This window comes from Actinomadura citrea (assembly GCF_013409045.1).
Taxonomy (GTDB): Bacteria; Actinomycetota; Actinomycetes; order Streptosporangiales; family Streptosporangiaceae; genus Spirillospora; species Spirillospora citrea.
In genome coordinates this window covers 6209307-6438358 of sequence record NZ_JACCBT010000001.1, presented here as the reverse complement: position 1 = coordinate 6438358, position 229052 = coordinate 6209307, and the positions used below count along the sequence as shown (strand labels likewise).

Sequence of the window (229052 nt, the reverse complement as noted above, 5' to 3'; positions counted from 1 at the left end):
GGCACCGACCCGGCGCCGCTCGCGCCCGGCACCGACGGGGCGGCGCGCCTGCTGTGCGTGGCGTCGGTGACCCCGCGCAAGGGGCACGACGTCCTCGTCGAGGCGCTCGCCACCGTCGCGCACCTGTCCTGGGACTGCGAGTGCGCCGGGCCGCCGGGCCGCGACGCGGAGCACGTCGCGCGGGTGCGCCGGCTGATCGGCGCCCACCGCCTCGACGGGCGCGTCGAGCTGGCGGGGCCGCTCACCGGCAAGCGTCTGGACGACGCCTACGCCGGAGCCGACCTGCTCGTCCTGGCGTCCCGCGCGGAGACGTTCGGGATGGTCGTGACCGAGGCGCTGGCGCGCGGCATCCCGGTGCTCGCGACCTCGGTGGACGGGATCCCCGACACGCTCGGCTGGGACCCGTCGGGGGGCGTCCCCGGCATGCTCGTCCCGCCGGACGACCCGGCCGCGCTGGGCGCCGCGCTGCGCCGCTGGCTCGTCGAACCGGAGCTGCGCGACCGGCTGCGCGCCTCCGCCCGGTCGCGGCGCGGCATGCTGCCGGGCTGGGACGACACGGCCCGTCGCATGGCGGTCGTCCTGTCGAAACTACGGAGGGAGTCGCTGTGACGGGGGTCGAGGCGCGGGGAGGCGCTGTGCCGGGGTTCGATCCGTCCTGGCTGGAGCTGCGCGAGGGCGCGGACGCGACGGCGCGCGCCGCGGAGCTGCTCGACCCGCTCAGCGCCGCGCTCCCGCCCGACGGGCCGCTCGTCATCTGGGACCTCGGGTGCGGCACCGGCTCCCAGGGGCGCTGGCTGTCCGGGCGGCTGCGCGGCCCGCAGCACTGGATCCTGCACGACGGCGATCCGCGCCTGCTCGACCGCGCCCGCGCGAGCGAGTACGTCACCGCCGACGGGACGCCCGCGACGGTCGAGACGCGCGCGGGCGACATCGGCGCGCTCCGCGCGTCCGACCTGGCGGGCGCCTCGCTGGTCACGGCGTCCGCGCTGCTGGACGTGCTCACCGCCGCCGAGGTCGAGGCGATCGCCGCCGCGGCCGCCTGCCCGGCGCTGCTCACCCTGTCGGTCGTCGGGCGCGTCCGGCTCTCCCCGTCCGAGCCGCTCGACGCCGAGTTCGCCGCCGCCTTCGACGCCCACCAGCGGCGCGACGGGCTCCTCGGACCGGGCGCCGTCGCCGCCGCGACCCGGGCGTTCGGGCGCCGCGGCGCGTCGGTCCAGGCGCGTCCGAGCCCGTGGCGGCTCGGCCCCGGCCAGGCCGCGCTGACCGCCGAGTGGCTGCGCGGCTGGGTCGCCGCCGCCGTCGAGCAGCAGCCGGACCTGGCCCCCTTCGCCGAGGACTACCTCGGCCGCCGCCTCACCGAGTGCGCCGCCGGGCGCCTCACCGCCGAGGTCCACCACGTCGACCTGCTCGTCCTTCCCGGGAGCGCATCGTGACGAAGTTCCTGCCCTGGCTGCGCCTGCTCGGCGGGCTGGGCATCCTCCTGACGCTGCTGTGGTGGCACAGCACGGACGCGTTCGTGGACGCGCTCCGCGCCGTCGACGCCGACGCCGTGGCCGTCGCGCTCGCCCTGGGCCTGCTGACCACCGTGCTCAGTGCGGCCCGCTGGTGGCTGGTCGCGCGGCGGCTCGGCCTCCACCTGCCGCTGGGCGGTGCCGTCACGGACTACTACCGGTCCCAGTTCCTCAACTCCGTGCTGCCCGCGGGCGTGCTCGGAGACGTCCACCGCGCGGTGAGCCACGGGCATCGGTCGGGCGATGTCGCGCGCGGGGTGCGGGCCGTCTTCCTCGAACGCGTCGCGGGGCAGGGCGTCGCGATCGTCGCGGGCGTCGCCGCGCTGCTCGCCCACCCCGCGCTGCTGTCGGCGATGGCGCCCGCCCTGGCCCCGGCCGGGGGCGTCCTGGTGCTGGTGCTGGTCCTCGCCCGGTGGCGGCGCCGCGCGCTGGCGCCCGCGTTCGCGGACGTGCGCGCCGCCCTGCGCGCCTGGCCCGCGATCGTGGGCCTGTCGGCCGCGGCCCTGGCCGGGCACCTGGCCCTGTTCGTCGTCGCCGCCCGCCTCGTCGGTGCGACGGCCCCGCTGCTCACCCTCCTGCCGCTGCTCCTGCTGGCGCTCCTGGTGATGGTGCTGCCGGTGAACGTCGGCGGCTGGGGGCCGCGCGAGGCCGTGCTCGCCCTGGCGTTCGGCGCGGCCGGGCTCGGCTCAGCGCAGGGCCTGACCGTCTCCGTCGTGTACGGAGTGCTCACCTTCATCGCGTCCCTGCCCGGTGCGGCCGCCCTGCTGCTGAAGCACCGCGAGGACGTCCCCGAACGACGCGACGAGACTCCGCAGCGTCTCCCGGCCCTTGTCGGCGCCGGCCAGTGACGGCCGCCCGACGACGCCGGACGTCGTGTAGGCCGCCATCCCCGTCGTCAGGAGGTGCCGCCGGTCGTCGGCCAGATGGTCGGCGGTCCGGTACCCGTCCCGCACCAGCTCCGGATGGGCGTGCAGCAGGATGGAGGTCTCCAGCTCCCCGGCGTGCATGTCGCTGACGGCGGACGTCTCGGCGCCGGACGCCTTCTCCGCCGCCTGCCAGTGCTCCGGCGCGGGGAACAGGGCCATGTCGCCGTGCGCCTCCTGGACGACGTTGCCGAGCACGTAGTTGCCCCCGTGCCCGTTGACCAGAACGAGCTTGGGGACACCGGCCCGGCGCAGCGACTCGGCGACGTCCCTGACCACCGCGTACAGGGTCGCCGCCGAGATGCTCACCGTCCCGGGCCAGTCCGCGTGCTCATGCGAGCACGAGATCGTCACTGGCGGGAGCGTCCGCACCGGGTACGCCTTCGCGATCTCCGCCGCGATCGTGCACGCGATCACCGTGTCCGTCGCGAGGGGCAGGAACGGGCCGTGCTGCTCGTGGCTCCCGATCGGCAGGACCGCCACGGGGGCGTCCGGAACCTCGCGACTCGTGTGCGTCGGCAGCATGCCCCACAGCTTGCCTCATCCGCCCGGCCAGGGAAACCAGGGCCATGGCGCCGGCCAGCAGGAGCGCGGCGACGATCCCGTCCGTCCAGTAGTGGTTGGCCGTCACGACCACCACGAGGACCGTGAGCGGCGCGTGCAGCGCGACGACCCACCGCCACCGGCTCCGCGACACCCGCAGCACCGCCACGGCCACCAGGATCGCCCACCCGATGTGCAGGGACGGCATGGCCGCGTACTGGTTGGCGATCCCGTCGGCCGCCGCCGGATAGGCCGACGGGCCCACGGTCAGCATCGTGTCGACGGCCCCGATCCCCGCCAACCGGGGCGGCGCCAGCGGGAACATCGTGTGCACCACGAGGCCGGCCGCCGTCAGCGCCACCAATTCGTTCCGCACCCGCGCGTAGGCCGTCCTGTGCCGCACATAGAGCCAGATCAGCAGCAATGCCGTTCCGGGGAAATGGACGCTCACGTAATAGACATTGGCGAGGAACGCCGCGTGGTCCCATCCGAGCGCCCAATGCTGGAGTCCGACCTCGCTCGGCAGCCATTCCCGCTCGAACCGCCACAGCACGTGCGCGTTCGCCATCGCCTGCCCGGGACCGCTCTCGATCAGCGTCCGGCCCCATTTGTAGAAGGCGAACAGGACCGCCAGCAGCCCCACCTCGACGAGCAGCGGCCGCATCCTGCCCCGCACCATCCCGCCCACTGCCGTTCCGCTCACCATCGTGCCCTCCCAGCCCGGTCGTCCCCGTCCAATGACAACCTTCGCGTCTGACATTTCCGGAGACACTGGGTTCAGCTACCCGATCATGGGAGGTAAAACCCACCCCTGGTGGTGGGGCTGACTCCACCCCCTGACGTGGATTCCCGGCCTGTGATCATCGGCGAATGGCTCGACCCGCCCCCGTCCGCGACACCGGGGCCCCGCCCTTCTCGTCACCGCGGCCGGGGGCGGCGACTTCTGGCGCACGACGTCCTACGACCGCGGCGTCGTGGCCGCGGCGGGCATCATTTGCAGTCGAACTCCTTGGTGGGCCCGGTGCTCAGAGCGCAGTCCTGCGGCCATGCCTGCCCGGAGACTCCATGGAAGGTGAGATGCCACTGACCGCCCGTGTCGCGCAGGAGCGCGTAGCCGTGAACACCCCGTGAAACCGAGTGCTGGACGATCTCGCCGTCGACGGTCTTGCCCTCCACCTTGGTGTCGTCCGGCGGGGTGTCGAGCGTCGTCCCGGACGAGCCCACGGTCAGCTGCGGAGGCCGCGTGCTCTTCAGGAAGTCGAGCATCTGGTACATGTGCAGGTGCCCGGACAGCACCAGGTCGATGTTGTCGGCCAGCGCCCCCTTCGCCGTCCGCCTGACCGCGCTCGCCAGCGTCGGGTTGATCCACGTCACGCCGGCGGACGAGGCCTGCTTGACCATCCACAGCGGCTTGTGGGTGATGAGGAAGTAGTCGTGCTTCGGATGGTTGGCGGCCAGGTCGTTCACTTCGTTGAACCATTTCGCGAACCGGGCGGCCTGCACCTGGTTCGGCTGGTTGCTCTCGCTCGCCGAGCTGGAGTCGAACAGGACGAAATGCAGCGTGCCCGCATTGATCTGGACGGGCTCCGTCTGAACCTGCGGCAACGAGTAGCATTCGTTGTTCTTTCGGGGAACCGTGGCGAAATAGCGGAACCATTCGGCGCCCCGCCCCACTTTCGAAGGCGTGCAGTCCTCATGGTTGCCCCGCGCGAAGACGAAGGGCGCCTCGGCGAGAAAGGCCTGCGCCGGCCGCAGGAAGTCCTTGATGAGGCACGCCCAGTCGGCCGCCTGCCCCTGGGAGTCGCACCCCGGTGTGGCGTCGTTCGCTCCTTCCGGCGCCTCCCGGTACACGTAGTCGCCGACGTGGACGACGAGGTCCGGGTGGGACTGCACGGCCGCGTGCGCGGAGAGCGGCTCCAGCGGCCAGTCGTTCTGGCAGTCCTGGTTCTGCGTGGAGCCGACCGTGGACGAGGGGACCTCGCACCCCGCGTCACCGATCACCGCGATGCTCCGGGGGCGTCCGTTCACGGGCCATTCGGGCAGCGGAGGCTGGAGATTTCCCGGATACACGGTGGCCGCGACGGTCGTGGTCGGCTCGATCAGCGCGTCCCTCGCTCCGTCGGGCACCGGCGCCACGCAGAAGGTCGTCGGAAACTGCTGGAGCCCGCCACCGGTGACGAAGGGATCGCTGGCCTTCCTCAGCACCGCGGTCTGCATCTTGCCCCCCACGGTGTACTTCAGGGTGGGGCAGTGCCCGGCGGGCTTCTCGGTGGTGGCGAACCGGACCTCGGTCGTGTGGCTCTTGCCGTTCACCAGCTGCGTCCAGGCCCACGCCTCGCCGTTCTTCAGCGCGCCGGGCGGCGAGGGCTTGGCGGACGGGCTCGGGTCGGACGGGCTCGGGGCGGACTGCGCGAGCCCGGACATCACGGCGACCAGCAATCCCACGACGGCCACCACCGCCGCAGCTATTCGCGACATAGAACCAGGTTTCCCATCAGATCAAGAGAAATGGATCAATCGGGCTCCTGAGAGCCGGTGCCCGACGCCGGTCGATCTGCCCTGGTTGTCCGCCGCCATGTCAGCCGCTGCGTGCGGTGTTGTTCAAGTTATCTCCGCCGAAACCAAATCCGCCGCCCGCGCTTCCAGGCATACCGTCGATCGGCTTACGGGCGGGGAATGGCGACCGCGTTGTACGAGATGCCGGGGGTCGGCCCCGTGGCGAAGAACTGGATGTTGGGGAGGTACAGCCGCGAGCCGAAGGCGGCCACGGTCGTCGGCAGGGCGAACCGGGCGTCCTTCACCCGCCGGACGACGCGGCCGTCGGTTCCCGCCGCGTCCAGCCGCAGGACGGCCACGGTGTCGAGCCGGTTCTGCACCGCGTACAACGTCCGGCCCCGCAGCAGCAGGCCGTCGCCTTCCGGCAGCGACTCGCCGTGCAGGTTCACACGGCGGGTCCTGCCCGTCGGGTCGACGCGGAACAGCCCGCCGGTGTTCGACTGCACGACGATCAGGCCCCGGCCGTCCGGTGTCGGCGTGATGCCGTTGGCGTTGAACCCGGCGCTGCCGGGGCTGTCGGGACCGCCCTGGTAGACGAGGTCGCCGGTCAGCGGTATCCGGACCGCGACGGAGGGCAGGCGCCCGCCGTCGAGCGGCAGCTTGTAGAGCACCGGATTGGTGGAGTCGGTGAACCACGCGGCGCCCTGCGTGAGGATGACGTCGTTGACGAACGACGGGCCGGTGGCCAGCCGGTAGGACGCCAGTACCCGGCCGGTACGGGCATCGAGGACGCGAGCGTCGCCACCCGCACCGCCGGCCACGAACACCCGTCCGCGCGCGTCGGTCTTCAGTCCGAGGGCCTGCGTGCCCGGCCCCCGGCTGAGGACCGCCCCGGCTCCGGTGCGCAGGTCGGCGCGGTAGACCGAGCCGTCGGCCATGGATCCGACATAGGCGACCGGCCCGGGGCCGATCGCGATGCCCTCGGGCTGGAACCCGTTCGGCAGCCGGATCGTGGTCGGGTACACCGCCGCACCGGCCCGCCGGCCCACCGCCGCCTGCGCCGGGGCGCTCATCGCGGCGGCCAGCCCGAACACCAGAACAGCAGAGATCGTCCGACGTCGCATGGCACTACCTTTCAGCGTTGAAATGTTTAACGCTGAGGACGCTAGGCCGAGTGCTACCTTGATGTCAAACAGTTCAACGTTGAGAGGTACTCCGTGGAGCGTGACGCCGTCGACCTCATCGTGGAGCAGTGGGCTCGCGCCCGCCCTGACCTCGACGCGTCCCCCATGAGGGTCCTCGGCCGCCTCTCCCGGCTGACCCGGATCGCCGAGCGCGAACTCAAGGCGCTCTTCGCCGAGTTCGGGCTGGAACGAGGCGAGTTCGACGTCCTGGCCACCCTCCGCCGCGCCGGCTCGCCCGACGGCCTGACCGCGGGCATGCTGGCCCGCTCCTCCATGGTGACCTCGGGCGCCGTCACCAACCGCCTGGACCGCCTCGTCGCCAAGGGCTATGTCACGCGCGACCTCGACCCCGCCAACCGCCGCACCGTCATCGTCGCCCTCACCCCCACCGGCCGCGACCTCATCGACCGCGCCGTCTCCGCCCACCTCGAAAACGAACGCCGCCTCCTGGCCGCACTCGACCAGCACCAGCAGGACGCCCTGGCCGCAACCCTGCGCACCCTCCTGCTCAGCCTCGGCGACCAGGCAGGCAGCCCTCACATCTCCCCGCCCATCACGAAGGACGGAACACGGCCCTAGACCCCGCGGAAGTGTTCGACGAGCCGCGAGTAGCTGTCGTCTCCATGGCCCCGTTCGATCGCCGCTGCCACGAGCGCGCGGGAGTACTCGGGGAACCCGTCGTCGATGCCCCGCGCCCGGCTCTCCCGCGCGAGATCCTCGATCGACGGCAGATGGTGACGCAGCGCCCCGAACGGCGTCGCGAACCGGCTCTGGTCCACCTCCTCCGCGATCGACGGCAGGAACATCGAAAGCGCCGCGAGCGGGCCCTCGGCCTCCTTCAGGAACCGGCCGACCTCGACACCCGCGTCCGACAGCGCCGCGGCCGCGTGCAGGAACCCGTTGAGGAGCCCCCACATCGTCCCGTGGACGGCCATGCCGTAGAGGACCGCGACACCGGGGTCGTCGGACACCAGCGGCGCGTGCCCGCTGAGAAGCCGCAGCACCGCCCGATGACGCTCGTGAGCGTCCGCGGAGCCGCCGTAGAAGACCGTCGCGTCCGGATGCCCGACACCCGGCGCGATGGTCATGATCTGCCCGTGCAGGTACTCCCCGCCACGTTCGGCGACCGCCGCGGCCACCTCCCTGACCTCGTCCGACGTCCCGTCCGTCAGGTTGACGACGACACGTCCGCGCAGGTCGTCTCCTGCCGTCTCCAGCAGTTCACGAGCTACGGAGTTGCCCTTCACGTTGACCACCACGACCCGCCCGGCGGCAACGGCCTTACGGACGCCGGCGACCCGGCCCGCCCCCTTCGCGACCAGCGCGTCGCCCTTCCCCGCAGTGCGGTTCCACACGGTGGTCGGATGCCCGCCGTCCAGAATCGCGCCCGCCAGCGCGGCCCCCATCTCACCAAGCCCGAGCACCGCCACGTCGACCCGCGCAGACCCGTCACCAGAACCCATCACAACGTCCCCCTCAGAACACCAGGAGCCCGCCACGCTAAAACCCCAACCACACTTGAGGTCAACCACGCTCACGTCGCTGGGATCGTGCAGGCTCGGAGGACTCAGCGAGACCTGTCCCGCGCCGGCTCAACCAGGGGAGCGGCGGCGGGCGATGGCCCGGCGGACGACACCACCCGCGGCCAGAACGCCCACCGCCGACCCGGCGAAGAGCATCCAGGGCCGTCGTGGACGCGGGCGTCCCGGTGAGGGAACGGGCGCCAGGTGGTACTCCTCGTCCAGAATCTCGTGGAACCGACGCGCTCGCCTGCTCCCGGCGGTGCCCATGCGGACCTGACGCGCCTCCTCCCAGAAAGCCCTGCCAGGACGGCCCGAGAACATCTCACGCGAAATGGCGCGCAGCCTCTTCTCAGGAAGGGCCTTTGTCTCGAAGGACATCTGCCACTCGGAGATGATCATGTTGATGTACATGAGCTGCCGTCTGGCCTTGGGGTCCGCATCCGCCGGAACCGGTCCCCATGCCTCGTCGAGGGCGGGGTCGTCCATGGCCATCTTGAGCAACTCCGCGATCGCGATGCGCCTGGCCTCCTCTCGCGCGATCTTCGTGTCGTGCGCCTGGAAGATCAGGGTGGCCGCGATGCCGATCAGCGCGAGGGCGGCCAGGAGCGCCGACGCGGCGCCGTATGTCTGACCGATGAAACTCAACCGTTCCCAGCGGGCCGTCGGGCCGCCGAAAGCGCGCAAGGCCCACGGTGAAGCTGCGATAAGGGCGATGACGACAAGCGTGAGGAGGCAGAGGGAGAACGTCCTCGCCCTGCTTCGGCCCAAGCGAACGGATGGCATCTGCGAACGATAGTTCAGACGGCCGGTGCGGGAAGCGGGGCTACTTCCCGTTCGAAGAAGCGGAGCAAGGGCTCGCCCCTGCGGTACAGGCGGCCGATCTCGGACGCGGCGGTACGGATCACGTCCGGCGTCCTGATGCGGCGGGCACCGCACGGCGTCCAATCCGGCAGATATCGGACCTCATAGAGGACGCGTTCGCCAACGACGACGACTTCGGGCAACTGGCCCTGTTCTTCCAGGTCGGCGAGGTCGTCGGCGGAGAGGACACTCAGTTCGAAGCCTTCTTCCGCCAGCATCCGGAGCGCGTGAAGCTCCCATTGAACGTAGGGACTCAAGGGGCGCTCGACCACGCGAACCCGCCTGATCTTCAAGCCTTGGCGCCGGTTGCTGTCGGCCTCGGCCTGGACGGCCTTGCGATCCTCTTCCAACAGTTCGAGGGCGCGTCGCCAGTCGCCGGAACTGAACGCCTGCCAGCTGGGATCGTCCAGCTCGCGGAAGACCTGGGAGCGTTCGAGCTTCCAGATGGTCCCGCGCAGGTCTTCGCACTGGCGAGCGAAATCCCGATGGTAGGTCGCGTGGTCCAGCACGTCCCCACGAAAACGGGCGATTCGGTCAAGCATCGCGGATATCCGGTTTGGCGGCCGAAAGCAGTCTTCCGGAGATGATCACGAGACGTTCGTCGGAGCCGATGCTCACCCCTGGCGGCAGGCGGTCACGGTAGGCGCCGGTGGCGTCACGGCCGATGACGGCAATGTCGCCGTTGTCTAACTCCCAGATCTCCGGACAGTCCTGGGTCGTGCGACTGTCGCCCACCTCGGCCGCCGTCTTCCCTAACCTCCGCTGGAACCCTGCGCCATGATCGGCTTCCCATGGCCTGGTCATGATGCCGCTCACTTCCAGTAGTCGGTACCTGAGCGAATTCTCTCACTGTCGTTCATGCGCGCCAAGTGTCGTCCAAAAGGTCCATTTGATGCTGAGCAGCAGTACATATCGAGTCATTGTGCGCCTCGTGGCGTCCAGGCGAGACCGGGTTCATCTGACTCCGCGAGCCTGGGACGTACGGCGTCCCCTCCTGGAGGCCGGCGGTCGGCTTGCCTCCTGACATGCGGAGGCTCGGCGACAGCCCAGCAGGTTGGGAGGTGGGTGAATCCTTTGCACAGGTTCGTTCCTCTCATGGGGGTGCCGACCACAGCGTCGGACACGGGAACTCGACCGGGAGGTTGTCATGATCGTTGGTGCCGTCGTGATCGGCGTGGCCGTGCTCGTGTGCGCGTGCAGTGTCACCGTGCTGCGCAGGCGGGGTCGTTCGCGTGGCTGAGGGGAGCTGGCCCGGTGAGCGGCTGATCGACGCCGCGCAGGGCGGTGATCTCGAGTCGATCGCCGCGCTGGTGTCCGGCTCGCACCCGCACGTGCGCAGATTCGCCCGGACGCTGTGCGCGTCGCCCGAGGACGCCGAGGACGCCGCGCAGGAGGCGTTGATCATCTTGTATCGCAAGATCGGGACGCTGCGGGCCTCCGGTGCGCTGGCATCGTGGATGTTCCGCATCGTGCGCAACGAGTGCCTGCGGCGGGCGCGACTGAGGCCGCGGCACTACGAGGTTCCGGACGTCAGCGTGGTCTCGGCCGAGGACGAGGTCCTGCAACGCCTGGAGGCGGGCCGGGTCGCGGCGGCGATCGCCGCTCTGCCGGCTGACCAGCGACACGTCCTCATCATGCGGGACATCCAGGGGTACAGCGGGCGCATGGTCGCCGACGCGCTCGGCCTCAGCCTCCCCGCGATGAAGTCGCGGCTGCATCGCGCCCGCGCGTCGGTCCAACGAACGCTGCAGGGCGCATCCGAATCGGTTCCAGGAGACGGCAATGACTGACAAGCAGGGCTTTGCGAGCACGTCACTTCCCCGGCACCTGCTACGCGGTGCGACGGGCTTCGGGGCATTGATCGGTTCGTTCGCGCTTCTACCGGTGCTCGGACTCGGCAGCCTCCTGCTCGCACCGATCGGCCTGATCGCGCTGCGCGGCTGTCCGGCCTGCTGGGCGATCGGGCTGGTGCAGACCATCTCCATGGGCCGATTGGAACGCTCTTGCAAGGACGGGATATGCGAACTGACGGTCGCCCGCCCTGCTCGCTCGCATGAGCACCGCGAAAGCCAGCCCAGTGATTCGCTCACTTCTAGCTAGGGCGGACCCCCGTCTACGCCGTCCGCCGGGCCCCGGGGCGGGCGTGCTGCGCCTTGAGCCGGTTTTGGCGCGTTCTTCGATCGGCGGGTGAGCACGTTGTTGTCAGGTGTGCCAGTGGCCTACTAGGTCTGCGTAGGTTCGGCTGCGGGTCTGGAGGGTCTCGTGGGTGCCGAGGAGGGGGACGGGGCCGTCCAGTAGGAGGACCTGGTGGGCTCGTTCGGCCGAGGTGATGCGGTGGGCTATGACGATCAGGGTGCCGCCGCGGGTCGCCAGGGCTTGTTCGGCGCGGGCCTCGGTGGCGGGGTCCAGGTGGCTGGTGGCCTCGTCCAGGACGATGACCGCGGCCGGGGACAGGTAGGCGCGGGCCAGGGTGATGAGCTGGCGTTCGCCCTGGGAGAGGTCGCCGCCGCCGGGGGGGATGTCCGTCTCGTAGCCGCCGAGGCGTTGGACGAGTTCCAGGAGTCCGACGGCGGCCGCGGCTTCGTCCAGGTCGGGTTCGGTGGCCTCGGGGTTCAGGTAGGCGAGGTTGTCGCGGAGGGTGCCGGCGAAGACGTAGCTCTCCTGCGGGATCAGCGTGATCGTTGAGCGCAGGTGCGCCGGGTCCAGGTGGAGGAGGGGGGCCTTGCCCAGCGTGATCTTGCCCTTCTGGGGTTCCAGGAGGCCGGTGAGCAGGTTCGCGAGGGTGGACTTGCCGGTGCCGCTGGGGCCGACGACGGCCAGGTGCGTTCCCTCGGGGACGTGGAGCGACAGGTCCTCGATGACGGGGGCGGCGTGCGGGGAGTAGGCGAAGGTGATGTGGTCGGCCTCGATGCCGGACGATTCGGCCGTCGCCGTGCCGGGCGGGGGTGCCGCGGGGGTGGTGCAGACCTCGGCGAGGCGGCCCAGGACCACCGCGAGGCTGAGCAGGAGGGTGCCGCCCGCGTCGACGAGGACGGTGATGCCCGGCTGGAGTCCGGTCACCAGGTAGCCGGCGCCGCCCGCGACCTGGCCGGCGGTGAGGCCGTGGTGCGCGGTCAGGTAGGGCGCCAGGAGGAGCAGGGCGAGCAGCGGGAGGTGCACGCCGAGGGCCAGGACGGGGAGGCGGACCCAGCGGGTGCGGGCGTAGGCGCGCAGGGCCTCCGCCTGGGTGTCCACGACCTCGCCCACCGTGGCGGCGGCGCGGTCCTCGGCGGCGCAGGCGGCGACGTCCCGGACGCCGTGCACGACGGTGGCGGCGGCCTCCCCGATGCGCTCGGCCTGGCGGATGACGGCCCGGTAGCGGCGGATCTGCAGGCGCACGAAGGCCGCGTACACCCCCAGGGCCAGGGCCACCGACAGGGTGATGACGAGGGCCAGCGGCGGGGACAGCAAGGCCAGGCCCACGAGCGCGGCGGCGCCGGCGGAGACCAGTTGGCGGACGTTGCGCAGCGAGGTGCCTACCAGGGCCCGGACGGCCTCGGCCTGCTCGGTGACCTGGGAGACGCCCGCGCCGGCGGCGTCCGGGGTCCGGCCGGCCATCCGGCGGAGGGCGGCGGCGACGACCTCGGTGACCAGCGAGTCGCGTAGCGGTTCGACGGTCGCGGCGAGCCACGGGTAGACCCGTCCGGTCGCGACCGCGCCGATGGCGTACAGGGCCGCGAGGACGGCCAGCCAGCCGAGGCCGGTCAGGGTGCGGCCGGCGAGGAACCCGTGGTCGACGGCACGGGCCAGGACCAGCCCGGACGCGAACATCGGCAGGGACTCCACGACCGACCAGGCGAAGAGGCGGCGCATCGCGGGCCACTGCCCACGCAGGTGGCGGTGCAGCAGGCGCGCGGCGGGCGGGGCCGTCATGAGGCCGCCCGGGTGGAGAAGACGGCGCGGTAGGCCGGGTCGGCCCACAGCTCCGCGTGGGGGGCGAGCGCCCGCACGCGTCCGGCGTCCAGCCAGGCGACGAGGTCGGCGCGGGCGGCCGTCGCCGGACGGCGCGCCACCACCAGGCTGGTCCGCCCGGCCAGGATCTGCCGGAGCGCCTGGGTCACCTTCATCTCCGTGGCGGTGTCGAGGCTGCTGGTGGCGTCGTCGAGGAGGACGATCCGGGCGTCGGCGAGCGCGGCGCGGGCCAGTCCGAGCCGCTGCAACTCGCCGCCGGACAGCGGGGCGCGGTCGAGAGGGGTGTCGTAACCGCCGGGAAGGGCCCGGATGAAGGCGTCGGCGACGGCGTCGCGGGCGGCGCGGTGCACCTCGGCGCGGGTCGCGCCGGGGCGGGCGTAGGCGATCGTCTCGCGGACGGTCGCGCCGAGCAGCGCGGGACGTTCGAAGGCGTAGGCGACGGCGCGCCGCAGCTCCGCGAGAGGGACGGCGGTGACGGGGACGCCGTCGAGTTCGACCACTCCCTCGTCCGGGTCGAGGAGCCGCCCGATGGTCGACATGAGCACGCTCTTGCCCGTCCCGGAGGTGCCGACGACCGCGACGGTCGTCCCGGGCGGAACGTCGAGGTCGAGGCCGTCGAGGACGGCGCGGCCGCCGAGCCGGACGGTGACGCCGCGCAGCCGCAGCTCGCCGGGCCCGTCCGGCAGCCGCACCGGACGCGCGGGGGGGCTCACCGCCGGGACGGCCGTCAGGATCTCGTTGATCCGCCCGGCGCCGACCTGGCAGTTGAGCAGCGCGACGACGGTGTCGAACACCGACGCCGACGCGACGGCCATGGCGGCGTAGGACAGGGCGCCCACGAGCTGACCGGTGGTGATCTCTCCGGCGGCCAGGCGGGCGCCCGCGACGCCGACGACCAGGACCTGGGTGAGGGGGGCCAGCAGCGCGAGCCGCCGGCTGACCTTGCCCTGCACGGCCCATGTCTCCCGGCCGGCCCGGCCGAGGCCCGGAAGCGGCGCGAGGATGCGCCGCACCTCGGCGGCGGCGGTGCCGCTCGCCCGGATCGTCCGGATCCCCTGCCGCGCGTCGAGCAGCCGCGTCGCGATCGCCGCCTGGCAGGCCTGGTACCGGGCGAACGGCTCGGTGGCCCGGACGACGAACACGCGCAGCGCGACCAGCAGCGGCGGCAGCCCGGCCGCGAACGCGGCGGCGAGCCACCAGTCGATCAGGGCCAGTCCGGCCAGCGCGCCCACGGTGGTGGCCAGCGTGGCGGCGGCCGACAGCAGCAGGACGGGGAACGCCGCCGGGCCCGACGCGGACTCGGTGAGCCGGGACAGCACGTCCCCCGCGGGGAAGCGGCGGCGCCCCTCGGGCCCGAGGGCCAGCACGTGCCCGAGCAGGCGGTGCCGGAGCCAGGCGGTGATGTCGCTGCCGCAGTAGGAGCCGAGCACGTCCTCGCCCGTGGTGGCGACGGCCGCCGCGGCCAGGACGAGCGCGAGCCACGCGGCGGAGGCGCCGGCGTCCTGCTGGGCGCGGGCCGCGTCGACCGCCCGGGCCAGCATGATCGGCGTCGCCAGCGTCGCGGCGACGCGGACGGCCGTGAGCAGGACGAGCACCGCCATGGCCGGCCGGAAGCGGGCCATGGCGCCGCGCAGCAGCCGCCTGCCGCCGGCGCGCAGCGCCGCGGAGTCGCCCGATGTGCCGGTGAGCGCCACGCGCCACGACTCCGTTCACGGTCGGGGGAAGTCTTCTACACTCGCAAGTGGGTCCGGTCACGGACCGGCTCGTGGCCGGTCCGTGACCGGGGTTCTGCGGGCCGGGGTTCTCTTCAGGGGTCCCGGGTTCCGCATGGGTTGCGCGGCATCAGGCGCAGGAGATGCCGATGCACACGGTGTTCAGCAGCGTGAGCAGACCGACGCAGTTGCAGGTACCGCCGAGCTGGATGCCGTCGATCTCCACGGGGTCGGTCTCGGGCAGCTCCTGCAGAGCGGCCACGAGGTCACCGTCAAACGTGTTCATGCAATTCACCTCCTTTCCTTGTCGAGGGCCAAGGTCCGTCCTGCCGTGAGGCAGAAGCGGACCACCGCTTGGCGGAGGACCGGGGACCATGCCTGGACGACCCCGTTGTGGTCGTCGGCGGTCTCCAGGTAGTCGAAGTCGACTCCTTCGGTCCTGCCGAGTTCGAGGAGGCGCCGGCGCAGCGCCCTGGACTGCTCCACCGGGATGACGTCGTCCCGGACGCCGTGCGCCACCAGCAGCGGCGCCGCCAGCGCCTCGCACGCCCGCAGGACGTCGCGCCGGGCGCTCTGCTCGTCGCGGACGTCAGAGAGGCCGAGCCGCGAGATGCGGTCCCTGACGATCCCGGTGGCGGTGCGGTGGAGGCCGGACGCCGAGGTGAAGGGCGCGAGCGCGACGCATCCCGACCACAGGTCGGGGGTGCGGCAGGCCGCGAGCAGCGCCAGGAACCCGCCGTAGCTGGCGCCGAGCACGACGGGGCGCGGCAGCGCGGTGTCGCGGCCGTGGGCGATCGCGTTCCCGAGGTGGACGACGTCGTCCAGGTCGGGGCCGCCCCAGTCGCCGAGGACGGGCCGCAGGTGCTCGTCGCCGTAACCGGTGCTGCCCCGGTAGTTGGGGGCCACGACGGAGACGCCCGCGGCGGCCAGGTACTGGAAGAGCGGCTCGAACTCGTAGTGCCACGCCGCCAGCGGGCCGCCGTGCAGGGCCAGCACCAGCCGGGGCCGGCCGCGCCAGCCGGGGCCGCCGTAGACGATCGCCTCGATGGGTCCCGCCGGGCCGGAGAGTTCGACGAGTTCGGCGTGCCGCCAGTTCGCCGCGCCGTCGCAGGGATGCGCGGCCATGTCCCAGCCGGTGCGCGCGGGGCGCCGTACCGTGGCGAGGGTCGGCGGCTGGTGCGGGGCCGAGAATCGGACGTGGATCCGTCCGTCGCCGGCCCAGTGGGCGGGCGCCCAGAGCATGCCCGCCGGGCCGGGGACCGGCGTGATCCGGTCGTTCTCGGTGGCGTACACGGCCAGGCGGGCGGTGGCGCCGGCGATCTCCCGGACGAGCAGGTGCTCGCCCGCGGCGTCGAAGGTCAGCGGGGTCCGGTACGCGGCCGAGCGGTTGAGGATCTCGGGGAACCGGACGGTACCGCCGCCGGGGAGGCGAAGCCCGATCTGCGGCGCGCCCCTCTGCTGCGCGCCCGGCGTGGTGGTGGTCACCGCGAGGGCGCCCGAGCGCGGGCTGTAGGCCGCGATCCGGTCGCTGGTGGTGTCGGAGACCGACCAGAAGGGCCGCCAAGCGCGTTCGCGCAGGTCGACCAGGATTCCCTCGGTCCGGTGCCCGGCGCCGTCATGGTCGAGGGCGAGGGTGCGGCCCTCGTCGGCCCAGACGCCCCCCGACAGCACGCCGGGGATCCGCAGCACCGGCTCCAGGACGGGGGACGGGGGCGTGACCCGCCAGATCCGCGAGTGCCGTTCGTTCTCGACGACCACGAGGACCGCGGTCTGCGCCTGTCCCGGAGCGGCCAGCAGGAACCCGGCGAGCATCCGCGGCACCGCCCACGACCGGGTGATCCTCAGCCCGGTGGGGGTCGCCTCGGCGGCGACGAGGGTCCCGTGGCCCGCGGGCTCCCCGCGGTCGTCGACCGCGGGCCGCACGACCAGGACGCGGCCGTCGTTCAGCGGCAGCGCCCCGCTGCGGCGGTCGACGATCCGGTCACCCGTCTCGTCCCCGTCCGGGAGGCCTGCGTCGTCGAGCGTCCGCAGGGTCGGGCGCGGCCAGGTCAGGTCCCAGCGCTCCAGGACGACGCTGTCCTGCGCGGACCGCAGGCAGGTGGCCCAGCGGCCGTCGGCGGAGAAGGCGAAGCCGAAGCGGCTCGGCATGGGCGGAAGATCCGGCAGGGGCTCTGTCATGACGCCCGCCCGGCGATCGACGGTTCGGCGGCGGCGGCGCCACTCGCCGCGAACTCGGCGGCCTCGTCGGCCATCCACAGCCGCGACGTCCCGTGCTGGAGGCGCACCAGGAAACCGAGGACGCCACCCAGGCCGTCGCCCCAGGAGGGCGAGACACCGCCCTGCTCGTCGGGGAACACCACCCGCCCGCCGCGGTGCGCCCGGTTGGCCAGGATGATCTGGGCCAGCCGCCACGCGTCGTCACGGTGCCGCTCGGTGCCGGTGAGCGCGGCCATGTCGAGCAGGAAGTCGCCGTTGCCGGCCAGGCCGTGGCACTGGCCCAGGATCGCGCGCCAGCGGTTGTCCATGACGGCGCGGACGGACATCTCGGCGGCGCGCTGGAAGCGCCCGTCGCCGGTGGCCTGGCCGAGGCGGCCGAGGAAGCCGCCGATGCCGGCCGAGCCGTGGCACCAGAACGGCGCGGTGGCGATGTCTCCCGAGCTCGCCGCCCACATCGCCGACCGCCCAGTGTCGATCATGGTGTCGAGCAGCGTCTCCCCGACGCCGGCGGCGAGCGTCCGGTGGGCGTCGCCGCCGACCGACTCGGCGCAGGCGAGCAGGAAGCAGCCGACGCCCGAGACGCCGTGCGCGAACCCGTAGTAGCGCGCGCCGGCGAGCTTGGACTCGATCTCGGCGGGCGTGCTCCAGTCGAGCCCGCCCTCCCGTTCCTCGACGGTCTCGGCGAGGGCGTCGGCGGCGGCGAGGGCGCGCTCGGCGAACCGCGCCTGACCGGTGCGGGACCACAGGTGCAGGGCCGTGAGCCCGAGGCCCGCCGTCCCGTGCGTCACGTCCGGGCTGGGGACCGACTCCGGAAGGCGGTCGGCGACGGCGAGCGCGCCCTCGACCAGGCCGCCGTCGTCCAGGGCCAGGCCGGCGTCCAGCACCGCCCACGCGGCGCCCGCCGTGCCGAAGTACAGCCCGGGAGGACGGTCGCCGTCCTTTTCCAGCCGCCGCAGGATCCAGTGGCCCGCGTCGGCGATCGTCTCGGCGAGGCGCGGGTCGGCGCCGACCTCGAACCATCGGGTCAGGGCGCCCAGGGTCCCCGCGGCGCCGTGCTGGAGGCTGCAGGGGTCGGGAGCGCCGTAGACGCACGAGGCGGGCCAGAGCGTCTCGGCCGACTCCGGGTTCATGGTGGTGATCAGCTGGTCGACGATCCCGGTGATGGACAGCCGGCACTGCCTCTCCAGCGAGGGGGCGGGACCGGACTGCGGAGGGTTCTCGTGGCTCTCCGCTGGAACGTCCCGCGCTCCGCGGCTCTCGGCCGCCCGGTCCGGGCCCATCCGTGCCAGCGCCTCCCGCGCCCGGTGCGGCGTCCAGCGATGGCCGGGCTCGTCGGCCATCAGGCCGAGCAGCAGCGAGGCCAGCGAGCCGGGCAGGTCGAGGTCCAGGGTGCGGGCGGCCAGCCATTCCGCCAGGCGCTCGCTCAGGGGCCTGGCCGCGGGGCTCTCGTCCAGGAAGTAGGGGGGCCCGCCGGTGAGGACGTGGCAGAGGGTCGCGCCGAGGGCGAAATGGTCCGCCGTCCGGTCCGGCGCGGCGCCGGCCATCTGCTCCGGCGCGCTGTAGCCGGGGGTGCCCACCCGCATCCCCTCCGCCTCGGTGTCGTCGGGGGTGAGGGCCAGTTCCAGGTCGATCATCACCGGGGTGCCGTCCGGGCGCACCATGATGTTGCTCGGGTTGAAGTCGCGCACGATGAGCCCGGCGTCGTGCGCCTTCGCCAGCAGGTCGGCCAGGCGCCCGCCCATCTCCAGGACGGGGGTCACGTGCGGGCCCCACCCCGCGTCGCCGACCACGTCCGCGATCCACTGCCGCAGCGAGGTGCCCGGGATCATCTCCTGTGCCAGGAAGAGGTGGCCGGCCTGGGCGAAGAGCGCCACCGGGCGCGGGGCGATGCCCAGGGTCTCGACCGCCTCCAGCACGCGGGCCTCGGTCCGCAGCCGGTCGCGGGTGTCCCGCCCCTTCGCGTCGACGTCCACGTGCGGGCGGCCCTCCTTGATGACGATCGCCTCGCCGGTCTCGGTGTCCGTCGCCCGGTACACGCCGCCCTTGTTGGTGTGGCGGATCGCCTCGTGCACGGCGAACCGCGACCCGATCCGGATCCCTTTTCGGTTCTCGGCACCATTCTGGCCGAAGCTCTTTTGGGCGCCTCCGGACCCGTCGGCCCCCTCCGTGCCGTTCTGGCCTTCCGCAGGCGGGACGTCTTGGGGGAAAGGGCAGACGGCCCATGAGGGCGGGGTGTACTTTGCGCCGCGGCGGTCTTCCACGGGTTTGCCGTCAGGGTCGAGAATTACCCACGCGTAGAATCCGTCGTTGGTGATCCGGCGCACCTCGACGAACGCTCCATAGCGGTAATGAACGAGGCTGCCCGGCCCGTAGGGGCGGTCGGACAGAATGCGCGGCCCGGGGAGGCCGGCGGTCGCCACGTGCAGTTCGGCCGCGAGGCGGACGGCCTCGTCGTCGTCGACCGGGTAGACGGTGATGAACTTCCCGGAATGGCCGCGCGAGGTGTTGCGCGCGTTCATGGCCGCGACGTGGTCGCGGGTGGCGGCGAACTTGAACATGGAACGGCCCGCCAGCAGCACGGGCAGCGAGCGGGCCAGCACGTCCTGGGCCGAGGCCGGCGTCGCGGAGACGTGCAGCTTCCAGCCCTGCTGGGGACACTCGCCGTTCTCCAGGCGGACGTGGGTCCACATCCCGCTGCGCAGCGCCTTCCAGTGAAGCGGGCCGTCCGCCGCGTCGAGCGCCCGGTCGAGGACGTCGAGCAGACGGGTGTCCCCGCTGTCCGCGGCCACCGCCCCGGACAGGACACTGAAATGGAAGTCCGCCATCCCCGCTCGCCCTCTCCTTTTCCGCTCGACCACCCGGGTCGCCCGGCCCTAGGTTATTGATCGTTTTGTCTTTTGGGGTCAAAAGTCAAAGAACGATCGGATGTTGCTTTCGTTGAGCAAGGACACGGTAACCACGAATCCTCCGGAAACGCCAGTCAGTCTCATTCGTCCGACCTCTTCGGGGCGGTATAAAAGTCTTACCTGGCGGGGGATGGGAGTTCCGGAGCGTATGCAGAGAGTGACTTCGATCATCGATGGCCATTGCATAATGGGGGGATATGTCGAGTTTATCGTCACCGGAATCGATGATCGATTTGCCCATTGAGTTGCGGCGCGGTTTCGTGCGCGTCATGACCGATGGCTGCCACGTCGCCCGGTGGCGACCCGCCGCCCGGGTGTGCTAAAGCCGCGTCGCGCACGAAAGCGCGGGCGCGCTTCCCGCGCGGCCTTCGCTTCTCAGGCGCGGGCCGCGGCGTCGACGGCGTCGGGGGACAGGATGCGGTCCAGGACCATGGCGGCGCAGCCGGTCAGGCCCGCGCTCTCGCCCAGGCGGCTCGGTTCGATGCGCAGGTCGCGGGTCGCCAGCGCCGTGGCGCGCTGGTAGACGATCTCGCGCACGCCCGCGATCAGGGGCTGGTTCGCGCCCGCCAGGTCGCCGCCCAGGACGACGACCGCGGGGTTGAGGAGGTTGACGGCGGTGGCGACGACCTCGCCGATGCGGCGGCCGGCGTCGCGGAGCAGGGCGACGGTCGCGGGGTCGCCGGAGCGGGCGAGCGCCGCCAGGGCGGGCAGGTCTTCGGCGGGGGAGCGGGCCAGCAGGGCGGTGCCGCCGGCCACGGCCTCGACGCAGTTCACGTTGCCGCAGCGGCAGGGGGCCTCGCCGGGGACGGGCACGGGGATGTGGCCGATCTCCCCGGCCGCGCCGAGGGCGCCGCGCTGGATGCGGCCGCCCGCGATGATGCCGGCGCCGATCCCGGTCGAGACCTTGACGAACAGGAGGTCTCCGACGCCGGGGTGGGCCTGGTGCTCGCCGAGGGCGGCGGCGTTGACCTCGTTGTCGAGGTAGGCCGGGACGCCGAAGCGCTCGGAGATGGGGGCGCCGATCTCCATGGCGTCCCAGCTCCCGGCCACGTGCTCGACGGCGTCGGGGACGCCGAGGCCGACGCCGCGGACGCTCGACGGGTCGGTGCCGGACGCGGCGAGGAGGGACTCCCACCGCTCGAACAGGCGCGGGAGAGTCGTGTCCGGGCTGACTTCCGCCGGGGGCCCGTCGGCGCGGGCCAGGGTCGTGCCGGCGAGGTCGCAGACGGCGAGCTGGCCGCGGGACTGGCCGAGGTTGGCGAGCAGGACGGCGCCGCCCGCCGCGTTGAACTCCAGCCGGGCCGGGGGACGCCCGCCCGTGGAGGGCCCGTCGGCGCGCTCGACCACCAGGCCGCGCGAGATCAGGGCCGCGATGCGGGAGGCGACGGCGGGCCGGGACAGCCCGGTGATGCGGCCCAGCTCGGCACGGGTGGCCACGCCGCCCTCGCGGATGAGGCGCAGCATGTCGCCGCCGGTGGCCGGACGGGTGACGGGGCGGGGCATCCGGCCAGTCAAGCACTCGGGGCTTTGGTGCGTCCAGTTCGAAGAACATCCTTACTTTTGTCATCCAAAGTTCATAAGTACGGTTGAACAGATGACCGATGTCTCGCTAGTTTGGTGATCCTGCGAACCCCCTGGTCTTGGAGCATCTGATGGCTGTGCATCCCGTGCTGGCGGCAGTGACCCGGCGCGTCGTCGAGCGGAGCGCCGGATCCCGCGGCGCGTACCTGGACCGGATCCGTGAGGCCCGGTCACAGGGCCCGGTCCGCGGCGGGATGGGGTGCGCGAACCTCGCGCACGGCTTCGCGGCCTGCGGCGTCCAGGACAAGCTGTGGCTGCGCGGCGACGTCACGCCGAACATCGCGATCGTGTCGGCGTACAACGACATGCTGTCCGCGCACCAGCCGCTCCAGGACTACCCCGAGATCCTGAAGTCCGCGATCCGCGCGGGAGGCGGCACGGCGCAGTTCGCCGGGGGCGTCCCCGCCATGTGCGACGGCATCACCCAGGGCCGGGCCGGCATGGAGCTGTCCCTGTTCAGCCGGGACGTGGTGGCGATGGCGACGGCCGTGGCGCTGTCGCACGACATGTTCGACGGCGCTCTGCTGCTCGGCGTGTGCGACAAGATCGTGCCGGGGCTGGTGATCGGGGCGCTGTCGTTCGGGCACCTGCCCGCGATCCTGGTCCCCGCCGGGCCGATGGCGTCGGGGCTGCCGAACGGCGAGAAGGCCAAGGTCCGCAAGCGGTTCGCGGCGGGCGAGATCGGGCGCGAGCAGCTGCTCGCCGCCGAGGCCGCGTCCTACCACTCGCCCGGCACCTGCACCTTCTACGGGACGGCCAACTCCAACCAGCTGCTCATGGAGGTCATGGGGCTGCACCTGCCGGGTGCGAGCTTCGTCCCGCCGGGCACCAAACTGCGCGACGGCCTCACCGAGGCGGCGGGCAGGCGCATCCTCAAGATCACGGACCTGGGCGACGGCTACACCCCGATCGGGGAGCTGCTCGACGAGCGCGCGTTCGTCAACGGTGTCGTCGCGCTGCTCGCGACGGGCGGCTCGACCAACCACACGCTGCACCTGGTGGCCATGGCGGCCGCGGCGGGCATCGAGCTGACCTGGGACGACTTCGACGAGCTGTCCAAGGTCACGCCGCTGCTCACCCGTCTCTACCCGAACGGGACCGCCGATGTGAACCACTTCCACGCGGCGGGCGGCACCGCGTTCCTCATCGGCGAGCTGATCGACGCGGGGCTCCTGCACGAGGACGCGCGGACGGTCGGCGGCGACACCCTCGCGGCCTACCGGAAGGTCCCGGAGGTCGTCGGCGGCAAGGTCGAGTGGCGGGTGGCGCCCGGTCAGTCCGGCGACACCGAGGTCCTGCGCCCGGCCGCCGAGCCGTTCGACACGCACGGCGGTCTGCACACCGTGCGCGGCAACCTCGGACGGGCGGTCGTCAAGGTGTCGGCGGTCAGGCCGGAGCACCGGATCATCGAGGCCCCCGCCCGCGTGTTCGACTCGCAGGAGGCGCTCCAGGAGGCGTTCGCCGCCGGGGAGCTGGACCGGGACGTGGTGGCGGTCGTCCGCAACCAGGGGCCGCGCGCGAACGGCATGCCGGAGCTGCACCGGCTCACCCCGCCGCTGTCGGTGCTCCAGGACCGGGGGCACCGCGTCGCGCTGGTGACCGACGGCCGCATGTCGGGCGCCTCCGGTGCGGTGCCGGCCGCGATCCACGTGTCGCCGGAGGCCGCGGCGGGCGGGCCGCTCGCCCGCGTCCGCGACGGCGACGTCGTCCGGCTCGACGCGGACGCCGGGGTGCTGGAGGTCCTCGTCTCCGCCGAGGAGTTCGCAGCCCGCGAGCCCGCCGCGGGGCCGCCCGACCAGACCTACGGCACGGGGCGGGAGCTGTTCCAGGCGTTCCGGCATGCCGTGGGCCCGGCGGAACGGGGCGCGGGGGTCTTTTCGTGAGCGGAGCGCCCCCACAGCAGGCACCGAGCGGAACGTGGCTGGTCGCGGACGTGGGCGGGACCAACGCCCGGTTCGCGCTGGTCGAGGGCCCGGACGGTGTCCTCTCCGAGGTCAGGGCGCTGCCGACCCGCGACCATCCGGGCCTCGCGGAGGCCGCGGCCGCCTATCTCGACACGGTCGGCGTGCGCCCGGTGGCGGCGTGCCTGGCCGTGGCGGGCCCCGTCACGAATGGCACGTTCCATTTGACCAACGCGGGCTGGCCCAAGGGCGACCCGGAGGTCGTGCGCGCCCATCTCGGCCTGGCGCATCTGGACGTCATCAACGACTTCGAGGCGCTCGCCCTGGCCCTGCCCCGCCTCGGTGACGACGACCTCGTCTCCATCGGGCGAGGGCGCCCGGACCCCGGCGCGCCCCTCGCGGTGGTCGGGCCCGGCACGGGCCTCGGCGTCGCCGGGCTCGTCCGGACGCCGTCGGGCTACGTGCCGCTGCCCGGCGAGGGCGGCCAGGTCGACGTCCCGGCCGCCACCGACCGCGAGCTCCTGGTGGCGCGGCTCCTGCGCGCGGAGAAGGGCGCGTCCACCGCGGAGTACCTGCTGTCGGGTGCGGGCCTGGCCCGCATCCGCCGGTACCTCGCCGCGATCGACGGCCGGCCCGCGCTGAACCTGACCCCGCGGCAGATCAGCGAGGACCGCGACGACCCGCTGTGCCGCGAGGCCGTGGAGATGTTCTGCGCGCTGCTCGGGTCGCTCGCGGGCAACGTCGCCCTCACCCTCGGCGCGCGGGGCGGCGTCTATCTCGGCGGCGGGATCCTGCCGCGGATCGCGGACGTGCTGCAGGGCAGCGCGTTCCGTGCCCGTTTCGAAGGGAAGCCTCCCGTCGAGGACTACATGCGCGCCATCCCGACCGCCCTCATCGTCCATCCCGGCCCGGCCCTCGTCGGCGCCGCCGCCCGGCTCGCGCAGAGCCTGCCCGACCTGGAGCCCGCATGATCGCCGAAGACCTGTTCGACCTCGCGCCCGTCATCCCCGTGGTGGTGCTGGACGACGTCGAGGCCGCCGTCCCGCTGGCCCGCGCCCTGGTGGAGGGCGGCCTCCCGGTGATCGAGGTGACGCTGCGCACCCCGTCCGCGCCGGCGGCGATCGCCCGGATCGCCGCCGAGGTCCCGGACGCCGTGGTGGGCGCGGGGACCGTCGTGCGCCCCGAGGACGCCGAGCGCTCGGCCGCCGCCGGGGCGAAGTTCCTGGTCAGCCCCGGTTGCACGGCCCGCCTCCAGGCGGCGATGGTCGCGACCGGGCTGCCGTTCCTGCCGGGCGTCGCGACCGCTTCGGAGGCCATCGCCCTGCTGGAGAGCGGGATCACGGCGATGAAGTTCTTCCCGGCCGAGGCGGCGGGCGGCGCCGCCTACCTCAAGGCGCTGGGCGGGCCGCTGCCGCAGATCCGGTTCTGCCCGACGGGCGGGATCGGCCTGCGCAACGCCGCCGAGTACCTCGCGCTCGGCAATGTCGGCTGCGTCGGCGGCTCCTGGCTCACCCCCGCGGACGCCCTCCGTGACGGCGACTGGGACCGCGTCGCAAAGCTCGCCTCCGAGGCGGCGGCACTGCGCACCACCTGACGCCGGGGCGCGGTCATGTCACATCCGGGCGCGGGCGTCACGTCTCCCGGGCATGGACACCACATCGACGCTTGAGAAGCTGAGGAAGCAGCGCACCGTCCTGCTGACGAGCTACCGCAAGGACGGGACGCCGGTCGGGACGCCGGTGAACATCGTCGTCCGCGGCGACCGCGCCTACTTCCGCACCTACGACAAGGCGTTCAAGGCCAGGCGGCTGGAGCGCAACCCGGAGGTGGAGATCGCGCCGAGCACCTTCCGGGGCGAGGTACGGGGGCCCGGGGCACACGGCCGCGCCCGCCTCCTCACCGAGGAGGAGGCGCGGCCGATCCGCAGGCTGCTCGCCCGCAAGCACCCGTTCCTGCAGGGGTTCGCGGTGCCGCTGGCCCACAAGCTGAAGGGCTACCGGACGCTGCACTACGAGCTCACGCTCCCCGGGGACTGACCGCGCGGTGCGGGCACGGGCCGGCGGCGAGGCCCCGTCCTCCGCCGGCGGGGACGAGGTCCATCCGCAGCCGCCCGCAGGCGCAGCGCGTCCAGGTGACGACGCCGTCGCTGGTGAGGTGCCGGGACACGAGAGTGGTCGGTTCGCTCATGACAGCAGTCTGCGACCGGCGGAACGTTCTCGTCCATTTCAGATTTCCGCAGGGGATCGTGCAAAATGTATGCATGATCGACCTGCGCCGGCTCCACATGCTGAGGCTCGTCCACCAGTACGGGACCGTCACGTCCGCGGCGGAGGCGATGCACCTGACGCCGTCGGCGGTCTCCCACCACCTGCGCGAGCTGGCGCGGGAGTTGAAGGTGCCGCTGCTGGAGCCGCAGGGCCGCAAGGTGCGGCTGACCCCGGCGGCGCACCTGCTGATCGGGCACGCCGACGGCCTCCTCGCCCGATGGGAGGAGGCCCTGGCCGATCTGGAGTCGCACCGCGTCGGGGCGGCGGGGCCGCTGCGCATGTGCGGGTTCACCACGGCGGTCTCGGGGCTCGTCGCGCCCGCCGCCGGCGCCCTGCTGCGGCAGGATCCGGACCTCGCGATCGAGGTCCGGGAGTGCGACACCGACGAGGCCGTCGGGCTGCTCGCGGCGGGCGAGACCGACATCGCGGTGATCGAGCCGACGCCCGCCGCTCCGCCGCCGGGCGACCCGCGCTTCGACCGCGAGCCGCTGCTGGAGGAGGCGCTCGATCTCATCGTCCCGGCCGGGCATCCGCTGGCGCTGCGCGACCGCGTCCGGCTGGACGACGCCGCGGGGGAGCCGTGGATCAGCGTTCAGCCCGAGGTCTGCGCCCACCACCAGCAGGTCATGGCCTACTGCGCCGCCGCCGGGTTCACGCCGCGGATCGCGCACAACGCCACCACCTGGTCGGTGATCTGGGCCCTCGTCGCCAACGGCCTCGGGGTGTCCCTCGTGCCGCGGCTGGCCGGCGGGCCGGCCGACCAGACGGTCGTGCGGGTGCCGCTCGGCGGGGACGGCGTCCCGAAGCGGCGCGTGCTGACCTGCGTACGGCGCGGCGGCCGAGGCCACCCCGTGATCGCGCGCGGCCTGCAGGCCCTCCGCGACGCCGTCCCCGACCGCTGCGTCCTGGCGGCCGCCTGAGGCGTCCCCGGTCAGGAGCCGGGGGCGTGGCGCCGGGCCCGGCGGATCCCGAACGCCAGCAGGACCGCGCGCACGACCCAGACGGCCAGCGCGATCTGCAGGACGACGAGGAGCCCCGTGCCGGGCCCTGCCGTGAAGGCGAGCACCAGGAACGCCGCGAACAGCAGGGGGAAGACCGGGAAGACCGGCCCGTGCCGGTGGCGGTGGGCCATGTGCCGGTGGCGACGGGCCATGTGCCGGTGGCGGCGGTCCCAGGCGGGGTGCCCGGGCCCGCCGAACATGACCGCCATCCCCGGCTCCCACGCCGACCCGGGCGGGGACCGCCACGGGGCTTCCTCCGCGGGTTCGGGCAGTCCGGTCGGGGACGGCAGGTCCCGGACGAGGGGGCGCAGGTCACCGCGCGTCTTGGCGGCGAGCACGGCCTCCAGCCGCTCGTCGAGCTCGGGGCGGTCCAGCCGGCCCTCGGCGAAGTGGTCGTGCAGGGCGACCATGACGGCGTCGCGTTCGGCGTCGCCGATGCGGATCTCGTCCCGCGGTGCCATGGTCACTCCTCGGTGTCGTCGGCCGTCGGCCCGGCGTCGTCCAGGTCGTCGGCCAGGATGCGGTACAGGCTGCGGCGGGCCTCCGACAGGACGTCCTTCGCCTGGCCGACCTGCTCGGGCGAGCCGGAATGGACGATCTGCATCACCGCGGCGCCCGTCTGCGCGGCCTGCTTGAACAGCTCCGGGACGCCCTCGCCGAACTCGGGCGTCATCTCCGCCCAAGGCTCGGCCAGCCGCTCGGCGTTCTCCTCCACGTGGGCGCGGCCCTCGTCGGTGAGATGGAAGGTGCGGCGGCCTCCGGACTCGTCGCCCGCGATCAGCCCCTCGTCCGCGAGCTGCTGCAGTGCCGGGTAGACCGCGCCGGGGCTCGGCTTCCAGGCCCCGTCGCTGCGCTCGTTGATCTCCTGGATGATCTGGTAGCCGTTGCGCGGCTCCTCGGCCAGCAGGACGAGGATCGCCGCCCGGACATTGCCCTTGCGGGCCTTGGCGCCCCGGCCCCACGGACCGCCGCGCCCCCTCGCCCACGGCGGGCGCGGGCCGGGCCCGTGGCCGAACCCGCCGGGCGGGCCGAAGGGGCCCGGTCCGCCGCCGAACAGGGCGCCGAAGTTCGGGAAGTCGCCGCGGCCCCACGGGCCGCGGCCGTGCATGTGCCCCATGTTCTACACCACCTTCTGAGAGCTCTCTCTGACCTCTCGCGATACGACAACGATATATCGAAGACGTACGGATCGGCCAGATGGTTCCCCTGATTCCGGATCCATGGGGCGGCCGGTTGTGGCGACAAACCGGGCATCGCCTCCGAATGCGGCCAACGCCGTCTGATTACGTGCGTCTGTGGGTACCACCGTGGGCGAGGGGGACGATGGGCACACAGGAAGCGGTCGCCGCGCAGGACGCGGTCTTCACCCCGGGCGTCACGGGCACGAGGCTCCGCGCCAGGAACGAGCTCGTGCTCGGCCTGGCGCTGTTCGCGCTCTACTCGCTGGTGGCGATGCTGCCCGAGCAGGCGAGGGCGGCGGCGGCCCGCGGGCACGGGGAGTCGCTGTACGCGCTGGAGCGGGCCCTGCACATCGACGTGGAACCCGCCCTCAACGGCTGGCTGGCTGACCAGCCGGTCCTGCGGGTCCTGGCCAACTACGAGTACGCCGTCACCTACGTCGCCAGCGCCCTCGCCCTCCTGGTCTGGCTGTTCCTGCGCCACCCCGAGCGGTACCGCACGGCCCGCAACGCGTTCGTCATGCTCAACCTCGCCGGCCTGGCGTGCTTCGCGCTGTACCCCGTCATGCCGCCCAGACTGATGCCGCCCGGCCACGGCTTCGTCGACACCGTCACCAACGGCCGCACCTGGGGGTCGTGGGGGTCGCCGCTGGTGAAGCACGCCGACGAGTTCGCCGCCGTCCCGTCCCTGCACATGGCCTGGACGCTGTGGGTCGGCGTGGAGCTCGCGCGCGTGAAGGCCAAGCGCTGGGTGCAGGGGCTGAACACCGTGCACATCCTGGTCACGCTCTACGTCATCCTGGCGACCGCGAACCACTACCTGCTGGACGCCCTGGCCGCCGTCCCGTTCGTCGTCGTGCCGGTCTACCTCGCCGAGCGCCTCGCGCGGCCGCCCGCGCGGCGCGTCCAGGGGCCGGACGCGTTCTTCCTCGCGGTGGAGACGCCCGAGGCGCCGCAGCAGGCCGGCGGCGTCATCATGCTCGACACCTCGCAGACGGACGTCGGACGCGCCGACCTCGTCCGGGTGATCGAGGAGCGCCTCGACGGGCTGCCCCGCTTCCGGCAGCGGCTCGTCCGCAGGGGCCGCTGGCGCCGCCCCGTCTGGCGCGACCAGGACCGGGTCGACTGGGAGTGGCACGTCGCCGAGAAGCGGGTCGGCGGCATGGCCGGGCTGCGCGCCGAGGTGGCCCGGCTCCAGTCCGAGACCCTGCCGCTGGACCGCCCGCCCTGGCGGATGGTCGTGCTGAAGGGCGCCGAGCCCGGCCGTACGGCGGTCGTCTACCTGATGCACCACGTGGTCGCCGACGGCGTCGGCATCGTGGCGCAGGCCGTCTACCTGATGGAGCCGCCGCCCGAGCCGGTCGCCGGGCCTCCCCGGGCGCCGCTGCGCAAGGCGCTCGCGACCGTGGTCGGGCTCGGCCAGCTCGCCGCCGCCGTCGGCAGGCCGGAGCCGCTGCCCGCCGCCGGGACGCGCGAGCGCCGGTTCGGCACCATGATCCTTCCGCTCGGCACCGTGCGGGACGTGGCCCGCCGCCACGGCACCCGCGTCACCGACGTCGTGCTGTGCGCGGTCGCGGGCGCCCTGAACCGGAGCGTCAGCGAGGAGGACGGCCGGCCCGGCACGTGCCGCGTCGCGGTCCCGCTGATGATGCGGCCGCCGGGCAGCGCGATGGTGGGCAACCACACCACCGCCGTGATGGTGGACCTGCCGATCGGGAAGATGGCCGAGACCGACCGGCTCGCGCTGATCGCCAGGCGCAGCCGGGTGCTGCGGTCCGGGACGCGGGCGCAGGCGGCGTGGTTCGTGATGTGGCAGGCGGGACGGCTGATGCCGCCCCCGCTGCACGCCCGTTTCGCGCGCATGTCCTACAGCGGACGGTTCCTGCAGGGCACTGTGTCCAGCCTTCCGGGGCCGGACAGGCTTCTGCGGCTGTGCGGCGCCCCGCTCACCGCCGTCTACCCGATCGTCCCGCTCGCCCCCGGCACGCCCCTGGCGATCGCCGGGCTCGGCGTCCACCGCGACCTGTGCTTCGGCCTCTCCGCCGATCCCGGTCTGGCGGACGACGCCGACGCGCTGATGGACGCCGTCCACGACGTCTTCGAGGAACTGCGGAAAGAGCCGGAGTGATCAGACGCTCCGTGGTCGGACGCTCCGTGGTCGGATGCTCCGTGGTCAGATGCTCCGCATGGCGCGCAGCGACTCCTTGAGCGAGCCCATGGTCGCGAACACGGCGGTGGGCTCGTAGCCGCAGTGCGCCATGCAGTTCGCGCAGCGCTCGTCGCGTCCCCGCCCGTAGGCGCCCCAGTCGGTGGTGTCGAGGAGCTCCTGGTAGGTCGCGGTGTAGCCGTCGTCCATCAGGTAGCAGGGCCGCTGCCAGCCCTTCAGCGAGTACGACGGGATGGCCCACGCCGTGCACGGGAAGTCGACCTTCCCCTCCAGGAAGTCCAGGAACAGCGGCGAGTGGTTGAACCGCCACCGCTCGCGGCGCCCGTCCGCGAACGTCTTGCGGAACAGGCCGCGGGTCTCCTGCACGCCGAGGAAGTGGTCCTGGTCGGGCGCCTTCTCGTAGGCGTACGCGGGCGAGATCATCATCTGGTCGACGCGGAGCTCGTCGTTGAGGTAGTCGAGGACGTCGATGACGGTCTGCGGGGTGTCGGTGTTGAACACGGTCGTGTTCGTCGTGACCCGGAACCCACGCTCCTGGCACATCCTGATCGCGGCCACCGCCTCGTCGAACACGCCCTCCTTGCAGACGGACGCGTCGTGCCGCTCGCGCAGCCCGTCGACGTGCACCGCCCAGGCGAAGTAGCGGGACGGCCGGAACAGGTCGATCTTCTTCGGGATCAGTGCGGCGTTCGTGCACAGGAACACGTACCGCTTCATGCGCACCAGCTCGGCGACCAGCTCGCCGATCCGCGGGTGCATCAGCGGCTCGCCGCCCGCGATCGACACCATGGGGGCGCCGCACTCGCGGACCGCCGCGACCGCCTGCTCGACCGGCATCCGCTGCTTGAGCACGTCCGCCGGATGCTGGATCTTCCCGCAGCCCGCGCACGCCAGGTTGCACGCGAACAGCGGCTCCAGCTCCATGATCAGGGGGTATTTCGTCCGCCCCGCCAGTTTGTTGCGCAGGACGTAGCCCCCGACGCGCAGGCTCTGGCGCAGTGGCATCGCCATTTAAGAGATCTCCTTCAGGTACCGGCCGAGCGCCGAGAGCGGGAACACGAGCCGGTAGAGGTGGTAGTTGATGTAGAAGTCGCCAGGGAAGCCGGTCCCCGTGAAGTGGTCCTCGTCCCATGTGCCGTCCGGGCGCTGGTGCTCGACGAGCCAGCGGATTCCGCGCTCGACGGCCGGTCCGCGCTCGCCGGCGGCCAGCAGGGCGAGCAGCGCCCACGCGGTCTGCGACGGCGTGGAGGCGCCGTGCCCGATCCACGTCCGGTCCCGGTAGGAGCGCAGGTCCTCGCCCCAGCCTCCGTCGTCGCGCTGGTGGCGCTCCAGCCAGCCGACCGCGTCGCGGATCGCGGGCTTGCCCGGCCGGACGCCCGCCGCGATGAGGGCGGGCACGACGCTGCCCGTCCCGTACACGTGGTTGGCGCCCCAGCGGCCGAACCAGGACCCGTCCGGCTCCTGCGCCTTCAGCAGCCACACGACGGCCCGCTTGACCACCAGCGAGTCGGCCATGCCGCGGTGGGACATCGCCTCCACCACGTGCGCGGTGACGTCGGCGGACGGCGGGTCGATGACCTCGCCGAAGTCGCAGAACGGCAGCCTGCGGCACAGGGCGCGGGTGTTGTCGGCGTCGAACGCGCCGAACCCGCCGTCCCGGGAGGCCATCCCCGCCATCCAGCGCACCCCCCGCTCGATCGCCGGCTCGGCCTGCGGGAGCCGGGCGCGGCCGAGCGCGAGGACCACCTCGGCGGTGTCGTCGGTGTCGGGGTAGCAGTCGTTGTCGAACTCGAACGCCCAGCCGCCGGGGGGCAGGTCGGGGCGCCGCACCGACCAGTCGCCGGGGCCCCGCACCTCCTCGCCGATCAGCCACTCGGCGGCCCGCTCCAGGGCGGGGTGCCCGGCGGGCAGGCCCGCGTCGGCCAGGGCGTTCACCGCGAGCGCGGTGTCCCAGACGGGGGACTGGCACGCCTCCAGGCGCCGCCCCCGGTCGTCGCGGATCGTGAACCGCTCCAGCCCGTCCAGGCCCCGCCGGACGATCGGGTGGTCGAGGCCGTGGCCGAGCAGGTGCAGCGCGAGGAGCGAGTACACCCAGGGCGGCTGGATCCCGCCCCAGGACCCGTCCCGCTCCTGCCGCGCGATGATCCACTCGGCGGCGCGGCGCAGCGCGGCCCTGCGCACCCCCTTCGCCGGGTGCCGCTCGTACACGTGCAGGGCCTTGTCGAGCGCCCCGAACGCCGCGTCCCACCCGGACAGGCCCCGGCGGCGGGCCGGGGGGACGTCGTAACCGGGGTACAGCTCGTCCAGCGCGAACGGGAGCGGCCGGACGGGCCGCAGCGCGGCCACCACCGTCAGCGGGACGATCGTCTGCCGCGCCCAGCACGCCCAGTCGTAGACGTTCAGCGGGAACCAGCGCGGCAGGAACATCATCTCCGGTGGCAGCACCGGCAGGTCGTCCCACGACCAGCGGCCGAACATCGCCAGCCAGAACCGCGTGAAGACGCGCGTCGCCGGGATGCCGCCGCCGCCGCGGACGAAGGCGGCGGCGCGGATCATGTGGCCCGCGTCGGGCGGGTCGCCCGCGAGCCGCAGCGCGACGTAGGCCTCGACGGTCGTGGACAGGTCCGGCGGGCCGTCGTGGAAGTTCGCCCAGGTGCCGTCCGCGGCCTGCTGGGACCTGATCCAGCGCGCGGTCTCGGTGGTGTCCGCGTCGTCGCGGATGCCGAGGAACTCGCGCAGCAGCAGGTCCTCCGCGTCCATCGTCACGTTGGTCTGCAGCTCGCCCTTCCACCAGCCCTCCGGCGACTGGAGCAGGAGCAGGTGGTCGCGGGCGGCCTTCAGCGCCTGGGCGGCCGTCCTGATCCGGCCCGCCCCGCCGGGGCCCGGCGGTTCCGCGACGACCGGCGATCCCGGGGCGGGCGTCGGTCCCGGGGCGGGCGGCGGTGCTGTGGCGGGCGTCGTCCCGGTGGTGGGCTCTGTCGTCGTCATCAGTGGTCCCGGCGGGTGACGAAGTCGGCGATGTGCAGGAACTCGGCGCGGACGGGGTCCGGCAGCCGCGCGGTGAGCAGGTGCTCGGCGGCGCGCTGGATGCGGCCCTCGGCCTCCATCTCGGCCCAGGCGCGCCCGCCCGCGGCCTCCACCAGCTCGGCGGCCTCGGCCAGTTCCTCCCCGGCCGCCTCCTCCTCGGCCGGCAGGGGCCGCGCGTACAGCTCGGCCAACCGCGCGGCCTCCGGTGTCCCGGAGTTCAGCGCCGCGACGACCGGCAGCGACATCTTGCGGGACCGCAGGTCCGACAGCGCGGGCTTGCCGGTGGTCGCCGGGTCGCCCCAGATGCCGAGCAGGTCGTCCACGAGCTGGAAGGCGATGCCGAGGTCCTCGCCGAACGCCTCCAGCGCCTCGCACAGCCGCTCCGGCGCACCGTCCAGGACGGCCCCGATCGCGCACGAGCACGCGAGCAGCGCGGCGGTCTTGCCGGACGCCATCGTGAGGCACTCGTCCACGCCGATCTGCCTGCGCGTCTCGAAGTCCATGTCGAGGGACTGCCCGGCGACGAGGCGGCGGACGGCGGCCGCCAGCGCGCGGGCCGCCCGCGCCGAGCCCTGGCCCGGCGCCTCCAGCAGGACCTCTCCCGAAAGGGCGAGGAGGGCGTCGCCCGCCAGGATCGCGGACGCGTCGCCGAACACCGTCCACGCCGCCGGGCGGTGCCTGCGCGTCCGGTCGCGGTCCATGATGTCGTCGTGCAGGAGCGAGAACGCGTGGGCCAGCTCGACGGCGACGGCGCCCGGCAGCCCGCTCTCCGCGGGAGCCAGGGCGGCCCGTGCGGACAGCAGCGCCAGCGCCGGGCGCAGCGCCTTGCCCGCGGGGGCCCTGCGCGGGCGGCCCTCCTCGTCGGTCCAGCCGAGGTGGTAGGCCGCGACGCGGTAGGTGCGCGGGTCGAGCCGCCCGACCGCGGCGCGCAGCGCGCCGTCGACCAGCTCACGGACATCGGTCAGCGAAACGGGCACGGCCGTCATCGGTCCTTCACCTTCTCCAGGTGGCGGCGGACCAGGCGGGCGGCGGTGAGACCACTGCGCACTGCTCCCTCCATGGTGTCGGGCCAGCCCGTGTCGGTCCACGCGCCGGCCAGGAACAGGCCCGGCGCGCGCGTCGCCGCGCCGGGGCGGGCGGCCGCGCTGCCGGGGCGCTGCCGGAACGTCGCGCGCCGCTCCCGCGTCACGAACACCTCCCGGACCTGCGCACCCCACGCGGCGGGCAGCAGCCGCCGCAGCTCGGGGACGAACCGCGAGCGCAGCTCGGCGGTCGGCATGTCGATCCACGGGTCGGCGGCCGACAAGGACACCGCGAGGTACTGGCCGCCGCCCAGCCCGCTGACCGCCGTCCGGTCGAACACCCACTGGACGGGCGAGCCGACCGCGGCGGCGAACGGCGCGTCCATGACCCTGCGGTCGTAGACGACGTGCACGTTCACGATCGGGCTGGCGTCCAGCTCGGTCCAGCGCAGCGGCTCCGGCAGCGCCTCGGCGGGCAGCAGCCGCGCCGCCGCCTCGTGCGGCACCGCGATGACGACCGCGTCGGCGGCGATCGGCATCCCGTCCACGACCACCTTCGGGTCGGCGGTGACGGCCTCCACCCTGGCCTTCAGCCTGACGGTCCCGCCCATCTCCGCGATGCGCCGCAGCGCCGGGCCGCCGTGCAGCTCCTCCAGCGGGACGAGCGGCAGCCCGATGTCGGCCGCGTCGGGACGTCCGAACAGCGCCCGCCGGCACACCATCGCCGACAGGCCGAGCGCGGCGTCGTCCACCTCGGCGTTCAGCGCGGACGTGAGGAACAGGCCCCACAGCGCCTCCCGCGCCCACGGCCGCTGCCCGCGCTGCGCCAGCCACGCCCCGGCGGAGACCTGGTCGAGCACGGGGTCGGCGGGGTCGAGGCGCGCCAGCCCCAGCGCGGCGCGCACGGCCCTCAGCCGGTCGGCGGCCGACAGCGGCGCGTACCCGGCCAGCGCGGGCAGCAGGTGCAGCGGGCTCGGCAGGCCCGACCTGCGCAGCCGCGCCGGCGGCGCGCCCGCCCGCAGGACGGGGACGTCGAACCGGTCCTGCACCTCGACGAGGTGGTCGGCGCGCAGCCGGTGCAGCAGCCCCTGGTAGGCCGTGCAGCACCGCAGGAAGACGTGCTGGCCGTTGTCGACGCTCAGCTCGCCCCGCCCGAACGAGTGCGTGGCGCCGCCCAGCCACGGCCGGGACTCCAGCAGAGTGACCGGAACGCCCGACTCCTGGAGCGCGATCGCCGCGCTGATGCCCGCGAGCCCCCCGCCGACGACGACGACGCTCACCGCTCCACCCCCGACAGCGCGCGCGCCGCCACCACGGCCTTCTGCCAGGTCGGCAGCGACACCCGCGCGTCCAGCGCGATCTGCGGGCGCGCGGCGATGTTCTCCAGCAGCCGCCGGTAGATGCCGGCCATCGCCGCCGTGCACGCCGCGCTGCGCCGGTCCAGCAGCGGCAGCAGCCGCAGCCCCTCGGCGTACCAGGCCCGCGCCCGCTCGGCCTGGAAGCCGATCAGCTCGTTCAGCCGCCACGGCGGGTCGATGAACGCGCCCGACTCGTCCAGCTTCAGCGTGCACCCGAACCGCGCCAGGTCCTCGGCCGGGATGTAGGTGCGCCCGGCCAGCCTGTCCTCGCGCAGGTCGCGCAGGATGTTGGTGAGCTGCAGCGCGACGCCGAGCGAGTCGGCGAGGCCCTCGGCCCGCTGCCGGCCGTCCGACCCGAACACCCCGAGCGACAGCCGCCCGACCGAGCCCGCGACCCGCTGGCAGTAGCGCAGCAGGTCGTCGAAGGTCTCGTAGTCGGCGCCGCGCACGTCGTCCTCGCAGCCGTCGATGAGCTCCTCGAACGCCTCCAGGGGGATCGGGAACCGCCCCGCCGCGTCCGCCAGCGCGGTCAGCACCGGATGCCCCTCCAGCGCCCGGACGTCCACCCGCCGCCGCAGCACCTCCTGCACGGTCATCAGCCGCTGCCGCGACCGGTCGAGCAGGTCGAGCCGGACGCACGCCGGCTCCGGGCCGTCGCCGATGTCGTCGATGCCCCGCGCGAACGCGTAGACCGAGCTCATCGCCCGCCGCTTCGGGGCCGGCATCAGCCGGATCCCGTAGGAGAAGTTGCGGGCCTCCTCGCGCACCACCCGCTCGCAGTGCCGGTACGCCTCGACCACCCGCTCGGAACCCTCGCACGTCTCCGAAACCGTCATCGCCCCCTCCTTCCAAGGGCGCGCGCCCACCCGGCCGGCAGCGTGGCCCGCCGTGGACGCAGCGCATGAGCGAGCACGTCGTACCGCCCGCGCTCCAGAGCCGACAGCGCGGCGCGCCCGCCGGCCACGTAGCCCGCCACGGCGATGCGCGCCCATCCCGTCAGGTCGGCCAGCAGCGGCGCGGCGCCCCCGTCCAGCAGTTCGCGCGCACGGCCGGCCTGGAGCGCCAGGACGCCGCGCAACCGGGTCGGCGTGACCGGGCGCGCGAGGTCGTCCTCGGCGCAGCCGAACCGCCGCAGGTCCTCGCCCGGCAGGTAGATCCGGCCGACCCGGTAGTCCTGCCCGGCGTCCTGGCAGTGCTCGACGATCTGCAGGGCCGTGCAGACGTCGTCGGACGCGGCCGCGAGGCGCGGCGTGTGCGCGCGGAACAGGCACAGGACGATCCGTCCCACCGGCGCGGCGGACAGCGCGCAGTACTCCTTCAGGTCGGCGAACGTCTCGTATCGGTGGACGGTCTGGTCCTGCCGGTTCGCCTGCACGAGGTCGCGGAACGGCTCCTCGGGGATGCGGTGCGCGTGCACCGTCTCCGCCAGCCTTCGCAACTGCGGCAGGGCGGGCGTCCGCCCGGCGAACACGCGGTCCAGGTCGTCGTCCACGAGTCCGAGCAGCTTGGGCCGCTGCTCCGGCGGAGCCTCGTCGCCGATGTCGTCGACGAGCCGCGCGAAGCCGTAGACGGCCCGCAGGGCGGCGCGGTGCCGGGCGGGCAGGACCCGCGCCGCCACCGGAAAGTTCTCCCGGGAGGCGAGCCGGTCCAGCGCGCGATCGTGCTCCTCGGCGCTCCAGGGCGGTTCAATGATCACCTAGAGGAGATCGACCGGTCCGGCACGAGAGAAACTCTGGCCAAGGTATGGACTTATTTAAACGGGTCGTGTCCGGGGCTGAACCGTTCCAGGGGGCACGGCGTCGCGCGGCCCGCTCGGTAGCCTCGGGGCATGCCGACCCATGAGCGCGAGATCACCGAGCCCGTCGACCTGTGCACGCCGGACGGGCGCCTCGATCCGCGGGCGGTCGGCTGGACGCGGCGCCCGCTGCACCGGGCGAACCTGCGCGGCTGGGGACGGGCCAAGCGCTGGGAGTACTGGGGCATCGTCACGCCCCGGCACGTCATCGGGCTGGTCGCCTCGTCGCTCGACTACGCTGCGGTGCACGGCGTGTACGTGCTGGACCGCGACACCGGCGAGGAGACCTCCCGGGACGGCGTGGTCCCCTTCGCGCGCGGTGCGGTGTTCCCCGACCGCAGCGGATCCGGAGAGGCGTCGGTGCGCGGGGCGGGGGTCGCGGTCGGCGTCCGGCAGGGGCCGTCCGGCTCGCGGGTGCGCGCGCTGGTCCCCGGGCTGGTGGACCTGGACGTCCGGGTCCCGCTGCCGGACGGCCACGAGTCGCTCGGCGTGGTGGTCCCCTGGAGCGCCCGGCGCTTCCAGTACACGGTCAAGGACGTCGGGCGTCCCGTGCACGGGCGGCTGCGGCTCCCGTCAGGCGACCACGAGATCGGGGACGGCGCGTTCGCCGTCCTCGACCACGGGCGCGGCAAGTGGCCGTACCGGATGACGTGGAACTGGGCGGCGGCGAGCGGCCCCGGCCTGGCCCTGCAACTCGGCGGCAAGTGGACCGACGGCACCGGCATGACCGAGAACGCGCTGTTCGCCGGCGGCCGGCTGCACAAGATCGGCGAGGAGCTCGACTGGTCCTACGACCGCGGCGACTGGCTGCGCCCCTGGACGATCCGCGGGCCGCGCGTCGAGGCCGAGTTCCGGCCGTTCCACGAGAAGGTCGCGCGGACGGAGCTCGGCGTCGTCGGCACGGAGACCCACCAGTGCTTCGGTCATTTCAGCGGTCGCGCCCAGGCCGACGACGGCACGTGGCTCGACTTCGACGGCCTCACCGGCTGGGCGGAGGAGTCCCGCCAACGCTGGTGAGCCGTCGCCGCGGGCGTCGTGCTCGAATCTGCCGATCGTGTCGTAGACGAACACGTTGGCCGCTCGCGTCTTTTTTGAGATCAGGGACTGGTGTGATGCGAAGAGATCGACCGCTCGGGGAGTGCCAGGAGATGTCACGCTGATAGGGGACCCTGTGAGGCTCACCGCAATCTCACTGCTCGCATCCGCCCTCCTCTTAGGAGGGGCGGCTCCGGCCGCGGCCCAGCACCAGGCACCGGATTCGTCCGCCGTCGTCCGCACCGATCTGGGGGTGGTGCGAGGCCAGGTGCAAGAAGGCCGCCGTCTGTTCCAGGGCATTCCGTTCGCCGCACCGCCGACCGGAGACCTGCGCTTCAGGCCACCACAACCGGCGCGGCCGTGGCAGGGCGTTCGTGACGCCACCGCCCCGCGCGGCCAGTGCGCGCAACTCCCCGCGCCCTACGGCGGGGAGACGAGCTACGAGGAAGACTGCCTCTATCTGAACGTCACCACACCGGACCGCCCGCAACGCCGGCATGGATCGCCCGTCATGGTGTGGGTGCACGGCGGCGGTAACACGACCGGCACCGCGAGCATCTACAACGCGGCGAAGCTGGCCGAGGACGGCGGCGTCGTGGTCGTCACGATCAACTACCGTCTCGGCGCGTTCGGCTGGCTCGCGCACCCGGCCCTGGAGTCCGGCGCCGACCGGCGCTACCAGACGGGCAACTACGGCCTGCTCGACCAGCAGGCGGCTCTGCGCTGGGTCCAGCGCAACGCCGGGGCCTTCGGCGGGGACCCCGGGAACGTCACGCTGTTCGGCGAGTCGGCGGGTTCGTGGAACTCCTGCGCCAACCTCGTCTCACCTACCGCCGCGGGGCTGTTCCACAAGGTCATCGCGCAGAGCTACTCGTGCACCGCACCCGCGCGCACGGAGGCCTCGGCGGAGGCCGAAGGGGTGACGATCGCCCAGGCACTCGGGTGCGACAAGGACTCGGCCTCGGCCAACGCGGCGTGCCTGCGCGCGACGCCCGTCAAGACGCTGCTGGAGACCTTCGAGGCCAAGGCCACGGACGCGGGTCCGGTGGCGGGCGGCGACCAGGTCCTGCCGCTGCAGCCCGAGCAGGCGATCACTCGGGGCCGCTTCAACCGGGTGCCGGTGATGCACGGCAACACGCTCGACGAGATGCGCCTGTTCGTCTCCCTCTCCTACCCGCACCCCATCACCGCCGCGGAGTACGAGGACATCGTCCGCTCCGCCTACGGCGCCGACGCCGGCAAGGTACTGGCCCAGTACCCGGCGGCGGACTACCCGGATCCCAGGATCGCGTTGGCGACGCTCCAGACGGACTCCAACGAAGTCCTGTCGGCCTGCGTGCACCAGAACGCGTTCCGCTCGCTCAAGCGTGCGGGCGTCCCGGTGTACGCGTACCAGTTCGCCGACCGGTCCGCTCCGCCCCTGCTCGACGTCCCCGGCTTCGAGGAGGGCGCCGAGCACGCCAGCGAGCTGACGTTCCTGTTCCCGGGGCTGATCGGCACCCTGACCCCGGCGCAGCAGCGGCTCTCCGACGCCATGGTGGGCTACTGGACGTCCTTCGCCCGCGACGGCAGGCCCCAGGCGCGGCAGGCGCCGGCCTGGCCGCGCTTCCGCTCGTCGGACGACGTCCTGTCCCTGGCCCCTGACTCCATCCACCGCACCGACACCGCCACGACCGCCGGCTGCTCGTTCTGGAACTCCCTCTGACAGGACGCGCCGACCGCCCCCCGGCCGCCCCGTGCGCGCCGGGGAGCGCCATGTCGGAAGATGACCAAGGGGCGCGCCCGCTGACGGCAGGAACTCATGATCCGCGACGGGTGTGATCGGCCCTCTTGCACGGGCCGGATTCCGGGCGCATCGTGGACCCATCGCACGAAGATCGTTTCGGACGCCCCCCACAGGGAGGAAGACGCAGATGCGCCTTCGCAGGGCAGTCGTCGGCGTCGGGCTCGCCATCGCGGCGGTCTGCGGCATGAGCGTGCCCGCCCATGCCGCCGACTGGAAGGCCTACGCCCGCTACACCACCAAGTCCAAGTGCATCGACGCCGGCCAGCAGTACGTGCGTGAGGGCTTCAACGCCTACAAGTGCACGAGCGACCTCAGCTACCCGCCGTGGGTCCTCTGGCTCAGGTAGACAACGCACCACGAGGACGGGTGCGGCCGGAACCCTCCGGCCGCACCCGTCCTTTTCGTCGGGCCGGGGGCGAGGGACGGGGAGCAAGTAGCTTGATGTCGAGATAAAATGAAGATAGCTTGACGTCGAGAGAAAAGCGGCGGAAGTTAGGCGGCCCTGATTCCCGGTCAGGAGTCCGACTAAGGCAGGATCAAGGGAGACGAAGCTCCCGTCCCGCCGCGCGCCGTCCCGCGTCGGCCTCGGGGACGGGCCTTATTGAAGATCAACCCAGCGCCGCGCGCTCATGTCCCGGACCGGACGCGCGGTGGCGACGGAGGAGGAGTCCGTGTCCGCGAACAGCTTCGGCAGTCTCGACAAGCTGCAGGTCGGCGACAGGTCGTACGACATCTACCGGCTGGACTCCGTCGAGGGCTCGGCCCGTCTCCCGTACAGCCTCAAGGTGCTGCTGGAGAACCTGCTGCGCACCGAGGACGGTGCGAACGTCACCGCCGACCACATCCGCGCGCTCGCGCAGTGGGACGCGAAGGCCAAGCCCAGCAAGGAGATCCAGTTCACCCCCGCGCGGGTGATCATGCAGGACTTCACCGGCGTGCCGTGCGTGGTGGACCTGGCCACGATGCGCGAGGCGGTGCGCGACCTCGGCGGCGACCCGACCAGGATCAACCCGCTGGCGCCGGCCGAGATGGTGATCGACCACTCGGTGATCGTCGACTACTTCGGCTCGCCGGACGCCTTCGAGCGCAACGTGCAGCGCGAGTACGAGCGCAACAAGGAGCGCTACCAGTTCCTGCGCTGGGGGCAGACGGCGTTCGACGAGTTCAAGGTCGTCCCGCCCGGCACCGGCATCGTCCACCAGGTGAACATCGAGCACCTGGCCCGCGTCGTGTTCGACCGGGGCGGGGTCGCCTACCCCGACACCTGCGTCGGCACCGACTCGCACACGACGATGGAGAACGGCATCGGCGTGCTCGGCTGGGGCGTCGGCGGCATCGAGGCGGAGGCCGCCATGCTCGGCCAGCCGATCTCGATGCTCATCCCGCGCGTCGTCGGCTTCAAGCTGACCGGCGAGATGCCCGCCGGGACGACCGCGACCGACCTCGTGCTCACCATCACCGAGATGCTGCGCGAGCACGGCGTCGTCGGCAAGTTCGTGGAGTTCTACGGCGAGGGCGTGCACGCGCTCCCGCTGGCGAACCGCGCCACGATCGGCAACATGAGCCCCGAGTTCGGCTCCACCTGCGCGATCTTCCCGATCGACGACGAGACGCTGAAGTACCTGCGGCTCACCGGCCGGGACGAGGAGCAGATCGCGCTCGTCGAGGCCTACGCCAAGGCGCAGGGCCTGTGGCTCGACCCGTCGGTGGAGCCGGAGTTCTCCGAGTACATGGAGCTGGACCTCGCGACGGTCGTCCCGTCGCTGGCCGGCCCGAAGCGCCCGCAGGACCGCATCTCCCTGTCCGAGGCCAAGCAGACCTGGCGGCGGGACGTGCAGAACTACACCGAGAGCATCCAGGGCGCGGCCGACGAGGCGTCCAGCGAGTCGTTCCCGGCCTCGGACTCCCCGGCGATCGGCCACGACTCGAACGGCGACAAGCCGCGGCAGCACGGCTCCAACGGTTCCGGGCGCCCGCACAACCTCGTCCCGGTCACCCTGGAGGACGGGACGTCCTTCGAGCTCGACCACGGGCACGTCGCCGTCGCGGCCATCACCTCCTGCACCAACACCTCCAACCCGTACGTGATGATCGGGGCGGCGCTGCTGGCGAAGAACGCGGTGGAGAAGGGCCTGACCCGCAAGCCGTGGGTGAAGACCTCCCTCGCGCCCGGGTCCCAGGTCGTCACCGACTACCTGGAGCGCGCCGGCCTCACCCCGTACCTGGACAAGATCGGCTTCAACCTGGTCGGGTACGGCTGCACCACCTGCATCGGCAACACCGGCCCGCTGCAGCCGGAGATCTCCAAGGCGGTCAACGACCACGACCTCGCGGTCACCGCGGTGCTGTCGGGCAACCGCAACTTCGAGGGCCGCATCAGCCCCGACGTGAAGATGAACTACCTGGCCTCGCCGCCGCTGGTCATCGCCTACGCGCTCGCCGGGACGATGGACATCGACATCCTCAACGACCCGATCGCCGAGGGTGCTGACGGCCCGGTCCGCCTGGCCGACATCTGGCCCGCGCCGGAGGAGGTCGCCGCGATCGTCGAGTCGTCCATCGGGCAGGAGATGTTCACCCAGAGCTACGCCGACGTCTTCAAGGGCGACGACCGCTGGCGGGGCCTCGACATCCCGACCGGTCACCTGTTCGAGTGGGACGCCTCGTCCACCTACGTCCGCAAGGCGCCGTACTTCGACGGCATGGGCGCCGAGCCGGAGCCGGTCGCCGACATCCACGGCGCCCGCGTCCTGGCCAAGCTGGGCGACTCGGTCACCACCGACCACATCTCCCCGGCCGGGTCCATCAAGGCCGGCACGCCCGCCGCGCAGTACCTGGAGGACAACGGCGTCGCGGTCAAGGACTTCAACTCCTACGGCTCGCGCCGCGGCAACCACGAGGTCATGATCCGCGGGACGTTCGCCAACATCCGGCTGCGCAACCAGCTCCTGGACGGCGTGGAGGGCGGCTACACCCGCGACTTCACCCGGCAGGACGCGCCGCAGGCGTTCATCTACGACGCCGCGCAGAACTACGCGGCGCAGGACACCCCGCTCGTGGTCATCGCGGGCAAGGAGTACGGCTCCGGCTCGTCGCGCGACTGGGCGGCCAAGGGCACCGCGCTGCTCGGCGTCCGCGCCGTCATCGCCCAGTCCTACGAGCGCATCCACCGCTCGAACCTGATCGGCCTCGGCGTCCTGCCGCTGCAGTTCAAGGACGGGGAGTCGGCGGAGTCCCTCGGCCTCACCGGCACCGAGACGTTCGACATCACCGGCGTCACCGCGCTCAACGAGGGCGGGATCCCGGAGGAGGTCACCGTCAGGGCCGACGGCAAGGAGTTCGCCGCCGTCGTCCGCATCGACACCCCCGGCGAGGCGGACTACTACCGCAACGGCGGCATCCTCCAGTACGTCCTGCGGAACCTGCTCCGCAAGTAGTCCGCACGCCGAAACGGGCCGCCTCCCCGACGCGGGAGGCGGCCCGTTCCCGTGCGGTCAGCGGCCGGTGGGCAGGGTCAGGCCGCCGTTGCACTCGACGACGTTGCCGGTGATGAACCCGTTCGTCGCGGTCATCAGGATCGCCTGCGCCACGTCCTCGGGGCGCCCGACGCGCCCGACCGGCAGGGCGGCGGCGTGCTCGGCGAACATGGCGGCGCGCTGCTCGGCGGGCATGCCGTCCCACCACGGGGTCTCGATGACGCCCGGGGACACGGCGTTCACGCGCAGCGGGGCCAGCTCGGCGGCCAGGGGCGGCACCATCGCCTCCAGTGCGCCGTTGATCGCCGCGAGCCCGGCGGTGCCGGGCAGCGCGGCCCGCGCCGACGAGGCGGTGACGAACGTGACCGAGCCGCCCGCCGCCAGCCGGGGGAGCGCGGCCTGGACGAGCCGCAGGTGCAACCAGAACTTGGCCTCGAAGCCGGCGCGCAGGTCGGCCAGGTCGAGGGTGGCGACGGGGCCCGCGCCCGCTCCGCCGCTCAGCGCGAGGACGAGGTGGTCGTAGACCGTGTCCTCGGCGAAGAACGCGGCGACCTCCTCCGCGGAGGCCGCGTCCAGGCGGCGTGCGGTGAGGCCGTCCGCGGCGGCCTTGGCCAGGCGCCCGGCGTCGCGTCCGGTGACGACGGCGTCGGCCCCCCGGCGGGCGAAGAGCCGTGCGGTGGCCGCGCCGATCCCGGAGGTGCCGCCGCAGACCAGGACCCGCTCCCCGTTCAGCGTCATGATGTGCCGTCCTTCATTGTCGAGACTTTCTGTCTCGACAATGATTGCCGAGACCGGCGGTTCCGTCAAACGGTATGCTCGGGCCCATGACCGGTGAGACCCGCCGACCGCACACGGGGCGGCGCCGCAACGAGGCCGCGCGCCGGGCCATCCTGGACGTCGCCGTCGAGCTGCTCGGCGGCACCGGCGACACGCCCGTGACGATCGACACGATCGCGGCGGCGGCCGGCGTCGGGAAGCAGACGATCTACCGCTGGTGGCCGTCCAAGGGCGCCGTGCTGCTGGAGGCGGTGGCCGAGCGCGCCGGCGCGGACATCCCCGTCCCGGACACCGGCTCGCTGCTCGGCGATCTCGGGGGGTTCCTCCGCGCCACGTTCCGGGCCGTCGGGCACGAGCGCACCGTGTCGGTCCTGCGGCACGCGATGGCCGAGGCGCAGCGCGACCCGCACGCCGGCGAGCACATGCGCGCCTTCATCGCCGGACGGCGCGCGGTGCTGCGCGGGCTGCTGGAGCGTGCGCGCGACCGCGGCGAGGTCTCTCCGGGGACCGATCTCGACCTCGTCGTCGACCAGGCCTACGGGGTGCTCTGGTACCGCATCCTCGTGGGGCATGCGCCGCTCTCCGCGACCGAGGCGGATGCGCTCGCCCGCGCCCTCACCGCCCAGGTCCGCGGCTAGCACGGCCGGCACGGGGTAGTGGTCCCTGGAACCTCGTGCCGTGATCGACGAGAAGGATGCCATGCACAAGATCGGTGACCTGGACGTCTTCCCGCTCTGCCTGGGCGGCAACGTCTTCGGCTGGACCGCGGACAGGGAGCGCTCGTTCCAGATCCTGGACGCCTACGCCGGGGCTGGCGGCAACTTCCTCGACACCGCCGACTCCTACTCGGCGTGGGTGGAGGGCAACCGCGGCGGCGAGTCCGAGTCGATCATCGGGGAGTGGGCGGAGGCGCGCGGCAACCGCGACGACCTCGTGATCGCGACCAAGGGCGGCCGCCACCCCGAGCACCCGGGGCTCGCCGCGGCGACGATGAGGGCGGCCGTGGACGACTCGCTGCGCCGGCTGCGCACCGACCGCATCGACCTGTACTTCACCCACTTCGACGACCCGTCGGTGCCCGTCGAGGAGATCATGACGACGCTGGACGGGCTGGTCGCCGCCGGCAAGGTCCGGCAGATCGGGGTGTCGAACATCGAGCTGGACCGGCTCCAGGCGTCCCTGGAGTTCGGCGAGCGGGAGGGGAGGGCCCGCTACGTGGCGATCCAGCCGGAGTACAACCTCGTCTCCCGCGGCTCCTACGAGGGCCCGCGACGCGACTTGGCCGAGAAGTACGGGCTGGCCGCCGTCCCGTACTACGGCCTCGCGTCCGGCTTCCTCACCGGGAAGTACCGTCCCGGGTCCACGGTGGACAGCGCGCGCGCCGGGGGCGCGGCGCGGCACCTGGAGACCGAACGCGGACGCGCCGTCCTGGCGGCGCTCGACATCGTCGCCGAGGAGCAGGACGTCCCGGTCGCGACCGTCGCGCTCGCCTGGCTCGCCGCCCAGCCGACCGTCGCCGCGCCCATCGCCAGCGCCCGGACCCTGGAGCAGCTCCCGCCGCTCGTGGAGGCCGCCCGCACGACCCTGACCCCCGACCAGCTCACCCGCCTGACCGAAGCCTCCGCCTGACCGCCTCCGGCGGCCTCAGAACTCCGTGAGGACCTGTGGGTCGAACCGGACGGTGATGGTGGTGTCCGCCTCCACCTTCGCCTCGACGACGCTCCCCGCGCCCACCGTTTGGACCCGCCGGTAGGCGGCGGCTGCCATGTCAAGAGCGAAGATCTGGACGCTGGGACTGGGCACGAACTCGGCAAGCCAGTACTGAGGGATGCCGAGGGCCGCGTACTCCTTGAGCTTGCGCACGCGATCGGTGCGTTCACTGCCGCTGCCCGGGAAGACGACCTCGACGGCGAGCAGGACCTCGATGCCTGGAATCACGATCGGGTTGCGGTCAATGATCGAGGCGCGGGCCACGCTCTTCGGTACTGCGAAGATGTCGGGCTTGCGTATGCCCCCCCGGTGTGCTGATTTCCCATTCGCCTCCACCGGCGATGAGGACCGAGGCATTCGCGTCCGCCGCCGCCTCTTGAAGGATCTCCTGGATTTGCCTGGCAGCCCAATTGTGAGGTGCGCTCGGCGACAACTCGATCAGCCACCCGTCTTCGAGTTCCAGGCCGCGGCCTTCGTCCTCTCGGGCATGCAGGTCCTCCGCCGTGTACGGGCCGAACCCGCCATGGTCGTGCGCGACGCTCACGTTTTCGCTCCCGATGGTGGCGTGCCGAATCCATGCAGGGACACCGATACCCCGCCCGACTGCCGTGACTAAGCGTAGCGCCGCCCTAGCGTTCGGTTGGCATTGTTGGAAGAGGTGACGCGGTGTCTCCGGTACGTCCGGTATTGCTTCCGTAACCTGATCTGATGCGCCCCACCAAGGCCGACCTGGAGGCCGCCCGCGACCGCGTCATCCCCGACATCCTGCCCGAGGTCCCCGGGACGCTCCGCGTCCTGTTCTGCGGCATCAACCCGGGCCTGTACTCGGGGGCGACCGGCCGCCACTTCGCCCGCCCCGGCAACCGCTTCTGGCCCGCGCTGCACCTGTCCGGCTTCACAGACCGCCGGCTGCACCCGTCCGAGCAGGACCTCCTGCCCGGGTACGGCCTCGGCATCACCAACCTGGCGCCGCGCACCACCGCCCGCGCCGACGAGCTGACCGACGCCGAGCTCCGCGAGGGCGGGCGCCGCCTGGCCGCCCTCGTCGAACGCCACCGCCCGGCCTACCTGGCCGTCGCCGGCGTCACCGCCTACCGCACGGCCTTCGGCCGCCCCAAGACGCAGATCGGCCCGCAGGACGAGCACTTCGGCCCCGCCCGCCTGTGGGTCCTCCCCAACCCGAGCGGCCTCAACGCGAGCTGGCCCCTCGACCGCATCGCCGCCGAGTTCACCCGCCTCCGCGAAGCCGCCGAAGCCCTCAGAACTCAGTGAGCAAGCGGTCGTCCTACGCTCAGTTGGCGTTGTTGAGGGCGGCGACGGCGAACATCGTGTCCACCTCTTTGAGGAGGGTGGGGGTGGGCTGCCACAGGTCGGTGCGGCCCAGGGCGACGATGGGGCGGGGGAGGGCCCGGATGCCGGACAGGCGCCAGTGGTGGGAGGCGGAGTCGGCCCAGGGGCCGCAGTCGCAGGCGGCGCCGCGGACGGCGGCGGAGCAGACGTCGTCGAGTTCGGCGACCGCGATGACGGCGCCGATCGTGGCGAGCGGGTCGCGGGGGTCCCAGCCGGCCGCCTGGACCAGCGGGGAGTCGCACGCCTTCAGGTCGACGCGCATCGAGGCGTGGATGAGGAGCGGACCGCGGTAGGCGGTCGGAAAGCTCTGGTTCGCCACGCTCTTGCCACCACGCGCGATCGCGAACGCCCAAGGCTGCTGAACACTCATCGCCTGCACGCGGTCACCTCCGTTGTCCGCCCGGTCCGTCCGCCCCCGGGATCGCCGGGACGCCGGCGGTGGACGCCGGGTGTCGCGCGACGATGCCCGAGAGGCTAGGCGCATCCCGCAGGAATTGCCAACGTACGAGGCGAAAGGGTCGTTGTCCGTCATGGGTTGTTAGCACCGATGAGGTGCTTGATCACCCATGTGACGCGTGAGGCCGATATGCGGTTGACGTACCCGTGGAAATCTCAGCCCTTCAGCGCGCCCGCCATGAGGCCGCGCATGAAGAACCGTCCGAGGAGCAGGTAGACCAGGAGGGTCGGCAGGGACGCGAGGAGCGCCTCGGCCATCTGCTGGTTGTACTGGACGGCCACGGCCCCCGAACCGGCCGTGTTGTTCAGCATCACCGTGACCGGCCAGCTGTCGGGGGCGCCGAGGAACACCGCGAAGAGGAAGTCGTTCCACATCGAGGTGAACTGCCAGATCAGCGTCACCGCGAACGCCGGCGCCGACACGGGGAGGACGACCGACCAGTAGGTGCGGAGCATCCCGGCGCCGTCGACGCGGGCCGCCTCGATCAGCTCGCCCGGGATCGTCACGTAGTAGTTCCGGAAGATCAGCGTGCAGATCGGGATGCCGTACACGACGTGCGCGAGGACGAGGCCGCGGATCGTGCCCACCAGCTCCATGTCGGTGAGCAGGCCGGCCAGCGGGATCATCACCGCCTGGTACGGGATGAACATGCCGAACAGGAACAGCGTGAAGACCACGTCCGCACCCGGGAACCGCCACTTGGACAGCACGTAGCCGTTCAGCGAGCCGAGCACCGCCGAGATCAGCGACCCCGAGACGGCGATCTTGACGCTGTTCTCCAGGCCGGGCCGCAGCGCGTCCCACGCGGAGCTCCAGCCGGACATGCTCCACTGGCCCGGCAGGTTCCACGCGGTGCTCGGGTCCGCCTCGTCCAGCGGCTTGAAGCTCGTGACCACCAGCACGTACACGGGGATCAGGAAGAGCAGGACGAACGCCAGCAGGACGGCGAGCCGCACGGCGCGCCAGACGCCGGACGACCTCCCCGGCTCCGCCGCCGCGCCGCCTCCGCCACCGCGCAGCCCGCCCGCCAGCCGGCGCCACATCGGCGCCGGGGATGCCTCCACGCGCGTCATCGCGTCCGCTCCGAACGTACCGACCAGACCAGATAGGGGATCACCAGCACGGCCACCGCGACCAGCAGGTAGGTGGCGATCGTGGCGCCGTTCGCCGGGTCGTGCCGGTCGAAGATCTCGACGTAGGCGGCCACGGCCGGCACATAGGTGATGATCTGCTTGCCCGCGATCGCCATGATCAGGTCGAACACCTTCAGCGAGATGTGCCCGAGAATGATCAGCGCGGACAGCGTCACCGGGCGGAGCTGGGGGAACACCACGTACCGGTACACCTTCCACTCGGACGCGCCGTCCACCCGCGCCGCCTCCCGCAGCTCTTCGGGGACGCCGCGGAACCCGGCGAGGTACAGCGCCATGACGTACCCGGACATCTGCCAGATCGCGGGCAGCGCCATGGCCGCCATGCCCCAGTCCGGGTCCTGCCACCAGCTGTTCGCCAGCGCACCGAGATGCAGCTTGTCGAACAGCTGGTTGAGGCCGACCGCGCGCTCCGGCGGCGCCGGGTTCATCAGCCAGCGCCACACGACGCCGCTGGCGATGAACGACACCGCCATCGGGAACAGGTAGATGACGCGGAAGGACGCCTCGCCCCTGATGCCCTTGTCCATCAGGAAGGCCAGGAACGCGCCGAGGACCAGGGCGCCGACGACGAACACCGCCGTGAACAGCAGCGCGTGCTTCACCGCGCCGGGCCAGCTGGGCTGGTCCCACAGGTCGACGAAGTTCCTGCCCTTGTCGAACCCGTACTCGGTGACCTCGTCGTGCTTGCCGCTCACCGCGACCCGCGTGTTCCAGAAGATGAGCCCGTAGACGAACAGGCCGATCGCGACGATGGACGGCGAGACCAGCAGCAGCCCGGGCAGCCACCTGCGGCTACGGGCCCACCTGGAACCGGAGGACCTCACTGGCCGCTGTTCTTGGCCGCGCTCACCAGCCCCTGCTGCAGCTTCGCGACGTCCTTGTTCTGCAGGAAGAGGCCCACCGCCGTGTCGATGTCGGTGTGCTGCTTCTTACTGGCGTTGACGCCGTGCCAGAACGAGCCCGCCAGCTTGATGTCGGGCTTGTTCCACTGCTCGAACGCGTACTGGAGGTAGCCCTTGTAGAGGCTCTTGTCGGCGTCCTTGCGGGCGGGGACGGACCCCTTCTTCGGGTTGAACAGGTCCTGCCCCTCCTTGCTGGACACCTCCTTCAGCCATGCGAGGGCCCCGCCGCGGTGGGGTGCGCCCTTGGGCAGCGTGAAGCTGTCCGACAGCCACATGTAGGTGCCGTCGGTGCCGGGGGAGGGCGCGTACTTGAAGTCGGTGTCGAGCTTCTTGCCGAGGCCGTTGGGCGCGCTGCCGACGAAGTACCCGTACGCCCAGTCGCCCATGATGTTGAACGCGGCCTTGCCGTCCACCACGGCCTTCGCGGCGCCCTGCCAGTCGGTGGACGCGGCCTCCAGCGTCGTGTACTTCATGATCTCGGCGTAGTCGGTCAGCGCCTTGGTGACGGCCGGGCTGCTCCAGTCGGCGCCCGGCTTCCACAGCGCGTTGTAGGCGTCGGTGCCGAGGTCGCCCAGCAGGACGTTCTCCAGCAGGTGGTCGGCCGTCCACTGCGCGCCGAGCGACAGCGGGACCTTCTTCGTCTTGTCCTTGACGGCCTTCAGCGCGGTGATGAAGTCGGCGATCGTCGCGGGCGGCGCGGAGATCCCGGCGTCCTTGAGGATGCCCGGGTTGTACCAGAGCACGTTCGACCGGTGGATGTTCACCGGCACCGAGTAGATCTTGCCCTTGTAGCTGATCTGGTCGAGGAGCTGCTGGGGGTAGACCGACTTCAGGTTGTTGTCGCCGTAGAAGGAGTCCAGCGGCTCGATCTGCCCGGCCTTGATGTAGTCGAGCAGTTCGGCGCCCGCGTGGCCCTGGAAGGAGTCCGGCGGCTTGCGGTTCTGCAGCCGGCTCGCCAGGACGGCCTGGGCCTGGGTGCCGGACCCGCCGGCGATGGCCGCGTTGACGAACTTGGTACCGGAGTTCTTCTTCTCGAAGTCGGCCTGCATCGCGGCGAGCCCGTCCGCCTCACCCGGACCGGTCCACCAGGAGAAGACCTCGACCTGGGATGTGTCGTTGGAGCCCTTGTCGTCGCTGCCGCCGCAGGCCGACACGGCGAGGGCGGCCGTCATCGTCACGGTCGCGACCGCCGTCCAGCGGCGCCGGGGAGCACGTACTCGCATCGTCCGTCCCTTCGGTTACACCGAAAAACAAGCGTCTGCTTGGACGGACGGACGGTCAACACCGGACGCCGAATAGTGATCTTTCGGTGATGCGCGCCACACGCCCCCGATCCGCTCCCCGGTGGGCGCGGATCGGGACGCGGCGGTCCGCGGCTACCAGCCGAGGGCGGGCGGCAGGCCGGAACGCCCCGCGTCCGGCCAGTCGAGCGGCGAGCCGAGCGGTGCCAGTTCGGCCAGCTGGAGCCGGTACCAGGGGGAGGACTCGGGCTTGCCGGTCAGCTCCAGGCAGCGCTCCCACGTCCACCACTCGGCCCGCTCGACCTCCTCGGGATTCGGGTGGACGGCCCTGTCCGGGGGGACGACGGCGCGCACGACCGGGCAGCGCTCGTGCTCGACCGTCCCGTCCTCGGCCACGGCCCGGTAGTGGAACCGGGGCAGGACGGTGGTGAGTGTTGCGTCCTGGATGTCCAGCTCGTCCCGCAATCGCCGGAGCACGGCGTCGCGGAGCTTCTCGCCGGGGCCCGGATGGCCGCAGCAGCTGCCCGTCCAGACGCCGGGGAAGGTTCGCTTGCCGAGGGCGCGCTGAGTGATCAGAACACGACCCTCCGTGTCCGTGACATAGCAGGAGAAGGCCAGGTGGTACGGCGTGTCTCTATGGTGGCTGGCGCTCTTGGGAGCGGTTCCGACGGCCTCGTCGTCCGCGTTGAGCAGCACGATCTCTTCGACGCCCATGCTCTTTTCCTACCTCATCCCTCGCACCGGGGTCAGTCTTTTCACACCCCCCGGGCGGGTGGTCTGCGGCGCGTCGCGGGCGAACCGGGATTAAACTCGGAACGGCCCGAGCCAGGGGAGACCGAATCCCCGACGGAGGAGTTGAAACGAGTGAGCTTGCTGGAGTCGATCACAGGTCCCGACGACCTCAAGCGACTGGACGCCGCTCAGCTGTCTCGGCTCGCGGAGGAGATCCGCGAGTTCCTCGTCCAGGCGGTCTCCAGGACCGGCGGGCACCTGGGGCCCAACCTGGGAGCCGTCGAGCTGACGATCGCGCTGCACCGCGTCTTCGACTCGCCGCACGACAAGATCCTCTTCGACACCGGCCACCAGGCCTACGTGCACAAGATGCTCACCGGTCGGCACGACTTCGAGCTGCTGCGCAAGCGCGGCGGCCTGTCGGGCTACCCGAGCCGCGCCGAGTCCGAGCACGACATCATCGAGAACTCGCACGCCTCGACCGCCCTGTCCTACGCCGACGGGTTCGCCAAGGCGTTCCAGCTGCGCGGCGAGGACGACCGCGCCGTCGTCGCGGTCGTCGGTGACGGCGCGCTGACCGGCGGCATGTGCTGGGAGGCGCTGAACAACATCGCCGCCGGCGTCGACCGCCCCGTCATCATCGTCGTCAACGACAACGGCCGGTCCTACTCGCCGACGATCGGCGGCCTCGCCTCGCACCTGGCCGACCTCCGCGTCACCCAGGGCTACGAGAACGCGCTCGACCTGATCAAGAAGACGGTGCCGCGGGCGCCCGTGGTCGGCAACGTCGCCTACGAGGCGCTGCACGGCATCAAGAAGGGCCTCAAGGACGTCCTGCAGCCGCAGGCCATGTTCGAGGACCTCGGCATGAAGTACGTCGGCCCGATCGACGGCCACGACGAGGACGCCGTCGAGCGGGCGCTGCGCCGCGCCCGCGGGTTCGGCCGCCCGGTGATCGTGCACTGCATCACCACCAAGGGGCGCGGCTACGCCCCCGCCGAGAACGACACCGAGGACTGCATGCACGGCGGCGGCGCGTTCGACCCCGCCACCGGCAAGTTCGTCACCGGCAAGGGCGGACCCGCCTGGACGAAGGTCTTCGGCGAGGAGATGGTGGCGATCGGGCGGGAGCGCCGCGACGTCGTCGGCATCACCGCCGCGATGCTCTACCCGGTCGGGCTCGCGCCGTTCGCCGAGGCGTTCCCCGACCGCATCTTCGACGTGGGCATCGCCGAGCAGCACGCCGTCACCTCCGCCACCGGGCTCGCGATGGGCGGGCTGCACCCGGTCGTGGCCGTGTACGCCACGTTCCTCAACCGCGCCTTCGACCAGGTCCTGATGGACACGGCGCTGCACCGCCAGCCCGTCACCTTCGCCCTGGACCGCTCCGGCGTGACCGGTGACGACGGCGCCAGCCACAACGGCATGTGGGACATGTCGATCCTGCAGCTCGTCCCGGGCATGCGCATCGCCGTCCCGCGCGACGGTGCCCGGCTCCGCGAGCTGCTGCGCGAGTGCGTGGCGGTCTCCGACGGCCCGACCGCGATCCGCTACCCCAAGGGCCCCGCCGCCGCCGACATCGAGGCGGTCGGCAAGGCCGGCGGCATGGACGTGCTGGCCCGCCACGACGGCTCCAACGGCACCCGCGTCCTCATGGTCGCGGCCGGTTCGATGGCGGCGCCCGCGGTCGAGGCGGCGGAGCTGATCGCCGCGCAGGGCATCGGCGTCACCGTCGTCGACCCCCGGTGGGTGAAGCCGCTCGACCCGGCGCTGCTCGACCTCGCCGGCGAGCACACCCTCGTCGCCGTCGCCGAGGACAACGGCCGCACCGGCGCCGTCGGCGACGCCGTGGCCCGGCTGCTGCGCGACGCCGGCGTCGACGTGCCCCTGCGCACCTTCGGCATCCCGCAGGAGTTCCTCGACCACGCGTCCCGGAGCCAGATCCTCACCGACATCGGGCTCACGCCGCAGGCCCTGGCGCGCGACGTGACCGAGTCGGTGGCCCGCATCACGGCCGACGCCGACGAGCCCGCCGCCTCGGAGGAGCGTTCCTAGGCGCCTTCCGCGGACAGCAGCCGCCACGCGTGGGTGATGGACGCGGCGGACGTGCCGAGCTCGCGTCCCGAGTACGTCCATCGCCCGCGCAGGCACCAGGGGCGCCCCGCGCCGTCCTGGACGTAGACCTGGAGCGGGAAGCAGGCGTCGTGCGCGCGGATGACGCCCGCGGGGTCGACCGAGGGCGCGAGCCGGGGCGCGCCCTCGCACCGCACGCCCATGACGGACGTCCGCGGATCCTGGCGCAGGAGACCCAGCGTCAGGTCGTACACGAGTACGGAGACGTAGTCGGGTCCTAGCCACCTGAGGTCGGGGACCGTCTCGGGTGGGGGGAACCCGTACAGTTCAGGACCGCCGGTCACACGCGCACCGTAGCGTCCAGGTCACCTTTCCGTCACTAGTTTCCCGGCGGGGAGTTCGAGGGGATCACCCGGGACCCCGGCAGGCGGACCGCATCGCCTCCCAGCGGGCGAGCTTGACGCGCTCCCCGCGGTCGAGGCTGCGGGCGAGGGCGATCTCGGCGGCGTCCAGGTTCAGCCAGTCGTCGTAGGTGACGACGGGCAGCTCGCGCGACTCCAGCAGCTCCTCGATGGTGCGCTCGGGCGCCGTCTTGGCGTCCGCGAGGTCCTCCAGCAGGTTGCGGACGGTCTCGGCGGCGTCGGACTTGTTGGTCCCGACGACGCCGGACGGCCCGCGCTTGATCCAGCCGGCGACGTACTCGCGGGGCACGAAGGCGCCGTCCGGGCCGACGACGCGGCCGCCCTCGTTCGGGACGACGAAGGAGCGCTCGTCGAACGGGACGCCCTCCAGCGGGACGCTCTGGTAGCCGACGGACCGCAGGACCAGGCCGACCGGCAGCGTCTCGAACTCGCCGGTTCCGGTGACGCGGCCCGACTCGTCCAGCCGGGTCCTCTCCAGCCTGAGGCCCTCGACCCGGTCGGCCCCGAGGATCTCGACGGGGGCACGCCAGAACCGCACGTCGATGTGGCGGGCGCGGTCGGCGGCGGGATCGCCCGTCCAGGCGCTCAGCGCCTTGATGTTGCCGCGGACGTGCCGGTCGCTCTCGGCCAGCTCGGCGCTCGCCGGGTCGAGCTCCATGTCCCGGGGGCTGACGTGGATGCTCGCGCTGGGCAGCTCGCCCAGCTCGCGCGCCTCCTTGGTGGTGAACTTCGCCTGCGCCGGCCCGCGTCGCCCGATCATGTGGATGCGCCGGACCCGGCTGCGCGACAGCGCCTCGATCACCTGCTCGGGGACGTCGGTGGCGCGCAGCTCGGCGGCCGTCTTGGCGAGGATCCGCACGACGTCGACGGCGACGTTCCCGACGCCGACCACCGCGGCCTCCTCGACCGACAGGTCGAACTCGTGGTCGGCGGCGTCGGGGTGCCCGCAGTACCAGTTGACGAAGTCGGTGGCGGCGATGCTGCCGGGCAGGTCCTCGCCGGGGATCCGCATGTGCCGGTCGACCATCGCGCCGGTCGAGTAGACGACGGCGTCGTAGCACTCCAGCAGGTCGCCGCGGGTCACGTCGCGGCCGAGCTCGACGCACCCGAAGAACCGGACCGCCGGGTTCTCCAGCACCCGCTGCAGGTACCGGGCGATCGACTTGATCGAGGTGTGGTCGGGCGCGACGCCGTAGCGCACCAGCCCGTACGGCGTCGGGAGCCGGTCGAAGACGTCCACCCGCACGTCGTCGCCGGCCTGCTTCACCAGGGCCTCGGCGGCGTAGATCCCCGCCGGGCCCGACCCGATCACCGCGACGCGCGCTGGAGGTGCCATGCGCGCCATTGTGCACACCCGTCGGTCGAAAGGACACCGTGAGTCCCATCACGGCGGAGGAGTGTCAGGACTTGGAGGAGATGTGCTCCGCGCGCCGACCCACCTTGCTGTGCCGGTACCCGTAGCCGGCGTAGACGACACCGCCGACGACCATCCAGGCGAGGAACCGCAGCCAGGTCTCCACCGGCAGGTTGATCATCACGAACAGGCAGGCCAGCACGGACAGGATCGGGATGACCGGCACCCAGGGCGTGCGGAACGAGCGCGGCAGGTCGGGACGGGTGCGGCGCAGGATCACCACGGCGATCGAGACGACGAGGAACGCGAAGAGCGTGCCGATGTTGACCAGTTCGGCCAGCTCGGCGAGCGGGATGAAGCCGGCGAGCACCGCGACGACCACGCCCATCATGATCGTCGCGCGGTAGGGGGTGCCGAAGCGCGGGTGGACGGCCGAGAGCCAGGGCGGCACCAGGCCGTCGCGGCCCATCGCGAAGAAGATGCGGCTCTGCCCGAGCAGCAGGATCAGCACGACGGTGGTGAGCCCGACGACCGCGCCGATGCTGATGATCGTTGCGAAGGCGGGTTTGCCGACGGCCTTGAACGCGTCCGCGAGGGGTGCGGCGACGCTCAGCTCCGTGTACTTCTGCATGCCCACCACGACGGTCGACACGGCCGCGTACAGGACCGCGGTGATGACGAGGGAGCCGATGAGCCCGACCGGCAGGTCGCGCTGCGGGCGCCGCGCCTCCTCGGCCGCGGTCGCGACGATGTCGAAGCCGATGTAGGCGAAGAACACGATGGCGACGGCCGAGAAGATGCCGAGCCAGCCGTAGCTGACCGGTGCGCTGCCGAACAGGACCTGGATCAGCGGCGCCTTGAGGCCCTCCACGTCCGGCGTCGACTTGGACGGCGGGATGTACGGGTGGTAGTTGCCGCCCTTGACGAAGAACAGCCCGGCGAAGATCACCAGCAGCACGATGGCCACCTTGACCGAGACGACCACCGCGTTCACCCGCGAGGAGATCTTGACGCCGAGGACGAGCAGCGCGGTCACCGCCAGCACGAGGCAGATGGCGGGGATGTTCACCGTCCCGCCCTCGCCCGGCGGGGCGGCGAGCGCCGTCGGGATCGTGACCCCGGCGTCGTCGAGCAGCGAGGCGAAGTATCCCGACCAGCCGACCGACACCACGGCCGCGCCGAGGGCCATCTCCAGGATGAGGTCCCAGCCGATGATCCAGGCGGGGAACTCCCCGATCGTGGCGTAGGAGAAGGTGTAGGCCGATCCGGCGACCGGGACGGTCGAGGCGAACTCGGCGTAGCAGAGCGCGGCGAGGCCGCACACGACGGCGGCGAGGATGAACGACAGGGCGACCGCGGGGCCGGCCTTGTCCTTGGCGACCTGGCCGGTGAGCACGAAGATGCCGGTCCCGATGATCACGCCGACCCCGAAGACCGTCAGGTCGAACGCCGACAGGTCACGGCGGAGCCGGTGCTCGGGCTCCTCTGTGTCACTGATCGACTGCTCGACCGACTTCGTGCGCAGCACGTTCAATTTCGGCGCCCCTTCGCGTCCCGTGTCCGGCATACGGCCGTCAGCCGTATGCCCATTTGTGCGCGGGTTATGATCCGCCGAAACGCGCGCATGTCCGTGACGTGGGGGAAAGCCAGAAAAGAGGCGTTCCGAGGGTGGTTCGGAACGCCCCTTCTCCCGGGAGGACCCGTGGTCAGGAGGGCAGGGAGGCGACCCCCGGCTCCAGGAAGCGCCCGCCCGCGGCCCGCTCGGCGACGCCGGACCTGTCCAGGTACGGGGTGATGCCGCCGAGGTGGAACGGCCAGCCGGCCCCGAGGATCATGCACAGGTCGATGTCCTGCGGGGCCGCGACGACGCCCTCGTCCAGCATGATCCGGATTTCGTCGGCGAGCGCGGCGAGCGCCCGGTCGAGGACCTGCTCCTCGGTGGAGGGGCTCGTCCCGCCGGAGAAGATCTCCACGACCTCGGGGTCGAGGGTGAAGTCCGGCAGGTACACGCCGCCCTTGCCCGCCGCGACCATCGTCGCCAGGTTGTCCGACAGCGGGAAGCGGTCCGGGAACGCCGCGTGCAGGGTCTCGTTGACGTGCAGCGCGATCGCCGGGCCGACCAGCCCCATCAGCACGAACGGCGGCATCGGCAGGCCGAGCGGGGCGGCGGCGCGCTCGGCGGTCTCGATCGGCGTGCCCTCGTCCACCGTCTTGACGATCTCGGCGAGCAGCCGCAGCAGGACGCGGTTGACGACGAACGCCGGGGCGTCCTCGACCAGGACGCACGACTTCTTCAGCGCCCTGCCCGCGGCGAACGCGGTGGCGAGGGCCGCGTCGTCGGTCCGCTCGCCCCGGACGATCTCCAGCAGCGGCAGCACCGCGACCGGGTTGAAGAAGTGGAAGCCGACCACCCGCTCGGGGTGCGCGAGCCCGGAGGCCATCTCGGTGACCGAGAGCGAGGAGGTGTTGGTCGCGAGGACGCACTCGGCGGAGACGTACTCCTCGACCTCGGCGAACACCTTCTGCTTGACCGACATCTCCTCGAAGACGGCCTCGATGACGAAGTCGGCGTCGGCGAACGCGTCCTTGGTGAGCGAGCCGGTGATGAGCCCCTTGAGGCGGTTGGCCTTGTCGGGGGACAGCCGCCCCTTGCCCAGCAGCTTGTCGATCTCGCCGTGCGCGTAGCCGACGCCCTTGTCCAGGCGCTCCTGGTCGAGGTCGGTCAGCACGACCGGTACCTCCAGGCGCCGCGCGAACAGCAGGGCCAGCTGCGAGGCCATCAGTCCGGCGCCGACGACGCCGACCTTGGTGACCTTGCGGGCGAGCTCCTTGTCCGGCGCCCCGGCGGGCCGCTTCGCGCGCTTCTGGGTGAGGTCGAACGCGTACAGCCCGGCCCGCAGCTCGTCGCTCATGATGAGGTCGGCGAGGGCCTCGTCCTCGGCGGCGAAGCCCTCGTCGCGGGTGCGGTCCTTGGCGGCGGCGACCAGGTCCACCGCCCGCGTGTAGGACGGGGCCGCGCCGTGCAGCTTGCCCTCGACGTTCCAGCGGGCCATCGCGACGGCGTCGTCCCACGCCTTGCCCCTGTCGACCTCGGGGCGCCGGACGGTGATCTCGCCCTTGAGCACCCGGGCCGTCCAGGCGAGGGACTCCTCCAGGAAGTCGGCCGAGTCGAAGATCGCGTCGGCGATGCCCAGCTCGTAGGCCTGCGCGCCCTTGAGCATCCGGTTCTGGGCCATGGGGTTGTCGATGACGACCTTGAGCGCCTTCTCCGCGCCGATCAGGTTCGGCAGCAGGTAGGTGCCGCCCCAGCCGGGCACGAGGCCGAGGAACGCCTCGGGCAGCGCGAACGCCGGGACGCCGCCCGACACCGTCCGGTAGGAGCAGTGCAGGCCGATCTCGACGCCGCCGCCCATCGCCGCGCCGTTGTAGTAGGCGAAGGACGGGACGCCCATCTCGCCGAGGCGGCGGAACACGTCGTGGCCGAGCCTGCCGATGGCCGCGGCGTCCTCGCGCCGCCGGATCAGCGGGACGCCCTTGAGGTCGGCGCCGACGGCGAAGATGAACGGCTTGCCGGTGACGCCGACGGCCGCGATGTCGTCGCGGGCGGCGACCTCGTCGAGCGCGGCGTTCAGCTCGGCGAGGCCGCCCGGACCGAACGTGTTGGGCTTGGTGTGGTCGAAGCCGTTGTCGAGCGTGATGAGCGCGAGCGTGCCCGCGCCGTAGGGCAGCGTCACGTCGCGTACGCGCGCGTGCGTGACGACCTCGTCCTTGAAGATGTCGGGGTTCACTTGGCGCCCTCCCAGTTCGCGTTCTCCCAGAGGACGGTTCCGCCCATGCCCATGCCGACGCACATCGTGGTCAGCCCGAACCGGACGTCCGTGCGCTCCTCGAAAAGGCGGGACAGCTGGTTCATCAGCCGCACGCCGGACGAGGCGAGCGGGTGGCCGAGGGCGATCGCGCCGCCCCACGGGTTCACCCGCGCGTCGTCGTCGGCGATCTTGAAGTGCTCCAGGAACGCGAGCACCTGCACGGCGAAGGCCTCGTTGATCTCGATGAGGCCGATGTCGTCCATGGTCAGCGCGTTGCGGGCGAGGAGCTTCTCGGTCGCGGGGACCGGCCCGACGCCCATCACCTCCGGCTCGACGCCGGCGAACGCGAAGTCGACGAGCCGCATCCGCGGCGCGAGGCCGAGCTCGCGCGCGACGTCCTCGGCCGCGAGCAGGCAGGCGGTGGCGCCGTCGTTGAGGCCCGCGGCGTTGCCCGCCGTGACGTTGCCGTGCACGCGGAACGGCGTCTTCAGCGCGGCCAGGCTCTCCTTCGTCGTGCCGGGCCGCGGCGGCTCGTCCTCGGTGGCGAGGCCCCAGCCCTGCTCGGCGGAGCGGACCGCGGTCGGCACCAGGTCGGGCTGGATCCTGCCGGCCGCGTACGCCTCGGCGACCTTCCGCTGGCTGCGTACGGCGTAGGCGTCCGCGCGCTCCTTGGTGATGCCGGGGAACCGGTCGTGCAGGTTCTCCGCGGTCGAGCCCATGACCAGTGCGGACGGGTCGACCAGCTTGTCGGCGAGGAACCGCGGGTTCGGGTCGACGCCCTCGCCCATCGGGTGCCGGCCCATGTGCTCGACGCCGCCCGCGATGGCGACGTCGTAGGAGCCGAACGCGATGCCGGCGCCGGTGGTGGTCACGGCGGTCATGGCCCCCGCGCACATCCGGTCGACGGCGAAGCCGGGGACGCTCTTCGGCAGGCCGGCCAGCACGGCGGCGGACCGCCCGATGGTCAGGCCCTGGTCCCCGATCTGGGTGGTGGCGGCGACGGCGACCTCGTCCACCCGCTCGGGCGGGAGGGACGGGTTGCGGCGCATCAGCTCGCGGATCGCGCGGACGACCATGTCGTCGGCGCGGGTCTGCGCGTAGAGCCCCTTGGGGCCGGCCTTGCCGAACGGCGTGCGGACGCCGTCGACGAACACGACGTCGCGTGCGGTGCGAGGCACGGGTCGTCCTCCCTGCGATGGACTCGGGTGAAGGTGTCGGGCCCCGTACCGCCCCTGCCGGCGGCACGAGTACCCGCACCAGCGATGCTACTCGGTGGTAACCCTTAATGCTACTCGTCAGTAACCACTGACGCGCCGCTCGTCGTCCCGATGCCCGCCGGTCGGGGGCTTGACGCCCTTGTCCGGTTCATGACTGATGGGTAACGTGACCGGAAATCACCGGAGGAGGGCGCGGTGACGCACGCGAGGCCCGCTTACCGGCCGGGGATGCGCCGGCGGATCGGGCATATCCGCGATCTCGCCGCCCTCCTGCTCCGCACCGGCCTGCTGTTCTCCGGCGGCCCCCGCCGGCTGGTCCGCCAGCTCGGCACGCTGCGCCGCTGGGGTACGACGCTCGCCGGACTGGTCGCCTCCGCCGCCGCCCGCTCCCCGTCCCGCACCGCCCTGATCGACGACGAGGGCGAGCTGACGTTCGCCGAGCTGGACGAGCGCGCCGCCCGCCTCGCCGCCGGGCTGCCCCTGCACGGCCCCCGCCCCCGCGTCGGCGTCCTGTGCCGCAACCACCGCGGCATGGCCCTGACGCTCGTCGCGTGCTCCCGGCGCGGCGCCGAGGTCGTGCTGCTCAACACGGGCTTCGGAACGGGCCAGATCCGCGCCGTGCTCGGCGAACTGCGCCCCACCCTGCTCGTCGCGGACGCCGAGTTCGCCCCGCTGCTGGCGAACGTCCCGATCGCGCTGCGCCGGACCGTGGTGTGGGCCGATCACCGCCCGCCCGCCGCCGCCCCGCTGTCGGCCCCCGTCCCCGCCGCGACGCTGCCGCCGCCCCGCACCGCCCCGGACGCCGTCCCCGCCGACCCGGGGCCGAGCATCGAGGAGCTCATCCGATCGGCGCCGGGCGCCGCCGCCGCGCCCCCGCAGATCCAGAGCCGGACGATCATGCTGAGCTCGGGCACCACCGGCCGCCCGAAGGGCGCCCGCCGCCCGCCCCGCCCCGGCCTGTGGCCGCTGGCCTCGATGACGTCGCGGATCCCGCTGCGCGCCCGGCAGACCATGATCGTCGAAGCGCCGCTGTTCCACACCTGGGGCTACGCCGCGCTGCAGATGGCGTGGGCGCTGCGGGCGCCGGTCGTCCTGCACCGCCGGTTCGACCCGGAGCGGACGCTGCGGGCCGTCGCCTCCCACCGCGACGCCACCCTGTTCGCCGTCCCGGTCATGCTGCAGCGGGTCCTGGAACTGGCCCCCGAGGTCCGCGAGCGGTACGACACGTCCTCCCTGCGGATCGCGGCGCTGAGCGGCGCCGCGCTGCCCGGCGGCCTCGCCACCCGGTTCATGGACGCGTTCGGCGACCGGCTCTACAACGTCTACGGCTCCACCGAGGCGTCCTGGGTGTCCATCGCGACCCCGCGCGACCTGCGGCTCGACCCGCGCACCGCCGGGCGCCCGCCGCGCAACACCGCGCTGGCGATCCTCGACGAGCAGGGCCGCCGCCTCGGCCACTCCACCCGCGGGCACATCTTCGCCGCGAACGAACTGCTGTTCGAGGGCTACACCGGCGGCGAGCCGATGGAGGTCCGCGACGGGCTGCTGGCCACCGGCGACCTCGGCCACATCGACCACCGCGGCCTGCTCTTCGTGGACGGCCGCAGCGACGGCCTGGTCGTGTCCGGCGGCGAGAACATCGTCCCCGGCGACGTGGAGGACGCCCTTCTGCGGATGCCGGGGATCCGCGAGGTCGCCGTCACCGGCGTGCCCGACCCCGAGTGGGGCCAGCGCCTCGCCGCCTACGTCGTCCTGCGGCCCGGCGCCCGGCTCGACGCCGACGCCGTCCGCGCCTACGTGCACGCCCAGGTCGCCCGCTACGCGGTTCCCCGCGACGTGTTCTTCATCCCCGAGCTGCCGCGCAACGCGACCGGCAAGGTCGTGCACCGCTGGCTGACCGCCCGCCCCGACCGGGCCGAGCCCGAGGGCCGCGTCCCGTGGCCGCAGCCGCCGCCCTGGCCCCTCGGTGCGCAGCCGACCGGCTAGGCGGCGAGGGCGGGCTCGGCGGCCACCGGCAGCCGGACCGTGATCGACAGCCCGCCGTCCGGCCGCGGGACGGTGTCGATCGCGCCGCCGTGCGCCGCGACGACCGCCCGCACGATCGACAGGCCGAGCCCCGCGCCGTCCCTGGACCCCGTCCGGTCCGCGCGCAGCCGCCGGAACGGCTCGAAGATCGTCGCGACCTCGTAGGACGGGACGGGCCTCCCGGTGTTGACCACCTGCAGGAACGCCTCGCCGTCCCGGACCCCCGTGCGCACCCAGACCCGCCCGTCTCCCACGTTGTACTTCACGGCGTTCTCCAGCAGGTTCACGGCGCACCGCTCCAGCAGCACCGGGTCCCCGGTCACGGCGGCCGGGCCGAGCCGCGCCTCGACGTCCACGCCCGCCTCCTCCACCTGCGCGTCGAGCTGGTCGAGCGCGCTGCGCACCACGTCCCGCAGCGGCGTGCCGACCCGCGTGGCCAGCTCCCTCTCGGACCTCGCGAGCAGCAGCAGCCCCTCGATGAGCCGCTCGTGGCGTGCGGTGTTGCCGAGCAGGACGTCCGCGAGCGCCCTGGTCTCCGGCGGGCTCCTGCGGCTCGCGAGCGCGACCTCCAGCACCGTCCGGTTGATGGTCAGCGGCGTGCGCAGCTCGTGCGAGGCGTTCGCGACGAACCGGCGCTGGGCGTCGAACGCGCGGTTCAGCCGGTCCAGCATCCGGTCGAAGGTGTCGGCCAGATCCTTGATCTCGTCCTGCGGGCCGTCCAGCGCGATCCGCTCGTACAGGTTGCTCTCCGACAGCCGCCGCGCCGTCGCGGTCACCGTGTGCAGCGGCCGGAGCATCCGCCCCGCCACCACGTACCCGATCACCACGGCCAGGACGCCGAGGACCAGCATCGTCACCAGGGAGCTCTGCAGCAGCTGCTCCAGGACGTCGTGCTTCTGCCGCGCCAGCTCCCGATCGGCGTCGGCCTTCAACCGCACCAGATCGCTGACGTCCCCGCCCACGGCCAGCGCGCGCAGCCGGGTGATCGTCGTCGCGTCCACGTTCTGGCGCGAGGGGAACCGGTCGTCCATCGTCCTGACGGTCAGCAGGTACGTCACCGCGACCAGCGCCGCCGACGTGACGAGGAACAGCGACCCGTACACCAGCGTGAGCCGCGTCCTGACGCTCAGCCTCTTCATCGCCCCTCCAGCCTGTATCCGGACCCGGTCACCGTCTCGATCACCGGTGGCTGCCCGAGCTTGCGGCGCAGCGTCGCCATCGTGACCCGGACGATGTTGCTGAACGGGTCGATGTTCTCGTCCCACGCCCGCTCCAGCAGCCGCTCGGCGCTCACCACGCCGCCCTCCGCCCGCAGCAGCTCCTCCAGCACGGCGAACTCCTTGTTCGTCAGCCGCAGCTCCCGGCCGTCCCGCGCCGCCCTGCGCCGGTGCGGATCGAGCCGGATGCCCCGCCCCTCGAGGACGGGCGGCACCGGCGGCCCCGACCTGCGCGCCAGCGCCCGCACCCGCGCCACCAGCTCGCCGAACACGAACGGCTTCGGCAGGTAGTCGTCGGCGCCGAGCGTCAGCCCGTCCACGCGGTCGTCGACGTCGCCCGCCGCGGTCAGCATCAGGATCCGCACGGGACTCCGCCGCCCCACCAGCTCCCGGCACACGTCGTCGCCGTGCACCGTCGGCAGGTCCCGGTCGAGGACCACCACGTCGTACTCGTTGTAGGAGGCCCGCTCCAGCGCGTCGTCGCCGTCGTACACCACGTCCACGGCCATCGCCTCGTCCCGCAGGCCCTCGGCGATCGTGTCCGCGAGCACCCGCTCGTCCTCAACGATCAGTACACGCATGCCGCCGAGCATGACGCGCGAGGGGTTAAACCTTGATAAGGGCTACCGCCGCGCGGCCACCGCCACCGACCGGCCGCGCTCTCCGCCGATCCAAGAAGGAGTCGCTCAGACTCCGACAAGCCTCCAGAACCTGTCGACCGGAGCCTCCAGGAAGAGCAGCAACAGCGCGAAATACGAGATGCTGGGGAAGACCGCGACCACGGCGAGGCTCACCGCGAGCAGCACCGCGTTCGACAGCGAGGCCCGGACCGACTCGATCGTCGGCGGATCGGATTCCAGCGCGACATCCGGATCGCGGTAGGAGATCACCGCCAGCGCGGTCTGGAAGACGCCCGCGACGAGGATGTTCCCGATGTACAGCATCACGGTGAACCGGTCGTCCCCCGGATACGACGCGACCATCTCCGTGGGGAACGGCAGGAGCGCGATGGCCAGCAGCCAGCCCGTGTTCACCAGCATCAGCGCCCGCGTGTAGCCGCCGATGTGCTCGAACATCCGGTGGTGCACGAACCACAACCGGATGATCACCACGAAGCTGAGCACGAAGCTCCAGATCTGCGCCTGATGCTCGGTGATCACCTCGACCGACCGCCGATGCGCGCCCACGGCCTCCGGCACCACGTCGACCAGCGGCAGCACCAGCAGCGTCACGGCGATCGCCACGACGGCGTCGGTGAACAGAACCAGCCGATCAGGATCCCGAGACACCGCCCGTGACATGGCCACGACCCTACAGCCGCGGCCGCGTCCCGGCCTGGAACCGGACCGGCTCGACGGCCGGCCGCCGCATCAGCCGACCAGCAGGACGAGCTTGCCGCGCACGTGGCCGCCCTCTCCGGCGCGGTGCGCCTCCGCGACCTCGGCGAGCGGGAAGGTCCGTGCGACCGGGAGCGAGAAGCGCCCCGCCTCGACCAGCGCGCCGATCTCACCGAGCACGTGGACCGCGCGGCCGTCGTCCCCGCGGCTGAACCGCACCCCGTGCTCCCGGGCGCCGCCGAAGTCGGCGACCGTGACGACGTGCCCCGCGCCGCCCGCGAGCGCGATCAGCTCGGGCAGCACCCCGCTCCCGGCGACGTCGAGCGCCACGTCGACGCCGTCGGGCGCCAGCGCGCGGACCCTCTCGACGAGACCCTCGCCGTAGGTGACCGGCTCGGCCCCCAGCGAGCGCAGGTACTCCTGGTTCGCCGGCCCGGCGGTACCGATCACGCGCACGCCCCGCGCCACGGCGAGCTGGACCGCCGCGCCGCCGATGCTCCCGGAGGCGCCGTTGACGAGCAGCGTGCCGCCGTCCCCGACGCCGAGCTGGTCGAGCGCGCGCGTGGCCGTCTCGATGGCCGCCGGCAGGGCGGCGGCACCGGAGAAGCCGAGCGATGGCGGGATCGGCGCGTAGTGGGACAGCACGGCCAGCTCGGCCTGGGCCGCCCCCTCGACGCAGAAACCGAACACGCGATCGCCGACGGCGGCGTCCGCCACGCCCTCACCGAGTTCGTCGACGACCCCCGCCGCCTCGTAGCCCAGGGTCTGCGGGAGCTCCTGATCCATCAGGCCCCCGCGCTTCTTCCAGTCGCTGGCGTTCACCCCGGCCGCGCGCACCGAGATCCGGACCTGGCCGGCCCCCGGATGCGGATCGGGCAGATCCACGACCTCGAGAACCTCCGGCCCCCCGAAGCGACTGAATCCCACGGCCTTCATCACGTGCTCCCTTGCGGAGTGCTGCTCTGCCGACTCAGCGGGCGGCGAGTCTGGTCTGGAGGCCGTCGAGGAAGCGGTCGAGCCCGTAGGCGAAGCTGGTGTCGCGCACCACGCGCGGATCGGCGTCCCGGCGGGCGACGAACCCCTCACGCAGCCGGGGGTGGTCGTCCAGGGCCCGCTCGGCGGCGGGACGCAGGCCCTCGGCCCATTCCTGCTCGGTCCGGCCGCTGCGGGCGAGCACCGACAGGTACGCCGCCTCGCTGATGCTCATGCCGATCACGTACGCGAGCAGCCCGTTCATGGCCTGCTCCGCCTCGCCCGGCGGGAATCCGGCGGCATGGAACAGGGCGAGCTGGCGCTCGGACCGGTCGATCAGGTTGGGGCCGAGTTCGGCGAGCCCGACCTGGCCCAAGGCCGGCGCTACCCACGGGTGGCGCAGGATCATCGAGCGCAGGCTCTGGGCGCAGTGCTCCAGGGGGGCCCGCCAGCCGGTCGCGCCGACGGGGTCGGGCACCTCCAGCTCACCGTACAGCTCGTCGACGACCAGCTCGATCAGCTCGTCCTTGTTGGCCACGTGACGGTAGAGCGAAGTGGCCGCCGTCCCCAGGCGGACGGCGAGGCCGCGCATGCTGAGCGCCTCCATGCCCTCCTCGTCCAGGAGCCGTACGGCTTCGGCGACGATCCGCTCGCGGCTGAGCGCGGGCTGGGCGCGCCTCGCGCGAGGACGTGCCCACACCGAGGGGATGGGCGGCTTGTCGGCTGGCATGCCACCACCCTAGGGCACATCGTTCGCTGGAGCGTACGGTTAACGCGCTTGCGTACAATGATCCGCAATGCGTACAGTGTTCGCCGGACGCACCGGTGACACCGCGCTCGCCGGGGCCGCCCCGTCCTGGGACCCGATGCCCCGCTCGGTCGGACCGGCCGCCCGCCTCATCGTCTCCGCGGGCGACATGGCCCGCTTCGCCCGCACGCACCTGGAGAACGGCACGGCACCCGGCGGCGCCCGCGTCCTGTCGCCACAGGCCGTGGCGGCCATGCAGTACCGGGAGGTGGACGTCCCGGACAAATGGACCGTCAGCGCGGACGGCTGGGGCCTCGGCGGGACGCTCTACGACTGGGACGGCGTCACCGGCTACGGCCACGACGGCGCCGCCATCGGCCAGTACGCCTACCTGCGCGTCGTCCCGCAGGCGAACGTGGCCCTCGTGCTGATGACCAATGGCGGCGCGGCCCGCCTGCTGTACGCCGACCTGTTCCGCGAACTGCTCGCCGAACTCGCCGGCGTCACCATGCCCGCACCGTTCGCCCCGGCGGATCCGGCCCCCGCGGTGGACCTCGCTCCCCTCCTCGGCACCTACAGGCGCGAGGGCGTCGTCATCACCGTCTCCCGGGACCCGACGGCTCGCCCCACATGCGGTACGAGTTCGTCGACGACATGAAGGACCTGTCCCCGTCCCTGGAGATGGGGCTGGAGCCGGTCACCGGCACGGTCTTCGCCGCCTCCGGCAGGGGCCCGTCCTTCAGCGAGGACTACATGCCGGTGGTGTTCTCCACCCTCGGCGTCCGCGGCCGATGCCGCGCCTGACCGCGCCGCTCTAGCCTCAAGACATGATCGAGGCTGTGCTGTGGGACGTCGATGACACGATCTTCGACTTCACCGGCTCGGAACGGGCCGGGCTGCTGAGCCACTTCGCGGCCGAGGGACTGCCCTCCGACCAGGCCGCCCTGGACCGATGGCACCAGATCACCAGGCTCGGACACCGGCGCCTCGCGCTCGGCCTGGTGACCTACGAGCAGCAACGGCGCGCGAGAGTCCGCACGTTCGTCGACCGTCCGCTGAGCGATACCGAGGCGGACGCGTGGCACGACCGTTACGAGGCACTGTTCGAAGCTGCATGGTCGGCGTTTCCCGACGTGGCGACGGTACTGGGTGCGCTCCCTTACCGAAACGGCATCCTGTCCAACTCGAGCACCGTCCACCAAGAGCGCAGGATGGCGGCGCTGGGCCTGCGTCACCACTTCGAAGTACTCCTCTGCTCTGACCGACTCGGCTGGGCGAAACCGAACCCCCAGGCTTTCCGGGCCGCCTGCACCGCCCTCGACCTGCCTCCCGCCCAGGTCGCCTACATCGGCGACAAACTGGACGTGGACGCCGTAGGCGCCCACAACGCGGGCCTTCACGCCATCTGGCTCGACCGAGCAAGAACGGAAACCCCGGCCCCCACCGGCATACACCGGATCTCGACCCTGACCGACCTTTCCGCGCTCCTGGCCGCCTGCTGAACCCCCGGGGCGGCCGGAACCGGAGGCCGTCGCGGTCCGGTCCTCCTGACGGCTACTTCAGGGCGAGCGGGTTGATGGGCGAGCCGACGGCGCCGGTGACCTTCAGCGGCGGTGCGGCGAACAGGAACTCGTACACGCCGTCATCGGCGCAGTCCCCGGCGAGGGCCTCCAGGTCGAAGATCTCCCCGAGCGGGATCCCCACGTCGCGGAGCAGCACGCAGTGCACCGGGCTGGTGACCGCGAGGTCCTCCCCGGGCGCCACCTCGATGCCCCAGTTGTCCATGCCCAGCGCGGCGAGGTCGTGGGCGCGGATCCACCGCACGCAGTCGAGGCCGAGCCCGGGTTCGGTGCTCATCCACGCGGTGGCGTCCCGCTCGACCACGAACTTCCTCCACCATCCGGTCCGGATCAGCAGGATGTCGCCCGCCCGGATCTCGGTGCCCTGCCGTTCCGCGACGGCGTCGAGGGTCTCCGGGCCGATCACGTGGCCGCCCTCCAGCCAGTCGACCTCGGCGTGCCGGGCGACGTCGAGCAGGACGCCCCGTCCGGCGATCCCGTTGCCGAGGGCGTCGATGGAACACCGCGCCGCGCCGTGCGGGCCGACCGCGTCCTCGCCGAATCCGTTGTAGAGCAGGCCGTCGTACCAGACGTGCGCGAAGGCGTCCCACTGCGTCCCGGCCTGCAGCGGCATGACGACGTAGTCGTCCGACCACTTCGCGCCGCCGGGGTACTCCTGCCGCGCACCGGTCTCGGTCATCATGTGCAGCGGGTTGATCCGGCCGGGGAACGCCTGCGGGCCGTCGGCGCCGAGCGGGATCCCGAGGTCGAACACCGCGCCCTTGCGCACCGACCGCGCCGCCCGGACGATCTCCCGCGGCGTGATCAGGTTGGTGGTGCCGCGTTCGTCCTCGGCGCCCCAGCGACCCCAGTTGCTGACCTCGGCGCCGACCCGGCGGAAGTCCTCGGAGGTCATCGCGACGCCATATAGCGCTCGTGCACCGCGACCGCCACGGCCAGGTCCTCCCAGGCCATGCCGACGCTCTTGAACACCCGCGGTCTCGCGTCCTCCACGACGGCCCCGCCGCGTACGAGGCCCGACAGCTCGATCAGGTCGGTCTCCGCGATCGCCCCGTGGCCGAGCGCCTGGACCACGTCGCCCGCCTCGGTCGTGGCCACCGTCCGCGACTCGACCACGACCTGCGCCGCCTCCATGACGTCGTCGCCCAGCTCACGGGCGTCGGGGTGGTGCGAGCCGACCGCGACGACCAAGGTCCCCGGGGCCAGGAGATCCGCCGCGAACAGCGGTTCGCGGGCGCTGGTGCAGCAGATCACGATGTCGGCCTCGCGCACGTCGTGCGCCGAGCCGGTGCGGGCGCGCAGGCCGTCGTCGGCGCAGCGGCGGACCAGCCGCTCGGTCCGCTCGGGGTCGCGTCCGGCGACGACCACGTCGCGCAGGCCGTGCAGCGCGTGGAACGTCTCGATGTGCGCGCGTGCCTGCGGCCCGCTGCCGAACACGACGGCCGAACGGATCGGCCGGGACGCCATGTGCCGCGCCGCGAGGGCGGACACGGCCGGGGTCCGCAGCAGGGTGAGCTCACCGCCGTCCATCATGGCGAGCAGCCGGAGCGTACGGGCGTCCATCAGCAGGTACAGCCCGGAGATGGTCGGGAGTCCCCGGGCCGGATTGCCCGGTGCCAGGCCGAGCACCTTGACGCCGACGTGGCCGGTGGCCTCCGACGGCATCAGCAGCAGTTCGCCGTGGCTCGTCGGCCGCGAGACGCGTCCCTGCTCGTCCTCCGGCCGGAGGCCGCCGAGAAGCGCCCGCTCCAGCGCGTCGACCAGGTGCCGCGCGTCGCCGAGCCCGCGCATCCTCTCCCCGCCGATCCCGTCGATGCTCATCGCCGTCCCGCCTCCTCGATCCGAACCTCGGCGCTCTCGTCCGTCGCCGCCACCGTCACCGTGCCCGTGCGCGGGAGCGCGTCGAAGTCGCCGGCGGACAGCACGACGACCGGTACCTCGATCGCGTAGAGCTCACGGGCGACGATCGCCGCGAGCGCCACGATCGCGTCCGGCCGCCGGAGCAGGATGGCCGCCGGCGCCACACCGCGCCGGATCTGCTCGGCCAGCACCGTGGAGCTCGAACTCGACCCCCGGCTTCCGTCGAAGGCCAGCGCCCGGCCGGCGGCCGAGGTCCCGCGCTGCGGATGGCGGGCGTCGGTGATCTCGCCGGTCGCCACGTCGCTGCCGCCCCAGAACGACAGCGGCTCGTCCAGCAGGAGCAGGGGAGCGGTCGTGACCCCCGGGCTGAGCGGTATCCCGATCACGATGCCGCCCAGAGCGCGGGGTCGCGGACCACGCGGCCCGCGCGCGCGGACAGCACGCACTCGGCGAGCGAGGCGAACACGACGTCGATGCCGAGGTTGGTCGGCGCGTACCACGCCCACTTGGCGGAGTTCGTCATCACCACACGCGCCGACGCCCGCAGGACCGGAGCGATGTAGGTGCAGGTGTCCACAAGGATCCGCGCTCCGGCGCGACGGCAGATCGCGGCGTCGCCGACGCGTTCGGCCTCGGCGAGGACGGCCCGGCTCGTCGAGATCCAGAACTCGATGCCCGCGTCGAACGGCGGCCCGCCGGCCAGCAGCGCGGCGAGCGCGCGGAACTCGGCGGCCGAGAAGTGCGGCGTGCCGACGCTGATCGCGTCGAGCCGTCCGTCCGGCGCCGTGGTGAGCTCGCCGCACGCCGCGCGCAGGTCCGCCGCGGTCACCTCGAACCGCCGCTCGGCGGCGCGGCCGCGGAAGGCGGTCGCGGTGTCGGGGGCCTCCGGCGTCAGGCCGACGGCGTGGAACAGGGCGACGCCCCCGGCCGAGGCCGCCGCGGCGCCGAGCGCCTTCAGCCGGTCCTCGTCCGCGTCGCCGGGCAGCCCGGTCAGCACGGGGACCCGGGTCCCCGAACGGCGGCCGACGAGGTGACCGAGCGCCGCCCACGCGACGTCCGCCGCGAACGTCCCGGCGGGCACCCCCGAGCAGTCGAACAGGTCCTGACCGGCGCGGTTCTCGTCCAGGTGCAGGCCCACACGCGGGGCGAAACCGGTGACCGCGGCGCAGATGTCGGCGAAGTCGCCGTAGCGGTCGGTACGGGCGCCGAGGACCGAGTTGGCGAACACGATGGCGTTCGACTCCGCCCACGCCACGTGCCGGCCGTACGCCGGCCGCTCCGTGAGCTGGTACGGAGCGCAGGTCCACGTGGGTTCCGCGCCGAGGGCGACGTAGCCGTCCATCAGCCGCCGTGCGTCCGCACGCTCGCCGGCGTCGCCGCGCACCACGCCCGGGTGCAGCAGGTCCAGGGAGCCGACGTTGAGCGTCGTCGGGACGGCGACCCGCGCGCCCCCGGAGATCAGCCGTTCGACCAGGTCGATCCCCACCTGCCCGTGGAAGAGGCAGCCGTCGACGTGCGCCGAGTCGACCGTGATCAGCCGGTCGGCGCCGAGCGCGCGAGCGAGCCGGACGACCACCCGCATGGCCAGCGCGGCCCCGTCGCCGTGGCGGCCCGCGAGCATCGCCCGCTGCGCGCCCGTCAGCGCCGGCTCGGAGATCGCGTGCTTCATGAGGCCCTACCCACCCGTGCGTCCCCGCCCGCCCGCGCGCACCCGTGCACGATCCGGCCGTCCTTGACGACCAGCCGGATCCGCGCCAGCGCGCCGATGTCGGCCGCGGGGTCGCCCTCGACCAGCACCAGGTCGGCGAGTTTGCCCACGTCCACCGTGCCGGTGTCGTGCAGCACGTCCATGTTCTCCGCCGCGTTGCGGGTGGCCGCGCGGATCACCTCGGGCGCGCTCAGCCCGTACCGGACCATGAGCTCCAGCTCGCGGACCAGATCCGTGTGCGGGTTGAACGGGGTGCCCGCGTCGGTGCCGGCCGCGATCCTGAGGCCGGACCGGACCGCCGCGACGAAGCTCTCGCGGTGCCGTTCCGCCTCGCGCTCGGCCTTCTCGTGCACCCAGGGCGGCATGCCCGCGCCGGTTCCGGCCGTTACGATCGACGCCACCGCGAGCAGCGTCGGCACGAGGTAGGCGCCCCGCGCGACGGCCAGGTCGAGCGCCTCGTCGTCGAGCCGGATGCCGTGCTCGATCGAGTCCACGCCCGCGCGCAGGGCGTTCTTGATCCCCTGGTTGCCGATGGCGTGCACGGTGATCCGCCGTCCCGCGTTGTGCGCCTCCTGCGCCGCGACCGCCAGCTCCTCCCGGACCAGCGCGGTGTGCCCGGGGTCCACGCCGGCGGTCAGCACTCCGCCGGTCGCCATCGCCTTGATGAAGTGGGCGCCCGCCTTGAGCTCGGCGCGGGTCGCCGCCCGCACCCCGTCCACTCCGTCGGCCTCGCGCCCGATGAAGTGGCCGTGCCCGCCCGTCATCGTGATCACTCGCCCGGCGGCCCTGACGCGCGGCCCCGGGACGATGCCGTCGTCGATCCCCTTGGCCAGCTCGATCACGACTCCGTCGGCGGCGCCGCAGTCGCGGACGCTGGTCACGCCGGCCCGCAGGGTCGCCGCGGCCGTCGTCGCGCTCTTCAGCGTGGCGAGCGGCAGCGAGTCGGACTCGATCTGCCGGGTGAAGTCCGGCCCGGCGTCCGCGGACAGGTGAACGTGCGAGTTGATGAGTCCGGGCAGCAGGCTGCAGCCGGCGCCGTCGAGGATGGCGTGCGCCGGGAACGGCGGGGCGGACTCCGCCGGTCCGATCCACGCGATCCGCCGGCCGTCGACGACGACGGCGCTGCGGGGGCGGCCGCGCCCGTCGTGCCCGTCGATCAGGTTCACGTCCCGGATCAGGAAGGCCGCCGGGCCGGCGGGCACGGGCTCACTCACCGCGGCCGCCCTCGTCCGGCTTCTGCGCGGCAGGCCCGATGGGGAAATGGCATGCCGTCCTGCGCGCGTGCGGCGCGACGTCCCGGAGGATCGGAGGCTCCGCCGCGCAGCGGTCCCGGTCCCCGTGGGCCCGCGGCCCGTACCGGCACCGCGGGTGGAACACGCATCCGGACGGCGGGTTCGCCGGGTCGGCGACGTCCTCGCTCGCGAGCCCGCCGGCCGGCAGCTGCAGCGACCGGCCGCGGGGATCGGGCCGGCTGTCGCGCAGCAGTTCGGTGTAGGGGTGGCCCGGACGGGAGAGGACGTCGGTCGTCCCCTGCTCGACCAGTGTCCCGAGGTACAGCACGCTCAGGTCGGTGCACATGTACTGCGCGATCGCCAGGTCGTGGGTGATGAAGACGTAGGTCAGCCCGAGCCGTCTCTGCAGGTCGAGCAGCAGTTCCAGGATCTCGGCCTGCACCGAGGTGTCGAGCGAGGACGTCACCTCGTCGGCGATGATCACCCGCGGCTCGGCGGCCAGGGCGCGCGCGATGACGATGCGCTGGCGCTGGCCCCCGGAGAACTCGTGCGGGAGCCGCCGCGCGGCGGAGGCGTCGAGCGCGACCGAGGCGAGCAGTTCGGCGATGCGGTCCCGGTGCGCGCCGGTGCGCAGCCGCCCGCGCGGGGCGATCGCCTCGGCGAGCGCCCGACCGACCGACATCCGGGGATCCAGCGAGGAGTACGGGTCCTGCGGGACGAGCTGGATCTGCCGGCGGGCCGCGAAGCGCTCCCGGCGCGACAGCCGGTGGACGTCCGTTCCGTCAAGGCGGACCACCCCCCGCGCCGGGGCGATCTGCCCCACCAGCACTCGGGCCAGCGTGGACTTTCCGGAGCCGGACTCGCCCACGACACCCATCGTGCTGCCGCGGGCGATCGCGACGCTCACGTCGTGCAGGACGTTGCGGGAGCGCACGCCGTAGCCGGCCGACACCCCCTCGGCGCCCAGCACGATGGCGCCCGGTTCGTCGATGTGCATCATGACCAGACCTCCGTGGCCGGTGTCTCGGCGTGGCAGGCGACGGCGTTGCCCGAGGGGACGGCGACCAGCGGAGGAACGACATCGGCGCAGACGGGGGCCGCGAGCGAGCAACGGGGGGCGAAGGCGCAGCCTGTGCCTCGTGCCTCGGCGGACGGGGCCCGTCCGGGCAGCGGCACGAGCCGGACGTCGTCCCGGTCGGCCGCCGCGTCGGGGGAGGCGGCCAGGAGCGCACGCGTGTAGGGGTGCCGTACGTCGCGCCGGCGAAGGTCCTCCACCGATACCTCCTCCACGACGCGCCCCGCGTACATCACGCAGACCCGGTCGCAGAGCGCGGAGACCACGCCGATGTCGTGCGAGATGAGCAGGATCGCCGTGCCGTGCTCGGTGTTGATCTGCTTCAGCAGGCGCAGCACGTCGGCCTGCACGGTGACGTCCAGCGCGGTGGTGGGCTCGTCGGCGATGATCAGCTTCGGCTCGTGCAGCATCGCCGCCGCGATCATCGCGCGCTGCCGCATGCCGCCGGAGAGCTCGTGCGGATACTGGCGCATCCGCAGCTCGGGCGAGGACACCCGCGTCTCCACCAGCCGGGCGACCGCCAGGGCGTCGGCCTGCCGCCGGGGCGTCCTGGTGTGCGCCCGGAGGACCTCGGTGAGCTGGGTGCCGATCCGCAGTGCGGGGTTGAAGCTGCTCGACGGGTCCTGGAAGACGACCCCGAGTTCGGTGGCCAGCCGCGTGGGCGGGGCCTTCCCCGGGTCGGCCAGGTCGATGCCGTTCACGCCGAGGTGCTCCGCGGACCAGTCCAGCTCGCGAGGCAGCAGCCGCGCGAGGGCGAGCGCGGTCAGGCTCTTGCCGGAGCCGGACTCGCCGACGATGCCGACGATCTCTCCGGCGCCGACGGTCAGCGAGACCTCGTGGACCAGCTCCCGGCCGTCGGGCCTGCGGACCGACAGGCCCCGCACGGACGCCGCGGCGGCGGGTTCCCCTCCCGCGCGACCGGACGGGGCGGGGCGCGGCGGCGCGGTCGCCGGCGCGGACCGCCGCGGTCGCGACGTCCCGCGCGGATCCAGGTGACGGACGAGGCCGTCGCCCACGAGACCGGCGGCGAGTCCGGTGACCAGGATCGCCACGGCGGGGCCGAGGGCCTCGCCCGGATTGTCGTAGATGTTGCGCAGGCCGCTTGCCAGCAGGCTGCCCCAGTCGTACGACGGCGGCTGGACGCTCAGCCCGAGGAAGCTGAGCCCGGAGACCGTCAGCACGCTGGTCGCGAACCCCACCGAGATGAGCACGAGCAGCGGCGCGGCGATGTTGGGGACCACGTGCCGGGTCAGGACGCGGGCCTGGCCGACGCCCAGCAGGCGCGCGACCGTGACGTAGTCCCGCTCGTTCACCGACAGCGCGAGCCGGTTGGTGAGCCGCGCGAACTGCGGGCAGAACGCCAGGCCGAGCGCGCCGACCACGGACGCGCGTCCCGGCGAGAGGATCGCGGTGAACGTCAGCGCGATGATGATCGGGGGGAACGACAGCAGCAGGTCGATGACCCGGTCGCCCACCGCGCGGACGGCCGGCCCGGCGGCCGCGATCCCCGCGCCGAGGAGCGTGCCGAGCACCGCGGCGATCGCGGTGGCGGCCATCGCCATCTCGATCGTCAGCCGCGTCGCGACCACGGTCCGCCAGAACACGTCGCGTCCGAGCGCGTCGGTGCCCAGCCAGTGCGCGCCGGAGGGCCCCTGGCGGATGTCGGCGGTCAGCCCGTCGGCGTGCGCCCGCCAAAGGATCGGCGCCACGATGGCGACCACCACGATCAGGGCGGCCAGGACGAGGCCGGCGACGAGCGGCGCCGGGAGCCGGGTGCGCCTCATGAGCGTGTCCTCGTCAGCACCCGCGGATCGAGCAGGCCCAGCGTGACGTCGACGATCAAGTTGATCAGGACGGCGACCAGCCCGAGGACGAGGATGATCCCCTGGATCTCGGGATAGTCGCGCTTCACGATCGCGCGCACGATCTCCGCGCCGATGCCGGGCATGTTGAAGACGTTCTCGGCGACGACCGTCCCACCGAGCAGCGCGACGAGGATGAGGCCGCCGAGCGTCAGCGTGCTGGTCACGACGTTGGGCACCACGTGCCGCAGGAACAGCCGCGTGTTCGACAGCCGCTTGCTCATCGCCATCGTGATGTAGTCCTGCGACAGCACCGCCGCGGTCTCGTTGCGCACCAGGCGGGTGAGCACCGCCGCCGGCGCGATGGCGATGGACAGGGAGGGCAGGATCATCGAGGTGAACCCCGCGCCGCCCTGGACGGGCAGCCAGCGCAGCTTCAGCGCGAACACGAAGACGAGCAGGGTCCCGGCGATGTACTCCGGCATGGCGCCGAGGACCGAGGCGCCGACCCCGAACGACGACGTCGCGGCCCGGGCGCGTCCGCGCTGCTGCGCCACGCCGACCGCCGTGCCCAGCGGTATCGCCACGATCAGCACGACGACCAGCGCGCTCGTCGCCAGCGCGACCGTGAGCGGCAGCCGCTGGGAGAGCATCGACGACACCGGCTGGCCGGTGGCGAAGGAGGTGCCGAGGTCGCCGTGCGCCAGTCCGCCGAGGTAGGAGCCGAACTGCCGCCACAGGGGCTCGGTCAGCCCTAGCCGCTCGCGGACCTGCCGCACCTCCTCCTCGCCGGCGGTCAGCCCGACGATCTGCCGGGCCGGATCGCCGGGCACCAAGCGCACGATCATGAACGTCACGACGACGAGGAAGGCGAGCACGGCGGCGACTCCGCCGAGGCGCCGGGCGAGGTAGCCGGCCCATGGGGAGCCGGCCACCCGCCGGGCGAGACCGCGGCTCCCCGCCGATGCGCCGGCGGCGGTCGTCACCATCAACCGTTCGCCTTGCCGACGCGGATCGAGGCCGGCACCGCGAACCCGTTGACGACGCTGCCGCTCGTCCCGCCCGCGAACACGACGTGCACCGGCGCGGTGGCCAGCGGCAGGACGTCGACGTTGCGCAGCAGGGACTGCTGGAAGGTCTTCAGCGCGGCGCACTTCTCCTCGGGCGACCCGCTCGCGGCCTGGTCGTACGCCTGCTCCGCGGCCGGGTTCCTCGTCGCGCCGAGGTTGAGCCCCTTCGGCGGCGCGTCGTGCACGAAGAACTGCCCGACCGGCAGGAAGCTCGACAGCCGGTTGCCGTACACGAAGATCGTGACGTCCCAGTCGTTCTTGCCGCTGAACAGGTCCGACACCCACGCCTGGTTGTCCGTCGTGCGCACCGTGGCGGCGGCGCCCGCGGCCTGGAGAGCGGCCATGATCTGGTCGTTTGCCGCGCCGCCGGCCAGGATGTTCGTGCCGATGACCTGGAGCTTCACGCCCTTGAGCGCCCCGGCCGCCGCGGCCGCGTCGTGCTCGGGGACGAGGGCGTTCGAGCCGGCGTCGAAGCACTCGTAGGAGGATCGGCCGAGGCTGGAGATCAGCTCGCCGGAGCCGTAGCTCTGCACCTTGTTCAGTACGGAACGATCCAAGGCCTGGGCGATCGCGAGCCGGACGTTCCGGTCGGCGGTCGGATGACCGGCGGTCTCGTTGAAGACGACCATCGTGTCGGACTGCGGCGCCGTTCGGACGGTGATCCCGCCGGTCGACCTGAACCGGTCCCACGCGTTGGAGGTGAACGAGGGGATCTGGAGTTCGCCGGTGGAGGTCAGGTTGGCCCGGGTGTTCTCGTCGTCGACCACTTTGAGCACCAGCTTCTTCGGCGGCTCGCCCGCCGCCTGGCCCGCGTACGCGGGTCCCCACGTGTACCCGGACCGCCGGGTCACGGTGTAGCTGGAGCCGGTGACCTGGGAGTCGGAGACGAAGGCGCCCGTGCCGGCGGACGTGGTCCGCAGGCTCGACGGATTCTTCGTGCCGGACGGGCAGACGATCCCGGCGTACGGCCCCGTCATTCCGGGCACCAGGTCCGACCAGGGCTTCGCCAGCGTGATCGTCACCGAGTCGCCGGTCGACGTCGCCTTCGCCGAGTTGCCCGGGCCGATCGCCTGGCGTACGAGGGGCGCCTTGGTCGCCGGGTCGAAGAGCCGGTTCAGCGACGCCGCCACCACCGCGCCGGTCAGGGAGGTGCCGTCCGAGCAGGTGACACCGCTTCGGAGGTGGAAGGTGGCGGTCTTCGGGGTGGATTTCCACGTGTCCGACAGACCGGGGACCAGCTTGCCCGACGGATCGAAGTGCACGAGCGTGTCGTACAGCGCCGCGAGGGCGACGGCGTCCTGGAACGTGCTCGCCTGGGTCGGGTCGTAGCTGCTGACCGGGCCGTCGAGGGTCATGGACACGACGCCGTTCGTGACGTTCGGCGGCGCCTTGCCGCTGGAGTCCGACGCCCCGCCACAACCGGCGACGAGGGCCGCGCAGACGGAGACACTCGCGACGACTGCCCGATGCCCCATTCGAATTCTCATGGTGGTCCTTCGGTGATGTGCCGGATGAGAGGTGCGGTGCCCCGGTGCGGGCGCCTGGTCGCGTTCAACAAAGTGAACTTGTGTCGGCCATGGTGACGACCCGGCTATCCGATGTCAATATGTTGAACGCGCGAATCAGGCGCAGCCGGATCGGCTGCGCCAGGGCGTTCGCTAAGTCAGAACGACGGCGGCGTCATCGCGCCGACGAGCACGGCGTTGCTGTCGGTGGCGTTGCGGTACCAGTGCGACAGGCTTGAGTCGTAGGTGATCGAGTCGCCCTCGTAGAGCGTGTGCATGGTGCCCGCGATGCACACCATGAGCTCGCCCTCGGTGATCAGGATGCACTCCTCGCCGGGGTGCTCGAACGGCGTGCTCTCGTTGCTCCACCCGGCGGCGACCTGCGCCTTTATCATGCCGAGCCGGCCGTTCATGTGCGGCGTGATCAGGGTGTACTCAAGGTTCTCGTCGGCCAGCAGCAGGCGGCGGTGGGTTCCGGCGCGGACCAGCGCGCCGGCCGCGGTGTCGGCGAGGAAGAACCGGCCGACCGGTACGTCGAGCGCCTGCGCCAGCTTCACGAGCGTCGTGAACGAGGGGTTCCCCTGGCCGCGCTCGATCTGGCTCAGCAGGCCGGGACTCAGGTCGGCGGCCTGGGCGAGGGCGGCGATGCTCAGGTCGGCGGCGTGGCGCAGCTCGCGTACGAGGTTGCCCACGACGGCCATGGTCGGCGTCGGGTTGCCCGGCTTACCGGCCTCTGTCGAGCTTGCGCTGCGCGGCATGGTGACAGCCTGCCCGACTCGGGCAGGTGTCGTCAATATATTGAACAGCACGGCTGGGTCGGCGCCCTGGACGGTCGGTCCTTGACGCTCGTCTCTGCGTAAGTATAGCTTACGCCACCTAAGTGATAGTAACGATGTGGTTAACCGCCACGACAAGCGGAGGGCCGTTGACCAGCGTGTTCGAAACCTCCCTGAGCGGCCTGCTCACCGGCCGGGTCGCCCTGGTCACCGGTGCGGCCGGCGCGCTCGGCGCATCGATCTGCCACGCCTTCACCCGGGCCGGCGCCGAGGTCGTCGGCGCCGACCTGGTCGAGGGCGGCGCCTGCGACCTCGTCGCGGACGTGGCGACGGCCGAGGGCAACCGGCTCATGGTCGCCGAGGCCGTCCGCCGGCACGGGCGCCTCGACGTGCTGGTCCTCAACGCCGGCGTGCAGTTCGTCGCGCCGATCCCCGAGTTCCCCGAGGAGCAGTGGGACCGGCTCATGGACGTGATGGCCAAGGGCCCCTTCCTGGCCATGAAGGCCGCCTGGACGGAGCTGACCCGCCGGTCGGGGTCGCGCGTCCTGATCACGTCCTCCGTCTCCGGCATGGTGGCCGAGCCGTTCAAGGCCGCGTACGTCTCGGCCAAGCACGCGGTCAACGGCCTCACCAAGGTCGCCGCGCTGGAGGGGGCGCCGCACGGGCTGACCGTCAACGCGGTCGCCCCCGGCTGGATGTCGACGCCGATGGTCGAGCGCCAGTTGCCGGAGCAGATGGCCCTGCGCGGCCTCACCCGAGAGCAGGTGCTCGAGCTCATGCTCGGCCGCCAGCCCGTCAAACGCCTGATCGGCACGGACGAGGTCGCCGCCCTTTTCGCGCTGCTCGCCAGCGACCTCACCTCCGCGGTGACCGGCGTCTGCCTACCGGCGGACCTCGGCACGCTCGCGTCCTGAAGCATCACCTTTACCGAAGGGATCGGCCATGTTGCGCGACAAGTACGAGCCGTGCGTCCTCACCGCCGCGGTGACCGGCGGCGACGTCCTCCCGAGCCAGAGCCCGCACATCCCGTGCGGCCCAGAGGCCATCATCGAGGAGGCCGTCGGCGCCGCCGAGGCGGGGGCCACCTGCGTCCACCTCCACGCCCGCGAGCCCGACGGCCGGCCCTCCGGCGACCCCGCCCTGTTCCGCGACATCGTGGCCGGGATCCGCGAGCGGTCCGGTGTCGTCATCAACATCAGCACCGGCGGCACCCCGGGGATGCCCGAGGAGCAGCGCCTGGCCGGCATCCGCGCCTGCCGGCCGGAGATCGGCACGCTGAACCTCGGGACGATGAACTACGAGGGCTTCCCGAACAGGGCACGCTGGCCGAAGGTGCGGCATGCCTGGGAGCAGGAGGTCCTGGACAAGTCCGGCGAGGGCGTGTTCACCAACACGCTCGGCACCATCCGCCGCTTCGCGGCCGAGTTCCGCGACCTGGGCGTGACGCCGGAGCTGGAGGCGTACGACCTCGGGCACCTGTCCATGGTCCGCTTCCTGCTCGACGAGGGGACCCTTGAGGGGCCCGTGCGGATCCAGCTCGTGCTGGGCGTGCTCGGCGGCGCGGGCAACGCCCTCGACGACTTCTTCACGCTGTCCCAGGCGGCCGCCCGTATCCTCGGACCCGACGCTGCGAGCCTCAGCGTGGCCGCGACCGGTTTCCCGGGAGAGTTCCGGCATGTCGCGACCGCGCTGTCGTGGGGCGCCGACTGCCGGGTGGGTCTGGAGGACAACATTCGGGTCCGTCGGGACCGGCAGGCGGAGAGCAACGCGGAACTGGTCCGCGTCGCCACCGACCTCGCCGATCTGCTGGCCAGGCCGATCGCGACGCCCGACGCGCTGCGCAGCGAGCTGGGTCCCTGGTACAAGGCCACATAGAGGAGTGGAAACCAATTGGCTGCTCGCCCGCCGGCACATCACCAGAGCGGCAACAAACGCCCCGGCCACTTCGGCGGTCCGACCGCCGAGGGCGCCCGCGCCGACGAGGGGCCGGACGGTGACGCCGACGCCGTCAAGGTGCTGCTCGGCCGCAACATCAACAGCCTGCGAACCCAGCGCGGCATGGCGGTCCGCGACCTGGCCGAGCAGGCCGGAGTGTCGGCGGCGTTCATCTCGCAGGTCGAGCACGGCACGGCGTCGCCCTCGGTGCCGACGCTGGTCCGCATCGCGCAGGCGCTGCGGGCCCACATCGGCGACCTGTTCCAGGCGACGCTGTCGCGCAGCCAGATCGTCCGGCACGACGAACGCGCGGCGTACGAGTACCCGGACCGCGGCATCACCGAGGCCCAGGTCAGCTCGGACGCCAGTGGGTGCCTGGAGGTGCTGTGGGTGAAGCTCGAACCCGGCGGTGGAACCGGCCCGGAGCTGTTCGCCCACGGCGCGGACACCGAGTTCGTGTTCGTCCTCAAGGGCCAGGTCGCCATCACCGTCGGGTCGGAGGACCACCGCCTCTCCGCCGGGGACAGCCTCACCTTCCCTGGCAAGGACGTGCACGGAAGCCAGAACCTGTCCCGCGGTTCGTCGGAACTGCTCTGGGTGCAGACCCCCGCCTCGTACTAGGAGAGGTCTCGGCGCGCACCCTTCACCCTGTCACTACGGTCGTCGGGAAACGCCAGTGAACCTGTCCGAGAAGCCGACCGGCTTCGTCGCCATGCCGCAAGGCTCCGTCGCGTACTGGCGCACCGGCACCCCCGGCCGGACCCCGGTCGTGTGCCTACACGGCGGGCCCGGCCTGCCGCACTCCTACCTGGAGCCGCTCGCCCGGCTGGGCGCCGACCGGGAGGTGATCTTCTACGACCAGGCGGGCTGCGGGGAGTCCGGCCGGGGGTCGCCGGAGCCGTCGTGGTCGATCCCGTACTTCGTCGAGGAGCTGCGGGCGGTCGTGGCGGCCCTGGGCCTGGAGGAGTTCCATCTCTTCGGCAACTCCTGGGGCGGGTGGCTCGCCCTGGAGTACACGCTCGGCGACCCGCCCGCGGCGCCGGTCTCGCTCCTCCTCAACAGCTCCCCGCCGAGCGTGGCGCGCTGGATCAGCGGGGTGTGCGCGCTGCGCGCCCGGCTTCCGCGGGACGTGGTCCGGGCGATGGACGAGCACGAGCGGGCCGGCACGGTTCACTCGCGCGATTACCGGGAGGCCCTCGCCGTCTTCAACCGCCGGCACATGTGCCGGGTGCGGCCGTGGCCCGCACCGCTCAAGGCCGCGCTCGGCGGATTCGGCGACGAGGTTTACGCGGCACTGTGGGGGACGAGCGAGTTCGGGCCGGTGACCGGCGCACTCGCGGACTGGGACGTCACGCCGCGCCTGCCGGGGATACGCGTGCCCACCCTGGTCACCTGCGGGCGGCATGACGAGGCCGCGCCGGAGCACATGGCGGCGCTGGCGGACGGCATCGCGGGCGCCCGGTTCCGGGTCTTCGACGAAAGCTCGCACATGGCGTTCCTCGAAGAGCCGGACGCCTTCATCGCCGAGCTTTCGGCGTTCCTGGCCGACGTCGAGGCGCGGCGCCGGTGAACCCTCTTTCGACAAGGACGGGACGATGAGCGAAACCAAGGTCGGCCGGATCGGCCCCAAAGCGACGGCGGAGGGCCGGAACGCGGTCTGCTCCAGCGCGCATCCGCTCGTGACCGACGCGATGCTCGACATCCTGCGCGAGGGCGGCAACGCCATCGACGCGGCCATCGTCGGATGCCTGCTCAACGCGACGATCCAGCAGGACATGACGTGCCACGCGGGCACGGTCACGATGCTGTTCTGGAACGCCGAGCAGGGCCGGTGCCACGAGCTCAACAGCATGGGCACGATCGTGCCGGGGCTCGCCCCGTTCCGGCCGGTCGCCGTCTCGTCGGGGCCGTACACCGCGATCCCGGAGGGGCCGTGCGCGGTGATCCCCGGCTTCATGCCGGGGCTCAAGACGATGCACGAGCGGTTCGGGTCGCGGCCTTGGGACCGGCTCTGCGCGCCGTCGATCCACTGGGCCGAGGTGGGCCACGAGGTCGACTCCTTCGAGCACCTGGTCCTGGGCCACAGCGTCGAGCTGTACATGAACACCGCGTCCGGGCGGCGCCACTTCACCCCCGACGGGCATCTGCCGCAGGCTGGGCAGCGGTGGCCGAAGCCGGAGCTGGCCCGGACGCTGACGAAGCTGGCCGCCGAGGGGCCGGACCTGTTCATCGACGGTGAGTGGGCGCGGCTGTTCGTCGACCGCGCGAACGAGGTCGGCTGGCCGATCGAGATGCGGCACATGCGCCAGGACGAGCCCCGGTGGGGAGACGGCCTGCGCTACCGGCACGGCGACGTCGAGGTCGTCCAGCAGGCGCCGCCGGAACGCCAGGCCGTCATGTCGGCGATGGTCCTCGGCATCCTCCACGAGCTGGGCGTCGCCGAGCTCGGGCATTATGCCGAGTCGCCCCAGTCGCTGTACTACATGGCGCACGCGCTGCGCCGGGCCGCGTACGAGACCGGTTTCATCAACGACCCGGCGGTGTTCGAGGACCCCAGCAGCGTGCTGATGTCGCGGGAGTACCACCGCGCGCTCGCCGCCGTGCTCCGGATGAGCCGCACCAAGGTGGACCTCACCGAGCACGTCCGGCTCACCTCGACGCCGGGCGCGCTCGGCGAGGCGACCGGCCGGTCGGGCGAGTCCGTCGGCAGCTGCGAGCTGAGCGTCGTCGACGCCCAGGGCAATTGGGTCCAGCTCGTCAACACGGTGCAGGGGGGAGGCGTCCCGGGCCAGGTCGTCGGCGGCGTACCGATGATCGGCAGCACCATGACGAGCAGCCTCACCGCCATGCTCGGCGGCTGGCTGACCGGCGGCGGACGGATCCGCTCGGTCATCGGCAACACCCTGCTCCTGCGGGACGGCCGCCCGTGGCTCGCCCTCGGCACGCCCGGCATCCCGCACATCACGGTGCCGCAGGTCATGACGAGCATCCTCGAAAACGGCCTGGACCCGTACGCGGCGGACGACGCGCCCCGCATGCTGCCGCTCGCCGACGACTATTCGGTGATGGTCGAAAGCCGCCTGACGCCCGAAGTCGTCACCGAGGTCGCCCGCATGGGCATCCTGGTCCGGCCGATGGCGCCGTACCAGTACCAGATGGGCAGCTTCCACATGACCTGGCGCGACGACACGGGGGCCCTGCACGCCTCCGCCGGCCCCCGCCGCGCCGGCCAGGCCGCAGCCTTCTGACCGCCCCCGCCGACGCCCGCCCTCCTCACCAGACCAGCGGGCTAATCCTCGTTTAACCCCTGAGGGGCTCTTATGGGCGGGGCCGGGACAGGGTGTTCCGGGGAGAGGGTCGGCGTGAAGGTTTGGGGTTGGGGTGTTGTCGCGGTGCTCTTGCTGGGGGGCGTCGCCGGGTGTGGGGATGGCGGGGGCGGGAGTGGGGTCGCCAGTGCCGGCGGGGTTACCGCCTCGGGGTCTGCCTCGCCCGGCAAGTCGGTTTCTCCGGAGGATGCTCAGCTGAAGTTCGCGCAGTGCATGCGGGAGAACGGGGTGGACGTTCCCGATCCCGGGAGTGGGGACGAGCACGCGCTGCGGCTGGGGAAGGGCGGTGACCGCTCGAAGCTGGAGGCCGCGCTCAAGAAGTGCCAGTCGTGGCTGCAGGCGGGCGGGAAGATGCCCGATCTCAAGGATCCGAAGGTGCGCGACCAGTACGTCAAGTTCGCGCAGTGCATGCGCGAGCACGGTGTCGACATCCCGGATCCGGGGCCGGACGGGCAGATCAAGCTCCCGACCGGGCAGGTCGACCGGGGACAGGCGGAGAAGGCGCGGGAGGCGTGCAAGGCGAGCCTGCCTGGAGTCGGGAAGTGAGGCGGGCCGTGGTCGCGGGTGGGCTTGCCGTCGTGGTGGTGGTGGTGGTCGGCGGTGCCGTCGCGTGGACCAGGGACGGGAGTCAGGCACAGGGCGCGCAGGCTCCGTTGGCGACGGCGGTCGTCAGCCGGGGCGATCTCGTGGACACCGAGAAGGTGGACGGGAAGCTCACCTACGGCGATGTCCGGGACGTGTGGGCCGGGGCGTCCGGTGTCGTGACGTGGGCGCCGGAGGCGGGCGCGACCGTTGAGCGCGGCGAGACCCTGCTCTCGGTGGCGGGCAGGCCTGTGACGTTGATGTACGGCGGACGGCCCATGTACAGGACGCTGCGTGAGGGTGTCTCTGGAAAGGACGTCCGGCAGCTTGAGGAGAACCTGCGGGCTCTCGGATACGGCGGTATCACCGTGGACGGGGAGTTCACCGGGGCTACGGGGGCCGCTGTCGAGGAGTGGCAGGACGACCGGGGGCTTGAGGAGACCGGGCGCGTTGACGCTGGTCAGGTCGTCTTCCTGGGCGGGGCCGTGCGGGTCCGGGAGGTCAAGGCGCCCGAAGGGAAGCGGGTCGCCCAGGGGCAGCCCGCCCTGACGGTGGCAGGGACGAGACGGGTCGTGCACGTCGATCTGGACGCCGACAAGCAGGATCTCGCGAAGAAGGGCGCCCGGGTCTCGGTGGAGCTGCCCGGTGGGGCGACCGTCAAGGGGACGATCAGCGAGGTCGGCGGCGTCGCCCAGACGACCGGGTCGGGGCAGGACCAGAAGACCACGGTCGGCGTCGACATCTCGGTGGGGAACGCCAAGACGGGGCGGCTGGACGAGGCGCCGGTCAGTGTCGAGCTGGAGAGCGAGCGGCGGAAGGGCGTGCTCTCGGTGCCGGTCGAGGCGTTGCTGGCGCTGCGGGAGGGCGGGTTCGGCGTCGAGGTCGTGGACGGCTCCCGGCGCCTGCTGCCGGTGGAGGTCGGGGCGTTCGGCGGCGGGCGGGTCGAAGTCGCCGGGGGCGGGCTCCGCGAGGGGATGAAGGTCGGGGTGCCCGCCGAATGAAGGGCTTCGACGACGAGGGCTCGGACATCGTGGAGCTGGGCGGGGTGGTCAAGGAGTACACGGGCGGGGTCGCGGCCCTGCGGGGGGTGGATCTGGTGATCGCGTCGGGGGAGCTGGTGGCGATCGTCGGGCCGTCCGGGTCGGGGAAGTCGACGCTGCTGCACATGATCGGGACGCTGGACCGGCCGACCCGGGGGAGCGTGCGGGTCGCCGGGCACGACGTCGCGGGGCTCGCGGACCGGGAGCTGTCGGCGCTGCGGGCGCGGCACATCGGGTTCGTGTTCCAGCAGTTCCACCTGGCCGCGGGGGTGAGCGCCCTCGACAACGTCGCCGACGGCCTCCTGTACAGCGGGGTCGGGCTGCGGGAGCGTCGGGAGCGGGCGCGGGCGGCGCTCGCTCGGGTCGGGCTGGCGGAGCGGACGGCGCACCGGCCGCACCAGCTGTCGGGCGGCGAGCAGCAGCGGGTCGCGGTCGCGCGGGCGGTCGTGGGCGAGCCCGACCTGCTGCTGGCGGACGAGCCGACCGGCAACCTCGACACCGCCGCGGGCGCCGATGTGCTCGCCCTGCTGGACGAGCTGAACCGCGCCGGCACCACCGTCGTGGTGATCACGCACGACATGGAGGTGGCGGCTCGGGCGCCGCGGCGGGTGCGGGTCCGGGACGGAGTGATCGTCGCGGACGAGCGGGCGGGGGTGGGGAGCCGATGAGGCCCGCGCGGCTCGGTGCGGGCGACGTGCTGCGCGTCGGGCTCGGAGGGCTCAGGGCCCGTCCGACGCGGGTGCTGCTGTCGGCCCTCGGGATCGCGATCGGGATCGCGACCATGGTCGCCGTCATCGGGATCTCCTCCTCCAGCCGGGAGGACCTGTTGCGGCGGCTCGACAGGCTCGGCACGAACCTGCTGACGGCCAAGCCGGGCGACACGCTGTTCGGAGCCAAGGCGGAGCTGCCCGAGACGGCACCGGAGATGGTGCGGCGGATCGGGCCGGTCACGGCGGTCGGCGCGACGGGGTCGGTGGAGGCCACCGTCCGCCGCACCGACAGGATCCCGGAGGAGGTCACGCAGGGGATCGCCGTGCAGGCCGCGACGGCCGGGCTGCTCGGCACCCTCGACGTCGCGCCGGCGAGCGGGCGGCGGCCGGACGCGGCCACCGAGGGACGTCCCGTCGTCGTGCTCGGGTCGGAGGCGGCGCGGCGGCTCGGCCTGGACCGGGCGGGCGGCCAGGTCTGGATCGGCGGCCGGTGGTTCGTCGTCCTCGGCGTGCTCCGCCCGGCGGAGCTGGCCCCGGAGATCGACCGCTCCGCCCTCGTCGGCTGGGACGCCGCACGCCGGTACCTCGGCTTCGACGGGCACCCCACGACGATCTACGAGCGCTCGGCGGACGCCTCGGTCGGCGACGTCCGGGACGTCCTCGCCCGGACGGTCAACCCCGAGCGTCCCGAGGAGGTCCAGGTCAGCCGGCCCTCGGACGCCCTGGAGGCGCGGGCCGCGGCGTCCGGGGCGTTCACCGGGCTGCTGCTCGGGCTCGGCGCCGTCGCGCTGCTGGTCGGCGGGGTCGGGGTCGCCAACACGATGGTGATCTCGGTGCTGGAACGGCGCCGCGAGATCGGGCTGCGCCGGTCGCTCGGCGCCACCCGCGGCCAGGTCCGCGTCCAGTTCCTCGCCGAGTCGCTGCTGCTGTCGGCGTTCGGCGGCGCGGCCGGGGTCGTGCTCGGCGCGGTGGTGACCACCGGGTTCGCGCTGTGGAAGGGGTGGCCGCCGGTCGTGCCGGTGTGGGCGCTCGGCGGCGCGCTCGCCGCGACCCTGGCGATCGGGACGGTCGCGGGCCTGTACCCGGCGGCGCGGGCGGCGCGGCTGCCGCCGACCGCGGCGCTCGCGGCCGCGTGAGGCTGGTCACGATCTGTCCGATCGGTGCATGATTGGGCGACGTCGACCCGCCCTGGGGGAGGTGCCTCAACCACCATGCCGGTGCCACGCCCGCTCCGCGAGCGCTGCAGGGAGTTCCTCGGGATCGACGGGGAGATCCGCTACATCTTCCCCGCGATGACCTACGGCGGCGGCGCGGGCTTCCTCTTCGTGGTCACGGGCGACCAGGTCGCGGTGATCTCCACCGGCTCGCTGAGCCGCAGCACCCCGAAGAGCATCTGGGGCAGCTACCCGCGCGGCACCCGGATCGGGCCGGTGGAGACGGGTGTCGGCGCGTCGTTCGAGTTCGCGGGCGCCGTGTTCGAGCTCGACGACGAGTACGTGCCGGTCGTCAACGCGGCCGACGCCGAGGTGTTCGCCCGCGACAGCCTTCCCCGCGACCCGCTGCCCGATCTCTGACGAGGCGTCAGGACGACGGCGCCGGCTCGGTGGCCTTGGCCGGGGCGGGCTTGGACGGCGACGGGCTGCGCAGGAACAGCACCATCACCGGCACCAGGTAGGCCGCCCACATGACCAGCTGCAGCCAGGTGATCTGCGGCGTGACGTTCAGGACGCCCTGGAAGACGGTCTGCATCCAGTCGCCGGCGTCGCCGAACTTGGCGAAGAAGGCGTGCGGCTCCAGCGCGACCGAGTGCAGGCCGGGGAACACCTCGGCCTCCTGGAGGTCGTGGAAGCCGTAGCCGAACACGCCGGCGGCGACGACGATGAGCGCGGCGCCCGTCCAGGTGAAGAACCGCTTGAGGTTGATCTTGAGGCCGCCGCGGTAGAGCAGGTAGCCGAGGGCGACGGCCACGGCGAGGCCGAGGAACGCGCCGGTGATCGGCTGGGTGGACCCGCCGGAGGAGTTGGAGATGTTCGTCCACAGGAACAGCGCGGTCTCCAGCCCCTCGCGCCCGACGGCCAGGAACGCGACGGCGGCGAGGGCGAGCGGGCCGACGTCGAGCGCGCCCTCCAGCCTGCCCTCCAGCTCGGCCTTCATGAACCGGGCGGTCTTGCGCATCCAGAAGACCATCCAGGTGACCAGCCCCACCGCGATGATCGACAGGATGCCGCCGAACAGCTCCTGCGTCTTGAACTGCATCTCCGACGACGCGGCGCTCAGCGCGATCCCGAACGCGCACGCCAGGACGACGGCGGCGCCGATGCCCGTCCAGACGGGGAGCAGGGCCCGGCGGTTGCCGGTCTTCACCAGGTAGGCGATCAGGATGCTCACGACCAGGGCGGCCTCGAGCCCCTCACGCAGGCCGATGAGGAAGTTGCCCAGCAGCATCGACGCACTCCTCGGGGGATCGCACGGACGTTTTAGGCAAACCTAACCTAAGCCAGTGTGTGCCTCGCGGTCGCCCCCGTGCAAGTCCGGCCTAGAGCTCGCCCTTGCTGTCGAGGCGCAGGAAAGCCTTGGCGATCGGCTGGGCGGTGAGCTCCACCTGCCAGCCGCGGGCGCCGAGGCCGCGCAGGGCGGCGCCGATCGCGGACGCCGAAGCCTCCGCCGGGGGCGTCCACGCCAGTCGGCGGACGTAGTCGGGCTGCACGAGGTTCTCCGACGGCATCGAGTGCTCCTCGGCGAGCGCGGCGACGACGGCGCGGGCCGCGGTGAGCCGCTTGGCGGCCTCCGGGTCGCGGTCGGCCCAGCGGTGCGCGGGCGGCGGCCCGTCGCCGGGCAGGTTGGACTCGGGCAGCGCGCGCTCGCCGAGCTCGCGGGCGCGGGCGACGGCGCGCAGCCACGCCGACTGGTGCCGGCGGGCGCCGCGGCCCCGCATCGTCGGCAGGGCCTGCAGCTCGGCCGGGGTCTTCGGGGACTTCTGCGCCAGCTCGATGATCGCCGAGTCCTGGAGCACCCGGCCGGGGGACAGGTCCCGCTCCTGGGCGATCTTGTCGCGCGCCTCCCAGACCTCGCGGACGGCGGCGAGCGCCCGCCGGTTGCGCACCCGGTGGATGCCGGACGTGCGGCGCCACGGGTCGGGACGCGGCGGCTTCGGCGGCGTGGCCAGGATCGCCGCGAACTCCTCCCGCGCCCACTCCAGCTTGCCCGCCGCCTCCAGCTCCTCACGGAGCACGTCGCGCAGCTCGACCAGCAGCTCGACGTCCAGCGCGGCGTAGCGCAGCCAGTCGTCGGGAAGGGGGCGCGTCGACCAGTCGGCCGCCGAGTAGCCCTTCTCCAGCACGAAGCCGAGCACGTTCTCGACCATGGAGCCGAGCCCGACCCGGGGGTAGCCGAGCAGCCGCCCGGCCAGCTCGGTGTCGAACAGCCGGCGCGGGACGAGCCCGACCTCGGCCAGGCACGGCAGGTCCTGGTTGGCGGCGTGCAGCACCATCTCGGCGTCGGCGAGCGCGGCGTCCAGCCCGGACAGGTCGGGCAGCGCGACCGGGTCGATCAGCGCGGTGCCGGCGCCCGCGCGGCGCAGCTGGATCAGGTAGGCGCGCTGCCCGTACCGGTAGCCGGAGGCCCGCTCGGCGTCGACCGCGACGGGACCGGTGCCCGCGGCGAACGCCGCGATGACGCGTTCCAGGTCGGCGGGAGCGGTGAGCACCGGCGGGACGCCCTCGCGCGGCTCCAGCAGCGGGACGGCGGGAGGACCGGTGTCGGCCTCCGCGCTCGCCTGGTCGGGGCCCGGCCCGGCCGGCCCGGGAACGGTCCCGGGAGGGGTCGCCGCCGTCTTCTCCGCACCGGCGCCCCGTTCGGGGCCGGTGGCGCGCGTTTCGGACACTCCCACTTCTTCCGTGTTCTCCCCCGCCGCCTCGGTTTCGGACGCTGTGCTCACGCCCCCTACCGTACGTCGCTCAGCCGCCCGCGCCGCCAGGCCGGTCCGGCAGCTCGGCGACACCGGCCGGCGGGAGCCCCGCCGTGGTGCACATCACCTCGCACCAGGCCAGCACGTGACCGGCGAGATCGTCGCCGGTCGGGGACCACGAGGCGCGCAGCTCCAGCTCCGTGGTGGACGGCTCGTCGCGCTTGTCGCCGAAGCTCTCCGACACCGCGCGGGTGATCGTCCCCGACACCCCGGCGTAGCCGGCGGGCTCCAGGGCCTCCAGCAGCCAGTCCCACGCGACGGAGCCGATCAGCTCGTCGGCGGCGATGTCGGGCTCCAGGTCGGCGCGGATGTAGGCGACGACCCGGAAGCCGTTCGTCCAGCCGGCGCGGCCGTCGGGGTCGTACAGCACGATGAGGCGGCCCATGGCGACCTCGGCGTCGTCGTCGCGGTAGACGCTGCCGGACATGGCCGCCGCGTACGGCGCCAGGCTCTGCGGGGCGGGCATGTCCTCCAGGTCGAGCTCCGGCCGGAGGGCGGGCCCGCCGAGGATTTCGCGCAGCGTGTCGACGGCCCGCTGGAAGGCAGGTGGGTTCATGGGTGGACCGGCCTGATCGCGGGGAAGTGTCGGGTCGCCGGGCACCGGCTCGGGCCGGTGGCGGTGGGACGGGGCGGTGCCGCAGGGGGCGGCCGGTGGACGTGGAGGGGAGGCAGGCACGGCACAGGTTTCGTCTCGGGGGCCGGGCCGGTCAGGCCACGGCCCGCACGGTGGCGGCGCGGCCGCGCGCCCGGGCGGTCTCGGAGGCCCGGCGGGGGGCCGGGGCGGTCACGGCGGTCACGGCGGGCGGCGGGCCGACCAGGACGGCCGAACCGCAGTCGGCGCAGGCCCGCTCGGGGCACTCCTCGCCGTGCACGTCCTCGCACGGCGGCTGCTCGAACACCCGTTCATCACCGCAGGTGAAGCAGTACAAGGGGGAACCTCCCTCGGCTATGACACGCATCACGTTCGCATGCGCCGGTGACAGAATGCGGGACTTCGCTCGGCGTGTCCGGAAGTTCGTTGCGCCTCACGCGCCACTCCGGTGCTCTCCCATCGGCTTTTCGTGGGACCATCACAACGTGACCGCTGACGCAGCCCGTTCGAACGACCACTCTGCGCGCACGCCCGACGACGGCGGCCTCGCCGAGAGCCCCTTCCTGCTGGCCTGCCGGCGCCTGCCGGTGCCGCACACGCCCGTGTGGTTCATGCGCCAGGCGGGTCGCTCGCTGCCGGAGTACCTGCGGGTCCGCGAGGGCGTCCCGATGCTGGAGTCGTGCACCCGCCCGGACATGATCGTGGAGATCACGATGCAGCCGCTGCGCCGGTACGCGGTGGACGCGGCGATCTTCTACAGCGACATCATGGTGCCGCTCCGCGCGGTCGGCGTCGACCTCGACATCAAGCCCGGCGTCGGCCCGGTCATCGCCGATCCCATCCGCGACGCCGCGGGCCTGGACGTCCTGCGCCCCCTCTCGCCCGACGACGTCCCGTACGTGACCGAGGCCGTGGGGGGCCTGGTCGGCGAGCTGGGCGCGACGCCGCTCATCGGGTTCGCCGGAGGCCCCTTCACGCTCGCCTCGTACCTGATCGAGGGCGGCCCGTCCAAGAACCACGAGCGCACCAAGGCGATGATGTACGGCGAGCCGGAGCTGTGGGCCCGGCTCATGGAGCGCCTGGCCGACCTCACGATCGCGTTCCTGAAGGTGCAGGTCGCGGCCGGGGCGAGCGCCGTGCAGGTCTTCGACTCGTGGGTGGGCGCGGTCGCCGCGCAGGACTACCGCGAGTACGTCCTGCCGCACGCCCGCCGCGTGTTCGCCGAGATCGAGCCGCTCGGCGTCCCGCGCATCCACTTCGGCGTCGGGACGGGCGAGCTGCTCGGCCTGATGGGCGAGGCGGGGGCGGACGTCGTCGGCGTCGACTGGCGGGTGCCGCTGGACGAGGCCGTCAGCCGGGTGGAGCCGGGCAAGGCCCTGCAGGGCAACCTCGACCCGGCGGTCCTCTTCGCGCCGTGGGAGATCGTGGAGCGCCGCGCCCGCGACGTGCTGGCCCGCGGCCGCACCGCCGAGGGGCACATCTTCAACCTGGGCCACGGCGTCCTGCCGTCCATGGACCCGGACATGCTGGCCCGCCTCGCCGACCTCGTCCACGAGGCGAGCACCGACGACCCGCACTAGACGGGCGGCGGCGGCCCCTGCCGCGGTGCCCGCGAGGGGTCCTCGCCCGCGCCGACGGCGGCCTTCGCGTCATCCGGCTCCGGTGCCTGCTCCGGGTCCTGCGCGGGGTCGGCCGCGTCGCCGTCCGCGGACCGGGCGCGCACCCGGCGGCGCAGGGCCAGCGCCGGCAGCCCGATCACGGCGCCCGCGACGAGGAACGGCAGCAGCCAGCCGACCACGGCGGCGACGCCGCCGACGAACGCGGTGAACGCGTGCCACCCGTTCTCCAGCCCGCCGACGAATCCGCCGCGGGGCTCGTCCTTCTCGGGCGGCGGGGCCTTGCTCACGAGCGTCACGGTCACGGTCGCGAACCGCGTGCGGTGGGCGAGCGACTTCTGGCGCGCCTGGAGCGCCTCCAGGTCGGCCTCCCGCTCGGAGATCTCCTGCTCGATGCTCATGATCTCGCTGACGGAGTTCGCCCGGTCGAGCAGCTTGCGGAACGACTCCAGCGCGGCCTTCGCGGACCGCACCCGCGCGTCGACGTCGGCCACCTCGCCCGTGACGTCCTCGGCCTGCTGGCTGAGCGACAGCTTCGTGCCGAGCTCGGCGCCGAGCCGGCCCAGCACCTCGGCGTACCGGTCACCGGGGATCCTGAGCGCGATCTCCGAGCGGGCCGGGTCGCTCGACGTCGACTCCCGCTCGACGTAGCCGCCCGCCGCGGCGACCAGCTGCTTGGCCTTGGCGGCGGCGGCCTCCACGTCCCCGGCCCGCACCCGCAGGTCGGCCGTGTGGACGACCTCGCGCCCGGTGGGCAGGGGCGCCTCCGGCCGCGCGGTCCCGCTCTGCGGGGCGCCCTCGGCGCGCCGGGCGCCGCCCGGCAGGGCCGGCGCCGTGGCCATGCCCCGGGGGGCGGAGTCCGACGCTCCGGAGGAGTGGTCGCCGCCCCCGCACGCGGCCATGCCCGCGGCCAGCGGCAGGACGACCAGTGCGCAGGTGATGCTCCTGACGATCCGCATGGGGCTTGGACGGGGTGCGGCGGATCACCGTTCCCCGGGGCCGGTCGCGATCCGGGCACGAAGCGGGCACGCGGTGATCACGGGCCGTCGGTGAGGACGACCGGCCCGCCGATGTTCACGGACCCGAGCGTCCACAGGGCGCCGGTACCGGGGACGACCGCGAGCGCGGTCGCGTAGATGTTGCTCCTGTTGGGCACGGCGGTGGTCGGGACGCGCTCCCAGGTCCCGCCGCCGTAGCGGAGCAGGCCGGGCTCGGCGGGCTCGTCGAGCGAGTGCCCGAGCGCCCACAGCGTCCCGTCCTCGCCCTCGACGATCCTGGTGAGGGCGTTGAGGCCGGGCGGCGGGGTGACGCCCGTCCAGGCCGTGCCGTTCCAGTGCATCAGGACGGGTGAGGCCGGGGACGTGCGGTAACTGATGCCGGTGGCCCAGGCGTCGGTGGGGGAGAGGGCGATCATGTCGGTGAAGCCGGTCCCGGGGACGGGCTCGTGCACGGGGACGCTCCGCCAGGATCGCCCGTCCCAGTGGTGTGCGGCGAGCGTCTGGTCGGTGCGGGAGGCGGTGCCGAGGAACCAGATGTCGTCGTCGGCCCGGATGTAGGACGCGTACCGCTGCATGTCAGGGATGGCGGTGATGTGCGTCCAGGTATCGCCCGTCCGGCGGTAGACGTCGCCGTCGGTGCCGACCCAGACGCCGTCGGCCCTCGCCTGGAGGTCCGCGGCGCGGGCGCCGGACGGCAGTGCCACCTGCTCGAACCGCGACCCGGTGAAATGCGCCACGTAGGGGGTCACCGTGGCCGTGTCGCCCGAGCCGTACTTCGGGCCGGTGATCCACACGTCCTCGGGACCGGCCGCGTCGACGTCGGCGATGGTGCCGCGGGCGGACAGGTTCTGGAGGCCGTACTCGACCCAGCGGGCGTCCTTCCAGCGCCGGACGACGGGGTTTCCCGGGATGCTCTGCCCGGTGCCCGGGATCGGGCCGGGGATCACCAGTTCGCCCTGGTTCCCGGCGATCCAGACGCTGTCGGGCGAGGCGGCGTCGACGTCGTAGAGGCTGTTGTTCGGCCAGAAGAACGGCAGCGGGACCGGTGCGAACCGGCCGCGGGCCGCGGCCGACGCGGGGGACGCGAGCCCTCCGGTCGCGAGCACTCCGGCCGTGAGAGCCGCCGTGACGAGGGCGGAGGTCTTCCGAGGCATCATGGGTGCCAGTATTCACTGGCGCGGTCTTGAGGTCTTGTCATCTCCGCGACAAAAATCCGGGCGCCCGAGCGCGGCGCCGGGCCCGCCCCGGTGCGCGATCCGGCGAGGCGTCTGGGAGGCTGGAGGCATGACCACGTCCCATGCCGTTGTCGTCGGGGGCGGCATCGCGGGCCTCGCCGCCGCGCGCATGCTCGTCCGGGAGGGCGTCCGGGTGACGGTCCTGGAGGGCTCCCCCCGGATCGGCGGGAAGCTGCGGGTCAGCGAGATCGCCGGGATCCCGGTGGACGAGGGCGCCGAGTCGATGCTCGCCCGCCGTCCCGAGGGCCTGGACCTGGTGCGCGACCTCGGCCGCTCCGGCGACCTGGTGAACCCCGGCACCACGTCCTCGGGGATCCTCAGCCGCGGCGCGCTGCGGCCCATCCCGTCCGGCCAGGTGATGGGCGTCCCGTCCGACCTGAAGGCGCTGGCCGCCGCGCACGTGCTGTCGCCGTCCGGGCTCGCGCGCGTCCCCCTCGACCTCGTGCTGCCGGAGACGCCGCGCGGCGGTGACGTGTCCGTCGCCGACTACATCGGCGCCCGCCTCGGCGGCGAGGTCGTCGACCGGCTCGTGGAGCCGCTGCTCGGCGGCGTCTACGCGGGACGGGCCGAGCGGCTGTCCTTCGAGTCCACGCTGCCCGCCGTCGCCGCCGCCGCGCGCTCCCACCGGTCGCTGATCCACGCCGTCCAGGGCATCCGGGACGCCGCGCCGAAGAACCCCGGCCCGGTGTTCGCCACGCTGCCGGACGGCCTCGGCACGCTCCCGCACCTGGTCGCCGCCGACATCACCGAGGCCGGCGGGACGGTCAGGACAGGCGCCACGGTCCGCGGGCTGCGCCGCCGCGAGAACGGCTGGCGGCTGACCGTGGGCCCGGCCCGCGACCCCGAGAGCCTCGACGCCAACGCGGTGGTGGTCGCGGTGCCGGCGGCCCCGGCGTCCCGGCTGCTGGAGCCGGACGTCCCCGCCGCCGCGCGGGAGCTGGGCGGCATCGAGTACGCCAGCATGGCGATCATCACGCTCGCCTACCGGGTCACCGCGTTCCCGCGGCTCCCGGAGGGCAGCGGCTACCTCGTCCCGAACGTGGAGAGCGACACCGCCCGCGGCGGCCGCGGGGTCAAGGCCGTCACGTTCAGCTCGCTGAAGTGGCCGCACCTGCGCGAGCGCGACCCGGGCGTCGTCGCGGTGCGCTGCTCCATCGGCCGGTACGGCGAGGAGCACACGCTCCAGCGGACCGACGAGGAGCTCATCGCGACCGCGATGGCCGAGCTCGCCGCGACGTGCGGGGTCACCGAGCTGCCCGCCGAGAGCCGGGTGACCCGCTGGGGCGGCGGTCTCCCGCAGTACAACGTGGGCCACGCCGACCGCGTGGCCAAGGTCCGGGCCGCGGTCGCCGGAGCGCCGGGGCTGGCCGTCGCGGGCGCCGCCTACGACGGCCTCGGCATCCCCGCATGCATCGCCTCCGCGCGTGCGGCGGCGCTCCGCGTGCTGGACCATTTGCGCAGTCGAGAAGGAGTGGGACCATGACGGAGCAGCCGGGCAAGCCGAAGGCGCGCGAACTCAACAACGTCATCCGCTACACCATGTGGTCGGTGTTCCGGGTCGCGAACCCGGGAACCGTGGGCGAGCAGGAGGCGGCGGAGGTGCAGGACCTCCTCGACCAGGCCGCCCAGAAGGACGTCACCACGCGCGGCGCCTACGACGTCGCGGGCCTGCGGGCGGACGCCGACTACATGTTCTGGTGGCACGCGCCCACGTCCGACGACCTGCAGGAGGTCTACACCCGGTTCCGGCGGACGGCGCTGGGCCGCGCGAGCGAGCCGGTGTGGTCGCAGATGGCGCTGCACCGCCCGGCGGAGTTCAACAAGAGCCACATCCCGGCGTTCCTCGCCGACGAGGAGCCCCGCGCCTACGTGTGCGTCTACCCGTTCGTCCGCTCCTACGAGTGGTACCTGCTGCCGGACGAGGAGCGCCGCGCGATGCTCGCCGAGCACGGGAAGATGGCGCGCGACTACCCCGACGTCCGCGCCAACACGGTGTCGGCGTTCGCGCTCGGCGACTACGAGTGGATGCTGGCGTTCGAGGCCGACGAGCTGCACCGCATCGTCGACCTGATGCGGCACCTGCGGGGCGCGAGGGCCCGCCTGCACACCCGCGAGGAAGTGCCGTTCTACACGGGTCGCCGCAAGCCGGTCGCCGAACTGGTCGCCGGCCTGGCCTAGCCCGCCTCATCACTCCGAATCGCGCGTGGGGCGGGGGCGGCCGGCAGTAAAGTGCCGTCCGTGACCAAGTCTCCCGCCCGGCACACCCGCGGACGGCACGCCCGGCCGCCGTCCGAGTTCTCCACCCGCCTGCACCGCCTGATCGCGTCCCTGCGAGGCTCCCGGCGACGCCGGCTGGGCGTCGCCGGGGCGGTGACCGCCACGGTCGCGGTGCTCGCGGCCGTCGCCGTCCTGGCGCTGCCCGGCGGCTCGGGCCCCGCGCCCCGCGCCGCCGTCGCCGCCCGCACGGCGGCCGCCCCGTCCCCGAACGAGCGCGTCGGGGACCCCGACGAGATCACCGACGCGGTGCCGTACTTCGAGACGAAGGACCCCGGCGGGAAGGTCGTCAAGCACGTCACCGACGTCCGCCGCAGCGGCAGCTTCGTGCGCGTCTACACCGACCTCGGGGAGTCCGACGAGAACTCCGATCCGGCCATCGACCTGTGCAAGTGGACGACCCAGTTCCTCAAGGACGGCGGCGACGACGAGCCCCGCGTCTTCGTCCACGGCAAGAGCGACGACAACGGCAGCGTCGTGCTGGCCAACAAGCAGAGCGACAAGGACGACTGCGAGGTCCCCGAGACCCCCTAGCAGCCGCCGGGCTGCGTCAGGGCCCGGGGAGGTCGCGTCATTCGGCCGGTTCGAGGGTGAGGGAGATCGAATTGATGCAGTAGCGGTCGTCGGTCGGGGTGTCGTAGCCCTCGCCGTGGAAGACGTGCCCGAGATGCGAGTCGCACACCGCGCAGCGGACCTCGGTACGGACCATGCCGAGGGAGCCGTCCTCGATCAGCGTGACCGCGTCGGAGTCGGACGGCGCGAAGAACGACGGCCAGCCGCAGTGGCTCTCGAACTTGGTCTCCGACCGGAACAGCTCCGTCCCGCAGGCGCGGCACCGGTACACACCGATGGTCTTGGTGTCGGTGTACTCGCCGGTGAAGGGCTTCTCGGTGCCCGCCTCCCGCAGCACGTGGTACTCCTCCGGGCTGAGCCGGGCCCGCCACTCGTCCTCGCTTTTGCGGATCTTCTCCATGGTTCGACCGTACCCGGCGGCGCCGCCGGGGAGGACTGTCGTGCCCGTGGGTTACCGTGCGGTTATGGCCTCGCCCTTCATCGAGATCCCGGTCGGGGATCGCCTCGTCAAGGTGACCAATCCCGACAAGGTCTACTTCCCCGAGCACGGCTACACCAAGCGGCAGCTCGTGGAGTACTACGTGGCCGTGGGGGAGGGGATCCTTCGCGCCACCCGCGACCGCCCGACGACGCTGGAACGCTGGCCCGCCGGGGTCTTCGAGGGCGCCCGCATGGCCACCCGCGAGGACTACGCGCGCGGCCAGGCGGGCATGGGGGCCGGGAAGTCCGACGCGTTCTACCAGAAGCGCATTCCGAAGGGCGCGCCCGACTGGGTGCGGACCGCCCGGATCGCCTTCCCCAGCGGGCGCTCCGCCGACGAGGTCTGCCCGACCGAGGTCGCCGTGATCGCCTGGGCGGCCAACCTCGGGACGCTGACCTTCCACCCGTGGCCCGTCCGCAAGGGCGACGTCGACCATCCGGACGAGCTGCGCATCGACCTCGACCCGCAGCCCGGCACCGACTTCGCCGACGCCGTCCGGGTGGCGCTCGGCCCGGCCCGCGACCTGCTCGCGGAGCTGGGCTACACCGGGTACGTCAAGACGTCCGGCAAGGGCGGCGTGCACATCTACGTCCGCATCGAGCCGCGCTGGACGTTCACCGAGGTCCGCCGGGCCGCCCTCGCCTTCGGCCGCGAGGTGGAGCGCCGCGCCCCCGCCGAGGTCACCACGAAGTGGTGGAAGGAGGAGCGGGGCGAGCAGATCTTCATCGACTTCAACCAGAACGCGCGCGACCGCACGATCGCGTCCGCCTACAGCGTCCGGCCGGCCCCGCACGCCCCGGTGTCGGCGCCCGTGACCTGGGAGGAGCTGTCCGGCGTCGACCCGCGCGACTTCACGATCGCCACGATGCCCGCCCGCTTCGCCGAGCTGGGCGACCTGCACGCCTCGATCGACGACGCGTCCTTCTCCCTGGACGCCCTCCTCGACATGGCCGACCGCGACGAGAAGGACCACGGCCTCGGCGACATGCCGTACCCGCCGAACTACCCGAAGATGCCCGGCGAGCCCAAGCGCGTCCAGCCCAGCAAGGACACCGGCGACCACTAGGGAATTTCCGCCGCACGGCCTTTCTTGCACCGGGTGGCAGCCGGTCGAAGCGGAGGCGGAGCGATGTCCATATTGACCATCCGGTATCTCGGAGGGCCGAGCGCGATCCTGGAGATCGGAGGCGTGCGGCTCGTCGTCGACCCCACGTTCGACCCGCCCGGCGACTACCCGATGGGGTCGCGGAAGCTGACCAAGACCGCCGGGCCGGTGCTCGGCCCGGCGGACGTCGGCCGGGTCGACGCGGTGCTGCTGTCCCACGACCAGCACCCGGACAACCTGGACACGGGCGGCCGGGCCTACCTGGCCGGGGTTCCGCTGACCCTGACGACGGAGGCCGCCGCCGGACGCCTCGGCGGCACCGCCCGCGCGCTGCCGAACTGGGAGCACGCCGAACTGCCCCGCCCGGACGGCGGGACGCTCCGCGTCACCGGTGTCCCCGCCCAGCACGGTCCGGACGGCACCGCGCATCTGACGGGCCCGGTCACCGGCTTCGTCCTTTCCGGCGAGGGCCTGCCCACGACCTATGTGAGCGGCGACAACGCGTCCCTCGACGTGGTCCGGGCCGTCGCCGGGCGGTTCGCCCCGTTCGACGTCGCCGTGCTCTTCGCCGGTGGTGCCCAGACCCCGCTCGTCGGCGACGCCTACCTCACTTTGACCAGCGAGGGCGCGGCCGAGGCCGCCGTCATCCTGGGCGCCGCCCAGATCGTCCCGCTGCACTTCGAGGGCTGGGCGCATTTCTCCCAGGGCCGCGACACCCTGGCGCCGGCCTTCGAGCGGGCGGGGCTGACCGATCGCCTCCACCTCGTCGGAGTCGGCGAGAGCGTCGTGTTGTGACGCGGGTGAGGCCCGCCGCCTCGGGGGCGGCGGGCCTCACGGCCGGGTCTGCGTGTCAGGGGATCAGTAGAGCTTGCGCTCCTGGACGGGGAGGTTCACCTTGGCCGGGCCGCGCCAGGTCTCGGCGGGACGCGGCGGGGCGAGGAGGGTGGTCACGTCGTCCTGGGCCGCGACGACCGGGATGCTGACGGAGCTCCCGCGCAGGTCCACCGTCACCTGGGCGCCCGTCGGCGTCTCGGTGTTGTAGTCGGCGTCCGTCCCGGCGAGGACCAGGGCCAGCCGGTGGCCCTTCTTCAGCAGGTACTCCTGGCTCAGCGTCTGCCAGCGGACGCCGTAGTAGCGGCCGGGCACCAGCGGTGTCGGGCGGCTCAGCGACCGGTCGTTCTGGGCGTCGAGCCAGCCGCGGGCGATCACGTTCACCGGCGAGGTCACGGTGGTGACCTCCGTCCGCCTGTAGCAGGCGTCGTCGGCGGGCGTGCTCTCACCGTGGCAGTCCTCGGTGGTCAGCGTGCGGATGCCGGAGCCGGCGCCGAGGTAGTCCACGCGGGTGTCGTCGCCGTAGTCGACCAGCAGCGCCGTCAGGTTCGACGTCGGCCTGTCCAGCTTGATCTTCAACCGGGCGTCCGGGGTCCCGGACAGGCGCCCCGTCCCCGGCAGCGGGGCCGACACGAACGCCGCCCGGTACGGCTGCGCCGCCGTGGGGTCGGCGACCATCGCGTCCTCGGGCAGGCCCGCGCCCTGGGGGCCTGCGGCGTCGGTGAAGGCGGCGGTCGCGCCCGCCGCGGCCGGCTTCAGGCCGAGGGAGCCGCCCTCGCCGGGGCGCAGGACGACGCTGCGCGCGTCCCGGGCCGGCCAGTCCCGCTGGGTGATCCACTGGTCCGGGCCGATCTCGATGTCGGCGCGCGGCTGCCGCATGATGTCGTTGGGGATCCGCTGCAGCTCGTGGTCGAACCACTTGTGCAGGGTCGCCACCCATGCGTCCCGCCGGGTGTCGAACGGATCGACGTGGCCGCGCTGCGTCAGCCAGACCTTGCGCTGGACGCCGCGGCGCGCGAGCGCGTTCCACCATTCGGCGAAGTGGTCGTCCTTCACGTTCAGGTCGTTGACCCCGTGGGCGGCGAAGATGCTCGCGTGCACGCGGGACGCGCGGCCGATCGTCCCGTCCCGGTAGTCGGCGGTCTTCCAGTAGCCGTTGTAGTCGCCGGTGTCGTCGTCCTCCCCCTTGTCGAGGTCGGCGTTCACGGCGGCGCACTTCTCGGGCGGGTCGGTGTCGACGTAGCTCGCCAGCCACGGCTGCTCGTCGGTCCAGTACTTCACGCCGTTCATCCGGCTGTAGTCGTACCAGCTGCTGATCGCCGAGATGGGGACGATCGTCTCCAGCCCCTCGACGCCGGTGGCCGCCACGCCGTTGGCGAGCGTCCCGTCGTAGGACTTGCCGATCATGCCGGTGCGGCCGGTCGTCCAGGTCGCCTTCGCCGGGCTGCCGTCCGGCCGGTAGGCCCGGGCGCGCCCGTTGAGCCAGTCGATCACGGCCTTGCCGCCGAGGACGTCGGTCGGGCCGCCGCTGACCGGGCAGCCGTCGGAGCGGGTCGTCCCGACCATGTCCACGGCGAGGAACGCGTACCCGCGCGGCACGAAGTAGTTGTCGTAGTAGAGCGGGAACTTCACCGGGTTCCCGTTCGCGTCGTAGGTCTTGCGCTCGCTCTCGTTGCCGCGCCCCGCGTTGTCGTAGTAGGGGCTCTCATCCATGATCACCGGCACCCTCAGACCGTGCTCGGTCTCCTTCGGCCGGATGATGTCCACGTTGACGCGGTCCTTCTTGCCGTCCCGGTCGCTGTCCACGCCGGACTCGACGTAGACGTGCTCGCGGATCGCGTCCTTGTAGGAGAAGACGGGCTGGGTGACCCCGCCCCTCACCACGATCTTGGGGGACGTCCCGGCCAGCGCCGTCGCGCCGCCGCCCGTGCCCGCGAGCGCCGCGCCGGTCAGCACGGCCACCGTCATGGTCCGCCGGGTTCGTCTCAGGGATCGCCTGGCCAACCCGCACCTCCGAGTATGAAAATGATCTCCGACGGGGCACAGGCTCCTCGTCTGGAGGGCACGGGTAAAGGGCGGCGTGCGACGAAGTCGGCCCGGATGTGGTCACCTCCTGCCCTTGCCAAGGCGGAAATGTCCCTATTGCAGATTTCGGTTGTCCGGGAAAGGGTCGCGGGGATGCCCGGCGCGCCGGCCGGGCACCCCCGCCTCATGGGTTGGAGCTATAGGAAGTCACTCAGGATGGGTCCGTTCCGCCTCAACTTCTCCAAGAAGGGCGTCGGGCACAGCGTTGGAGGGCGCGGAGCCCGCTACACCCGCTCGGCCGACGGGCGCCGTCACATGACGTTGCGCATCCCCGGAACGGGCCTGTCGTGGCGACGGTCCCTGAAGTCGTCTAGCCGCTCTTCGCGCGATTGACCGCCGACAGGACGGCCTCCACCGACGCGTTGAGCACGGACGTGTCGCGGCCCGCGCCCCAGCGGGTCGCGCCGTCCACGCGGCATTCGGCGTAACCGACGGCCACGGCGTCCCGCCCGGCCCCGGCCGAGTGCTCGGCGTACTGCAGGACGTCCACCTTGATCCCGGCGGACGCCAGCGCGCCGGTCAGCGCGTCCAGCGGGCCGTTGCCCGTGCCGGTGTGCTCGCGCTCGTCGCCGTCGACCCGGACGACGCCGGTGAAGTCGTGCCGCGCCGGGCCGGTGCTGGAGGTCCGCCATCCGGTCACCTGGACCGGCCCCGGCCGGTCGAGGTACTCAGCGCGGAACAGCTCCCACAGCTCGTCCGCCGTGACCTCTTCGCCGCTGCCGTCCGTCGCCCGCTGCACGACCTGGGAGAACTCGATCTGCAGGCGGCGCGGCAGGTCGAGCCCGTGCCCCGTGCGCAGCAGGTAGGAGATGCCGCCCTTCCCGGACTGGCTGTTGACGCGGATGACCGCCTCGTACCCGCGCCCGACGTCGGCCGGGTCGATCGGCAGGTACGGCACGTCCCACGGCAGCGCCTCCGGCGGCACGCCCCGCTCCCCGGCGAGCCGCGCGTGGCGGGCCATGCCCTTGCCGATCGCGTCCTGGTGGGTGCCTGAGAACGCCGTGTACACCAGGTCGCCGCCGTACGGATGCCGCTCGTGGACGGGCAGCCGGTTGCAGTGCTCGACCGTCCGCCGGATCTCGTCGATGTCGGAGAAGTCGATCCGCGGGTCGACGCCCTGCGCGTGCAGGTTCAGCGCCAGCGTGACCAGGTCGACGTTGCCCGTCCGCTCCCCGTTGCCGAAGAGGCAGCCCTCGACCCGCTGCGCGCCGGCCAGCATCGCCAGCTCCGCGCACGCGACGCCCGTCCCGCGGTCGTTGTGCGGGTGGACCGACAGGATGACCGCGTCGCGCCTGGCCAGGTTGCGGTGCATGTACTCGATCTGGTCGGCGTACACGTTCGGAGTGGCGATCTCGACCGTGGCCGGCAGGTTCAGGATCACCGGGCGTTCGGGGGAGGCGTCCCACAGCGCGGTGACCGCGTCGCACACCTCCAGGGCGTAGTCGGGTTCGGTGACGTTGAACGTCTCGGGGGAGAACTCGAACCGCACGCCGGGCCCGGCGAGCCGCGCCACGTCGGCCGCGCCGTCCATGATCAGCCGCCGCACCCCGTCCCGGCCGGCCCCGAGCACGACGTCCCGCCACACCGGCCCCGTCGCCGTGTACAGGTGGACGACGGCCCTGGGCAGCCCCTCGATGGACGCGAACGTCCGCTCGATCAGCTCCCCGCGCGCGGGCGTGAACACCACGGGCGTCACGTCGTCCGGCACGCCGGTCTCGGCCAGGTGCCGGACGAAGTCGAAGTCGGTCCGGCTGGCCGAGGGATAGCCGACCTCGATCTCCTTGAAGCCCATCGTGACGAGCAGGTCGAACATGCGGCGCTTGCGGGCGGTGTCCATGGGCTCGGCCAGCGCCTGGTTGCCGTCCCGCAGGTCGACGGGCACCCACAGGGGCGCGCTCTCGATGCGCCCGGACGGCCAGGTGCGCTCGACGTCCGGCACGGGCGACGGCACGCGCTCGTGGGCGGACCGGTACCGGTGGAACGGCATGGAGCTGCCGCGCTGGGGGTTCCAGAAGGGCGCGCCGTCCGCCACCGGGCCGGACGGGGTGTGGAGGGTGGGGAAGTGCGTGCGCGGGGTCGGGACGTTCATGGGCCTGTTCCTCGTTCGATCGCCGGACGACCGGCAGCACCGGACCCCGCGGCGGGGTGCCGGTCCGGATCAGGCCCCGCCGCGGCGACCGAGAAGAAGGCCCTGCCACGACACGTCGCCCACCCAACCACACCTCAGCTCCTCAGACAAGCTGAGGTGGCCTAGTCTGGAGGCCCGCCGCCGTCCCCGGAGGACTCCCGATGCCGCTCGGCCCGCTCCGTCCCAGCCCGCTCGTCGAGCAGGCCGCGCAGCGGCTGCGCGACCAGATCGCCGCCGGGGCGTGGCCGGTCGGCACGCGGCTGCCCGGTGAGACGACCCTCGCCACGGAGCTGGGCGTGGGCCGCTCCACCGTCCGCGAGGCCCTGCGCGCCCTGGCCGGAGCCGGTCTCGTGCAGGCCCGGCAGGGCGCGGGCGTCTTCGTCGTCGCGACCGAGCCGGCCGAGGACTGGCCCGCCCGGCTCCGCCGCGCCTCCGTCGCCGACGTCTACGAGATCCGCGCCATGGTGGAGGTCCGTGCCGCCGAGCTGGCCGCCGAGCGCCGCACCCCGGACGACCTGGCCGCCCTCGACCGGGCGCTCGCCGACCGCGACACGGCCCTCGCCGGCCCCGGCGTCGAGGCGTTCATCGACGCCGACATCGCCCTGCACACCGCCGTCATCGCCGCCGCGCACAACCCGGTCCTCGCCGACCTGTTCGCCGGGTTCGTGCCCGTCCTGCGCGACGGCCTGCTCGACCTCGCCTCCCTCGTCGACGTCCGCGCGTCCGACCACGCCCACGGCAGGGCCGCCCACGCCGCCCTGGTCGAGGCCGTCCGCGCCCAGGACCCGGCGGCGGCGAGCGACGTCATCAGGGCCGAGCTCGACCGGACCCTGACCGGCCTACTCCAGAGCCGATAGGAGGGGCGGCAGGTCACCGTCGTGGACGACGGTCAGGCGGCGGGTGGCCCTGGTGAGCGAGACGTAGAGGTCCTGGCCGCCCTTGGCGGACTCGGCGAGGATCCCGGACGGGTCGACGACGACGACCGAGTCGAACTCCAGGCCCTTGGCCTCCTCGGCGGTCAGGACGACCACGGGCGAGTCGAGGGCCTCGGGGGTGGCGCCGACGGCGGCGTCCGGGAGAGCCCGCAGCACGCCGGCGTGGCGCGCCGCCGAGGCGATGACGGCGAGGCGGCCCTCCTTGAAGGCGCCGCCGATGTCCTCGCCGCCGGTCACGAGGACCAGCTCCGAGCGGACGAGGGACGGCAGCTCCTCGACCGGAAGCGCGACCGCGGCCGGCGGCGGCCCGTCGTCGCGGACCGGTTCGGGCGGCGTCTGGTCCGGGGCGACGGCGGCCAGGACGTCCGCGGCGACCTTCATGATGGCGGCGGGGGTGCGGTAGTTGACCATGAGCCGCTGCTCGCGCCACCGGCCCGGGACGTAGCGGTCGAGCATCTGGCCCCACGACGCCGCGCCGGCCGCGCTGCCGGTCTGGGCGATGTCGCCGACGACCGTGAGGGAGCGCGTCGGGACGCGGCGCATCACGGTCCGCCACGCCATCTCCGAGAGCTCCTGCGCCTCGTCCACGATGACGTGGCCGTAGGCCCATTCGCGGTCGGCCATGGCGCGCTGGGCGGTGGTGAGGCGCGGGCCGGCGTCGTGGTGGCGCTCGGCCAGCTCGCTCGCGGAGATCAGGTCGCTCGCCAGGATCATCTCGGTGCCGTCGGTCGTCTGCATGACCTCGCGGGCGTAGCGCTCCTCCTCGGCGAGCGCGGCCTGCGCCGCACGGGCGCGGGCCCTGTCGTCGGAGTCGTCCTTGCCGAGGAGCTCGGCGGCCTCGTCCAGCAGGGGGACGTCGGAGATCGTCCACGGTGAGCCGGGCGGGCGGTGCAGGAGCGCCCGCTCGTCAGGGGAGAGGCCGGCCTCGGCGCCCACGCGCGCCACCGCCTCGGCGGAGGCGTAGAAGTCGGTGAGGAGCCGCTCGGGGGTCAGGTCCGGCCAGAGCTCGTCCAGGGCGGACCTGACGGCCGGATCCTGCCAGAGGGCCTCCTTGGCCATGCGGAGGTCCGTCTCGTCCAGAAGGGGCTCGTCCTCGGCCTCGTCGACCAGCTCCTGGAGCCAGGCGGGCAGCCCGCCGGACTTGGCGATCTCTTCGAGCGGCTCGTCCATGATGCGGTCGAACTGCTCGGCCCGGTTGAAGGCGAGCGCCTCCAGCATGTCGTGGACGAAGCGGCGCCGCTGGATGTTGTGCGGGGCGCGCAGGGCACGGGCGCGTTCACGGATCTGCTCGCACTTGTCGGCCTCCACGACCAGGGTGAGGCCGTCGGCCTCGATGCGCAGCCCGCCGGCGGGGACGCGCTGCCGGTCGCGGACGGCCGCCTCCACGAGGCCGGCCATGCGCAGGCCGCCCTTGACGACGGCGGCCGCGGGCGTCTCGGCGGCCGCCGCCTTGAGCCCCGGGTACAGCTCGCCGACCGTGGCGAGCGCGACGTCCGTCTCGCCCAGGCCGGGGAGCACCTGCTCGATGTAGCGCAGGAACGTGGCGTTCGGGCCCACGATGAGGACGCCGCGCCGCTCCAGGACGTCGCGGTGCGTGTAGAGGAGGTAGGCGGCCCGGTGCAGCGCGGCGACCGTCTTGCCGGTGCCGGGGCCCCCCTGGACGACCAGCACCCCCTGGAGGCCGGAGCGGATGACCTGGTCCTGCTCCTCCTGGATGGTCGCGACGACGTCGCTCATCCGGCCCGTCCTGCCGCGGCGGAGGGTGGCCAGCAGGGCGGCCTCGCCGACGATGCCGCCGCGCTCGGACTCCTCCAGGCCCTCCAGGTCGAACACCTCGTCGTCCAGCCGGACGACCTCGCGGTGGCGCAGGTGCAGGTGGCGGCGGCGCGCGAGGGTGCCGGGCGCCCCCGGAGTGGCGGTGTAGAACGGCCGGGCCGCGGTGGCGCGCCAGTCGATCAGGACGGGCTCGTGGTCCTCGTCGCGCAGGCCGATGCGGCCGACGTAAAAGGTGTCGCCGGAGCCGTCCGCGTCGGCGCGGTGGTCGATGCGCCCGAAGCACAGGCCGTGCTCGACGGCGTTCAGCCGGACGAGCCGCCGGGCCGCCTCGTCGGTGGCGATGGCGCTCTCGACCCGCGCCTGGAAGGCGGCGCCGCCGCCCGCCGCCGGGCCCTCCCGCAGCGCGGTCGCGGCCCTGTCCCTTTCGGCGTCGAGCCGCGCGTACACGCGGGACACGTACTCCTGCTCGACGCGCACGGCGGCCCGCGCCGCCTTCTCTTCCCGTGCGGGGTTGACAGCGCCCGCTTGACGATGTCCCATGCCTCGACTACACTCCCTATTCATAGGGTGGAGTATCTCTATGCGCATTTGCGACTCGGAAGTCTAGCATCCTCGCACGCGCACCGCGTGATCTTCTAACGCCGTCCAAAAAGATCGTCTCTGTTGTGGCGGGCGTCATCCGCGCGGAACCCCCTGGTCATCGATCTTCGTGAGGCTGTCCGGCGAGCAGCACTGCCGGACCCCTCCGAAAGGTCACCCTCCATGGCCGACTCCGCCCGCCCGCTGAACCGGCGCGCCTTCCTCGCCTCCAGCGGGCTCGCCACCAGCGGACTCCTCACCGCCGTCGCCGTGACCGGCGCACCCGGCACCGCCCAGGCAGCCCCCCGCGGCCGCGCCCTGCCCGCCGATCCGTTCACCCTCGGCGTTGCCTCCGGCGACCCCGAACCCGACGGGTTCGTCCTCTGGACCCGCCTGGCCCTGGACCCGCACGACGAGAACGGCCTCGGCGGCATGCCCGCCCGGACCGTCCCCGTCCGCTGGGAGGTCTCCTCCGACTCGCGGTTCCGCCGCATCGACCGGCGCGGCACCGCCGCCGCCCGCCCCGACGCCGCCCACTCCGTCCACGTCGAACTGAACGGCCTGCGCCCCGGCCGCGACTACTGGTACCGCTTCCGCGTGGACGGCCACGTCTCCCCGGTCGGGCGGACGCGCACCGCTCCCCACCCGGCCACCTTCGGCCCCGCCCTCGCCATGGCCTTCGTGTCGTGCTCGCAGTTCGAGCACGGCTACTTCACCGCGTACCGGCGGCTGGCCGAGGAGCACCCCGACCTGGTCCTGCACCTGGGCGACTACCAGTACGAGTACAAGAAGGGCGTCTACACGATCCCGGGCGGCAACGTCCGCGACCACGAGGGCCCCGAGACGGTCAGGCTCGCGGACTACCGGCTGCGGCACGCCCAGTACAAGACCGATCGGGACCTGCAGGCCGCGCACCAGGCCGCCCCGTGGCTCGTCGTGTTCGACGACCACGAAGTCGAGAACAACTGGGCCGACCTCATCCCCGAGGAAGGCTCCGACACGCCCTCCGAGGACGCCTTCCGCGCCCGCCGCGCCGCCGCGTTCAAGGCCTACTACGAGAACATGCCGCTGCGCCGCCGGTCCATCCCCGCGGGCCCCGACATCCAGGTCTACCGGCGGGTGCGGTGGGGCCGCCTGGCCAACTTCCACATGCTCGACACCCGCCAGTTCCGCGACGACCAGGGCTGCGGCGACGGCTACAAGGACTGCCCCGCCGCCACCGACCCGAAGCGCTCCATCACCGGCGACGAGCAGGAGCGGTGGCTGCTCGACGGCTTCCGCCGCTCCACCGCCCGGTGGGACGTCCTCGGCCAGCAGGTGTTCTTCGCCCAGCGCGACAACACCGCCGGGCCCGTCAAGAAGACCTCGATGGACTCCTGGGACGGGTACGCCGCCTCCCGCGACCGGATCACCAAGGGCTGGCTGGACGCCGAGGTCCGCAACCCCGTCGTCCTCACCGGCGACGTCCACGCGCACTGGGCGAGCGACCTGAAGGCCGACTACGACGACCCGAACTCCAGGACGGTCGGCTCGGAGCTGGTGTGCACCTCCATCACCAGCACCGGCGACGGCGCGGACTCCGACCCCGCCGCCCACCCCTACCTCAAGATCAACCCGCACCTGCGCTTCTACAACAACCAGCGCGGCTACGTGCTGACGAGGATCGGCAAGGAGGAGATGAGGGCCGACTTCAAGACGCTCCCGACCGTCCGGACCCCGGGCGCCGACATCTCCACCAAGGCGACGTTCGTCATCGAGGACCGCGTCCCCGGCGTCCACCAGGCCTACCTGCGGCCCTACGCCTCGGCGAAGGCGGCGGCGCAGCCGGATCAGGAGCTGATCAGGCAGACCGTCCGGAACGAGACCCAGCCCTGAGGACGGGCCGCCGGGACGCGCGGGGCGTCCCGGCCGGCCCCCGCCCTCAGCGGTCCACGCGCGGGCTCGTCGCGGGGCCGTCGAAGATGTCGTCGAGGTCGTAGGCCACCGGCACCTCCAGCTGGGCGTAGGTGCAGGAGTCGGGCGTCCGGTCGGGACGCCAGTTCCGGAACCGGGCGGTGTGCCGGAACCGGTCGCCCTCCATCGCCTCGTACGCCACCTCGACCACCAGCTCCGGACGCAGCGGAACCCAGCTGAGGTCCTTCTTGCCGGTCCAGCGGGAGATCGCGCCGGGCATGCGGTCGACGGTCGCCTCCGTCTGGTTCGCCCACGCGGCCCACGGGTGCTGGGCGAGATCCTGCAGCCGGTAGGGCTCCAGCTCCTCGACCAGTTCGGCGCGGCGCTTCATCGTGAACGAGGCCGCGACGCCGACGTGCTGGAGGTTGCCGTCGGTGTTGTAGAGCCCGAGCAGCAGCGACCCCACGATGGGCCCCGACTTGTGCCAGCGGAAGCCCGCCACCACGCAGTCGGCCGTCCGCTCGTGCTTGACCTTGAACAGGACGCGCTTGTCGGGCTCGTACGGGACGTCCCGCGGCTTGGCGATGACGCCGTCCAGCCCGGCGCCCTCGAACTCGTCGAACCAGCGCAGCGCCAGCTCGTAGGAGTCGGACGCGGGCGTGACGTGGATCGGCGCCTTCGCCCCGGCCAGGGCGTCGACGAGCCGCTGCCGCCGCTCGCCGAGCGGCACCTCCATCAGCGACTCGTCCCCGAGGGCGAGCAGGTCGAACGCCACGAACGACGCCGGGGTCTGCTCCGACAGGAGCTTGATCCGTGACGCGGCCGGGTGGATGCGCTGCTGGAGGCCGTCGAAGTCGAGGCGCGTCCCCTTGGGCAGCACGATCTCGCCGTCCACCACGCACCGCTCGGGCAGCTCGCGCCGCACGGCCTCGACCAGTTCGGGAAAGTAGCGGGTGAGCGGCTTCTCGCCGCGGCTGGACAGCTCCACCTCGTCACCGTCGCGGAAGACGATGCAGCGGAACCCGTCCCACTTCGGCTCGTACAGCAGGTCGCCCTTGGGCATGGTCTTGACCGCCTTGGCCAGCATCGGCGGCAGCGGCGGGCTGATCGGCAGGTCCATCCCCCCATCTTGCGCCCCGGCACCGACAAAAGGGCATCCCGGGGGTCCGATAACGTGCAGGTCATGCGCCGTCTGCTGCCCGAGCCCGCCGCCGGCGGCGTCGATCCCTACGAGGCCTACGGGGACCCGCCCCGCCTGCGGCTCGGCATGGTCATGAGCGCGGACGGGTCCGTCACCGACGCCGAGGGCTGGACCGACGGCCTCGGCGGCGCCGCCGACTTCCGCGTCTTCCGGACCCTGCGCGCCCTGGCCGACGGGATCGTCGTCGGTGCCGGGACCGTCCGCACGGGACGCCTCGGCCCGGCGCGCCTGCGCGACGACCTGCGCGCGCGCCGCGGCGGGCCGCCCGCGCCCATCGTCGTGGTGAGCCGCTCCCTCGACCTCGACTGGACGCTCCCGCTGTTCACCGAGGCCGAAACGCCCACCATCGTCGTGACGACCCGGAACGCCAGGGCCAAGGTCCCGGGCCACCTCCAGGCCGTCGCGGAAGGCGACGGCGACGTCGACCTCCCCGCCGCCGTGAGAGCGCTGCGCGAGGACCTCGGCCTCGACCGTCTCCTCTGCGAGGGCGGCCCCTCGCTGGCCACCGCGCTCATCAGGGCGTCCCTCGTGGACGAGCTGTGCCTCAACATCGCCCCCACCCTCCTCGGAGGCGCGCTCCACACCCGCCTGCTGGAGGGCCTGGACGCCGAGGTGCCGCTCGACCCGGCCGCCCTCTACCTGGACGAGGGCGTGCTGTTCGTCCGCTACCGGCTGCTGGTGTAGCGCGGCCTCGCCCGGCTCCGCGGAGAGGATCCGCCGAGGGGATCCGCAGAGGGGATCCAGCCGCCCGGCGACCGGTCAGACCGGTGTGGTGACGGTCTGTCCTCCAATCTGTACGAATCCGTCATGCCGGAAGCGTTGGGGAGCGACACTAGGCGGCAGGGGGACGAGTGAGAATCTCACGAAAGGAGCGGGGGTGGAGTACGCCGCATTGGGCGCGTGGATCATCGCCGCCGTCGCGGGCGGGTACCTGCTGGTCGTGTGGCTGGTCAACGGGGGGCGTTCGACGAAGGTGACGCGGTTCCCGCGTCTGGTCGTGGCGGGGCATCCGCTCTCGGCCGTCGCGGGCCTGGTCGTGTGGATCGCCTACGTCGTCACGGGGAACGCCGCCTACGCCTGGGTCGCCTTCGCGGCCCTGCTCGTCGTCATCTTCCAGGGGCTGCTGCTGTTCACCCGCTGGCTCGTCGGCCGCGGCGGCCGCCACGCCAGGGGCGCCGAGCAGGCGTTTCCGGCCGCGGCGGTCGCCGTCCACGGCGCGGTGGCGGTCGTGACGTTCGTCCTGGTCTTCCTGACCGCGATGGAGGTCGGCCGGGCGTGAGCCCCGCGGCTCACGCCCCGCGCCGCAGCACGAGCAGCGCGCGGTCCCCGACCGGCACGACGTCGCGGGCCTTGAGGCGGGGACGGTCGCCGACGGCGCCGGGCTCGGCGGTGTCGAGGGCGAACTCCCAGCGCTCGCCGTACTCGGCGCCGGGCAGCGTGAACTCGACCGGCTCCGACCCGGCGTTGACCAGCAGCAGGAAGGAGTCGTCCCGGACGCGCCGGCCGCGCGGGTCGGGCTCGGTGATGGCGTCGCCGTTGAGGAACACGCCGAGGGACTTGGCGAAGCCGACGTTCCAGTCCTGGTCGGTCATGCTCTCGCCGGCCGGGGTCAGCCAGGCGATGTCGGCGGCGGCGCCGCGGCCCGTCCCGGTGAAGAAGCGGCGGCGCCGGAACACCGGGTGGTCGTGCCGCAGCCGGGACAGGAGCCGGACGAACTCCATGTCGCCCGAGTCCTCCCAGTGGACCCAGGCGATCTCGTTGTCCTGGCAGTAGGCGTTGTTGTTGCCCTGTTGCGTGCGGCCGATCTCGTCCCCGTGGGAGAGCATCGGCACGCCCTGCGACAGGAACAGCGTGGCGAGGAAGTTGCGGCGCTGCCGCGCCCGCAGGTCGAGGACCCCGGGGTCGCGGGTGGGGCCCTCGACGCCGCAGTTCCAGGACCGGTTGTCGTCGGTGCCGTCCCGGTTGTCCTCGCCGTTGGCCTCGTTGTGCTTGTGGTCGTAGGACACGAGGTCGGTGAGCGTGAACCCGTCGTGGCAGGTCACGAAGTTGATGGACGCGAACGGTCGGCGCGAGCTGTGCTCGTACAGGTCGGAGGAGCCGGTCAGCCGGGACGCGAACTCCGGCATGGTCGCGTACGAGCCGCGCCAGAAGTCGCGGACCGTGTCGCGGTACTTGCCGTTCCACTCCGTCCACAGCGGCGGGAAGTTGCCGACCTGGTAGCCGCCCTCGCCCACGTCCCACGGCTCGGCGATGAGCTTCACCTGGGACACGACGGGGTCCTGCTGGACGAGGTCGAAGAACGCGGCCAGGCGGTCGACGTCGTGCAGTTCGCGGGCCAGCGCCGAGGCGAGGTCGAAGCGGAACCCGTCGACGTGCATGTCCAGGATCCAGTAGCGCAGCGAGTCCATGATGAGCTGCAGCGCGTGCGGGTTCCGGACGTTCAGCGAGTTGCCGCAGCCGGTGTAGTCGAGGTGGTAGCGCTTGTCGTCGTCGCGCAGCCGGTAGTACGAGGCGTTGTCGATGCCCCGGAACGACAGCGTCGGGCCCAGGTGGTCGCCCTCGGCCGTGTGGTTGTAGACGACGTCCAGGATGACCTCGATGCCCGCCTCGTGCAGGGCGCGGACCATCGCCTTGAACTCCAGCACCTGCTCGCCGGACTGCCCCGAGGAGCTGTAGGAGTTGTGCGGCGCGAAGAACCCGATCGTGTTGTAGCCCCAGTAGTTGTCCAGGCCCCGCGCCACCAGGGCGTGCTCGGGGACCGACTGGTGCACCGGCATCAGCTCGACCGCCGTCACCCCGAGGTCGAGGAGGTGGTCGATCATCACCGGGTGCGCGAGCCCGGCGTACGTGCCGCGCTGCTCCTCGGGGACGGCCGGGTGCAGCTTCGTCAGGCCCTTCACGTGCGCCTCGTAGATGACGCTCTCGTGGTAGGGGACGCGCGGCGACCGGTCGTCGCCCCAGTCGAAGAACGGGTTGACCACCACGTTCTTCGGCATGTACGGGGCGCTGTCGTCCTCGTTCAGCGCGTCCGGGTCGGCGAACCGGTAGGAGAACAGCGCCTCGTTCCAGCGGATCAGCTCGCCCGGCGTGACGCCCGCGACGGCCTTGCCGTACGGATCGAGCAGCAGCTTGGAGGGGTTGCAGCGGTGCCCCTCGCGGGGGTCGAACGGCCCGTGCACCCGGTACCCGTAGCGCTGGCCGGGCCCGATGCCGGGCAGGTAGCCGTGCCAGACGAACCCGTCCACCTCGGGCAGGTCCCGCCGCGTCTCACGCCCCTCGTCGTCGAACAGGCACAGCTCGACCCGCCGGGCCACCTCCGAGAACAGCGCGAAGTTCGTGCCCGTGCCGTCCCAGGTGGCACCCAGCGGATAGGGATCCCCGGGCCATACCTCCCGCATGCTCCTCCACCCCTCGGCCGGTTCGTCCTGGCCCGTCGATTGTGGCCTACCCGCTCCCTTCCCCGCGCGCCGCGGCCCCTCACCGCGCGCGTGTCATTCCCGCGCGGCCCCGCGGGGGAGGCGCCAGACGACCTCCTCGTCGCGGGTCTCCCCGGTGCGGCGCAGCCCGATCCTGGACGCGACGGCCGCGGACGCGCGGTTGTCCGGGGCGACGGTCGCGACGACGTCGCGCACGCCGTGCGCCGCGAGCCAGTCCAGCAGCGCGCGGGCGGCCTCGGTGGCGAACCCGAACCCCTGGTACGGCATGCCGATCACCCAGGCGACCGACGCGGCGGGCCGCGGCGGGCCCGGCGTGATCGTCGACCCGGCCGCGGCGGGCGTCACGGCGAACCCCGGCGGCGCCGGCGCGACCGTCGCCTGCACGTAGCCGACGGCCTGCCCGTCCCGGGCGCGGCGGACGATCCAGTTCAGCCAGCACTCCTGGTGGTAGGGCGCCGGGCCGGCGACCAGGTGCGCGTAGCGGGCGCGCAGCTCGTCGCGCGTGAGGGGCTCGCCGCCGATGTGGCGGTGCAGGCGCGGGTCGTCCAGAACGGGGGCCATCTCGTCCGCGTGGTGGACCGCCAGCGGCTCCAGGACGAGGCGCTGGGTGCGGATGGTGTCGGCGATCGGCCCGTACACCCGCCGATCGTATGCTCTCGCGGGCCGGCGGGCCCGGGAGCGGCCGTCAGAGTCGCCACTCGGACCGCTTGTCGGACAGCCGCCGCGTCCAGGCGCCGCCCGGATGCTGCCGCGGATGGAGCCACAGCCACGGCTGGGCGTGCCGGAACGGCAGGTCGGTGCCGGGCTGCCACGGGAACAGGCCGTCCCCGTTGGGCCACACGACCTGGAGGATCGGCAGCGGCGGACGCCGGTAGAACGCCACGGCGCCGCCGAACAGCCCGTCGAACCAGTGCGGGTCGACGTCCCGGAAGGCCGCCTGCTGCCCCCGCACGACGCCGTCGCGGCGCTCGCCGTCCGCGGGGACGCGGCCCTCGGCGGTCTCTCCGCCGAGCATGTTGAGGATCTCTTCCGTCTCGTACACGTCGCCGCCGAACATCGCGAGCTCGGGGGCGCCGTGGCTGTGCCACAGGCCGACCGTGTACGCCCAGCCGGGCCCGTCGTCGTCCGGCTGGACGAGGACGACGCTCCAGCCGTACTGGGTGATGTGCACGATCGTGCGGAGCTGGAAGTTGTCCAGCCGGTCGCGGTCGCCGTAGTCACGGCACATCACGCAGGTGCATGAGGGGCGATCGCCGGACATGACCCTCAGTTTACGATCAATCGACCCTGGGCGAGCATGCCGTCACGCGCAGGATCACCAGAACACGCCGGTGTCGCGCGGCGGCGCCTCGTGCCCGTGCCGGGCGCCGGGGCCGCGCAGGCTCCGGACCGCCATGGCGCCCAGCAGCATCGCGGCGGGCATGCCGAGGGGCAGGGCCGTGAGCGGCGCGACGGACGCCACGTCCAGGGCCCTCCCGCCGAGCAGACCGGCGACGCCGAGGTCGGCGCCGCGGCGTCCCGCGCCCAGGGGCAGCGCCAGGAGGGCGGCGGCGACGGCGAGCCCGGCCGCGGGCGCGGCCAGCGCGCGGCGCCGGACGAAGAAGGCCAGCGCCACGCCCAGCGCTCCCAGCACGGGCAGCGCCATCACGCCGTACCAGCGTTCCGGCTCCGGCCTCATGCCGATCTGGATGACCGGCGCCGGGACGCCTTTGCGCAGGTGCCACAGGCGATTCCCAGATTTGTCGGGACCCGCCGTCGCGGATACCGGCGGCAGCCGCAATTTCATGAGGGTGTCGTCGAAACCCCGCGCGGCGAGTTCGCGCGCCGCGGCGGAAGTGTCGATTCGCAGGAACGGCCTGCGTCCCGTCCGGTAGGCGCGGTCGATCTCGGCGCGGGCGAACGGCGCCCCGCGGCCTTTTCCGGTGCGGACGCGGACGCTCCCGGTGCCGGGGAACAGCGCCCTGATGATCCGCTGCGCGAGCGCCCGCACCTCGGCGTCCGACCGGAGCCGTCCCGCCGCGTACAGATCGACGTGGGCGCCGCCGCCGGCCAGAAGGACGACCTCCATGCGCGACCGCTGCTCCCGGGGCGGCGCCGCACCGCCGCATCCGGCGAGCACGGCGAGCACGGCGAGCACTAGCAGGGTCATCGCGACCGAGGCAAGCCGCCGAAAACGCACCCAGGGCCTCGCTTCGTCGGTCGGTGTCGCGGCACCGGAAGAATGATCTATTTTATGCGCGACCACCGGTGGAGCACAGTAGGGAGAAGATGATGGCCGACGATCCGGTCAACGCGATCGACACCTCCGTTCCGCACTCCGCGCGGATATGGAACTACTGGCTCGGCGGCAAGGACAACTACCCGGTCGACCGCGAGGCCGGTGAACAGTACGTCAGCATCTACCCGGGGATCGTGGACATCGCGCGGACCGGCCGGCACTTCCTGGCCCGCGCCGTCCGGTACCTGGCGGGGGAGGCGGGCGTCCGCCAGTTCCTGGACGTCGGCACCGGGCTGCCCACCGTCGACAACACCCACGAGGTGGCGCAGCGCGTCGCGCCCGAGGCGCGCATCGTGTATGTCGACAACGACCCGCTCGTGCTGTCCCACGCGCACGCCCTGCTGACGAGCCGTCCCGAGGGCGAGACCAGCTACATCGAGTCCGACATGCGGAATCCCGAGCAGATCCTCCGGGTCGCCCGGGGCAGGCTCGACTTCGACCGCCCGATCGCCCTGATGCTGATGGGCGTCCTCGGGCACGTCGACTCCTACGACGAGATCCTGCACATCGTCCGGACGCTGATGGGCGGCCTGCCCTCCGGCAGCCACCTCGCCCTCTACGACGACACCGACACCGACGAGGCCCACAACAAGGCGCAGCAGGAGTACGACGACACCGGCGCCGTCCCGTACCGGCTGCGCCGCCCCGAGCAGATCGCCGGGTACTTCGACGGATTCGAGCTGGTCGAGCCCGGCGTGGTGGCGTGCGAGAAGTGGCGCCCGGAGCCGAGCCCGTTCGGTGAGACGCCGAGCACCTCGACCCTCTGCGGGGTCGCCCGCAAGGCCTGACCGGGCGGCGCGGCCGGACGAGGCGGTCGGCCGGAACCGGCCGACCGCCTCGTCCGGCCCGGCCACCGGTCAGGCCGTCGCCAGTTCCACCGGGATGTTGCCGCGGGTGGCGTTGGAGTAGGGGCACACCTGGTGGGTGGTCTCGACGAGCTGCCGCTTGGTCTCCGCGCCGAGGGCGTCGGGCAGCTTCACCAGCAGTTTGACGTCGAGCTGGAAGCCGCCCGAGCCGTTCGGGCTGAGACCGACCTCCGCGGTCACCGACATGCCGGAGACGTCGATCTTCTGCTTCCGCGCCACCAGCTGCATCGCGCTGGCGAAGCACGCGGCGTACCCGGCCGCGAACAGCTGCTCGGGGTTCGTGCCGTCGCCGTCGCCCCCGAGCTCCTTCTGCAGGGCCAGCCGGAGGTCCAGCCGCCCGTCGGAACTGAACGCGCGCCCGTCGCGCCCGGTGGCGGTGGCGGTGGTCGTGTACTGCCGCATGAACTGTCCCTTCCCATAGACAGACAGATCTGTCTGCATTTCGGAGCCTAGACCGGTCTGTCTGGTAGCGTCAAGGTGTGACCACGACATCCTCGGCGCCTCGCCGGAGCGCGGCCTGGTCCCGCGTCTTCGACACCGCGACGCGACTGTTCTACGCCGAGGGCGTGCACGCCGTGGGCATCGACCGGATCATCGCCGAGGCCGGCGTGGCGAAGGCGACCTTCTACCATCACTTTCCGAGCAAGGACGACCTCGTCCGCGTCTACATCACCGAGCAGAGCCTGCGGCAGCGCGGCATCGCCGACATGCCCGACTCCGCCACGCCCCGCGAGGCGATCCTCACGGCGTTCGAGCGGATGTGCACCTTCGGCTCCTCCGCCGCCTACCGCGGCTGCCCGTTCATCAACGCCGCCGCCGAGTACCCCGACCCGGCCCACCCGGTGCGCCGGGCGATAGACGAGCACCGGGAGTGGTGCCGGAGCCTGTTCCGCGACCTGCTGGTCGCCGCCGGCCACCCCGAACCCGACCGCACCGCCCACGTCCTCATGCTGCTCAGAGACGGCCTCTCCGTCGGCTTCGACCTCGACGACCCGGCCGCGGTCCGCGCCGCGGTCGACGAGGCCGTCACCACAGCCTTGGACGCCCCCACCCGTCCCCCCGAACCCGCCGCGCACTGACCGCCGGATCCACCGATTCCCGCTAGGGTGCGCCCGCGGCCGGACCCTCGCGGCGGCCGCTGCTCTTCCTCGACGTCGACGGACCGCCCTCGCGCATCGGGTCGACCCCGGTAGGAGAGTCACCGGGGCCGACTACCGGGTGCTGGGGAGTGGATGCGCGCAGTCGTGTCCTGAGCGCGTGGCGGGCCTCCCGCTCGTCAGCGGCGGAGAAGGGTCTCCTCGGTCATGCGGGAGAGTTTTTCGGGGTTGCGGACGGCGTAGAGGCCGGTGACACGGCCGTCGTCGATGCGGGTCGCGATGACGGTGTCGATCTCGCCGGTGCGGCCGAGGACCAGCGCGGGGTGACCGTTGACGTGCGTCGGCCGTAGCGAGACCGCGCCGGAGATCCGGGCGAGCACGTCGGCCACCTCGTCGGCCCCCACGACGGGCGCCAGCGCGGCCTGGACGACTCCGCCGCCGTCGGTCAGCAGGACGACGTCCGGTGCGAGGACGTCGAGCAGGTTCTGCAGGTCGCCGGTCTCGACCGCCCGCTGGAAGGCGTGGAGCGCGGCCCGGGTGTCGGACGGGGAGGCGGCTTCGCGGGGCCGGCGCGCGGCGACGTGCCTGCGGGCCCGGTGGGCGATCTGGCGGACCGCGTCGGAGTTCTTGCCGACGGCCTGGGCGATCTCTCCGTAGTCCAGGCCGAACACCTCGCGCAGCACGAACACCGCCCGCTCGGTCGGCGCGAGGGTCTCCAGCACCATCAGCATCGCCATCGAGAGGCTCTCGGCCAGCTCGACGTCCTCGGCCACGTCGGGCGCGGTCAGCAGCGGCTCGGGCAGCCAGGGCCCGACATAGGACTCCCTGCGCCGGCGCAGCGTGCGCAGCCGGGTGAGCGCCTGCCGTGTGGTGGCCCGCACCAGGTACGCGCGGGGATCCCGCACCGTTTCGAGGTCGACGCCCGTCCACCGCAGCCAGGTCTCCTGCAGGACGTCCTCGGCGTCGGCGGCCGAGCCGAGCATCTCGTAGGCGACGGTGAACAGCAGGTTGCGATGGGCGACGAACGCCTCGGTGGCGGTGTCCATGCGGCCGGCGGCCGTGCCCTTCGATCGTCCGTCCATGTCCCTCTTCCCGTTGCGCGTTCCGTGCTGTGCACAGGACGCCCGGCCCCGTCCATCTGTGACACCCGGGATCAGTGGCACACGTCACACGCGGGCGCAGTCACGGGCGAGGGGGCGGGCGTCATCTCGTGTCCAGAGCCGCGGGAAGAGACGCGCTGGCCACGAGACGGGAGCTTGATCATGAACGAGGCCGCCGGGCGCCGGACGGTGGCGATGGTCACCGGGGCGAACAAGGGTATCGGCCGGGCGGTCGCCGAGGGGCTCGCAGGCCGGGGCATGACGGTCCTGGTCGGTGCGCGGGACCGGCGGCGCGGACAGGAGACCGCCGCGGCGCTGCGCGAGGCGGGAGGCGACGCCCACGCGGTCCTCCTGGACGTCACCGACACGGCCACCGTCCAGGAGGCCGCGAAGCTGATCGAGGAGCGTTACGGGATCCTCGACGTTCTGGTCAACAACGCGGGAATCACCGGCTCGGGACGGGTGGCGCCCCGGGACGCCGTCGACCAGATCCCCAGTTCCGTCGATCTGGAGATGGTCCGGGCGGTGTTCGCGACCAACGTCTTCGGCGTGATCGCGGTGACCAACGCCATGCTGCCGCTGCTGCGGCGGTCGCCGGCGGCGCGCGTCGTCAACGTCAGCAGCCACGCCGGGTCGCTGGCCCTCACCAGTGATCCGGACGGACCCTTCGCGGCGCTGCTGCCGTCGGCGGCCTACACGCCGTCCAAGGCGGCGCTGAACGCGCTCACCGTCCAGTACGCCAACGAGCTGCGGAAGGACGGCGTGCTCGTCAACGCCGCCGCCCCGGGCTTCGTCGACACCGACAGCAACGACCACACCGGGCACCTCACCCCCGCGCAGGGCGCCGCCGTCGTGGTGCGCCTGGCCACGCTCGGCGCGGACGGGCCGACCGCCGGCTTCTTCGGCGAGGACGGCCCGCTGCCCTGGTAGGACGCCTCAGGCGGTCGGAACCTCAAAGGTCGGGCTCGGGGCGTTACCGCCCTCGGACCCGACCTTTGATGTTCCGGAGGGGCGCCAGCGCCGCTGCGGGCTCGTTAGCGAGCCCGGCAGACGGCGGTGGGATACGCTCGCCCCCCAATGACGTCGACCAGTGGCAGGTGCGCCGGGGAGGGCACAATGAACACGGCAACGTTGATGATCTTCGGTATTGCTATCGGCATCGTCGCCGTCATCGCGTGGAAGACGTTCCAGAGCAAGGACTGAGGGGATTCCGCCGCCGTCCCCATGCGGCGATCAGCGAGTCGCCGCCGGGTACGGCGCCGAGTACGGCGTCCCTCCCCGAACCCCGCACCCGTCCATGATTGAGATCGTGCTCCCCATGTCCCGGATCTGGATCTGCGCCTCGATGTCAAAGATCATCCGTGCTGACCACCTCACCGCGCTCTTCGTCTCCGACGGCTCGCCGGACTACCGGGCGGCGGAGACCAACAGATCAGGCGTCCTGTGGGCCAACGTCTTCGGCCGGACCGAACCCGTCCGCATCGACGAGTTCACGGGCATCACCGCGGCCGAGCTGCTCGACGCCGTCACCAAGGCGATCGGCCAGGCCGACCCCGACGAACCGGTGACCTACATCCGCCTGGACCGCGCGGGCGACCACAACGCGGCCACCAGGGTCAAGACCTACAACTCCTATCCCCTGACCGACGGATCACAGGTCGACGACCAAGAAGGGGCCTGATCAGGCCGGAGGGGCGGCCGGCCACGTCCCTACAGGACCCGGCGAGCGGCCCGGGCATGTCACCTCGTTCGAAGCGGGTCCTGGCGCGTCCGCTCGGGGCCATGCCCGCCCTACGAAGGGTCAGGGCTTGCGGCCGACGCCGCCTGTCATGAAGCGGACGTCGACGGTGCTGGCGTCCAGGACGGGCTCGTCGGGGCGCCACAGCGGGAGCGGGACGAGGCCGGGCGGCAGGATCTCGAAGCCGTCGAAGAAGGTGGCCAGCTCGGCAGGGGTGCGGACGCGGCCGGTGCCGAGCTGCTCCAAGAGTTGCTTCTCCAGTGCGACGGACTCGGGCGCGTCGCCCAGGCGGGTGAAGTTGGTGATGAAGAAGAAGGAGCCGCTGGGCATCGCGTCCCGCAGTACCTGGACGATCTGGCCGGGATTCTCCTCGTCGCCGAGGTGGTGCAGGATGCCGACGAGCATCACGCAGACGGGCTGCTCGAAGTCGATGAGCGCGCGGACCTCCGGACGGCCGAGGAGTTCGGCGGGCCTGCGGATGTCGGCGGTCACCACGGTGGTGTTGGCGTTGTCGGCCAGGATCGCGCGGCCGTGCGCCAGCACGATCGGGTCGATGTCGACGTACACCACGTGAGCCTGCGGGTTGACCTCCTGGGCGACCTCGTGGGTGTTGCGGACGGTCGGCAATCCCGATCCCAGGTCGAGGAACTGCGTGATCCCCTCCTCCGCGGCGAGGTAGCGGACGACCCGGTGCAGAATCGCGCGGTTGTGCAGGGCGATGTCCCGCAGCTCCGGCATGATCGCGAGGCTGGCCTCGGCCACGGTCCGGTCCACCGCGTAGTTGTCCTTGCCGCCGAGCATCACGTCGTAGACGCGTGCCGCGGTCGGAACGCCGGTGGGAATCTGCGGGGACGACTCGGCCATGTGCACCTCAACGCTCAGGAGATCTTGCTCCGATCGTAGCTTCGCGGAGCCGCGCAGAATGCGAAAAACCCCTATGCCAAGGGACTTCTCGCGAAACCTGGCGCCAGAACCCCCACCCCGATCCCGGGCCCTGACGATTCGCGATGAGGACCGCACCTCAGTCCTCATCTGGTCACGTCAGGGCTGTCCGGGGTGAGGTGCACGGGGGTAGTTCAACGAGCGTGCCGCCGAAGCCATCTCGGCTCGCCGTCGATCCCGGGACGTCCGGGAGCTCTTGGCGGAGTGGGAATCCGTGAGGGGCGACCCGAAACGGCCGACCCGGCCACGACGACAGGGAGGCCACCATGCCGACACCGACGACGAACTGCGGGACGGGCGAACCGCTCATCCGGCTCGGGGGCGGCGAGGCGCCGGTGCTCAACTACAACCTCCCGCAGGGCGGCTGCTTCTCGGCACAGGGGTCCATTCCCCTCGGCATCGACCCGTCGTGGTTCCGCGACGAGGTGACGGCGGAGCCGGAGGTGCATTGGTGGAAGGTGCCGGTGCCGAACCCCGACGACCTCATCGACGACATCGTCAAGGGGACGCTCTCGCCGCAGCTCACGTCCCAGCTGCTCGACCCCCGCATCCCGGCGATCCTCCAGCCGGCCGCGTCCCCCGACCAGATCTCGCGGGCGCCGCGCATCGCGTCCGCCCGTCTCCCGCAGCCGGCCGGGCGCGTCCGCGTCCCGGCCGCGAGCAGCCCTCCGACGCGCCCCACCCGCCGGCGGGTCGCGGCCAAGCCGACCTATACGGCGTCTCACCTCGTGCGCGCCGTCGAGGACCGCCTGCGGCCGATGGTCACGACGGGCTTCAGCGGCGACCTGCAGATCAAGTTCCTGCCGCAGCCGGTGCGGCCGGTCGCCCGGCTCGCGGTGATCGAGTACTACCGCGTGTGCTCCTACCTCGGCGACTACGGCGCGGGCCGGACGCTGTCGACGACGTCGCTGTTCCCGGGGGAGTCCACGACGATCACGCTCGCCACCTACCGCGACGAGGAGACGACGGCCACGGAGTCCTCCAACGTCCTCGACTCGTTCACCGAGTCCGCTGCCGACGAGATGGAGTCGCTGGTCGAGGAGCAGATCGGCACGACGCTCGGAAGCGCGACATCGAGCACGCAGTCGAGCACCACGGGGGGCGGCGTGAACTTCGGCGTGGGCATCGACCTCTTCGGCCTCGTCGAGCTCGGCTTCGGCGCCGAGCACAGCGGCTCGCAGAGCGACGCCACGACCGTGGCGATGACCAGCGAGATCAACACCCAGGCGATCAACCATGCGCTCAGCTCGCATGTGGAGACCAGCAGCTCGTCGCGGCAGGTCGAGGTCAACACGACCACGAGCGCCACCGTCGGCACCGGGGAGTCGACGACCACCGTTCGGCAGATCGCGAACATCAACCACAGCCGGGTGCTGAACATCGTGTTCCGGCAGCTGCTGCAGGCCTACGACACCGTGACGTACCTCCATGACGTCAAGGTGCTGTTCTCCAACGGCTACCCGGAGTCCGTCCGGCTCATCGAGCTCGGGCAGCTCGACGACGTGCTCCCGCAGCTCGTGTCCGCCGAGCACGTCGCCGCCGTGCGAAAGCGGATCCTGCAGCCGTACTGCGCGGTCTTCAACTACGAGGGCCGGGCCGTCCGCTTCCTGGAGAAGGTGGAGCGCGAGGCCCCCTGCGACCTGACGGGAAAGACCGAGCGCATCGTGTACATCCGCCGGCGGCCGGACCTGCGCGACGAGGTCGGGAGCATCAGCGTGCCGGGCGTCATCAAGAACGTCGAGCGGTACGTGCTGCCGACCCCGGCCGTGATCGCCGAGGCGCTGCTCGGCGGAGGCGAGGCCCTCGACTGCTACAACCAGGAGCTCCAGTCGACCACCATCGACGCCGCCGAGCTCCAGAACCGCAAGCTCACGCAGGCGATCGGCATCGTCGGCGAGATCGAGGACCCGCAGGCCCAGGCCGCCGCGTGGGCACGCATGCACAACCCGGCGCCCACCGTCGACGAGCCGTCCGAGACCCAGCCGCCGGCATGACCGGCGCCCCGGGCGTGTTGACCACGTCCGCGCTCGACACCCCGGCGGCGTCCCCGGCCGACGTGGTCCCGTCGCCGTTCGCGGCGGTGAGCGGGCGTCCGCCGCTGCTCGACCCGTCGGCGCTGCGGACGGAGCCGACCGGTGCGGACGTGGAGGCCTGGTGGGACGCCCTCGTCGCAGCAGGGCTCGATGTCCGCCAGCCGTCGGCGCTGCTGACCCAGCTCGATGCTCTGCTGGTGGCCGCCACCGGGCTCGACGGCCAGGACCTTCTCGACAACCTCGCCGCCCGCACGGCGCTCGTCCGAGGGCTGGTCGCCCACGCGTTGGTGCAACTCGGCCCGGCGCTAGAACGGGCGGGCGCCGTGGTCGGCGCCCTGCCCGTCACGTCCCCGATCGTCGACTACGTCGCCGGCCGGGAGAACCTCGTGAGCGCGGCGCTGCAGTCGGCCGCCGACATCAGCGTGTTCGTCCCGGTCCCGCTGTCGGCGGCCGTTTCGTCGAGCACGCGGCTCGCCGGGTTCCTGACGAGCGACGCTCCGGAGGCGAAGGCCGTCAAGGCCGCGGCCCTGGAGTTCGCGCAGGGCGTCTACGACGGCTTCATGATGTCGGGCCTGGTCGACCCCTCCATCGGGAACCGGTTCTACGAGCAGGCGGTCGCGAACGCGCGGGCCCTGCACGTCCTGCTGCCCACGATCGTCGATGCCGGTCTGGTGTACGGGATCGTCGTCCAGCCGCTGGTCGACGTACTGGACCTCATCAAGCTCGTCTTCGGCGACCTGATGGGCATAGTGAAGACGCTGCGGTTGCTCGGGGCCGCCGCGGTGGCCGACCCCGCCGTCGCGCACGGCCTCGGGGTGCTGATCGGACAGCAGCAGGCGTCGTCGTTCGAGGCGTCCTTGTTCGAGACCGGCCCGGCCACGTTCTACTTCACCCTGTCCACGGCGATCGGCGAGCTGCTCCAGAACACCGTGCTGGGCGCCACGGGCGCCGGGCTCGTCATGGTGGTGGGCACGAAGGCGCTGCGCGCCACCAAGGTGACCGCGGCGGCGGCGAAGCTGATCGTCACCGTGGTCGAGCACCTGCCCGGCTCGGCACCGGGACGCGAGCGCCTGATCGCCGCGCTGCGCGCCATGGCCGACGCGTTCGACAACCGCTGGAGGCTGCTGGAGGAGCTCGCCGGCGACTCGGAGGAGGTGCTCGCGGCGATCCGGCGCCTGCTGGCTCGCGAGGATCTGCGCAAGCTGCTCTACGACCTCTCCGACTACGCCGAGGAGGCGCGGGGCGACCTCGACCCGGCGCTTCCCGACGCGAAGCTGGTGGCCGAGATCAAGGCGCGCGAGGTCCAGGTGCTCGCCGTCCTCACGCGCCTGGGAGGCATGACCGACGTCGAACTCGACGGTGTGGCGGCCTACCGCCGTATCTGGTCCGAGGACGGCCCTCCGCGCGGCATGACCACACCCTGGACGGACGCCCTCGGCTCGCCGGAAGGCGACAAGGGCGGCAACCAGGACACGCGATGGTTCGACCTCCTCGACGGCGATCCCGTTGGCACGGGCCTCTGGGCGCTCCTCGGCGAGCTCGATCCCGTCACCAACGGCCGCGGCCTCTACGCCGTGCTCGTCGACTTCTGGGCGGGGGACTCCAAGACCGCCGGCGCGATCGGCAGCCTCTACGGCGCGCGCGACCTCTACCGCGAGCTCAGTCCCGACCACCCCGACGTGCGGTTCGACTTCGAGATCACCTTCACCGGTCCGGAGGGGCGCCGCGACCTCGACGTCGTCGTCTTCCGCGGGGACGACTCCCCGCCGGACGGCGTCATGGGGTTTCTGCTGGTGGTCGAGATCAAGAACATCGTCGGCGGGTTGATCAGCGACCGGCTCAAGAGCCAGATGGCACGCGACCTCGCACGGCACATCGGCGCGGGCGACGTCGATTTCGCGAAGCTGCGCTGGCTGGTGCCCGCGGCCGATCTCAAGGCGCTCGAAAGGCCGCTCGGCGACGCGTTCCGCGCAGCGCTCAACGACGACCGCGTCCAGGACGCCGTCGCAGCGTCGCCACACGACATGATCGACGTGATGACCCGGCTCGACGCCGCGATCAGAGGCGGCCGCCTGATCGGCTCCTTCGACGTCAACGCACCATGAACCCGCGCAACCCTCGCCTGCAGACTCCGAACGCCGACCTTGAGTTCAGCCGACCTTCGGGGTGGCACGGTCGATGATCGAGGCGACGTCCAGGCCTGGCGGGAGGGTGCCGAAGGCGCCGCCCCAGTCGCCGCCGAGGCGGGTGGCGCAGAAGGCGTCGGCGACGGCCGGGTGCCCGTGCCTGACCAGCAGCGCTGCCTGTAGGACCAGCGCCAGGCCCTCGGCGACTCGTCGGGCGCGGTACTCGATTGTGGCTGTGTCGGCGAAGCTTTCCTTGGCGTCCTTGATGGCCGCATCCAGGCGCTTGTCGGCTCCCAGGGAGAGGTCGACCTCGTCGAAGAACGCCTCCAGCGTCTGCGGCTCGCGCAGCGTTGCGCGTAGGAGATCGAGTGCGGCTACGTTGCCGGAGCCCTCCCAGACTCGATGAGGCTTCGAAAATGAGGTAAAATCGCAGGTCAGCATGCATGTTGATCATGCGTGGTGGTGGCTGGTGCGGGGCTGTGACAGGCAGTCCGCTAGCCGGTTCGCTAACTCGTTCTCCGGTCGAGAGGAGGAGTCAGTGCGGCAACCGTACGTAGCCAGGAAGGTCAGCAAGCGCACCGGGGCGACCCGGTACACGGGGATGTACTACGACACGACCGGGACACCCCGGTCGGCCGGCACCTACGACGACGAACTTGAGGCGCTGGCCGCGGCCCGCCGGGAGCAGAACAGACGCGAGGGCGGCGTCCTGGGGGAGATGACGCCGGCACAGAGGCGCGCGATGACGTTCGACGAGTTCTGGCCGATCTTCCAGCGGCATCACCGGGTCGAGCCGAACACGATGCAGACCTACTTCGGGGTCTGGATCAACCATGTCCGTCCGTTCCTGAAGGCCGACCGGGTGGCGACCTTCGACTCCGCCCGCGCCGTCCAGTTCTTCACCTGGCTGGCGGAGACGGAGCGGACGGTGACCACGAGGCGAGCCTGCCGAAAGGTGCTCTCAGCGATGATCGGCCTCTCGATCCTGCTGGGCTGCCGCACCGACAACCCCGTCCGGGGCCTGAACGTCGGCAAGCAGGCAGCGCACAAGAACATCAAAGTGATCAACGAGACGGTGTTATGGGAGCTGTGCAGCAAGCTGCCGCTGCCGACGCAGCGTCTGTTCGCCGAGTTCATCATCTCCACCGGGGTTCGCTTCTGCGAGGCGATCTCCTTCCAGGAGGGGGACCTGGACTACGACACCGGCATGCTGAACGTGTGCCGCTCGACTGTGGAAGTGGCGAAGCAGTTCCACCCGACCGGCGGCCGGTTCGTGACCCGCCCCTACACCAAGAACGGAGAACACCGCCGATTCAAGGTCGGCAGGCCGCTGGTGGAGAAGATCCGCGCCCACGTCCAGCAACACGGTATGAAGCCAGGCGACCTGATCTTCCCGGTCCGGTTGTTCATGCCGGACACGGCCTGGGTCAACCTCCCGCGCTGCACCACAGAAGAGATGGAAGCCGCCACGAAGACCACGTTCATCTCACCCATCACCGGCGCACGCGTCACTCACGCCAAGGTCAGTACGTACCGCAAGCACGGCTGCAGGTGCGCGCCGTGCGTACAGACATACCGGGACTACCGGTCGGCGTATCGCGTGCAGGCGATGGCCCGCAAGGGCAAGGTCACTCGCCAGCGGGTCCGCCGCGACGGCAACGACTATCTCGCGCCCAGCGAATGGAGCACCATCTGGATCCCGGCCCGCAGAGCCGTCGGCGTCGATGTGACCCCGTACCAACTACGCCACTCCCACGCCTCCCTCCTACTGGCACACGGCGTCCCGCTCCCGGATGTCCAAGCCCGCTTGGGCCACAACGACCTGACATCCACCACCCACTACGTCTGGGCACTGGCCGAGGAAAGCGAGGCCGCAGCAACCACGATGAACGTGCTCCTGGGCTACGAGAGCAAACAACCAGACCCGCAAGAGGCGATGCTGGCGCGCATGGAGGCGATGATGCACCGCATGCAGGCCATGATCGACCCTCCCCTCGCCCGCCAAATCGCAGCCGAAAACTCCACCTCCCGCCCGGACCTGCACCTGGTCACCGACACCCTGACCGCGCTGCAAACCCCAACAGGCAACTAACGCTCAGGCACCTCGCGGGAGGGCGCGGGGTCACCTGCCGAAGAAAGAACACCACCCGACACCCCCTCCGCGACTCTGCCTGCAGTCTGGCGTGCAGTCGGCGGCTCACCCGCCGACTGCACGCCAGACGGGCGCTCAAGCCGCTGCCGGTGGTGTTGCTCCCGACCGGTTGGCCAAAACTCGCGCGGACAATGCGTACCGCCACGTCGAGCATCTGGCTTGGCTGCGCAGAGGACCTGTGTGATTCCGGCTGACATCGTGAGGTCAGCAGACCTGCCCAATCGGTCACATCGAACAGGACCGTCCCATTTGGCTGCTGACCCCGCACAGGCGATTACCATCCGTCTTGGAGTAGTTGCACAACGTAGTCATTGAGTAAGGGTGTTCGCGGGCGCTAAGAACAGCAGGGAATCGTGTGGCTAGGAAGACGACCTGAGCGATGCGACGGTTTTCCCTCACCGGGTTAGGGCCAGGGGCGAGGGCGATGGTGCAGCGGCTACGCACGATTTGGGGCTCGACCAACGCGGCATGGTTGCCCCACGGATCCGAGGATCGGGAGTGCTGACGAGGGCCGTAGAGATCGACGAATCCGAGAGGAGTGCATGATCGTTTCGCTAGAGAAGGAGGTGAGCTTCGTCGGCCATCGCGGCGGCTCGATGCAAAGTAGGCCTTGTCATGTGGTCAGTAACCTTAGGATGCCAGAGTGGCGATTGGTGGACGCAAGTCGGTCTGGTATCCGCGCATGGCGGACATTCCGGGTATTAGGTTTCAGGGGAGCCCGAACGTCGACCGTACCCGGTTGCCCGGAGCGCGGACCCGCCCGCGTGCTGACGGCGGCTATCTCTCGTGGCCCTCTCCCGAGGGTGGCAGCTCGTCCAGTTCTCCGGTTCACCGCCTTGCTTTTGGAGCCGCTGCACCGCGAGACGAGCTGGAACTGGTCCGGATGACCTGGGAGGGGCTGGAATTGCCCGGGACCCCCTCGGACTATCACTTTCTCCTGCAGGGGACCGCCACCGAGTTGTGGAAGAACCGGCAGCGTTATACGCACGGGTTGGCGGCTCTCGAACAGTTCTGTCACTTGGATCTACTCTTGATCGAGGCCGCCCCCGAGGCGGTCGTGCTGGATGAGAACGATCCTGCCCACGGTTTCGTGCACATTTCGACCCTGGGATTCCTCATCGGCCTTCTGGAGCGGGAGGGGGCCTTGCGTGAGGCGCTGGCGGTGAGTCGGCGCGCCCGCAGATTTGGCGAAGAGTGCTGGAGCGAGGATTTGGAGGCCAAGGTCGCCTCGCTGGATGAGGAGCTGGCATGACCTCAGGGCGCCTGATCGACACAGTTCCTGGCCAATCGTTCCTGGAGAACGCCTTCGTTCGTTGGGTGCTGGCGCCAGCGGTCAGGGAGGCGATCGCAGCGCACATCCTCCCGCAGCACCCGGTGCCTGTGCCAGAGCACACCTACCGACTGGACTACCTCATCGTCGGTGCGCGGCTGCGAGTGGCGATAGAACTCGACGGGTTCACTCATCACAGCGACAGGCAGGCCTTCGTCTACGACCGGGTCCGCCAGAATGACCTGGTCGCTCGTGGATATACAGTCCTCCGGTTCTCCTATGGCGCAATCCGCGATGAAACTGCGCATTGTGTCGGCCAACTGCAGGCGGTGCTACGCAAAGACCCGGTCCTCGCGGCCTATGTGATCGTCGACCCCATCGTCCCCGTTCCCGACGACATGATCGCCAATCCACTGGGACTGGCCACGCCGCCCCCGGTGGCTGTGCCACGTACCGCGCTGGGTTTCTACGACATCGCCCGTCAGCACCTGGCGCTCCGACCGCTGCGGGAGTGTCAGCGCGAAGCCTTGGGCGCCCTGGCCGACTATTACCGCCGCGGCGAGATCGACGCGGCCTGCGTGATGTCGGTCGGAGCCGGCAAGACCACGCTGGGAGTAGCAGCCGCTCTAGCCTTCACCCGGCGGCGCGCCCTCATCGTAACGCCGGGCCGCGTCATCCGAGGCACCTTTGCCGCTGCCTTGGACCACAAGCGGGCAGGCAACACCTTGTACACCCTGCCGGGCGGGCCGCTGATCCCGGGATGCCGGCCGCCGCGCGCGCTGGTCCTCGACAGCAGCGGCGGCCCCATCCAGACGGTGCAGGCCGAAGAGTTGCTGGACGCCGACATGATCGTCACCAACTACCACTCGCTCGCCGGTAGTGACCAGGGGGCGGGGCTGCTAAGTAAGGTCTCGCCCGAAGACATCGACTTCATCGTGATCGACGAGGCACACATCGCGGCGGCCGACTCTTACAGGCAGTTGTTCGCGCGCTTCCCTCGGGCGCGCCGCCTGCTGATGTCGGCCTGTTTCAGCCGGGCAGACGGCAAGCGCATCACTGCGGACGTGGTCTACCGCTACCGCTACCGACTCATTGACTCAATTGCTGACGGCCACGCCAAGCAACTAAACGCACATCGGTTCAGCCCGCGCGTCGAGGAGACTGCTTATGAGATCCGCTGGCCTAACGGACGGCGCGAGCAGATCGTCGGCAAGGGCGCGCTGCTGGAAATCATGCGGGACGAGCGCAAGCTGGCTCGCATCACTGCGACCTCCGAAGAACCCATCCGCAAGATCATGCGCAACGTTCGTGCCTGCCTGAGCGGCCAGGCCAAGACACTGGCACCGGTCCGACCCCGGATACTGTTCGCCGCACTAGGGCAGCAGCACGCCGAACAGATTTCCCGCATCGCCAACGAATACGGCATCGCCTGTGCGCCACTGCACCACTCGATGAGCGAAACCGAGATCTCCGCAACCCGGACCCGATTCGAGGCGGAGTCAGGGAATCTGGAGGCTATCGTGCAGCTTCGGATGCTCGGCCAGGGCTACGACCTGCCGCCCATCACGATCGTGGTGCCGATGCGGCCTTACGGCAGCTTCGGCGAGTTCTATCAGTTCATCGGCCGCGGGATCCGCATCATCCAGCACCCTGCCCTGGCCGACCGCACACACGAGCAACGTCTGGACGTCGTCTACCACGGTGAACTGGGACTCGACACCCACCTGGAGACGCTGCGCGCGGAGAACGACATGGACCCCCATCCCGCTCAGGACGATGAGTTCGGGGACGCGCCAGCCACCGATGCCACCGTCACAATGACAGCGGCAACGGCACCGTTGACAGGCTCCACCCCAGGAAGCTCAGCGGCCATTGGGACCTCGGCCGTGGTCTTGTGGGAACAGGGCGACTTGCATCAGCAGTTCCTGCACGACGCCGACCGGATCGAGGCACGTCGGCAAGAACGTGAACTCGACGTCTTCGCCCAGAGATACGCCGCGTACGCCGAGAAGAACCCCGACCCCAAACCATTTGCGCAGTTTGTCGCCGTCATTCGGAGCATGCATGGCTGACCATGATCAAGCCATACACCGAGCCGCACGCCTCGCGGGGCTTCCGCCATATCCGTTTCTGTATTCGGAGAGTGAACGCGGCCGCCGTGAACGCTTCGATGACATGGACCACTGCGCCGCACGGCTGTTAGAGGCCGCTTTAGCTGGCCAACGCGTCATTAACCTGGTCGAGGATGATGCTGACCCCAAGCGCTACGCGTTGGTCACGGCCGCCCCTATCGATTCGGTTAGGCGGGCCGCCTTGCAAAAGAATATGACGCTGTCCGCGCAACAAGCCAACGGAGCTTGGTTCCTACCGGAAGTAGTTCCTCTCAAGTCGTGGACAGTGAACTTGAGTGCGCATCTGCGAAACCAGCCGGCGCACGCACTGACGCTCGCCGCCGACGACAGCGCCCGAGTGCGGCTGGCGTCCTCTCCTGACGCAATGCTCACTTGGACGCTACTTGTCCCCCTGTTCGACCAGCTACTGCGGCCAATCACAGAGCGGGCCACCGCCTCGGTGCGCACACCAGAGGAACACCGCACCGTCTGGCTAGAGATCATTCACTCCTACCAACGGCTGGGTATAAACGCCGGTTCGGTGCTATGGGCTTTCGCCTATCGTGGCGGCTGGAGCGGCCTGGACCGGGCTGGGCATGCCCGGGCCCGCATCGCCCTGCTGGACACCATTGTCGACCATGACTTGCTGTCGATCGTTCGCGCTTTCCGCGCCGACCGGATCCGCGCCCTCATCGACAAGACCGTACAGAAGGCCAGACGCGGGACCCCGCTTGCTCGCCACGTGCTGACCAAACCGATGGAGCCCGTCCTATCGGCCTACTTTGCAGGCAGTTGGCTAGAGTTCCTGAACTACCTGGAACTGCCGCCCAACCCCAATGAAGAACTTATGGCTGCGCTGCCCAAGCCCACGTTCTTTGTAGGCGGCGCTGCCAAGGCTGGCAACGCCGCCGCCGAACACGGCATCGAGATTGACGACGCCAACGCCATGCTGGCGGCCTTCCTCGGACAGGACACTACGACATCACCCGTCGAACGACGCGTGGCAGCTCTGCGATCGTGGTGGCGGCACTTCGACGCAGCCCACGCCAGCCAACGCACCGGGACGCCTGGCCTGTGGGGGCTGGTCGAGGACGCCCCTCACATCATCGGCTACCTTCCCGGACCCACTCCGCGACTCTATGACCAGTACCTGCCCACTGACCTCGTGGGCGAAGTGGAGGAGCTGTGGAGCGGGACGACGTTGCCGCGCTGGCCGCAGGCGATCACCACGGAGCCCTACCCGCACATGGCAATGGCCGAGACTCTCGGCCCGGCGGTCACCTTCTGGCACGGCGTCGGGCTCACCGCCTGGTTCGTATGCGCAGGACCCTACTCGCGCACGCCCTTGAACGGCCTTCGCGGCTATTACGAGCGCACCCTTACCGAGCTGGCGGCACTAGGAACGCCAATACATCCGAGCTTGTTCGAGGAGTTGGAGCAAGCCGAGGACCTACTGGGCCCCCCCGAAGAACTGGTTCACCATGAGGAACACCTGCAGATGCCCGACGGCGCCATCGCGATCAAATTCACTGGCGGCGGCCAACGCCGTGCCGGATTCGAGATCCTGCGCGACATCATCACCCGGCACCGCCGCGGCTGGAGCGACCGCTACCTAGACTCCTACCTGCAAGAACGCTGGACACAGGAACTCACGGCTGTCGCCCGCGAGCTCCATCGTCGCTTTGCCGCGACCGGCAAAGCCCCGACCTTTCGCCAGTTCGCTAAATTCGCCGCCGGGACAGCTGGCCACTGGTTCAACGGCGACCTGGCAGCCCTGTACACCGCTATCGGTGAGAAGGCTCCGGACACAGCCTCCCGAGTCAGTCTCCTGCCCCGCGACACGCGCCGATTCATCGACACCGTCTACGCCGAGCTCGGCGGGCGCCCCTATGAAGAGCACCTGCGGATCACCGACTTTCCCACCGCTGACCGCTACCGACAGAGATCAAGGCTCGCCACCGCCAGCACCCGATACGTTCAGATCGTCGAAGCGCTCGGCCGCCCGCCCAAGCACACCGAGTTCGGTGCGGGCCGATACGAGTGGGATTGGGCAGACGGCCTGGAACGCGGCTGGCCCCTCTACCAGCGCGCCATCACCGCCGCAGGCGGCCCATGACAGGGCAGTTCTGACGCGATATGCCGATGCCGTTCGTTGCCGCTCAAGGGTCAATTCACCGGAGGGGAGAGACGAGCAGTCGGAATGACGTGGTGGCACTCTGCGTTAGGGGGTACTCGGCCCCTTCCGCAAGTCCTGCAGGCGCGGCTGACCAGCGGCCACAAGGTCTTGGTCAAGCCACCCCGGCTCACCTGCGTATGCGTGTTCCCACCAGCCGGTGCGCTCATTGTCGTGGTTACGTAGCGGGATCACGAGGGTCTCCCGGCAGAGATGTGGCGCGAGCAGGCGGCGGACAAAGGATCCGTCCGAGGTGTGAGTGGTGGCTGTTTCGGCGGTTGGATCGGTTGCCCCGAGGCCGACAGCCGGACCTGTCGAGAGGACGACTCCCTCGGCGTTCTCCGGCCACTGCACCAATTCACGAATCGCTGCGGCGATCTCCGCGAGGCGCTCCTGCGGTTCCAACTTCGCCCAATCGGTGAACTGGAACAACCCGTCTAGGCAGTCGACGCGGATCCAGGCCGGCCACGGGCCGCGGACCTGGGCAGCCTTGGCGGACAACGTCCTGCCGAGGCGACGCCAGCCGTCGCGCTGCTGCACCGCGCCTGTGAACCGAACCGTCCCCACCGGGACCGCACCCGTGTGGACGGTCACGACACCGATCTCGCTAGGAACCGGATTCGCGCCGACCGATCCGGTCGTCGACTCCGCGGCAGCCTCGACGGCGTCCAGCCACGCCTGCGTATCGTCCTTCACCATGTGACCGTCAAGACCGACGGTGCAGGTCACGTTGTGACGTAGTTCGATCTGACGGATCGCGGCCATGAGACCGTCCTCGTAGGACTGCCAGTCCCGATCGACGGCGGCACGGGGAACGGTTGTCGTCTCCACCATCCATGGCCGGTCGGTGTCCCCGTCGATAAGCAGATCTCCGTGCCTGCTCGAGCCGGGGATTGCCGGCTCGAATGTTGCGATGCTTCCCCGATCTTGGGCGGCACGCGCGACCTCCAGTTGGAGCAGAGTGTGTCGCCACATGGAGGGGTCGGCGCCACGTCGAAGCTCGGCTCTGATCTTGGTAAAGGTGGGCTCAGTGACCGCGCGATCGAGGCGAAGGATGAACCACAGCGCGTGCGGTAGCCCGTACACATGGGTGCCTGCGAAGAGCAGTTCACCGGGAACCCAGCCCTGTTTGCGGTACTGCCGGGCGAGCCATGAATCTCCGAGCAGCATCCGCAACCTCATCAGGGCCCAGCGCGTTGTCTCCACACCTTGATCCGTCAGCCCGTTGCTGCTGATCAGGCGATCGAGGTCCTGCCACGTCAGTTCGCTCCCGGTCACACCGGTTATGCTCCCGCGCTCGCGACTGGCTCTTCAAACGAATTGCATGCTCTCGACAGCCTATCCGGACGGGCTCAAGGCGCGTTCTCGACAAGTGGCCGAACGGCCGGCCCCACTTTCCAGTTCGCCGTTGTCACCACCTCAGCTGTCGGAACCTCCGTGTAGTGTTCGCTCCGGATCGTCACCCAGGTTCCGCAAGACTCGGGAAGTGCTCGCCCACGACCGATACGCAGTTCCTCCCGCGCGGCCCGCTCATGGCGTCCCGACCAAGAAGGGATAGGACTTGTCGGTGCTGTTCCCGATCGTGGTAGGCCGCGACGTCGTGCCGCTCGGCGGCGAATACAGCGTCGATGATGATGGCTTTCGGTTCAACGCTGTCGCGGAGGGGCAGCAGGAGCTTGCCGCCATCGCTCCTACCAGCTCGTTGGCCGTTCTCGGCGAGCCGGGTATCGGCAAGTCTCGGGCATTGCAGGAGCTGACTGTCGGCGACGACGAGGTCATCCACATAGGCCTGGATACCGTCGCTGACGTCTGGGATCTACAGCATCGGCTCTCCCAAGTGGACTCCGCGGTAGCCAAGGGCGGCGCTGCGGACCGTCTGACTCTCGTCCTCGACGGCATGGACGAGTGCCCGATCCCGAGCAAGAGCCTCATCCACCACTTGGAGTCCGAGCTGCAGCGTCACCGCTCGCTACGGATCTTGCTCGGATGTCGGACCGCAGACTGGCCGGAGGCACTTGGCGCCCGGCTGCGGGTGTTGCTGCCCAGTTTCGAAGTCGTCGAGTTGCTCCCGCTTAGACGTACCGACGTTGCGGCCCTGGCCGCCACCCGCGGCGTCGATGGTGACGCCTTCCTCGATGCGGTGGTGGACGCCGGGGCGGTACCACTGGCCGTGCTTCCCCTAACTCTGGACCTGCTGTTGATCACCTATCAGCAGGCTGGACACCTGCCTGACTCCGCGGCGGAGCTGTACGAGCAGGGACTGTTGCGGCTCGTCGAGGACCCCGACCCTGACCGGGAAGCCACCAAGAAGCCGGCGGGCAGCGGGCCGCAACGGCTCGCGGTCGCCGCGAAGCTCGCCGCTTACGGGATGCTGTGCGGCCGAAGCACGATTGCACGGACCGTGCCCATCGCCGCCGACGAGTTGCTGGCTGGCGAGCTTGCCGCCGGCACCGAGCGCATCGAGGGCGGCGAACTCACGGTCACCGCCGAACTCGTCGACGCCACACTCACCACCGCTCTGTTTACCAGCCGCGGGCCCGGCCGATTTGTGGTCGTGCACGCCAGCATCGCGGCTTACCTGACCGCACGGTACCTCACGACGCATGTCGTTCCTGAACACCAACTCCGCGCCCTGCTCACCCGCACCAACAGCCTCGGCAGCACGCGAGTGCCATCCCGGCTCCGCGAGACCGCCGCCTGGTTGGTCGCACTCGCTCCTGACCGCAACGGCTGGCTCGTCGATGTCGACCCGCACACCATCGTGACGCACGCCGGGTTGGTGAACGTCGCTGCCGTCCGGCGCGCTCTGGTGGACTACCTGCTGGACGCGCCCGACCCGGAACTGCGGACCGACCGACGGCGTTGGCGGCTGGCACACCCTGGACTGGCCGAACAACTGCGCCCGGCGCTGCGCGCGCCGTTGGCCCAGGACGCCGGTCCGCACCTGGGTCATCCGGTGTCCCGGCGTGCCTGGGTCGCCGTGGAGATCGCCAGACGCGCCGGTGGGCACGCATCGGTTCCTGACATGGTCGAGTTGCTGCTCAGCAACACCACCAACTCCTACCTGCGATCGTCGGTGGCGCACGCGCTAATCGACCTGGACGCCACTACGGCATCGAGGACCCTACGCGCGGTCCTCGATGAGGTCATCGCGTACCCCGACCATGACCCGCAGGACCAGTTGCGCGGCCTCGCGCTGGAGGCGAATTGGCCAGCTAATCTCACCGCCGCCGAGCTCGCCGCTGCTCTCACCCACCCGCAGGCGGATGACTTCATCGGCTCGTACGCGCTCTTTCTAGGCCGGTTTCTCGATGATGTCGACGACCAGACTCTTACCGACCTCGTCAGGGCGGTCACGCCAACCGTCGACACCGTCAGCAGCGATTCGGCAGACGAGTGGGTTGACGAGGAGAACCCGCCCAGCGGCGCAACGCCAGCCGCACTGGACCCGCTGCTCACTGGAACGCGACGCGGAGCCCGTGTCATGACCACGCTGCTGTCCCGCGCCCTCGACAGCACGCAGTTGCACATCACGGTGAACGAAGTCGGATGGCTGCTCGCCACCGCCGTCCAGCACCATCAGGACGTCGCCGCACCCGACCGCTTCGAGGACGCTTCCGATGCGGAGAACTCCTTGCGGCGTTCAGTGGTACTCGCGACGCTACGGCACATCCCCCCGGAACAGGCCGGGCTCGTCGTAGTCGGACTGCGCGGCAGCCGGACGCGTGGACTGGTGACAGATGCGGACCTTGCGTGGCTACTGTCCCTCGGCGGCACAGAATGGGCCATGCATGCAGTACGACTTATCCAGTTCGTCTTCGACCGCACCGACCTTGATCAGCAGGAACTCGTCTGGGCTCACCAGGGAGAGCCGATCTTCGACGACTCCGTCGGGCCCTGGTTCGACGCGGTCGAGATCGACAGCCCAGCGGCCGACAGGATGCGCCAGGAGCATGAGTGGTCTCTGCAACGGGACGGCACCTGGAAGGGCGCAGCCGCGCACAAGTCGGCGCTTGATGCGGCTTGGGCTGGCTGCGCGCAGGGCGAGCCCGAGGGATTCCTCACGCTCTGCGCTCAGCTCCGAGTCGATTCCAAAACCGGTGGCCTCACCGTCGACGACGACCTGCTCTCCTGGCCCAGCTACCCACTGATTCCCGTCGACGAAGCCGTGCTGCTGTCCTCCGCTGAGCGGTACCTGTACAGCGACGACGCCGTCGGCGATGCCTGGCTGGACGAGCCCGGATCCCTGCCGTTCAGCGCCTTCGTCGGATACGTTGCCCTTGCCTACCTCGCCCGTCGAGACGACGGCAACGCCCGCTTGGAGGCACTGCCGCAGCAGGTGTGGCAGCGATGGACACCGACGATTCTGTGGCTCGACGGCTTCGGCGACCCTACGATTCACGCCATCTTGAAAGGCAAAGCACAGCAGCGCGCACCCGATGCCTACCGACAGTATGCACTGCGCTACGTTGAGGCGATGGCGCAGGCCGGGCGGCTTTTGGGCTCCCTGGACGACATCGCGCCCGGCTACGACGACACTATGGGTGACCGGCTCGACGCGCTGCTGCACAACGTTGCCGACACTGTGACTCGTGTCGTCGCCGATTTGAACAAACCCACCGACCTTGTCGATGACCCACACCAGCCGCGCCCGCCGGAGAACGATCTGCGGAGCAGCCTGTCCACTTCCTGCGACATCGCTGCCCACCTCGCGCGCTTCCTCCTGCCGCGCCGCGAGCAGACACGGGTGTGGGTGCGTGACTTGGCCGATGGCTCCACCTCCATTGAGGTGCGGGTCCTGGCCACTGAAGCACTGCTCGCCACAGGCCTGCTCGACTGGGACGACGTTATCGCCAGCATGCAGAGCAACGAGGACTTTGGAGTTGCCCTCGTTGTCGCCCTCGCCCGTCAGCGCGGCGACGAGGTCGTCCTGCCGCAACTGACAGATCTGCAACTGACCGAACTGTGGCGGTGGGTCGACGCGCGTTGGAGCAGCCAAACCGACACTCTCACCGACGGCTTCGCCTCTGACGATCAGCACGTCCGGGACTGGCGCAACGGCATAGTCGCAGAGTTGCAGACAAGAGCCACACCCGATGCGCTAGCGGCGTTGGCCGAGCTTGTCGCCAGCCGCCCCGGCGACTACCGCCTCCAAGCGGCATTGGCGCACGCCGAAGCACGCGACCACGAGGAAAGCTGGCGCGGCGTCAAGGTTGCGGAACTGACTGCGCTGCTGGCCAATGCGCAAGGCACCTTGGTCAACGACGACGATGCGCTGTACCGAGCCGTGCTTACCTCCCTCAACCGATTCGCCACCCGCATGCACGACATCGGACAGACACTTTGGAACGAGACTCGCCCCCCGCCGACCGCGGCAGACGCCACCAAAGTGTGGAACCCGAAATACGAACCCGACGTGTCCGCCGCATTGGGAGACCACCTCGCGCAGGAGTTCGGCGAACACCTGGTCGTGAACCGCGAGGTGCTTGTCAAACAGACCACAAGCAAGGGCCACGGCCTGTCGGTGGATGTGCTGCCCACCGCTACCGAAGCCGCCGCCGGCCGTCGACTGCCCAGCTGCCCGATCGAAGTGAAGGGCTGCTGGAACACTCATCTGTTCACCGACCTGCAGGAACAGCTCGTCAGTGATTACCTGCCCGCCACGGGCGCGACCCGTGGCATCTACGTTTGCGCCTGGTTCGCCACCGAACACTGGAACGACCTAGCCGACCCGCGGCGCAGGACGGCGGCAGCCCGTGACCGGGAGCAGACCGTGCGATCCCTGACGAGCGCGGCGCAGGCCGCCTCGCAGTCCGGCGATATCGAAGTCACGGCGTTGATAATCGACATCCCGAGGCCGGCGCCCTCGTCCCGGGCAGGGACCGAAACCACCGAAACCAGACAGCCTTCCTAGCCTCCATCGGTCTAGAGCGTTGACCGGTTGCCATCTGCCGATCAGACCTACGGGACGTACAAGCGGCACGGACCGGATCATCAATGCCCCAGTGACTTGAAAAGGCCGACCGACCAGCTGCACGATCAGTGGCATGCGGGGGATGTTCCCTAAGCTCAAGATCTTGACCTCGATATTGGCCTCGAAAGATCTCCATGGGCGCAGTCCATGGCACCGAGTGTCCTCACCTCCGCGTTTTTCCCATATGCCGCTCCCATCTCAATGGTGGTTTGTTACGCTCGACTCACGAGCTGTGCTCCCTGGACCTCTGACGGCGAAGGACTACAAATTGAAGGCGTGGGAAGGCCCGCTCGCCGTTCTGGCTGCGCGCATGCGGCGAGCTTCGATGGCAGATAGCGTCGATCTACTTCTTGAGTCCGAGGCCCTTGCTGAGGCCCGTCAGGTTATGGAACTCCTCGAAGGGGATGGGGGCGAGGTCACCTGCTGGCTCACGCTTGGCTGGTTCTTCTGGTACCGCCACGGTGAACTGGACTCGGCGCAGGAGAGGCAGAAGGAACTCGAGACCGCGATAGAGATGTTCAACCCATGCTTCGTCGCAGGAGTTGAAGACGATCTCCTGCCTGCAGAACTCCTTCCAGCCATTGCGACTCTTTCATCTAGAGTGGCGATCATGTGGATCCGGCCGGCTTCTGGCCAACCAGTGTACGAGCAACTCTCCGCCGCCATAGAGCTGCTGCGGAGGGCCGTGGGGGCACTCCCAGATCAAGACCGCGAACGTGGGCCGATGCTGTCGAACCTCGCGATGGCGTTGCAGATCAGGTCACAGTACGGAGCAAAACTATCCGATCTAGATGCGGCAATCAGCGCCCTTAAGTCTGCTGTCTCCCTGCTTCCGGCATCTGACCTAGATCTCCCAGCTGTGCTTTCCAACCTGTCAGTTGCACTGAGATCCAAGTATGAATACACCGGTCGACTGGCGGACTTGACCAGTGCGATCGATGCGGGAAAACGATCCGTGGACGCCACGAGCGAGCAAGGTCAGCTCCTCGGCGGTAATCTTGCGAACCTTGCAGCAGCCCAATTGAGTTTGTTTGGGCGCACCGGCGAATCAGCCCTGCTAGATGAGGTGATCAAGAATCTTTGGCGGGCAGTGGCATGGTTTCCTCCAGGACAGCATGAGCGCGCGGGCATTCTCACGAATCTGGGGGTCGCGCTGCGTGAACGGTTCCAACGCACCGACGATATGGACGACCTGGAGAAGGCGGTCAAAGTTGGCCGCGAGTCCATCGAACTCACTCCGATAGGCCATCCAGACTCCGCGACCTTTCTTAGCAACTATGGCGTCACGCTTAGCACCCGATTCGATCGAACGGGCTTTGCAGACGACCTCAGTGAGGCCATAGAGGTCGGCAGACGTGCCGTGCAGACGACCCCAGATGGACACGCCGCCAAGCCCGTCCGCCTTGCGGCTCTCGGAACATCCCTGATCGCGCATGCTGGGCGAACAGGCTTCCCTGCAGACATCGACGAAGCCGTCGAGGTCAGCCGGGAGGCACTCATGCTTATACCACCCGACCACGCCAATATCTCAATCTGCCTAAACAATCTCGCCGTCGCCCTTTGGACTCAATTTGAACGGCAGGCTGACCTGGCAGTCCTGGATGAAGCGGTCGAGGTCGGCAATCAAGCGCTGCAGGCTACGCCGGACGATCACCCTGACCTCGGAAGCCGCCTCTCGAACGCAGGACTCTGGCTTTGGACCCGATATGAACGCACTGGCCGACTCGCCGACTTGAACGAGGCAGTCCTGCTTGGCGAGCGTGCTGTCGAAATCATTCCAAGCCATCCCCCCGAGCAGTTGATAGCACTGTCTAATTTGTCGGCCACCATCAAGGTCCGTTTTGATGAAACCGGAACGGCTGCTGATATCAATCGTGCTATCGAGCACGCAAGAGCAGCGGTGCGTGCGGTGTCAGATGATCATCCATTGAGCCCACGCTTGAATTCCAACCTCGCAGGACTCTTGGCTGCTCGATTCACCCAGGCCGATGACGTCGCGGACCTGAATGCCGCAGTCGAGTCCGCTGGCAAGGCGGTGGTCGCTGCATTCGCGTCCGGGGACCCGTATACGGGCCGATATCTTTCTTCCTTCGGCGCGATTCTGGCTATCCGGTACGACCGAACCGATGACCTAGCTGATCTTGAAGTCGCTATCAAAGCCAGTCGTGACGCAACCAAAGCGGCCCCTCCTGACTACCCACAGCGAGCGAATTATCTACTGAACCTAGGTAATATGCTCCTAACCCGCCTCAAAAGGAACGGAATTCAAAGCGACGCGGATGAAGCTCACTCTGCTTTTAGCTCAGCCGCCGAGATGGCTGTGGCTCGTCCTTCAACTCGGATCGTGGCGGCAAGGGCGGCCGCGAGGCTTGATATAGACTCGAACACTGGAAGAGCAGCACGCTTTCTGGAAACGGCAGTCCGGCTTCTCCCGGGAGCGGCGCCACGTCGGCTAGGGCGGAGCGACCAGCAACGTGCTCTGGCGGAGCTGGCCGGGTTGGCCGGGGATGCAGCGGCACTCGCTCTCTCGGACACAGAGGTCCTCGACGAGGAGGCCAGGGCGTGGCGAGCACTACAGCTACTGGAGGCAGGCCGCGCGTTCATGTTGAACCGCGCGTTGGACATCCGGACCGATCTTTCGGAGCTTCGGGCCAAGCATCCGGATCTTGCAACTCGATTCGAGGAACTCCGGGATCTCCTTGAGTTGGACCAGGAATCGGAGCAGGGACGCCTCGGTGCTGCGGAAATTCCTGGGCGGCATCGCCTGGCTGAAGAGTTGAGACGAACCTTCGAGCGGATACGAGCCAACGAAGAGTTTGCGGCATTCGGACTCCCGCCGTCTAATGAAGACCTTATTTGCGAGGCGAGCGTCGGCCCCATAGCCTGCTTCAACATAACGGCCTATCGCTGTGACGCGCTCATTCTTGCGAATGGTAAGATCTCTCATAAAGAACTACCTGATCTTACCGAGGCTGCTCTGGTCAATGAGGTCGCTGGCTTCTACAGCGCGCTCGACACGGTGACCAAAGTTGATGCCAGCCTGCGGGAGCGGCAAGCCGCTCAGTCACGGCTGCTCGAGATGCTCAGCTGGTTGTGGGACGTAGCTGCAGGTCCTGTGCTAGACGCCGTGGATCTGCCAGACATTGCCAATCCGAGAATCTGGTGGGTCACTGGGGGATTGCTCGGTCTGCTACCCCTGCACGCTGCCGGCCACCATCGCGAGGTTCCACACACCGGAATGGGCCGCCGCACGGTCATGGACCGAGTGATCTCCTCTTACACGCCGACCATCCGAGCCCTTGGCCATGCCCGCGACAAAGAACGCGGCATGCGGCAATCCGGCAAGGCCCTTGTCGTGGCCATGCCCACGACTCCGGGGATCCAGGGACGGCTCACTCACGTCCTTGCCGAAACTCGAAGTATTCAGTCCCTACTGCCTGATTCGGTGCTCCTTGTCGGAAATGGAGGTATCGTCGGAATGCAGTCGGCGACGAAGTCAAATGTCCTTGGCTATCTCGAAGGCTGCGCGATCGCCCATTTTGCCTGCCACGGTGTGGTGGATCCTATCGACCCGTCGCAGAGCCGCCTGCTGCTGCAAGATCACCGCACCGACCCATTTACCGTGGCTGGCCTCGACGGAGTACGGCTTGACCAAGCCGGTCTGGCTTACCTGTCGGCCTGCAATACGGCGTACTCAAACTCCGCGAATCTCCTCGACGAGGCCATTCACCTCACCTCGGCCTTCCAACTCACGGGCTTTTCCCACGTAATAGGTACTCTATGGGAGGTTGACGATGAGATTTCGGCTAGGGCTGCAGCGGACTTCTACGGGAACCTCAGAACCGATGACGGGTTTCTGGATCTGGCAAGGTCTCCGCAAGCCTTGCATAGCGCGGTCCTCAGACTGCGTGACAGGTTTCCCACCAGTCCATCCCTCTGGGCGTCCTACCTGCACGCTGGGGCGTGATCGCCTGGCCCCTGCCCCAGTGGTGCTGGATCCAGCCATGGCCCGATCGCGGGTAGCCTCGCATAAAGAGGTAGATCGAGCGCCACAGCAACGCTGCGGTCGATGATCCCTTGGGTCCTTTATTGGTGCGCAGGAGGTGGCCCCGTGATGAGGTGGCACCGTGACACAGCATCCCGTCATCGGCATGAGGGTATTCGGAAGGGCCATCGAACCTTGCGCAATCTTAGGCGCCGAAATGCACGTGGGCTCCCCAGCGAGTGAGAGCCAGAGGCTCCTCGCTACGCAGGGCATTGATGGTTTGGTGGAGTGCGTGGGCACTGTCCTCGGTGGCAGGCCGCCCGGACTGACAGAGCCTCTCGTAGAACGAACCTGCGATGGCGACGGCGCTATCATCGGGAATCGTCCAGAGGGTTGCAATGACGTGGGGGAATCCGGCCAGTTGGAAGGCTGAGGCGAGGTGGATCGATTCGTCCAGCAACTGGGTGTCACGGGTGACCGCGGTCGAGCAGGCGGACAGATAGGCCAGTCTCGCTCGATCATGGTCGACGGGGGCTAAAGCGGCGACGGTGAGCGGTGCGCTTTTCCAGTCATGGAGCAGGAGCCGGCTCTGGGACGGGTCCGCCGGATCGCTGCGGCCATGGCAGGCGAAATGGACGATCGTGCTGCCCGGCAGTGCCGACAGGACGGCCGCCCCGGTGACTGGACGGGCCTGCACCAGCGTGGGGCGGGGTAGCAGGCCGCGCAAGGTCTCCACCTCCTGTGTGGCCATTGGGAGAGGGACTTGCGCGGGGGTTTCGGGCATCGCGACGAGAAGTGTCCAGTCCTCACCAGGCGAGCGGCTCGATCGGCCTCGTGCATACCGTAGGGCGTTGATGGTCGGGGTGTAGGAGGAGACCACCCGGTCGAGCACAGCACGATGTGTGGGATCTGGGCTCCTGAAGTGATGACCAGCGGCATGCAATGGGAGCAGGCCGAGCAGGCCGCCGGGCGACCACCACAGACGAGGCCACGCGTCCTCGGGCGGCCCCTCGATGCCCAGTGCCTCGAGGACCGGCTCGGCCGCCGCATCCCAAAGCCACGCGAGGATCTCCAACAGTCGACGCTGCGCGGAGATCCTCTCTCCGAACGATGCCTCGGCGTCGCCGAGGATGGCGAGAGCCTGATGGAAGGCATTGATCTGTCCGATCAGTCGCTCCTGCTCCAGTAGGGGAAGCGCGACATTGGTGATCGCCTGCTCCGTGGTGATGAGAGCGTCGCTGCGGAGCGGGCTGATCGCGAACGTCACGATGGCGTCCTGTCGGGCCTGGGAGCGCAACTCCTTCTCTGTGGGAGGCAGACCGAAGGTCTCGAATCCGTGAAGGTTGCGGATATGGTCCAGCAAACGCGTGAGCCGGTCGGACTGCTCATGCCGAGTGTCAAAGACGCCAGCCGTAACCCGGACGGTCGGCGACCGGTCGAGTTCGGACCGCAGCGAGGCGAGCTCCGCCGCGAGGCCGGGATGAGCATCACGGAGGTCGGTGTAGTCGTTGCGGATAGCGAGGCTTTGTGTCAGCAGGACTGATCGACCCGCCTCCAGGAGCCGTAGCGCCCTCCCAGGCCGTTCCTTCTCCCGTACGCCGGGATCGCTCAGGGCAAGTGATGCCGCGTACGAAGCCAGCCCAGAGACCCCGCGGATCAAGTGCTGGCGATCGCCTCGGTCGAGCTCCCGGAGGGCCAGATCGGGGAGCTGGAGCACTGCCGCCTCCGTCAGCGCTGCGGCGCGTCCCACCTGGTCCGGCATGGCGAGCTCGGCAGCGAGCCTGAGCGCGGGGATGCGGATGGAAGGGGCCACGAACGGGGCGTCCGTTACCGAACCCAGCAACCGCAGTGCCAGGTCGCGGTCGCGAGAGTCGGAGGTTCGCTCGAATCGCGCTCTGAGGGCGCTGGAAAGAGTGACCGCGTAGGCAGTCCAGGCCCGGTCACCGCTGGGGGTGGCCTCGACCGCCGTGCTTCCCATGGCCACCGCTGCGTCTAGGTCGCCGGGGTCGCCCGTAACTTCATAGCGTGCCTGCAGGGAGCCGCACAGGCTGTTGAGCCGCATGGGACGGTGTTGATCATCGTCCTGGCCGTCGATTGCCTCGCGCAGATTGGAGATGGAGGCGTCAAGATCGGAGATCTCTCCGGAGTGCTCGAACCTCAATCGCAGCCCGAGGCCCAAGTCATTGAGGGTGGCCTTACGGTCGAGCCGGTCTCCGCGGAGAGCAAGGGCCTCTCTCGCTGCGGCGATCGCCCTGTCCAGGTCGGCGAGGTCTCCAGTGCGGCCGAAAAGCAATTGCAGGGAGATGCCGAGATTACCCAATCGTGCGCCTCGGAAGGGATGGTCGGAAGGTGTGTCGGCGAGCGCGCGCTCGCCGAGCCGCACGGCGGCCTCCACGTCGGCTCGTCCGCCCCTCAGCTCGAACCTCGTCCGTAGGGCGACCCCCAGGTCGGCGAGGGCCGCCACCCGTTCGGGATCGTTCGAGGGCATGGCCTCGAGAGCCTCCCTCCCTGTGTGAATCGCGCGGTCTAGATCGGCCGGGGACCCCAGTCGGGAGTACCTCAGCCGCAGGGAGACGCTGAGGTTGGCGAGTTGACCGCCCCTCTCACTGCTCTCTGCCGAGGGCAATGAGACGGACTCCTCGGCGCGACGTACGGACTCGAGAAGGTCGGCGATCTCGCCCACGGTCTCGAAGCGGTGCCGCTGGAACAGCCCCAGGGCGTTGAGATGGCGGCTCCGCTCGGAGTGGTCGTTCGGCAGGAGCCGCAACGCTCGGCGGCTGGCCTCTACTGCCCTGTCGAGATCTCCGACGGTGCCGTCCCGCAGGAAGCGCTGAAACAGATCCAGGCCATAGTTCCCCAGGTGAGCGGGTAGCCGTGAGTCCTCTCCGAGGAGGTCGATGCACTCCCTGCGACGTTCGATGGCTTCTTCCAGACCGTCAGGCGCGCTCAGCATCTTTCGCCGTTGATCGAGAACCTCCACCAGGTTACTCAGATAGTCGACTCGGCCAGGCCCAGGTGCTTCCGCGGCCTGCCGCGCCAGATCGACGGCAAGGTCCAGGTCGGCGGGTTTGCCCGTCATCAAGGACTGACGCATCAGCCCTATTGCGAGATTGCTCATCCGACCTGCACGCCCGGGATGGTCCAACGCCGTGTGGTCCAGGATCCGGCCGGCCAGGCGGACGGCGATGAACAGGGAGTTGCGGTCGGCCTTCGCCCCCAACGCCCGCGCGACGAGCATCGCTGAGAGAGAAGCGAGATCGTCGGCCAGGTCTGCCAGCAACGCACTGGGAACGCCGTCCAGTGATGGGGCGTGAACGAACAGTCGCCTATAGACCTCGATCTTCCTGTTCCTTTCCGCACGGTCTCTGATGGACTTCACGCTAACGCGACCCAGCTGAGTTTCGGTGATGCTGGGACAGAAAGGACGCTAACCTTCAGGCCGAGCCACAAGGAGAACCGGAAGTGGACCTGACGATGGCAGAAAAGATCGCGGCGTTCTGCCGGGAGCTTCAGGACTCGGCGATCGAGGGAATCGCGAGGGCTAACGGAGCAGGTGAGATCTTCGACCGGGTGAAGGCCGCGGTGCTCGCCGGGCAGGGGGAAGCTGCGACCGAGGCCGATCTCGACCTGCTCAACCGGACCGTGCGCGAGAGCGAGGGGATCGAGTTCTATCCGCGCAGAGCTCGCGCCTACCAGCCGCTCAGCGGTGCCTCACCGGACTCCGGAGCACTGTGGTGGTCGTGTCCTGCAGGACTATGCGCCGGGCGTGGCAGGGTCCGGCCCGGCGAAGACCCGCCCGTCTGCGCTACAGGGGCCGCGCTTGTCCCGCGACCACTGACGCGATGAACGGGTTCCTCAGCGAGCTCGGCAAGAAGCTGGCCGAACGATGGCTGTCACTTCTGGCGCTGCCCGGCATGCTCTACCTCGCGGCAGTGACGGTAGCGATGACACTCGGGCACGCGCATCCTTTGGACCTGGGCGAACTCAGCCACCACATCACCAATTGGTCGTCCTCGCGGTCGTTTCGATCCGTCGGGGGCACCGTACTGATCATGGTTGTGGCGCTGCTCGGATCGATCGTGGTAGGGCTCGCCGTCGGCGCACTCGGGACGGTCGTCGAGATGGTCTGGACGCTTCCCGGACGGCGTGGCCCCGCGCGCTGGCTGGCAGCGCGCCGCCGAAGCCGCTCACGCAAGGCCAAGGACAGGGCGGACAATGCGACTAGCGAGGCCGAACTAGCCGAGGCGATCGCCGCGGCCAACCGCATCTGCCTCCTGGAAGCCGATCGACCGACCTGGATCGGCGACCGGCTGCGTGTTACCCGGTTGCGGATTGCGGCGGTCTATGGGCTGGATCTCGACTCGGCATGGGCCCGCCTGTGGCTGATCGTCCCCGAAGACACTCGCAAGGCAGTGGCCTCAGCGGGCGATGCTTTCGCTGCCTCTACACGGATCACGGCCTGGGGCATTCTCTATGTGCTCCTCGGCGCGTGGTGGTGGCCCTCGCTGCTGATCGGATTCGGGATCTTGGTTACAGCACGAGTCCGCAGCCGTTCGGCGACCACGAACCTCGCCGAACTCATCGAGGCCGTCGTCGACCTCCATGCCCACGAACTCGCTGACAGCGTCAAACTGGCCCACGACACCTACACCGACCCTGATGTGGGCAAGCGAATCAACAGGTTCGTCCAGAAGAGCCGCTGGGATCCCACCTCCGCACTCGCGGACTGAGCACCAGAGAGATCGTTCGCGCACAGCCGGCAGGCAGTGCCTCAACCGGAGCGACGCTGATGTCGGGTGTTTCTGCGATCAGTGACTCACCATGTGTCGGCGACGCGTGAATTCGACCGTCGTTGACACCATGGATAAAGACCGTGTTGGAGCGCGCCAGCAATGCCTGCCCCAGGAACTTCCTACCGGTTCAGCGACCGCCTCTCAACAGCCCGATTCATGGCGACAATTCAGCCCCGCGATCCGCCGGGCACGCCGTGACGGTGTACTCCCGAGCAGCAGCGACGAGGATAGGGAGCCGTCCGCTCATCGGCATGAGCGGATGTTTGCCGCATCGTCGAACTGACGTGCGGGGAGTGGAGCCGCCGACACGTTCCGGGGGAGCGGGAGGGGGCGCTGAACCGGGCGAGTCTGCGAACGAGGGACGGTGGCTTGGTCACTGGCCATCACGAGACAAGAGGCCTCACGGCTCGCCACGTTTGTCGCCTCGCTGGAGGCTGAGGCACGAGTTCGTTCCCCAAAACGAGTACCTGTCCAGGATCGCGCGAGGTTAGCAGGTCAGAGGTTGGCAGGCGCGTCTTCTCGTAGGTAAGGAGGACAAGCCGCCAGGGGCCGAGGTCCGGTGGTGCGAGTCAGGGGGGCGAGCGGCGGGTGGTGGTCCGTCCCGGGAGCGAGCTCGCCACTGGCTGTTGCCCTGTGGGGACTGGACTAGCTGGGGTGGTTGGTGCTGGGCGGTCAGTGCCTGGGGGCGGACTGGACGGCGTTGCGTAGGGCTGCGCGGGTCAGTAGGAGGACGGGGCCGGCCGGGTCTTTGCTGTCTCGCACCGCCACCAGCGCATCGGCCGCGTCTGCCAGTTCGACGCAGTTGCCTCCGCTTGAAGTGCTGCGGCTGCTCCGGCGCCAGGCAACGTTGCTCAGGTCCATTTCTCTGTCGCCTTCCTAATCACTTCGCGCGACGCGTCTTCGGTGAGTGCTCGTGCACGAAGCTCGATCAGAGTTCGTGCCAGAGTAGCCAGGTCTGCTGGGTTGTCCGTTGCGATACCGCGGATGGCTGTCTCGACGTAGGCAACCTCGCTCCGGTCCTCCATCGTTGCAATCATGAAGTCACCTGAGTTGCCGGTGTGCTCACCGCTTGCCAAGACTACTTGGATCGTGATGTTCGGCAACATGCCCATGGTGAGCAGGTGCTCCAGCTGCTCCTTCATTGTCTCGGCGGAGCCGACTTGCCGGTAAAGGGCATGCCCGTCGAGCAGCAGCACAAAGAGCGTAGGGGGAGTTCCATCGTCCCTGGTGAGGATGGACTGGCGTCGCAGGCGGAGGTCTATCGCCTCCTGGTTGCCCTTCAGTAGGACCGACATGTATGCCGGGGTCTGCAACAGGCCTGGGATCACTCCGTGCTCCCAGCAGACCAGCATCACTGCATCGCCCTCTATCTGTGGCCAGTCGAACCAAACGGGCACAGGGTGACCGTCCTTGTTCAGGTCCTCCCACAGAGCGATCAGCGCTCCGCCTGCCTCCAGGTGGTCGTCCACGATCTCTACGAAGGGCCGTGTGGCGCGCTTCTTTCCCGCCTCGATACGGCTCACCTGCGCAGGGCTGACCTTTGTGAGATGAGCGATCGTTTCCTGCTTGATGCCCTTGGACTCCCGCAGCCGACGCATCTGCCGGCCGAAGGCAATAAGCGCAGCTGACTCCCTGGGGCGCTGCCGTCGTACCGCCGCCATGATCGCTTTTCCCCTCTCGGCAACTTACTGCCTGATGCGGCTTCTTACCGCTCAACGCCACTTGAGGACGGCAAGACGAACGTAGCCCAGATAGTGGCTCAATGTGTGCTGTCTACCACACACAGTGAGGAGATCCATGGGCTGCGCAGCGGAGAACGAAATGGTGGTGAAGCAGGACCCCAAGGCGGTCGCGGAGGTCCGGCGGTTCGTGCGGCTGGTTGCCGGTCAGTGGGGCATGGATGACTTCGTCCCGTGCCTGGTGGCGACCGAGCTGGTCACCAATGCCCTGCAACATGCGGCGTCGGCGACGGACGAAGAGGTGATCTTGCGGCTGAGTCGCACTGAGGACGACGCCCTGTGGATGGAGGTCCAGGACGCCGGTTGCGACCTCCCGCACCTGCTGGCGGCGGATACGTCCAGCGAGACAGGCCGTGGCCTGTTCATTGTCGACCAGTTCGCGCGCTGCTGGGGCATCCGTGCCCTGGCCGACAACGTCGGGAAGGTCGTCTTCGCGGTCATCGACCGCACATGAAAGATCGTGGAGGGGCGTCTCCGCTCTGCCTCCCGGCTACCTGACCTTTGCCCCGCCGATGGCTGTGACGCATCTGAGTCGAGTCACATTGGTGACCCCCGACGGGAAGACGCAGTGGTTCTGAGGCCATCTGCGAGCCGAGATCCGGCAGGGGTGTGGGCACTCTCGGTGGGCTCGCGCCGACCGGACTGCATGAACCAAAACGCGCCGAAGCGCTTCTGCGGACCTACGCCGGGCCTTCCGGGTCAGCCCCGCTGATGTTTTTGAGCGTCAGTGGGCCACGCCGATGCTTAAAGTAGCGGGCGGGCGTGGGATGAGACAGCCTGTCCCATGCGTACGCCGGCCGAGACCTGAAGGGTCTCGCCGGGCTCCGCTGCCGCGGGGGGCAAGAAATGGAAATCGTGCACATATGGCGGCTGGACCGTGCGCGGTCCAGTTCATCGGGGGATCGAGCGCGATCCGGGAGGTGGTGGCTGTAATCCCTGAAGACGGGTCGCAGCAGGAGGCGAGGCCAGCGCAGGTGAATCGGCGGGCGCATCGGACTCCGCGGCGCAACCGCTCGGTGAGGTTCTCGTTGTCGGAGGAGGAGCATGCGTTGGTTGCCTCGGCGGCATCAGGAGAACGGCTTGCGGTCGGGGCATACGCGGCGCAGGCGGTGCTCAATGCGGCTCGAGGCAGTGTCCAGCCGCAGTACGCATTGCTGCGGGAGTCGCTGGCGATCATGATGCATGCATCGGGGCAGGCTCGACGGATTGGAGCTAACCTCAACCAGGCAATCGCGGCGTTGCACTCGGGGGAGGCGTCGCCGCAGTTGCGGTGGTACGCCGAGGCGGCCGCGCGAACCGTCGAGAAGCTGGATGAGTTGGCGGACGATGTGTGTCGGCGGCTTCCTTAGCGTGGCCGGTGCGCGCTGATCGGGAAGGCGGTGCGTTCGCCGCCTGGAAGGGTCAGGCGTCGGTGGTCCGGGGCTTCGTCCGATCTTTGGACGGTAGATATCGGGGCGGACGGCTCAGGCGATGTCGCGGACGGCCGTCCGCCACGCGGCGGACGGCACGCGGACGGCTGGAACAGGGGAGTCTGTTAGTCCGGTTTCGCTGCGCCGAACCAGCCCTGGGGAAGTGACCGGTCATGCCGTTGGGCTGCCCCCGATTCGGCGTAGATTGAGGCGCTATTGGAGAAGAACCCTATGGCGCATCAGGAGTGTCAGGCGTTCCGCGCCGATGCGGCTACCGCGCTGCCAGCGGCGCCACGTCCGGACGCCGGGACAGAACCACCAATACTGATCCGCTCCCGAGGGCGCGTGCTGGCCGACGTCTCATGCGCCTGGCTGGCAATCGACACCTCAGCCTGCAGCATGCGCCGCGCCGGCCTTGCTAAGGCCAAGTCAGTATGGGCATATCGGGACCCGGATCCCCCGCATCCTCTGGCAAGCGAAGAACGGGGCTATTCACGGGCGTGACTGACCGGGCGTAGCCGAGCACCGGGTGGCACGACGCTGCACTTAGCACTACTAGTGCGACGCGGCGGCTGCCTACTAACGGGTACGTTAGTGGATGATCTTGCTTGGATCGGTTGCGGACAGGCGGATGCGGTGGCTCGGCAACGCCAGGAGCTGAGGACTCAGCCGACCTTCGGGGTGGCGCGGTCGATGATGGGGGCGATGTCCAGGCCTGGCGGGAGGGTGCCGAAAGCGCCGCCCCAGTCGCCGGCTAGGCGCGTGGCGCAGAAGGCGTCGGCGACGGCCGGGTGGCCGTGTCTGACCAGCAGTGATGCCTGGAGGACTAGCGCCAGGCGCTCGGCTACTCGGCGGGCGCGGTACTCGATTGTCGCGGTGTCGGCGAAGCTTTCCTTGGTCTCCTTGATGGCTGCGTCTAGGCGCTTGTCGGCTCCTTGAGAGAGGGCTACTTCTTCGAAGAACGCCTCTAGGGTTTGCGGCTCGCGTAGCGTTGCGCGGAGGAGATCGAGTGCCGCGACGTTGCCGGAGCCCTCCCAGATGGAGTTCAGGGGCGACTCGCGGAAGAGGCGGGGCATCCCGGACTCCTCGACGTAGCCGTTGCCGCCCAGGCATTCGAGGGCCTCGGCGGCGTGCGCGGGCCAGCGCTTGCAGATCCAGTACTTGCTGACCGCGAGGCCGAGGCGCTTGAAGGCGGTCTCGCTCTCGCTGCCGCGCACCGAGCGGTCGGTGGCGCCCGCGAGGCGCAGCATCGTGGTCGTGGCGGCCTCGGACTCGATCGCGAGGTCGGCCAGGACGTTGCGCATCAGCGGCTGGTCGATCAGCGGCCGGCCGAACGCCGAGCGGTGCGCCGCGTGGTGCGCGGCGGTGGTGACGCCGAGCCGCATCCCGGACGCGGCACCGATCACGCAGTCCAGGCGGGTCATGTTGACCATCTCGATGATGGTGCGGACGCCGCGGCCCTCGTCCCCGACCCGCCACGCGACCGCCTCGTCGTACTCCACCTCGGAGGAGGCGTTGGACCGGTTGCCGAGCTTGTCCTTCAGCCGCATCAGGCGCAGCGGGTTGAGGCCGCCGTCCGGCAGGACGCGGGGGACGAGGAAGCAGGTCAGCCCGCCGGGCGCCTGGGCGAGGGTGAGGAACACGTCGCACATCGGAGCGCTGGTGAACCACTTGTGGCCGACGAGGCGGTACGTCCCGTCCGGCTGGGGCGCGGCCGTGGTGGTGTTGGCGCGGACGTCCGAGCCGCCCTGCTTCTCGGTCATGGACATGCCGGCGAGAAGCGCGGTCTTGGTGAGCGGGGGCCGCAGCCCGAAGTCGTACTCCGGCCTGGCCAGGAGCGGCTCGTACCGCGCGGCCAGCTCCGGCGACTGCCGCAGCGCCGGGACGGCGGCGTAGGTCATCGAGACGGGGCAGCCGTGGCCCGCGTCGACGCGCCAGGTGTAGAACTTCGCCGCGCGGGCGACATGGGCGCCCTCGCGGGGGTCGGTCCACGCCGAGCCGTGCAGGCCGTGCGTCACCGCGACGGTCATCAGCTCGTGCCACGCCGGGTGGAACTCGACCTCGTCGATCCGGTGCCCGCAGCGGTCGTGGGTGCGCAGCACGGGCGGGTGCTCGTTGGCGAGGCGCCCCCACTCCTGGGCCCGCTCGGCGCCGGCCAGGCGGCCGAGCTCGCGCACCTCGGCCTCGGCCCACCCGGCGCCCTCGCGGTGCAGCCCGTCCAGCAGGGCCGCCTCGTCGGAGGCGTCGTGCCCGGCGAGCGGGGGGACCTGGTTGAACACCTCGTGCGTCACGCGCTCTCCCAACGTTCATGCCGTCGACCAGCAGAATACAGAACGCGGTTCGGGCGCCAGGTTGATCATGCCTGTGGGGTGGGAGGACGTCCATCCTCCTCAGGTGGTGGGGTGATCTCGTCCGCGCGGCGGATTGTCCAGCGCCGCCGGGGGCATACCGTCGAAATCATGAGTCAGACCGGTCCGCAGCCCGAGCGGCACACCGCGAGCCGGCCGCCGGAGCGGCGGCGGGGCGCCGGCCCCGTCCCCGAGCCGGTCGACGTGACGACCGCACCCGACACCGGGCGGGCGTCCGGCGGCGGGCGGGCCTCGGACGCCGGGCGTGCCTCGGGCACCGGGCGGGCGAACGACACCGGGCGGGCGAACGACACGGTGCGGGCGTCCGACGCCGAGCGCGAGGCCGTCGTCGAGCGGCTGCGGATCGCCTCGGTGGAGGGGCGGCTCACCTTCGAGGAGCTGACCGAGCGCACCGAGGCCGCCTACGCGGCCGTCAGCCGCGGCGACCTCGAACTCATCACCGCCGACCTGCCCGGCATGGGCGCGCCCGGCGCCAACCCCGCGCCTGCGCAGGTCAAGCGCAGGTTCAGCGCGGTCATGGGGGACTGCAAGGAGCGCATCGTCGGGCGCATCGACGGGCCGCTGGAGGCCGTGTCGGTGATGGGCGACGTCGAGCTCGACCTGCGCGGCGCCCAGGTCCCCACCGGCGAGGTGCACATCTGCGTGACCGCCGTGATGGGCGACGTCAAGATCATCGTCCCGGACGGCGTCAGCGTCGTGCTGACCGGGCACAACTTCCTCGGCGACCGGCGGGTCGCGGTCCGCGACCCGCATCCCGGCGCCCGCGTCCCCGTCGTGCGCGTCACCGCGACCGCCGTGATGGGCGACATCAAGATCGTCGACGACGAGCACCACGGCCCGCTCCGGAACGCCTTCGCCACCTGGTGGAAGGACCGCCGGTAGGGGGTCAGACCGCGGCCGCCGCGCGGGGGGCCTCCAGCGCCCCGGCGTAGCGGCGGACGATCAGGTCGGCGACCTCCGGAGCCGCGCCGAGGGCGGGGGAGACCGCGGCGGCGCCGGCGGCCAGGGACTCCCGGCGGACCTTGTCGGCGAAGTGGCCCGGCGCGAGGATGTAGGACGCCACCGCCACGCGCGGCGCGCCCGCCTCGAGCAGGGCCCGCACCGCCTCGGCCGGCGCCGGGCGGGCCGCCGTCGCGTACGCCGGCACCACGTCCCGCCAGCCGCGCGCACGCCACCGCCGCGCCAGCCGCGCGTTCGTGGCGTTGGCGGACGGGTCGCTGGATCCCGCCGAGGCGAGGACGACCGCCGTGTCCGGGTCGCCGGGCGCCACGCCCGCCTCGGACAGGCGCCGCTCCAGGGCGTCCAGCAGCAGCGGGTGCGGGCCGAGCGTGCCGGCCGTGCGCAGGACGAGCCGCGGGTGCCGGCCGTGCACCCGGTTCAGCACGCCAGGGATGTCGGTCTTGCTGTGGTAGGCCGCGGTGAGGAGCAGGGGCAGCACGACCGCCTCGTCCGCGCCGTCCCCGGCCAGGCCGTCCAGCACCTGGTCGGGGGCGGGCGGCGCGTGGTCCAGGAACGAGGCGTGCACGGGCACGTCCGGGCGGCGCGCCCGGACGGCGTCGAGCAGCGCGGCGACGGTCGCGGCGGCGCGGGGGTCCCGGCTGCCGTGCGCCACCGCGACCAGGGGGACGCTCACAGATGGATGCCGCACTCGGTCTTGCCCATTCCGGCCCACCGGCCGCTGCGTGGGTCCTCGCCGGGCGCGACCGGGCGGGTGCACGGCGCGCAGCCGATCGAGGGGTAGCCGTCGTAGTGCAGCGGGTTGACGAGCACCCCGTTGTCCTCGATGTAGTTGTCCATGTCCTCCTGGGACCAGCCCAGGATCGGGTTCACCTTGACCATGCCGCGCTTGCGGTCCCACTCGACGACCCGGCGGTCGCGGCGGCTCGCGGTCTCGTCCCGGCGGATGCCGCTGAACCAGGCCATGTAGCCCTCCAGCGCGCGGCCGAGCGGCTCCACCTTGCGCAGGTGGCAGCACAGGTCGGGGTTGCGGCCGTACAGGCGCGGGCCGAGCGCGGCCTCCTGCTCCTCGACCGTCCGGGACGGGGTGACGTCGATGACGTTCACCGGGTAGACGGCCTCGACGGCGTCGCGCGTTCCGACGGTCTCGGCGAAGTGGTAGCCGGTGTCGACGAACAGCACGTCGATGCCCGGCTTCACCTTCGACACGAGGTGGATCAGGGCCGCGTCCGACATGGACGAGGTGAGGCAGATGCGGTCGCCGAACGTGGCGACCGCCCACCGGATGACCTCCAGTGTCGGGGCGCCCTCCAGCGCGGCGGCGGCCGACTCGACGATGTCCTGGAGGTCGAGGGTGGGTCTGTCGGTCTCCAGCAGTGTCACCGGGGGACCTCCTTGCTCGCGGTGCGGGGGGTGCCGACACCGAGGAACTTCAGGCTGAAGGAACGGACGCAGTCGGGGCAGAACCACGCCCCGGGCGTTTCATCCCGGGGTTCGAGGCCCTCCTCGCCGCAGTAGGGGCAGTAGAACGGCGCCATCCGCTCGCTCATGCCCGATCAGCCCCGCTCACTTGAGGTCCGCCTCGTCGGCGCGGTGCACCCACTCGGCGAACGTCTCGCCGCCTGTGCGCTGCTCGTCGAACCTGCGCACGACGCGCTCGACGTAGTCGGTGAGCCCGGCCGAGGTGGTCTTCAGCCCGCGGACCTTCTTGCCGAACGACGCGCCGAGCCGCCCTCCGAGGTGGATCTGGAAGCCCTCGACCTGCTCGCCGTCGTCGTCCACGACCAGCTGGCCCTTCAGCCCGATGTCGGCGACCTGGATGCGGGCGCACGCGTTCGGGCAGCCGTTGACGTTGATCGTCAGCGGCTGGTCGAAGTCGGGGAGCCGCTCCTCCAGTTCGTCGATCAGGTCCATCGCGCGCTGCTTGGTGTCGACGATCGCGAGCTTGCAGTACTCGATGCCCGTGCACGCCATCGTCTGGCGGCGGAACGTGGACGGCCGGACCTGCAGGTCGTGCTGCGCCAGCTCGTCGGCGAGGGCCTCGGTGTCCTTCTCCGGGACGTCCAGGATGACCATCTTCTGCTCGTTGGTCGTGCGTACCCGGCCGGAGCCGTAGCGCTCGGCGAGGTCGCCGATGACGCCGAGCAGTTCGCCGTCCACCCGGCCGACACGGGGCGCGAACCCGACGTAGTAGGCGCCGTCCTTCTGCGGGTGGATCCCGACGTGGTCGCGGCGGGCGAGCGGCGCGGCGGGCTCGGGGCCGTCCGGCAGCGCGAACCCGAGGTACTCCTTCTCCAGCACCTCGCGGAACTTCGCGGCGCCCCAGTCCTTCACCAGGAACTTCAACCGGGCGCGGCTGCGCAGCCGCCGGTAGCCGTAGTCGCGGAAGATGGAGGTGACGCCGTGCCACACCTCCGCGGTCTGCTCGGGCTTGACGAACACGCCGAGGCTCTGCGCGAACATCGGGTTGGTGGACAGCCCGCCCCCGACGAACACCTGGTAGCCGGTCTCGCCTGCCTCGTCCACCACGCCCACGAACGCGATGTCGTTGATCTCGTGGACGGTGCAGTGCGACGTGCAGCCCGACATCGCCGTCTTGAACTTGCGCGGCAGGTTGGAGAACTCCGGGGAGCCGATGTAGCGGTCGTGGATCTCGCGCAGCCGCGGCGTCGCGTCCACGACCTCGTCGGCCGCGATCCCGGCCAGCGGGCAGCCGATGATCACGCGCGGGACGTCGCCGCAGGCCTCCATGGTGTGCAGCCCGACCGCCTCCAGCGCCTCCCAGATCGCCGGGACGTCCTCGATCCGCACCCAGTGCAGCTGGACGTTCTGGCGGTCGGTGATGTCGGCGGTGCCGCGCGCGTACCGGGTGGAGACGTCCGCGATCGTGCGCAGCTGCGGTCCGCTCAGCTGCCCGCCGTCGATCCGCACCCGCATCATGAAGTAGCGGTCCTCGAGCTCCTCGTCCTCCAGCGCGCCGGTCTTGCCGCCGTCGATGCCGGGCTTGCGCTGGGTGTACAGGCCCATCCAGCGGAACCGGCCGCGCAGGTCGGACGGGTCGATGGAGTCGAAACCGCTCTTGGAGTAGATGTCGATGATCCGGCGGCGGACGTTCAGTCCGTCGTCGTTCTTCTTGTTCTCTTCGTTCTTGTTGAGCGGTTCGCGGTAGCCGAGGGCCCACTGGCCCTCGCCCTTCTTGCGTTTGGTCGCGGGTGGCACGGCGCGCGTCCTCATCTGTGGTCGTGAGGGACGCGCAGCGCACCGGCGCTCTGAGGCAGCCGGCTCGACGCTGAGCAGGATGAAGTCAAAGGTGACGCCGATGCGCCACGCGCCCGGCTGTACAGGGGCGTGGTCGGAGCGTCACCTACAGATCGCGCTGCGGACGCGGAGGAAGTCGACGTGCCGGCGCTTGGCCAGCAACGGGTCCGCGGCAGTCATACCCGCACTCTGACATGCCGTCTCGCGGACTGTCCAGTGACGTCCGGCATGCGGACGCGTGAGATGCGTCATCCCTGCGCCCTCCAGTTCACCCGGGGCTCGGCCTTCCCGCCGGTCGCTGGGTCCGTGCGGCGCCCGGCGGTGGGCGCGCCGGGCGCGGGGGCGGCGGGCGCGGGGTGGTGCTGGCAGTCGCACCAGGAGCCGCCACGGCACTCCTCGTGGTGGCGTTCGCGGCACGACTGGCAAATCATGTCTTCCATTGTCACCCATGAAGGCAAATGCCCGGTTCGACGTGGCCGCACGCGGATGATCATGGTCCGGAGAACGTTCCGTGCCGTCATAACGGGTATGCACCAAGGGATGTGCACGGAACGGGCGGCACGCCCGCGGGACGACCGGGCGGGGGAGGGGATCGGCGTGCCACGCGCGGAGCGGACCAGTGAAGTGGGCGATGGGACACGTTCCGGGCGCGCGACCCTCTACGGTGGGGCGGTGTGACCACCGTCTCCGACGCAGCGGGCGCCTCCCGGGCTGGGGACTCGCCTTCCGGAAAAGCGCCGGAGGGCCCGCAGCGGCGCCTGCGGGACCGCCTGCCCGCGCGGGTGCGCGCCGCCGTGCGGGCCGCCGCGGGGATCGCCTGGACGCTGACCAAGGGCACCGCCATCGGCGGGTTCCGCTACCGGGTCACCGGGCTGGCGGCGGAGGCCGCGTTCTTCGCCCTGCTGTCGATGCCGCCCCTCGTCATCGGGCTCATCGGCACGATGGGCCACCTGCGCGGCCTGTTCGGCACGGAGACGATCGCCGAGGTGCGCTCGTGGGTGATCGAGCACTCGCAGACGGTGCTGACCGGCCCGACCGTCAAAACGGTCGTCGTCCCGCTCATCGACGACGTGATCAGGGGCGGCAGCCCCGACATCGTGTCGGTCAGCTTCCTGATCTCGCTGTGGGCGGGGTCGCGGGCGACGAACGTCTACGTCGACACGATCACGATCGCCTACGGGCTGTCGGGTGTGCGCGGCGTGGTCCGGACCCGGGTGCGCGCCTTCGTGCTCTACCTCATCGGGCTGCTGACCCTGATCGTCGTGATCCCGATGCTGGTGGCCGGCCCCGCGGTGGTCCGCCAGGCGCTCCCGGAGAGCACCGAGGCCGTCCAGGCGCTGTACTGGCCCGTCGTGGTGAGCCTGTCGATCGTCTTCCTCTCGCTGCTGTACCACATGAGCGTCCCGGTGCGGACGTCCTGGTGGCGCCAGACGCCCGGCGCGGCGCTGGCACTGCTGATCTGGATCGTGGGCAGCTTCGTCCTGCGGATCTACCTGGCCGGCTCGCTGAGCGGGGTGTCGGTGTACGGGTCGCTGGCCGCCGCGATCGCGCTGCTGGCCTGGCTGTACGTGGCGGCGCTCGCGGTGCTGATCGGGGCCGCGCTGAACGCCGAGATCGACCGGCTGTGGCCCAGCGGGGACACCGCCCGGATCCGCGCCGCGCTGGAGGCGGAGGCCGACCAGGCGCCCCGGGACCAGGGCGCGACGGGTAAAAACCACCCCGGTTGAGGTCCTGAAAAGGGCAAACATGTCGTAGCCTCGCCTGACATGACCCCCCGTGAGGAGACAGGCCGGCTGCGGACCGTGACCGGCACGATCGCGACGTCCGACATCACCGGGCCGGTGCTCTCCCACGAGCACCTCCAGCTGGACCTGCGCTGGCCGGCGCGCCCCCAGCTCGCCGACTCCGACCCGAACCGGTGGCTGGACGAGGAGAAGGCCGTCCAGCGGGAGCTGAACGCCCTGCGCAAGGACCACGGCCTCGGCCTCGTCGTCGACCTCACCTGCTCGGGCATGGGACGCAACGCCGCCGCGCTCGCCCGCATCAGCGCCGGCGCCAGGGTCGCCGTGGTGGCCGGGACGGGCGTGTTCACCGAGCCGTTCCACCCCGCGTTCGTCCGTGAGGTCCTCGCCGCCGGAGCGGCCCCCGCGGCCCCCGGGTTCGAGCCGGGCCCCTCCGGGGCCGAGTACTCGGGCCCGTCGGCGGTCGACCGGCTCGCGGAGCGGCTGCTCGCCGAGGTCGGCTTCGGCATGGACGGCACGAACTCGCTGCCCGGTGTCATCGGCGAGATCGGCACCTGGGGAGAGGCGCCGACCGAGGCCGAGGAGCTGTGCCTGCGCGCCGCCGGCCAGGCCGCCCGCTACTCCGGGCTGTCGGTCGCGACCTACGGGCGCGCGGGCCTCGCCCAGATGGAGATCCTCACCTCCGCCGGGCTGCCCCCCGAGCGCGTCGCGGTGGGGCAGCAGGACCGGGTGGACGACACCGCCCAGCACCGCAAGATCGCCGAGTCGGGCGGCTACGTCTCGTTCGGCACCCTCGGCCTCGCGGGGGAGGAGGCCGCCGCCGTCGGCGCCCGTGTCCGCCGCGTCCTGGACCTGCTGGAGGCCGGGCACGCCGACCGGGTGCTGCTGAGCACCGGGGTCGCCCGGATGGCCCAGGTCGCCCGCTACGGGGGCGCCGGGTTCGGGTACCTGTTCGACACGTTCCTGCCCGCGCTGCGCGCCGCCGGCGCCGACGAGGCGACCATCGGCGCGATCCTGCACGACAACCCGCTGCGGTGGCTCACCGGTTCCTGAGTGGGTAGGGGAACCCCGGAAGGGGGTGCGCCCGATGTCCTGGAGCGGACCCGCGGGGGAGGGCGCCCGGCGGCCCGGAACCGTCCGGCTCCCCTACACCGACCGCGCCGAGGCGGGCCGGGTGCTCGCGGCGCGGCTCGCCACGATGGGGCTGGAGGGGGCCGTGGTCCTCGCGCTGCCGCGCGGCGGCGTCCCCGTCGGCCACGAGGTGGCGCGGCACCTCCGGGTCCCGCTCGACGTGCTGGTGACCCGCAAGATCGGGTATCCGCCGCAGCCGGAGCTCGGCGTCGGCGCGATCGCCGAGGGCGGCGCCCCGGTGTTCGACGACGGCCTGCTCGCCCGCCTCGGGCTCCGCGAGGACGATCTGGCCCCCACCGTGGAGGCCGAGCGCGCCGAGCTGGACCGCCGGGTCGCGGTCTACCGGCGCGGCCGCCCGCTGCCGCGGGTCGCCGGGAGACCGGTGATCGTGGTGGACGACGGGTTCGCCACCGGCGGCACCGCTCGCGCGGCCGTGCGGGCGGTACGCGGACGCGGACCGTCCCGGCTGGTCCTCGCGGTGCCGGTGGGCGCCGCCGAGACCGCCCGGAGCCTGGAGGCGGAGGTGGACGACCTGGTGGTGCCGGTCGCGCCCTGGGACTTCCGCGCCGTGGGGCAGTGGTACCGCGACTTCGGGCAGCTCACCGACGCCGATGTGACGGCCTGGCTGGAGCGCGCCGCGCGGGCGCGCGGCGAGGCCCCGGGCGGGCCGCCGGAGCCGGGCCGGCCGTGAGCCGCGGGAGGCGCGGACGGAATGGTGGCCCGCGAATTTTCGGGAAATGGCCACATCGGCGGGGACAGTGCGGTAAAAGGGCGACCCGCCGGAATGTCGTGGCGCGAGGCGCTCCAGTCGTGACGCAGATGTGACGAAGAACCCGGGCCCGGTCGGATGGACCGGGCCCGGGCAACGCAAACGGCCCCGCGGGGCGGGGCCGTGACGTTTAAGGTGGCGTGCCGGGGTTTCGCGATGGGAGCGTTTCGGCGGCCTGTGCCTTCGTTCAGGCGGCGTTGGCGCGACGCATACGGCGACGGCGCTCGGACGCGCGCTCGTCCTCGTTCAGGCCGCCCCAGGTGCCGTACTTCTCGGGCCGGGACACCGCGTAGTCCAGGCAGTCCGTACGGACCGGACAGCCCATGCAGATCTGCTTGGCCTTGCGCTCGCGAATCTCGCGCTCGGGCTGGCGCTCGCCGTCGGGGCCGAAGAAGAGGACGAGGTCTTCCCCCCGGCACGCCGCGGCGTCCTGCCAGCCCCAGCTGGGACGAGGGAGGTTTGCCTGCCGACGTACCTGAGCCATGGAACACCCACCTTGATTGGTTTCGAACAAATTCGGGACATGGACGCTCGACGTGCTTCGGATGACAAGAGTCAGAGAAGCGCCGAATGTTCCAACGTCTGGAGTTGCCGCTCTGTTCCCCGTCCGGTTACTCCGGAAACCTGGGGACGTGCGACAGGGAGACCCTCGAATGGGGCCTCAGCGAGATTACACGAGGGCCGCCTCGTTGAGAAGGGTGAGTTCCCTAACAACGTAGGTTCTCTGGTTCTCGCCGCAGTCGGTCCCGCACGGGTCGGGCTGCTCGACGGCTTCGACGACCACCCGGTAACGGCTCCGCCTCAGGAGAACGACCGCTTCGTGCCGGGTTGTTCCGGGGATTCCAGTGATCGACGCCACGGTCACGTCGTCCACCCCGAGCCGGCCCGTGTGCGCTCGGACGAAGTGCTCCGCCGCCTGTGCGGGCTCGGGGGCTCCGGCCCGTCCGCGCAGCCTGAGAAGGGCGACCTCGCCCCGCAGGTAGGCGTCCGCCGCCGCGTTCGCCTCCGCTTCGTTGAGGTCGCCGTACGAGAATCCGTGAGGAAGACATACCAAATTCGCCGCAAATCGGTCACCGCCGACATGGGTGGTTTCCCAGATCAGGCGGTCGAAACGCGTCGCGAGGGAACGGGCCAGCGGCGCACCGGTGCGGGCGCAGCAGGCGTTGCGGCGCCCGTGCGTGCAGACCAGCAGGACCGGCTCGGCGACCCGCTCACCGAGGCCCGGGGACCGGCCGTTCACGAGCGCGTCCAGGTCGAGCGCCGCCAGCTCGGCCGGATCGGCCAGCTCGCGCCCCTCGATCCAGGCCTCGCCCCCGCGGGAGGACGCGGCGTAGACCTGGACCGGCGGGGTGGCGCGCCGGCGGCCCGGCCGGCGGATCAGCTGCGGCCGGACGCCCGCCTTCTTCGCCGCCCGCACGGCATCGGCGACCGCCCCCGGGCCGTCGAGGTCCTCGACGCGTTCGGGCCAGGGGCCGGGGTGCTCGATGAGCAGCCAGGCGCCCGCCTTCACGGTCGCGGTCGCCAGGCACGGCCGCTCGCCGGTGTGGCTCCCCGGGCAGTGTCCGCAGCTTCTGCCGCGCGTCACGCAGTCCCCCCGCCGATCCTCGTTCATCCCATCGAGCTGAATCGATTAGGTAAGGGTAACCTAAGGCGCGCCGGTCAAACCTGGCGGGGTGGCCAGCAGCGCCCGCGCCGCGGGCAGGGCGGCCTCCCGGTCGGCCGCCACGAGGCCGATCCGGGTGCGCCGGTCCAGGAGGTCGCCCGCGTCGAGGGCGCCCTCGTGCAGCACGCCCCAGGCCAGCTCCACGCCGGTCACAGGCAGCCCGGGGACGACCGGCTCCAGCAGTGCCGGGTCCTGCCTTCCCAGGGCGGCCAGCAGCGGCGCCTCGGTGCCGTACCGCTGGACGAGCCGGGCGGGAGCGTCCAAGGCGTCCAGCCGGGAGCGCGGAGCCGCGCCGACGAGGGGCAGCCGCGCGGTGCGGCACGGGCCGGCGTGAAGGCCGCGGGCACGCACGACCGCGTCCACGGCGTCCTCGGCCATCCGCCGGTAGGTGGTCAGCTTGCCGCCGACGATCGTGACGACGCCGTCCGGGGAGGTCAGGACGGCGTGCCGGCGGGAGATGTCGGCGGTGTCGCCCCCGTGCCCGAGGTCCAGCAGGGGCCGCAGCCCGGCGTACGCGCCGGCCACGTCGGCCCGCCGCACCGGGACGTCCAGCGCCGAGTCCAGGACGTCGAGCAGGAAGCCGATCTCGCCCTCGGTCGGCTCCGGCACGTCCGGGACGGGGCCCTCCGCCGGCTCGTCGGTGAGGCCGACGTAGACGCGGCCGTCGCCCTGGGGGAGCACCAGCACGAACCGGTTGCCGGCGCCCGGGATGGGGACGTGCATCGCGGCGGTGAGCCCGCGCAGCGCCTCGGCCCGCAGCACCAGGTGCGTACCGCGGGACGGGCGCAGCCGCACCCCGTCCACCAGGCCGCCCGCCCACACCCCGGCGGCGTTCACGACCGCGCGCGCCCGCACGGTGATCTCGCGGCCGGTGAGCTCGTCGCGGACGAGGGCGCCGTCGCCGGTCAGCCCGACCGCGCGGCAGCGGGTGAGGATCCGGGCGCCGTGCCCGGCCGCGGTCCGCGCGAGCGCGGTGACGAGGCGGGCGTCGTCGGCGAGTTGCCCGTCCCACGACAGCAGCCCGCCGCGCAGCCCGTGGGGGCGCAGGGCGGGGGCGAGCCGGAGCGTCTCGACCGCCGACAGCCGGCGGGGGCCCGGCAGGACCGAGCGCGGGGTGCGGGCGGCGAGCCGCAGCAGGTCCCCGGCGCGCATGCCGCCGCCGGCCAGCAGCGCCTGCGAGCGGGACACCAGCGGGGTCAGCGGCAGCACGAACGGGAGCGCCCGCACCAGGTGCGGGGCGGTGCGCAGCATCAGCGCGCCGCGCTCGACCGCGCTCTCGTGCGCGACGTCCACCTGCCCGGAGGCCAGGTAGCGCAGCCCGCCGTGGATCAGCTTGGAGCTCCAGCGCGACGTGCCGAACGCCAGGTCGTGGGCGTCGACCGCCGCGACGGACAGGCCGCGGGACGCGGCGTCCAGCGCGGCCCCCGCCCCGGTGGCGCCGAGGCCGACGACCAGCACGTCCACCGCCTCGCCGGGAAGTTCGGCGAGCTCCCGCTCCCTGCGAGCGGCGTTGAGGGAGCTCCGCGGATCGAGTCCGGCTGCGTTCATGGCGCGAGCATCCTTTCCAGGATGTGGCGGAGTTCGGCGTCGAGGGCGTCCGCGTCGACCCCGGGTTCCCGCGCGTCGATCATGATCTGCGCGGAGAGCCCGAACGACTGGACGACCAGCAGGAGCGCGCGGGCCTGGAGCGGGGGACGGCCCGCCCGGATCGTGCCGTCCCGCTGCCCGGCGGAGATCGACTCCTCGAACCCGGCGAGGAAGGCCTGCTGGCTGGCGCCGCAGCGGTCCAGCAGGTAGGGCAGCAGCAGCTCCGGGTCGACCTCGATGATCTTTCGGAGCAGCGGGTGGTCGCGGAACGTCCGCACGCCGGTGACCAGGCCGTCCACCAGCCGGGGCCGGACGGGGCGGCCGTCGTCGGGAGGCCGCAGCGCCTCGCCGAGCCCGGTCCACTCGCGGGTCATCAGGTCGGCGACGATGGTGCGGACGTCCGGCCAGCGCCGGTAGAGCGTCATGCGCGAGACGCCGGCCCGCCGCGCGATGTCGGTCAGCGTCGTGCGCCGCACCCCGACCGCCAGCACGCAGTCGCGCGCGGCGTCGAGCACGGTGTCGTCGGCGGTCCGCGCCGCCGTCCTGTTGTGACGATTCGACGTCATGTGTCACAGTGTAAGCCACCAGGAAGCCGGGGCGGCGAGGGAGGCGGGCGTGGAGACGCGCGACATGCTGTGGAGCGGCTGGGGCGACCCGGCGAAGGCGGCGCCGCTGCCCGAGCCCATGGTCGGCCTGCTGCGCGACCTGCTCGGCGTGCGGCCCGCCGAGGAGGCGCCGGCCGCGCTGACCGGCGTCCGGGTCGCCGAGACCCGGCTGTCCGGGGACGACCTGGGCGCGCTCGCCGCCGTCGTGGGGGACGGGAACGTGCGCGCCGACACCGAGGCGCGGCTCCGCCACACGCGCGGCAAGTCCACGCCCGACCTGCTGCGCATCCGGGCCGGCGACGCCGCCGACGCGCCGGACGCGGTGGTCCTGCCCGGTGACCACGGCGAGGTGCTCGCGGTGCTGGAGGCGTGCGCCGGGCGGCGGATCGCGGTCGTCCCGTTCGGCGGCGGCACCTCGGTCGTCGGCGGTCTGGCGCCGGAGGGCGTGGACGCCTTCGTCGCCCTCGACCTGCGCCGCATGGACGGGCTCGTCGAGCTGGACGAGGTCTCGCGGACGGCCGTCCTGCAGCCCGGCCTGCGCGCCCCCGCGGCCGAGGCGCTGCTCAACGAGCGCGGCTACACGCTCGGGCACTTCCCGCAGTCCTACGAGTGGGCGTCGATCGGCGGGTTCGCGGCGGCGAGGTCGAGCGGGCAGGCGTCCGCCGGGTACGGGCGGTTCGACGACATGGTCGTCGGCCTCACCGCGGCCACCCCCGAGGGGACGCTCGACCTCGGGCGGGCGCCGAAGTCGGCCGCCGGGCCCGACCTGCGGCAGCTCGTCCTCGGCTCGGAGGGCGCGTTCGGCGTGATCACCTCCGTGCGGGTGCGGGTGCATCCCGTCCCGGGGGACCGGGCCTACGAGGGCTGGCGGTTCGCCTCGTTCGACGAGGGCGCCGCCGCGCTGCGGCGCCTCGCCCAGGACGGCCCCCTCCCCGCGGTCCTGCGGCTGTCGGACGAGACCGAGACCATGGTGGGGCTGGCCGATCCGGCGGCGATCGGCGACGGCTCCTCGGCGGCCGGGGCCCTGGCGGTCCTCGGGTTCGAGGGCGCCCCCGACCTCGTCGCCGACCGGCGGGCCGGGGCCGCGCGGGTGCTGCGCGACGCCGGCGGCGAGCCGCTCGGCGCCGGGCCGGGGGAGAAGTGGGAGCACGGCCGCTTCAACGCCCCCTACCTGCGCGACGCCCTCCTGGACGTCGGCGCCTTCGTCGAGACGCTGGAGACCGCCGCCTTCTGGTCGGACGTTCCCGCGCTGTACGAGGCCGTCCGGCAGGCCCTGATCGGCACGCTGTCGGGCGCCGGGACGCCGCCGCTGGTGATGTGCCACATCTCGCACGTGTACCCGACCGGCGCGTCCCTCTACTTCACGGTCGTGTCCGCGCAGGGCGAGGACCCCGTCGGGCACTGGGCCGCCGCCAAGCGCGCGGCCTGCGACGCGATCCTCGCGGCGGGCGGGACGATCAGCCATCATCACGGGGTGGGCACCGACCACCGCGACTGGTACACCCGGGAGATCGGGCCGCTCGGCGCCGCCGTGCTGCGCGCCGTCAAGGACCGGGTCGATCCGGCCGGGATCCTCAACCCGGGCGTCCTCGTCCCGCCCGCGGGAAGGGAGTGAGCGCCGTGCGCGCGTTCACCGCGATCGTCAACCCGGCGGCGGGCGGCGCGTCCGCCTCGTCCCTGACGCCGCTCGCCCGGCTGCTGCGCGACGCGGGCGCCGAGGTCGACGTCGAGTACAGCCGCGGGATGGAGCACGCCGCCGGCGCCGCCCGCGCCGCCGCCGAGGCGGGCCGCGTGGTGCTCGGCGTCGGCGGGGACGGCCTGGTCGGCTGCGTCGGCGGGGCCCTGGCCGGGACCGGTGCCCTCTTCGGGATCGTCCCCGCCGGCCGGGGCAACGACTTCGCGCGGCAGCTCGGCGTCCCGTCCGACCCGGAGCGGCTCGCCCCGCTGCTGCTGGAGGGCGAGCCGCGCGCCGTGGACGCCATCGACGCCAACGGGACGGCCGTGCTCGGCAGCGTCTACGCGGGCGTGGACGCGGTCGCCAACGACAACGCCAACAGGACGCGGCTGCTGCGCGGCTCGGCCGCCTACTACGTCGGGGCGCTGCGCGCGATCGCCTCGTGGCGGCACGCCGACTACCTGATCACCGTGGACGGCGAGCGGCACCGGCGGGAGGGCTACACCGTCGTCGCCGCCAACTCCGGCTACTACGGGTTCGGCAAGCACATCGCCCCCGACGCGCGCGTCGACGACGGCCTGCTCGACGTCGTGCTCATCCGCAAGGCGCCGAGGACGCTGTTCTTCAAGGTCATGCGGGAGCTGGAGGCGGGGACGCACGTCCGGCGGCCCGAGGTGGAGGTCCTGCGCGGCCGCGAGGTGCGCATCGAGCTCGCCGGCGGGTCCGGCAGGACGCTCCCGTACGGCGCGGACGGCGAACTGCCCGGCGTGCTCCCGGTCACCGCGCGGGTGATGCCCGGCGCGCTGCGCGTCCTGGCGCCCTGACCGGCGCCGCGCCGAGGTTTTGCAGGGCGTTTAGGGCGGTTTACGCCCCCATTACGGCTCTCCGGATAGTGTCGGTTACGTCCCGCTACGGGACCTTGGGGCTGTCTGTGGAGGCATCATGAGAAGGCGACTGCACTGCTCGCCGTTCTGGGGGGACTCATGATGACCGCAGGCCCCCTCGTCGTGGTGGCGCCGGCGTCCCTGGGGGTGGCGTCGGCGTCAACCACGTCTGCCTGACGAAGTGTCGGCTTCCTGGCGTCGTGTCGCCTTGACGGCGTGACCGCCTCCGGAAAGGCTGTGAGCAACCCCTCACCGCCCGGAGGCATTCTGTGTCTGCCGAGGTCCCCCCCGGACCCGACAACTCGCGCACCTCCGAGGAAGGCGCCGGCTGGGCCTGCGGCAGGCCGGGAAGCTTCCAGGAGCTGCTCCCGGACCGCGTCCCCGACTTCTCCTGGCGCCGCCCCTCGGTGCTCTGGCGTTCGCGCAACGACGTGCTGGCGCGCCTGTTCGGCGACCCGGCGAACGCCATCCGCCGCCGCTGCGTGGCGTCCCTGCGCGAGCGCGGCACCCCCGCCGCGTTCACCGTGCACCGCCCGGCGCCGGAGTTCTCCTTCGCGCTGGTCGGCGACACCGGCGAGGGGGACCGGTCGCAGTACGCGGTGGTCCCGCCGCTGCTGCACGCGACCGAGGGCACCGACTTCATGGTCATCGCCAGCGACGTGATCTACCCGACCGGCGACGCGGAGGACTACCCCGACAAGTTCTTCCGCCCCTACAAGGACTACCCGGCCCCCATCTACGCCGTGCCCGGCAACCACGACTGGTACGACGGGCTGCGGGGGTTCCTGCACGTCTTCTGCGGCCTGGACGAGAACTGCTCCCCGCCGCCCTGGCGCGGCCCGCTCGCGTTCATCCCGCGCCGCCTGTGGCGCCACTCCGGAGCCGTCGACGCGGAGGCGCTCGCCGAGGCCCGCAGGCTGTACCGGGGCGCGCCCGGCCAGCAGGGCGCGCAGCCGGGGCCGTACTGGGCGATCGACACCCCCGCGCTGCGCATCATCGGCATCGACACCGGGCTCACCGGCCGGCTCGACCGTGACCAGGGCCGCTGGCTCCGGGAGGTGTCCGGCGGGCCGAAGCCCAAGTTGCTGGTGACCGGAAAGCCGCTGTACGTGGACAACGACCACCGTCCGGGGCCGATCGAGGGCGGCGGGACGGTCGACGAGATCGTCCAGGACCCGGCGCACCACTACGTGGCCGCGATCGGCGGCGACATCCACAACTACCAGCGCTACCCGGTGAAGACCGGCGACGGCCGGACGATCCAGTACATCGTCTCGGGCGGCGGCGGCGCCTTCATGCACGCGACCCACGTCATCCCGCGGACCCGGGCGGTGGAGGAGGACGAGTTCCGCTGCTACCCGCTGCGCGGCGACTCCCTGTCGCGCTACAGCAGGCTGTACGGCCGGTGGCTGCGGCTCCCGGGGCTCTTCGAGCTCACCCCCGAGGAGGCCACCGCCGCCGTCCAGCACCGGCTCGGGATCAAGCCGGGGCGCGGATACGACGGTCCCGCGCCGTCCCGCCGCGCGCGCTTCGTCGCCGCCGTTCTCGGCGTACCGCGCAACGGCCGCAGCCGCCCCCGGTTCCTGCGGCTCCCCGTGCGCAGGCTGCCGCAGCGGTTCCGTTCGGAGCTGGCCGACTGGGACCGGCCGCCGTTCTTCAAGAACTTCCTGCGCCTGGACGTTACGGAGTCGCACCTGCGCATCCGTTGCTTCGCCGCGACGGGCTGCGGCGACCACGAGACGTCACCGCCGTGCGAGGACGATGTGACGATTCCGCTGCGCTAGCGGGCCGGTTTGGAGAATCCGCCAGTCATGGGCGGATATGGGCGATCTTGCCTCGCGACGTGTCCCGATGCCGTTACAGTCGTGGCTCACCACACCGGTGAACGGTAACGGACGGTCGGCCGGAAAACGACCGCGTCCTTCAGGAGAGCTTCTCGATGAGTTACCCCCAGCAGGGTCAGGGCCAGCAGCAGGCGTACCAGGGCGGCTACTCGCCCGCCCCCGCGCAGCACCAGGCGCCCGCCGCCGTCGGCACCGGCCTCAACATGAAGCGCCGCAACCCGGTCGGCGCCTGGCTCGGACTGCCGATCATCACCTTCGGCATCTACGGGCTCGTGTGGTTCTTCAAGGTCCACAACGAGCTCCACGAGTACGACCGGCGCATCGACAACGCCGCCACCAACGCGCTGCTGTCCATGCTGTTCGGCGGCATCACCCTCGGCATCTGGCCCCTCGTCATGTGGGTCAAGCTCGGCGGGCGCATCGCCCAGGCCCAGCGCGCGGCCGGCCTCCAGCCGAGCTGCAGCGGCGGCATGGGCTTCCTGCTCGGCATCTTCGGCTTCGGCGTGCTGTACTACCAGCTCCAGCTGAACAAGGTCACCGACCGCTACGGCGACACCCCGGCGGCCCAGCAGGTCTCGCTGGCTGCTTAGTCCTTGCATTTCTCTCCTCCTTCGGGCCTGGCGGCCCTCCAGCGTGGAGGAATTGCGGACGATCGCCGGCATCGCTCCGGCTCGCCTTGCGGCTCGCGTCGCGATCAGATTCCTGCTTCGCCCGAATCTGCCTTCGGACGCGATCGCAACGGGTGGCGCCATCGCCGGCTGAGCTTCACACGCTGTGTTGAGCAGCGGGCCGCGGCCCTGGCCTGCTGATTCGGGTTGCACCGGACCCCTCCGCCGATTTCTCGCGGAGGGGTCTCGGCGTTGGCGCGGAAGCCGGACTGTCGGTGGGCGGGGTCAGAATGGGCGCGTGAGGATCGCGGTCGCGGCCGGGGACGGGCGTGGGGGAGCGCTGCGGGTGGTCGCCGAGGACGGGGCGCCCGCGGGGGGCGTCGAGGACGTCGCCGACCTGGTCTCCGCGATCGCCGCGCGGGAGCGTGACTTCGCGCCGCGCTGGGTGTGGCCGTCCACCGCGCGGCTCTATCCCCGGCTGCTGGAGGCGGGCGTGCGGGTGTCGCGCTGCCATGACCTCGAACTGGTCGAGAGCCTGCTGCTCGGCCATGCCGGACGGTACGGGGAGCCGCGCTCGGTCCGGGCGGCCTGGGCGCGGCTGCGCGGCGAGCCCGTCCCGGAAGATCGGCCGCCGCCCCGGGAGGACGCGGCCCAGCCCTCGCTGTTCGACGACGACGCCGGGCGGGAGGAGTCCGCCGACGACCTCGGCCAGATCGTCGCGGTGCACGCCGAGCAGCAGCGCGCCGCCGCCGGGCTCGGCGGGTTCGCGCTGCTCGCGGCGGCGGAGTCGGCCGGGTCGCTGGTGGCCGCCGAGATGGCGCACGACGGGCTGCCCTGGTCGGCGGCCGAGCACGACGCGCTGCTCACCGAGATGCTCGGGCCGCGCCCGACGGGCGGCCTGCGGCCCCGCAGGCTGCAGGACCTCGCCGACCGCATCAGCGCGGCGTTCGGGCCGCGCGTGCACGTCAACCCCGACTCCCCGGCGCAGATCATCCGGGCCTTCGCCTCGGCGGGGCTGCCGATCCCGTCCACCCGGGCGCACGTCCTCAGACAGCTCGACCACCCCGCCGTCCCCCTGCTGCTGGAGTACAAGGAGCTGGCGCGGCTGCACGCCGCGCACGGCTGGACGTGGCTCGACACGTGGGTGAGCGGCGGCCGGTTCCGTCCCGAGTACGTCGTCGGCGGCGTGGTGTCCGGGAGGTGGGCGACGAGCGGCGGCGGGGCCCTGCAGATCCCGCGCGTGCTGCGCAAGGCCGTCGTCGCCGACCCCGGATGGGCCCTGGTCGTCGCCGACGCGGCGCAGCTCGAACCCCGGGTGCTGGCGGCGCTCGCCGGCGACCGCGCGTTCTCGGAGGCCGCCGCGCACGGCGACCTCTACGCCGCCCTGTCCGACGCCTTCCGCGACGACGCCGACGGAGGGCGGACCGCCCGCGACAAGGCCAAGATCGCCTTGCTGTCCGCCATGTACGGGGGAGGGACGGCGGACGCGGTGCAGCTCCTCGCCGTCCTGAAGAGCCGGTTCCCGCAGGCGTTCGAGTACGTGGAGGCCGCGGCGCGGGAGGGGGAGCGCGGAGGGCTCGTGCGGTCCCGCCTCGGGCGCACGTGCCCGCCGCCCTCGGCCGGGTGGCGCGAGCTGACGTCGGCGGGCGACGACGACGCCGCCCCGGGGCCCCGGGGCGGCACGGCGGCCCAGGCGCTGCGGGGGCGGGGCCGCTTCACCCGCAACTTCGTCGTCCAGGCCACCGCCGCCGACTGGGCGCTCGCGCTCCTGGCCTCCCTGCGCCGCCGCCTCACCGCGCTCGGCCCGCCCCGCCTGGTGTTCTTCCAGCACGACGAGGTCATCGTGCACAGCCCCGCCGACCTGGCCGGGGAGGTCGCCGGCGCGGTGCGCGACGCGGCGCTGGAGGCGCGCGGGCTGCTGTTCGGCGACACCCCGGTCGTCTTCCCGATGGAGATCGCGGTCGTCGACCGCTACGCCGACGCCAAGTGAGCGGCCAGCGCGCGGATCGTGTTGGCCGCGGCGAACGCGTGGCCCCGGGCGTTGAGGTGCAGCCCGTCGGCGCAGTAGATGCCCGGATCGGCGGCGAGCGGATGCCCGCGGGGGTTGTCGACGTGGCAGGCGCCGTGCTCGCCCGCCACGTCGGCGGTGAGCGCGGCCAGCTGCCGCGTCCGCGCCGAGATGACCTCCCGGTAGCGGGACGGGCCGAGCCCGGCGGCGGTGATGTCCAGCAACCCGATCGTGACGACGTCGGCGCCGGCCGCGCGGAACGCCGCGACCATCGCGGCCAGCTCGCGGCGCACGCCGTCCGCGTCGAAGTCCGGGCGGAGCATGTCGTTGCCCCCGGCCACCACGAACGCCAGGTCGGGCCGGAACTCCAGGGCCGGCCCGAGCTGCTCGGCCGCCACCTGCGCGGCGACGAGGTCGCGCCGTCCGAGGTTCAGCGCGGTGAACCCGGGCGCCGCCGCCCCCAGTGCCTCCTCGACGCGGTCGGTCCAGGACAGGTCGCGGTAGCCGGGGACGGGCTCGCGGACGCCCTCGGCGATGCTGTCGCCGATCGTCACCATGCGGGTCCACGGCGCGCCGGCCAGCAGCGCGGCGGCCTCCGCGGCGGCCAGCACGGACGGGTCCGTCCACTCCGACGGGATCGTCTCGGTCATGGTCCCTCCCTCAGTTCTTCGCCGGGCGGACGGCGAGGAGCAGGCCGGCGGCGGCCGTGCCCGCGGCGGCGATCGTGCAGAACAGGTACACGGAGGCGTAGTCGCCGAGCGCGGCCCGCTCCGGCAGCAGCGCGGCGAGGACGGCGATGCCGAGCGCGCCGCCGAGCTGCCGCGCCGTGGTGTTGAGCCCGGTGGCGCCGGCGAACCGCAGCGGCCCGGCCGACAGGGCGGCGGCCGTGGCGGTGCCGGTGCTGAGCATCCCCACCCCGGTGCCGAGCAGGAGCCCGACCGGGAGCCAGAACGTCAGGAAGTGCGGTTCGGCGGGAAGGGACGCGACCGCCCAGACCCCGGAGGCGGCCACGATCAGCGCGCCGCCCGTCACGGCGGGGCGGACGCCGGTACGGGCGGTGAGCCGTCCCGTCACGACCGCCGCCGCGGTGGCCGTGAACGCGCCGGGCGTCGAGGCGAACCCCGCCTTCAGGATCGAGTAGTGCCACTGGCCCGTCAGGAAGAGCACGCCGACGAGCAGCCATGCGTACAGCGACGTCCCGTACAGGAACGAGGCGGCGTTCGCGACGGCGAACCGGCGGTTGCGCCACAGCGAGATCTCCAACGCGGGCACGGGGTGCCGCGCCGACCGCCACAGCGCCAGGCCGGCCAGGACGACGCCGCCGACCAGCAGCGCGGGCGTCCGGGCGTCCGTCCATCCCCAGTCCTGGCTCTGCGTCACGCCGAGCGCGACGCCGCCCACGCCGGCGCCGAGCAGCACCGTCCCGGCGAGGTCGGGCAGCCGTCCCGCGCCGCCCTCGGCCCGGGGCAGGCGCCGCCCGCCGAGCAGCATCGCCAGCCCGATCGGGAGGTTGATGAGGAACAGGGACCGCCAGCCGGACAGGTCGACCAGCACCCCGCCGAGGCCGGGGCCGATCGCGGCGGCGAACGCGCCCGCCGCGCTCCACAGCCCGATGCTGCGGGCGCGCCGCTCGGGGGGCGTGTCGTGCAGCAGCAGCGCGAGGGACGCGGGGATCAGCGCCGCCGCGGCGGCGCCCTGCACGGCGCGCGTCGCCAGCAGGACGGGCAGGTTCGGCGCGATCGCGCACGCCAGCGACGCCAGCGTGAACAGCCCGGTGCCCCCCAGGTACAGCGACCGGCGCCCGACCAGGTCGGCGACGCGGCCGGCGGGGGCGAGCAGCGCCGCGAACAGCACCGCGTACAGGGTGATCACCCAGGTCAGGCCGGACAGCGTGCTGCCGGGGAAGTCGACGTGCAGGTCGGGGACGGCCAGGTTGGCGACGGTGGCGTCGAGCATGGCCAGGAACGTCGCGCCGGCGGCGAGCCAGGGCACGTCCCGCCGCACGGCGGGCGCCCGCGGTGGGGCCGGGCCGGTCCCGGTCGTCTCGGTCGTGGTGGTCATCGGCGGACCTCTCCAGAAAAATAAACGAACGGTCGTACACTCTTCTGTCGAAGCGGCCCCCGTCAAGGGGTTCGGCCCATTGACTTTGAACGAACGGTCGTGCAGATTTGCAGGTGTGAGCACCGACGGACGGCTTCTCAAGGGTGAGCAGACGCGCAGCACGATCCTCGGCCGCGCCGTCGACATCGCCTCGGCGGAGGGCCTGGAGGGCCTGTCGATCGGCCGGCTCGCGACCGAGTTGCGGATCAGCAAGAGTGGCGTGTTCACCCACTTCGGCTCCAAGGAGGAGCTCCAGCTGGCGACGGTCCGCAGGGCGGCCGAGGTGTTCCGCCTGCACGTGGTCGAGCCCGCGCTCGCCGCCCCCGAGGGGATCGGCCGCGTCCGCGCGCTCCTGGACGCCTGGCAGCGCTACCAGCGCGAGCCCGTCTTCCCCGGCGGATGCTTCTTCCACTCCACGATGGCCGAGTTCGACGCCCGCCCCGGCCGCGTCCGCGACGCGATCGCCGCGTCACAGCGCGACTGGCGCGCCTTCTTGGAGCACTGCATCCGCGAGGCGCGCGACCTCGGTGAGATCCAGGCCGCGACCGACGTCGCCCAGCTCGCCTTCGAGCTGGAGGCCCTCTGCCGCACGGGCGCCGCGCACGCCCTGCTCCACGACGACCCGTCCCTCTACGAGCGCGCCGCCCACGCCATGAGCACGCGGCTGGCCGCCGTCACCGCCGCCTGAGCCGGGGGCCTCCTACCGCGCGGAAGTCGTGCCGCGCGAAAGACGAAGGCGCGGCGAGGCGACCGCCCCGCCGCGCCCGTCATCGCGCGCCCACCCGTCTCGCCGTCAGCTCGCCGCCGAGTAGGAGGGGCGGGAGTTCAGGGCCTCGACGTCGGAGAACGAGGTCTGCCGGTACGCGCCGCTGATCGTGTTCAGCTCGTCGGGCGTCAGCACGTCCTCGATCGAGTCGAAACCGTCCGGCGCCCGCTGGCTGACCGTGTGCAGGACGCGGTCGGCCGGCATGTCCCGGCAGGCCCGGACGATGGCGTTGACCGTCTCGCGGCGCGCCTTGTCGTAGGCGAGCAGCCCGTCGGCCGGGTCGCCGGAGCCGGCCAGCTCGTGCGCCAGGACGCGGGCGTCGAGGATGGCCTGGGAGCCGCCGTTGGACCCGATCGGGTACATCGGGTGGGCGGCGTCGCCGAGCAGCGTCACGCGGCCGAACGTCCAGCGGTCGACGGGGTCCCGGTCGACCATCGGATACTCCAGGATCTCCGCCGCCTCGGACATCAGCGCGGGGAAGTCGAGCCAGTCGTACTTCCAGTCCGCGAAGTAGGGGAGCACGTCCTCCAGACGGCCCGCCTTGTTCCAGTCGGGGTCCCAGTCCAGCCGGTCGTCGGCGAGCCTGACCTCGGCGGCCCAGTTGAGCAGCGCCTTGCCCCGGCGCTCCGTGCGCATGGAGATCGGATAGACGACGATCTTCGACGTGGCGTTGCTGCCCATGACGACCATGGTCCGCCCGGTCAGGATGGGGTCGGCCTCGGTGATCCCGCGCCACAGCCTGATGCCGTTCCACAGCGGTGCCGGCTCGTCCGGGTACAGCTGCGCGCGGACGGTGGAGTGCAGGCCGTCCGCGCCGATCAGCGCGTCGGCCGTCACCGTCTCGGCGGTGCCCGACGCCCGGTCGAGCAGGCGTGCCCGCACCTGCGTCCCGTCCTGCTCGAAGCCCTCGAAGAGGGTCCCGGTGCGGACGGCGTCCTGGCCGAGCCGCGCGCGGACGGCGTCGAGCAGCATCATCTGCAGCTCGCCGCGGTGGATCGAGTACTGCGGCCAGTGGTAGCCGAGGGCGCGCCCGCGCGGCTCCGCCCAGATCCGGCCGCCGTGCCGGTCGAAGTGCACCATCTCGCCCGTCGGGATGCCGGTCTCGGCCAGCTCGTCGGTGAATCCCAGCTCGGTGAGCTCCCGGACGGCGTGCGGCAGCAGATTGATGCCGACGCCGAGCGGCAGCAGCCGGTTGGCGGAATCGACGACGAGGGCCTCGACCCCGGCCTCGTGCAGGCTCAGCGCGGTGGTGAGCCCGCCGATGCCCGCCCCCACGATGAGTACGCGCATGAATCACCCTCCGTTGGTCTCGGGCGACCGGGCCCAGGCGGCCCGCCCGCACCGGTCTCGTTCGTGTCGCCGCACGTGGCGGCCGTTCTGCTCCGGGTCACCCGGTGCCCGCGGGCGCCGCGCCGGGCACCTTCGCGCCACCGCGGACCAGTCGCCCGACCTCGGCCCGAAGCCGGACGAACTCGGGGGTCCCCCGGGTCTCGATCTGGTCGCGTGCCGAGGGCAGATCGACCGGCAGGTCGGCGTGGACGCGGGCGGGCGAGCGGTTCAGCACGACCACTCGGTCACCGACGTAGACGCTCTCGTCGATGTCGTGCGTGACGAGCAGGATCGTCATCTTCCGGGTCCGGTGCATCTGCAGGACGAGGTCCTCCAGGTCCTCCCGGGTCTGCGCGTCCACCGACCCGAACGGCTCGTCCATGAGCAGCAGCGACGGGCGGTAGGCGAGAGCCCGCGCGATCGACACGCGCTGCTGCATGCCCCCCGACAGCTGCCACGGGTACTTGCGCCCCGCGTCCGCGAGACCCACGGACTCCAGAGACTCCTGCGCTGCGGCGCGCCGCTCCGAGCGGCCCTTTCCACGCCGCCGCAGCGGCAGCGCCACGTTGTCGCGGACGGTCAGCCAGGGGAACAGCGACCGGCTGTAGTCCTGGAACACCACGGCGAGGTCGTCGGGCACGCCGTCGATCGGCCTGCCGTCCAGGGTGAGGGTTCCGGCGGTCGGGCGGATCAGCCCGCCGATACAGCGCAGCAGGGTGGACTTGCCGCAGCCGGACGGGCCGACGATGCTGAGCAGCTGGCCGTCCGGGACGGTGAGGTCGAGCCCGTCGATGGCCCGGTGGCCGTCGCCGTAGGAATGGCTGAGGCCGGTTATCTGGAGCACCGCGGCCCCCTTTGCTGTGTGTATGTCGTCAGGGTCGGCATAGGGGTCATCGTCAGCTCGCAAGCCTCTTCGCGCCAGTGTGCCAGGACAGCAGGCGCCGCTCCAGGAGCATGAACACCGCGTTGAACATGAGGCCGAGCAGGCCCAGCATGACGATCCCGGCCCACATCCGGGGCAGTTCGAACGAGCGCTGGGCGCCGATGAGCTCGGAGCCGATGCCCGCGGTGCTGCCGAACAGCTCTGAGATGACCATGAGGATCAGCGCGAACGACAGCGCCACCCGCAGCCCCGCGAAGATCTTGGGGGACGCCGCCGGGAGCGTGACGGTCAGCAGCCTGCGGAGCCGGCCGACGCCGAACACCCGGGCCGTCTCCAGTTGCAGGGGATCCACGGTGCGGACGCCGTCGCAGGTGTTGAGCAGCACCGGCCACACCACGCCGAACGCGATCGTGACGACCTGCATGGTCGTGCCGAGCTGGAACACGATGATGAAGAACGGCACCAGGGTGGGCGGAGGTATCGCGCGCAGGAACTCCAGCACCGGGTTGAGCAGGTCGTACAGGACCCGCGATCGGCCGATCGCCGCACCCGCCAGGACACCGGCGGCGCCCGCGAGCGCCCATCCGACGAACAGGTGGGTGAGGCTGGTGGAGAAGTCGTCCACCGCCTTGTCCGTGAGGAAGACGTGGGAGGCGGGCCCGGAGAACCACAGCTCGTGCAGCGCGTCGATGATCTTCGTGGGCGGGGGGAAGTAGGTCTCGTCCACCGCGCGCGTGACCAGTTCCCACAGCACGACGACGGCGGCGACGAGCCAGACCCGCTCGACGACCCCGCGCAGCGCTCCGAGCGCCCTCATGCGATCCCCTCCACGCGGGCGGTGTTCCAGCGGAACGCGATCCGCTCCAGCCCGAAGAGGGCGGTGTTGGCCAGCAGCCCCAGCACTCCGGCCCAGCAGGCGCCGGCCAGCAGCAGGTCGGTCCGGCCGCCCCCGGACTGGGTGTCGCCGAGGTAGATCCCCACCCCGTTGATCCCGCCCGCCAGGAGCTCGGTGCTGATCACCACGACGAGGGCGACGGAGGCGGCGATCCGGATGCCGGTGGCGATGAACGGCGAGGCGCTCGGCAGGGAGACGCGCCACAGCACCGACAGCGTCCCGAAGCCGAAGCTGCGCAGGCTCTCCTTGGCGACCGGGTCGACGTCGCGGAGCGCGTACAGGGTGTTGATGAGGATCGGCCACAGGCAGGCGTAGAAGATCAAGGACATCTTCATCTGCGTGGGGTCGGCGAACAGGATGATGGCGAGCGGGATCAGCGCGACCGAGGGAATGGGCCGCAGCATTTCGACGAGCGCGCGGGAGGCGGTGCCGAGCACCGGCACCGAGCCGAGCAGCACGCCCAGCGGCACCGCCACGAGCACCGCCAGCGCGAGCCCGCCGAACCATGCCGTCAGCGTGGCCCCGACGTCGGCGAGGAACTCCCCGTCGACGGCCAGTTTCCCGGCCTCCCGCAGAACGGTCGACGCCGGGGGCAGGGCGGTCGCGTCGACGAGGCCGGCACGGCTCACGACCTCGACGACGGCGACCAGCCCGGCGACCCCGGCGGCGCCGAGAAGGATACGGCGGTGCCTCATTAAGCGGACGTCGCCATGTAGGACTTGACGTCGAGAGGCTTGTCCAGGTAGCCGAACTGCTGCATCAGGTCGGCCACGCGCTGGAGGCGGGTGGCGTTCAGCGTGGTCGGCCACGTGCCGAAGCTCATGGTGGAGGCGACCTTGGCGTCGATCCCCTTGGCGTAGGTCGGCAGGACCTCCTGGACGAGCTTGCGGTCGGCGGCCATGCCCTGCGCCTTCAGCAGCGCGCGCTGGAAGGCGGCGACCGTCTTGGGGTTCTCCTTGGCGAACTTCTCGGTGGTGGCGAAGCCCGCGATCGGGAAGTCCGCGGTCGGCCCGCTGGACAGGTCGGCGACCATGCGGGCGCCCATCGACTGCTGCATCTGGGTGCCGAAGGGCTCGATCGCCTGGACGGCCTCGACGCTCTTGGACTTCAGGGCCTGCTCCATGGCGGGCGGGGGGACCTCGACGAAGTTCTTGTCCTCGTCGAACTCGACGCTCTGGGGCTTGCCGGCGGCGCGCACCAGCAGCGTGGCGACGTTGCGCTTGGTGTTGACGGCGATCTTCTTGCCGGCCAGGTCCTTGATCGTGTGATACGGGGAGTCCTTGCGCACCATCAGCGTGTGCGTCTTCGGGGCGCTCTGCATGCCCTCGACGACGATCTTGGGCTTGAAGCCCGGGTCCTTGGACCCCGCGGTGAGCAGGGAGACGTAGTTGCTGATGCTGAAGTCCAGCCGCCCGCTCTTCAGGAGCGGGATGCCCGCGGCCCCACCCGGGATGACCTGGGTCTTGACAGTCAGGCCCTCGGCCTTGAACAGTCCCTTGGAGATGGCGAGCTGGACGGGCGCGGTGTCGGCGACGGTCATGTTGCCGAGCGTGATCTCGGACTTCTCCAGACCGTTGGCCGACTTCTTCTCAGAGGAGCCGCAGGCCGCGGCGGAGAGTGCCAGAGCGATCGCGAGCGCGCCGGTGACGGCTGTACGGCGGTGGGAAGCAGGCATGGGCAAGGCTCCATTTGCGGGGGGAAGCACGTTGAACCTGATCTTTCAAACGAGGCGGGAGCGTAGCGCACTGTGGGTGTGGCTTGGGTGAGATGAGAGGATTATGTGCAATTATGTGAACATGAGCTAACAGTCTGTGACATTGGCATCTCCTGCATCACAAGTCCAGACTTATGTGATCATTCGGGTTGGCCATGATGGTGGCTCTGTGTTGCAATATCTCGCGCTCGCCCCCAGTGGCGTGGGTGAGCGATGCGACCCGAATCCCGTTCAGGCCACTGTACGCCGCGAGCGATCGACCCCATTGAGAGGTAGCGGAGGGCAGTGCGGAAAGCAGAAGGGGCCGAGATGGTCCCGCAATCCCCCCAGCCAGGCCCGTCTGCCAGGGACGACGCCCCGAGGCGAGGCTCCCAGCGCGGGCGGTACAAGCTGCGCAACTGGCGAGTGCGCACGCGTCTGTTCGCCCTCATTGCGGTGCCCACGATCGTGGCCGCACTCTTTGCGGGTTACCGGGTTTCGGTGTCGTTGGACAACGCCGAAGCCTATAGCCGGACCGGCCAGTTGGCTACGCTCGGTAATCAGCTGACCGCGCTCGCGCACGATGTGGAGGCGGAGCGCGACGCGATGGCGGAACGGGCGGCGGGCGGCGGGCGCGCCGCCGGCGCCGAGGCCCTCGCCGCGCGGCAGGAGGCGGTGGACGCCGACGCCCGCAAGGTGCGCGCCGCCGCCGCGGACGTCGAGACGTACTCCTCCAGCCTGCGGCTGGCGGTCGGCAACGTCCTCAACCGTGTGGACGACCTGCCCGCGCTGCGCACGGCGGCCGTGCGCCTCGGGCCCGGGGTGATCATCGACAAGTACACCGAGTTCGTCGACGACTTCACCTCCTTCCATGTTCTGGTCTCCCAGGACGCCCCGACGGCCGAGCTCGCGCAGAGCGCGCTGGCGCTGGCCGACCTGGCGAACGCCAAGGACGCCGCGTCCCGCGAGCGGGCCCTGCTCTCCTCCGCGCTCTGGGAGGGGCGGTTCGAGCCGCTCGACCGCGCCGCGGTCGACGACGCCCGTGCGGACATGGACACCAGCATCAACGCCTTCCGCAGCTCGGCGACGCCGGCCCAGCTGCGGCTGTTCGAGGACACCGTCACCGGCCCCGAGCTGGACCGCGCGGAGGTCACGCGGCTGCAGACGCTGGCCGTCGCCGACTCCTCCCGGCAACTGCAGGTCAGGCTCGGCGTCCGCACGGCCCGGTCCTGGACGTCGGACTCGACCGCGCGGGTCGACAGGCTGCGGACGGTCGAGAAGAGCATCGCCGCCGACCTCGCCGCCAAGGCGGAGGACGCCCGGTCCGGCGCGCAGACGGCGGCGATCCGGGACGGCGTGCTGCTGTTCCTCGTCCTCGCGGTCGTCCTGGCGACCCTGATCGTGATGGCCCGCTCGCTGGTGCGGCCGCTGCGCCGGCTGCAGTCCGGCGCGCTGGACGTGGCCAACGCGCGGCTGCCCGGCCTGGTCGACCGGCTGCGCGACCCCGAGGCCGCCGCGGGCGGCATCGAGGTCAAGCCGATCGAGATCGACTCCACCGACGAGATCGGCCAGGTCGCGCGGGCGTTCGACGAGGTCCACCGGGAGGCGGTCCGGCTGGCCGCCGACGAGGCCGTGCTGCGCGGCAACATCAACGCGATGTTCGTCAACCTCTCCCGCCGCAGCCAGTCCCTGATCGAGCGGCAGCTGCGGCTGATCGAGGAGCTGGAGCAGAGCGAGCGCGACGAGGAGCAGCTCGGCAACCTGTTCCGGCTGGACCACCTGGCCACCCGCATGCGTCGCAACTGCGAGAACCTCCTCGTCCTCGGCGGCCAGGAGCAGGTGCGCCGGTGGAACCAGCCCGTCCCGCTGATCGACGTCGTCCGCGCGTCGCTGTCCGAGGTTGAGCAGTACGAGCGCGTCGCGCTGCGGGTTCAGGGCGACATGACGGTCGTCGGCCCCGTCGTCAACGACCTCGTCCACCTGCTGGCCGAGCTGGTGGAGAATGCCACGGTGTTCTCGTCCGAGAACACCAAGGTGACGGTGTCGGGGCAGATGCTGAGCGGCGGCGGCTGCATGCTGCAGATCACCGACAACGGCGTCGGCATGTCGCCCGAGGAGCTGGAGCAGGCCAACTGGCGGCTGGCGAACCCGCCCGTCATCGACTTCTCCGCGGCCCGCCGCATGGGCCTGTTCGTGGTCGGCCGCCTGGCCGTCCGGCACGGGATCCGCGTCGAGCTGCGGGCCGCCCAGGGCGGCGGCCTCACCGCGTTCGTGGTCCTGCCGGACGCGGTGGTCACGCCGGGCGAGTCCGGCGGCATCGGCAGCCGCCCCGGCCTCGCCCCGCGCGAGGCGGGCTCCCACGGCCAGCTCGCCGCGCTCACCACCACCGCCGCCGAGCCGCCCGCGGGCGGGTTCCGGCAGGACGACTACGGTCCCGCCCCCACCATGGGCGGCGGCACCGGACCGCATTCCATGACGGGCGGCACGGGCGCGCACCCCATGGTCGGCGGCACCGGGCCGCTGCGTCCGATCCGCGGCGCCACCGGCCCGCAGCCGAACATCGCCGAGACCGGGCCCATCCCGGCCCCGGGCGCGCACGACCCCTACGGCACCGGTGCGCAGCCCGTGGTCCCGCCCGCCGAGCGGCGCCCCTCGCGGGACCGGCGCGCTCCGGCGCACGACCCCTACGGGACCGGTGAGCGGCAGCCGCCGCGCAGACCGGGGGAGCTGCCGGTCCGGGAGCCGGGCACGCATCTGCAGGGCCGCCCCTCCGACGGAGGCTCCTCGAACGGGCTCTTCCAGCCGCGAAGCGAGCGCCCGCAGGAGGTGGAGGACGCCGGCGGCAACGGCGCCTACCGGCCGGGCGGGAGGACCGGGCCGCAGTCGGTCGTCCCGGAGGCGCAGCCGGTGGTGCCCGAGTCCGGCGGCGGACGGCACATCCCGTGGGAGACCGGGCCGCTGGAGCAGGTCGGCCCGAACCTCGGTCAGGCGTCCGGCCCCTACGCCGAAGACGTTCCGCCCGTGTCCGCTCCCCACGTGCCGGAGGGCCCCATCCCCGAGCCACCACCCGTTCCCCAGCCGGCCGGGCGGGCCGCGGCGGCCGCACAGCCGGAGCCGAAGGCCCCGCCGCGGCCGCCCGAGCGCTCGCCCATCTTCGACGCGATGCAGTCGGAGTGGTTCATGCGCAGGTCGGGCGGCGGCTCCGGCGAGGCCCCGTCCAAGGGCTGGGAGTCCCCGGCGGACGCGGGGTTCCGCGCGGCCGAGGCGGCCCGAGAGCCGGTGGCGACGAGCCGCACCAACGTCGGACTGCCCAAGCGGGTGCCCGGCAAGAACCGCATCCCCGGGGCGGTCGGCCGCGGGGCGCAGGACGCGCCCCAGACGCAGGCGGGCCCGCCGCAGGGCCGCCCGGCGCCCGGCGGGACCGGTCAGGGACAGCCCGCCCAGGGGCCGCATGCGCCGACGCAGGGCCTGCCGGTCATCGGCCAGCAGGCGCCCGGGCAGCCGCAGGGACAGCAGCAGGGTCACGGCCAGTCGGCCGACGTTGTACGCAACCGCTTCGCGAGTCTGCAGCGCGGCGTCCACCGCGGACGCCATGAGGCTCGTGGTACAGGCACTTCAGGTGAGGTGCCGTCACAGGGTGACGGCGAGACAGGAGGCACCCGGTGAGCGGGCAGGATCTCAACTGGTTGGTGACGAACTTCGCGGACCGTGTCGCGAAGGTCGCGCACGCCGTCGTGGTCTCCTCGGATGGATTGCCGATGGCCTACTCCGCGGGCTTCCCGCCCGAGCGGGCGGACCAGCTTTCGGCGATCGCCTCGGGGCTGATGAGCCTGACCCAGGGCGCGGCGAAGATCTTCGACGCCGGCGGGGTGAACCAGACCGTCGTGGAGATGGACCGCGGGCTGCTGTTCGTCATGTCCATCACGAACGGGTCGGTGTTCGCGGTGCTGGCCGCGCCCGACTGCGACCTCGGGCTGGTGGCCTACGAGATGACGCTCCTGGTGGAGCGGGTGGGACGGGTGCTGACGCCCGCTCTGCGCGCCCAGGAGCAGCCGCCGTACTCGGGGCCTTCCGTGACCGAGATGGGCGCCGGGCCCGCCCGCTACTGACCGTGACTGACTCTGACGGAGGTCGGCGACATGGATCGAGGCAGTCCCTTCGGGGGCGGTCCCGGAGGCGGCGGCCGCTGGCCGGGTGACCAGGGGCGGGTCCCCGTGCAGGGCCGACCCCCCGAGCGGGACGACAACGATGGCAGCTCGCTCGTGCGCCCGTACGCGGTCACCGGCGGGCGCACCAGGCCGCGCTACGACCTGGCCATCGAGGCGCTGGTCACCGCCGCGCCCTACCCGCCGCGGGACGTGGCCGTGCTGACCCCGGAGTACCGGGCGATCATGGATCTGTGCCGGTCGGCCCGCTCGGTCGCCGAGGTGTCCGCGCTGCTGCGCCTGCCGCTCGGGGTCGCGCGGGTCCTAGTGGCTGACATGGCCGTCGAGGGACTGCTACGGCTGCACCAGTCGCAGTCCCCCACCACCGCCGGCGGACAGCCGGACCTCCGCTTGCTAGAAAGGGTGCTCAGTGGCCTTCGGAAGCTCTGACCAGGTCCCGGGGCCGCACGGCGGGGAGACCGAGCTGACCTCGGTCAAGATCGTCGTCGGTGGCGGCTTCGGCGTCGGCAAGACCACCTTCGTCGGCTCCGTCTCGGAGATCATGCCGCTCACCACCGAGGCGGTGATGACCGCGGCCAGCGCCGACGTGGACGACCTGTCGGCCGTCCCGGACAAGACGACCACCACGGTCGCGATGGACTTCGGCCGCGTGTCGCTGGACAGCGAGCTGATCCTCTACCTGTTCGGCACGCCCGGGCAGCACCGCTTCTGGTTCATGTGGGACGACCTGGTCCGCGGCGCGATCGGCGCCGTCGTGCTGGTCGACACCCGCCGGCTGGAGGACTGCTTCGCCGCGGTGGACTACTTCGAGGAGCTCGGCCTGCCGTTCGTGGTGGGCGTCAACGGGTTCCACGGCGAGTTCCAGTACGCCGTGGACGACATCCGCGACGCCCTGTCGATCAGCGCGCACGTGCCGATCGTGCAGTGCGACGCGCGGAGCCGCGAGTCCACCAAGCAGGTGCTGATCATGCTGGTCAAGCACGCGATGACGGTGCACGCCGCCGGAGCGCACGCCTCCGCCCCCGCGCCGGGCGCGCCCGGCGGGCAGCTCGGCACCACGTCCCCGAGCTGGACCTGAGCCGCGGCGCACGGGGGCGCGGCCCGGTCCGGCCCCCGGCTACGGTCGCGTAGGTCGTGTGCACGATGCATGATGGTTCGTCGTGATCGAGCATGAATCCGCGGTGGGGGTTGCGATGAGCGAAGTGGAGAAGATCGGAACGTTCGTTGCCATCGGCGACAGTTTCACCGAGGGCCTGAACGACCCCTACCCCGGCGAGACCGACGTCTTCCGGGGCTGGGCGGACCGGCTCGCCGGGCACATCGCCGTGCTGAACCCGGGCCTGCGCTACGCCAACCTCGCCGTCCGCGGGAAGCTCGTGCGGCAGATCGTGGACGACCAGGTGCCGATCGCCGTCGGCCTCTCGCCCGACCTGGTCACGCTGTGCGCGGGCGGTAACGACATGATCCGTCCCGGCGCGGACCCCGACGCGGCCGCGGTCGTGTTCGACGACGCGGTCCGGCGGCTGCGCGCCACCGGCTCCCGCGTGGTGGTCTTCACCGGGTTCGATCCGCGCGGGCTGCGCTCCGGCGGCCGCATCCGGGGCAAGGCCGCCACCTACAACATGCACCTGCGCGCGATCGCCGACCACCGGGGCTGCTCGGTGGTGGACCTGTGGCCGCTGCGCGCCTTCCACGACCCGCGCGCCTGGTACGAGGACCGCCTCCACCTGTCGCCCGAGGGGCACCGGCGCATGGCGCTCTACGTCGCCGGGGCGGTGGGCATCCCGGTCGAGGGCGACTGGCGCGAGCCCTGGCCGCCCCTGGACCGTGCCGACTGGCTCACGATGAGGCGCGAGGACGTCCACTGGGCCCGGGCCTACCTCCTGCCGTGGATCGGCCGCCGGGCCACGGGCCGCTCCTCCGGCGACGGCCGCGGGCCGAAGCGCCCCACCCCCCTCCCGCTCTAGGGCGGGGCCGCTCGCGCCTGCCGTGCCCGCCCTAGGCGCGGTCGGGCTCGGTCGCCAGCGCCTCCTGAAGGGTCCGCTTGACGGGGATGCGCCGGTGCAGCCCCGTGATCTCCAGGGCGCGGCGGACGATGGGCCGGGGGCCGGCGAGGACGAGGCTGCCGCCCGCCGCGGTGGCGGCCTTGTAGCAGGCGACGATGACCGAGAGGCCGCCCGAGTCCATGAACTCCAGGTCGGTGAGGTCCAGCACGAGGTGGTCGCCGTGCTCGCGGCGGGCCTCGTTCAGGTGGACGCGCAGCTCCTCCGAGCCTGCGACGTCGAGTTCTCCGCACAGCCTGAGGACGGCGCGTCCGCCGTCGGGCCGTGTGGTGACTTCCAAAGGTGACACGGGGGGTTCCCCTCTTGTGTGTTGCTTTGGCCGGAATCGTCCGGCGAATAGTTTCCGTTCGACAACTATCGCGGACGCCGGGCCGCCTGCCAACCCGCGGCAACGGGGGTGTGCGTGATCGTGACGCGCCGTAAGGTGCTTGTCGGATGTGATTGCCTCGACGATCCGCTGCGTAGGAGACGACCCCAGGTGAGTTCCCCCCGGCTGCCAGACCATCTCGAAGTGCTGCTCACTGAGGAGCCGGTGCTCGACGTGTACGCGTACGGTCCCTGGCGCGTGCCTGACGGTCTGTACGAGGAGATGCGCGAGCGCGCGGTCGCCTACAACACCGACCAGCGCGCCATCGTGCTGACGCGGCAGCTCAGCGACTTCTACGGGAGCGACACCAGCGCGGCGGGGGCCGAGCAGTGGTCGCTGCTGACGTTCCTGCTGGGCGCGTCGGCGGTGCGCGGCGGGTCGCGCGGCGACGTGGACTACGAGCTGCTGTCGGCGTTCCTGGCGACGCCCGAGTCGGCCGTCCGGGACCCGGTGGCGTGGTTCACCCAGGGCGGGCGGTGGCGCCCGCCGGGCCTGTGGCTGCCCGAGCCGGCCGGGGACGACCGGGAGCGGCGCGCGGTGATGTTCGAGCTGGCGCGCGCCGGGCTGGACGTCTTCGAGGGCCTGGAACCGCTGGAGCGGCGCCGGCGGGCGGTGATGGACCTGTTCGACCGGCGCGCCGCCGACCCGGCGCTGCGCGAGGCGAACATGACCGTCCCCAACCGGCGGCTGGAGGACCTCTGGGTGTCCGGCCTGACCGAGGAGGAGCTGGCCGTCCTGCCCGAACTGGCCGGGCCGGTGGGCTACCTGGGCTGGGTGTGCGAGGGGCTGGACGCCGCGCACGAGGGGCTGGCGGGGGCCGTCGCCGACTCCGGCGAGCCCGACGTGGCGCTGGCGCGGCTGCTGCTGGCGGCCGACGCCGCGGTCGTCCCGGCCGAACTGGCGGTCGTGCTGGGCACCGCCCGCTACGAGAACGTGGAGGAGCGGTTCCGCGCGGCGCGGGAGGGCTTCGCCGCCGAGGCGTGGCAGCACGACGTGCGGGCGTGGCTGGCGCGGGGCCTGGTCGCGGGCGAGGCGGACGCGGCCCGCGCCTGGCTCGACATGGCGGTGCGGTTCACCGGCGCGGTGCAGGGCCTGCCGGAGGCGCCGGTCAGCCCGCGCTGCCGGGTGCCGGTGCGCCCCTTCCAGGCCGACCTGCGGCGGCTGTTCACCGTGCGGCGGGTCTTCAACACCCTGAAGTTCGGTTCCGGCGAGGACGGTCCGCGGACCGCGGCGGAGCGGGCCGAGCCCGGTGAGGAGAGCGGGCCGCCGCTGGTCGGGCAGCCGGAGCTGTCGCGGGCGCTGCAGGACGCGGTGGCGGCGCGGCTGGCCGGGCAGCGGCCGGTCCGGCTGCTCGTCGCCGGCCCGGAGGGCACCGGCAAGGGCACCGCCGCCGAGATCGTCGAGGGCGCGCTCGGCGAGGGCGGCGCCGTCCGCGAGGCGCTCTGGATCTCCGACCAGGTCTTCGCCTCGCTCGGCGTGAGCGACGCCGTCCTGTGGCTGCAGGCCCGCGTCCGCGACTGCCTGGAGGGCCGCATGCTCCTGGTCGTGGACGACCTGGAGAAGCTCGCCGCCCACGAGCGGTGCGGCGCCGCCGCCGCCGAGGAACTGCGGCGCCTCATGGCGCGCTCGCCGTCCCTCAACGTCGTCGCCCTGTGCCGCCCCGGCGGCGACCGGCGGCTCTTCGACGCCAACCCCGCGCTGGTCCGGGCGTTCGACGTCGCCCGCACCCGCGACTTCGCCGAGGACGACTTCGCCGAGCTGTTCACCCTGGCCGTCGCGCGGCGCGGCGCGCGCGCCGGGGCGGAGGTCGCCGCGGACGCCGGCGCCATGCTCCGCCGCACCCCGCCGATGCTGAACCTGCGCGGTGCCCGGCTGGTGGAGCACATGGCGGGCCAGGCCGTCGCCGCGGCGGACCGGCGGGCCCGGGAGGACGGGACGGACGCCGAACCCCTGGAGGTGACGGCCGCGGACCTGCCGCAGCGACTCATCGCCGGCCGTCCCGCCGAATCCGACCCGCTCGCCGAGCTGGCCGCCTGCGTCGGCATCGAGCCCGTCAAGCGGGAGGTCGACGCGCTGATCGCCGAGGCCAAGGCCGCCCGCCTGCGCCGCGAGGCGGGCATGACCGCGCGGACCCGGCTGCGGCACCTGGTCTTCACCGGCAACACCGGCACCGGCAAGGGCAAGGTCGCGCGGATCCTCGGCCGGATCTACGCCGACCTCGGCGTGCTGTCGTCCGGCCACCTGGTCGAGGTGGAGCGCGCCGACCTGCTCGGCGAGTACGCCAGCGAGAGCGTCCTGCGCGTCCGCCGGGCGGTGGAGCAGGCCCACGGCGGCGTCCTGGTCGTCCGCGACGCGCACGCCCTGGTGTCGGCGGCCGCCGACGCGGCGCGCGGCCGCGAGGTGCTGGACGTGCTGCTGACGAGCGTCCAGGCGCACACCGAGGACCTCGTCGTGGTGCTGACCGGTCCGGCGGCGGAGATGAACGGGCTGCTGAAGGCCCACCCCGACCTCGCCGCCGCCTTCCCCCGCACGCTTCGCTTCCCCGACCTCACCGACGAGGAACTGGTGGAGGTGTTCACCGCCAAGGCCGCCGACTCGGGGTTCGAGCTGGCCCCCGGCGTCCTGGACAAGGTGCGCGCGCTCGTCGAGGCGGCGCCGCGCGAGCGCGGGGTCGGCAACGTCCGCATCATGACGAACCTGCTCGAACGGGCCGTCTCGATGCAGGGGCGCCGCGTCCTGGCCGACGGGATCGTCGACGAGGACGAGTCCCTCGACGTGATCCTGCCGGAGGACGTCCCCGACACCCTCACCCGCGGCCGCGACGACGTCCCCGGCGACCCGCTCGCGGAGGTCGAGCGGCTGATCGGCCTGGCCGACATCAAGCGGGAGGTCGCCGCGCTGGTCGCCGAGGTCCGCGCCGAGCAGCTGCGGCGCGACGCCAAGGTCTCCCCGGCGCCCCCGGCCCGGCACATGGTGTTCGCCGGCAGCCCGGGCACGGCCAAGACGACGATCGCGCGGCTGATCGCCGCCGTGTTCGCCCGGCTCGGCCTGCTGTCGTCCGGGCACCTGGTGGAGGTCACCCGCGCCGACCTCGTCGCCGAGTTCATCGGGCAGACCGCGCCGCGCGTGCGGGACGCGGTCGGCCGCGCCCTCGGCGGCGTGCTGTTCGTGGACGAGGCGTACACGCTGGCGTCCGGCGGCGGCGACCGGCGCGACTTCGGCCACGAGGCGATCGCCGAGCTGCTGCGGCTGATGGAGGAGCACCGCGGCGACCTGGTGGTCATCGTCGCCGGCTACGACGCCGAGATGGAGCGCTTCCTGGACGCCAACCCCGGGCTGAAGTCGCGGTTCCCGAAGCGGCTGCGGTTCCCCGACTACTCCGACGACGAACTCGTCACGATCTTCGAGTTCATGGCGGCGGAGGACGGGTTCGCGCTCGCCCCCGGCATCCTGGAGGAGCTGCGCCGCCTCGTCGCGGCCCAGCCGCGCGGCTCCTCGTTCGGCAACGCCCGGCTCGTCCGCAACCTGCTGGAGGCGGCGATCTCCCGGCAGGCGCAGCGCATCACCGCCAAGGAGGACGCGGCGGCCGGCGAGATCGACCCGGCCGAGGTCGCGCTGCTGCGCCCCGAGGACCTTCCCGAGGCCCCGCCCCGCGAGGATGAGGGAGGCTACGGCCTCTATATCTAAGCCGGGCCTCTTCCACCCAGGCGGCTCCGTAGGCGGCCGCCTGGAGGGAGTACAGGTCGGCGTAGAGGCCGTCCAGGGCCATCAGCGCGGCGTGGTCGCCCTCCTCGGTGACCTCGCCGCCCTGCGCGCGTACTACCGGCCAGGGGCAGTGTGCGCCTTTAGGGGGATGGTGTCCGCTTCTTTTCTCACAGAGCGCGGTGATTTGTTGGTGTGGACAATCATGCGCCGGACGGACGCGCGGCACGCCCGGGTTGTCTAGGGTCTACGGCATGACCGACGGCTGGCCGCAGGGCCGGACACGCAAGGAGGGCGACCGCGTGGGGCGCAGCAGGGAGAACTCCGCACGCGCGGAGCACCACCACGCCGCCTACGGGCGGGACACCTACGGGGACCCGTACGACGACCCGTACGCCGGCGACCAGCTCGCCGGGGGACGGGTCGACGAGGGCGGCGGCCCCCGCGGCGGGGCGCCCTACCGGCGGCGGCGCCGCAGGCGCTGGCCGCGGGTGCTCGGCGCTCTCGTCGCCGTGCTCCTGGTGGTCGTCGTCGGCGGCTACTTCTACCTGGACTCCCGGCTGAAGCGCGAGTCGGTCCTCGTGGACTACGCGGGCCGGGTCGCCGACACGCCGGGGACGAACTGGCTGGTCGTCGGGTCCGACAGCCGCGAGGGGCTGTCGAAGGACGACCAGAAGCGCCTCGCGACCGGGTTCGCCTCCGGGCGCCGCACCGACTCGATGATGCTGCTGCACTACGGCTCCGGGGGGACGTCCCTCATCAGCCTGCCGCGCGACTCCTACCTCCCGATCCCCGGGCACGGCTCGAACAAGCTGAACGCGGCCTTCGCCTTCGGCGGGCCCAAGCTGCTCGTGCAGACCGTGGAGAAGGCCACCGGGCTCCACATCGACCACTACGCCGAGATCGGCTTCGGCGGCTTCGTGGGCGTGGTGGACGCCGTCGGCGGCGTCGACATCTGCGTCAAGGAGAACATCAAGGACCGCAAGGCGGGCCTGAACCTCAAGGCCGGATGCCAGACGCTGGACGGCGGCCAGGCGCTCGGCTACGTCCGGACCCGGGCCTTCGCCCGCGCCGACCTCGAACGCGTGGAGCACCAGCGGCAGTTCTTCGGCGCGCTGATGAAGAAGGCCACGAGCCCGGGCACGATGCTCAACCCGTTCCGCGGTGTCCCGCTGGCCATGAACGCCACCAGCAACTTCCTGGTGGACGACGGCGACCACCTGTACGACCTGGCCCGCATGATGTGGGCGATGAAGGGCGTCAGCGGCGGGAACGGCGTCACGACCACCGTCCCGATCGGGGGCGCCGGAAGCTCGGCCTCCGCCGGGTCCTACATCACCTGGGACAGGTCCAAGGCGGCCACGCTCTTCGGCGCGCTGAAGCAGGACCAGGAGATCCCCTCGAACGTCATCACGAAGTGACGGACCGGCCCGTCGCCTCGCCCTGCGCGAGGCGACGGGCCGGATGCTCGATTAGAGTCGGGCCATGTCCGAACAGACGCCGGACGGCGGGAATCTGGACGAGCTGACGTCCAAGGAGCTGTACGAGCGAGCGATGGGTCTCGCCAAGGAGCGGTACGACGTCGGCTTCCTGTGGGATCTGCTGCGCGCGATCCCGGCCGCGGCGGCGGCCACGGGGGACGTCGACCGCGCCGAGTTCGACCTCGTCCACGGCCTGTCGCTGCTGGAGGAGTTCACGCACGCGGGGGAGGGCGAGATGGCCGACGCCCTCCGGCCCTTCTACATCGACTACCTCCACCGGCACGCCAAGGGGACCTGACCTGCTCTTTGTCCCCTCTTGATCTCTCTTCGGCCACCCTGGGGAATCACTGAGAGTAAGTGATCGACCGCAGAGGGTGGTTGAAGTGAACAAGAAGCACATGAAGATCGCCGCCATCGCCTTCACGGCGTGGTACGTCATCAGCAGGCCCGAGGGGGCGGCGCATCTCGTCAACGGCGCCCTGAGCGGGCTCGGCAACGCCGCCGAGTCGTTGTCGCAGTTCATGAGCGCCATCCCGAACTGACCGACGGTTCCCGGGCCCCGTGCCCCGCCGGTTCGGGGCTTCTCTTCGCGACGCCACCAAGCAGTTGCCCGCGCGTCACAGTAAAATCGCGCTTTGCGGGCAGACGCGGCTGGGCACAATGGGATCGGGTCGATTGTGTCGCGCGCTACGAACAGGGACGGCGTTACGGATGAAGAAGAACCTCCGCTATGTGGCGATCGCCTTCGTCATCTTCTACTTGCTGAGCTCACCGACGGATGCGGCAGGAGTGGTCAACAACGCCTTCGACGAGCTGGGGAACGCAGGCAACCAGCTCGCGGCCTTCGTGAACGCCTTGGGCAAGTAACCGGCGCCCTGGGCGCGTGAGGGCGGTCGGCGGCGGGAACCACCCGTCCGCCGGCGGCGTCAGCGGCGAGGACGGGGCCGATCCGCGGAGCGATCTCCTAGGATCGGCCGCATGTCTGTCTTCGACGTAGAGATCGAGGGCCTGCGCGGCGGGCCCGCGGACCTCGAGCAGTACCGGGGCAAGGCCGTCCTGGTCGTCAATGTCGCCTCCAAGTGCGGCCTCACCCCGCAGTACTCCGGCCTGGAGCGGCTGCAGGAGACGTACGCCGGGCGGGGCTTCACCGTCCTCGGCGTCCCCTGCAACCAGTTCATGGGGCAGGAGCCCGGCAGCTCCGAGGAGATCGCCGAGTTCTGCTCGGCGACCTACGGGGTCACGTTCCCGATGACCGAGAAGGTCGAGGTCAACGGTGACGGCCGGCACCCGCTGTACCGGGAGCTCGTCGGCGTCCCCGACGCCGAGGGCCACACCGGCGACATCCGGTGGAACTTCGAGAAGTTCCTGATCGCCCCGGACGGCGCCGTCGCGGCCCGCTTCGCACCCCAGACCGAGCCGGAGTCCGCCGAGGTCGTCACCGCCATCGAGAAGACCGTTCCCGCCTGACCGGGGACTGCGCCCTCCGGACGGGCGCGCCCCCCGGGTGGGGGGCGCGTTCGCCCGGGTGTGAATCGCGCCACATCGTGCGGACGTTGCCTCGTATTCGAGGGCACGTCTAACTTGTGGGATTCGCGATATGACGTGGAGGTGCCCCATGGGCGGATGGACGGCCGGCGACATCCCCGATCTGCGCGGGCGGCGGGCGATCGTCACCGGGGCCAACAGCGGCATCGGCTACCACACCGCGCTCCAGCTCGCCCGGCACGGTGCGTCCGTCGTGCTGGCCTGCCGCAGCGCCGAACGCGGCGGGGCCGCCATGGAGCGGATGAGGGCCGCCGCGCCGCAGGCCGACCTCGCCCTGGACTCCCTGGACCTCGCCGACCTGGCGTCCGTGCGGGAGTTCGCGGCCCGGCACGGCGAGGCGCCCCTCGACATCCTGGTCAACAACGCCGGGGTCATGGCGATCCCGCGCCGCTCCACCGCCGACGGCTTCGAGATGCAGTTCGGCACCAACCATCTCGGCCACTTCGCGCTCACCGGCCTCCTGCTGCCCGCGCTGCGCGCCGCCCCGTCCGCCCGGGTCGTCACCGTCACCTCGGGTTTCGCCTGGACGGGACGTATCGCCTTCGACGACCTGCAAGGCGAGCGCCGGTACCGCAAGTGGACCGCCTACGGCCAGGCCAAGCTGGCCAACCTGGTCTTCGCCAAGGAACTGGACCGGCGCGTCTCCGAGGTGACCAGCGTCGCCGCCCACCCCGGCTACGCCGCGACGAACCTGCAGCAGACGGGGCCGCGCATGCAGGGCAACACGCTCATGGAGAAGGCCACGGGGTTGGGCAACGCGGTGATGGCGCAGTCCGCCGCCGCGGGCGCGCTGCCGTCCCTCTACGCCGCGACGGCGCCGGACGTGCGGGGCGGCGCCTGCTACGGCCCCCGCCTGCTGCAGTACCGCGGGTCCCCGGCGAAAGTCGTCACGCCCCGGCACGCGGACCGTCCCGGCCTGGGCGAGCGCCTCTGGGAGGTGTCCGAGGCCCTCACGGGCGTCACGTACGCCGGCGCGGCCGCCTAGCGCAGCCCGCGGACCGCCTGGGCGAGCGTGGCGGCCACGACGGTCTCGGCGCCGGACGGGTCGCGCTGCGCGATCACGGCGGCGGCGTCGACCAGTCCCTGGATCAGCCGGGCGCGCAGCGCGGGCTCGGGGACGCCGGCCTCCTCCAGGGCCGCGGCGAGCGGGCGCAGCAGCTGCGCGTGACCGGTGCGGATCCGGTCGAGCGCGGGCTGGGCGAGGGCGTGCTCGACGAGCGCGACGGCGGCGGCGTGGCGCCCGTCCGTCATGACCTCCAGCTGGGCCCTGATGTAGGCCTCGACCTTGCCGTCCAGGTCGGCCGGGCCGCTCAGCGCGTCCTCGACGACCGCCGCCCAGCGGGGCAGTTCCTCCTCGACGACGGCCGCGACCAGGTCGTCCTTCGACCGGAAGTACTCGTACAGGCTCGGCCGCGACAGGCCGACCCGCCGGGCCAGCGCGGCGAGCGACAGCGCGTCGATGCCCTCCTGCGCGACCAGGTCCCGCGCGGCGTCCAGCAGGGTCCGCAGCTGGCGCGCGCGGTGCTCGGCGACGGTGGCCTCACTGATCTTCGGCACGCGCCCATTCTAGGTTTGCCGACCCGCTGTCGGTATGTGCGCCGGCGACAGGCGCGTGGCCGGCAGGTCACGGCCCGCGGTCGATGTCCCAGTCCAGGGTGGCGGGCACGGACCCTTCGAGGGTGAGCAGCCAGCGCTTGACCTCGACGCCGGAGCCGCCGCTGTAGCCGCCGAGCCCGTTCGAGGCGACGACGCGGTGGCAGGGGACGATCAGAGGGATCGGGTTGCTGCCCATGACCTGGCCGATGACCTGGGCGTGGACGCCGGTGCCGCTGCGCTCTCCGAGGTCGCCGTAGGTGAGGACCTGTCCGTAGGGGACGGTCTCGTACAGCGTCGACAGCACCTGCCGCTGGACGTCGGACGTGAGCCGCCAGTCGATGGGCAGCTCGAAGTGCTTCAGGTCGCCGGTGAAGTAGTCCCGCAGGGCCGCCTGGGCGGGGGCCAGGCGGGCGGGGGCGTCCACGACGGGCAGCCCCGCCGCCTTGGCGGTGCGGGCACGCGCGGCCGGGGTGTCGTGGAAGTGCAGCGAGACGACCCCCGTCTCGGTCTCGCCGACGAGCAGGCGGCCGAGCACGGTGTCGACCGTGCCGAACGCCAGGGTCTCGGTCATCGTTCAGCGCTCCTTCCCACCGCGCTCAGCGTGCCACACCGGACCGACACTCCCGTCGGCGCCGGTGCTCGCGTCAACATCGGTACCTCTGTCAACACCGCCGGGCGTCCTCACGTTGCGAGCGTGCGGTGCAGGCGGGCGGCCTCCTTCACCAGGCGGCTGGAGCCGCCGCGGGACGCCACGTCAGGGACGCCCGGGACGGCGCCCCTGGCGCCGATCGTCTCCGCCAGGCGGGTCGCCAGGGCGATCAGGTCGGGCACCCCGGTCACGGCGCGCTCGCCCGGGGCGGGGAGCGCGTGCGGGAGCGCCGCGGCGAGGATCGTCCAGACCCCGGCGTGCCCGCCGCCGTCGGCGGCCGCCGTGAGGGCCTTCACGGCGCGGGGGAGGGTGAGGCGCCTCAGGCCGGCGAGCCGTCCGAGCGCCGTGCCCGTCTCGGCCGCCGGCAGGTCGCCCCGGGCGCTCAGGACGAGGAGCGCCTCGACGGCGTCCGCGCGCTCGTTCTGGCTCCGGTGGGCGAGCGCGCAGGCGAGCAGCGTCCCGGTGGCGGCACCGGTGGGCCCGCCGGCCTCGGCCAGGTCGAGCATGACGGCGCCCTGGTCCAGGTCGTCCTCGCCCGCGCCCGCCAGGTAGGGGACGAGATGCGCGGCGGTCACCTCGCGGTGGGACGGCAGGACCGACGGCCAGAATCCCCGGGACGCGACGCGGCCCGGCGTCCCGAAGTCCGTCCAGCCGTCCTCGGGGAAGGCGCACAGGTGGGCGATGTCGGAGTCGCCGGGGACGTCCACCGTGGACAGGACGCGGGTCGGCAGCCGTATCGTCCGGCCGCGGACGCTCGCGAGGGGCTTGTCGAGGATCGCGCACTCGACGGCGGGGTCGGCGAGGCCCCCGTCCTCCAGCCAGACCGCGAGGGTCTTGCCGCCCTTGGACTCCAGCCGTCTCGCGCGTGCCGCGGCCGCCCGGTCGATCTCGCGGGGCACGCGCAGCATCGCCTGCATGAGGTCGGCCCGCCCCGGCTCGGCGCCCGCCGCCTCGATCCGCTCGAGCCGGGCGACCAGGACGCCGGGGTCGACGTGCCCGCTGCCCTCGGTCGGGGTCGCGAGGAGGACGGGCGCCTTCCCGACCGCGGACGCGATCTCGTGTCTGCGCAGGGTGAGGAAGCGCTCGATCTGCGGCTCGAACACCGTCCCGGACTTGCGGGACCTTCCCTTCAGGAGCGAGGCCAGCGCTTCCACGATGCCAGGGGACTTCGGCGGGCGCAGGAGGCTCTGCACCGGGAACGCGATCCAGCTCGCCCGGACGTAGGAGCGCATGTACGCATGGTTATCGGTGTCGGTGATCCAGGACGCGAGGTCGTCGGCGGGTTTCTGCAGTGCCGCGCGCGTCGCCTCCGGGTCGCGGTGGGCGAACTCGACGAGCGCGCCCAGGAACCGTTCGGACGTGCGCCATTCCTCGGCGCCGCGCAGCAGGACCGCGAACTCCTCGGCCAGTTCGTCGAGGGAGCCGATCGGGGCGGGCGCCTCCCGCGGGGTGAAGGGCGGCGGGCCCGGGGGCGGCTCGGGAGCGGCGGCGGCCTCGACCGCGCCGAACGCCGCCGCGACGGGCTCGCGCAGGACGGCCGGCAGGTCGCGTGCGGCGGCACGGACCTCCTCGTGGACGGCCCCGCTCGCGTGGCCCGAATGCCGGGCCGCGACCGTGACGGCGCGTTCGCGCAGGTCGAGCGCGTCGGAGCCGAAGACGGCCGTGACGGCGCGCAGCGTGGCGTCGACCCGGTCGCGCTTGCGGGCCGTGCGGTCGAGCCAGGTCAGGGCGGCCTGGACGAGCTTCTTCTCGGGCCGGAACAGCATCGCGTCCGCGGCCTCGCCGAACAGCGCGGCGTCGAGCCCGTCCCGGTCGTCGACGCGGCGGACCTGGCGCAGGGCGAGGCCGGCGACGGTCGACGGCGCGGCCGGGAGGAGGCGGACGTAGTCGCGCACGCGGGCGGCCGTCTCGTCCTCGGTGGGCTCCAGCGCGTCGTGCAGAGCGATGAACCAGCGGAGGTCGCGGGCGGTGCCGCCGCGCAGGAAGCGGCTGACGCAGCCGTCGAGCAGGAGTGCGCGGTCGAGCCGTCCGCTCGCGGCCAGGCCGGAGAGGGCGCCGGCCCAGGTGCGCCTGCGGGCGCCGTCCCACTGGAGCCTCGCCTCGTCCTCGGCGAGGGCGCCGCCCACCGCGTTCACCTCGAACAGCTTGGGGACGAGCGCGTCCAGGAAGGGGTCGTCGGCGTCGGGGAGGTCGCGCTCGGCCACCCAGCCGACCACGAATCCGTCCGAGTCCGGGACCGCCCCGGCCGACTCGGCCAGCGCCGCGGCGATGTGCCACAGCATCGTCTCGCGGTCGGAGACGCGGATCCGGGCGGCGACGCGCCGGGCGACCTCGGCGCGCCACTCGTCCGGGCGTGCGGACGTGACCTCGCACAGTGCCGCGCACATCCGGGAGTGGCCGTCCGGTGCCCACCACGGACGCAGGTCGCGGCGGCACAGCCACGCGGCCGCGGCCGCCGGACCGCCGAGCGTGCCGGCCCCGGCGACCAGCAGCGGCTGCGCCGTCTCATGGCTCAGTTCGCCGTGAGGCGACGCGGCCCGCATCGCCTTCAGGCGGTCGGGCAGGCCCTTCGCGACGGCGCGGCGGGCGTCGTCGTCGAGCTCGGCGACCACGCGCGCCGTCTGCTTCGTGTCCTCGGCGTCGAGCGCCTTCTGGAGGTCGTCCGCGGGGACGGTCATCGGGCCGCCTCCACGCTCGCCTCGCGGCGGACCATGCGGGCGGCGAGGACGTGCTTGCACGGGCCGCGCTCGCCCCGATGGTCGTACCACCACGGGCATGTGCAGGTGACCCGGTCGCCGTCGAAGCGGACCTGGCGCTCGCCTCCGTCGGTGAGGACGACCGCCGCGTCCTCGGCGGTGAACCGCACGGCGCCCTGCGCGACCAGCTCCCGCGCCGAACGCAGCCGCGGGTTGAGGTCGGCGACCCGCGCCGGGTCGTAGGGCAGCTCGCGGTGGAAGAACGCGGCCTCGGCGGTGTCGAAGCCGACGCGGCCGGACGTCCCCAGCTGGACCAGCGCCGCCTTCGTCCGCGCGAGCGTAAGCCCCGACCGCTCGGCCAGCAGGCCCGGCTCCACCCGCGGCTCGAAGGACAGCAGCGCGCCGAGCAGGTCGGCGTCCCCCGCCGCCTCGTCGGTCGAGACGGCGTCCAGCACGGCGCCCTCCCCGGAGAAGCCGCGCGAATGCTGCGGCGACAGCGTCAGGACGTACCGCATGCCGGGCAGCTCCAGCTCCCAGACGCTCGACGCCGGTCCGCTCCCGACGGCGACGGGCGGCCCGTAGACGCGCAGCGCCTTCGCGAACCGCAGGAGCGGCAGCATCGTCCGCAGCCGGTCGGCCCCCGCCAGGCAGACCGCCCCGGGAGACGGGCGCGCCGCGACCCGCAGCGTCCGGCCCGCGGGGACGACCCACAGCGGCTCGCGCCCCCCGCGCGGCAGGGACCGCAGGAACCGCACCGCCTCGGGCCCGCTCATCTCCCCGCGCGGGTCGAACCCGGCCGTGATGACCTGGACCTCGGCGAAGCCGCGGAGCCAGCGGTCGGGCAGCGGGACCTTCTTCTCCACGACCGCCCCGTCCATCGTGGTGACGGCCATCTCCCCGGCGCCGACCGCCAGGTGCAGCGGATCGGACCCGCCCACGCGGGCGAGCGCCTCGCGCAGCGGCCCGTTCACGTCCACGTTGGTCGTGCCGCGCTCGTGGACCTCGCCGTCCAGCGCCGCCTCCAGCACGTCCAGCCGCGCGTAGACGCCGCCGCAGGCGGAGAACGACTCCATCCGGATCCGGTCGCCGTTGCACGTGACGACCGGGTCCCGGAACGAGGTGGGACGCGGCTGGAAGTACCGGGTCTGCGCGACGTCGGCCAGCGCGAGCAGGCCCGCCGCCGCGGCCGCGGCCTGCGTGAGCACGCCGCTGAAGAAGTGCGGATGCGCCTGCGGCCCGCTGCTCGTCGTCCCGCCGGACGTGGAGAGCCCCAGGAGCCCCTCGTCCAGCCCGGAAGGCCTCGTGTACCGGTACGACTGCGCGGCCCCTGCCGCCACCGTGCTGCTCGCCATGCCGGAAACGTAGAGCTTCGGGCTGACAAATCAGGCCGAATCTGGGATCAGGTGATCTGACCCGGGAAGAGCAGCGCCAGTTCGCGCGGGTGGGCGGCGATGAGGCGGAGTTCGTCGTCGGTCAGGGGCCGGCCGGTCTGGGCGTTGCAGAGCTGGACGAGCTGGAAGGCCAGGTCCTCGTCGGCGGGCTCGACGCCGAGGCCGTCCATCACGTGCCGGAAGCCGGCCTTCCCGCCGTACTCGCCGGTCAGCACGACCCGGCCGGGACGGGCGTGCCAGTCGCGGGGGAAGGCGCCGAGGGTCGCCTCGTCGTACAGCTCGTAGTTGCCGTGGTCCTTCAGCGCGCCGTCCGCGTGGATGCCGGACTCGTGCGCGAACGCGTTCCGCCCGACGCCGACCTGGTTGTAGGGAAGCGGCCGGCCGAACGCGTAGCCCGCCCACGGCGCGAACCACCGCGCCCATGCCAGATCGATCGGATCGCCGAACTCGGCGCGCTCCTCAAGGCCGAAGCCGTGGCGGAACCCCAGGATCGTCGAGAGCAGGTCGGCGTTGCCGGAACGCTCGCCGATGCCGTTCACGCACGTGTTGATCCAGGCGTCCTGGCCGGCGTCCAGGTCGCCGAGCGCGCCGCTGACGGAGTTGGCCACGGCCATGCCGAGGTCGTTGTGGCAGTGGGTCTCGACCGGCATCGCCACCGCGGAGGCCAGCTTGGCGAAGCGCTCCCTGATGCGCTCCGGCGTCTCGCCGCCGATCGTGTCGCAGTACCGGACCCGGTCGGCCCCGGCCTCCTTCGCGGCGAGCGCGAACTCGGTGAGGAATCCCTCGTCGGTGCGCGAGCCGTCCTCGGCGTTGACCCCGACCGTCCGCGCGCCGCCCGCCTTGGCCGCGCGGACGGCCGCGACCGTCTCCCGGATGATCGCGTCCCGGTCGAGGCGGCCCCGGAACTTGTTGAGGAGCCCTGGCGGGCCAGGGCGGACGGCGTCGCCGTGGCCGTCGCGGCCCAGTCCGGCCTGCCGCCGGGCCTCCTCCCGCTCGATCGCCTCCACCTGATCGTCGCCGCGCTCGCCGCGACCGACCCGTTGCGCCACCACCTCGATCCCGAGGGCGTCACCGCGACCGGGCGGGCCCTGATCGCCGGTCTCGTCGAGGCCCTGCCCGCCGCGGGCCCGTCCGCCGGCACCGGGCCGATCGCCGAGCGGCTCTGGAACCGGCTGTGCCCGCACCCGCCCGGCGACGCGGGGACGCTGCGCGCGTTCGAGGCCGCCATGATCCTGCTCGCCGACCACGAACTGGCCGCCTCCACGGTCGCCGCGCGGGTCGCCGCGTCCGTGCGCGCCGATCCCCACGCGGTCGTCGCGTCCGGGCTCGGGGTTCTGAGCGGTCCGCTGCACGGCGGCGCGTCCTAAGGCGCGGAACGCCTGATCGCCGAGGTCGCCGAGGCGGCGTCGGCGGCCCGCGTGATCGGGGAGCGGCTGCGCGGCGGCGAGCGCGTCCCGGGGTTCGGGCACTCGGTCTACCGGTCCGGCGACGGGCGCGCCGCGCTGCTCATGGACCTCGTCCGGGCCGCGGCGCCCGGCCACGACCGGCTCGCCGCCGCCGAGGCCGTCCTCGCCGAGGCCGCCCGGCTCCGCCTGCCCGCGCCCAATGTCGACTTCTCCCTGGCGGCGCTCGGCGCCGTCGCCGGGCTCGTGCCGGGGGCCGGCGAGGCCGTCTTCGCGGTCGCCCGCACCGCCGGATGGCTCGCGCACGCGCTGGAGGAGTACGGCCGGCGCGGCCCGCTGCGCCCCCGCGCGGTCTACGTGGGGCCGGAGCCCGCCTGACCGCCGGCGCGCCGGGCCGGGGTCGCGGTCGGGGGCCGTGGGGCCGGGGGTAGGCTCAGTGACGTGCGACGGTTCCTCACCCCAGGCTGGCTCGGGCTGCACGCGCTCGCGATCGTCCTGTGCGGCGCGTTCCTCGGCTTCGGCTGGTGGCAGTTCGACCGGGCCCAGGGCGGCAACGACCGCAGCTGGGCCTACACGTTCGAGTGGCCGATCTTCGCGATCTTCGTGATCGTGATGTGGGTCAAGATGATCCGGGACGAGCGGGCCGGGGTGCGGCCCGCCCCGAGGATCATCGAGGAGCCCGCGGAGGCCGAGGTCAAGCGGGAGATCATCCGGCAGCAGGAGGAAGAGGACCCCGCCCTCGCGGCCTACAACCGCTACCTCGCGCGGCTCAACTCCGAGAGCCGCGGGCGCGCCTGACCCGCGTCCCGCACACCCCGCCCATGGGGACCCGCCCCGCCCGAGGGGCCACCGAACGAAAGGTGCGTTTGCTGTGGAAGGCGCGGTGACCAGGTACCGGATCCTGGCGCTGGTGGTCGGCACGCTGCTGGTGCTGCTGGTCATCGGCATGATCCTCAAGTACGGACCCACCGACATGCCGGCCCTCGCGGGCGTCGTGGCGCCCGTCCACGGCTTCCTCTACATGGTCTACCTGGTGGTCGCCTACGACCTGTGGCGGCGCACCGGCTGGCCGCTGAGCCGGATGGTGATGATCGTGCTCGGCGGTGTGGTGCCGCTGATGACCTTCTTCGTCGAGCGCAGGGTGGTCCGCGACGCGCGGGAACTGCGGCCCGCGAAGGCCGAGGCGAGCGTCTGACGGTCCCAGGGGACTGGTGCGCGGTGCCCTTCTCGCCTAATGTTTGACTGAGTCAAACGTCAGGAGGGCGGGCATGGAGGCGACCCGGGAGGACGTCGGCACGGTCCGCGCGTTCAACCGCTTCTACACCGGCGTCATCGGGGTGCTCGGCGAAGGGCTCGTCCGGTCGCCGTACTCGCTCACCGAGGCGAGGGTGATCTTCGAGCTGGCGCAGCGGGAGGACAGCGAGGTGCTGGCCCTGCGCCGCGTCCTCGGCCTGGACGCCGGCTACCTCAGCCGGATGCTGGCCCGGTTCGAGACCGACGGCCTCGTCGCGCGGGAGCGCGCTCCGGACGACGCCCGGCGGCAGATCGTCCGGCTCACCCAGCGGGGCCGCGAGGTGTTCGCCATGCTGGACGAGCGGTCCGTCGCCGAGATCCGCGAGCTGCTGGACGGCCTGGACCCGGCCGGCCGCCGCCGCCTGCTGGCGGCGATGCGCACCGTCCAGGACGTCCTCGGGGAGCGGCCCCGCCGGGACGACTTCGCCCTGCGCCCGCTGCGCCCCGGCGACCTCGGCTGGGTGGTGGAGCGCAACGGCGCCCTCTACGACGTGGAATGCGGCTGGGACCGCACCTACGAGGCCCTGGTCGCCTCCGTCGTCGCCGACTACGTGCGCGGGCACGACCCGGACCGGGAGAACGCCTGGATCGCCGAGTCGGCCGGGGAGCGGCTGGGCGCGGTGTTCTGCGTCCGGCGGGAGGACGACGTCGCGCAGCTCCGGCTGCTGCACGTCGAGCCGCAGGCTCGCGGCACGGGTGTCGGGGCGGCGCTGGTCGCCGAGTGCCTCGGCTTCGCCGCCAAGGCGGGCTACGCTGAGATCATGCTGTGGACGACGGCGCTGCAACAGCCTGCGCACCGCCTCTACGAGCGGGCCGGGTTCGTCCTGGAGGAGCAGGAGGAGCCGATGGAGCGCTTCGGGGACGTCGTGCACGGGCAGGTCTGGATCCGGAAGCTGTGAACGAGGCCCGTGGAGGGTGTCGCTCCTCCACGGGCCCTGCTCCGCAGCGATCCCTGACTGCGTAGGCGGCCGGGACGGGGGTCGGACGGAGTACCGGCCGCCTGAGCTCACCGGCTGTGCGCCGGTTCGAGTCGGGTCTGGCTCCCACCTCCTTCCCGAGCCGCGCCGGGCGCGGGCGCTCGCCCGGCGTTCGGGAGAGGGCGCCTGCGCGGCGCCCGGATGCCTGCGGCCGGACCGGCGGCGCGGCGGTGTGCCGCGGCCGGCCCGGCCTGTGGGGGCGCCGGTGCCGCGGGGGCGAGCGGCACGGGGCCCAGGGGAGGACGTCGGCGCGGGGCCGGTCCGGTACGGCCGAGGACCCGAGGTGTGTCGCCGTGCCCGCCCTCCGCGGCTCCCGCTGGGGGGCGGGGCCGGCCGCGGTGCGGTACGCCGCGAACGTTCTCGGCCGTACGGACCGGACCGCGCGGGGAAGGGGGCGCGGAGACGGGCCGGTTCGCACTCTCGCTGTGGTGCATTCGCCGCCTCCCGCCGTTCGACCTGGGGCTTTGCCGCCCGAGTACCTGTCGTTCACCCTGCGTCACGATCTCGTTGCGTTAAGTACCCTCGCGTCATGCGCACGTAAACCGGCCCCCCGGCAAAGAATCAAGATCGCGAAGGCGCCTTTGCCTCCGCATTGCCCAGGTGGTCCGCGCGGTCGGGGCGGCGCAGCAGGTGCCGTGCGAGCGCGACGCAGGCCAGCAGGGCGACGAGCGCGCAGACCGCCGTCCAGCCGAACCGCGTGCAGGCGCCCGCGCCGAGCCACGATCCGGTGCTGCCGCCGAGGAACGCGCAGGTCATGTAGGCGGTGTTGATCCGGCTCCGGGCGTCCGGGCGCAGCGCGAAGATCCGCGCCTGGTTCGCGATCATGCCGGACTGCATCGCGATCTCCAGCAGCAGCGTCCCGGCGCCGAGCGCCGCGAGCCCCGGCGCGCCGCCGAGGGCGCCCAGCGCCAGCACTCCCGCCGCCGCGATCGTCCCGGTGATCGCGACGAGGCTGACCGGGTCCGGGCCGCGCCGGTCGACCTGGCGTCCCGCGGCGGGCGTCGCGGCCATGGTGCCCGCGCTGACCAGTGCGAGGACCGCGACCGCCTGGGCGCCGAACCCGTACTCGGGGCCCGTCAGGTACAGCGCGAGGCCCGTCCAGACGGCCTGGAACCCGCCGAAGACCGTCGCCTGGTAGAGGCATGACCGCCGCAGTTCCGGTTCCTCGCGCAACAGCCGCAGGGGCGCGGCCAGCAGCGCCGGATAGGACTGCCGCGACGGCGGGTCGGTCGCCGGCAGCGCGAACGCCAGCGCCACCGCGATCGCCAGGGTGGCGGCCGCGGCGATCAGGTACGGGGCCCGCCAGCCGAGCCACTCCCCGGCGAGCCCGCCGAACGTGCGGGCCAGCAGGATGCCGCCGATCGACCCGGCCAGCAGCGTCCCCATGACCGCCCCGCGCCGCTCGGCGGCCACCAGGCCGGCCGCCATCGGCGCGATGACCTGCGCGACCACGGTCGTGACACCGGCCACGGCGCTCGCGGCGACCAGTGCCCCCAGGCCGGGCGCGCCCGCCGCGCCGAGCATCGCCGCACCGGTGACGGCGAGCATCGCCACGACCAGCGGCCGGTGCGGGAACCGGTCCCCGAGCGGCACCAGCAGGAAGTTCCCGGCCGCGTACCCGAACTGCGCCGCGGTCACCACCAGCGCCGCCGAGTTCGGCGCCACGTCCAGCCCGGACGCGACGAGCGGGCTGACCGCCTGCGGGAAGTAGATGTTCCCCACGGCGACGCCGCAGGTCAGAGCCAGAAGGAAGATCATTCGGCGGTCGATCGAGGCGTCCGCCGGAGGCAGGGAGGAAGACACGGATGCTCCACGTCGGGTCGACACCGGCGCGGAATCCGCGCAGGCCGGGACGGCGGGGCTGACCCCCGCGGGAACCGCCTCGGCGTCGTGGAGCGGTGCCGGCCTAGGCCGCCGCGCGCCCCGCCGCCGAGGCGCCGGTCGTGGACCTGCCGGAAACGGTGAACACGCGCGACCTCCCGTAGCGCACCCAAGATCTTCGCGCCGACCCTGGCACGCCCCTCACCCCATCCGCAAACGGTTTTGCGCGGGGCTCAGCGCACGGGGGACCCGGGCTCGTCCATGTTCCATGTGGCCGGCAGGGAGCCCCCGCAGACGGCGCAGGCGTAGTGGTCGTCCTTGACGATGTTGCGTTGGCGGCATCGGCGGCAACGCCGGAACACGATCGGGTGGGTGAACCCGGGAGGACGCTCAAGGCCGGCCCGGTCGAGAGCGGCCGCGACGGCCGTCCAGGAGGACGGTTCGGGGCAGTAGCCGGTCGACTGGTTGCTGATCTCGCCGACCGTCCAGGCGCCGCCCTCCGCGGTGAAGGTGATCTCACCCGCGCCCAGCACCGGTTCGCGGCCCGCGCAGGCGACGTGCTCGCTGCGCTGCGGGGCCAGGCGCAGCGTCCCGCCCAGGTCGATGACGTAGGTGAACGGTTCCCCCGCGTCCTGCGCGGTCTGCCCCGTCAACCAGGCGGCGAGGTCGCCCTGCGACACGATCGCCTGCCCGCGCCGCCCCGGCGGCGCCTGCTCAAGGATGTCGGCAGGTCCGACATAACGGTATTGGCGCGGGTTCACGGGACCGAGCCTGTCACGTCCGGTCTGAGCGTCCGGCCGATCTTGTGCGGACCCGTCCCGCGCTTCCGGTGGGTGCGATACCGCCCGAGCGCCCCACCATCCGGCCGTGGCCTCGGCGGCAGCGGAGCCAAGGCCACGGCCTTCCCTGGGGCCGGATGGACTCCGGGTGTGATCGCTGAGAGCGAACGTTGCTGCGGAAACAAAATGCTGCTCCGTTTTCTTGAGTGTGTACGACTCAATCTTGCGGTTGGGTGTCCTACGGAGTTGGAGCTGAGCATGAGCGAGACCCTGACGCTGCCGGTGCTGCCCCTGGAAGACGGGGTCGTTCTGCCCGGCATGGTGGTGCCCCTGGACCTGTCGGAGAGCGGCGAGGTCCGGGCCGCCGTCGAGGCCGCGCGGGCGGTGGCGCAGACCCAGGGGCCGGGCATCCGGTCGGCGACCAAGCCGCGGGTGCTGCTGGTGCCCCGGCTGAACGGGCAGTACGCCGGCATCGGCACGCTCGGCGTGATCGAGCAGGAGGGGCGGCTGCCCGGCGGTGAGCCGGGCGCGGTCGTCCGCGGCGTGCAGCGGGTGCGGATCGGCACCGGGACGACCGGGCCGGGCGCGGCGCTGTGGGTCGAGGGCACGGCGGTGGAGGCGCCGCCGGCGACGGGGCGCGTGCAGGAGCTGGCGAAGGAGTACAAGGGGCTGGTCAGCGCGATCCTGCAGAAGCGGGGCGCCTGGCAGGTCGTGGACGTCGTGCAGCAGATCGACGACCCCTCCACGCTGGCCGACAACGCCGGGTACGCGCCGTACCTCACCGACGAGCAGAAGATCGAGGTCCTGGAGACCGTCGACGTCGTGGAGCGGCTCACCCTGGTGATCGGGTGGACGCGCGACCACCTCGCCGAGCTGGACGTGGCGGAGACCATCCGCAAGGACGTCCAGGAGGGCATGGAGAAGACGCAGCGGGAGTTCCTGCTGCGCCAGCAGCAGGAGGCCATCCGCAAGGAGCTGGCCGAGCTGAACGGCGACCCGGCCGACGAGGAGGGCGACTACCGGGATCGGATCGAGGCCGCGAACCTTCCCGAGAAGGTGCGCGAGGCGGCGCTGAAGGAGGTCGACAAGCTGGAGCGGTCGTCCGACGCCTCGCCCGAGGGCGGCTGGATCCGCACCTGGCTGGACACCGTCCTCGACATCCCCTGGAACGAGCGGACCGAGGACGCCTACGACATCGCGGGCGCGCGGGAGATCCTGGACGCCGACCACGCCGGACTCGACGACGTCAAGGAGCGCATCGTCGAGTACCTGGCCGTGCGCAAGCGGCGCGAGGAGCGCGGCCTCGGCGTCGTGGGCGGGCGCAGGAGCGGCGCGGTGCTGGCGCTGACCGGTCCTCCCGGCGTCGGCAAGACGTCGCTGGGCGAGTCGGTCGCGCGGGCCATGGGACGCGAGTTCGTGCGGGTCGCCCTGGGCGGCGTGCGGGACGAGGCCGAGATCCGGGGGCACCGCCGCACGTACGTGGGCGCCCTCCCGGGGCGCATCGTCCGCGCCATCCGCGAGGCGGGGACGATGAACCCCGTCGTCCTGCTGGACGAGGTCGACAAGGTCGGCGCCGACTACCGGGGCGACCCGACCGCGGCGCTGCTGGAGGTCCTCGACCCCGAGCAGAACCACACCTTCCGGGACCACTACCTGGAGGTGGAGCTCGACCTGAGCGACGTGCTGTTCCTGGCCACCGCGAACGTGGTGGAGGCGATCCCCGGGCCGCTGCTCGACCGGATGGAGCTGGTGGAGCTGGACGGCTACACCGAGGACGAGAAGGTCACGATCGCCCGCGACCACCTGCTGCCGCGCCAGCTCGACAAGGCGGGCCTGGAGACGTCCGAGGCGGTCTTCGGCGACGACGCGCTGCGGCTGCTGGCGGCCGAGTACACCCGGGAGGCCGGCGTGCGGTCCCTGGACCGCTCGATCGCGCGGGTGCTGCGCAAGGTCGCGGCCAACGTCGCGCTCGGGAAGGCGGCGCTGCCCGTCCGGATCGGCGCGGAGGACCTGAAGGACTACCTCGGCCGGCCGCGGTTCACCCCGGAGGTCGAGCTGAGCAGGAACGAGCGCCGCACCGGCGTGCCGGGCGTGGCGACGGGCCTCGCCGTCACCGGCGCGGGCGGCGACGTCCTCTACATCGAGGCGTCGCTGGCCGACCGGGAGACCGGCGACACCGGCGTGACGCTCACCGGCCAGCTCGGCGACGTCATGAAGGAGTCGGCCCGGATCGCGCTCAGCTACCTGCGCTCGCGCGGCGCGGAGCTGGAGCTGCCGGTCGGCGACCTCAAGGACCGCGGCGTGCACGTCCACGTGCCCGCCGGCGCGATCCCGAAGGACGGCCCGAGCGCGGGCATCACGATGACGACGGCGCTGGCGTCGCTGCTGTCGGGCCGCCCGGTGCGCTCGGACGTGGCGATGACCGGCGAGGTGTCGCTGACCGGGCGGGTGCTGCCGATCGGCGGGCTGAAGCAGAAGCTGCTGGCCGCGTCGAGGCTCGGCATCACCACCGCGATCGTGCCGAAGCGCAACGAGCCGGACCTGGAGGACGTCCCGGCCGAGGTGCTCGAGACAATGACGGTGTTCGCCGTCAGCGACGTCCGCGAGGTGCTGGACCTGGCCCTGGAGCCCGCCACCACCCCGGTCGCCGTCTGATCGCGACGCACGGAACGCCCGTGCCGGGTTCATCCCGGTACGGGCGTTCTGACTTCAATGGACTATCCGGACGCCCGAAACCCGGGGCGGCGCATGAACCGGGGCGGACGGGGCAGACCGCGCCGCGTGTTGGTCGAAATGTGGCAGCCCGCGGCCGCGGGCGAGAGGGTCCCTTGGTATGTCGTCGCCCTGCGCGTGATGGTCGTGATCATCGCGTTGGGTTTTCTCGGCGTCTTCTTCTACTTCGCGTTCAAGCTCACGCTGACGCCCGTCCATGACAACGGGCAGGCGGGCGGGAACACCGATCCGGGCCGGTCGCTCCGGTTCTACATGGACCAGCCGACCAAGGACGCGCTCCTCCAGATAGGCGGCAACGTGGTGCTCCTGGCGCCGCTCGGAGTGCTGCTGCCCCTGGTCTGGACGACCCTCCGAGGCCCCGTGCGGCTGGCCATCGTGAGCGGCATGCTCTCGGGGGCCATCGAGACGGTCCAGGGCGCGTTCGTGATGGGACGGGCCTTCGACGTGGACGACGTCATCCTCAACGTCATCGGTGTCGTGCTCGCCTACCTGCTCATCGGCCGGAGGCTTTCCAGGACCCTTCGCGGCCGTTAGCCGGTCCGCTCCACCGCCGCCGTTACCTCGACCGCGCCGACGTGCGCACCTGCACGAGGCCGGGAAGCCGGCGCTCCACCGCTACTGGCACGGCCGCCACCAACGCGGCGGCGGGGCGACCGCGGCCTTGATGACCGGGAGGAGCGGGCCCCGCCCCGGCGCCCGGGCCCGGCGAGGCCGCCCTGGAGCCGCCGTGCTCGTCGGCCGGGCGGGTGATCGCTGTGAGCGTTCGTTGCCGACCACGTACGCCGGATCACCGAGCCTGCTCGACCGGGTCAGGATCCGGTCCCCACCAGTGCAGGCGTGCCCCGTGGGCCTGTCTGTGGTGCACGTCATACGCCGGCGGCTGTCACAGGGCGCCCGGCACCGGTGCCTTGTGTTCGTCAGGATGCCGTGCGGAAACGATCCGAACGGTACCAACTCCTTGAATGGGGGGGACCGATGACAAACGGGGAACAGACCTCGGTGCTGATCACCGGAGGCAACAAGGGACTGGGGCTGGAGGCGGCCCGGCGGCTCGGGGAGCGGGGCTGGACGATCTTCCTTGGCTCGCGTGACGAGGGCCGGGGGCGGGCGGCCGCCGACAAGCTGACCGCCGGCGGCGCGAACGTGGTCCTGGTGCCGTTGGACGTGACCTCGAACGAGTCGGTGCTCGACGCGGCGGAGCTCGTCCGCGAGCACACCGACCGCCTCGACGTGCTGATCAACAACGCCGGCGCGCCGGGAGGCGCGGTGCCGCCCGCGGACGCGACGGTCGATGACGTCCATCCCGTCTACGACGCCAACGTGTACGGGCCGATCAGGGTCACGCACGCCTTTCTGCCCCTGCTGCGGGCGGCGGACAATCCGCGGGTGGTCATGGTGTCCAGCGCCGGTGGGTCCTTCGCCGTCGTGACCGACCCGGCCCAGCCGATCTCGCGGATGCACGAGCTCGCCTACAGCTCCTCGAAGGCGGCGCTGAACATGATCACCGTCCGGTACGCCCAGGCCCTCCCGGACATCAAGTTCAACGTCGCCACCCCCGGCGAGGTCGCCAACCACAAGTTCGCCGCGACCGACATGAACCGGCACACCGGGCAGCTGACGGTCACCGAGGGCACCGACTCGATCGTCGAGCTCGCGACACTCGATGCCGACGGGCCGACCGGGACCTTCACCGATCGTCTCGGCCCCGTCGGGTGGTGACCCGCCGGAGGCGGCCGCCGCGATGCCCGGCGGCCGCCACCGGCAGGTAGGCCTGGTCGCCGTGGTCGTAGGAGGGGGCCAGGGCGGCGCATGCGTCGTGACGATGTACAGGAAGGCCATAGGGGGGCATAGGGCGCGACCCGCCGCCCGAGGTCAGCGGGGGGCCAGGCGGAAGACCCTGAGCTGCCGTTCGGCGCGTTCCACGTAACGGTCGTAGACGGGCCAGACGGCGGTGAGGCGAGGCCAGATCTCCTTGCGCTCGACGTCGTCCAGGAGGCGGGCGGTGACCGGGACGGTGCGGCCCTGGAAGCTGACCTGGGCGTCGGGGTTCTTCAGCAGGTTGCCCGTCCAGGCGGGATGCTTCTCCCGGCCGAAATTGGAGCCGACGACGTACCACCCGCCCTCCCGGTCGGGCAGGCAGGCGAGCGGCGTCTGCCGGGCGAGGCCGCTGACGGCTCCGGTCGTCGTCAGGACGAGGCTCGGCACGAGGAGCTGACCGAGCAGGAGCCGTCCGCCGGTGAGGCGGTGCAGCGTCCGGTCCACGGGGGGCACGACCTTGGGGCCCACCCTGGAGAACCACTCGGCGCCCGAGACCCGGTGGAAGACCGGTCCGAAGGTGCGCTGGACGAGGGTGGGCATCGGGGCCTCCTTGGTGGCGAGCCGTCCGGCCCGGCGCGGGTTCAGATGGCCGCTCTCGGCCAGCCAGCGCAGGCCGTCGGCGACGGTCTCCTCGACGGGACGCAGCGTGAGGCCGAGCGCGTCGAGGATGGGGCGGTCGTCGGTCGGCACCAGCGTGACCATGAACTCGGCGGCGTCGCGGGTGAGCGGGTAGTCGAAGCGGCGGACGCGCTTGGCCGCGTCGAGGGCGGAGCCGAGCGCGAGCATGACGCGGCTGGGCACGCGGATGCGGCGGCACCGGACGCCGGTGAGGCGATCGCACAGGTCGGCGTACTGCGGCCAGGTCAGGTAGTGGCCGCCGAGCACCCAGCGGCTCGCGCCCTGCCGTGCCTCGACGGAACGTGCCAACGCCTCGCCGAGGTCGCGGACGTCGATGACCGAGACGCCGCCGCCCGGAAGCGGCCACACCTTGCCGAGCGCGGCGGCGAGGCCCTCCATCAGCGCGTCCAGCGTCGGCTGGTTCGGGCCGCACACGCCGCCGGGATAGACGATGGTGACCGGCGCGCCGTCCGCCTGGAGGCCGCGCACGTAGCGTTCGGCCGCCAGTTTGGACCTGCCGTAGTCGGTCCGGGGGCTCGCCAGGGCGTCTCCCGCGGTGATGACCGGGCCGGCCGGCGGGACGAACACCCCGATCGTCGACACGTGGACCACCGGGGCCAGGCCCTGCGCGACCGCGCCGCCGACCACGTTGCGGGTGCCCCGGACGTTCACCTCCACCAGGTCGCCGGCGCCCCCGGTCACCCCGATCGCCGCGGCTGTGTGGATCGCGGCGTCGCAGCCGCGGAGAGCCTCGGCGACCGAGTCCTCGTCCAGCATGTCGCCGGGGACGAGTTCGACGTCCCCGGGGTCGACGCCGACCGCGCGCAGGACCTTCGCCGCCCTGTCAGGGTCGCGGACCAGCGCACGCGGCCGGTGCCCGGCGGCGAGCAGGGCGCGGACGGCGTGGGACCCGACGAAGCCGGAGGCGCCGGTGACGAAGATCCGCATAAGGCAAAACTAGCGCTTGGTAAGGCTCCGGCGACAGCCGCGGGCCCCGAGTAACGGCCGGGATTTCGGACACCTCCATTACCGGAGAGGCGGACAGTCGGGGCGTTGACGCTACTGGAACGCTCCATCAGACTCGTGTCTCCACCTGACCACCGACCGGGAGGAGATCGATGAGGATCGGACTGGCCGGCGCGGGGCGCATAGGTGCGCGCCACGCCGCCGCGTTGCGAGAGTTGCCCGAGGTGAAGGCGGTGGTCATCGCGGACGCGGATCCGGGGCGCGCCCGAGATCTCGCCGCGCGCCTGAGCGGGGGACCGCCCGAGGTCACCGCCCTGGACACCGTCGAGGGACTCTTCTCCGCCGGACTGGACGGCCTGGTCGTCGCGGCGGCCACGGACGCGCACGCGACCCTGGTGGAGCGGGCCGTGACCGCGCGAACTCCCGTCTTCTGCGAGAAACCACTCGCGTCCGATCTTGATGGAACGTTCCAAATTGTCCGGTCGGCGGCAGGCGCCGGCGTCCCGGTGCAGGTCGGGTTCCAGCGCCGGTTCGACGCCGGGAACGCGGCGGCGCGCGAGGCCCTCGCGTCCGGGCGGCTCGGCTGGCTGCACACCGTCCGCTCGTGCAGCTTCGACCCGGCGCCGCCGCCGGCCGAGTACGTCCCCACGTCCGGCGGGCTGTTCCGCGACTGCCTCATCCACGACCTGGACCTGATCCGGTTCGTCACCGGCCGCGAGGTCGTGCGGGTGATGGCCGCGGGCGCCAACCGCGGCGACGACTTCTTCCGCGAGGCCGGCGACGTCGACACCGGGTCCGCGCTGCTCATCCTGGACGACGGGACGCTCGGCCAGGTCTCGGCCACCCGCTACAACGCCGCCGGGTACGACGCGCGCCTGGAACTGTTCGGGTCCAAGGACAGCGTCATCGCCGGGCTGGACGACCGGACGCCCGCGACCGCGCTGCCGGACGGGGACCAGCCGAGGACGCCCTACGGCGGCTTCATGGAGCGTTTCTCCGACGCCTACGACGCCGAACTGCGGGCCTTCGCGGACGTCGTGGCGGGCCGCCGCGCCAACCCGTGCCCGCCGGAGGAGGCGCTGGAGGCGTTCTACCTCGCCGAGGCGTGCGAACTGTCCATGCGGGAGGGGCGGATCGTCGGCGTCGAGGAGGTACGGCGGTGAGGGTCGCCGGCGCGCCGATCTCCTGGGGCGTGTGCGAGGTACCCGGCTGGGGTCACCAGATGGAGCCGGGCCGGGTGCTCGCCGAGATGCGCGACCTCGGCCTCGCCGCGACGGAACTCGGGCCGGACGGCTTCCTCCCCGCGGCCACGCAAGAGCGGGACGCATTGCTGACCGCCTTCGGGCTGGGTCTCGTAGGGGCGTTCGTACCTGTCGTCCTGCACGACCCTGCGTTCGACCCGCTGCCCGTGGTCGAGCAGGCGCTGGACGACATCGACGGTGTCCTCGTCCTGGCCGCCGCAACCGGGCTCGACGGATACGACGAGCGTCCCGTCCTCGACACCAAGGCGTGGGCGGTGCTGCTTGAGAACCTCGACGCGATCGCCGCCCGCGCCGCCGAACGCGGCCGGCTCGCCACCCTGCACCCTCACGTCGGGACGGTCGTGGAGCGGCGCGCCGAGGTCGAGCGTGTGCTGGGCGGATGCAGCATCCCGCTCTGCCTCGACACAGGGCACCTACTGGTCGGCGGAACCGATCCGGTGTGGCTGGCGCGTTTCGCGGCGCCGCGCATAGCGCACGTCCATCTGAAGGACGTGGACGTGGGCCTCGCCCAGCAGGTGCTCAAGGGAGACATCACGTACACGAACGCGGTGCGGGACGGTCTGTACAGGCCGCTCGGGGACGGCGACATCGACATCCCCGACCTCATCCGGACCCTGGAGGCCGCCGGTTACGAGGGCTGGTGGGTGATGGAGCAGGACACCGTGCTGACCGGCGAACCCGCGCAGGGCGCCGGACCGTACGGCGACGTCCGCAGGAGCCTCGACTACCTCGCCGGGGTGGCCCGATGACGTTCGACCTCATCACGATGGGGCGGGTCAGCGTCGACGTCTATCCGCACCAGGTGGGCACGCCGCTGGAGGACGTCGAGTCGTTCGGCAAGTACCTCGGCGGCAGCCCGACCAACGTCGCCGTGGCGGCGGCCAGGTACGGCCGCAGCGCCGCCGTCATCACGCGCACGGGGGAGGACCCCTTCGGCCGGTTCATCCACAAGGCCCTTCAGGGCTACGGCGTGGACGACCGCTTCGTCACCGCCGTTCCCGGCCTGCCGACGCCACTGGCCTTCTGCGAGATCTTCCCGCCCGACGACTTCCCGCTGTACTTCTACCGCTACCCCAAGGCGCCCGACCTGGAGATCCGCCCGGACGAGCTGGACCTCGACGCGATCCGCTCGGCGCGCATCGTCTGGGCCACGGTCACGGGCCTTTCGCAGGAGCCCAGCCGGGAGGCGACCCTGACCGCGCTGGGGGAGCACCCCGGGCAGACCGTCATCGACCTCGACTACCGGCCGATGCTGTGGGACGACCCCTCGGAGGCCCCGCACTGGGCGGGTCTCGCCTTGGAACGGGCGACGGTCGCGGTCGGAAACCTCGAGGAGTGCGAGGTCGCCGTCGGGGAGCGGGAGCCGCACGCCGCCGCACGCGCGATCCTGGCCCGCGGCCCGGAACTCGCGATCGTGAAGATGGGCCCGGAAGGCGTCCTCGCGGCGACGGCCGGCGAGGTCGTGGAGGTGCCGCCGGTCAAGGTGGACGTCGTCAACGGGCTCGGCGCCGGGGACGCCTTCGGCGGCGCCGTCTGCCACGGCCTCCTGGCCGGATGGGAGCTGCGGCGGCTCGTGGAGTTCGCGGGCGCCGCAGGGGCGATCGTCGCGTCCCGCATCGCCTGCTCCGACGCGATGCCCACGCAAGACGAGGTCGACGAACTCCTCAAGGAGCCGAGATGAAGTACCACCTGCCCGCCGGAACGGCCGCGGAGGCCCCGTACGGGCTCGTCGTGACACCCGAGTCGGCCGGTTGGGCGTATTCGGGGCTGCGGGTGCTGGAGCTGCCGGAAGGCGGGTCGCACGAGTTCGACACCGGTGAGTTCGAGACGATCGTGCTGCCGTTGGCGGGGTCGTGCGCCGTGCAGTGCGACGGTGAGCGGTTCGAGTTGGAGGGCCGCGACGACGTCTTCGCCCGGGTCAGCGATTTCGCTTACGTGCCGCGCGACGCCCGGGTGACGATCCGTGGCCGCGGGCGGTTCGCGCTGGCGGGTGCCAGGTGCGAGCGGCGGCTCGCGCCTCGCTACGGGCCCGCCGAGAAGGTCCCGGTGGAGTTGCGGGGTGCGGGGTCGGCGAGCCGGCAGGTCAACAATTTCGGGACGCCGGAGGGGTTCCCGTTCGCCGAGAAGCTGATCGCCTGCGAGGTCCTGACCCCGGCCGGGTGCTGGTCGTCGTTCCCGCCGCACAAGCACGACGAGCAGACGCCCGACGAGGCCGTCCTGGAGGAGATCTACTACTTCGAGGTCGCCCGGGACGGCATGGCCTACCAGCGCGTCTACGGGTCGCCGGGACGTCCGATCGACGTGCTGGCGGAGGTCCGCAGCGGCGACGCCGTGCTGATCCCGCACGGCTGGCACGGCCCGTCGATGGCGCCGCCCGGGCACGACCTGTACTACCTGAACGTGATGGCCGGGCCTTCGCCGGAGCGCGCGTGGCGCATCTGCGACGACCCGGCGCACGCCTGGATCCGCGACACCTGGGAGGGACGGCCGGTCGACTCTCGGCTGCCCCTGACCTCGCCGGAGGGACGCTCATGAGGTTGACGGTGAGTCAGGCGCTGGTGCGTTTCCTGTCGGTGCAGTACAGCGAGCGGGATGGTGTGGAGCGGCGGTTCTTCGCGGGGTGTTTCGGGATTTTCGGGCACGGCAATGTGGCCGGGATGGGGCAGGCGCTGCTGGAGCATGGTGGTGAGCTGCCGTATTACATGGCGCGTAACGAGCAGGCGATGGTGCATGCGGCGGCGGGGTTCGCGCGGATGAGTGACCGGTTGTCGACGTTGGCGTGTACGACGTCGATCGGGCCGGGTGCGACGAACATGGTGACGGGTGCGGCGCTGGCGACTGTCAATCGGTTGCCGGTGTTGTTGCTGCCGGGTGATGTGTTCGCGACGCGTGCGGCGAATCCGGTGTTGCAGGAGTTGGAGGATGCGCGCTCGTATGACGTGTCGGTGAACGACTGCTTCAAGCCGGTGTCGAGGTATTGGGATCGGATCAATCGGGCCGAGCAGTTGCCGGGGGCGTTGCTGGCGGCGATGCGGGTGTTGACCGATCCGGCCGAGACCGGGGCGGTGACGTTGGCGCTGCCGCAGGATGTGCAGGCCGAGGCGTTCGAGTGGCCGCAGGAGTTGTTCGCGCGGCGGGTGTGGCGGGTGGGGCGTGCGGTGCCTGAGCCGGCGGTGCTGGAGGAGGCGGCGGCGATCGTGCGGGGGGCGGAGCGTCCGTTGATCGTGGCGGGCGGCGGGGTGATCTACTCCGGTGCCACTGGGGAGTTGGGGGCGTTGGCCGAGCGGACGGGTGTTCCGGTCGCCGAGACCCAGGCGGGCAAGGGTTCGCTGGCGTGGGATCACCGGGGTTCGGTGGGGGCGGTGGGTGCGACCGGGACCACGGCGGCCAACGCGCTGGCGCGTGAGGCTGATGTGGTGATCGGGATCGGTACGCGTTACAGCGATTTCACCACTGCCTCGCACAGTCTGTTCGCTCACCCTTCGGTCAGGTTCGTCAACATCAACGTCGCCCGCGCCGACGCGGTCAAGCTGGGGGGATTGTCGGTGGTGGCCGACGCCCGCGAAGCGATCCGGGCACTGGACGAGGCGCTGGCCGGCTACACCGTCCCGCAGGGCTACAGGGAGCGTGCACGGGCGCTGATGGCCGACTGGAACGCCAGGGTCGAGCGGGCCTGCGCGCCCAAGGACGGGGACGGGGGGTTGCTGACCCAGGCCGAGGTGATCGGGGCGGTCAACGAGGTCAGCGGGCCGCGGGACGTGGTGGTGTGCGCGGCCGGGTCGATGCCCGGTGACCTGCACAAGCTGTGGCGGGCGCGTGACCCCAAGGGCTACCACGTCGAGTACGGCTACTCCTGCATGGGGTACGAGATCGCCGGCGGTCTCGGGGTGAAGATGGCCGCACCCGACCGCGAGGTGTTCGTCCTGGTCGGTGACGGCTCCTACCTGATGATGGCCCAGGAGCTCACCACCGCCGCCGCCGAAGGGATCAGACTCGTCGTGGTCCTGGTGCAGAACCACGGCTACGCCTCCATCGGCAACCTCTCCGAGAGCGTCGGCGCCCAGCGCTTCGGCACCCGCCACCGCCTGCGCACCCCCACCGGCCTGGACGGCGACCCCATCCCCCTCGACCTCGCCGCCAACGCCGCCAGCCTCGGCGCCGACGTCATCCGCGCGGCCACGTCCACCGACCTGCGGGACGCGCTCCAGCAGGCGCGCAAGTCCCCCAGGACCACGGTCGTCCACATTGAGACGGACCCCTTGGCGGGCACCCCCGACAGTGCGGCATGGTGGGACGTCCCGGTCGCGGAGGTGTCGGCGCTGGACTCCACCCGGGAGGCTCGCGCCCGATATGAGAGGGATAGGGGTACGCGCCGTCATCATCTGTGATCAACTCCTCAGACCGACCAATCGGGGAGAAACGGAGAGCAGCCGATGAGAGGCGTTTTCGCGCGTCGGACGTCCAGGGGTCTCGCAGTGCTGGCCGCCGCGGGGCTGCTGGCGCTGAGCGCCTGCAGCAGCTCGGGCGGCAAGAAGTCCGAGGAGACGCCGGAGGGCGCCGGCCCCCGGTTGAAGATCGCGATGGTCACGCACTCCGGCGCGGGCGACACCTTCTGGGACATCGTCCAGAAGGGGGCCAAGGCCGCCGCCGCCAAGGACAACGTCGAGTTCCTCTACTCCGCCGACCCGGACGGCGGCAAGCAGGCCCAGCTCGTCCAGGCCGCGCTCGACAAGAAGGTCGACGGCATCATCGTCACCCTCGCCAAGCCGGACGCGATGAAGGACGTGCTGGCCCGCGCCGCGGCCGCGAAGGTGCCGGTCGTGTCGATCAACTCCGGCGCCGAGGAGTCGGCCGAGCTCGGCGCGGTGGCGCACTTCGGGCAGGACGAGTCGATCGCCGGTGAGGCGGCCGGCACGGAGCTGGCGAAGATCGGCGCCAAGAAGGCGCTGTGCGTCGTCCACGAGCAGGGCAACGTCGGCCTGGAGGACCGCTGCGCCGGAGCGAAGAAGACGTTCGGCGGCGACCTGCAGAACCTGTTCGTCCAGGGCACCAACATGCCGGAGGTGAAGTCGTCCGTCACGGCCAAGCTCCAGGCCGACAAGAGCATCGACGGGATCCTCACGCTCGGCGCCCCGTTCGCCGCGACCGCGGTCGACGCGGTCAAGGAGACCGGGAGCAAGGCCAAGATCGGTACGTTCGACCTGAACAAGGACCTCATCGCCTCGATCAACTCCGGCGCGATCGAGTTCGCCGTCGACCAGCAGCCCTACCTGCAGGGCTACGGGGCCGTCGACGAGCTGTGGCTGCTGAAGAACAACGGCAACGTGCTCGGCGGCGGGCGCCCCGTGCTGACCGGGCCCGCGATCGTGACCAAGCAGAACGCGGCTCAGCTGGAGGCGTTCGCGAACCGGGGGACGCGATGACCCAGGCGGTGGCCGGGCCGCCCGCGGCCCGCCCCGACGAGCGCCTGGCCCGGCGGTCGCCGCTGCGGCGGCTGCTGGGCCGCCCGGAGCTCGGCGCGCTGCTCGGCGCGGTGGCGCTGTTCGCGTTCTTCTCGATCGTCGCGGACGCGTTCCTGCGCGCCGGGTCGTTCTCCACCGTGCTGTACGCGGCCTCGACCTTCGGGATCATGGCGGTCGGGGTGTCGCTGCTGATGATCGGCGGCGAGTTCGACCTGTCCGCCGGGGTGATGGTGACGTCCTCGGCGCTGATCGCCGCGCTGACCGCCTACCAGCTCACGCTGAACGTGTGGGCGGGCGTGGTGATCTCGCTGGTGCTGACGCTGGCGCTCGGCATGGTGAACGGCGTCCTGTACGTCCGGACGCGGCTGCCGAGCTTCATCATCACGCTCGCCACGTTCTTCATGCTGGCGGGCCTGAACCTCGGCGTGACGAAGGCGCTCACCGGCAACGTCGCCAGCGACTCCGTCCGCGACATGGACGGCTTCGCCTCCGCCCGCGCGGTCTTCGCCTCCGACGTGGACGTGCTCGGCGTCAACGTCAAGATCACGGTGTTCTGGTGGCTGCTGTTCACGGCGATCGCCACCTGGCTCCTGCTGCGCACCCGCGTCGGCAACTGGATCTTCGCGGTGGGCGGGGCCGCCGGCAGCGCCCGCGCGGTGGGCGTGCCCGTCGACCGCGTGAAGATCGGCCTGTTCATGGGCGTGGCGCTGTGCGCGTGGTTCTCCGGGATGCACCTGGTGTTCGCGTTCGCGACCGTCCAGTCGGGGGAGGGCGTCGGCAACGAGTTCCTCTACATCATCTGCGCGGTCATCGGCGGATGCCTGCTCACGGGCGGCTACGGGTCGGCGATCGGCGCGGCCATCGGCGCGTTCATCTTCGGCATGACGAACAAGGGCATCGTGTACGCCGAGTGGAACCCCGACTGGTTCCGGTTCTTCCTCGGCGCGATGCTGCTGATCGCCACCGTGGTCAACCTGGTCGTGCGGCGCAGAGTGGAGCGGTCGCCATGACGGACGCGAAGGGGGCGCCGCTCATCAGGCTCAGCGGCGTCGGCAAGAACTACGGCAACGTCATCGCGTTGCGCGACGTGGACCTGGAGGCCTCCGCAGGGGAGGTCACCTGCGTCCTCGGCGACAACGGGGCCGGCAAGTCCACGCTCATCAAGGTCGTCGCCGGGCTGCACCGCCATGACACCGGCACCTACGAGGTGCGGGGCGAGGAGGTGAGCTTCGGTTCGCCCCGCGACGCCCTCGACCGCGGCATCGCGACCGTCTACCAGGACCTCGCGGTCGTCCCGCTCATGCCGGTCTGGCGCAACTTCTTCCTCGGCTCGGAGAAGCGGGGGCGCTTCGGGCGCCTGGACGTCGGGGCCATGCGCGCGACCACCCACCGGGAGATGGCCGCGATGGGCATCGACCTGCGCGACGTGGACCAGCCCATCGGGACCCTGTCGGGCGGCGAGCGGCAGTGCGTGGCCATCGCCCGCGCCGTCCACTTCGGCGCCGAGGCCCTCGTCCTGGACGAGCCCACCGCCGCCCTCGGCGTCAAGCAGGCCGGGGTGGTGCTGCGCTACATCGTTCAGGCGCGGGAACGGGGCCTCGCGGTCGTCTTCATCACCCACAACCCGCACCACGCCTACCCGGTCGGCGACCGCTTCCTGATCCTCAACCGGGGGCGCGGCATCGGATACCACACCAAGGAGGAGATCACCCGCGAGGAGCTCACCGGCCTCATGGCGGGCGGCGGCGAGCTGGAGGAGCTCGCCCACGAACTCGACGCGGCGGGCTCGTCGGCGGCCGCCGCGCAGCTGACCAAGGAGGCCGAGAGCCTGGGCCTCACCGACGACTGACGGCCCCCCGGGCCACCTCCCGTGGCCCGGGGCGGTCCTCACCCGGACCCGGGCGGCGCCGGTCCGGGGCGGGCGCGCGTTCCCCAGACCGAGACCGCGAAACCGTGGCGGATCACGCAGCGCGATGCGACACTCACAGAGCCGTGAAGACCAACCTCCCCGCCGAGCCCAACGCCTTCGTCGGCCGCGAACGCGACGCCGCCGACCTCGGCAGGCTGCTGGAGGGCATGCGCGCCGTCACCTTGTGCGGGGCGGGCGGGATCGGCAAGACGCGGCTCGCGCTGCATGTCGCGCACGCGGTCCTCGACGCGCCCCGGGCGGCCGACGCGCATGACGGGGGCGTCTGGTTCGTGGAACTGGCCGACGTCCGCCCGGACGGGACGACCGGGCCCGTCGCGCGGCGCGTCGCCGCGGTCCTCGACGTGGCCGAGGAGGACGGCCGGCCGCTCACCGAGACCCTCGCCGACGCGCTGCGCGCGCCCGCGGTCCTGCTCGTCCTGGACAACTGCGAGCACGTCGTCGAGGAGTGCGCGAAGCTCACCGGCCTGCTGCTGGCCCGCTGTCCGCGACTGCGGATCCTCGCCACCAGCCGGGAGCCGCTGCGGATGGCGGGGGAGAACGTGTGGCGGGTGCCGCCCCTGGAGCCGGGCGAGGCGGTCCGGCTGTTCCTGGAGCGCGCCAGGGCGGCGCGCCCCGGCTTCGCCGCGTCCGAGGCCGTGCACGAGGTCACCCGGGCCCTCGACGGGATGCCGCTGGCGGTGGAGCTCGCCGCCGCCCGGGTCCGGGTGCTGTCGGCCGAGCAGATCGCGCGCCGCCTCGCCGACCGGTTCCGGCTGCTCAGCGCCGGGGACCGCACCGCCCCCGCCCGGCAGCGGACGCTGCGCGCCGCGATCGACTGGAGCCACGAGCTGCTGGACGGGCCGGAGCGCGTCCTCCTGCGTCGCCTGTCGGTCTTCGCGGGCTGGACGCTGGAGCAGGCCGAGCACGTCTGCGCCGACCCCGCGTCGTCCGATCCCGCCCCGTCCGGTGCCGCCCTGCCCGCCGACGACGTCCTGGACGCGCTCACCGCCCTCGTCGACAAGTCCCTCGCGACGGTGACCGGGGAGGCGGGCGGGGAGGTCCGGTTCCGGCTGCTCGACAGCATCCGCGAGTACGCGGCCGAGCGGCTCGCGGGCGCCGGTGAGGAGGCGGTGTTCCGCGGGCGGCACCGCGACGCCGTCCTCGCCGACGCCGAACGCGACGGCCGGATCGGGCTCGGCGTCGAGCCCGCGCCCTGGGCCGACCGGGTGGCGCTGTTCCACCGGTACGACACCGAGCTCGGCAACGTGGAGGCCGCGCTGACCTGGTCGCTCGACCACGGCGACATCGCCGAGGGGCTGCGGCTGTGCACCGCGCTGCGGACCTTCTGGATCGCGCGCGGCCGCGTCGCCGAGTGGGCCGACCGGACCGACCGCTTCCTGTCCGCCGCCCGCGATCCCGGCCGGCGCGGTCTCGACCCGCGCGTCCTCGGCCCGGCGCTCGCCGGCCGCGCCCAGCTCGCCATGGGGGGCCGCGACTTCGCCCAGGCCGCCCGGCACGCCGACGAGGCGCTCGTCCTCTGCCGCGAGGCCGGGAACGAGTTCATGACCGCGACCGCGCTGATCACCGGCGCCGAGTGCCTCGCCCGCGCCGGCCGCTTCACCGACGCCGCCCGCCGCCTGGACGAGGCCGACGCCCTCGTCCGCGGGCCCGGCCGGGAGTGGACCCGCGCCTACGCGTGCGCGGCCCGCGGCTACCTGCTGATCCGGGAGTCGCGCCTGCGCGAGGCCCGTGAGCGGCTCGACACGGCCGCGGCCGTCATGCGGGACATCGGCCAGCTGTGGGGCGCCTCCCACGCCATGATCGGCCTCGGCAGGCTCGCCGAGCTGCGCGGCGACCCGGCCGCGGCCCGCGGCCACTACGCCGCGGTCCTGCCGATCCTCACCGAGATCGGCGCGCGGCCGGAGATGGCGCGGGCCCTCGCCGGGCTCGGCCGCGTCGCGCTCGCCCGGGGCGACCTGGCCTCGGCCCGCGCGTCCCTCGCGGAGAGCCTCGCGCTGAGCCGCTCGTCCGGCATCCGGCTGGACATGGCCCGCGCCCTGGACGCGTTCGCCGAGCTGGTCGCGTCCGAGGGCGACGCGCGCGGCGCGGTGAGGCTCGCCGGCGCGGCGTCCGCGCTGCGCGAGGCGACCGGCCGCGAGCCCGGCGCCGGCGCCCGCCGCGAACGCACCCTCGAACCGATCCGCCGCAGGATCGGGGAACCCCTCGTCGCCCAGTACTGGGGCGAGGGCCGCGCGATGCCCGCCGACGAGGCGATCGCCCACGCGCTCCGCGCCCCCGAGACCGTCCCGCCGCCCCGGCGGCCGGTCTCGGACGCCCCGGTGAAGGACGTCGCCGAACCGGTCACGCCGCCGAGCGGCCTGACGGCCCGCGAACGGGAGATCGCCCGCCTCGTCTCCCGCGGACTCAGCAACCGCGGGATCGCCGACGAGCTGGTCATCAGCCCCGCCACCGTCGCCCGCCACGTCACCAACATCCTGACCAAGCTCGGCTTCTCCTCCCGCGCCCAGATCGCCGCCTGGGCCGTGGACAACATCCCCGCGGAGGAATCCTGACCCGGGGTGTGTACACACCCCGTACGCTCCCCGGGCGCTCGTCGAATACGACGGTGGTTGCGCACTTCGGAGCATGCGCGGACGGACACGCCGACCTAGCGTCGGCGCCATGCTCTCCAGAGGTGCGGACCCCGCCTACCCGGCGGTCACGGTGACCCGCGCGGTCTTCGGCGCCGCACCCGACCCCGGGAAGACCGCGGTGCTGGACGCGTCCTCCGGGCGCTCGCTGTCCCACGGGGGATTCTCCGCCCTGGTCGAGACCGCGGCCTCCGCCCTGGCGCGCGCCGGGGCGGCGCCGGGGGACGTGATCGGCCTGCGCCTGCGCGAGCCCCTGGACCTCGCCGTCGCCCTGCACGCGGTGATCGCGGCCGGCGCCGTCCCCTTCCCCCTCACCGCCTCGGACACGTCCCGCCTCCTCGAAGAGACCGGTGCCCGCTCCGTCATCACCGACGGCCCCCGCGGCGACGGCGGCCCCCGCACCGGTGAGGCGGCCCTGCCGCCGCTCACCGATCTGCTCGCCACCGCGGCCCCCGCGGGCGAGGCCCTGCCCGCGGCCGGCGTCCGCACCTGCGGCGACATCGCGTTGCTGGCGTGCACGCGGGGGACCGGCAGGGGGCCTGCCCGGACGGTGCGGCTGACGCACGCGGAGGTCGTGGCGGGCCTGCTGAGGGTCGCCGAGTCGGCCATGTTCGGCGGGGCGGACACGGTGCTGAGCGCGCTGCCGTTCAGCACCGTCCTCGGGCTGAACGGGGTGCTCAACCCGGCGCTGCGGCTCGGCGCCACCGTCGTCGCGTTCTCCGGGGCGGGACGCAACGACCTGCTCCGCGCGCTGCGGGACCACCGGGTGACCGTCGCGGTGCTGCCGCCGGAGCTCCTGGAGGCCCTCGCCCACGAGCGCGCCGTCTGCCGCTACGACCTGCGGGCGCTGCGCGCCGTCGTGGTCGCCGGCGGACCGCTCGCGGCGGAGGAGGCGCGCGCCGCCGCGTCCCGGCTGGGCTGCCCGGTGCGGCAGGCGTACGGGCTGGCCGAGGCCGGCGGGTTCACCCACCTCAACCTGCGCGCGGCCGAGGAGGGGACGCTCGACTCGGTCGGGCGCGGCCTGCCGGGCGTGGCGTGGCAGGTCGTGGACCCGCGCACGGGGGCGGTGCAGCCGTCCTACCAGCCGGGCGAGATGTGCGTGCGGCTCCCGGCGGCGCGGGACGCCGCGGGGCCCGTGCGGTGGCTGCCCACCGGGGACTCGGCGTTCGCCGACGAGCACGGGCGGGTCTTCATCCTCGGACGGCTCGGCGGCGCGCACCGCGAACCGCCCGGCGACCCGGAGGCGGTGCTGGCCGCGCATCCGTCCGTGGGGGACGCCGTCGTGGCGCCCGCCCCCGACCACGATCTCGGGCTCGCGCCCCACGCGTTCGTCGTGCTGGCCGAACCGGTGTCCGAGGCCGACCTCCTCGCCTACGTCAACGGGCGCGTGCCGAGGACCCGGGAGGTGTCGGCGGTGCACGTCGTGGACGAGATCCCCCGCACGCCCGACGGCCGGATCAGGCGCCGGCAGCTTCTGGAGCGCGCCGGTTTCGGCCCATGACGTACAGATACGGCTACACCGTTCTTCGGATGCGGCCCCGGACGCGCGCGACGTACCTTCGCGGCATGCCCGAGGCGAGCACTCCGGTCCACGACGCCACGATCACCGACGTGGTGCTGGAGGCGGCCAGGGACGTCGCGAAGAGGGCCGCCGCCTCCCGGCACGGGGAGCGCCCCGCCCTCGTCGATCCCGCGGGCGGGCTCGGGTACGCGGACTTCGCGCGGGCCGTCCCGGCCGCCGCCGCCGGCCTGCGCCGCCACGGGGTCAGGCACGGCGACGTCGGCGCGGTGCACGTCTCCGGCGTCCGCGAACTGGCCGTCGCCGCCCACACGGTCACCGCCGCCGGGGCCGTGCCGGTCCTGCTCCCGCCCGGCGGCGCCCCCGCCGGGCTCGCGGCGCTGATGAACGACACCGGCGCCCGTTTCCTGCTGACCGGCGAGGACACCGCGGCCCTGTCGATGGCCGCCGTGGAGCGGTCGTACGTCAGGCAGGTCTTCGCCTTCGGGGACGTCCCCGGCGCCACGCCGTTCCGCCGGCTCCTGGAACCCGGGGCCGCCCCGGCGGGCAGGCCGGCCGACCCGCTCCGGGACGCGGCTCTGCGCGTGCCGGCCCCGCCGGAGGACATCACCCACGCCGCCCGCCTCGCCGACCTCCACCGCCTGTGCGGGACGCTGGACATCTCGGACGGCGACGTGCTCGCCCTGTGCGGCCAGGACGTTTCCGCGCTCACCCGGATGGGGCTGGTGGACCTGTGCCTCATGCAGGGCGCCACGCTCGTGGGCGTCCCCGGCCGCGAGGCGAAGGATCTGCTCGAAGCGATCCTCGACCACCGGGCCACCGCCGCCGTCGTCACGCCGGCCAAGCTCCGCGCCATCGCCTTCGACCACGGCAGCGTCCCCGTCGCGGGGGTCCGCCTCCTGGTGACGGGCGCGCCGTCCGCCGAGGCCGTCCACGCCTGCCGGGCCCGGCACCGCTGGCCGGTCACGCCGCTGCGCTGACGGGCCGTTCCCGCGCGTACCGGGGGACGCGCGGGAACGGCGGGCGTCAGCCCGCGGGGGCGGGGTGGGGGATGGACTTGTGCTCCAGGTAGGCGTGCAGGCCCTCGGGGCCGAGTTCGCGGCCGAGGCCGCTGTTCTTGTAGCCGCCGAACGGGGTGTTCGGGTCGAGGGTGTACATGTTGACGCCGCAGCTCCCGGTGCGGATGCGGCGGGCGACGTCGACGCCGTGGTCGACGTCGGAGGTCCAGACCGAGCCGCCGAGCCCGTAGTCGCTGTCGTTGGCGATCCTGATGGCGTCGGCCTCGTCCTCGTAGGGGATGAGGACCAGCACGGGGCCGAAGATCTCCTCGCGGGCGATGCGCATGTCGTTGCCCACGTCGCCGAAGACGGTGGGCGCGACGTACCAGCCGCGGTCGTGCGGGCGGTTCAGCCCGCCGGTGATCAGCTTGGCTCCCTCGTCCTGGCCGATCCGGATGTAGTTCTCCACGCGCTCCTGCTGCCGCCTGGCGACCAGCGGGCCGATCTCGCAGCCGTAGTCGGCGGGGTCGCCGACGGCGAGGCCGCCCACCATGGTCGCGAGGGCGTCGGCGACCTCGTCGTAGCGGCGGCGGGACGCCAGGATGCGGGTCTGCGCGGCGCACGCCTCGCCGTTGTTCATCAGCGAGGCGAGCTTGAAGCCCTCGATGGTGGAGGCCAGGTCCGCATCGTCCAGGATGATCGCGGCGGACTTGCCGCCGAGTTCGAGGGTGACCCGCTTGAGCTGCTCGCCGCAGACCGCGCCGATCTTGCGCCCGGCGGCGGTGGAGCCGGTGAAGGACACCTTGTCGACGTCGGGGTGCGCGACGAGGTAGGCGCCGACCTCGCGTCCGGCCGGGACGAAGTTGACGACGCCCTCGGGGATGCCCGCCTCGCGGATCCACTCGGCGAGCAGGTAGGAGTCGAGGGGGGTCTCGGGGGAGGGCTTGGCCACGACCGTGCAGCCGGCGATGAGCGCGGGCGCGAGCTTGAGCATCAGCGTGAACTGCGGGACGTTCCACGGGACGATCGCCGCGACGACGCCGACCGGCTCCTGGGTGACCGTGACCGGGCCCAGCATGCCCTGCCGCTCCTCCTCCCAGGTGTAGGAGGCGGCGAGGTCCACGTAGTACTGCAGCACCATCTGCGGGATGGCCGACTGCCCGAACACCGAGAACATGATGGGCGATCCCATCTCGGCGGTCACGAGGTCGGCCATCTCCTGCTGCCGCTCGGCGTAGATCGCCGAGAGCCGGCCGACGACCTCCGCGCGCTCGGCGGGGGTCATCCGCGGCCAGGGGCCCTCGTCGAAGGCGCGCCGGGCCGCCGCGACGGCCGCGTCGATGTCGCCCTCGGTGCCCTCGGGGACCCGCCCGATGACCTCCTCGGTGTGCGGGGAGACGACGTCGATCACGTCGGTCCCGGCCGGTGCGGCCCACTCGCCTCCGATGAACAGCCGATCGTGCTCGCGCATGCTGCTGTGCCTCCCCTGCCCGAGGGCCGACGCGGGTAACCGAATGCTTGCTTGGCCACAGCATCGCATGACGTCCCGGGGCGTTGGCAAGAGGGATGAGACTGGAGTCTCATTTGATAGAACGGGGGCCATGTCCGAGATCGCCGACGTCTGGTTCGACCCCTCCTGCCCCTACACCTGGATCACGTCGCGGTGGCTGCTGGAGGCCGCGAGGGTCCGGCCCGTCGAGCCGCGCTGGCACCTGCTGAGCCTGGCGGCGCTGAACGAGGGCCGGGACGACGATCCCGAGAACGACCCCGAGGGCTACCTGTGGCTGCCCGCCCGGGTCTGCGCCGCCGT

At 72.0% G+C, this 229052-nt stretch carries 199 protein-coding genes and 3 pseudogenes (2 of these 202 cut by a window edge); 102 read left to right on the top strand and 100 right to left on the bottom strand.

Going from position 1 to position 229052, the window contains the following annotated elements:
- From BJ999_RS29590 to BJ999_RS29580, 3 genes and pseudogenes are all read left to right on the top strand, one after another.
- Window positions 1-609, top strand: the 3' portion of a protein-coding gene (locus BJ999_RS29590) for a glycosyltransferase family 4 protein (protein ID WP_179836298.1). It extends 465 nt beyond the left edge of the window; only the last 609 of its 1074 coding nucleotides appear in the window; its start codon lies off the left edge, out of view; it ends in the stop codon at window positions 607-609.
- 26 nt (window positions 610-635) lie between these two features.
- Entirely contained in the window at window positions 636-1433 is a 798-nt protein-coding gene (locus BJ999_RS29585) for a class I SAM-dependent methyltransferase (RefSeq protein WP_179836297.1), read from the top strand.
- Window positions 1361-2197 (top strand): annotated as a pseudogene (locus BJ999_RS29580) (lysylphosphatidylglycerol synthase domain-containing protein); the annotation flags it as partial. The gene BJ999_RS29585 and the pseudogene BJ999_RS29580, both read left to right, overlap by 73 nt.
- Here BJ999_RS29580 and BJ999_RS42465 read toward each other — a convergent pair.
- The 4 genes and pseudogenes from BJ999_RS42465 to BJ999_RS29565 form a co-directional block, all read right to left on the bottom strand.
- Window positions 2198-2959: a creatininase family protein gene (locus BJ999_RS42465; RefSeq protein WP_179836296.1), complete on the bottom strand. Its 762-nt coding sequence runs from the start codon at window positions 2957-2959 to the stop codon at window positions 2198-2200.
- Window positions 2960-3011: 52 nt separating this feature from the next.
- Window positions 3012-3545, bottom strand: a pseudogene (locus BJ999_RS42460) (phosphatase PAP2 family protein); the annotation flags it as partial.
- A gap of 422 nt (window positions 3546-3967) precedes the next feature.
- Entirely contained in the window at window positions 3968-5455 is a 1488-nt protein-coding gene (locus BJ999_RS29570; RefSeq protein ID WP_179836295.1) for a metallophosphoesterase family protein, read from the bottom strand.
- Window positions 5456-5640: 185 nt separating this feature from the next.
- Window positions 5641-6597, bottom strand: a complete 957-nt coding sequence (locus BJ999_RS29565) for an NHL repeat-containing protein (protein ID WP_179836294.1) — start codon at window positions 6595-6597, stop codon at window positions 5641-5643.
- Between the two features lie 93 nt (window positions 6598-6690).
- On the opposite strand from BJ999_RS29565, the gene BJ999_RS29560 reads away from it, so the two are divergent.
- A complete protein-coding gene (locus BJ999_RS29560) occupies window positions 6691-7236 on the top strand; it encodes a MarR family winged helix-turn-helix transcriptional regulator (RefSeq protein WP_229810116.1) in 546 nt (181 codons plus the stop codon).
- Here BJ999_RS29560 and BJ999_RS29555 read toward each other — a convergent pair.
- The 4 genes from BJ999_RS29555 to BJ999_RS29540 all read right to left on the bottom strand — a co-directional run bounded on the left by BJ999_RS29555 (window position 7233) and on the right by BJ999_RS29540 (window position 9845).
- Window positions 7233-8120 carry an NAD(P)-dependent oxidoreductase gene (locus BJ999_RS29555; RefSeq protein WP_179836293.1) on the bottom strand — a complete coding sequence of 296 codons (888 nt, stop codon included), beginning with the start codon at window positions 8118-8120 and terminating at the stop codon, window positions 7233-7235. The genes BJ999_RS29560 and BJ999_RS29555 overlap by 4 nt on opposite strands.
- A 129-nt stretch (window positions 8121-8249) precedes the next feature.
- Window positions 8250-8825 carry a DUF6082 family protein gene (locus BJ999_RS29550; RefSeq protein ID WP_229810115.1) on the bottom strand — a complete coding sequence of 192 codons (576 nt, stop codon included), beginning with the start codon at window positions 8823-8825 and terminating at the stop codon, window positions 8250-8252.
- A 152-nt stretch (window positions 8826-8977) separates the two neighbouring features.
- Entirely contained in the window at window positions 8978-9550 is a 573-nt protein-coding gene (locus BJ999_RS29545) for a DUF6879 family protein (RefSeq protein WP_179836291.1), read from the bottom strand.
- 25 nt (window positions 9551-9575) lie between these two features.
- The gene (locus tag BJ999_RS29540) at window positions 9576-9845 is read right to left on the bottom strand and encodes a hypothetical protein (protein ID WP_179838907.1); all 270 of its coding nucleotides are present in this window, start codon (window positions 9843-9845) and stop codon (window positions 9576-9578) included.
- 428 nt (window positions 9846-10273) lie between these two features.
- Here BJ999_RS29540 and BJ999_RS29535 point away from each other — a divergent pair, with 428 nt between their 5' ends.
- Window positions 10274-10831, top strand: a complete 558-nt coding sequence (locus BJ999_RS29535; protein ID WP_179836290.1) for an RNA polymerase sigma factor — start codon at window positions 10274-10276, stop codon at window positions 10829-10831.
- Complete coding sequence (locus BJ999_RS29530) at window positions 10824-11141, top strand: hypothetical protein (protein ID WP_179836289.1); 318 nt, start codon at window positions 10824-10826, stop codon at window positions 11139-11141. The genes BJ999_RS29535 and BJ999_RS29530 overlap by 8 nt, the downstream gene beginning before the upstream one ends.
- A 102-nt stretch (window positions 11142-11243) precedes the next feature.
- Here BJ999_RS29530 and BJ999_RS29525 read toward each other — a convergent pair whose 3' ends face one another.
- The 6 genes from BJ999_RS29525 to BJ999_RS29500 form a co-directional block, all read right to left on the bottom strand.
- The gene (locus BJ999_RS29525; RefSeq protein ID WP_179836288.1) at window positions 11244-12953 is read right to left on the bottom strand and encodes an ABC transporter ATP-binding protein; all 1710 of its coding nucleotides are present in this window, start codon (window positions 12951-12953) and stop codon (window positions 11244-11246) included.
- Window positions 12950-14686, bottom strand: a complete 1737-nt coding sequence (locus BJ999_RS29520) for an ABC transporter ATP-binding protein (protein ID WP_179836287.1) — start codon at window positions 14684-14686, stop codon at window positions 12950-12952. Before BJ999_RS29520 ends, BJ999_RS29525 begins: the two co-directional genes overlap by 4 nt.
- Before the next feature lie 148 nt (window positions 14687-14834).
- The gene (locus BJ999_RS29515; protein ID WP_179278939.1) at window positions 14835-14990 is read right to left on the bottom strand and encodes a VenA family class IV lanthipeptide; all 156 of its coding nucleotides are present in this window, start codon (window positions 14988-14990) and stop codon (window positions 14835-14837) included.
- Window positions 14991-14995: 5 nt separating this feature from the next.
- Window positions 14996-16852: an alpha/beta hydrolase family protein gene (locus BJ999_RS29510; RefSeq protein ID WP_179836286.1), complete on the bottom strand. Its 1857-nt coding sequence runs from the start codon at window positions 16850-16852 to the stop codon at window positions 14996-14998.
- A gap of 26 nt (window positions 16853-16878) precedes the next feature.
- Window positions 16879-19746, bottom strand: coding sequence for a class IV lanthionine synthetase LanL (lanL, locus tag BJ999_RS29505; protein WP_218935290.1), 2868 nt, complete (start codon window positions 19744-19746; stop codon window positions 16879-16881).
- A gap of 456 nt (window positions 19747-20202) precedes the next feature.
- Complete coding sequence (locus BJ999_RS29500; protein ID WP_179836285.1) at window positions 20203-21330, bottom strand: ROK family transcriptional regulator; 1128 nt, start codon at window positions 21328-21330, stop codon at window positions 20203-20205.
- A 149-nt stretch (window positions 21331-21479) separates the two neighbouring features.
- Here BJ999_RS29500 and edd point away from each other — a divergent pair, with 149 nt between their 5' ends.
- From edd to BJ999_RS29480, 4 genes are read left to right on the top strand one after another with little or no spacing between them, the layout of a single operon-like run.
- Window positions 21480-23291: a phosphogluconate dehydratase gene (gene edd / locus BJ999_RS29495; protein ID WP_179836284.1), complete on the top strand. Its 1812-nt coding sequence runs from the start codon at window positions 21480-21482 to the stop codon at window positions 23289-23291.
- Window positions 23288-24280: a glucokinase gene (gene glk / locus BJ999_RS29490; protein WP_179836283.1), complete on the top strand. Its 993-nt coding sequence runs from the start codon at window positions 23288-23290 to the stop codon at window positions 24278-24280. The genes edd and glk overlap by 4 nt, the downstream gene beginning before the upstream one ends.
- Entirely contained in the window at window positions 24277-24903 is a 627-nt protein-coding gene (gene eda, locus BJ999_RS29485) for a bifunctional 4-hydroxy-2-oxoglutarate aldolase/2-dehydro-3-deoxy-phosphogluconate aldolase (protein WP_179836282.1), read from the top strand. The genes glk and eda overlap by 4 nt, the downstream gene beginning before the upstream one ends.
- Window positions 24904-24955: 52 nt before the next feature.
- On the top strand, window positions 24956-25345 hold the full coding sequence (locus tag BJ999_RS29480) for a PPOX class F420-dependent oxidoreductase (protein ID WP_179836281.1): 390 nt from the start codon (window positions 24956-24958) through the stop codon (window positions 25343-25345).
- Here BJ999_RS29480 and BJ999_RS29475 read toward each other — a convergent pair.
- Window positions 25326-25496, bottom strand: a complete 171-nt coding sequence (locus BJ999_RS29475; RefSeq protein ID WP_179836280.1) for a hypothetical protein — start codon at window positions 25494-25496, stop codon at window positions 25326-25328. The two genes, BJ999_RS29480 and BJ999_RS29475, sit on opposite strands and share 20 nt — an antisense overlap.
- Window positions 25497-25569: 73 nt before the next feature.
- Between BJ999_RS29475 and BJ999_RS29470 the strand changes: the two genes are divergently transcribed.
- On the top strand, window positions 25570-26496 hold the full coding sequence (locus BJ999_RS29470) for a LysR family transcriptional regulator (RefSeq protein ID WP_218935289.1): 927 nt from the start codon (window positions 25570-25572) through the stop codon (window positions 26494-26496).
- Between the two features lie 11 nt (window positions 26497-26507).
- Here the strand turns inward: BJ999_RS29470 and BJ999_RS29465 are convergent, their stop codons facing one another.
- Window positions 26508-27038: a DUF1707 SHOCT-like domain-containing protein gene (locus tag BJ999_RS29465; RefSeq protein ID WP_179836279.1), complete on the bottom strand. Its 531-nt coding sequence runs from the start codon at window positions 27036-27038 to the stop codon at window positions 26508-26510.
- 2 nt (window positions 27039-27040) lie between these two features.
- Window positions 27041-27694, bottom strand: coding sequence for a PadR family transcriptional regulator (locus BJ999_RS29460; protein ID WP_179836278.1), 654 nt, complete (start codon window positions 27692-27694; stop codon window positions 27041-27043).
- A gap of 206 nt (window positions 27695-27900) precedes the next feature.
- Between BJ999_RS29460 and BJ999_RS29455 the strand changes: the two genes are divergently transcribed.
- Entirely contained in the window at window positions 27901-29883 is a 1983-nt protein-coding gene (locus tag BJ999_RS29455; RefSeq protein ID WP_179836277.1) for a bifunctional phosphatase PAP2/O-acyltransferase family protein, read from the top strand.
- Between the two features lie 45 nt (window positions 29884-29928).
- Here BJ999_RS29455 and hpnH read toward each other — a convergent pair whose 3' ends face one another.
- Genes hpnH through hpnC form a run of 6 tightly spaced genes read right to left on the bottom strand, consistent with a single transcriptional unit; the run spans window position 29929 to window position 37025 of the window.
- Complete coding sequence (gene hpnH, locus BJ999_RS29450) at window positions 29929-30933, bottom strand: adenosyl-hopene transferase HpnH (RefSeq protein ID WP_179836276.1); 1005 nt, start codon at window positions 30931-30933, stop codon at window positions 29929-29931.
- Window positions 30934-32910, bottom strand: coding sequence for a squalene--hopene cyclase (gene shc, locus BJ999_RS29445; protein ID WP_179836275.1), 1977 nt, complete (start codon window positions 32908-32910; stop codon window positions 30934-30936).
- Window positions 32910-33935, bottom strand: a complete 1026-nt coding sequence (locus BJ999_RS29440; protein ID WP_179836274.1) for a polyprenyl synthetase family protein — start codon at window positions 33933-33935, stop codon at window positions 32910-32912. Before BJ999_RS29440 ends, shc begins: the two co-directional genes overlap by 1 nt.
- Complete coding sequence (hpnE, locus tag BJ999_RS29435) at window positions 33932-35251, bottom strand: hydroxysqualene dehydroxylase HpnE (RefSeq protein ID WP_179836273.1); 1320 nt, start codon at window positions 35249-35251, stop codon at window positions 33932-33934. Before hpnE ends, BJ999_RS29440 begins: the two co-directional genes overlap by 4 nt.
- Complete coding sequence (locus BJ999_RS29430) at window positions 35248-36165, bottom strand: phytoene/squalene synthase family protein (RefSeq protein WP_179836272.1); 918 nt, start codon at window positions 36163-36165, stop codon at window positions 35248-35250. Before BJ999_RS29430 ends, hpnE begins: the two co-directional genes overlap by 4 nt.
- Complete coding sequence (gene hpnC, locus BJ999_RS29425) at window positions 36162-37025, bottom strand: squalene synthase HpnC (protein ID WP_179836271.1); 864 nt, start codon at window positions 37023-37025, stop codon at window positions 36162-36164. Before hpnC ends, BJ999_RS29430 begins: the two co-directional genes overlap by 4 nt.
- A 132-nt stretch (window positions 37026-37157) precedes the next feature.
- On the opposite strand from hpnC, the gene BJ999_RS29420 reads away from it, so the two are divergent.
- From BJ999_RS29420 to BJ999_RS29405, 4 genes are all read left to right on the top strand, one after another.
- Complete coding sequence (locus BJ999_RS29420) at window positions 37158-38141, top strand: DUF2804 domain-containing protein (RefSeq protein ID WP_179836270.1); 984 nt, start codon at window positions 37158-37160, stop codon at window positions 38139-38141.
- A 121-nt stretch (window positions 38142-38262) separates the two neighbouring features.
- Window positions 38263-39864, top strand: coding sequence for a carboxylesterase/lipase family protein (locus BJ999_RS29415; protein WP_308427227.1), 1602 nt, complete (start codon window positions 38263-38265; stop codon window positions 39862-39864).
- 208 nt (window positions 39865-40072) lie between these two features.
- On the top strand, window positions 40073-40291 hold the full coding sequence (locus tag BJ999_RS29410; RefSeq protein WP_179836268.1) for a hypothetical protein: 219 nt from the start codon (window positions 40073-40075) through the stop codon (window positions 40289-40291).
- A 325-nt stretch (window positions 40292-40616) separates the two neighbouring features.
- Entirely contained in the window at window positions 40617-43382 is a 2766-nt protein-coding gene (locus tag BJ999_RS29405) for an aconitate hydratase (protein WP_276530290.1), read from the top strand.
- Between the two features lie 57 nt (window positions 43383-43439).
- Here BJ999_RS29405 and BJ999_RS29400 read toward each other — a convergent pair whose 3' ends face one another.
- Complete coding sequence (locus BJ999_RS29400; RefSeq protein ID WP_218935288.1) at window positions 43440-44159, bottom strand: SDR family oxidoreductase; 720 nt, start codon at window positions 44157-44159, stop codon at window positions 43440-43442.
- 86 nt (window positions 44160-44245) lie between these two features.
- Between BJ999_RS29400 and BJ999_RS29395 the strand changes: the two genes are divergently transcribed.
- Both BJ999_RS29395 and BJ999_RS29390 read left to right on the top strand, forming a co-directional pair.
- Entirely contained in the window at window positions 44246-44836 is a 591-nt protein-coding gene (locus BJ999_RS29395) for a TetR/AcrR family transcriptional regulator (protein ID WP_179836266.1), read from the top strand.
- A gap of 40 nt (window positions 44837-44876) precedes the next feature.
- Window positions 44877-45827, top strand: a complete 951-nt coding sequence (locus BJ999_RS29390) for an aldo/keto reductase (RefSeq protein WP_229810113.1) — start codon at window positions 44877-44879, stop codon at window positions 45825-45827.
- Window positions 45828-45842: 15 nt separating this feature from the next.
- Here BJ999_RS29390 and BJ999_RS29385 read toward each other — a convergent pair whose 3' ends face one another.
- Together BJ999_RS29385 and BJ999_RS29380 are read right to left on the bottom strand one after the other, a co-directional pair.
- Entirely contained in the window at window positions 45843-46172 is a 330-nt protein-coding gene (locus BJ999_RS29385) for a Uma2 family endonuclease (RefSeq protein ID WP_229810112.1), read from the bottom strand.
- On the bottom strand, window positions 46150-46452 hold the full coding sequence (locus BJ999_RS29380; RefSeq protein WP_179831328.1) for a hypothetical protein: 303 nt from the start codon (window positions 46450-46452) through the stop codon (window positions 46150-46152). The genes BJ999_RS29385 and BJ999_RS29380 overlap by 23 nt, the downstream gene beginning before the upstream one ends.
- 164 nt (window positions 46453-46616) lie before the next feature.
- On the opposite strand from BJ999_RS29380, the gene mug reads away from it, so the two are divergent.
- Window positions 46617-47180, top strand: a complete 564-nt coding sequence (gene mug, locus BJ999_RS29375) for a G/U mismatch-specific DNA glycosylase (protein WP_179836264.1) — start codon at window positions 46617-46619, stop codon at window positions 47178-47180.
- A gap of 19 nt (window positions 47181-47199) precedes the next feature.
- On the opposite strand, the gene BJ999_RS29370 is transcribed toward mug, so the two are convergent.
- The 5 genes from BJ999_RS29370 to idi all read right to left on the bottom strand — a co-directional run bounded on the left by BJ999_RS29370 (window position 47200) and on the right by idi (window position 51726).
- Window positions 47200-47628: an ASCH domain-containing protein gene (locus tag BJ999_RS29370; RefSeq protein ID WP_218936171.1), complete on the bottom strand. Its 429-nt coding sequence runs from the start codon at window positions 47626-47628 to the stop codon at window positions 47200-47202.
- Window positions 47629-47870: 242 nt separating this feature from the next.
- The gene (locus tag BJ999_RS29365; RefSeq protein ID WP_229810111.1) at window positions 47871-48788 is read right to left on the bottom strand and encodes a carbohydrate ABC transporter permease; all 918 of its coding nucleotides are present in this window, start codon (window positions 48786-48788) and stop codon (window positions 47871-47873) included.
- The gene (locus BJ999_RS29360; RefSeq protein ID WP_229810110.1) at window positions 48785-49693 is read right to left on the bottom strand and encodes a carbohydrate ABC transporter permease; all 909 of its coding nucleotides are present in this window, start codon (window positions 49691-49693) and stop codon (window positions 48785-48787) included. Before BJ999_RS29360 ends, BJ999_RS29365 begins: the two co-directional genes overlap by 4 nt.
- Complete coding sequence (locus BJ999_RS29355) at window positions 49690-50994, bottom strand: ABC transporter substrate-binding protein (RefSeq protein WP_179836262.1); 1305 nt, start codon at window positions 50992-50994, stop codon at window positions 49690-49692. The genes BJ999_RS29360 and BJ999_RS29355 overlap by 4 nt, the downstream gene beginning before the upstream one ends.
- Window positions 50995-51147: 153 nt before the next feature.
- Window positions 51148-51726 carry an isopentenyl-diphosphate Delta-isomerase gene (idi, locus tag BJ999_RS29350; RefSeq protein ID WP_179836261.1) on the bottom strand — a complete coding sequence of 193 codons (579 nt, stop codon included), beginning with the start codon at window positions 51724-51726 and terminating at the stop codon, window positions 51148-51150.
- Window positions 51727-51876: 150 nt separating this feature from the next.
- Between idi and dxs the strand changes: the two genes are divergently transcribed.
- Entirely contained in the window at window positions 51877-53799 is a 1923-nt protein-coding gene (gene dxs / locus BJ999_RS29345; RefSeq protein ID WP_179836260.1) for a 1-deoxy-D-xylulose-5-phosphate synthase, read from the top strand.
- Here dxs and BJ999_RS29340 read toward each other — a convergent pair.
- From BJ999_RS29340 to BJ999_RS29320, 5 genes are all read right to left on the bottom strand, one after another.
- Window positions 53796-54161 (bottom strand): hypothetical protein, encoded by a 366-nt coding sequence (locus BJ999_RS29340; RefSeq protein ID WP_179836259.1) that lies wholly within the window; start codon window positions 54159-54161, stop codon window positions 53796-53798. The genes dxs and BJ999_RS29340 overlap by 4 nt on opposite strands.
- Window positions 54162-54225: 64 nt before the next feature.
- Window positions 54226-55575 (bottom strand): FAD-dependent oxidoreductase, encoded by a 1350-nt coding sequence (locus tag BJ999_RS29335; RefSeq protein ID WP_179836258.1) that lies wholly within the window; start codon window positions 55573-55575, stop codon window positions 54226-54228.
- A gap of 64 nt (window positions 55576-55639) precedes the next feature.
- Window positions 55640-57121: an amino acid permease gene (locus BJ999_RS29330; RefSeq protein WP_444541848.1), complete on the bottom strand. Its 1482-nt coding sequence runs from the start codon at window positions 57119-57121 to the stop codon at window positions 55640-55642.
- 178 nt (window positions 57122-57299) lie between these two features.
- The gene (locus tag BJ999_RS29325; RefSeq protein ID WP_229810109.1) at window positions 57300-59381 is read right to left on the bottom strand and encodes a 3-hydroxyacyl-CoA dehydrogenase NAD-binding domain-containing protein; all 2082 of its coding nucleotides are present in this window, start codon (window positions 59379-59381) and stop codon (window positions 57300-57302) included.
- A complete protein-coding gene (locus tag BJ999_RS29320) occupies window positions 59378-60580 on the bottom strand; it encodes a thiolase family protein (protein ID WP_179836256.1) in 1203 nt (400 codons plus the stop codon). The genes BJ999_RS29325 and BJ999_RS29320 overlap by 4 nt, the downstream gene beginning before the upstream one ends.
- Window positions 60581-60814: 234 nt before the next feature.
- Between BJ999_RS29320 and BJ999_RS29315 the strand changes: the two genes are divergently transcribed.
- A complete protein-coding gene (locus tag BJ999_RS29315) occupies window positions 60815-62605 on the top strand; it encodes an AMP-binding protein (protein WP_308427226.1) in 1791 nt (596 codons plus the stop codon).
- Here BJ999_RS29315 and BJ999_RS29310 read toward each other — a convergent pair.
- From BJ999_RS29310 to BJ999_RS29290, 5 genes are all read right to left on the bottom strand, one after another.
- On the bottom strand, window positions 62602-63783 hold the full coding sequence (locus BJ999_RS29310; protein ID WP_229810108.1) for a sensor histidine kinase: 1182 nt from the start codon (window positions 63781-63783) through the stop codon (window positions 62602-62604). The genes BJ999_RS29315 and BJ999_RS29310 overlap by 4 nt on opposite strands.
- Window positions 63780-64442 (bottom strand): response regulator transcription factor, encoded by a 663-nt coding sequence (locus BJ999_RS29305; RefSeq protein WP_179836255.1) that lies wholly within the window; start codon window positions 64440-64442, stop codon window positions 63780-63782. The genes BJ999_RS29310 and BJ999_RS29305 overlap by 4 nt, the downstream gene beginning before the upstream one ends.
- A gap of 105 nt (window positions 64443-64547) precedes the next feature.
- A complete protein-coding gene (locus BJ999_RS29300; protein WP_179836254.1) occupies window positions 64548-65162 on the bottom strand; it encodes a TMEM175 family protein in 615 nt (204 codons plus the stop codon).
- 69 nt (window positions 65163-65231) lie between these two features.
- Window positions 65232-66134, bottom strand: a complete 903-nt coding sequence (locus BJ999_RS29295; RefSeq protein ID WP_179836253.1) for an NADP-dependent oxidoreductase — start codon at window positions 66132-66134, stop codon at window positions 65232-65234.
- Between the two features lie 34 nt (window positions 66135-66168).
- The gene (locus tag BJ999_RS29290; RefSeq protein ID WP_179836252.1) at window positions 66169-66900 is read right to left on the bottom strand and encodes a TetR/AcrR family transcriptional regulator C-terminal domain-containing protein; all 732 of its coding nucleotides are present in this window, start codon (window positions 66898-66900) and stop codon (window positions 66169-66171) included.
- 67 nt (window positions 66901-66967) lie between these two features.
- Between BJ999_RS29290 and BJ999_RS29285 the strand changes: the two genes are divergently transcribed.
- Genes BJ999_RS29285 through BJ999_RS29280 form a run of 3 tightly spaced genes read left to right on the top strand, consistent with a single transcriptional unit; the run spans window position 66968 to window position 68420 of the window.
- Window positions 66968-67576: a serine hydrolase gene (locus BJ999_RS29285; RefSeq protein WP_229810106.1), complete on the top strand. Its 609-nt coding sequence runs from the start codon at window positions 66968-66970 to the stop codon at window positions 67574-67576.
- Window positions 67549-67722 carry a hypothetical protein gene (locus BJ999_RS42455; protein WP_229810105.1) on the top strand — a complete coding sequence of 58 codons (174 nt, stop codon included), beginning with the start codon at window positions 67549-67551 and terminating at the stop codon, window positions 67720-67722. Before BJ999_RS29285 ends, BJ999_RS42455 begins: the two co-directional genes overlap by 28 nt.
- A 23-nt stretch (window positions 67723-67745) precedes the next feature.
- The gene (locus BJ999_RS29280; protein WP_179836251.1) at window positions 67746-68420 is read left to right on the top strand and encodes an HAD family hydrolase; all 675 of its coding nucleotides are present in this window, start codon (window positions 67746-67748) and stop codon (window positions 68418-68420) included.
- A gap of 52 nt (window positions 68421-68472) precedes the next feature.
- Here the strand turns inward: BJ999_RS29280 and BJ999_RS29275 are convergent, their stop codons facing one another.
- The 10 genes from BJ999_RS29275 to BJ999_RS29230 all read right to left on the bottom strand — a co-directional run bounded on the left by BJ999_RS29275 (window position 68473) and on the right by BJ999_RS29230 (window position 79508).
- Window positions 68473-69393, bottom strand: coding sequence for a cyclase family protein (locus BJ999_RS29275; protein ID WP_179836250.1), 921 nt, complete (start codon window positions 69391-69393; stop codon window positions 68473-68475).
- Entirely contained in the window at window positions 69390-70319 is a 930-nt protein-coding gene (locus BJ999_RS29270) for an ornithine cyclodeaminase family protein (RefSeq protein WP_218935286.1), read from the bottom strand. The genes BJ999_RS29275 and BJ999_RS29270 overlap by 4 nt, the downstream gene beginning before the upstream one ends.
- The gene (locus BJ999_RS29265; protein WP_218935285.1) at window positions 70316-70744 is read right to left on the bottom strand and encodes an aconitase X swivel domain-containing protein; all 429 of its coding nucleotides are present in this window, start codon (window positions 70742-70744) and stop codon (window positions 70316-70318) included. The genes BJ999_RS29270 and BJ999_RS29265 overlap by 4 nt, the downstream gene beginning before the upstream one ends.
- Window positions 70741-72027, bottom strand: coding sequence for an aconitase X (locus BJ999_RS29260; protein WP_179836249.1), 1287 nt, complete (start codon window positions 72025-72027; stop codon window positions 70741-70743). Before BJ999_RS29260 ends, BJ999_RS29265 begins: the two co-directional genes overlap by 4 nt.
- Window positions 72024-73280: a metal-dependent hydrolase family protein gene (locus BJ999_RS29255; protein ID WP_179836248.1), complete on the bottom strand. Its 1257-nt coding sequence runs from the start codon at window positions 73278-73280 to the stop codon at window positions 72024-72026. The genes BJ999_RS29260 and BJ999_RS29255 overlap by 4 nt, the downstream gene beginning before the upstream one ends.
- Entirely contained in the window at window positions 73273-74298 is a 1026-nt protein-coding gene (locus BJ999_RS29250) for an oligopeptide/dipeptide ABC transporter ATP-binding protein (RefSeq protein ID WP_179836247.1), read from the bottom strand. Before BJ999_RS29250 ends, BJ999_RS29255 begins: the two co-directional genes overlap by 8 nt.
- Complete coding sequence (locus BJ999_RS29245) at window positions 74295-76157, bottom strand: dipeptide/oligopeptide/nickel ABC transporter permease/ATP-binding protein (RefSeq protein ID WP_179836246.1); 1863 nt, start codon at window positions 76155-76157, stop codon at window positions 74295-74297. Before BJ999_RS29245 ends, BJ999_RS29250 begins: the two co-directional genes overlap by 4 nt.
- Window positions 76154-77164, bottom strand: coding sequence for an ABC transporter permease (locus BJ999_RS29240; RefSeq protein WP_179836245.1), 1011 nt, complete (start codon window positions 77162-77164; stop codon window positions 76154-76156). Before BJ999_RS29240 ends, BJ999_RS29245 begins: the two co-directional genes overlap by 4 nt.
- A complete protein-coding gene (locus tag BJ999_RS29235; RefSeq protein ID WP_179836244.1) occupies window positions 77164-78720 on the bottom strand; it encodes an ABC transporter substrate-binding protein in 1557 nt (518 codons plus the stop codon). The genes BJ999_RS29240 and BJ999_RS29235 overlap by 1 nt, the downstream gene beginning before the upstream one ends.
- A 188-nt stretch (window positions 78721-78908) precedes the next feature.
- Window positions 78909-79508: a helix-turn-helix domain-containing protein gene (locus BJ999_RS29230; RefSeq protein WP_179836243.1), complete on the bottom strand. Its 600-nt coding sequence runs from the start codon at window positions 79506-79508 to the stop codon at window positions 78909-78911.
- A 176-nt stretch (window positions 79509-79684) separates the two neighbouring features.
- Here BJ999_RS29230 and BJ999_RS29225 point away from each other — a divergent pair, with 176 nt between their 5' ends.
- The 10 genes from BJ999_RS29225 (at window position 79685) to BJ999_RS29180 (ending at window position 88693) form a co-directional block, all read left to right on the top strand.
- Window positions 79685-80440 (top strand): SDR family oxidoreductase, encoded by a 756-nt coding sequence (locus tag BJ999_RS29225; RefSeq protein WP_229810161.1) that lies wholly within the window; start codon window positions 79685-79687, stop codon window positions 80438-80440.
- Between the two features lie 28 nt (window positions 80441-80468).
- Window positions 80469-81401, top strand: a complete 933-nt coding sequence (locus BJ999_RS29220; protein WP_229810104.1) for a beta-keto acid cleavage family enzyme — start codon at window positions 80469-80471, stop codon at window positions 81399-81401.
- 15 nt (window positions 81402-81416) lie between these two features.
- Window positions 81417-82082, top strand: a complete 666-nt coding sequence (locus tag BJ999_RS29215) for a helix-turn-helix domain-containing protein (protein ID WP_179836241.1) — start codon at window positions 81417-81419, stop codon at window positions 82080-82082.
- 55 nt (window positions 82083-82137) lie between these two features.
- Window positions 82138-83031 (top strand): proline iminopeptidase-family hydrolase, encoded by an 894-nt coding sequence (locus BJ999_RS29210; protein ID WP_179836240.1) that lies wholly within the window; start codon window positions 82138-82140, stop codon window positions 83029-83031.
- Between the two features lie 25 nt (window positions 83032-83056).
- Window positions 83057-84709 carry a gamma-glutamyltransferase gene (locus tag BJ999_RS29205; protein WP_179836239.1) on the top strand — a complete coding sequence of 551 codons (1653 nt, stop codon included), beginning with the start codon at window positions 83057-83059 and terminating at the stop codon, window positions 84707-84709.
- Window positions 84710-85015: 306 nt separating this feature from the next.
- Complete coding sequence (locus BJ999_RS29200; protein ID WP_179836238.1) at window positions 85016-85333, top strand: hypothetical protein; 318 nt, start codon at window positions 85016-85018, stop codon at window positions 85331-85333.
- Complete coding sequence (locus BJ999_RS29195) at window positions 85330-86370, top strand: peptidoglycan-binding protein (protein ID WP_229810103.1); 1041 nt, start codon at window positions 85330-85332, stop codon at window positions 86368-86370. The genes BJ999_RS29200 and BJ999_RS29195 overlap by 4 nt, the downstream gene beginning before the upstream one ends.
- Entirely contained in the window at window positions 86367-87077 is a 711-nt protein-coding gene (locus BJ999_RS29190; protein ID WP_179836237.1) for an ABC transporter ATP-binding protein, read from the top strand. The genes BJ999_RS29195 and BJ999_RS29190 overlap by 4 nt, the downstream gene beginning before the upstream one ends.
- Entirely contained in the window at window positions 87074-88255 is a 1182-nt protein-coding gene (locus tag BJ999_RS29185; RefSeq protein ID WP_179836236.1) for an ABC transporter permease, read from the top strand. The genes BJ999_RS29190 and BJ999_RS29185 overlap by 4 nt, the downstream gene beginning before the upstream one ends.
- 75 nt (window positions 88256-88330) lie before the next feature.
- The gene (locus tag BJ999_RS29180) at window positions 88331-88693 is read left to right on the top strand and encodes a hypothetical protein (protein ID WP_179836235.1); all 363 of its coding nucleotides are present in this window, start codon (window positions 88331-88333) and stop codon (window positions 88691-88693) included.
- Between the two features lie 7 nt (window positions 88694-88700).
- On the opposite strand, the gene efeU is transcribed toward BJ999_RS29180, so the two are convergent.
- The 4 genes from efeU to BJ999_RS29160 form a co-directional block, all read right to left on the bottom strand.
- A complete protein-coding gene (efeU, locus tag BJ999_RS29175; protein ID WP_229810102.1) occupies window positions 88701-89564 on the bottom strand; it encodes an iron uptake transporter permease EfeU in 864 nt (287 codons plus the stop codon).
- Between the two features lie 91 nt (window positions 89565-89655).
- Window positions 89656-90855: an HRDC domain-containing protein gene (locus tag BJ999_RS29170; RefSeq protein ID WP_218936168.1), complete on the bottom strand. Its 1200-nt coding sequence runs from the start codon at window positions 90853-90855 to the stop codon at window positions 89656-89658.
- 220 nt (window positions 90856-91075) lie between these two features.
- On the bottom strand, window positions 91076-91642 hold the full coding sequence (locus tag BJ999_RS29165; protein WP_179836234.1) for a DUF3000 domain-containing protein: 567 nt from the start codon (window positions 91640-91642) through the stop codon (window positions 91076-91078).
- Window positions 91643-91793: 151 nt separating this feature from the next.
- A complete protein-coding gene (locus tag BJ999_RS29160) occupies window positions 91794-92015 on the bottom strand; it encodes a hypothetical protein (protein ID WP_179836233.1) in 222 nt (73 codons plus the stop codon).
- A 229-nt stretch (window positions 92016-92244) separates the two neighbouring features.
- Here BJ999_RS29160 and hemE point away from each other — a divergent pair, with 229 nt between their 5' ends.
- Entirely contained in the window at window positions 92245-93258 is a 1014-nt protein-coding gene (gene hemE, locus BJ999_RS29155) for a uroporphyrinogen decarboxylase (protein ID WP_268247783.1), read from the top strand.
- Here the strand turns inward: hemE and BJ999_RS29150 are convergent.
- Window positions 93255-94253, bottom strand: a complete 999-nt coding sequence (locus BJ999_RS29150; protein ID WP_179836231.1) for a DUF4349 domain-containing protein — start codon at window positions 94251-94253, stop codon at window positions 93255-93257. The two genes, hemE and BJ999_RS29150, sit on opposite strands and share 4 nt — an antisense overlap.
- Window positions 94254-94330: 77 nt before the next feature.
- Window positions 94331-95449 (bottom strand): beta propeller repeat protein, encoded by a 1119-nt coding sequence (locus BJ999_RS29145; RefSeq protein ID WP_179836230.1) that lies wholly within the window; start codon window positions 95447-95449, stop codon window positions 94331-94333.
- A 127-nt stretch (window positions 95450-95576) separates the two neighbouring features.
- Between BJ999_RS29145 and hemG the strand changes: the two genes are divergently transcribed.
- Genes hemG through BJ999_RS29130 form a run of 3 tightly spaced genes read left to right on the top strand, consistent with a single transcriptional unit; the run spans window position 95577 to window position 98335 of the window.
- Complete coding sequence (gene hemG, locus BJ999_RS29140; RefSeq protein ID WP_229810101.1) at window positions 95577-97010, top strand: protoporphyrinogen oxidase; 1434 nt, start codon at window positions 95577-95579, stop codon at window positions 97008-97010.
- The gene (gene hemQ / locus BJ999_RS29135) at window positions 97007-97705 is read left to right on the top strand and encodes a hydrogen peroxide-dependent heme synthase (protein ID WP_179836228.1); all 699 of its coding nucleotides are present in this window, start codon (window positions 97007-97009) and stop codon (window positions 97703-97705) included. The genes hemG and hemQ overlap by 4 nt, the downstream gene beginning before the upstream one ends.
- A gap of 60 nt (window positions 97706-97765) precedes the next feature.
- Window positions 97766-98335 carry a hypothetical protein gene (locus tag BJ999_RS29130; RefSeq protein ID WP_179836227.1) on the top strand — a complete coding sequence of 190 codons (570 nt, stop codon included), beginning with the start codon at window positions 97766-97768 and terminating at the stop codon, window positions 98333-98335.
- Window positions 98336-98372: 37 nt separating this feature from the next.
- On the opposite strand, the gene msrB is transcribed toward BJ999_RS29130, so the two are convergent.
- Window positions 98373-98774, bottom strand: a complete 402-nt coding sequence (gene msrB / locus BJ999_RS29125; protein WP_179836226.1) for a peptide-methionine (R)-S-oxide reductase MsrB — start codon at window positions 98772-98774, stop codon at window positions 98373-98375.
- A 64-nt stretch (window positions 98775-98838) separates the two neighbouring features.
- Here msrB and BJ999_RS29120 point away from each other — a divergent pair, with 64 nt between their 5' ends.
- Together BJ999_RS29120 and BJ999_RS29115 are read left to right on the top strand one after the other, a co-directional pair.
- Entirely contained in the window at window positions 98839-99921 is a 1083-nt protein-coding gene (locus tag BJ999_RS29120; protein ID WP_179836225.1) for a DNA polymerase domain-containing protein, read from the top strand.
- 63 nt (window positions 99922-99984) lie between these two features.
- The gene (locus tag BJ999_RS29115) at window positions 99985-100755 is read left to right on the top strand and encodes an MBL fold metallo-hydrolase (RefSeq protein ID WP_179836224.1); all 771 of its coding nucleotides are present in this window, start codon (window positions 99985-99987) and stop codon (window positions 100753-100755) included.
- Between the two features lie 63 nt (window positions 100756-100818).
- Here the strand turns inward: BJ999_RS29115 and BJ999_RS29110 are convergent, their stop codons facing one another.
- Window positions 100819-102759, bottom strand: coding sequence for a Xaa-Pro dipeptidyl-peptidase (locus tag BJ999_RS29110; RefSeq protein ID WP_179836223.1), 1941 nt, complete (start codon window positions 102757-102759; stop codon window positions 100819-100821).
- A 51-nt stretch (window positions 102760-102810) separates the two neighbouring features.
- Between BJ999_RS29110 and BJ999_RS43765 the strand changes: the two genes are divergently transcribed.
- Window positions 102811-103209: a DUF4236 domain-containing protein gene (locus BJ999_RS43765; RefSeq protein WP_308427225.1), complete on the top strand. Its 399-nt coding sequence runs from the start codon at window positions 102811-102813 to the stop codon at window positions 103207-103209.
- On the opposite strand, the gene leuA is transcribed toward BJ999_RS43765, so the two are convergent.
- Window positions 103187-104863 (bottom strand): 2-isopropylmalate synthase, encoded by a 1677-nt coding sequence (gene leuA / locus BJ999_RS29100; RefSeq protein WP_229810159.1) that lies wholly within the window; start codon window positions 104861-104863, stop codon window positions 103187-103189. The two genes, BJ999_RS43765 and leuA, sit on opposite strands and share 23 nt — an antisense overlap.
- 302 nt (window positions 104864-105165) lie before the next feature.
- On the opposite strand from leuA, the gene BJ999_RS29095 reads away from it, so the two are divergent.
- Complete coding sequence (locus tag BJ999_RS29095; RefSeq protein ID WP_179836221.1) at window positions 105166-105861, top strand: FadR/GntR family transcriptional regulator; 696 nt, start codon at window positions 105166-105168, stop codon at window positions 105859-105861.
- On the opposite strand, the gene BJ999_RS29090 is transcribed toward BJ999_RS29095, so the two are convergent.
- The gene (locus tag BJ999_RS29090; protein ID WP_179836220.1) at window positions 105844-108255 is read right to left on the bottom strand and encodes a HelD family protein; all 2412 of its coding nucleotides are present in this window, start codon (window positions 108253-108255) and stop codon (window positions 105844-105846) included. The two genes, BJ999_RS29095 and BJ999_RS29090, sit on opposite strands and share 18 nt — an antisense overlap.
- 222 nt (window positions 108256-108477) lie before the next feature.
- Here BJ999_RS29090 and BJ999_RS29085 point away from each other — a divergent pair, with 222 nt between their 5' ends.
- Window positions 108478-110169, top strand: a complete 1692-nt coding sequence (locus BJ999_RS29085; RefSeq protein WP_179836219.1) for an alkaline phosphatase D family protein — start codon at window positions 108478-108480, stop codon at window positions 110167-110169.
- Window positions 110170-110215: 46 nt separating this feature from the next.
- On the opposite strand, the gene BJ999_RS29080 is transcribed toward BJ999_RS29085, so the two are convergent.
- Entirely contained in the window at window positions 110216-111307 is a 1092-nt protein-coding gene (locus BJ999_RS29080; protein ID WP_179836218.1) for an ATP-dependent DNA ligase, read from the bottom strand.
- A gap of 63 nt (window positions 111308-111370) precedes the next feature.
- Here BJ999_RS29080 and BJ999_RS29075 point away from each other — a divergent pair, with 63 nt between their 5' ends.
- Window positions 111371-112072, top strand: coding sequence for a dihydrofolate reductase family protein (locus BJ999_RS29075; RefSeq protein ID WP_179836217.1), 702 nt, complete (start codon window positions 111371-111373; stop codon window positions 112070-112072).
- Between the two features lie 193 nt (window positions 112073-112265).
- Window positions 112266-112667, top strand: coding sequence for a hypothetical protein (locus BJ999_RS29070; RefSeq protein ID WP_179836216.1), 402 nt, complete (start codon window positions 112266-112268; stop codon window positions 112665-112667).
- Between the two features lie 10 nt (window positions 112668-112677).
- On the opposite strand, the gene glgX is transcribed toward BJ999_RS29070, so the two are convergent.
- The 4 genes from glgX to BJ999_RS29050 form a co-directional block, all read right to left on the bottom strand.
- Complete coding sequence (gene glgX, locus BJ999_RS29065) at window positions 112678-114786, bottom strand: glycogen debranching protein GlgX (RefSeq protein WP_179836215.1); 2109 nt, start codon at window positions 114784-114786, stop codon at window positions 112678-112680.
- Between the two features lie 93 nt (window positions 114787-114879).
- Window positions 114880-115464 carry a GNAT family N-acetyltransferase gene (locus BJ999_RS29060; RefSeq protein ID WP_179836214.1) on the bottom strand — a complete coding sequence of 195 codons (585 nt, stop codon included), beginning with the start codon at window positions 115462-115464 and terminating at the stop codon, window positions 114880-114882.
- 46 nt (window positions 115465-115510) lie between these two features.
- Window positions 115511-116086, bottom strand: coding sequence for a DUF4262 domain-containing protein (locus BJ999_RS29055; protein WP_179836213.1), 576 nt, complete (start codon window positions 116084-116086; stop codon window positions 115511-115513).
- Window positions 116087-116140: 54 nt separating this feature from the next.
- The gene (locus BJ999_RS29050; protein ID WP_179836212.1) at window positions 116141-116974 is read right to left on the bottom strand and encodes a hypothetical protein; all 834 of its coding nucleotides are present in this window, start codon (window positions 116972-116974) and stop codon (window positions 116141-116143) included.
- A 122-nt stretch (window positions 116975-117096) separates the two neighbouring features.
- Here BJ999_RS29050 and BJ999_RS29045 point away from each other — a divergent pair, with 122 nt between their 5' ends.
- Window positions 117097-117891, top strand: coding sequence for an SAM-dependent methyltransferase (locus BJ999_RS29045; protein ID WP_373292695.1), 795 nt, complete (start codon window positions 117097-117099; stop codon window positions 117889-117891).
- A gap of 69 nt (window positions 117892-117960) precedes the next feature.
- Here BJ999_RS29045 and BJ999_RS29040 read toward each other — a convergent pair whose 3' ends face one another.
- Window positions 117961-118371 carry an organic hydroperoxide resistance protein gene (locus BJ999_RS29040; RefSeq protein ID WP_179836211.1) on the bottom strand — a complete coding sequence of 137 codons (411 nt, stop codon included), beginning with the start codon at window positions 118369-118371 and terminating at the stop codon, window positions 117961-117963.
- A 77-nt stretch (window positions 118372-118448) separates the two neighbouring features.
- Here BJ999_RS29040 and BJ999_RS29035 point away from each other — a divergent pair, with 77 nt between their 5' ends.
- Complete coding sequence (locus BJ999_RS29035) at window positions 118449-119048, top strand: TetR/AcrR family transcriptional regulator (protein WP_179836210.1); 600 nt, start codon at window positions 118449-118451, stop codon at window positions 119046-119048.
- A 197-nt stretch (window positions 119049-119245) separates the two neighbouring features.
- On the opposite strand, the gene BJ999_RS29030 is transcribed toward BJ999_RS29035, so the two are convergent.
- Entirely contained in the window at window positions 119246-120148 is a 903-nt protein-coding gene (locus tag BJ999_RS29030; protein ID WP_218935283.1) for an RNA polymerase sigma-70 factor, read from the bottom strand.
- A 180-nt stretch (window positions 120149-120328) separates the two neighbouring features.
- Between BJ999_RS29030 and BJ999_RS29025 the strand changes: the two genes are divergently transcribed.
- Both BJ999_RS29025 and BJ999_RS29020 read left to right on the top strand, forming a co-directional pair.
- Window positions 120329-121096 (top strand): SDR family oxidoreductase, encoded by a 768-nt coding sequence (locus BJ999_RS29025; RefSeq protein ID WP_179836209.1) that lies wholly within the window; start codon window positions 120329-120331, stop codon window positions 121094-121096.
- 388 nt (window positions 121097-121484) lie between these two features.
- Window positions 121485-121847, top strand: coding sequence for a hypothetical protein (locus tag BJ999_RS29020; RefSeq protein WP_179836208.1), 363 nt, complete (start codon window positions 121485-121487; stop codon window positions 121845-121847).
- 120 nt (window positions 121848-121967) lie between these two features.
- Here BJ999_RS29020 and BJ999_RS29015 read toward each other — a convergent pair whose 3' ends face one another.
- The gene (locus BJ999_RS29015) at window positions 121968-122768 is read right to left on the bottom strand and encodes an SAM-dependent methyltransferase (protein WP_179836207.1); all 801 of its coding nucleotides are present in this window, start codon (window positions 122766-122768) and stop codon (window positions 121968-121970) included.
- A gap of 344 nt (window positions 122769-123112) precedes the next feature.
- Between BJ999_RS29015 and BJ999_RS29010 the strand changes: the two genes are divergently transcribed.
- Both BJ999_RS29010 and BJ999_RS29005 read left to right on the top strand, forming a co-directional pair.
- Window positions 123113-124840 (top strand): hypothetical protein, encoded by a 1728-nt coding sequence (locus BJ999_RS29010; RefSeq protein WP_179836206.1) that lies wholly within the window; start codon window positions 123113-123115, stop codon window positions 124838-124840.
- Entirely contained in the window at window positions 124837-126984 is a 2148-nt protein-coding gene (locus BJ999_RS29005; RefSeq protein ID WP_179836205.1) for a hypothetical protein, read from the top strand. The genes BJ999_RS29010 and BJ999_RS29005 overlap by 4 nt, the downstream gene beginning before the upstream one ends.
- Window positions 126985-127029: 45 nt before the next feature.
- On the opposite strand, the gene BJ999_RS29000 is transcribed toward BJ999_RS29005, so the two are convergent.
- The gene (locus BJ999_RS29000; protein WP_179836204.1) at window positions 127030-127446 is read right to left on the bottom strand and encodes a hypothetical protein; all 417 of its coding nucleotides are present in this window, start codon (window positions 127444-127446) and stop codon (window positions 127030-127032) included.
- 97 nt (window positions 127447-127543) lie between these two features.
- Here BJ999_RS29000 and BJ999_RS28995 point away from each other — a divergent pair, with 97 nt between their 5' ends.
- From BJ999_RS28995 to BJ999_RS28980, 4 genes are all read left to right on the top strand, one after another.
- Window positions 127544-129097, top strand: a complete 1554-nt coding sequence (locus BJ999_RS28995) for a tyrosine-type recombinase/integrase (protein ID WP_179836203.1) — start codon at window positions 127544-127546, stop codon at window positions 129095-129097.
- A 703-nt stretch (window positions 129098-129800) separates the two neighbouring features.
- Entirely contained in the window at window positions 129801-130409 is a 609-nt protein-coding gene (locus BJ999_RS28990) for a hypothetical protein (RefSeq protein ID WP_179836202.1), read from the top strand.
- On the top strand, window positions 130406-132499 hold the full coding sequence (locus tag BJ999_RS28985) for a DEAD/DEAH box helicase family protein (RefSeq protein ID WP_179836201.1): 2094 nt from the start codon (window positions 130406-130408) through the stop codon (window positions 132497-132499). The genes BJ999_RS28990 and BJ999_RS28985 overlap by 4 nt, the downstream gene beginning before the upstream one ends.
- Window positions 132492-134654: a stress protein gene (locus BJ999_RS28980; protein ID WP_179836200.1), complete on the top strand. Its 2163-nt coding sequence runs from the start codon at window positions 132492-132494 to the stop codon at window positions 134652-134654. Before BJ999_RS28985 ends, BJ999_RS28980 begins: the two co-directional genes overlap by 8 nt.
- Before the next feature lie 105 nt (window positions 134655-134759).
- Here BJ999_RS28980 and BJ999_RS28975 read toward each other — a convergent pair whose 3' ends face one another.
- Window positions 134760-135989 carry a hypothetical protein gene (locus tag BJ999_RS28975; protein WP_179836199.1) on the bottom strand — a complete coding sequence of 410 codons (1230 nt, stop codon included), beginning with the start codon at window positions 135987-135989 and terminating at the stop codon, window positions 134760-134762.
- A gap of 283 nt (window positions 135990-136272) precedes the next feature.
- On the opposite strand from BJ999_RS28975, the gene BJ999_RS28970 reads away from it, so the two are divergent.
- Both BJ999_RS28970 and BJ999_RS28965 read left to right on the top strand, forming a co-directional pair.
- Window positions 136273-140625, top strand: a complete 4353-nt coding sequence (locus tag BJ999_RS28970; RefSeq protein ID WP_179836198.1) for an NACHT domain-containing protein — start codon at window positions 136273-136275, stop codon at window positions 140623-140625.
- Window positions 140626-141010: 385 nt separating this feature from the next.
- Window positions 141011-144652 (top strand): CHAT domain-containing protein, encoded by a 3642-nt coding sequence (locus tag BJ999_RS28965; protein ID WP_179836197.1) that lies wholly within the window; start codon window positions 141011-141013, stop codon window positions 144650-144652.
- Between the two features lie 223 nt (window positions 144653-144875).
- Here the strand turns inward: BJ999_RS28965 and BJ999_RS43760 are convergent, their stop codons facing one another.
- On the bottom strand, window positions 144876-148049 hold the full coding sequence (locus BJ999_RS43760; protein ID WP_179836196.1) for a CHAT domain-containing protein: 3174 nt from the start codon (window positions 148047-148049) through the stop codon (window positions 144876-144878).
- 83 nt (window positions 148050-148132) lie between these two features.
- Between BJ999_RS43760 and BJ999_RS28955 the strand changes: the two genes are divergently transcribed.
- Together BJ999_RS28955 and BJ999_RS28950 are read left to right on the top strand one after the other, a co-directional pair.
- Complete coding sequence (locus BJ999_RS28955; protein ID WP_179836195.1) at window positions 148133-148516, top strand: hypothetical protein; 384 nt, start codon at window positions 148133-148135, stop codon at window positions 148514-148516.
- On the top strand, window positions 148513-149400 hold the full coding sequence (locus tag BJ999_RS28950) for a hypothetical protein (RefSeq protein WP_179836194.1): 888 nt from the start codon (window positions 148513-148515) through the stop codon (window positions 149398-149400). The genes BJ999_RS28955 and BJ999_RS28950 overlap by 4 nt, the downstream gene beginning before the upstream one ends.
- Window positions 149401-150135: 735 nt before the next feature.
- Here BJ999_RS28950 and BJ999_RS28945 read toward each other — a convergent pair.
- Window positions 150136-150324: a DUF397 domain-containing protein gene (locus BJ999_RS28945; RefSeq protein WP_179836193.1), complete on the bottom strand. Its 189-nt coding sequence runs from the start codon at window positions 150322-150324 to the stop codon at window positions 150136-150138.
- Window positions 150315-151124: a helix-turn-helix domain-containing protein gene (locus tag BJ999_RS28940; protein ID WP_179836192.1), complete on the bottom strand. Its 810-nt coding sequence runs from the start codon at window positions 151122-151124 to the stop codon at window positions 150315-150317. Before BJ999_RS28940 ends, BJ999_RS28945 begins: the two co-directional genes overlap by 10 nt.
- 136 nt (window positions 151125-151260) lie before the next feature.
- Here BJ999_RS28940 and BJ999_RS28935 point away from each other — a divergent pair, with 136 nt between their 5' ends.
- Window positions 151261-151656, top strand: a complete 396-nt coding sequence (locus BJ999_RS28935) for an ATP-binding protein (RefSeq protein WP_179836191.1) — start codon at window positions 151261-151263, stop codon at window positions 151654-151656.
- A gap of 574 nt (window positions 151657-152230) precedes the next feature.
- Window positions 152231-152551 (top strand): hypothetical protein, encoded by a 321-nt coding sequence (locus BJ999_RS28930; protein ID WP_179836190.1) that lies wholly within the window; start codon window positions 152231-152233, stop codon window positions 152549-152551.
- Window positions 152552-153276: 725 nt separating this feature from the next.
- Here the strand turns inward: BJ999_RS28930 and BJ999_RS28925 are convergent.
- Window positions 153277-154902 (bottom strand): acyl-CoA dehydrogenase family protein, encoded by a 1626-nt coding sequence (locus BJ999_RS28925; protein WP_179836189.1) that lies wholly within the window; start codon window positions 154900-154902, stop codon window positions 153277-153279.
- A 168-nt stretch (window positions 154903-155070) separates the two neighbouring features.
- On the opposite strand from BJ999_RS28925, the gene BJ999_RS28920 reads away from it, so the two are divergent.
- Complete coding sequence (locus BJ999_RS28920) at window positions 155071-155862, top strand: DUF1707 SHOCT-like domain-containing protein (protein ID WP_179836188.1); 792 nt, start codon at window positions 155071-155073, stop codon at window positions 155860-155862.
- A 4-nt stretch (window positions 155863-155866) separates the two neighbouring features.
- On the opposite strand, the gene BJ999_RS28915 is transcribed toward BJ999_RS28920, so the two are convergent.
- Genes BJ999_RS28915 through BJ999_RS28900 form a run of 4 tightly spaced genes read right to left on the bottom strand, consistent with a single transcriptional unit; the run spans window position 155867 to window position 159156 of the window.
- The gene (locus BJ999_RS28915) at window positions 155867-156613 is read right to left on the bottom strand and encodes a sirohydrochlorin chelatase (protein ID WP_179836187.1); all 747 of its coding nucleotides are present in this window, start codon (window positions 156611-156613) and stop codon (window positions 155867-155869) included.
- Window positions 156610-157320, bottom strand: coding sequence for a phosphoadenylyl-sulfate reductase (locus BJ999_RS28910; RefSeq protein WP_179836186.1), 711 nt, complete (start codon window positions 157318-157320; stop codon window positions 156610-156612). Before BJ999_RS28910 ends, BJ999_RS28915 begins: the two co-directional genes overlap by 4 nt.
- Window positions 157317-157487, bottom strand: a complete 171-nt coding sequence (locus BJ999_RS28905; protein WP_179836185.1) for an Insertion element protein — start codon at window positions 157485-157487, stop codon at window positions 157317-157319. Before BJ999_RS28905 ends, BJ999_RS28910 begins: the two co-directional genes overlap by 4 nt.
- Before the next feature lie 16 nt (window positions 157488-157503).
- The gene (locus BJ999_RS28900) at window positions 157504-159156 is read right to left on the bottom strand and encodes a nitrite/sulfite reductase (protein ID WP_276530288.1); all 1653 of its coding nucleotides are present in this window, start codon (window positions 159154-159156) and stop codon (window positions 157504-157506) included.
- Between the two features lie 713 nt (window positions 159157-159869).
- Between BJ999_RS28900 and BJ999_RS28895 the strand changes: the two genes are divergently transcribed.
- The 3 genes from BJ999_RS28895 to BJ999_RS28885 are packed head-to-tail and all read left to right on the top strand — an operon-like array spanning window position 159870 to window position 162759.
- Window positions 159870-160922, top strand: a complete 1053-nt coding sequence (locus tag BJ999_RS28895; RefSeq protein WP_179836183.1) for a YihY/virulence factor BrkB family protein — start codon at window positions 159870-159872, stop codon at window positions 160920-160922.
- A gap of 39 nt (window positions 160923-160961) precedes the next feature.
- Window positions 160962-161990: a phosphotriesterase family protein gene (locus tag BJ999_RS28890; RefSeq protein ID WP_179836182.1), complete on the top strand. Its 1029-nt coding sequence runs from the start codon at window positions 160962-160964 to the stop codon at window positions 161988-161990.
- A 34-nt stretch (window positions 161991-162024) separates the two neighbouring features.
- A complete protein-coding gene (locus BJ999_RS28885) occupies window positions 162025-162759 on the top strand; it encodes a phosphoribosyltransferase (protein WP_179836181.1) in 735 nt (244 codons plus the stop codon).
- A 265-nt stretch (window positions 162760-163024) separates the two neighbouring features.
- Here the strand turns inward: BJ999_RS28885 and BJ999_RS28880 are convergent, their stop codons facing one another.
- The 4 genes from BJ999_RS28880 to BJ999_RS28865 form a co-directional block, all read right to left on the bottom strand.
- Window positions 163025-163321 (bottom strand): WhiB family transcriptional regulator, encoded by a 297-nt coding sequence (locus BJ999_RS28880; RefSeq protein ID WP_075901375.1) that lies wholly within the window; start codon window positions 163319-163321, stop codon window positions 163025-163027.
- 186 nt (window positions 163322-163507) lie between these two features.
- Complete coding sequence (locus BJ999_RS28875) at window positions 163508-164422, bottom strand: sucrase ferredoxin (protein ID WP_179836180.1); 915 nt, start codon at window positions 164420-164422, stop codon at window positions 163508-163510.
- A 60-nt stretch (window positions 164423-164482) separates the two neighbouring features.
- On the bottom strand, window positions 164483-166048 hold the full coding sequence (locus BJ999_RS28870) for a glycerol-3-phosphate dehydrogenase/oxidase (protein ID WP_179836179.1): 1566 nt from the start codon (window positions 166046-166048) through the stop codon (window positions 164483-164485).
- Window positions 166045-166653: a TetR/AcrR family transcriptional regulator gene (locus BJ999_RS28865; RefSeq protein ID WP_179836178.1), complete on the bottom strand. Its 609-nt coding sequence runs from the start codon at window positions 166651-166653 to the stop codon at window positions 166045-166047. Before BJ999_RS28865 ends, BJ999_RS28870 begins: the two co-directional genes overlap by 4 nt.
- 64 nt (window positions 166654-166717) lie before the next feature.
- Between BJ999_RS28865 and BJ999_RS28860 the strand changes: the two genes are divergently transcribed.
- The 5 genes from BJ999_RS28860 (at window position 166718) to BJ999_RS28840 (ending at window position 173693) form a co-directional block, all read left to right on the top strand.
- Entirely contained in the window at window positions 166718-168307 is a 1590-nt protein-coding gene (locus tag BJ999_RS28860; protein ID WP_179838888.1) for an FAD-binding oxidoreductase, read from the top strand.
- Between the two features lie 5 nt (window positions 168308-168312).
- Window positions 168313-169191 carry a diacylglycerol kinase family protein gene (locus BJ999_RS43755; RefSeq protein WP_179836177.1) on the top strand — a complete coding sequence of 293 codons (879 nt, stop codon included), beginning with the start codon at window positions 168313-168315 and terminating at the stop codon, window positions 169189-169191.
- A gap of 329 nt (window positions 169192-169520) precedes the next feature.
- The gene (locus BJ999_RS28850) at window positions 169521-171035 is read left to right on the top strand and encodes a metallophosphoesterase family protein (RefSeq protein WP_179836176.1); all 1515 of its coding nucleotides are present in this window, start codon (window positions 169521-169523) and stop codon (window positions 171033-171035) included.
- Between the two features lie 155 nt (window positions 171036-171190).
- Window positions 171191-171685 (top strand): DUF4234 domain-containing protein, encoded by a 495-nt coding sequence (locus BJ999_RS28845; RefSeq protein ID WP_179836175.1) that lies wholly within the window; start codon window positions 171191-171193, stop codon window positions 171683-171685.
- Window positions 171686-172001: 316 nt separating this feature from the next.
- Window positions 172002-173693 carry a bifunctional 3'-5' exonuclease/DNA polymerase gene (locus tag BJ999_RS28840; protein WP_179836174.1) on the top strand — a complete coding sequence of 564 codons (1692 nt, stop codon included), beginning with the start codon at window positions 172002-172004 and terminating at the stop codon, window positions 173691-173693.
- Here BJ999_RS28840 and BJ999_RS28835 read toward each other — a convergent pair.
- A complete protein-coding gene (locus BJ999_RS28835; RefSeq protein WP_179836173.1) occupies window positions 173675-174361 on the bottom strand; it encodes an SGNH/GDSL hydrolase family protein in 687 nt (228 codons plus the stop codon). The genes BJ999_RS28840 and BJ999_RS28835 overlap by 19 nt on opposite strands.
- 10 nt (window positions 174362-174371) lie before the next feature.
- Window positions 174372-175772 (bottom strand): MFS transporter, encoded by a 1401-nt coding sequence (locus tag BJ999_RS28830; RefSeq protein ID WP_229810098.1) that lies wholly within the window; start codon window positions 175770-175772, stop codon window positions 174372-174374.
- Between the two features lie 115 nt (window positions 175773-175887).
- On the opposite strand from BJ999_RS28830, the gene BJ999_RS28825 reads away from it, so the two are divergent.
- On the top strand, window positions 175888-176499 hold the full coding sequence (locus BJ999_RS28825; RefSeq protein WP_229810097.1) for a TetR/AcrR family transcriptional regulator: 612 nt from the start codon (window positions 175888-175890) through the stop codon (window positions 176497-176499).
- Between the two features lie 105 nt (window positions 176500-176604).
- Here the strand turns inward: BJ999_RS28825 and BJ999_RS28820 are convergent, their stop codons facing one another.
- The 5 genes from BJ999_RS28820 to BJ999_RS28800 all read right to left on the bottom strand — a co-directional run bounded on the left by BJ999_RS28820 (window position 176605) and on the right by BJ999_RS28800 (window position 181359).
- Window positions 176605-177867, bottom strand: coding sequence for a flavin-dependent oxidoreductase (locus BJ999_RS28820; protein WP_179836170.1), 1263 nt, complete (start codon window positions 177865-177867; stop codon window positions 176605-176607).
- A 97-nt stretch (window positions 177868-177964) separates the two neighbouring features.
- On the bottom strand, window positions 177965-178750 hold the full coding sequence (locus BJ999_RS28815; protein WP_179836169.1) for an ABC transporter ATP-binding protein: 786 nt from the start codon (window positions 178748-178750) through the stop codon (window positions 177965-177967).
- A 52-nt stretch (window positions 178751-178802) separates the two neighbouring features.
- Window positions 178803-179606 carry an ABC transporter permease gene (locus BJ999_RS28810; RefSeq protein WP_179836168.1) on the bottom strand — a complete coding sequence of 268 codons (804 nt, stop codon included), beginning with the start codon at window positions 179604-179606 and terminating at the stop codon, window positions 178803-178805.
- Window positions 179603-180379, bottom strand: a complete 777-nt coding sequence (locus tag BJ999_RS28805) for an ABC transporter permease (protein ID WP_179836167.1) — start codon at window positions 180377-180379, stop codon at window positions 179603-179605. The genes BJ999_RS28810 and BJ999_RS28805 overlap by 4 nt, the downstream gene beginning before the upstream one ends.
- Window positions 180379-181359, bottom strand: a complete 981-nt coding sequence (locus tag BJ999_RS28800; protein WP_179836166.1) for an ABC transporter substrate-binding protein — start codon at window positions 181357-181359, stop codon at window positions 180379-180381. Before BJ999_RS28800 ends, BJ999_RS28805 begins: the two co-directional genes overlap by 1 nt.
- Window positions 181360-181920: 561 nt before the next feature.
- Between BJ999_RS28800 and BJ999_RS28795 the strand changes: the two genes are divergently transcribed.
- From BJ999_RS28795 to BJ999_RS28775, 5 genes are all read left to right on the top strand, one after another.
- Window positions 181921-185043 (top strand): sensor histidine kinase, encoded by a 3123-nt coding sequence (locus BJ999_RS28795; protein ID WP_179836165.1) that lies wholly within the window; start codon window positions 181921-181923, stop codon window positions 185041-185043.
- On the top strand, window positions 185040-185486 hold the full coding sequence (locus BJ999_RS28790) for a roadblock/LC7 domain-containing protein (RefSeq protein ID WP_179836164.1): 447 nt from the start codon (window positions 185040-185042) through the stop codon (window positions 185484-185486). The genes BJ999_RS28795 and BJ999_RS28790 overlap by 4 nt, the downstream gene beginning before the upstream one ends.
- A gap of 30 nt (window positions 185487-185516) precedes the next feature.
- Window positions 185517-185972, top strand: coding sequence for a DUF742 domain-containing protein (locus BJ999_RS28785; protein WP_179836163.1), 456 nt, complete (start codon window positions 185517-185519; stop codon window positions 185970-185972).
- A gap of 34 nt (window positions 185973-186006) precedes the next feature.
- Window positions 186007-186621 (top strand): GTP-binding protein, encoded by a 615-nt coding sequence (locus BJ999_RS28780; RefSeq protein WP_179838887.1) that lies wholly within the window; start codon window positions 186007-186009, stop codon window positions 186619-186621.
- Window positions 186622-186736: 115 nt separating this feature from the next.
- A complete protein-coding gene (locus BJ999_RS28775; RefSeq protein ID WP_179836162.1) occupies window positions 186737-187510 on the top strand; it encodes an SGNH/GDSL hydrolase family protein in 774 nt (257 codons plus the stop codon).
- Window positions 187511-187541: 31 nt separating this feature from the next.
- Here the strand turns inward: BJ999_RS28775 and BJ999_RS28770 are convergent, their stop codons facing one another.
- A complete protein-coding gene (locus BJ999_RS28770) occupies window positions 187542-187895 on the bottom strand; it encodes an STAS domain-containing protein (protein ID WP_179836161.1) in 354 nt (117 codons plus the stop codon).
- Between the two features lie 222 nt (window positions 187896-188117).
- On the opposite strand from BJ999_RS28770, the gene BJ999_RS28765 reads away from it, so the two are divergent.
- The 7 genes from BJ999_RS28765 (at window position 188118) to BJ999_RS28735 (ending at window position 195686) form a co-directional block, all read left to right on the top strand.
- On the top strand, window positions 188118-191660 hold the full coding sequence (locus BJ999_RS28765) for an AAA family ATPase (protein ID WP_179836160.1): 3543 nt from the start codon (window positions 188118-188120) through the stop codon (window positions 191658-191660).
- A gap of 269 nt (window positions 191661-191929) precedes the next feature.
- Window positions 191930-193096: an LCP family protein gene (locus BJ999_RS28760; RefSeq protein WP_179836159.1), complete on the top strand. Its 1167-nt coding sequence runs from the start codon at window positions 191930-191932 to the stop codon at window positions 193094-193096.
- 64 nt (window positions 193097-193160) lie between these two features.
- Window positions 193161-193454 (top strand): hypothetical protein, encoded by a 294-nt coding sequence (locus BJ999_RS28755; RefSeq protein WP_179836158.1) that lies wholly within the window; start codon window positions 193161-193163, stop codon window positions 193452-193454.
- 85 nt (window positions 193455-193539) lie between these two features.
- Complete coding sequence (locus BJ999_RS28750) at window positions 193540-193698, top strand: hypothetical protein (RefSeq protein ID WP_179278923.1); 159 nt, start codon at window positions 193540-193542, stop codon at window positions 193696-193698.
- 169 nt (window positions 193699-193867) lie between these two features.
- Entirely contained in the window at window positions 193868-194023 is a 156-nt protein-coding gene (locus tag BJ999_RS28745; RefSeq protein ID WP_179836157.1) for a hypothetical protein, read from the top strand.
- Between the two features lie 111 nt (window positions 194024-194134).
- Complete coding sequence (locus BJ999_RS28740; protein WP_179836156.1) at window positions 194135-194623, top strand: glutathione peroxidase; 489 nt, start codon at window positions 194135-194137, stop codon at window positions 194621-194623.
- A 148-nt stretch (window positions 194624-194771) separates the two neighbouring features.
- Window positions 194772-195686 (top strand): oxidoreductase, encoded by a 915-nt coding sequence (locus BJ999_RS28735; protein WP_179836155.1) that lies wholly within the window; start codon window positions 194772-194774, stop codon window positions 195684-195686.
- Here BJ999_RS28735 and BJ999_RS28730 read toward each other — a convergent pair.
- The 5 genes from BJ999_RS28730 to BJ999_RS28710 all read right to left on the bottom strand — a co-directional run bounded on the left by BJ999_RS28730 (window position 195683) and on the right by BJ999_RS28710 (window position 202040).
- Window positions 195683-196258 carry a TetR/AcrR family transcriptional regulator gene (locus BJ999_RS28730; RefSeq protein ID WP_179836154.1) on the bottom strand — a complete coding sequence of 192 codons (576 nt, stop codon included), beginning with the start codon at window positions 196256-196258 and terminating at the stop codon, window positions 195683-195685. The genes BJ999_RS28735 and BJ999_RS28730 overlap by 4 nt on opposite strands.
- A 67-nt stretch (window positions 196259-196325) precedes the next feature.
- Window positions 196326-196868, bottom strand: a complete 543-nt coding sequence (locus tag BJ999_RS28725) for a methylated-DNA--[protein]-cysteine S-methyltransferase (RefSeq protein ID WP_179836153.1) — start codon at window positions 196866-196868, stop codon at window positions 196326-196328.
- A gap of 110 nt (window positions 196869-196978) precedes the next feature.
- Window positions 196979-199624, bottom strand: coding sequence for a DUF6493 family protein (locus BJ999_RS28720; protein WP_179836152.1), 2646 nt, complete (start codon window positions 199622-199624; stop codon window positions 196979-196981).
- Window positions 199621-200994, bottom strand: coding sequence for an SWIM zinc finger family protein (locus tag BJ999_RS28715; protein ID WP_179836151.1), 1374 nt, complete (start codon window positions 200992-200994; stop codon window positions 199621-199623). Before BJ999_RS28715 ends, BJ999_RS28720 begins: the two co-directional genes overlap by 4 nt.
- Before the next feature lie 47 nt (window positions 200995-201041).
- Window positions 201042-202040 (bottom strand): homocitrate synthase/isopropylmalate synthase family protein, encoded by a 999-nt coding sequence (locus BJ999_RS28710; protein ID WP_229810096.1) that lies wholly within the window; start codon window positions 202038-202040, stop codon window positions 201042-201044.
- Here BJ999_RS28710 and BJ999_RS28705 point away from each other — a divergent pair.
- The 4 genes and pseudogenes from BJ999_RS28705 to BJ999_RS28690 all read left to right on the top strand — a co-directional run bounded on the left by BJ999_RS28705 (window position 201981) and on the right by BJ999_RS28690 (window position 204628).
- Window positions 201981-202814 (top strand): annotated as a pseudogene (locus BJ999_RS28705) (citrate/2-methylcitrate synthase). The gene BJ999_RS28710 and the pseudogene BJ999_RS28705 overlap by 60 nt on opposite strands.
- Window positions 202815-202877: 63 nt before the next feature.
- Window positions 202878-203234 carry a hypothetical protein gene (locus tag BJ999_RS28700; RefSeq protein ID WP_179836150.1) on the top strand — a complete coding sequence of 119 codons (357 nt, stop codon included), beginning with the start codon at window positions 202878-202880 and terminating at the stop codon, window positions 203232-203234.
- A 73-nt stretch (window positions 203235-203307) separates the two neighbouring features.
- The gene (locus BJ999_RS28695) at window positions 203308-203631 is read left to right on the top strand and encodes a DUF3817 domain-containing protein (protein WP_179836149.1); all 324 of its coding nucleotides are present in this window, start codon (window positions 203308-203310) and stop codon (window positions 203629-203631) included.
- Window positions 203632-203704: 73 nt separating this feature from the next.
- Complete coding sequence (locus tag BJ999_RS28690) at window positions 203705-204628, top strand: bifunctional helix-turn-helix transcriptional regulator/GNAT family N-acetyltransferase (protein WP_179836148.1); 924 nt, start codon at window positions 203705-203707, stop codon at window positions 204626-204628.
- A 639-nt stretch (window positions 204629-205267) separates the two neighbouring features.
- Here BJ999_RS28690 and BJ999_RS28685 read toward each other — a convergent pair.
- Together BJ999_RS28685 and BJ999_RS28680 are read right to left on the bottom strand one after the other, a co-directional pair.
- Window positions 205268-206509, bottom strand: a complete 1242-nt coding sequence (locus BJ999_RS28685) for an MFS transporter (protein WP_229810095.1) — start codon at window positions 206507-206509, stop codon at window positions 205268-205270.
- 251 nt (window positions 206510-206760) lie between these two features.
- Window positions 206761-207288 carry a hypothetical protein gene (locus tag BJ999_RS28680; protein WP_179836147.1) on the bottom strand — a complete coding sequence of 176 codons (528 nt, stop codon included), beginning with the start codon at window positions 207286-207288 and terminating at the stop codon, window positions 206761-206763.
- Between the two features lie 276 nt (window positions 207289-207564).
- Here BJ999_RS28680 and lon point away from each other — a divergent pair, with 276 nt between their 5' ends.
- The 3 genes from lon (at window position 207565) to BJ999_RS28665 (ending at window position 211758) form a co-directional block, all read left to right on the top strand.
- Complete coding sequence (gene lon, locus BJ999_RS28675) at window positions 207565-209961, top strand: endopeptidase La (RefSeq protein ID WP_179836146.1); 2397 nt, start codon at window positions 207565-207567, stop codon at window positions 209959-209961.
- A gap of 126 nt (window positions 209962-210087) precedes the next feature.
- Entirely contained in the window at window positions 210088-210573 is a 486-nt protein-coding gene (locus tag BJ999_RS28670; protein ID WP_229810094.1) for a VanZ family protein, read from the top strand.
- A 441-nt stretch (window positions 210574-211014) separates the two neighbouring features.
- Window positions 211015-211758, top strand: coding sequence for an SDR family NAD(P)-dependent oxidoreductase (locus BJ999_RS28665; protein ID WP_179836145.1), 744 nt, complete (start codon window positions 211015-211017; stop codon window positions 211756-211758).
- A 153-nt stretch (window positions 211759-211911) separates the two neighbouring features.
- Here BJ999_RS28665 and BJ999_RS28655 read toward each other — a convergent pair whose 3' ends face one another.
- A complete protein-coding gene (locus tag BJ999_RS28655) occupies window positions 211912-213423 on the bottom strand; it encodes a nitroreductase family deazaflavin-dependent oxidoreductase (RefSeq protein ID WP_229810093.1) in 1512 nt (503 codons plus the stop codon).
- A gap of 170 nt (window positions 213424-213593) precedes the next feature.
- Between BJ999_RS28655 and BJ999_RS28650 the strand changes: the two genes are divergently transcribed.
- The 11 genes from BJ999_RS28650 (at window position 213594) to BJ999_RS28600 (ending at window position 227224) form a co-directional block, all read left to right on the top strand.
- Window positions 213594-214604, top strand: a complete 1011-nt coding sequence (locus tag BJ999_RS28650) for a Gfo/Idh/MocA family protein (RefSeq protein ID WP_179836144.1) — start codon at window positions 213594-213596, stop codon at window positions 214602-214604.
- Entirely contained in the window at window positions 214601-215452 is an 852-nt protein-coding gene (locus BJ999_RS28645) for a TIM barrel protein (protein ID WP_229810092.1), read from the top strand. The genes BJ999_RS28650 and BJ999_RS28645 overlap by 4 nt, the downstream gene beginning before the upstream one ends.
- Window positions 215449-216384, top strand: a complete 936-nt coding sequence (gene iolC / locus BJ999_RS28640) for a 5-dehydro-2-deoxygluconokinase (protein ID WP_179836143.1) — start codon at window positions 215449-215451, stop codon at window positions 216382-216384. Before BJ999_RS28645 ends, iolC begins: the two co-directional genes overlap by 4 nt.
- Window positions 216381-217238, top strand: a complete 858-nt coding sequence (gene iolB / locus BJ999_RS28635) for a 5-deoxy-glucuronate isomerase (protein ID WP_179836142.1) — start codon at window positions 216381-216383, stop codon at window positions 217236-217238. The genes iolC and iolB overlap by 4 nt, the downstream gene beginning before the upstream one ends.
- Window positions 217235-219091 (top strand): 3D-(3,5/4)-trihydroxycyclohexane-1,2-dione acylhydrolase (decyclizing), encoded by a 1857-nt coding sequence (gene iolD / locus BJ999_RS28630; protein ID WP_179836141.1) that lies wholly within the window; start codon window positions 217235-217237, stop codon window positions 219089-219091. Before iolB ends, iolD begins: the two co-directional genes overlap by 4 nt.
- A 45-nt stretch (window positions 219092-219136) precedes the next feature.
- The gene (locus BJ999_RS28625; protein ID WP_179836140.1) at window positions 219137-220126 is read left to right on the top strand and encodes a sugar ABC transporter substrate-binding protein; all 990 of its coding nucleotides are present in this window, start codon (window positions 219137-219139) and stop codon (window positions 220124-220126) included.
- Window positions 220123-221175 (top strand): ABC transporter permease, encoded by a 1053-nt coding sequence (locus tag BJ999_RS28620; protein ID WP_179836139.1) that lies wholly within the window; start codon window positions 220123-220125, stop codon window positions 221173-221175. The genes BJ999_RS28625 and BJ999_RS28620 overlap by 4 nt, the downstream gene beginning before the upstream one ends.
- Complete coding sequence (locus BJ999_RS28615; protein ID WP_179836138.1) at window positions 221172-222014, top strand: ATP-binding cassette domain-containing protein; 843 nt, start codon at window positions 221172-221174, stop codon at window positions 222012-222014. The genes BJ999_RS28620 and BJ999_RS28615 overlap by 4 nt, the downstream gene beginning before the upstream one ends.
- Window positions 222015-222157: 143 nt before the next feature.
- Entirely contained in the window at window positions 222158-224647 is a 2490-nt protein-coding gene (locus tag BJ999_RS28610) for an ATP-binding protein (protein WP_229810586.1), read from the top strand.
- A 109-nt stretch (window positions 224648-224756) separates the two neighbouring features.
- Window positions 224757-226226: an AMP-binding protein gene (locus BJ999_RS28605; RefSeq protein WP_179836137.1), complete on the top strand. Its 1470-nt coding sequence runs from the start codon at window positions 224757-224759 to the stop codon at window positions 226224-226226.
- Between the two features lie 65 nt (window positions 226227-226291).
- The gene (locus BJ999_RS28600) at window positions 226292-227224 is read left to right on the top strand and encodes an AMP-binding protein (RefSeq protein WP_229810587.1); all 933 of its coding nucleotides are present in this window, start codon (window positions 226292-226294) and stop codon (window positions 227222-227224) included.
- A 46-nt stretch (window positions 227225-227270) separates the two neighbouring features.
- On the opposite strand, the gene BJ999_RS28595 is transcribed toward BJ999_RS28600, so the two are convergent.
- Window positions 227271-228713, bottom strand: a complete 1443-nt coding sequence (locus BJ999_RS28595) for an aldehyde dehydrogenase (protein WP_179836135.1) — start codon at window positions 228711-228713, stop codon at window positions 227271-227273.
- A gap of 130 nt (window positions 228714-228843) precedes the next feature.
- Between BJ999_RS28595 and BJ999_RS28590 the strand changes: the two genes are divergently transcribed.
- Window positions 228844-229052: the 5' end (the start) of a mycothiol-dependent nitroreductase Rv2466c family protein gene (locus tag BJ999_RS28590; RefSeq protein ID WP_179836134.1), read on the top strand. Its footprint extends 388 nt past the window's final position; 209 of the gene's 597 nt are visible here — the first part of the coding sequence; its start codon is at window positions 228844-228846; its stop codon lies beyond the right edge, outside the window.

What these genes read in the sequence shown, in the direction of transcription:
- BJ999_RS28595 (WP_179836135.1), bottom strand. Translation starts at nt 228,713, where the DNA reads ATGCGCGAGCACGATCGGCTGTTCATCGGAGGCGAGTGGGCCGCACCG.
- BJ999_RS28950 (WP_179836194.1), top strand. Translation starts at nt 148,513, where the DNA reads ATGAACGGGTTCCTCAGCGAGCTCGGCAAGAAGCTGGCCGAACGATGG.
- BJ999_RS28615 (WP_179836138.1), top strand. Translation starts at nt 221,172, where the DNA reads ATGACGGACGCGAAGGGGGCGCCGCTCATCAGGCTCAGCGGCGTCGGC.
- BJ999_RS28810 (WP_179836168.1), bottom strand. Translation starts at nt 179,606, where the DNA reads ATGAGGGCGCTCGGAGCGCTGCGCGGGGTCGTCGAGCGGGTCTGGCTC.
- BJ999_RS28605 (WP_179836137.1), top strand. Translation starts at nt 224,757, where the DNA reads ATGCTCTCCAGAGGTGCGGACCCCGCCTACCCGGCGGTCACGGTGACC.
- BJ999_RS29165 (WP_179836234.1), bottom strand. Translation starts at nt 91,642, where the DNA reads ATGAACCCACCTGCCTTCCAGCGGGCCGTCGACACGCTGCGCGAAATC.
- BJ999_RS29030 (WP_218935283.1), bottom strand. Translation starts at nt 120,148, where the DNA reads ATGGACGGACGATCGAAGGGCACGGCCGCCGGCCGCATGGACACCGCC.
- BJ999_RS29430 (WP_179836272.1), bottom strand. Translation starts at nt 36,165, where the DNA reads ATGACGGTTTCGGAGACGTGCGAGGGTTCCGAGCGGGTGGTCGAGGCG.
- BJ999_RS29475 (WP_179836280.1), bottom strand. Translation starts at nt 25,496, where the DNA reads ATGAGCGAACCGACCACTCTCGTGTCCCGGCACCTCACCAGCGACGGC.
- BJ999_RS29530 (WP_179836289.1), top strand. Translation starts at nt 10,824, where the DNA reads ATGACTGACAAGCAGGGCTTTGCGAGCACGTCACTTCCCCGGCACCTG.
- edd (WP_179836284.1), top strand. Translation starts at nt 21,480, where the DNA reads ATGGCTGTGCATCCCGTGCTGGCGGCAGTGACCCGGCGCGTCGTCGAG.
- BJ999_RS29235 (WP_179836244.1), bottom strand. Translation starts at nt 78,720, where the DNA reads ATGGGGCATCGGGCAGTCGTCGCGAGTGTCTCCGTCTGCGCGGCCCTC.
- BJ999_RS28620 (WP_179836139.1), top strand. Translation starts at nt 220,123, where the DNA reads ATGACCCAGGCGGTGGCCGGGCCGCCCGCGGCCCGCCCCGACGAGCGC.
- BJ999_RS29480 (WP_179836281.1), top strand. Translation starts at nt 24,956, where the DNA reads ATGGACACCACATCGACGCTTGAGAAGCTGAGGAAGCAGCGCACCGTC.
- BJ999_RS28725 (WP_179836153.1), bottom strand. Translation starts at nt 196,868, where the DNA reads ATGACCGAGACCCTGGCGTTCGGCACGGTCGACACCGTGCTCGGCCGC.
- BJ999_RS28745 (WP_179836157.1), top strand. Translation starts at nt 193,868, where the DNA reads ATGAAGAAGAACCTCCGCTATGTGGCGATCGCCTTCGTCATCTTCTAC.
- shc (WP_179836275.1), bottom strand. Translation starts at nt 32,910, where the DNA reads ATGACGACGACAGAGCCCACCACCGGGACGACGCCCGCCACAGCACCG.
- BJ999_RS29500 (WP_179836285.1), bottom strand. Translation starts at nt 21,330, where the DNA reads ATGCCCCGCCCCGTCACCCGTCCGGCCACCGGCGGCGACATGCTGCGC.
- BJ999_RS29565 (WP_179836294.1), bottom strand. Translation starts at nt 6,597, where the DNA reads ATGCGACGTCGGACGATCTCTGCTGTTCTGGTGTTCGGGCTGGCCGCC.
- BJ999_RS29000 (WP_179836204.1), bottom strand. Translation starts at nt 127,446, where the DNA reads ATGCTGACCTGCGATTTTACCTCATTTTCGAAGCCTCATCGAGTCTGG.
- BJ999_RS28785 (WP_179836163.1), top strand. Translation starts at nt 185,517, where the DNA reads ATGGATCGAGGCAGTCCCTTCGGGGGCGGTCCCGGAGGCGGCGGCCGC.
- BJ999_RS29120 (WP_179836225.1), top strand. Translation starts at nt 98,839, where the DNA reads ATGGCCTCGCCCTTCATCGAGATCCCGGTCGGGGATCGCCTCGTCAAG.
- BJ999_RS28940 (WP_179836192.1), bottom strand. Translation starts at nt 151,124, where the DNA reads ATGGCGGCGGTACGACGGCAGCGCCCCAGGGAGTCAGCTGCGCTTATT.
- BJ999_RS29015 (WP_179836207.1), bottom strand. Translation starts at nt 122,768, where the DNA reads ATGGCCGAGTCGTCCCCGCAGATTCCCACCGGCGTTCCGACCGCGGCA.
- BJ999_RS29205 (WP_179836239.1), top strand. Translation starts at nt 83,057, where the DNA reads ATGAGCGAAACCAAGGTCGGCCGGATCGGCCCCAAAGCGACGGCGGAG.
- BJ999_RS29310 (WP_229810108.1), bottom strand. Translation starts at nt 63,783, where the DNA reads ATGAAGAGGCTGAGCGTCAGGACGCGGCTCACGCTGGTGTACGGGTCG.
- BJ999_RS28735 (WP_179836155.1), top strand. Translation starts at nt 194,772, where the DNA reads ATGGGCGGATGGACGGCCGGCGACATCCCCGATCTGCGCGGGCGGCGG.
- eda (WP_179836282.1), top strand. Translation starts at nt 24,277, where the DNA reads ATGATCGCCGAAGACCTGTTCGACCTCGCGCCCGTCATCCCCGTGGTG.
- BJ999_RS29420 (WP_179836270.1), top strand. Translation starts at nt 37,158, where the DNA reads ATGCCGACCCATGAGCGCGAGATCACCGAGCCCGTCGACCTGTGCACG.
- lon (WP_179836146.1), top strand. Translation starts at nt 207,565, where the DNA reads ATGAGCGAGACCCTGACGCTGCCGGTGCTGCCCCTGGAAGACGGGGTC.
- BJ999_RS28755 (WP_179836158.1), top strand. Translation starts at nt 193,161, where the DNA reads ATGTCCGAACAGACGCCGGACGGCGGGAATCTGGACGAGCTGACGTCC.
- BJ999_RS28820 (WP_179836170.1), bottom strand. Translation starts at nt 177,867, where the DNA reads ATGCGCGTACTCATCGTGGGGGCGGGCATCGGCGGGCTCACCACCGCG.
- BJ999_RS29525 (WP_179836288.1), bottom strand. Translation starts at nt 12,953, where the DNA reads ATGACGGCCCCGCCCGCCGCGCGCCTGCTGCACCGCCACCTGCGTGGG.
- BJ999_RS28625 (WP_179836140.1), top strand. Translation starts at nt 219,137, where the DNA reads ATGAGAGGCGTTTTCGCGCGTCGGACGTCCAGGGGTCTCGCAGTGCTG.
- BJ999_RS28830 (WP_229810098.1), bottom strand. Translation starts at nt 175,772, where the DNA reads ATGACCACCACGACCGAGACGACCGGGACCGGCCCGGCCCCACCGCGG.
- hemG (WP_229810101.1), top strand. Translation starts at nt 95,577, where the DNA reads ATGACCACGTCCCATGCCGTTGTCGTCGGGGGCGGCATCGCGGGCCTC.
- BJ999_RS29365 (WP_229810111.1), bottom strand. Translation starts at nt 48,788, where the DNA reads ATGACGCGCGTGGAGGCATCCCCGGCGCCGATGTGGCGCCGGCTGGCG.
- BJ999_RS29055 (WP_179836213.1), bottom strand. Translation starts at nt 116,086, where the DNA reads ATGTCCGGCGATCGCCCCTCATGCACCTGCGTGATGTGCCGTGACTAC.
- BJ999_RS28650 (WP_179836144.1), top strand. Translation starts at nt 213,594, where the DNA reads ATGAGGATCGGACTGGCCGGCGCGGGGCGCATAGGTGCGCGCCACGCC.
- BJ999_RS29570 (WP_179836295.1), bottom strand. Translation starts at nt 5,455, where the DNA reads ATGTCGCGAATAGCTGCGGCGGTGGTGGCCGTCGTGGGATTGCTGGTC.
- iolD (WP_179836141.1), top strand. Translation starts at nt 217,235, where the DNA reads ATGAGGTTGACGGTGAGTCAGGCGCTGGTGCGTTTCCTGTCGGTGCAG.
- BJ999_RS29240 (WP_179836245.1), bottom strand. Translation starts at nt 77,164, where the DNA reads ATGGTGACGACCGCCGCCGGCGCATCGGCGGGGAGCCGCGGTCTCGCC.
- BJ999_RS28715 (WP_179836151.1), bottom strand. Translation starts at nt 200,994, where the DNA reads ATGGCGAGCAGCACGGTGGCGGCAGGGGCCGCGCAGTCGTACCGGTAC.
- BJ999_RS29410 (WP_179836268.1), top strand. Translation starts at nt 40,073, where the DNA reads ATGCGCCTTCGCAGGGCAGTCGTCGGCGTCGGGCTCGCCATCGCGGCG.
- BJ999_RS29355 (WP_179836262.1), bottom strand. Translation starts at nt 50,994, where the DNA reads ATGCGAGTACGTGCTCCCCGGCGCCGCTGGACGGCGGTCGCGACCGTG.
- BJ999_RS29245 (WP_179836246.1), bottom strand. Translation starts at nt 76,157, where the DNA reads ATGAGGCGCACCCGGCTCCCGGCGCCGCTCGTCGCCGGCCTCGTCCTG.
- BJ999_RS29190 (WP_179836237.1), top strand. Translation starts at nt 86,367, where the DNA reads ATGAAGGGCTTCGACGACGAGGGCTCGGACATCGTGGAGCTGGGCGGG.
- BJ999_RS43765 (WP_308427225.1), top strand. Translation starts at nt 102,811, where the DNA reads ATGAAAATGATCTCCGACGGGGCACAGGCTCCTCGTCTGGAGGGCACG.
- BJ999_RS29295 (WP_179836253.1), bottom strand. Translation starts at nt 66,134, where the DNA reads ATGAAGGCCGTGGGATTCAGTCGCTTCGGGGGGCCGGAGGTTCTCGAG.
- hpnH (WP_179836276.1), bottom strand. Translation starts at nt 30,933, where the DNA reads ATGGCGATGCCACTGCGCCAGAGCCTGCGCGTCGGGGGCTACGTCCTG.
- BJ999_RS28965 (WP_179836197.1), top strand. Translation starts at nt 141,011, where the DNA reads ATGGCAGATAGCGTCGATCTACTTCTTGAGTCCGAGGCCCTTGCTGAG.
- BJ999_RS29080 (WP_179836218.1), bottom strand. Translation starts at nt 111,307, where the DNA reads ATGGACCTGCCGATCAGCCCGCCGCTGCCGCCGATGCTGGCCAAGGCG.
- BJ999_RS28775 (WP_179836162.1), top strand. Translation starts at nt 186,737, where the DNA reads ATGAGCGAAGTGGAGAAGATCGGAACGTTCGTTGCCATCGGCGACAGT.
- BJ999_RS29075 (WP_179836217.1), top strand. Translation starts at nt 111,371, where the DNA reads ATGCGCCGTCTGCTGCCCGAGCCCGCCGCCGGCGGCGTCGATCCCTAC.
- BJ999_RS29220 (WP_229810104.1), top strand. Translation starts at nt 80,469, where the DNA reads ATGTTGCGCGACAAGTACGAGCCGTGCGTCCTCACCGCCGCGGTGACC.
- BJ999_RS29470 (WP_218935289.1), top strand. Translation starts at nt 25,570, where the DNA reads ATGATCGACCTGCGCCGGCTCCACATGCTGAGGCTCGTCCACCAGTAC.
- BJ999_RS29305 (WP_179836255.1), bottom strand. Translation starts at nt 64,442, where the DNA reads ATGCGTGTACTGATCGTTGAGGACGAGCGGGTGCTCGCGGACACGATC.
- BJ999_RS28835 (WP_179836173.1), bottom strand. Translation starts at nt 174,361, where the DNA reads ATGACCGAGACGATCCCGTCGGAGTGGACGGACCCGTCCGTGCTGGCC.
- hemQ (WP_179836228.1), top strand. Translation starts at nt 97,007, where the DNA reads ATGACGGAGCAGCCGGGCAAGCCGAAGGCGCGCGAACTCAACAACGTC.
- BJ999_RS28760 (WP_179836159.1), top strand. Translation starts at nt 191,930, where the DNA reads ATGACCGACGGCTGGCCGCAGGGCCGGACACGCAAGGAGGGCGACCGC.
- iolC (WP_179836143.1), top strand. Translation starts at nt 215,449, where the DNA reads ATGACGTTCGACCTCATCACGATGGGGCGGGTCAGCGTCGACGTCTAT.
- msrB (WP_179836226.1), bottom strand. Translation starts at nt 98,774, where the DNA reads ATGGAGAAGATCCGCAAAAGCGAGGACGAGTGGCGGGCCCGGCTCAGC.
- mug (WP_179836264.1), top strand. Translation starts at nt 46,617, where the DNA reads ATGCGCCCCACCAAGGCCGACCTGGAGGCCGCCCGCGACCGCGTCATC.
- BJ999_RS28860 (WP_179838888.1), top strand. Translation starts at nt 166,718, where the DNA reads ATGCTGTGGAGCGGCTGGGGCGACCCGGCGAAGGCGGCGCCGCTGCCC.
- BJ999_RS28805 (WP_179836167.1), bottom strand. Translation starts at nt 180,379, where the DNA reads ATGAGGCACCGCCGTATCCTTCTCGGCGCCGCCGGGGTCGCCGGGCTG.
- idi (WP_179836261.1), bottom strand. Translation starts at nt 51,726, where the DNA reads ATGGGCGTCGAAGAGATCGTGCTGCTCAACGCGGACGACGAGGCCGTC.
- BJ999_RS29300 (WP_179836254.1), bottom strand. Translation starts at nt 65,162, where the DNA reads ATGTCACGGGCGGTGTCTCGGGATCCTGATCGGCTGGTTCTGTTCACC.
- BJ999_RS29460 (WP_179836278.1), bottom strand. Translation starts at nt 27,694, where the DNA reads ATGGGGCACATGCACGGCCGCGGCCCGTGGGGCCGCGGCGACTTCCCG.
- BJ999_RS29230 (WP_179836243.1), bottom strand. Translation starts at nt 79,508, where the DNA reads ATGCCGCGCAGCGCAAGCTCGACAGAGGCCGGTAAGCCGGGCAACCCG.
- BJ999_RS29515 (WP_179278939.1), bottom strand. Translation starts at nt 14,990, where the DNA reads ATGAACACGTTTGACGGTGACCTCGTGGCCGCTCTGCAGGAGCTGCCC.
- BJ999_RS29150 (WP_179836231.1), bottom strand. Translation starts at nt 94,253, where the DNA reads ATGCGGATCGTCAGGAGCATCACCTGCGCACTGGTCGTCCTGCCGCTG.
- BJ999_RS29020 (WP_179836208.1), top strand. Translation starts at nt 121,485, where the DNA reads ATGTCCCGGATCTGGATCTGCGCCTCGATGTCAAAGATCATCCGTGCT.
- BJ999_RS29145 (WP_179836230.1), bottom strand. Translation starts at nt 95,449, where the DNA reads ATGATGCCTCGGAAGACCTCCGCCCTCGTCACGGCGGCTCTCACGGCC.
- BJ999_RS29335 (WP_179836258.1), bottom strand. Translation starts at nt 55,575, where the DNA reads ATGGCACCTCCAGCGCGCGTCGCGGTGATCGGGTCGGGCCCGGCGGGG.
- BJ999_RS29540 (WP_179838907.1), bottom strand. Translation starts at nt 9,845, where the DNA reads ATGACCAGGCCATGGGAAGCCGATCATGGCGCAGGGTTCCAGCGGAGG.
- BJ999_RS29050 (WP_179836212.1), bottom strand. Translation starts at nt 116,974, where the DNA reads ATGACCCTGCTAGTGCTCGCCGTGCTCGCCGTGCTCGCCGGATGCGGC.
- BJ999_RS29085 (WP_179836219.1), top strand. Translation starts at nt 108,478, where the DNA reads ATGGCCGACTCCGCCCGCCCGCTGAACCGGCGCGCCTTCCTCGCCTCC.
- BJ999_RS42465 (WP_179836296.1), bottom strand. Translation starts at nt 2,959, where the DNA reads ATGCTGCCGACGCACACGAGTCGCGAGGTTCCGGACGCCCCCGTGGCG.
- BJ999_RS29250 (WP_179836247.1), bottom strand. Translation starts at nt 74,298, where the DNA reads ATGATGCACATCGACGAACCGGGCGCCATCGTGCTGGGCGCCGAGGGG.
- BJ999_RS29555 (WP_179836293.1), bottom strand. Translation starts at nt 8,120, where the DNA reads ATGGGTTCTGGTGACGGGTCTGCGCGGGTCGACGTGGCGGTGCTCGGG.
- BJ999_RS29005 (WP_179836205.1), top strand. Translation starts at nt 124,837, where the DNA reads ATGACCGGCGCCCCGGGCGTGTTGACCACGTCCGCGCTCGACACCCCG.
- BJ999_RS28890 (WP_179836182.1), top strand. Translation starts at nt 160,962, where the DNA reads ATGACCCCCCGTGAGGAGACAGGCCGGCTGCGGACCGTGACCGGCACG.
- BJ999_RS28690 (WP_179836148.1), top strand. Translation starts at nt 203,705, where the DNA reads ATGGAGGCGACCCGGGAGGACGTCGGCACGGTCCGCGCGTTCAACCGC.
- leuA (WP_229810159.1), bottom strand. Translation starts at nt 104,863, where the DNA reads ATGCCGTTCCACCGGTACCGGTCCGCCCACGAGCGCGTGCCGTCGCCC.
- BJ999_RS29280 (WP_179836251.1), top strand. Translation starts at nt 67,746, where the DNA reads ATGATCGAGGCTGTGCTGTGGGACGTCGATGACACGATCTTCGACTTC.
- BJ999_RS29395 (WP_179836266.1), top strand. Translation starts at nt 44,246, where the DNA reads ATGACCGGTGAGACCCGCCGACCGCACACGGGGCGGCGCCGCAACGAG.
- BJ999_RS29275 (WP_179836250.1), bottom strand. Translation starts at nt 69,393, where the DNA reads ATGACCTCCGAGGACTTCCGCCGGGTCGGCGCCGAGGTCAGCAACTGG.
- BJ999_RS29290 (WP_179836252.1), bottom strand. Translation starts at nt 66,900, where the DNA reads ATGCCAGCCGACAAGCCGCCCATCCCCTCGGTGTGGGCACGTCCTCGC.
- BJ999_RS28720 (WP_179836152.1), bottom strand. Translation starts at nt 199,624, where the DNA reads ATGACCGTCCCCGCGGACGACCTCCAGAAGGCGCTCGACGCCGAGGAC.
- BJ999_RS29115 (WP_179836224.1), top strand. Translation starts at nt 99,985, where the DNA reads ATGTCCATATTGACCATCCGGTATCTCGGAGGGCCGAGCGCGATCCTG.
- BJ999_RS29090 (WP_179836220.1), bottom strand. Translation starts at nt 108,255, where the DNA reads ATGGGACATCGTCAAGCGGGCGCTGTCAACCCCGCACGGGAAGAGAAG.
- BJ999_RS29285 (WP_229810106.1), top strand. Translation starts at nt 66,968, where the DNA reads ATGCGTACAGTGTTCGCCGGACGCACCGGTGACACCGCGCTCGCCGGG.
- BJ999_RS28800 (WP_179836166.1), bottom strand. Translation starts at nt 181,359, where the DNA reads ATGCCTGCTTCCCACCGCCGTACAGCCGTCACCGGCGCGCTCGCGATC.
- BJ999_RS29510 (WP_179836286.1), bottom strand. Translation starts at nt 16,852, where the DNA reads ATGCCGAGCCGCTTCGGCTTCGCCTTCTCCGCCGACGGCCGCTGGGCC.
- BJ999_RS28920 (WP_179836188.1), top strand. Translation starts at nt 155,071, where the DNA reads ATGAGTCAGACCGGTCCGCAGCCCGAGCGGCACACCGCGAGCCGGCCG.
- BJ999_RS28885 (WP_179836181.1), top strand. Translation starts at nt 162,025, where the DNA reads ATGTCCTGGAGCGGACCCGCGGGGGAGGGCGCCCGGCGGCCCGGAACC.
- BJ999_RS29180 (WP_179836235.1), top strand. Translation starts at nt 88,331, where the DNA reads ATGCCGGTGCCACGCCCGCTCCGCGAGCGCTGCAGGGAGTTCCTCGGG.
- iolB (WP_179836142.1), top strand. Translation starts at nt 216,381, where the DNA reads ATGAAGTACCACCTGCCCGCCGGAACGGCCGCGGAGGCCCCGTACGGG.
- BJ999_RS28985 (WP_179836201.1), top strand. Translation starts at nt 130,406, where the DNA reads ATGACCTCAGGGCGCCTGATCGACACAGTTCCTGGCCAATCGTTCCTG.
- BJ999_RS28865 (WP_179836178.1), bottom strand. Translation starts at nt 166,653, where the DNA reads ATGACGTCGAATCGTCACAACAGGACGGCGGCGCGGACCGCCGACGAC.
- BJ999_RS42455 (WP_229810105.1), top strand. Translation starts at nt 67,549, where the DNA reads ATGCGGTACGAGTTCGTCGACGACATGAAGGACCTGTCCCCGTCCCTG.
- BJ999_RS29110 (WP_179836223.1), bottom strand. Translation starts at nt 102,759, where the DNA reads ATGACGGTGGCCGTGCTGACCGGCGCGGCGCTCGCGGGCACGGGCGGC.
- BJ999_RS28935 (WP_179836191.1), top strand. Translation starts at nt 151,261, where the DNA reads ATGGGCTGCGCAGCGGAGAACGAAATGGTGGTGAAGCAGGACCCCAAG.
- BJ999_RS28980 (WP_179836200.1), top strand. Translation starts at nt 132,492, where the DNA reads ATGGCTGACCATGATCAAGCCATACACCGAGCCGCACGCCTCGCGGGG.
- efeU (WP_229810102.1), bottom strand. Translation starts at nt 89,564, where the DNA reads ATGCTGCTGGGCAACTTCCTCATCGGCCTGCGTGAGGGGCTCGAGGCC.
- BJ999_RS28665 (WP_179836145.1), top strand. Translation starts at nt 211,015, where the DNA reads ATGACAAACGGGGAACAGACCTCGGTGCTGATCACCGGAGGCAACAAG.
- BJ999_RS29095 (WP_179836221.1), top strand. Translation starts at nt 105,166, where the DNA reads ATGCCGCTCGGCCCGCTCCGTCCCAGCCCGCTCGTCGAGCAGGCCGCG.
- BJ999_RS29400 (WP_218935288.1), bottom strand. Translation starts at nt 44,159, where the DNA reads ATGACGCTGAACGGGGAGCGGGTCCTGGTCTGCGGCGGCACCTCCGGG.
- BJ999_RS29270 (WP_218935286.1), bottom strand. Translation starts at nt 70,319, where the DNA reads ATGAGCATCGACGGGATCGGCGGGGAGAGGATGCGCGGGCTCGGCGAC.
- BJ999_RS29440 (WP_179836274.1), bottom strand. Translation starts at nt 33,935, where the DNA reads ATGACGGCCGTGCCCGTTTCGCTGACCGATGTCCGTGAGCTGGTCGAC.
- BJ999_RS29045 (WP_373292695.1), top strand. Translation starts at nt 117,097, where the DNA reads ATGGCCGACGATCCGGTCAACGCGATCGACACCTCCGTTCCGCACTCC.
- BJ999_RS29025 (WP_179836209.1), top strand. Translation starts at nt 120,329, where the DNA reads ATGAACGAGGCCGCCGGGCGCCGGACGGTGGCGATGGTCACCGGGGCG.
- BJ999_RS29185 (WP_179836236.1), top strand. Translation starts at nt 87,074, where the DNA reads ATGAGGCCCGCGCGGCTCGGTGCGGGCGACGTGCTGCGCGTCGGGCTC.
- BJ999_RS28845 (WP_179836175.1), top strand. Translation starts at nt 171,191, where the DNA reads ATGAGTTACCCCCAGCAGGGTCAGGGCCAGCAGCAGGCGTACCAGGGC.
- BJ999_RS29260 (WP_179836249.1), bottom strand. Translation starts at nt 72,027, where the DNA reads ATGAAGCACGCGATCTCCGAGCCGGCGCTGACGGGCGCGCAGCGGGCG.
- BJ999_RS28945 (WP_179836193.1), bottom strand. Translation starts at nt 150,324, where the DNA reads ATGGACCTGAGCAACGTTGCCTGGCGCCGGAGCAGCCGCAGCACTTCA.
- BJ999_RS28600 (WP_229810587.1), top strand. Translation starts at nt 226,292, where the DNA reads ATGCCCGAGGCGAGCACTCCGGTCCACGACGCCACGATCACCGACGTG.
- BJ999_RS29370 (WP_218936171.1), bottom strand. Translation starts at nt 47,628, where the DNA reads ATGAGTGTTCAGCAGCCTTGGGCGTTCGCGATCGCGCGTGGTGGCAAG.
- BJ999_RS29465 (WP_179836279.1), bottom strand. Translation starts at nt 27,038, where the DNA reads ATGGCACCGCGGGACGAGATCCGCATCGGCGACGCCGAACGCGACGCC.
- BJ999_RS28880 (WP_075901375.1), bottom strand. Translation starts at nt 163,321, where the DNA reads ATGGCTCAGGTACGTCGGCAGGCAAACCTCCCTCGTCCCAGCTGGGGC.
- BJ999_RS28655 (WP_229810093.1), bottom strand. Translation starts at nt 213,423, where the DNA reads ATGCGGATCTTCGTCACCGGCGCCTCCGGCTTCGTCGGGTCCCACGCC.
- BJ999_RS28740 (WP_179836156.1), top strand. Translation starts at nt 194,135, where the DNA reads ATGTCTGTCTTCGACGTAGAGATCGAGGGCCTGCGCGGCGGGCCCGCG.
- BJ999_RS29010 (WP_179836206.1), top strand. Translation starts at nt 123,113, where the DNA reads ATGCCGACACCGACGACGAACTGCGGGACGGGCGAACCGCTCATCCGG.
- glgX (WP_179836215.1), bottom strand. Translation starts at nt 114,786, where the DNA reads ATGCGGGAGGTATGGCCCGGGGATCCCTATCCGCTGGGTGCCACCTGG.
- BJ999_RS29040 (WP_179836211.1), bottom strand. Translation starts at nt 118,371, where the DNA reads ATGCGGCAGTACACGACCACCGCCACCGCCACCGGGCGCGACGGGCGC.
- BJ999_RS28870 (WP_179836179.1), bottom strand. Translation starts at nt 166,048, where the DNA reads ATGAACGCAGCCGGACTCGATCCGCGGAGCTCCCTCAACGCCGCTCGC.
- BJ999_RS28905 (WP_179836185.1), bottom strand. Translation starts at nt 157,487, where the DNA reads ATGAGCGAGCGGATGGCGCCGTTCTACTGCCCCTACTGCGGCGAGGAG.
- lanL (WP_218935290.1), bottom strand. Translation starts at nt 19,746, where the DNA reads ATGGCGGACTTCCATTTCAGTGTCCTGTCCGGGGCGGTGGCCGCGGAC.
- BJ999_RS29455 (WP_179836277.1), top strand. Translation starts at nt 27,901, where the DNA reads ATGGGCACACAGGAAGCGGTCGCCGCGCAGGACGCGGTCTTCACCCCG.